This window comes from Erwinia sp. L03-1 (genome assembly GCF_058686115.1).
The window spans coordinates 3556472-3787157 of sequence record NZ_CM178762.1 but is presented as its reverse complement, the minus strand read 5'-3'; the positions used below and the strand labels follow the sequence as shown (position 1 = coordinate 3787157).

The window sequence follows — 230686 nt, the reverse complement described above, 5'->3', positions numbered from 1 at the left end:
GAAGGTCATAATCCCGCCGTAGTAGGTGGGGATTGCCGCCTGGTAGAAGCTCACGTCGCCAAAATAATGGCTCAGCTTGCGGTGGCTGTTGATAGCCTCATCCTGCTGTAAAAAGCAGACCCCGTTTTGTGCCACAAAGATGCCATCTTCATTGAGGCAGCGGCAACAGCCTTCGTAAAATTCCGAAGTAAACAGACTCTCTCCGGGACCGATGGGGTCGGTACAGTCGGAGATGATCACGTCAAATTTATCCTGGCACTGGCTGACGAAATTCACGCCATCATCAATCACCAGCGTAAAGCGCGGATCGTCATAGGCACCCGCGCTATGGTTCGGCAGATACTGTTTGCAGAACGTCACGACGCCTGCGTCGATCTCTACCATGGTGATGTGCTCGACGCTTTTATGCCGGCTGACTTCGCGCAGCATCGCGCCATCGCCACCGCCGATAATTAACACCCGCTTTGCGGCACCCTGCGCCAACAGCGGGACGTGCGTCATCATTTCATGATAGATGAATTCATCGCGCTCCGTGGTTTGTACCACGCCGTCAAGTGCCATAACGCGACCTAAAGCGGCATTCTCGAAGATAACCAGATCCTGATGTCCGGTTTTTTCACGGTACAGGATTTTGTCGACAGCGAAATACTGTCCAAACCCGGCATGAAGCGTTTCATACCACATTTCTTTTTCGGCCATGGTGGGACTCTCCTTCCTCATAAACAGCCACGAAAAATGGGCGCGATATAATAGCTAACTCTGACCGCGGTTGCACGGTCAAATTATCAACAAAGCATAGATAAGAAAGAGGATTATTTCACCCAGGCGAGCAGGCTAAGAGAATCACGCGCGAGAGATTTGCATTTATCAGCGTTAGGCACCGCAATACCGCTCAGATCGCGATAGCTGTCTTCACCTAAGGCTTTCATATTAAAACTGTCGTAGTTAGCCAAATCCCAGCGATTTTGCTGGGCGAAAAAGGCCAGCGCCCGGCGGATCTGCGTATCAGGCAGATCCTGATAACCACAGTCATTCTTCAGATAAACAAAAACGGCGGTAAGATCCGCCATGTCTTCCGCTTCCGATTCGCTCAGGGCAAAACTGGCCGACGAGAAGCCGAAGAGGCCCAGTATCAACAGAGCCTTGATGCTTTTCTTCATACATTGTTCTCAGAGGTTGGCAATAGGCTGAACTTAGCACAGTTACGGGGCGGCTACAGACAAATTTGCCAGAGAAACGCGCTGAAAAGGCGTTTTAATGACGGTGGGTGGCGCAGAGGGACCGGCAAGGCTTGACCTTCCCGCAGGGTAAGGGTTTATGCTGCGTCACTGATACCGACCGCCAGCGTAAGGACAGGGTAATGCAACGTCGTGATTTTATTAAGCTGAGTGCCGCAGCAGGCGCAGCCAGCGCGCTGCCGCTGTGGAGCCGTTCACTGATGGCCGCGATGCCCCGGGCCGAATTGCCCATTCCCAGCCTGTTGACGCCGGACCCGCGCGGCGTCATGAACATTATCGCGCAGCAGGGTAAAACCGTCTGGCAGGGTCAGTCGGTCACCAGCTGGGGCTATAATGGCAGCCTGCTCGGCCCGGCCATTCAGCTTGAGCGCGGCAAGGCCGTCACCCTCAACGTTCACAACGCCCTGCCCGAAGCGACCACGGTTCACTGGCACGGGCTGGCACTGCCTGGCGACGTTGACGGTGGCCCGCAGGCGCTGATCGCGCCGGGTGCCAGCCGCAGCGTCAGCTTCACGCCCGATCAGCCCGCCGCCACCTGCTGGTTCCATCCTCATCAGCACGGCAGGACCGGCTACCAGGTCGCGCAGGGGCTGGCCGGACTGGTTCTGATGAATGATGAGGCAAGCGGTAAGCTGCTGTTGCCGAAAATCTGGGGGGTGGATGATATTCCAGTGATCCTTCAGGACAAACGGCTGAGCGCCGATGGCAGCCGGATTGATTATGAACTGGACGTGATGGGCGCGGCGGTTGGCTGGTTCGGGAATACGATGCTGACTAACGGGGCTATTTACCCGCAGCATGCCGTACCGCGCGGCTGGCTGCGCCTGCGCCTGCTGAATGGCTGCAATGCCCGCTCGCTTAATCTGACCGCCAGCGATGACCGCACCCTGTATGTCATTGGCAGCGACGGCGGCTTACTGTCCGAGCCGGTGCCGCTGAAGACACTGTCAATGATGCCGGGCGAGCGCTTTGAAGTGCTGGTTGATACCCACGATGGCAAAGCGTTTGACCTGCAGACGCTGCCGGTGCGGCAGATGGGCATGACGCTGGAACCGTTCAACCAGCCGCTGCCGGTACTGAGCATTACCCCGCTACGGGTTATGGCGAGCGGCACGCTGCCCGACAGGCTGGTTGAGCTACCGGCGCTGCCGGAGCAGGTGAACAAGAGCCGCTGGCTACAGCTGTCGATGGATCCGGAACTTGAGCGTCGCGGGATGCTGGCGCTCATCAAAAAGTATGGTGGTGCGGCAATGGCCGGTATGGGCGGCGATGCGCATGACCACGACGATAACGACGCGGCACCTGAGAAAAGGCGTGCGGATGGCGGCATGGCGGGTATGTCGCATCCGCAGCCTCAGCAGGATGAGTACGATTTTCATAACGGCAATAAGATCAATGGTGTGGCCTTTGATATGGCTAAACCCGCGTTCGATGTGCCGCGCGAAACGGTAGAAAAGTGGACTGTCTCCGGGGAAGGCGATGAGATGCTTCATCCGTTTCATATTCACGGCACGCAGTTCCGCATCCTCTCCGAAAACGGCAAACCCCCGGCGGCGCACCGCAGCGGCTGGAAGGACATGGTCAGGGTTGAGGGGTGGCGCAGTGAAGTGCTGGTACGCTTTGATTATGCCGCGACAAAAGAGCAGGCCTATATGGCGCACTGCCATCTGCTGGAGCATGAGGACACGGGGATGATGCTGGGCTTTACCGTCAGCTGAGGCCAGTCTAAGGCGGGCAGGGCCCCGCCTTTAACCCGTCATAGCCGACGGCAATGGGCTGGCTTAACGTTGAATCAGAATATCATGCTCCACAGCGCCGAGATGGGCATGGCCAGTACCAGGGCGGGCAGCATATTGGCCACCGGAAACACCTTGATACCGCAGATGCGAAAACCCGTCGCAAACATCAGTACGCCACCGACGGCTGCGAAATCCGCCTGCATGGCTGGCGTGGTCATCGGTATAATAAACACGGCACCGTAAGCCAGCAGCAGCTGGATAATCAGCTGGGGTATCGCCACAATGGCGACCGAAAACCCGAGCGTGGTAGCAAAAATGGCCGCGGTAAAGAGGTCGAGGAAAGACTTGGCAATCAGAATGCTAAAGTCGCCGGTCATTCCCTCATGCATGGAACCGAAAATCCCCGTGCCGCTGGCGCAAAACAGGACGATAATCGCCACGTAACTTTGCAGAAATTGCGCCTGTGACTCTTCACTGCCCGGCTCCGAACGCACCACCAGCTCTACCAGTCCGCGCGCCTTTGCACCCAGCTTACCGATTCCTCTCTCAAGATAAACCAGCTCGCCTAACAGGGCCCCGAGGATCACCGACAGCACCATCACCGGCATATGGGACACTTTATTGACCAGCACGATCCCCATGCACATTGAGGCTGCGCCAAAAATCAGCGGCATTGAGGTGCGTACCCGTTCCGGCAGTTTACTGCTCAGCAGGGCACCCGCAATGCCGCCAATCAGCACGGCGGCACCGTTGATATAAGGTCCAATAATCACGACTTGTCACTCCTTAGGCACCGCTGATACCGACTATCAGCCGCTGTTTTTTCAGCGAATTGACTGACCCTGACATACCTTCTCCTGTTTACTTTTTAAAGCCCGGAATAAAGCGGTTAACGTCAACCTCAAGGAACTGGCTGCGGATAAAGTTCTTTTTCAGATGATAAGGCACGGTACAGTCAAAAATGGCTTTACAGGCAATGCCATGGGCGCGGATGGAGGGGCTAAAAGCCGGATCCGAAGAGGGATCGAGCGGATGGCAGCGTACGCCTGGAATTAAGGTGGTGCTGACATCCGCCTGATAGCGCGTCGTCATTGCCCACATCACGTCGCTGAGATCGAAGATATCGACATCCTCATCCACCAGCATAATGTGCTTCAGTTCGGAAAAGGCGGAGAACGCCAGTAGCGCGGCCTGTTTCTGCCGTCCTTCATCCACCAGAGAACGTTTTTTGACCTGCAACACCGCCAGATACTTTCCGGTTCCCGGTGACGGGCAGTGCACATTCTGAACGAAGCCGGGCAGGGCGCGTTCAACCATTTGCAGAATACTGGCTTCGGTTGGGATCCCGGCCATATTGGTGTGTTCGTCGCTGGGGCCAATGCAGGTCTGCAAAATGGGATGGCGACGATGGGTGATGGCTTTCACTTTGATCACCGGCACTTCTGCCTGGGCGTCACCGGTGTAGCCGGGGAACTCTGGCATGGCTTTGCCGGTATTGGTGTTCTGATCTTCGCGAACCCGAACGTTAGGCAGTAATTCACCCTCAATCACCACTTCGGCGTTGGCGATACCGCGTGCTTTGACGCTGACGCAGTCCACAAGCTCAACCGCCTGGTTACGCAGGCTACCGGCAATAGACAGCTCATCAAAACCCAGCGGCGTGGTCGGCGGCTCAAAGCAGGCACCGATTTCAATGGCGGGATCGACACCAATGCTGATCGAAATAGGCAGGGGTTTACCCGCGGCTTCGGCTTTCTGACGGAAAACATCCAGATGGCGACCCGGCACAAAGTACATGGAGATCTCATCTTTACTCTGTACGCACAGGCGGTGAATGGTCACGTCATGTTCGCCGGTTTCCGGATCGGCCGCATAGCACATGCCCAGGGTAAAGTAGGGACCGGCATCGTCGGGGGTATTGGTCGGGGCGGGCAGCAGCTTAAGAATATCGAAATCGGGATCGGTTGCCAGATGCACCACTTCCTGACAGGCGGCTCTTTCACGCGGGATAACGACAGGGGCAATTGGCGTGTTGACTGAATCCTTCAGCATAAAGGCCAGCTTTTCGGGAGTGGTACCAAACAGGCGCGCCACGCGTTTACGCGATGACAGCAGGCCAATCAGGACGCGCATATCATCATAGCCTTTGATTTTATTGAAAATCATGGCTGGCCCGATTTGAGTAGGACGCTGCACGGTACCGTTGGCCCCAACGTAACGATAAACACCGGATAGCTCGGCAATGGGGTCGACGGGCTCATCGGTATCAATCAACTCGTCATCATACTGACTCAGTAGTGCCAGTGCGGAGCGAAGGTCTGTGACCTTTGGCTGGGTATCCTGTTTATTCTTTTCAGACATCTTAATGAACCTCAACGCATTTCATCACCATCACGCCAGCCCTGACTCTACTGACGCAGCCGTCAGCAGCCGCGAGGTCAGTCGCTGATGGCCCTGCCTGCCGCTGCTGTCCTTGCAGTTTCAGGACCCCGGTGATATATGTCCAATAATAAATAACGCCTTTCTGATAAGGAATTTTTATTACTGATGGACAATCGTCAACTGCACTCCTTTGTGATCCTGGCCGAAGAACTTCATTTCGGTAAGGCGGCGCTCAGGCTGAATATCGCCCAGCCAGCATTGAGCCAGCATATTAAGGCGCTGGAACAGGAGTGGGGGGTGATGCTGTTTTTACGTAACCGGCGCAGCGTGGTATTAACGCATGAGGGGGCGCAGCTGCTGACGGATGCGCGCCTGGCGGTCAGCCACTATGAAAAGATTCGTGAAACGGCGTTGAGCCTGCGCAAGGGGTTTAAAGGGCGGATCCGGCTGGGCTATGTAGGCTCATCTATTATCGATCCGATACTGGCAATGTTAATCAGCGGTTACCGAAAAGCCCGTCCCGAGATAGAAATTGCTATTGAAGAACATGATGTTAACCGACAATTAACCTTATTAATGAGTGATGAGTTGGATATTGCCCTGGTGCGTTCGCCCGTTCCCCGCCAGGCGCAGCTGGATTATCTGGACTTGACCACCCGGCCGCTGATTGCCGTGCTGCCGCACCATCATCCGCAGTTACATAACACGCGTATCAGCCTGAGCGATCTGGCAGAGGAGCCGTTCCTTATCCAGCAGGACCCACCGGGGGTGGGTCTGGGCTGGTCAACGCTTTCAGCCTGCCTGCGCGCGGGTTTTACGCCGCAAAAGGTTCAGTTTACCCGGGATCTTTCCGTCGCCATTGGTCTGGTGGCCATCGGCATGGGCGTCACGCTGGCACCGGAAACCCAGCTTTCGGTGAGGGTGCCGGAGGTGGACTACTGCCATCTGGATGACCCGTTAGCGACCACCACGCTGACGCTAAGCTGGCAGAAGCATATGCACAACAGCGCGGTGCGCGATTTTATCGCCTGTGCCCGCGAGCTGCTTTACTGAGCCAGGGTCAGAGCTGTTCCAGCGCCAGGCGCAGGTCTTCAATCAAATCGTCCCGGTTCTCTATCCCAATGGATACCCGAATAGTTGACTCACTAATACCGATGCGTGCGCGTACCTCCGCAGGCACGCCGGAATGCGTGGTGCTGGCCGGGTGACTGGCGAGAGACTCGGTACCGCCCAGGCTTACCGCCAGCTTAAACAGTTCCAGGGCATTAAGCAGCCTGAAAGCGGCGGGCTCACCTCCCACCACGTCAAACGAGAAGGTTGAGCCTGCGCCACTGCACTGTTTACTGAACGTCTGACCTGCCGGAGAGTCGGGATGCAAAAAGGAGAGATAGTGCAGCTTTTCGATTTTGGGGTGGTTGCGCAGGAACGCCGCCACGGCGGCAGCATTATCGTTCGCCCGCTCCATCCGTAGCGACAGCGTTTCCAGCGAGCGGCCAATCATCCAGCAGGAGTGCGGATCGAGCTGCGTGCCGATGGCACTCCGCAGCGCCTTAATCTGCCGGATAAGCGCTTTACTGCCCATTGCTGCCCCGGCGATAAGATCCGAATGCCCGCCAACATATTTCGTCAGGGAGTAGAGCGAAATATCTGCGCCCTGCTCGATGGGGCGCTGGAAAACCGGCCCGAGCAGCGTGTTGTCGCAGGCAATAAGCGGGCGATGCTGCTGCTGTTGCTCAATAACGTCTGCAACCCGACTAATAAGCGCAATATCCACCAGGCTATTGGTGGGGTTGGCAGGAGATTCAATCAGGATCACCGACACGCGTCCCTGTTGCATGGCCTCGTTTGCCGCCGCCTGAATGGAGGCTTCATTAACGCCGTCAGAGAAACCCACGGTAGCCACGTTGAGCTGACGGAACGTCTTCGTCAGCAGCGTTTCCGTTCCACCGTACAGCGGTTGGGAATGGAGAATGGCATCGCCGGGTTTAACAAAGGCCAGCAGGGTGGTGGAGATGGCTGACATACCGGAGGAGAAAAGCGCCGCACTGTCGGTTCGCTCATAGAGAGCCAGCCGGTCCTCGACGATTTCGCTATTGGGATGGTTAAAGCGCGAATAAACCAGCCCGTTGGCACCGCCCTCCGGCGGTTCCCGCCGCCCGGAAACGTAGTCAAAAAAGTCCTTCCCCTCCTCAGCGCTGTTAAAGACAAAGGTAGACGTCAGAAAAACCGGAGGCTTAACCGCGCCTTCTGAAAGGGCCGGATCGTAGCCGTAGTTTACCATTTGCGTTTCGGGCTGTAGCTCACGCATGCCGATATGCGTCTTTTTAGAATGGGGGGTAGCCATGCAATCTCCTGCCGATGTGGCGTGCTGAAAAGGGATAAATTCAGCGTACGTTATCATGCGCATAATCGCGGCTGTAAATGAATTAACGTTCTATCTATAGAAGCTTTTGCATTATAAAATTTCGTTAACATTGTATTTGGAAGTCTATACGTCTGTCTGGCGCAGGTGGGACATCGAACCCTCCAGCGTAAATCGATTCCACAAGGTGGGCCTGCTGCTTCAACCTTGTGCGGTCATAAGCCGGCATCCCTGATATAATCCCACGCTTTCTTTTGTCCATATGTTAGCGCAGGGAGCCAGGTGGCCAGCTACAGCGTTGGGGATCCGACGTTGTGGAATGGCGATTCAACGTGCTGGCATTGAGTTTTAACTGAATAAAATCAGTGAGATAAGTGATTTATGAAACATACCGTAGAAGTGATGATCTCTGAGGCAGAGATCGCCAAACGTATCGCAGAATTGGGCCAGCAGATCACGGAGCAGTACCGTGACAGCGGCAGCGAAATGGTGCTGGTCGGGCTGCTGCGCGGCTCTTTTATGTTTATGGCCGATCTCTGCCGTAAAATCGACGTGCCTCACGAGGTCGACTTTATGACCGCCTCCAGCTACGGCAGCGGTATGTCCAGCACCCGGGATGTCAAAATCCTTAAGGATCTGGATGAGGATATTCGCGGCAAGGACGTACTGATTGTTGAAGACATCATCGACTCCGGCAACACGTTGAGCAAAGTTCGCGATATCCTCAGCCTGCGCCAGCCGAAATCACTGGCAATCTGCACCCTGTTGGATAAACCTTCACGTCGTGAAGTCGAGGTACCGGTTGAGTACGTCGGCTTTACTATTGCGGATAAGTTTGTTGTTGGCTACGGCATTGACTATGCCCAGCGTTATCGTCACCTGCCGTACGTTGGCAACGTGGTGATGCTGGAAGAGTAAGGAACATTTGTGCGACGGGCCGGGCAGCCGGATCAGCGCACAAACGACTAAGGCCGGGTTTCCCGGCCTGTTATATGATGCGTCGCCTGCGATCAGTTGGGGCTTTCAAGCTCGTTAAGCAGGTTAGCTATACCGTGGCGATAGCGCTGCTCAAGGGTTTCGCGGCTGGTGGCGGTCACTTCCAGATCGCGCAGATAGCCGTCCTGAATGCCGTAAACCCAGCCGTGGATCGTGACTTTCTGGCCGCGCTTCCAGGCAGACTGCATCACAGTAGAATGCCCCAGATTGTAGACCTGTTCGATCACGTTGATTTCACAGAGTTTATCAAAGCGTTTTTCCGGCGGCAGCTCACCCAGTAACGAACTATGCTTGTACCACAGATCGCGAATGTGCAGCAGCCAGTTGTTAATCAGGCCCAGCTCAGGATTTTCCACCGCCGCCTGTACACCGCCGCAGCCGTAGTGACCGCAAATGATGATGTGCTCCACTTCCAGTACTTCAACGGCGTACTGCACGACAGAGAGGCAGTTTAAGTCCGTGTGAATCACCAGATTAGCGACGTTGCGGTGAACGAAGAGTTCACCCGGCTCCAGGCCGGTGAGGCGCTCGGCCGGGACGCGGCTGTCGGAACAGCCAATCCAGAGAAAGCGGGGCTTCTGGGCCAGTGACAGGCGCTCAAAGAAGCCCGGATCTTCCTCTTTCAGCAGTCGGGACCATTCGCGGTTGTTGCTGATAAGGGTATTAATGTCTTTCATAGTTGTGTCGACCGATACTCGAAATGCGTGGCGATAATATAGGTCAACACGGCGTGATTTAAAACGTCAAACAAGCAAACCACACAAAACAGGGCACTCTTTAACCTATGACTTATGCACTGGAACTTGAAAAACTGACCAAAACCTATGCGGGTGGCGTTCAGGCCCTCAAGGGAATTGATTTGAACGTGGAAGCGGGCGACTTCTACGCGCTCCTCGGGCCTAACGGGGCGGGGAAATCCACCACCATTGGTATCATCAGCTCGCTGGTGAATAAAACGTCGGGCAAAGTCCGGGTGTTTGGTTACGACCTGCAGCAGGATATGGTCAATGCGAAGCGTCAGCTGGGGCTGGTGCCGCAGGAGTTTAACTTCAACCAGTTTGAAACCGTGATGCAGATTGTGGTCAGCCAGGCGGGCCTGTATGGCGTGGTAAAAGCCGAGGCAATTAAGCGCGCTGAAAAATACTTAAAGCAGCTGGATCTGTGGGACAAGCGTGACGAACGTGCCCGTATGCTTTCCGGGGGAATGAAGCGCCGTCTGATGATCGCTCGTGCGCTGATGCACGAACCTAAGCTGCTGATTCTGGATGAGCCAACTGCCGGGGTGGATATTGAACTGCGCCGCTCGATGTGGACTTTCCTGCAGGATCTCAATGCCAGAGGCACCACCATTATTCTGACCACCCACTATCTGGAAGAGGCAGAGATGCTGTGCCGCAATATCGGCATTATTCAGAGCGGGGAACTGGTGGAAAACACCACCATGAAAGGGCTGCTCTCCAAGCTGAAATCGGAAACCTTTATTCTCGATCTGGCGGCGAAAAGCCCGCTGCCTCAGCTGGAAGGTTTTCAGTACCGGCTGGTGGATACCTCCACGCTGGAGGTCGAAGTGCTGCGTGAGCAGGGGCTGAATAGCGTGTTCAGTCAGCTCAGCCATCAGGGCGTGCAGGTTTTAAGTATGCGTAACAAGGCTAATCGACTCGAGGAGCTGTTTGTCGACCTGGTTAACGGTCGTACAGGAGATAAAGCATGACACATTTATACTGGGTAGCGCTGAAAAGCATCTGGGGAAAAGAGATTAACCGCTTTGCCCGCATCTGGATCCAGACGCTGGTGCCGCCAGTGATCACCATGACGCTCTACTTTATTATTTTCGGCAACCTGATTGGCTCGCGCATCGGCGATATGCACGGTTTTTCCTATATGCAGTTTATCGTGCCGGGTCTGATTATGATGGCAGTGATAACCAATGCCTATGCCAACGTGGCCTCGTCGTTTTTCAGCGCCAAGTTTCAGCGCAATATTGAAGAACTTCTGGTCGCGCCGGTGCCCACGCACGTCATTATTGCCGGGTATGTGGGCGGCGGCGTCGCACGAGGGATTTGCGTAGGCATTCTGGTTACCGCTATTTCGCTGTTTTTCGTGCCTTTTCACGTTCACTCATGGCTGATGGTATCGGTGACGCTGGTGCTGACGGCGATTTTGTTTTCCCTTGCCGGTTTGCTCAACGCAGTGTTTGCCCGCACGTTCGATGATATCAGCCTGATCCCTACGTTCGTGCTGACGCCCCTGACTTATCTCGGCGGTGTATTCTACTCGCTGACGCTGCTGCCGCCTTTCTGGCAGATGGTGTCGAAGCTGAATCCCATTGTTTATATGATCAGCGGCTTCCGCTTTGGCTTTTTGGGGATTAACGATGTGCCGCTGTTTTTCACCCTGGCCGTATTAGCGGGTTTTATCGCAGTATTTTATCTGCTGGTATGGGTGCTTATTGAGCGCGGCAGGGGATTACGGACGTAGTTTTTGTCCGTTTTGATGGTTGCAAAGGCTGGGGGCATCGCCAACGGGGGTGTCCTTGTGCCAGCATCCCTGCTGGCCCATTCGGGTCTTCCTCTCTTCACTCAGCGCGGCGGCCCGGCAGATCTTGCAGCCCACACAATAATTAACCCCATCTTTAGAGGTTGATCACTAAACATAACTAAATGTTATTGCTGAGCGACCTTATCCCCGCGCGCACTCACTTAGTCACATCGTGAACACGCTGTACTGGTATCAGCTATTACCGGATCTGGCACGATATACCTACTGGAATACAGGCTATCTGCGTAGTGCAGACCTGTTCATCTTCGGAGCGATTATTATGCCTGGTATTAGCCGATTACCTCCTGGTCATGTGGACCCACTCTCTTCCCGGAATGAAGAGAACGGGAGACCCAACGCTTCAAACGCCTCCGTGGTGTCTGGTACATCCCGGGCGTCTGGCGGATCGAGTTCAGCCCAATCCTTCTATAGCCTCCCAAACGGCTCGAGGGCGTCTGATGGATCGAGTACATCCCAATCCTTTTATAGTCTTCCAAACGGCTCCGGGGCCTCAATAGCATCTAACGCTACCCATTCGTCCCACGTATCTCCCGAGCCCAGTGCGCCGCATGAGTCTCACGAATCCAATGCAACCAATACCTCTCAGTCCTCCAGCGCGTCAAACACCTCTGATGCGCAGCGTCAGCAGCAGATAGCGCAAATCAGTACCCAGCTCCGGGAATACTTCCCCGGCAGCGAAGAGCTCAACGACCTGATTCAGAACCGGGCCACCGAACTGCATGAAATGGGGGAAACGCCGCAGAGCATTGCCGCGAATATGACGAAAGCACAAAAAATGGATTACATCAGCGATGCGGCAGGTGGTGCGGTGAAAGCCTTCCCCTTTGCTATTTGCGGATTTGCTTCCGGTGCGGTAAAGCTCGGTTTAGGCATTAATGGAACCACACCAGGTGCAGAGGCGCTGGCGGGGGCAGTAGACGGTGGAACCGCGATGGTGCTTAAATCGGTCGGCGATAAGGTTTTTGCCGACACGGTAAAGGATTCGCAGTGGCTCGCCGCTGATGCCGACAAGCTGGAACCCACTATGCAGAATGTGCTGAAGCAACGGGAAGGGCTGGGTGAAAGCATGAAGCTGGCTCCGCTGGGTGGGCTGGGCTTTACCGCGCGTAATCTCGTCACTTCTACCGCAGCGGTCGCCAGTAAAAACAACCCCGTCGTTATCTCAAACCTCAATAACGTATTGAGTTTGGGGGCTGGCGCGGCAGGAAACGTTCTGACTAATGCGGCCAGTTCAACGCGGGGGCCGGAGTTCCTTTTTGGACGCACCGACTGGAAAGAACGTTATACGGCGCTCAATAATACCAGCGTATCGCACCAGATGGTTTCGGGTGGGGTAGACAGAGCAAAAACCCTGGTGGGCAGCGTACTCACGCCGAAAAACTATGCAAAAGGGGCGCTGAACATCGCGTCCGGCAATATGGTATCCGAAATTGGTACGCTGGCAGCGGGTATTGCAGGGACCAATGCTGTGCGCAACATCTTTCGGAATTCACCCGCACATGGACCACTCAGCACGGCATCCTCAGCCACTATTGACGCCATTACCGGAAGACTGAGTGCGGCACAGCTAACCGCAAGAGGAGATATCGCCAAAGACGCGTATCCGAACGTGGGGTTATCGGGGTTGGCCTATGCGGCGCAGGGAGTGGCCGGTGCGCTGGCTGGGCCTGCGCCGACGCGTAATGATGAGTGGGTGGATAAAAAAGCCAGTGAGCTTGCTAACAGTAAGCTGGGGCAGGGCGTGGGAAAAGTCGTTGATAATATAATCGGAAGGGTAGCGACCAGCTCGCGGCAGTGGCAGGCTGAACAGCGCCGAAGTCAAATTGAGCGTGACACTGACAACATCGAAATGCAGCCTCAGAGCAATACGCCTACTGAAGGGTAATACACGTACTGAAGGGGAGTCCGGGTGGTTTTTGCCAGCGAAGGTCGTGGTGACCCCTCCTGGTCGTGTGCGCGCTGAATGATAACCGCGTGCGCGGTGTGCAGCAAAAAAGGGGCAGGCAACCCTCCCGCCCCTTTTATTCATACCACCTTTAGATTCAGAATGCTTTTTGTTCAGGCCACCTGAACCGGGATAGATTTCGCCAGTCGCTTCATCTGATTATCCCCTTCAAAGTAGGCAACTTTTGGCTGCCATTCGCGCGCCGCCGCATCCGTCATCTGCACGTAGGAGCAGATAATCAAAATATCGCCTTCGCAGGCGCAGCGGGCCGCCGCGCCGTTAACCGAGATAATCTTCGAGCCGCGTTCGGCGGCAATTGCGTAGGTGGAGAAACGCTGCCCGTTAGTCACGTTGTAAATATCAATGGCTTCGTACTGAAGAATGCCGGAAGCGTCGAGAAAGTCCTGGTCAATGGCACAGGAGCCTTCGTAATTCAGATCCGCCTGAGTCACCTTCACCCGGTGGAGTTTGCCCTGTAGCATGGTACGGTTCATAGCCTTATTACCCTAGTTACAAAAGTTACCAGAAACACCCGAGCCAGTATCCGCCGGGTATTATCACTTACTCCTGCGCCAGAATCAGCTGAGGATTATCAACGACTACTGCATCAGTATCAGCCGGCGTTATCACCCACTACTGCGCCAGAATCAGCTGAGCATTATCACCTAATCCTGCGCCAGCTTCGGCTGAGCGAAATCACTCACTATTGCGTCAGATCTACCTGCTGATTATCAATCAGGCGGGCTTTGCCGAGCCAGGCGGCCATCAGAATCACCGCGCGCTGGCTATCGACATTGAGCGGCAGCAGCGTATTCGCATCGCAGATAGCCAGGCCATCTGCCCGCAGCCCCTTTTCGGCCAGGGCGGTTTCAGCCTCGGCAATAATTTCTTCAAGGTGGCGATCCCCGTTAGCCAGCCGCTGCGCCATGTTGTTCATCACGCTGCTTACCGTCGGTGCCAGCTTGCGTTCATCAGCGGTCAGATAGCCATTACGTGAGCTGAGCGCCAGGCCATCCTTCGCCCGAACGGTAGGCACGCCAACGATCTGAATATCGTAGCCCATATCGGCCACCATTTTGCGGATCAGCGCCAGCTGCTGATAATCCTTTTCGCCAAAGCAGGCGAGATCGGGCTGGACCAGATTGAACAGCTTGCTGACGATGGTGGAGACGCCGCGAAAATGGCCGGGGCGGCTGGCACCCTCCAGCAGGCCGGAGAGGCCGGGAACCTCGACGAAGGTCTGCTCGCTCAGCCCTTCTGGATAGACCTCGCCAGGCGCCGGAGCAAAAACCAGATCCACCCTGCGGCGGTTCAGTTTTTCGCAATCTTCCTGCAACGTTCGGGGGTAGCGGGCCAGGTCGTCAGGGCGTTCAAACTGCATCGGATTAACAAAAATGGAGACCACCACAATATCGGCCTGCTCGCGCGCTTCGTCAACCAGCGTCATATGGCCGTCATGCAGGTTTCCCATGGTGGGGACCAGCGCAATGCGTTTACCCTCCTGCCGCCAGCGTCGAATCTCCCGACGCAGCATCGGCAGGGTTTCAATAATCAGCACGGATCTTCTCCTGAGTTAGTGGAAACTGTGTTTTTCAGCCGGATAAATTCCCGCTTCAACGTCCGACACATACTGCCTGACCGCTGCGCGGATATCGCCGGTATCGGCGAGGAAGTTTTTAGCAAAGGAGGGAACATGCCCACCGGTAATGCCAAAAGCATCATGCATCACCAGAATCTGGCCGTCGGTAACGTTGCCCGCGCCAATGCCGATCACCGGAATGGTCAGCGAGTCGGTAATGCGTTTTGCCAGCGCCACGGGAACGCACTCCAGCACCAGCAGCTGTATGCCGGCGGCTTCCAGCGCCAGCGCATCTTCCAGCAGGCCGTCAGCGGCCTCGCTTTCGCGGCCCTGCACCTTATAGCCGCCAAAGATATTAACGGACTGCGGCGTAAGGCCAAGATGACCACAGACGGGTACCGCACGTTCGGTCAACTGCTTCACCGTCTCGCTCAGCCATTTCCCTCCCTCCAGCTTGACCATATTGGCCCCGGCACGCATCAGCTGCGCGGCGCTCTCACAGGCCTGCTCTGGCGTGGCATAGCTCATAAAGGGAAGATCGGACATCAGCAGGGCCGCTGGCGCTCCCCGGCGTACCGCCTGCGTGTGATAGACAATATCGGACAGCGTGACGGGCAGCGTTGAGTCATGCCCCTGTACCACCATGCCGAGGGAATCTCCGACCAGCATGACCTGGAGGCCTTCGTCGCTGAACAGGCGGGCAAAGCTAAAGTCGTAGGCCGTTATGGACGCAAAGCGGCGTCCGTTTTTTTTCCACTGGCGAAGCGTCGTGATTGTTGTGGGTTTCATCGCAACCTCTTTAGGCATTTTATAATGGACGTATCTTAATGGATGGGGAAAGGGTTTGCACACGGCCAGGTGCAGCGGGTCAGGTCTTGCGATCCCGGGCCATCAGAACAGGCGCTATGCCCAGCGGCGGATCGCTGAGGTGTCCAGGCCCGCAAGCATATCGTTCAGGCGCTGACCGTCAGGGAAGGCGGCATCGGGGGCGATCTCAAGCAGCGGCAGCAGCATAAAGGCGCGATTGTGCATATCGTAATGCGGCAGTATCAGGCGCGGGGTGTGTAGCCGGAGGTGGCCAAAGAGCATGATATCAATATCAAGCGTGCGGGGACCCCAGCGGTCTTTTTTGCGCACCCGGCCCTGCTCCAGCTCAATGCGCTGCGTCGCGTCCAGCAGAGCCTCAGGCGTTAGCTGGGTATCCAGCGCGACGGCCGCGTTGAGGAAATCTGGCTGGTCGGGCGGCCCGTAGGGCGGCGTACGATAGAAAGAGGAGGTGGCGATGCGCTGGGTATGGGGCAGTCCGTCCAGCGCATCAAGTGCGTCATGCACCTGATGCAGCGGATCGGCAAGATTACTTCCCAGGGCCAGATAGACGCGGGTCATGCGTTGTTGCTGTTACCGTCGCGGCGCGGGCCCGGTACGCGCTTGCGTGGGCGACGGGTACGGCGGCGGGGAACGGGATCGTCGCCCAGCGTATTCAGCATGGTCTTTTGCTGCGGCGGTGCCGAGACCTGGAATTCATTCCACCAGGCGGAGAGGCGCAGCAGCTCCTGATTATTTTCCACCTCGGCACGCAGCGCCAGCAGATCGTAGGCCGCGCGGAATTTAGGATGCTCCATCAGCTTCCAGGCGCGTTTGCCGTGACGGCGGGAGAGCCGCAGCTGTAGCTGCCAGATATCCCGAACCAGCGTAGTGATGCGTTTCGGGATCGCCAGCGATCGGCAGGCTTCATCCAGCACGTCGTTCATGGCCAGCGCAAAGGCGTCGTAATAGGCCAGACCGCTCTCCTGAGCGATTTTCTGCGCCGCTTCCAGCTGGGGATACCAGAACATCGCGGCAAACAGAAACGCCGGATTAACGCGCATCTGATTATGAATGCGGTTATCGGTGTTTTTCAGCACCTGTTCGATCATCCGCTCCATATTGCTGTCGCCGTGCTCCGTAAAGTTACGGGTGATGATCGGGAACAGCGGCTGGAAAAGCTGGAATTCACGCAGTTTGACCCAGGTGGCATAGCCATAGCCCGTTTGCAGCAGCTTAAGGGTCTCTTCAAACAGGCGGGCCGCGGGAATATCATGCAGCAGCGTCGCCAGTCGTGGGATAGGCTCGGCGGTTTCCGCAGCGATCGACATGTTCAGCCTGGCGGCGAAGCGAATGACGCGCAGCATACGCACCGGATCTTCGCGGTAGCGCGTTTCCGGATCGCCAATCAGGCGGATGATGCCCTGTTGCAGGTCGCTCAGGCCCCCGACGTAGTCACGTACGCTAAAATCCGCCACGCTGTAGTAGAGGCTGTTGATGGTCAGATCGCGGCGCTGGGCATCGTCTTCAATGGTGCCGAATATATTGTCGCGCAGCAGCATACCGTTCTGACCGCGCTGGGAGTTATTGCGATCTTCTTCGATTTGCTCCGCTTCGTGGTGCCCGCGGAAGGTCGCGACCTCAATGATTTCCGGGCCAAACATCACGTGCGCAAGGCGGAACCGACGCCCAACCAGGCGGCAATTGCGAAACAGCTTGCGCATTTGCTCCGGGGTGGCGTTGGTGGTCACATCGAAATCTTTCGGTATTTTCCCCAGTAGCAGATCGCGCACGCCGCCGCCCACCAGATAGGCTTCATACCCGGCTTTATTCAGTCGGTATAATACCTTGAGGGCATTTTCACTGATGTCTTTACGCGAAATAGTATGACGATCGCGCGGGATAACGGTCATCTGAGGGACAACCTCAACCTTTGCTGGCGTTTCGTCTTCGCGACTCAAAACTTTTCGGCAAAAATTAGCAACTCGGGAAAAAATGGGACACCTCGATAGTGACAATTAATCTGGGCGAAAAAAAATAGCGGCTAATCATAGCTCAGTGCGGGGCGTTTGAGAATGCTCATATTAACTCCCCCGTCATCTTTCACGCTGTGGCAGGGTGCTTTTACCCTGATATTGCCTGCCAGAGCGTATCGGGCACGACGTTAACGGCGTCACTGCTTTCCACTATTCGTTGAGTATTGCACGTAGTTTGTTGTAGCCGTAAGCGGGACGCCAGACAAATCCCACTCCTGAACCGCCTGCTGTAGCAGTGCGGGCAGCGTCAGATCCTGCCACTCTTCACTCACCGGCTGGCCGAGAAAATGCAGCGCCTCTGTCAGCACCGGGCGCGGATCGCCCGGCGGCAGCGGCGTCGCGTGATTCTGCTTCGAGAGCTTATTACCGTCCGGCCCGGTCGCCAGCGGCAGGTGCAAATAGTCCGGCACCGGCCAGCCAAACTGTTGAAACAGCGTTATCTGCCGCACCGTTGGCTCAATTAAATCAGCCCCTCTGACCACCTCAGTAATACCCTGGTCGTGGTCATCCACCACCACGGCCAGATTGTAAGCGAACAGCCCGTCACGACGATGGATAATAAAGTCTTCCCGCGCCAGGGCGCTATTGGGGCGCACCTCTCCCCGCAGACTATCCTGGAAGTGGCAGGCGGGCTGCGTCGATTTCAGGCGGAGCGCCGCATTATCGGGACGGTGGTTCAGCTCACGGCAGTGGCCATCATACACGCCACCAAGCTGCTGGATACGACTGCGCGGACAGGTACAGTAATAGCTGAAGTGGCGCTCATTCAGCCAGCTTAAGGCCTCACGATAAGCATCATGACGCTGGGACTGCCAGAGAATGTCGCCGTCCCAGTGCAGGCCGTACTGCTCCAGCTGCTGCAAAATGCGCTGAGCGGCTCCCGGAACCTCGCGTGGGGGATCGATATCTTCGATACGTACCCGCCACAGGCCCTGCTGCGAACGCGCGCGCAGGTAGCTGCCAAGGGCCGCAATTAACGAGCCGAAGTGCAGTTCACCGGAGGGGGAGGGGGCGAAGCGCCCGATATAAGCGGAGGCGTGAGTCATAGAGAGAGGCAGTGAAGTGGCCGCAGGGCCAGCTTCACTGCACAGTCTTGCGGCCATTAACCGGCCATTTGTTTTTCGCGGATTTCTGCCAGCGTTTTACAGTCGATACAGAGATCGGCGGTAGGACGCGCTTCAAGGCGACGAATACCGATTTCAACGCCACAGGATTCACAGTAGCCGAAATCGTCATCTTCTACTTTCTTCAGCGTCTTCTCGATCTTTTTGATCAGCTTGCGCTCGCGGTCACGGTTACGCAGTTCAAGGCTGAATTCCTCTTCCTGGGCCGCGCGATCGACCGGATCGGGGAAGTTGGCGGCTTCGTCCTGCATATGAGAAACCGTACGGTCAACTTCATCCCGAAGCTGGTTGCGCCAGGCTTCAAGGATCTTCTTGAAATGCTCCAGCTGGGCTTCATTCATGTACTCTTCGCCCGGTTTCTCCTGATAAGGCTCCACCCCAGCGATGGCGAGAATACTCAGAGACGAGGTTTTACGGGTTTGCCCTTCTTGCATGTTGCTTCTCCTGGATAACACGCACTATCGATCCCCACTTGGGGAAAAAAACAGGTCGCTATAAATAACAGAAGCGATTGAGGTTAGCAATTATTCCTGAACATGCCTTGACAAGGCTGTGAGGAAAAGCGTATCTGGCCGCACCAGAAGTAATTTAATAACAGTCATTTGACCTCTGGTTTACGACGCCACCGGAATGGCCTTTTTTAACCCTATGCCGGTGGGCGACAGCTGCGCCTTATAACATAGCACCTCAACACCGCTCTGCTGTGCCTGTGCCAGTAGTTCTGCGTAGCGCGCATCAATATGACGCGCGGGGGAAACGTCCTCAATTCCCGAGTGCAAAACGGCAAAAAATAACACCGCGCGTGAGCCCTGTTCGGCGATCTTCGTAAGTTCACGAAGATGCTTCTGACCGCGCTCGGTGACCGCATCCGGGAAATACCCTTTACCCTGCTCCAGCAGCGTCACGGATTTGACTTCAATATAGCAGTTTACCCGACTATCTGCCTGCATCAGGAAATCAATACGACTCTTTTCGTCGCCATACTTCACCTCAGCGCGCAGGCTGGTGTAACCGGACAATTCTGGGATCAGCTGCGCCTCCAGCGCCTCCCTGACTAAGGTGTTGGCGCGCAGGGTATTCACGCAGATCCAGTCGCCCCATTGCGTTTCCGTCAGCTCCCAGCTGTGGGGATATTTTCGCGTCAGGCTGTCCGGGGTGGAGTACCACACCCGGTCACCCGGCGTGGCGCAGCCGGTCATCGCGCCTGTATTGGCGCAGTGCAGCGTCATCTCCGTTCCTTCCGGGGTGATCACGTCAGCCAGAAAGCGCTTATAGCGTTTAATCAGCGTCGCCGGACGCAGGGCGGGGGTATAGTTCATTTCTCTTCCTGTGACAGCGCCCAGGCGGCAACTTCGCTATAGCGCGTGCGGCCTTGCGCATAAATGGACTGAAACAGCGTGAAGCGTTCCACGCGAAACGGCCAGCTAAAATTGCGTGGCGGCAGCGACACGGGCTGGGTAGCCTGGCGCAGCAGGGTGACGTGCGGATGAAAGGGCATTGTGCTCTGCTGGCATCCGCTCCGCGCCGCCTGCGAACGCAGGAGTTCGGCCAGCTGTAGCAGCCCGCGCGGCGATCGTTTGGGACCAAGCCATACCACGCCCGATCGCGGCCAGTGCCCGGCATCATCCAGCGTCAGCGTGAAGGGTGCCTGGCGGATGCGGCTCGCCAGCCGCTGTAGCGCGCGGGATTTCTCTTCACTGACCTCGCCTAAAAAGGCCAGTGTCAGATGCAAATTAGCCGCGGCCACCGGGCGACCCGCGCCGTCGACAAAAGTATCGGCCCGCCACTGAATGATGCTCTGCCTGCTCTCTTCCGGCAGGCTGATGCCAAAAAACAGCTTTTTTTGCTCACTCATGGTGCTCTCCGGTATTCCATAAGCAGGAATGCTACAATGCCCGGCTGATTCAGACCACTACGTTATGGAGCTAAAAGTGAGTTCATACCCGGTCGGTGCCGTTTTACCTGAACTGCTTGATGCGCTGCGCCACTCGCCCCAGGTACTGCTTGCCGCCCCTACCGGCGCCGGGAAATCGACCTGGCTGCCGCTACAGATCCTGCAACAGGCTAACTTCAGCGGACGCATCCTGCTGCTGGAGCCGCGTCGGCTGGCGGCGCGTAACGTGGCTCAGCGGCTGGCTGAACAGCTTAACCAGCAGCCGGGGGAAACCATTGGCTACCGGATGCGCTCGGAGAGCCGCGTGGGGCCAACCACCCGTCTGGAAGTGGTGACGGAGGGCATCCTCACCCGAATGCTGCAACAGGATCCCCTGCTGGAGGGCGTTTCGCTGGTGATCCTCGACGAGTTTCACGAGCGAAGCCTGCATGGGGATCTGGCGCTGGCGCTGCTGCTGGACGTGCAGCAGGGGCTGCGGGACGATCTGAAAATATTGCTGATGTCGGCCACGCTGGATAATGCCCGTCTTCAGGCCCTGCTGCCGGATGCCCCGGCTATCGCTTCAGAGGGGCGCGCGTTTCCGGTCGAACGACGCTACGCCACGCTGCCGTCGCATCTGCGGATGGAAGACGCCGTGGCGCGTCAGGTCAGTCAGCTGCTGCGCGAGGAGCACGGCTCCCTGCTGCTTTTCCTGCCGGGCGTCGGCGAGATCCAGCGCGTGCTCACGCAGCTCTCTGCACAGGTTGCCACGGATGTCGATCTCTGCCCGCTCTACGGTGCGCTGCCGCTCGCTGAACAGCGCAAAGCGATCCTTCCCGCTCCCGCGGGCCGCCGCAAAGTGGTGCTGGCGACCAATATTGCGGAAACCAGCCTGACCATTGAGGGGATCCGGCTGGTGGTCGACAGCGCGCTGGAGCGCACGGCGATATTTGATGCACGCAGCGGGCTAACGCGCCTGCAAACGCAGCGCGTCAGTCAGGCCTCAATGACCCAGCGCGCCGGGCGTGCGGGGCGTCTGGAGCCAGGTATCTGCCTGCATCTGCTGGCGAAAGAGCAGGCAGAGCGCGCCGCCAGCCACGCTGACGCGGAGATCCTGCATGCGGATCTGGCCTCCCTGTGGCTGGAAATATTGCAGTGGGGCTGCCGCGATGTCGGCCAGCTCCAGTGGCTGGATCGCCCGCCGGAAAGTGGTATACAGCAGGCCGTGCGGCTGCTGCGGCTGCTGGGCGCCACCGATGCCAGCGGGCAGCTCAGCGCAAAAGGGCGGCGTATGGCCCGGACCGGCGCGGACCCCCGACTGAGCGCGATGCTGGCCGATGCGGGCAGCGATGCCGACAGCGTTGCTACGGCTGCGCTGCTGGTGGCAATGCTGGAAGAGCCCGCGCGCGGCAGTAGCGATCTCCGCGACAGCTTCCACCGCCGTCAGCCAAACTGGCTGGCACGGGCAAAACAGCTGCAAAAGCGCCTGAATCTGACCGGCGGCCTGCCGGACAGCGACAAAATTGCGCCTCTGCTCGCCGGGGCTTTCCCGGATCGGGTAGCGCGCCGACGCGGCGAGGCCGGACGCTATCAGCTGGCGAACGGCAGCGGGGCCATGCTCGAGGGTACGGATGCCCTTAACCGCTATGAATGGCTGATTGCGCCGGGTCTGTTGCAGGGCAGTACCGGCACCTCCGCCCGCATCCTCCAGGCGATGCCGGTTGAGCCTGAGCGGCTGATTAAGCAGCGTCCCGGCCTGTTGGAACAGCGTACCGAGGTGGAGTGGGATGAACAACGCGGCACGCTGCGCGCCTGGCAGCGGGAGCAAATCGGTGAGCTGGTCCTCAGGGCACAGCCGCTGAACAAGCCCGATGAAGCGGATCTGCATCCGGCGATGCTGCGCTGGATCCGCATTAAAGGGCTGTCGGTGCTCAACTGGACGCCGCAGGCAGAACAGCTGCGGATCCGGCTGGTGTGTGCCGCCCGCTGGCTGCCGGAAGAGGGGTGGCCTGCGGCCGATGAGGCCAGCCTGCTGGCCGGACTTGAGCGCTGGCTGCTGCCGATGATGAGCGGCGTGCGGGACGCCAAAGGGCTGCGACAAATTAACGCCGCCAGCGCTTTATTACAATTACTCACATGGTCACAGCGTCAGCAACTGGATACTGCTCTGCCAACTCACTACACTGTGCCCACCGGAAGTCGGCTGCCGATTCGCTACGACGAAGAGAATCCGCCGGCGCTGGCGGTTCGCCTGCAGGAGATGTTTGGCGAAGCGCAGAATCCGTGCGTGGCCGGGGGCCGTATCCCGCTGGTGCTGGAACTGCTCTCGCCCGCGCAGCGACCGTTGCAGATCACCCGCGACCTGGCTGCATTCTGGCAGGGTGCCTGGCGCGAAGTACAGAAAGAGATGAAGGGTCGCTACCCTAAACACGTCTGGCCGGACGATCCGGCAACGGCGGCGCCGACGCGGCGCAGCAAAAAATACTCTGCGCCCTCCTGACGGTGGCGCGCAGGCAGGCATTTCGGAAGGTTCCCGTTCCGAAGCGAGTTGAGTCATAACAGAGTAGTCGGCCTGGCCGACGGCTACCCCTGGAGAAAAGAAACAGATGTCTGACGATCGCGAACCCATTGGGCGCAAAGGCAAACAGCCCAAACCTCCGCGCAAGACGGCGGGCAGAGGTCGCCGCAGGGATGATGAACATGATGAATACGATGATTTTCAGGACGATGACAATGAAGACGAGGAGATAAAACCGGTGCCACGTAAAGGAAAAGGGCGTCCATCGCGGAAAAAAAGGGGCTGGCTAAGCCTGTTGATCAAGCTGCTGCTGATCTTTATCGTGCTGATGGCGGCCTACGGGGTTTACCTCGATTCGCAAATCCGCAGCCGCATTGACGGCAAAGTCTGGCAGCTGCCCGCCACGGTCTATGGCCGTATGGTCAGCCTTGAGCCGGGCATGTCCTACAACAAAAAAGAGATGATCGCGCTGCTGGAAGGCACACAGTACCGCGAGGTGACGCGCATGACGCGTCCCGGCGAGTTTACCGTGCAGGCTAACAGCATTGAGATGATCCGACGCCCGTTCGATTTCCCGGACAGTAAAGAGGGGCAGATCCGCGCGCGTCTGAGCTTTAGCAATGACACCCTGTCTGAGATCAAGAACCTCGACAGCGGCCGTGATTTTGGCTTCTTCCGCCTCGATCCGCGCCTGATCACCATGCTGCAATCCCCCAACGGTGAGCAGCGCCTGTTTGTGCCGCGCGCGGGCTTCCCCGATTTACTGGTGGATACCCTGGTCGCCACCGAAGACCGCCATTTCTATCAGCATGATGGCATCAGCTTCTACTCGATTGGCCGCGCCTTCCTCGCCAACATCACCGCCGGACGTGCGGTACAGGGCGGCAGTACGCTGACGCAGCAGCTGGTGAAAAACCTGTTCCTGACCAATGAGCGATCGCTGTGGCGTAAGGCCAACGAAGCCTATATGGCCCTGATCATGGATGCGCGCTACGGCAAAGATCGCATTCTTGAGCTGTACCTGAATGAAGTCTATCTCGGTCAGGCCGGCAACGATCAGATCCGCGGCTTCCCGCTGGCCAGCCTCTACTACTTTGGCCGCCCGGTCGATGAGCTGAGCCTCGATCAGCAGGCGCTGCTGGTGGGCATGGTGAAGGGGGCGTCGCTCTATAATCCGTGGCGTAACCCGAAGCTGGCGCTGGAGCGCCGTAACCTGGTGCTGCGTCTGCTACAGCAGCAGAAGGTTATCGATCAGGAGCTGTACGATATGCTGAGCGCCCGACCGCTGGGCGTCCAGCCGAAGGGCGGAGTGATTACGCCGCAGCCGGCCTTTATGCAGATGGTACGTAACGAGCTGCAGGCGAAGCTGGGTGATAAGGTTAAAGACCTGTCAGGCGTGAAAATCTTCACCACGCTGGATCCTGTCTCGCAGGATACGGCGGAAAAAGCGGTGGAAGAGGGGATCCCGGCGCTGCGTAAACAGCGGGGTATTAACGACCTGCAAACCGCCATGGTGGTTGTCGATCGCTTTAGCGGCGAAGTGCGTGCTCTGGTAGGCGATGCGGATCCGCAGTACGCGGGCTATAACCGTGCGCTACAGGCCCGTCGATCCATCGGTTCACTGGCTAAGCCTGCTACCTACCTGACGGCGCTCAGCCAGCCCGATAAATACCGTCTGAACAGCTGGATTGCCGATAATCCTATCGCGCTGAAGCAGCCTAACGGGCAGATCTGGAAACCGCAGAACGACGACCGCCGCTTTAGCGGTCAGGTGATGCTGGTGGACGCGTTAACCAACTCGATGAACGTGCCGACGGTGAATCTGGGGATGACCCTGGGCCTGCCGCAGGTGGTGGATACCTGGACCAAACTGGGCGTGCCGAAAGATCAGCTCCAGCCGGTTCCCGCGATGCTGCTGGGAGCACTGAACCTGACGCCAATTGAAGTGGCCCAGGCGTTCCAGACCATCGCCAGCGGCGGTAATCGTGCTTCTCTCTCCGCGCTGCGATCGGTGATTGCGGAAGACGGTACGGTGCTCTACCAGAGCTTCCCGCAGGCCGAACGCGTGGTGCCTGCGCAGGCGGCCTGGCTGACGCTCTATGCGATGCAGCAGGTTGTTGACCACGGTACCGCCCGTGCGCTGGGTGCCCGCTATCCGAAGGCCCATCTGGCCGGGAAGACCGGGACCACCAACAACCAGATAGACAGCTGGTTCGCTGGCGTTGACGGCAAGGAAGTGGCGATCACCTGGATTGGCCGTGATAATAACCAGCCGACGAAGCTGTACGGTGCAAGCGGTGCAATGCAGATCTACCGTCGCTACCTGGATAATCAGGCACCGATGCCGCTGATGGCGACGCCGCCGGAGGATATCGCACCGATGAACGTCGATTCCGCCGGTAACTTCGTCTGCGGCTCCGGCAGCAGCAGCTGGCGCACGCTGCCCGTGTGGACCACCGATGCCAACGCGCTTTGCCAGCAGCAGGCTCAGCAGGTGCAGCAGCAGTTGCAGCAGCAGAATGAGCAGCAGCAGGGCGGACAGCCGCAGGGTGAACAGAAGGACAGCAACGGCGTGGCGGGATGGATCAAGGATATGTTTGGTAAATAGCCCCGGCCCCGTCGCTGAAAACCGGTCCCTCAGGGGGCCGGTTTTTTTTTGCCTTAACTGTAAAGAGTGTAAGTAAGGTGAAAAAAGCGCGTTAGTACCAGAAGAGCACCGACACCCCCTTTTACCCCGAATAAACTCCGGTTACTTTCCCCCTCAGGCGGCAGAAATGTTGATGATTTTCGCTTGCGCGGATTCCGTCGTTTCGCATATTATCCAATCGTTATAATAATAATTATCGTTTACGTTTGCATTTAACTTATTACATCCAGAGAAAAGCACAATGGCGACCGAATTCCTGCTTCCTTCTTCATTATTCACTACCTCTAAACGCCGACTGGCCGTCCTGGTGACGCTGGCGGTTTCGTCCTCTTCTGCCTTCGCGGCTGAGCAGACCCTTACCGTCGACGCCAGCGCGGCGCCGCCGCAGCAGGAGAGCGCCTGGGGGCCTGCGCCTACCATCGCGGCTAAGCGCAGCGCGACCGGCACTAAAACCGATACGCCGATTGAAAAAAATCCGCAGTCGGTTTCCGTCGTCACTCAGGAAGAGATGGCGCTGCATAACGTCACTACGGTAAAAAGCGCCTTCAACTATACGCCGGGCGTGCTGACGGGCAACCGCGGCAGCTCCGACGTGATAGATGCGCTCTCCATTCGTGGCTTTAGTGAAACCAACACTAACCAGTATCTGGATGGCCTGAAATTACAGGGCGATAACTACTCTGAGTTCGCCATCGATCCTTACTTCCTGGAGCGCGCCGAGCTGCTGCGCGGGCCGGTGTCGGTTCTGTATGGAAAAAGTAACCCGGGCGGGGTGGTGTCACTGGTCAGCAAGCGTCCGACCACCGAAACCCTGCGTGAAGTGCAGTTCCAGATGGGTACCGACAACCGTTTCTCTACCGGCTTTGATTTCGGTGGCGCTATTGATGATGCGGGCGTCTACTCATACCGCCTGACCGGCCTGGCTCGCAGCCAGGATGCGCAGCAGGACATGCAGAAGGAAAAACGCTACACCATCGCGCCTTCCTTTAGCTGGCAGCCCGATGATAAAACCAATTTTACCCTGCTGACCTATTTCCAGAACGAACCACAAACCGGCTACTACGGCTGGCTGCCGCGCCAGGGTACGGTCGTGCCGATCGTCGATGCGAATGGCAATCAGCATAAGCTGGGCCGGGATTTTGATGAGGGCGAAGCCAGCAACAAGATCTCCCGCAACACCAAAATGATTGGCTATAACTTTTCGCACAGCTTTGACGATACCTGGACCGTGCGGCAGAACCTGCGCTATGCCGATCTGCGCACGAATTATCGCAGCATCTACGGTAGCGGTTTAGACAGCAGCACCAATACCATTTCGCGTGGCTACGCCGTCTCTGAGGAAAAACTGAATCAGTTTGCCGTTGATAACCAGCTGCAGGCGAAGTTTGCCACCGGGCAGGTGGATCATACGCTGCTGATGGGCGTCGACTATCAGCGCACCCGCAACGATATCAACGCCGGTTTCGGCTCGGCGACTTCGCTTAGCGCACTGAATCCGCAGTATGGCAGCGATCAAATGGTGCCGGGTTCGCTGTTTCCCTATCACTATCTGAACAAGCAGGAACAGACCGGCCTGTATACGCAGGATCAGATGGAGTGGAATCGCTGGGTACTGACCCTGGGCGGCCGCTACGACTACGCGATGACCTCTGCTTACAACCGCAGCGGCGACAGCCTGGCAAAAAACCACGATCAGGCGTTCACCTGGCGCGGCGGGCTTAACTACGTTTACGACAACGGCATCGCGCCTTACTTTAGCTACAGCGAATCCTTTATTCCGACTGCGGGCAGCACCCTGGACGGCGCGACGTTCGATCCTTCCCGCGCCAAACAGTATGAGGCCGGGGTGAAATATGTACCGAAAGATCGCCCCCTGGTGCTAACCGGTGCAGTCTATCAGCTGACCAAAACCAAAAACCTGACTGCCGATCCGCGCAATCTTAACTTCAGCGTGCAGGGCGGTGAAATTCGCTCGCGCGGCGTAGAGCTGGAGGCCAAAGCGGCGGTCAACGAAAACGTCAACGTGACGGCGGCCTACACCTATACCGATGCAGAATATACCCACGATACCCTGCTGAAGGGCAGGACGCCGGTTGAAGTGCCGAAAAATATGGCCTCCCTCTGGGCAGACTATACCTTCCATGAGACCGCGCTCTCCGGGCTGACCCTGGGCGCAGGCGTGCGCTATATTGGAGAGAGCAAAGGCCTGTACGCAGAGACGGTAAACAATGGCGTTAAGAGCAATCAGAACTTTGACGTCGCAGGCTACACCACGGTGGATGCGCTGGTTAAATACGATCTGGGCCGCTTTGGCATGCCGGGCTCGTCAATTGGCGTTAACGTAAGTAATCTGTTTAATCGTAACTACGTTGCCAGCTGCTACCGCGACTACGCCTGCTACTGGGGCGCTGAACGTGAGATCGTCGGCACGGCAACCTTCCGTTTCTAATCTTTGCACCCGGGCGCGGCTCTGCTGCGCCCACCAATCAGAAGACCGCTATGTCTCATCTGCATGCAACTGAAACTACCTTCTCGCTTGATAACGCCTCTTTTACCGTTCCTGGCCGTACGCTGTTGCAGCCGCTATCCCTGACCTTCCCTGCCGGGAAAGTCTGCGGGCTGATAGGTCACAACGGCTCGGGCAAATCGACGCTGCTGAAGCTGCTTGGCAGGCACCACGCGGCCACCGCAGGCCGGGTATTGCTCAACGATCGGCCGGTGTCAGAATGGAAGGGGAAAGCCTTTGCCCGTGAGGTAGCCTATCTCCCGCAGCAGCTGCCGTCCGCAGAAGGGATGACGGTGCGCGAGCTGGTGGCGATGGGGCGATATCCGTGGCACGGTGCGCTGGGCCGTTTTGGCTCGGAGGATTGCGATCGGGTTGATGAGGCAATTGCGCTGGTCGGGCTGGACGCGTTTGCTAAGCGGCTGGTTGACAGCCTCTCCGGGGGAGAGCGTCAGCGGGCCTGGATCGCCATGCTGGTGGCGCAGAATAGCCGCTGCCTGTTGCTGGATGAGCCGACCTCGGCGCTGGATATTGCGCACCAGGTTGAAGTGCTGGCGCTAATCCAGCGGCTGAGCCACGAGCGCGGCCTGACGGTCATTGCAATTCTCCATGATATTAATATTGCCGCCCGCTACAGCGACTGGCTGGTGGCGCTGCGGGAAGGGGAAATGATCGCCCAGGGAGATGCCGCAGCGATTATGCAGGCGGAATCACTTGGGCGCATTTACGGCATCCCCATGGGGATTTTGCCGCATCCTCACGGCGGTGCGCCGGTGAGCTTTGTATACTGAGGGATTGAGACGTCATGCCGGATCTTTTTCGCCGCCGCCTGCTGATGGCGATGGCGCTTTCACCCCTGCTGCCCGCGCTGCAAAGCCAGGCGGCACAGGACATTGATGTCAGCCGCATTATTACGCTTGAATGGCTGCCCGCCGAGCTGCTGCTGGCACTGGGCGTGGCACCGATGGGCGCGGCTGAAATTTTCAACTATCAGCAGTGGGTCGGCCAGCCTGCGCTACCGGCATCCACGGTCGATGTCGGCCTGCGTACTGAACCTAATCTGGAGCTCATAATCCAGATGAAACCCTCCCTGATCCTTTTCTCCTCGGGCTATGGCCCGGCGCAGGACAAAATCGATCGGATTGCCCCCTCGATGGGCTTTCCTTTCAGCGATGCCAGCGGGAAACCCCTGAGCATGGCGCGCAACTCCCTGATGCAGCTGGCCGGGCGATTAGGCCGCGTGCCGCAGGCGAAAGCCCATCTGGCACAGTACGACGCTTACGTGGCCGGGGCTAAAACGCGGCTGGCTCACCGCGCGAAAAGGCCGCTGCTGCTGATGTCCATTCTTGATCCCCGCCATGCGCTGGTTTTCGGAAAAGGCAGCCTGTTTCTTGAGGTGATGAACGCGCTGGGAATTGAAAACGCCTGGCAGGGGGAAACCAACTTCTGGGGCAGCGCGGTTATTGGTATCGAACGCCTGGCGACCATGCATAATGTAGAGGCGATCTGCTTCGATCATGAAAATGAATCGCTTATGCAGCAGGTCACCTCGACGCCGCTCTGGCAGTCGATGCCCTTTGTGCGTGAGAATCGCTTCCAGCGCGTACCGCAGGTCTGGTTCTATGGTGCAACGCTGTCTGCGATGCGCTTCTGTCAAACGCTTGAACGCGCGCTGGGGACATCATGAACGCCACTATTCGCTTCCCGGTGACCCTGCTGACGCTGTTATTTGCGCTGGCCGCGATGCTGACTTTTTATAACTTTGGTCAGCATCTGCCCCGCGACCAGTGGCTGAAGGCGCTCACTGCCCCCGATATAGATAGCGTCACGCAGATGGTGTTCCACTACAGCCTGCTGCCGCGCCTGGCGATGTCGCTGCTGGTGGGGGCCGGTCTTGGGCTGGTGGGGCTGCTGTTTCAGCAGGTGCTGCGTAATCCGCTGGCGGAGCCCACCACGCTGGGCGTCGCAACCGGCGCACAGCTGGGCCTGACGGTGGTGACGCTGTGGAGCCTGCCGGGCGGGCTGGCTACCCAGCAGATCGCCGCCATGAGTGGGGCGATTATCGTGGGGCTGATTGTGTTCGGTATCGCCTGGGGAAAGCGACTTTCCCCGGTAACGCTGATCCTGGCCGGGCTGGTCCTGTCGCTCTACTGCGGGGCGGTGAATCAGCTGCTGGGGCTGTTTAACCACGATCGTCTGCAGGGGATGTTTTTGTGGAGTACCGGCACCCTTAACCAGATGGACTGGCAAAACGTTATCTTCCTCTGGCCAAAGCTGCTGGTAGGCTTCCTGCTCTCCCTGCTGCTGCTGCGCCCGATGATGCTGATGGGGCTGGATGATGGCGTCGCTAAAAATCTCGGACTGGCGCTGTCGGCTGCCCGGATGGGCGTGCTGGCGCTGGCGATTATTCTCAGCGCCCAGCTGGTGAACGCCGCCGGGATTATTGGCTTTATTGGCCTGTTTGCCCCGCTGCTGGCGAAGATGCTTGGCGCACGGCGACTGCTCAGCCGTATGCTGCTGGCCCCGCTGATCGGGATGCTGCTGCTCTGGCTGGCCGATCAGGCGGTTATCTGGCTGACCGATAACTGGCGGGAGGTGTCAACCGGCACGGCGACGGCGATTATCGGTTCACCGCTGCTGCTCTGGCTGCTGCCGCGCCTGCGTACCACCTCGGTGCCGTCTGCGGCCAGCCAGCGGGAAGGGCTGACCGGTGAGCGGCATCGCGTGCTGCTGTGGGCGGCAGTGGGCGGGGTGGCGCTGCTGCTGCTGGCGACCCTGGCGCTGAGCCTGGGACGCGACGCCCATAGCTGGCAGTGGGCGACGGGCCAGCTGTGGGATCAGCTGCTGCCCTGGCGACTGCCGCGACTGTCTGCGGCGCTGGCGACCGGCATGATGCTGGGCGTAGCCGGGTGCATCGTTCAGCGGCTGACCGGCAACCCGATGGCCAGCCCGGAAGTGTTGGGCATCAGCTCGGGCGCGGCGTTTGGCGTGGTGGTCATGCTGTTTATCGTGCCCGGCGATGCCTTTGGCTGGCTGCTGCCAGCGGGTACGCTTGGCGCGGCCGCGACGCTGCTGGTTATCACCCTCGCCAGCGGAAGAGGGGGATTCTCACCGGAACGTATGCTGCTGGCGGGGATGGCGCTGAGTACCGCCTTTGGTACGCTGCTGCTGCTGCTGATGGCCAGCGGCGATCCGCGTATGGCCCGGCTGATGACCTGGATCTCTGGCTCAACCTATCACGTTGATGCCCTCCAGGCGTGGCGTACGGCCGTCACCGCCGCGCTGCTGCTGGCGCTGGTTCCGCTCTGCCGCCGCTGGCTAACTATTTTGCCGCTGGGCGGCGAGACGGCCCGTTCGCTGGGTATGGCGCTGAAATCCTCCCGGCTGCTGTTGCTGCTGCTGGCGGCAGCGCTGACTGCGGCCGCCACGCTGACGATTGGACCGCTGAGCTTTGTGGGGCTGATGGCACCGCACATTGCGCGGATGCTTGGCTTCCGCCGTACCTTACCCCAGCAGGTGATGTCGGCGCTGCTGGGCGGTGGGCTGATGGTGATAGCGGACTGGTGTGGTCGGATGGTGGCATTCCCCGACCAGATCCCGGCGGGACTGCTGGCGACCTTTATCGGCGCGCCTTACTTTGTGTATCTGCTGCGGAAAATGTAAACAGAAGTGCGGACAGGATGATTTACGCCAGCAGGCGAGGGCGAGGGCGAGGGCGTGGGCGTGGGCCTGCGCCGGTCTCCCGGGCAGGCTTTTTCGCGTTGGCTTCCCGTCAGGGAAGCCGGAGGGTTACGCGGATTCTCCCGATGCCGGATGCGTCATTCGCATTTGCGATCCGGGAGACAGGGTGATTCAGGCCAGCTTCGCGAAGCAGCGACGCGCAGCGTCGACGGTGAACTGGATATCCTGCTGGGTGTGCGCCAGCGACATAAAGCCCGCTTCAAAGGCGGAAGGAGCCAGATACACACCCTCTTCAAGCATCAGATGGAAGAACGTTTTAAAACGCTCCACATCGCACTCCATCACGTCCTGATAGCGGGTGACGGTATCTGCTGAGGTAAAGAACAGGCCAAACATACCGCCGACATGGTTGACCACCAGCGGGATGTTTTCTGCTTTTGCCGCAGCCAGCAGGCCTTCTGCCAGCTGGTCGGTCAGCGCCGTCAGTCTGTCATGAGCGCCAGGTTTAGCGATTTCGCTCAGGCAGGCGTATCCGGCGGCCATGGCGATGGGGTTACCGGAAAGCGTACCCGCCTGATAGACCGGACCGACAGGTGCCAGCGCATCCATCACCTCGCGGCGTCCGCCGAAGGCCCCGACCGGCATTCCGCCGCCGATGATTTTACCCAGGCAGGTCAGATCGGGCACCACGCCGTAGTGAGCCTGCGCACCGGCCAGCGCCACGCGGAAGCCGGTCATCACTTCATCAATGATAAACAGCGCGCCAAACTCGTCACACAGGGCGCGCAGGCCCGGCAGGAAGTCAGGCAGCGGCGGCACGCAGTTCATGTTGCCCGCAACCGGCTCAACGATAATACAGGCTACCTCATGGGGATACTGCTCAAAAGCCGCGCGTACCGAGTCCAGATCGTTATAGGTGCAGGTCAGGGTATGTTTGGCAAAATCAGCGGGAACACCCGGTGAATTAGGCTGGCCCAGCGTCAGTGCGCCGGATCCCGCTTTCACCAGCAGGCAGTCGGCGTGGCCGTGATAGCAGCCTTCAAACTTAATGATCTTGTCGCGGCCGGTAAAACCGCGCGCCAGGCGAATGGCGCTCATGGTCGCTTCCGTACCGGAGTTGACCATTCTGACCATATCCATGGTGGGTACCAGGTCGGTTACCAGCTGCGCCATTTTTACTTCCATCTCGGTCGGTGCGCCGAAGCTCAGCCCACGTCCTGCGGCTTCGATGACCGCATCACGGATGGCGGGGTGGTTATGGCCCAGTACCATCGGCCCCCATGAACCGACATAGTCGATATAAGCTTTACCGTCGGCGTCGTACAGCCTTGCGCCGTCAGCGTGTTCGATAAAGAGCGGTACACCGCCAACGCCGGTAAAGGCGCGTACCGGCGAGTTAACGCCGCCGGGAATTAGTTGCTGTGCCTGAGCATACAAATTTTCAGACTTACTCATGGTTCCGCTCCTGAGGATTTGCTAAGAAAACCCCGCCATTCTAAGGAACATGGCGGCGGGTTAAAAGATAAGACGCGCGTTAATGCGCAACGCTGTTGATTTTTCATAAGACATTGCGCGGATGCTGAGTATGATATCCCCTCTGTTAGAACAAAATGTAACCCCTATGAACTCAGCGTCCCCTTCTACCGATACGTTGTCCTCCGTTCCCGCCCGCCGCGGCGACTTTCTTCGCCTACTGCTCAAGCGCGATAAAACACCGGTGGCGGTGCTGGTTCTCGCCGGCGTGGTGGGAATGCTGGCTGGCCTGCTGGGGGTAGGGTTTGAAAAGGCCGTCCTCTGGGTCACGACCCGGCGTTTGTCTTTGCTGGCTACCCTTGATGCGCACTGGCTGCTGTTTCCGCTGGCTTTTATTCTCTCGGCGCTGCTGGCCGTGGCGGGCTACTGGCTGGTTCAGCGCTTTGCGCCTGAGGCGTCTGGATCCGGAATTCCCGAAATTGAAGGGGCGCTTGAAGAGCTGAGACCCGTACGCTGGTGGCGGGTTATTCCGGTCAAGTTTATCGGCGGTATGGGCACGCTGGGGGCTGGGATGGTGCTGGGGCGTGAGGGACCGACCGTACAGATGGGCGGAAATCTGGGGCGGATGGTGCTGGATATTTTCCGCATGAAAAGCGCGGAGGCGCGGCACTCTCTGCTGGCAACGGGCGCGGCGGCGGGGCTGGCAGCGGCTTTTAATGCACCGCTGGCCGGGATCCTGTTTATTATTGAAGAGATGCGGCTGCAATTTCGCTACAGCGTAATATCAATCAAAGCGGTGTTTATTGGCGTCATCGCCTCCAGCGTGGTTTTTCGTATCTTCAACGGCGAAGGAGCGGTAATCAACGTCGGCAAACTGGCCAGCGCGCCGGTCAATACGCTGTGGCTCTACCTGCTGTTGGGGATGATTTTCGGCATAGTGGGCGTACTGTTTAACGCGCTAATCTTTAAATCGCAGGCCCTGTTCCAGCGGCTGTATGGCGACAGTCGGCACAAGCTGTTGTGGGTTGGGGCTGCGCTGGGAGGCGTGTGCGGCGTGCTGGGGATGATTGAACCCGAGGCGGCAGGCGGCGGGTTTGCCCTGATCCCGATTGCAGCGGCGGGTCATTATACCGTGGGTATGCTGCTGTTTATTTTCATCGCGCGTATCCTAACCACGCTGCTCTGTTTTGGCTCCGGCGCGCCCGGTGGTATCTTTGCCCCGATGCTGGCGCTGGGTACGCTGCTGGGAACGGCATTTGGCCTGGTTAGCGCTGCGCTGTTTCCCGCTTACCATCTTGACGCGGGCACCTTTGCGATAGCCGGTATGGGCGCGCTGTTTGCCGCCTCCGTTCGCGCGCCGCTGACCGGTATCGTGCTGGTGCTGGAGATGACCGATAACTATCAGCTCATCTTACCCATGATTATCACCTGCCTGGGCGCCACGCTGCTGGCTCAGTTCCTCGGCGGTAAACCGCTCTACTCGTCGCTGCTGGCGCGTATTCTGGAAAGGCAGCAAAAGAAAGAGGATTGCGCACTGGCCGCACGGAATGCCACCCTGTCTGCGGGTAAACAGGCTGATACTTGATTGCTATACGGGTGTATTGGATAATGGTGCACATGATGGTCGATTTATGACCTGTAAGGCTTCCTGCCTTAATGCATACTGGAGTATTAAATGAGTGATGAAATGGCTCTGCCCCTGCAATTTACCGACGCAGCGGCCAGTAAAGTTAAGAATCTGATTTCAGATGAAGAAAATCCTGAGTTGAAGCTGCGGGTCTATATCACCGGTGGCGGCTGCAGCGGCTTTCAGTATGGGTTCACCTTTGACGATAAAGTGAATGACGGTGACATGACCATCGAGAAATCGGGTGTTTCACTGGTGGTCGATCCGATGAGCCTGCAATACCTGGTGGGGGGATCGGTGGACTACACCGAAGGGCTGGAAGGATCGCGATTCATCGTGACTAACCCCAATGCCAAAACCACCTGCGGCTGTGGTTCCTCTTTCAGTATCTGACTCTGCTTTGGTGCCCCGGAGAGATTGCTCCCGGGGCATATTCTTTCTTTGCCTTTCTGCATTTACCACTCAACCGTCATCAATGTTGTTCCGCTTTGAGAGGCCTCCGGTGAAATAACGGTCTGGGTCACTTTTGGCTGGGCGTCAAGTCGCCGACCACAGTTGACTGCGCGAGAAGATGCTGGCGTCGTGCTTTGCCCGTCAATGTAACACTGCGGGTAAACGGTCAGTTTGACCCCGATGCTGCCGGTAATGGATGCAGCGCAGGCGCGACCAGCCATAATCAGGCCAAGGGCCAGATAAACGGCTTTCATGATGGTTTATTTCCTGGTGTAAAAAAATCAGGGCTTATGCCCAAAGGAGCGCGCGGAAGTGAAAATACTCACCGGCTCTCTATGATGTTAACGACTCTATTTACCGAAGCTTTAACCGTTTTGATAACGTTTTTAAGCTGCACTTATCGCTCAGGATGCAGACTACTGCATAATTGTTGAGCAGCCAGGATGATACGCGGACCTGCCCGACTAAACCAGTCATCATTGATAACAATCACTGGCACGTTAAGCTGGGGTTGCCAGAAATCCTGAACCACCCCGGCCTGCGCTTCTTTTCCAGGGGTAACAATCGCCGCCGGATGTCGCAGCAGAACCTGCTCGCGACTCACCTGCGGCCATGCCACACGACTGTCAGCAAAGATATTTACGCCGCCGCACAGCGAAAGAATGTGGTTCTGCAACGTATGGCCGGAGGTGGTAAAGAGTGGGTGCTGGCCAAACTGCAGAAAGACGGCCCTGTGCGCCGCCCCCGTATAGCGCTGGCGCAGCCTGTCCCGCTGGCGCTCAAGCTGGGAGGCCGCCTGCTCCGCGCTTTCAGGGTGCGGGCTCCAGACCTTTAGCTGACGTACGGTGGCAATAATTTGATCGAGGCTAATGGGGTCAATCCACTCCACCCGGAGGCCAAACGCACGAAGCTGGTCAACCTGGCGCTGCGGGTTGCCGCCGCGCCATGCCAGAACCACATCCGGTTTAAGTGCAATGATGCGTTCGGTATTGATTCCCTGCCAGCTGGCAACCTGCTCAATGCCTGCCGCCGCCGGGGGATAGCTGGAATACGTGCTGACGGCCACTGGCGTAATACCGGCGGCAAAGGCCAGTTCGGTCAGATTCGGTGCCAGGGTTACCACCCTCGGCACCGGAGCCGCCGCTGCGGCGAATACCAGCCCGCACAGCAGCAGCAGTACGCGATAGTTAGCCACGCGACAGGTGCGTGAGCAGCGTTTCAACCATCAGCGATGACTGGGCTGCGGCAACGGAGAGGAACTCTTCAAAACTGACGTGGGATTCACGATCCGCCACGTCAGAGATAGCGCGAACCACGACAAAGGGTGTGCCAAACTGGTGGCAGACGTGGGCGATGGCGGTAGCTTCCATTTCAACGGCGATGGCTTTTGGAAAGTGGGTACGAATCTGCGTCAGCGGGCCGGCACCGTTAATAAAAGCATCGCCGCTGACGACCAGACCACGAACGGCATTCAGCCCGAGCTGGCTGATGCAGGCTTCTGCGGCTTCAATCAGCGCAGCATCAGCGGTGAAGGCCGCCGGGCAGCCCGCCATCTGTCCCAGCTCGTAGCCAAAGGCGGTGACATCGGCGTCGTGGTAGCGGACTTCGTCAGACACCACAATATCACCCACGTTCAGCGTGGGGGCCAGGCCGCCCGCAGAGCCCGTATTAATAATAAAGTCAGGTTTGCAGCGCTCAAGCAGCAGGGCGGTGCCCATTGCAGCAGAAACCTTGCCAATGCCCGATTTGAGCAGGGCCACCTCAACACCGTTCAGCGTACCGGTGTAAATTTCGCAGCCCGCCAGCGTCAGCGTCTGACGGTTTTCGATTTTGTCGCGCAGCAGGGTAACTTCCTGCTCCATTGCACCAATAATGCCTGCTTTCATAGAGATACTCGCTAATGTGGTGGAAATTTCCTGTCTTTTCAGCGCATAGTCTAGCATGGCAGGATACAGGACATAATCCACAAAACGCACCTCCAGCGGGTATCGGGTGGAAAAAGGGGACCCAGGCATGAACGATATCGACTTCAGGAAAAAAATTAATTATCAGCGCCGCTACCATCCCCAGACGGGGCAAAAAGACGAGCATGAAATTTTACGTATTTTCGAAAGCGATCGTGGGCGTATTATCAATTCTGCGGCCATTCGTCGGCTCCAGCAGAAAACGCAGGTCTTCCCACTGGAACGCAATGCGGCGGTGCGTTCCCGTCTGACCCACTCTCTGGAGGTGCAGCAGGTAGGCCGCTATATTGCCAAAGAAGTGCTCACCCGCTTCAAAGAGCTGGATAAGCTGGAGAAATATGGTCTTTCACAGCTGACCGGGCCATTTGAAAGTATCGTGGAAATGGCCTGCCTGATGCATGACATTGGTAACCCGCCCTTCGGACACTTTGGCGAATCGGCAATCAATGACTGGTTTACGCAGCGGCTGGATGCGACTCACCGGCCAGATAATGCACGGGCCGACCGCTGTGAACCCGAAGTGCTGCGTTATCAGACCGATGGATTTAACGATCTCCGGGCGAAGATCCGCCAGGACCTTTCACATTTTGAGGGCAACGCGCAGGCGATCCGCATGGTGCACTCACTGCTGAAAATGAATCTCACCTGGGCCCAGGTCGGCTGCATATTTAAATATACCCGCCCGGCCTGGTTCAATGGCGAAATACCCGCCACGCATGATTATCTGATGAAGAAGCCCGGCTATTATCTTTCAGAAGAGGAGTATGTCGGTCGGCTGCGTAAAGAGCTGGATCTCGAGCCTCACTGTCGTTTCCCTCTGACCTATATTATGGAGGCCGCCGACGATATTTCTTATTGCGTGGCGGATTTAGAGGATGCGGTGGAGAAAAAGATTTTCACCGTCGAACAACTTTATGAACACCTGTTTGCTCTCTGGCCGGATCACCAGCACAACGATCTGTTTCAGCTGGTGGTGACCAGCGCGCTGGAAAAATCCCGTAGCCAGCAGTTCAGCCGCAGCAGTGAGGATCAGTTCTTTATGTATCTGCGGGTGAATACCGTGGCCAGACTGGTCCCGCATACCGCCAGCCGCTTTATAGATAATTTGTCGGCGGTTTTTAGCGGTGAATTTAATGCGGCGCTTCTGGAGGATGGCAGTCCTCAAAACCAGTTATTGGAAATATTCAAAAAAGTCGCCTTCAGTCATGTGTTTAATCATCCTGACGTTGAGCAGCTTGAGCTACAGGGATACCGTGTTATTAGCGGCCTGCTGGATATTTATCGCCCACTCTTAGCGCTCAGCAGGGAGGAATTTTCCGAGCTGATGGAAAAAGACTACTTAAAACACTTTCCTATTGAAACACGTCTTTTCCATAAACTGTCGACGCGTTTTCGGCTTGCCTACAGTGAAGCCGTCGGGCGTCTGGATAAGCGGGGCAATGATATTGCCATCTGGGAATATTATTATCGGGCGCGTATGCTTCAGGATTACGTAAGCGGCATGACCGATCTGTATGCCTGGGATGAGTATCGTCGTTTAATGGCCGTCGAATAATAACGATGGGCGTTTAAGTTTTGTAAAGTCAAAGAATAAATTTTTACCTTTAGCTGAAACTTATACATGAACTTAGCGATAATAATTGAATCTTACCAACACGACCACAGCAATGGTTGCATTATTGGACACATAGAGAAAAGACGCATGAAAAAAACTATTTTAGCTGGCGCGTTGGCTCTGAGCCTGGGAATGGCGATGACCCCGCTGACTGCCTCCGCGGCAGAAACCGCTTCTTCTTCTAACCAGCAGCTTCCGAGCCTGGCACCGATGTTAGAAAAAGTGATGCCTTCGGTGGTGAGTATTAATGTTGAAGGGAGCACCACCGTTCGTACGCCGCGTTTGCCGCAGCAGTTCCAGCAGTTCTTCGGCGGTAACTCGCCGTTCTGTCAGGATGGTTCACCCTTCCAGAACTCACCCGTCTGTCAGGGAGGGGGTCAGGATCAGGGCGGCGCCGATACTCAGCAGGAAAAATTCCGGGCGCTGGGATCGGGCGTGGTGATTGATGCCGCCAAAGGCTATGTGGTGACCAATAACCATGTGGTCGATAACGCGACTAAAATTCAGGTCCAGCTCAGCGATGGTCGTCGGTATGATGCAAAAGTCATCGGTAAAGATCCCCGCTCCGATATTGCGCTTATTCAGCTTAAAGATGCGAAAAATCTTACCGCGATCAAAATGGCCGACTCTGACGATCTGCGCGTTGGCGACTACACCGTCGCGATTGGTAACCCTTATGGCCTGGGTGAAACCGTTACCTCCGGGATCGTTTCAGCGCTGGGGCGCAGTGGCTTAAACGTCGAAAACTATGAAAACTTTATTCAGACCGATGCGGCGATCAACCGGGGCAACTCCGGCGGCGCGCTGGTCAACCTTAACGGTGAACTGATCGGCATTAATACCGCGATTCTGGCACCGGACGGCGGTAACATTGGTATCGGCTTTGCTATCCCGTCCGATATGGTGAAAAACCTGACGGCGCAGATGGTCGAATATGGCCAGGTGAAACGCGGTGAGCTGGGCATTATGGGCACCGAACTGAACTCCGAGCTGGCTAAAGCGATGAAGGTCGACGCTCAGCGCGGCGCGTTTGTCAGCCAGGTGCTGGCTAACTCTTCTGCTGCGAAGGCCGGCGTGAAGGCAGGCGATGTGGTGGTTAACATCAACGGTAAGGCCATTTCCAGCTTTGCTGCCCTGCGCGCGCAGATTGGATCGCTGCCGGTTGGCACGAAAATGACCCTGGGCCTGATCCGTGACGGCAAGCCGCTGACGGTTAACGTTGAGCTCCAGCAGAGCACGCAGACTAAGGTCGATTCCGGCAATATTTATACCGGAATTGAAGGCGCAGACCTGAGCAACTTCGAGGCCAAAGGGGTGAAAGGCGTGAAGGTCGACAGCGTCAAGCCGGGTTCAGCCGCGGCGAATATTGGTTTGAAGAAGGATGATGTTATCCTGGGTGTTAACCAGCAGGCCATTGCTAACCTGGGCGAGCTGCGTAAAATCCTCGACACCAAGCCTTCCGTGCTGGCGCTGAACATTCAACGCGGTGACAGCTCGATCTACCTGCTAATGCAGTAGGTAGCGGTCGGGCAGTATTCGAAATAACGGCGTGTAATAGTGCCAGCAGGCAGGTGCCGGTGACCAACCGGCACCTGGTTTACCTTCAATTACTCTCCTGGCGTGCCCGCGATACCCGGCACATCTGCAATACCTGATACATCCGCTAAATCTGATACATCCGCGATATCTGATACCTCTGCGATACCCGGCACATCCGCGATATCTGATACCTCTGCGATATTGGACACTTCTGCAATACCTGATACATCCGCGATATCTGACATCACTGCGCCCCGGCTCCGGCGGCTTTCCTGGCCGCTCATTTGTGAACCTTGCCGCAATTTTCGTATAAGGCGCTGCACTTAGGGCAGTTGCACAATGGCAGGCCGGGATCTGCCCGTTATGCTGGCTTATCCAGGGTTTTTCAGGAGTGATTCATGTCCACCAGTCATCTCGATGCACGGCTGGCGCAGAAGATTGTCGCCCGCACGATGCAGATTATTGATAGCAACGTCAATGTGATGGATGCACGCGGCAGAATTATCGGCAGTGGCGACCATGAGCGTATTGGCGAATTGCACGAAGGTGCGTTGCTGGCGCTGTCCCAGGCAAGGGTTGTGGATATAGACGACGCGGTGGCGAAGCACCTGCATGGGGTGCGTCCGGGGATTAATCTGCCAATGCGCATTGCCGGTGATATCGTCGGCGTCATCGGTCTGACCGGGGAACCGGCCAGCCTGCGACATTACGGTGAGCTGGTCTGTATGACCGCTGAAATGATGCTTGAGCAGGCGCGTCTGCTGCATATTCTGGCGCAGGACAGCAGGCTGCGTGAGGAGCTGGTGTTAAACCTGATCCGCAGTGAAACGCTTTCGCCTGCACTGACGGAGTGGGCACAGCGACTTGGGATCGATTTAGACCAGCCGCGCGTCGTCGCGGTGGTGGAAGTGGACAGCGGCCAGCTCGGCGTGGAGAGCGCCATGTCTGAGCTGCAACAGCTCCAGACCTTGCTGACAACGCCCGAACGCGACAACCTGATCGCCATCGTTTCGCTGACGGAGATGGTGGTGTTAAAGCCCGCGCTTAACACCCATGGGCGCTATGATGCCGGGGATCATCGCAAACGCGTGGATCTGCTGCTGTCGCGCATGAAAGAGAACGGGCATCTGCGCATCCGCATTGCGCTGGGGAACTTTTTTACCGGCCCCGGCAGTATTGCGCGCTCTTACCGCACGGCGCGCACCACCATGCTGGTTGGCAAGCAGCGGATGCCTGAACAGCGACGTTATTTTTATCAGGATCTGATGCTGCCGGTGCTGCTCGACAGCCTGCGCGGAGGATGGCAGGCCAGCGAGCTGTCGCGGCCCCTGATGAAGCTTAAGGCAATGGACAATAACGGCCTGCTGCTGCGCACCCTCAGCGCGTGGTTTAGCCACGATGTTCAGCCTTCCGCTACGGCAAAAGCACTGTTTATTCATCGAAATACGCTGGAATACCGGCTTAACCGGGTGTCGGAGCTGACCGGACTGAATCTAAGTCATTTCGATGACAGGCTGCTGCTCTACGTGGCGCTACAGCTGGATGAGGAAGCCTGAACGCACCCTGGCCCGAAGCGCTACAGCTGGATGAGGAAGCCTGAACGCACCATGGCCCGAAGGGCTACAGCTGGATGAGGAAGCCCGATCGCTGCCAGGCGCGTGGCGTTACCGCGGGATAAGCAGGCTTGATCCTGGCTGAGGACTGGCATCGGGCATACCGACAGATCGGTTTGCCCGGAGGGGGCAATTAACGACCGCCGCGGGTCAGTTTTTCCAGATCGGATTCGATTTCAGCAATCTTATTCGTCACCACGTGGTCCAGATGACGCAGGTCTTCCAGGATTTTACGTTTCAGATCGACTTCGACCCGATCGCGCTGGCAGATCTGATCTAACTCATCAATGACGTAACGCAGATTGGGGCTGATTTCCTGAATTTCTTTGTAACCCTGGCCGACGTTATCGGCGACGATGGTTTTACGCTGGCGCGGATATTTAAATTTGACACTTTTGGCGAAGAACTCGCCGCGATCTTTGCGGAAATAGATTTTCAGAATATCGTTGCTGGCTTCCTGGCGCAGGCTGTAGCGATCGATATCGTCGGGATTACTGATACCCAGGCCTTTTAAATTGTCATACATGGTCACGTTTCCTGTTCGGGAGATAAGAGTTTTGGCTGCGCTGCAATGCAATGCTGGACTGCCCGGTATCCGCCATTCTCACGCAGGCTATGTCGGTGAGAAAAGCTAAGCAGTGAATCAGGTTTTGCCCGGCTCGCTCCTCCCGTACTTGTGAGTATATGTGAAAATCTAAAAAGCGGTCGGGGAGCGCCTGTGCGCTTAACGGCGCGGATTATCGCTTAGTTGTTGCGCAATAGCATCCGATTATTCACGGTAGGAAAAAGGTTTAGAGATGGGGGGTGTAAAATATAGTTTACGGGCCACAGAATGTGGCCCGTAGAAGATTAGTCGATGGTGCGCAGCAGTTCGTTAATGCCCACTTTGCCACGGGTTTTTTCATCAACCTTTTTCACAATCACGGCACAATAGAGGCTGTAGCGACCATCTTTCGACGGCAGGTTGCCCGACACCACCACCGATCCCGCAGGGACGCGACCGTAATGGACTTCGCCGGTTTCACGATCGTAAATTTTAGTGCTCTGGCCGATATAAACGCCCATCGAAATGACGGCACCTTCCTCAACTATCACGCCTTCCACGATTTCTGAACGCGCGCCGATGAAGCAGTTATCTTCGATAATGGTTGGATTAGCCTGGAGGGGTTCCAGTACGCCACCGATGCCTACGCCGCCGGAAAGGTGCACATTTTTACCGATCTGCGCGCAGGATCCAACGGTCGCCCAGGTATCCACCATTGAGCCTTCATCGACGTAAGCGCCAATATTGACATAAGAAGGCATCAGTACGGTATTGCGGGCGATATAGGCCCCCTGACGCACCGCAGCAGGGGGCACGACGCGGAAGCCCTCTTTTTTGAAGCGCGCGTCATCATAGTCGGCAAACTTCATCGGCACTTTGTCGTAAAAACGACTCTCAGCACCCTCAATCACCTGATTATCATTGATGCGGAAAGAGAGCAGCACCGCTTTTTTCAGCCACTGGTGCGTCACCCACTCACCGGCGATTTTCTCGGATACGCGCAGGGCGCCGCTGTCCAGCAGGGCGATCACCTGATTCACCGCTTCGCGGGTAACGGTATCGGCGCTGGCAGGCGTCAGCTCGGCACGGCGCTCAAAGGCGCTTTCAATAACACTCTGTAATTGTTGCATTAATCAAAATTTCCTGTGTCAAATCATCGTCAGGAGCGGGGAGATGACCGCCCGTTCAGGTCAGCAGCCAGTCTGCACCGATCGCTGAAAGATGGGTTAAAAAAGTAAATCCAGGTCACACTTTATCGTTTGGATTAAGGGCCTCTGTCAACCGTTGTTGTAACACTTCCCGCAATTCCGGGCTGAGCGCCCGTCGGTCGCCGTTGGCCAGAATAAACAAATCCTCTACCCGCTCGCCAATGGTACTGATGCGTGCGCCGTGCAGCGAGACGCCCAGATCGGCAAAGACTTCACCCACTCTGGCCAGCAGGCCCGGCTGATCCAGGGCAATCAGTTCCATATAGGTCCGGCGGTCGGTATGTGCCGGCAGGTATTTCGCTTCGGTTTCCACGCAAAAGTGCCTGAGCCTTGCAGACGGGCGGCGCGTTTTCGGCGGCTGCCAGCAGGTCTGAGCGATAGCCTGCTCCAGTGCCTGGCGGATCATCCCATGCCGATCGGCGGCCAGCGGGCTGCCGTCGGGCTCCAGTACGATAAAGGTATCCATCGCCATGCCGTCCCGGCTGGTGAAGATCTGCGCATCGTGTACGCTCAGATTTCGCCTGTCCAGCTCCCCGGCGACGGTGGCGAACAGGTAAGGCCTGTCCGGGCTCCAGATAAAGATTTCGGTGCCGCCCCGGGTCGCCTGGGGGCTAACCAGCACCAGCGGCTCGCTCAGGTCGTGCTCCATCAGATGGCGTGCATGCCAGGCCAGCTGATTGGGCGTATGCCGCAGGAAATAGTCTGCCCGGCAGCGCCCCCAAATGTTCCGCAGCGCCTGTTCGTCAATATTATCCATGCGCAGCAGTGCCAGCGCCTGGAGTCGGTGGTGCCGGACGCGCTCGCGCAGATCCGGGCTGTTTTCCATTCCGCGCCGCAGCTGCTTTTCGGCGGCAAAGAACAGCTCGCGCAGCAGGCTCTGCTTCCAGCTGTTCCACAGGTTTTCATTGGTGGCGCAGATGTCAGCGACCGTGAGGCAGACCAGATAGCGCAGACGATTTTCATTCTGCATGACTTCGGCAAACTGCTGAATTTCGGTGGGGTCCTGAATATCACGACGCTGTGCGGTAACCGACATCAGCAAATGATGGCGCACCAGCCAGGCGACCAGCTGAGCTTCGCGGGAGTTGAGTCCGTGCAATTCCGCAAATTCCAGCGCATCCTGCGCGCCCAGAATCGAGTGGTCACCGCCGCGCCCTTTGGCGATATCGTGGAAGAGGGCAGCCATTAGCAGTAGCTCAAGCTGGGGCAGGCGCGGCCAGATCTCCACGCAAAGCGGGTGACGCGGGCGCGTTGCTTCGCTGGCAAAACTTTCCAGCTTTTGCAGGACGCGGATGGTGTGTTCGTCGACGGTGTAGGCGTGAAACAGATCGAACTGCATCTGGCCGACGATGTTGCCCCACTGTGGCATATAGGCCCAGAGTACGCTGTGGCGATGCATTGGCACCAGCGCCCGACTGACGGCACCCGGATGTCGCAGGATCGACAGGAAAAGCTGGCGCGCCTGCGGAATGGTGCACAGGGGCTGCCTGAGATGGCGACGGGCATGCCTGAGCTGGCGCAGGGTGGTGGAGTAGATCCCGGTAATAGCGGGCTTACGCACCATGGTGTAAAACATGCGCATAATCGCTTCGGGCTGGCGGGCAAAAAGCGTTTCATCGATCAGGTCAATCAGCGAGCCGCGCAGCTGGAATTCATCGTCGATAGCGCGGGGTTTTTCGTCTTCCCCCAGCGCCAGAATCGCCTCGTCAAACAGCTGTAGCAGCATCTGGTTCAGCTCGCTGATGCGCCGGGTGACGCGGTAAAAATCCTTCATCATCCGCTCAACCGGCTCATTGCCTTCGCCCTGGTAGTCCAGCCGCTGGGCGACGTTCAGCTGCCTGTCAAACAGCAGACGATTATCGTAGCGGGTCAGGGTCAGATGCAGCGCAAAGCGGATACGCCAGAGGAAACTCTGACATTCGTTAAGCTCGTTGCGCTCGGCCCCGGTCAGAAAGCCAAAACCGACCATTTCATCCAGCGAGGTGGCACCGAAATGGCGACGGGCGACCCACAGCAGGGTATGAATGTCGCGCAGGCCGCCGGGGCTGCTTTTGATATCCGGCTCCAGGTTATAGCTGGTGCCGTGATAGCGCTGATGGCGTTCCTGCTGTTCCTCAATCTTCGCCGCGAAAAACTGGTCCGAGCGCCAGAAGCCGTCGCTGAAAATGTTTTTTTGCAGTTCAAGAAAGAGCGCCACGTCGCCGGTCAGCATTCGCGACTCAATCAGATTGGTGGCTACGGTCAGATCGGACAACCCCTCCAGCAGGCACTCTTCCAGCGTGCGTACGCTGTGGCCCACTTCCAGCTTGAGATCCCACATGAGCGTCAGCAGCTCGCTGGTACGCTGGGCGTCCTGCGCGGAAAGAGGGCTGCGGCTGAGGATTAGCACATCAATATCGGAGAGCGGATGCAGCTCGCCGCGCCCGTAGCCGCCCACGGCGACCAGCGCGATATCCAGCTGTTCAGGGAAGCCGTAGAAGCGCCAGAGCCGCCTCAGCAGGCGATCGATAAACAGCGTACGCGCAGCTATCAGATCTTCGGCGTCAAAACCGTTATCAAACGCGTCGGCCATCCCCTGCTGAAAGCGTTCCAGCTGCAATTTCAGCTGCTCGCGCGTCAGCTGGCTCTCTTCCCAGTCGGCAGGCGAATCGGACAGCCCGTAATTGATCAGTTTTTTGCTCACGCCTGGCTCCTGGTTGGTCTCTGTGACGATTATCACAGTGACAATAGCGCCACCGCCCACCACAGATCAAAAAAAACCGGCCTGCGCCGGTTTAAAAAAGTGGGATTCTTCAGCAAGCTGGAACCGGCTCTCACCGGCTTTTTTCGTCACCGCGTTAAGCGTCGTGCGTCAGGATGGCAGGAATGGTGTCATCTTTACGCAGCGTCATAATTTCGCAGCCGTTTTCCGTTACCACAATGGTGTGCTCGTACTGTGCTGACAAACTGCGATCCTTGGTTTTCACCGTCCAGCCATCTTTCATGCTGCGGATACGGTAATCACCGGCATTGACCATCGGCTCAATGGTGAAGGCCATACCGGCCTGGAGTACCACGCCACCGTCATCCGCATCGTAGTGCAGCACCTGCGGCTCCTCATGGAAACCTTTACCGATGCCGTGGCCGCAATATTCGCGCACCACGGAGAAATTCTGCGCTTCGACAAATTTTTGAATCTCACGGCCCAGGGTGCGCAGGCGAATACCCGGTTTTACCATACGCAGCGCCAGGTAAAGGCTCTCCTGCGTGATGCGGCAGAGACGCTCGCCCAGAATAGTGGGCTTGCCGACGATAAACATTTTGGAGGTGTCGCCGTGATACTCATCCTTAATGACCGTCACGTCGATATTGACGATATCGCCATCCTTGAGGATTTTTTCATCGTCCGGAATGCCGTGACAAACCACTTCATTGATGGAAATACAGACGGATTTCGGAAAGCCGTGATAGCCAAGGCAGGCCGAGATCGCCTGCTGGGAATTAACAATATGTTCGTGACACAGGCGATCCAGCTCACCGGTGCTGATACCCGGGCGGACGTGCTCTTCAATCATCTCCAGCACTTCTGCCGCCAGGCGGCCCGCCACGCGCATTTTTTCGATTTCTTCAGGGGTCTTAATTGTGATCGCCATTAATTTTGTCCGCAGATGTCGTTATTTTCGACAATAATAAAGGAAGTGAGGCAATGTTAGCAGCCTGCCCTGGCTCTGCCAATTGCAGTTTCTGCCTGGCGACGCTGTGATAACTAATATTGGCTTCAACCCGTGCTTTGTGGTATAAAGCGCGCCGACGATTCTTTGTGACAAACGTCACTGAGAACGCATAACTCTCCCGTGTAAATAACACACATGTATCGACACATACACCGGGGTGCCCCAAAGGCGACATAAGCGCAGACAGTTGAACGGCGAACCGCGCAGGATGAGCAACGTACATCAGTACGCTATTCAGACTAAGCGTTCAATGAACAACAGGTTCGGCGCCTGCCTTAGTGGGTCGGTTGTATGGGATACATGGAGGCCTAACCCCAACACATTTTATAGAGGTAATCATGGCAACTGTTTCCATGCGCGACATGCTCAAGGCTGGTGTACACTTCGGTCACCAGACCCGTTACTGGAACCCGAAAATGAAGCCATTCATCTTCGGCGCACGTAACAAAGTTCACATCATCAACCTTGAGAAAACCGTGCCGATGTTCAACGAGTCTCTCGCTGAACTGAGCAAAATCTCTTCCCGTAAAGGTAAGATTCTGTTCGTTGGTACCAAGCGCGCTGCAAGCGAAGCGATCAAAGAGTCTGCGCTGAGCTGCGATCAGTTCTTCGTAAACCATCGCTGGTTAGGCGGCATGCTGACCAACTGGAAAACCGTTCGTCAGTCCATCAAACGTCTGAAAGACCTGGAAATCCAGTCTCAGGACGGTACCTTCGATAAGCTGACCAAGAAAGAAGCGCTGATGCGTGCGCGTGAACTGGCCAAGCTGGAAAACAGCCTGGGCGGTATCAAAGACATGGGCGGCCTGCCGGACGCACTGTTTGTTGTTGACGCCGATCACGAACACATCGCTATCAAAGAAGCTAACAACCTGGGTATCCCAGTGTTCGCTATCGTTGATACTAACTCTGATCCAGACGGTGTTGACTTCATTATCCCTGGTAATGATGACGCCATCCGTGCGGTAAACCTGTACCTGACCGCCGTAGCGACCACCGTACGTGAAGGTCGTTCGCAGGACCTGGCTCAGCAGGCTGAAGAAACCTTCGCTGAAGCTGAGTAATCAGGAACGCTCCTCAGAGCGCCCTTACTACCCTGGTTCGCGGTAATCTGAGAATCCAGGGTATAAAGATCAGATGTTAATCTGTAAGGGGCCAGCTTGGCCCCTTTATTTTTTCGAATTCGCTTTGCCGCCTTACGGGGGGCGGGGCGGAATGTTTCTCCCGAAACCAGGCATTTGTCGCGTCAGCCCCCGGGCTACCGACAGGCGAATGCTGTGCTAACCGAGGATGAGAGAATGGCTGATATTACTGCTGCTCTGGTAAAAGAACTGCGCGAGCGCACTGGCGCTGGCATGATGGATTGCAAAAAATCACTGACCGAAGCCAACGGCGACATCGAGCTGGCGATCGAGAACATGCGTAAATCTGGCGCGATCAAAGCGGCGAAAAAAGCGGGCAACGTTGCTGCTGACGGCGTGATCAAAACCAAAATCGCAGGCAACTACGGCATCATTCTGGAAGTTAACTGCCAGACTGACTTCGTTGCTAAAGATGGTGGTTTCCAGGCGTTCGCTGACAAAGTGCTGGACGCGGCTGTTGCCGGTAAAATCACTGACGTCGAAGTGCTGAAAGCACAGTTCGAAGAAGAACGCGTTGCGCTGGTGGCTAAAATCGGCGAGAACATCAACATTCGTCGCGTGGCTTCCCTTGAAGGCGACGTGCTGGGCAGCTACCTGCACGGCGCGCGCATTGGCGTACTGATCGCGGCTAAAAATGCTGACGAAGAGCTGGTTAAGCAGCTGGCGATGCACGTTGCCGCAAGCAAGCCAGAATTTGTTAAGCCAGAAGACGTTTCTGCTGAAGTGGTTGAGAAAGAGTTCCAGGTTCAGCTGGACATCGCCATGCAGTCTGGTAAGCCAAAAGAGATCGCTGAAAAAATGGTTGAAGGCCGCATGAAGAAATTCACCGGCGAAGTCTCTCTGACCGGTCAGCCTTTCGTGATGGATCCAGCCAAAACGGTTGGTCAGCTGCTGAAAGAAAAAAATGCAGACGTGACCAGCTTCATCCGCTTTGAAGTGGGTGAAGGTATTGAGAAAGCTGAAACCGATTTCGCAGCAGAAGTTGCTGCGATGTCCAAACAGTCTTAATGCCCGATAAGAACCGCCTTCCGGCGGTTCTTTTTTGTCTGCCACCGGCAGGCGCCGCTCATTTTCAGTCTCATCCCAATAGTATTTCTCCGGTCCTGAAGGGATGATAGAGCAGATTTAACTCCCCTTATCGACGATAGCTTCCAGGAAAAAACACCATGGCGACCAATGCAAAACCTGTATATCAACGTATCCTGCTGAAATTAAGCGGTGAAGCCCTGCAGGGTGCCGAAGGCTTCGGTATCGATGCAAGCGTGCTGGATCGTATGGCTCAGGAAGTCAAAGAGCTGGTAGAACTGGGCATTCAGGTAGGTGTGGTTATCGGCGGTGGTAATCTGTTCCGTGGCGCCGGACTGGCGCAGGCTGGAATGAATCGCGTTGTTGGCGACCATATGGGTATGCTGGCAACCGTGATGAACGGTCTGGCGATGCGCGATGCGCTGCACCGTGCCTATGTGAACGCCCGCCTGATGTCCGCTATCCCTCTGAATGGCGTGTGTGATAACTACAGTTGGGCAGAGGCCATCAGCCTGCTGCGCAATAACCGCGTGGTGATTTTCTCTGCCGGTACCGGTAACCCCTTCTTCACCACCGACTCGGCGGCCTGCCTGCGCGGTATCGAAATCGAAGCTGACGTGGTCCTGAAGGCGACGAAAGTTGATGGTGTTTACTCCGCCGATCCGGTTAAAAACCCTGACGCTACCCTGTACGATCAGATCAGCTACGCCGACGTGCTGGAGCGTGAGCTGAAGGTCATGGATCTGGCAGCCTTTACGCTGGCCCGCGACCATAAATTACCGATCCGCGTGTTCAATATGAACAAGCCTGGCGCATTGCGCCGCGTGGTAATGGGTGAAAAAGAAGGCACCCTGATCACGCAATAATATCCGTCGGCGTCGAGTTAGGGTATATTCTGCCTCCGTAGTGCACAGTTCGCGCTACACTCAGACGTAATGACTATTTTTAAACGGGTCCTGTTGTACAGGGCCTGCCTGGTAACCAGAATCCAAGGGTTCCAACGTGATTAACGAAATCAAAAAAGATGCAGAAACGCGCATGGACAAATGCGTAGAGGCATTCAAAAGCCACATCAGCAAAATCCGCACCGGCCGCGCGTCACCCAGCATTCTCGACGGCATTATGGTTGACTATTACGGCTCCTCCACGCCGCTTCGCCAGCTGGCCAGCGTCACGGTGGAAGACTCACGTACGCTGAAGATTAACGTGTTTGACCGTTCTATCAGCAGCGCCGTTGAAAAAGCGATTATGACCTCGGATCTGGGTCTCAACCCAAGCTCCGCCGGGACTGATATCCGCGTTCCGCTTCCAGCGCTGACCGAAGAGCGTCGTAAAGACCTGATCAAAGTGGTTCGTGGCGAAGCTGAACAGGGCCGCGTCTCCGTACGCAACGTCCGTCGCGATGCGAACGACAAAGTTAAAGCACTGCTGAAAGACAAAGAGATCAGTGAAGACGAAGAGCGTCGTTCACAGGATGATATTCAGAAAATGACCGACGTCTTCATCAAGAAAGTTGATGTTGCGCTGGCAGAAAAAGAAGCGGAGCTGATGGACTTCTGAGTTCGTCATGCGCCGATGAGACGCCGTACAGATTGCCGTTCTTTTGAGTGGTCAGTCTTACGGCGTTTTGCATTTATTCTCTTATCTGGCGAAGGCGGCAAGCAGGCCCATTTCGCCGTTCACTACGCAGAGCAACCTCATGAAGCAATTGACCATCCTCGGCTCGACCGGCTCTATCGGCACCAGTACGCTGGCGGTCGTCCGCGCGAATCCGCATCTGTTCTCCGTTAAGGCGCTGGTCGCCGGGCGCAACGTTGATCGCATGGCAGAACAGTGCCAGGCCTTCAGGCCCGCCTGGGCCGCCATGTCGGATGAACAGTCGGCCAGCGCTCTGCGGCAGCGTCTGAAAGAGCTGAACGTGGCGACCGGGGTGCTGAGCGGGGAGCAGGCGGCCTGCGATCTCGCCGCGCTTGATGAGGTTGACCAGGTGATGGCGGCCATCGTCGGGGCGGTAGGATTAATGCCCACTCTGGCCGCTATTCGCGCCGGAAAACAGGTGCTGCTGGCCAATAAAGAGTCTCTGGTGACCTGCGGCCAGCTTTTTCTGGAGGCGGTCAGCGCCTCTAAGGCCCAGCTGCTTCCCGTCGATAGCGAGCATAACGCGATTTTTCAGAGTTTACCCGCTTCCCTCCAGCAGCAGTTAGGGTACGCTTCTCTCGAAGATAATGGCATTGACAGCATTATCCTGACGGGGTCGGGTGGCCCCTTTCGTGACGTGCCGTTGGCGACGTTAGCGCATATGACGCCGGACCAGGCCTGTGCGCATCCGAACTGGTCGATGGGGCGCAAGATCTCCGTTGACTCGGCCACCATGATGAACAAAGGTTTGGAATATATCGAAGCCCGCTGGCTGTTTAATGCGACTGATGCCCAGATGGAAGTGATCCTGCACCCGCAGTCGGTCATTCACTCCATGGTGCGCTATCGTGATGGCAGCGTACTGGCTCAGCTGGGGTCGCCGGATATGCGCACGCCCATCGCTCACGTGATGGCCTGGCCGCAGCGCGTTCAGTCTGGCGCGACGCCGCTTGATTTTACGCGAATGGGGGCAATGACCTTTGCCGAGCCGGATTACGCACGCTATCCCTGTCTGAAGCTGGCGATTGATGCCTGCGAAGCAGGGCAGGCGGCCACCACGACGCTGAACGCCGCAAATGAAATTGCCGTAGCGGCATTTCTCGCCGGGCAGATCCGCTTTACCGATATTGCAGCGCTGAACACCACCGTACTGGAGACGCTGGCCCTGGCTGAGCCAGAGAGCGTTGAGGCGGTGCTGGAGATTGACCGACAGGCGCGGGCAGCCGCATCGGCCAGCCTGGCTCGCTACGCGGTCGGTCGTTAATTCGCGGGCATGCTCCTGCCGCTATTTGTGGGGCGGGGGCGGAGATGGTATAGTCTTGGCCCGCTAATTAAAATCTGCGTTGCGGTAAAGCAGGCCGTGTAAGACACGGCTTTTTTGCGTCGGGCGGGTAAGATATTTCAGAAGCCACATGATTTCTGAGTAAAGGAAATAATTACGCGTTATGTCGTCCGAAAATCGAATAAACAGCGATGAACTGCTGGGGGAGAACCCCCGTCACGTGGCCATCATAATGGATGGCAATGGTCGCTGGGCTAAGAACCAGGGAAAACTGCGCATTTCGGGCCACAAAGCTGGCGTAAAATCCGTGCGTCGTGCCGTGAGTTTTGCCGTCAGCAGCAAGCTTAAAGCGCTCACGCTCTATGCATTCAGCAGTGAAAACTGGAACCGTCCGCCGCAGGAAGTCATGGCGCTGATGGAGCTGTTTGTCTGGGCGCTGGACAGCGAAGTCAAAAGCCTGCATAAGCATAACGTCCGCCTGCGGATCATTGGTGACATTGGCCGGTTTAATGGCCGTCTGCAGGAGCGCATTCGCCGTGCAGAGGAACTTACTCAACAAAATGATGGACTCACTCTCAACATTGCCGCGAATTATGGTGGCCGTTGGGATATTATTCAGGGCGTCAGAAAAATCGCTGAGCAGGTGCAGGAAGGTCTGATTCGTCCAGACCAGATTGAGGAAGAAACCCTTAGCCCTCATCTTTGCCTTAACGAGCTGGTGCCGGTGGATTTAGTAATAAGGACAGGTGGAGAGCATCGGATTAGTAACTTTTTGCTGTGGCAGGTCGCCTACGCAGAGTTCTTTTTTACCGACGTCCTCTGGCCTGATTTTGATGAACAAGTTTTTGAAGGTGCACTGAATGCTTTTGCACAACGAGAGCGTCGCTTTGGCGGCGCAGCACCCGGCGGCGCCTGAGCGCACTGGGGGTAATCTTTGCTGAAGTCTCGCCTGATTACCGCGTTTATACTTATCCCAATTGTCATCGCCGCACTCTTTTTGCTGCCGCCACTGGGATTTGCGCTCATCACCCTGGTGGTATGTATGCTGGCCGCCTGGGAGTGGGGACAGTTCGCAGGCTTTGCCTCACGTTCCCAGCGCATCTGGCTGGCCGTGCTGTGCGGCTTGCTTCTCGCCTTCATGATGTTCACCCTTCCTGCTTATCAGCACTCTGTTCACCTTCCTCAGATTGCCGTTTCGCTATGGGCGGCGATGGTCTGGTGGGGGGTGGCGCTGGTGATGGTGCTCCTGTACCCCGGCTCCGCCGCCTTCTGGCGAACCTCCCGCCCGCTGCGCCTGCTGTTCGGGCTGCTGACCATCGTCCCGTTCTTTTGGGGCATGCTGACGCTACGCCAGTATCACTACGATGCCGACCATTTTGCGGGCGCCTGGTGGCTGCTGTATGTGATGCTGCTGGTCTGGGGAGCGGACTCCGGCGCCTACATGTTTGGCCGCCTGTTTGGCCGGCATAAGCTGGCGCCAAAGGTCTCCCCGGGTAAAACCTGGGAAGGCTTCCTGGGTGGTCTGGTGACGTCGCTGGTTATCGCCTGGCTATTCCGCCTGTGGACGCCGCTTAACGTGCCGATCGTCACGCTGCTGAGCTGTACGGTGGTCGCCGCGCTGGCCTCGGTGCTGGGCGACCTGACAGAAAGTATGTTTAAGCGCGAAGCGGGCATCAAGGACAGTGGGAATCTGATCCCAGGCCACGGCGGCATCCTTGATCGTATTGACAGCCTCACGGCTGCCGTTCCGGTGTTCGCCTGCCTGCTGCTACTGGTCTTTGGGACCCTATAGGGACATTATGCTAAGCATTCTATGGAGTTTGGGCGCATTTATCGTCGCGCTGGGCGTGCTAATTACCGTACATGAGTTTGGTCACTTCTGGGTGGCGCGCCGCTGTGGCGTTCAGGTTGAACGCTTCTCCATAGGTTTTGGCAAAGCCCTCTGGCGGCGCCGGGATGCGCAGGGCACCGAATACGTTCTCGCCCTTATTCCGCTCGGCGGCTATGTGAAAATGCTCGATGAGCGCATTGAAAGCGTGCCGCCCGAGCTTCGCCATCGCACCTTCAATAACAAAACGGTTCTGCAACGCGCGGCGATTATCAGCGCGGGGCCCATCGCTAATTTCCTCTTTGCCATCTTTGCGTACTGGCTGGTTTTTATCATCGGCGTTCCCGGTGTGAAACCGGTAATTGGTGAGATAGTAAGCAATTCGCCGGTTGCTGAGGCCCAAATTACACCTGGGATGGAACTTAAAGCCGTTGACGGTATCGAAACGCCAGACTGGGATGCTGTGCGTATGGCACTGATATCTAAAATTGGCGACACGGAAACGACGTTAAGCGTGGCCCCTTTTGGCAGCACACAGATATCGGAAAAGCGGGTCGATCTGCGCAACTGGCAGTTCGAGCCAGACAGGCAGGATCCGGTCACGTCACTGGGTATTCAGCCACGCGGCCCGCAAATTGAAACCGTACTGGCTGAGGTACAGGCCAACTCGGCAGCAAGCAAGGCGGGTTTGCAAGCGGGCGACAGGATCGTTAAAGTCGATGGTCAACCGCTGGACCAGTGGCAACATTTTGCCGCGCTCATCCGGGATAATCCCGGCAAAGAGATGGCGGTAGAAGTGGAAAGACAGGGCGGTTCGGTGACGCTGACGCTGACCCCGGAAGCCAAACCGGGCAATAAAGCTCAGGGTTTTGCGGGCGTTATCCCGCGTATCGTGCCGCTTTCGGCTGAATACAAAACGGTGCGTCAGTATGGCCCGTTTGCCGCGACAGGCGAGGCCAGCGCAAAGACCTGGCAGCTAATGAAGCTGACGGTCAACATGCTGGGCAAGCTGATTGTGGGTGAAGTGAAGTTAAATAATCTCAGCGGGCCGATTTCAATCGCCCAGGGCGCTGGGATGTCGGCAGAATATGGTTTGATTTACTACCTGATGTTTCTCGCGTTGATTAGCGTTAACCTCGGTATTATCAATCTGTTCCCTCTGCCGGTACTAGATGGTGGACATTTGTTGTTCCTGGCGATCGAAAAGATCAAAGGTGGGCCGGTGTCTGAGCGAGTTCAGGACTTCAGCTATCGCATCGGCTCTGTATTGCTGGTGCTGTTAATGGGGCTTGCACTTTTCAATGATTTCTCGCGGTTATAGGCGTTCAGAAATAAGCGAGCGAAGGCCAGAAAAGACGAAACCCGGTGCAAAAGCGCGGTCAGCCAGACGCGCATGTTGAGCAAGGTTTCAAAGCAGGATGGCCGATGTGTAGCAATTTCTCCTCTAAGCGACGGGAACCAGTTAGGAAGAATGCATAACAACGATGGCGATGAAAAAGTTGCTCATAGCGTCGCTGCTGTTTAGCAGCGCCACCGTATACGCGGCAGACGGCTTCGTGGTGAAGGATATTCATTTCGAAGGCCTGCAGCGAGTCGCCGTCGGGGCGGCATTGCTCAGTATGCCTGTCCGCGTGGGAGACACCGTCTCCGATGATGATATCAGTAGCACCATTCGTGCCCTTTTTGCGACCGGGAACTTCGAGGATGTTCAGGTTCTGCGCGACGGCAATACGCTGATCGTTCAGGTTAAAGAGAGGCCAACGATTGCCAGTATCACCTTCTCCGGTAACAAAGCGGTGAAGGAAGATATGCTGAAGCAGAACCTTGAAGCCTCCGGCGTGCGGGTAGGGGAAGCCCTCGATCGCACCACCATCTCATCCATTGAGAAAGGGCTCGAGGATTTCTACTACAGCGTAGGTAAATACAGCGCAAGTGTGAAAGCCGTGGTCACGCCGCTTCCACGCAACCGTGTAGACCTGAAGCTGGTATTTACCGAAGGTGTGTCTGCCAAAATCCAACAGATCAACGTGGTCGGCAACAAAGCCTTCAGCTCGGAAGAGCTGATCTCGCGCTTTCAGCTCCGCGATGAGGTGCCATGGTGGAACGTCGTTGGCGATCGCAAATACCAGAAGCAAAAGCTGGCGGGCGACCTTGAGACCCTGCGCAGTTTTTATCTGGATCGCGGCTATGCCCGTTTCAATATCGACTCCACTCAGGTTAGCCTGACGCCGGATAAGAAAGGGATCTACATCACCATTAACATCACCGAAGGCGACCGCTACAAGCTGTCTGGCGTGGTGGTGAATGGCAGCATGGCAGGCCACTCAGCGGAAATAGAAGCGCTGACCCGGATCAAACCTGGCGAGCTGTACAACGGTGCTAAAGTCACCAAAATGGAAGACGACATCAAGAAGATGCTCGGTCGTTACGGCTACGCCTACCCACGGGTGATGACGCAGCCAGAAATTAACGACGCGGATAAAACCGTTAAGCTGCACGTGAACGTCGATGCGGGCAACCGTTACTCCGTGCGCAAAGTCCGTTTTGAAGGCAACGATACCTCGAAAGATTCCGTCCTGCGCCGCGAAATGCGTCAGATGGAAGGCGCATGGCTGGGTAGCGATCTGGTTGAGCAGGGTAAAGAGCGTCTGAACCGTACCGGCTACTTTGAAACGGTCGAGACCGATACCCAGCGTGTACCGGGATCGCCCGATCAGGTCGACGTGGTCTACAAGGTTAAAGAGCGCAACACCGGCACCCTGAACTTCGGCGTGGGCTACGGCACCGAGAGCGGCGTAAGCTTCCAGGTTGGCGTAACCCAGGAAAACTGGCTGGGTACCGGTAATACTGTTGGCATCAGCGGAACCAAGAACGATTACCAGACCTATGCGGAATTCTCACTGACCGATCCGTACTTTACGGTTGATGGCGTGAGCCTCGGCGGACGCGTTTTCTATAACGACTTTAAAGCTGACGATGCCGATCTGTCTGACTATACCAACAAGAGCTATGGTTTAGACGGTACGCTGGGCTTCCCGGTTAATGAAAACAATACGCTGCGCGTCGGTCTGGGCTATGTCCATAACGACCTGTCCAATATGCAGCCGCAGATTGCGATGTTCCGCTATCTGCGCTCGGTGGGTCAGAACCCGGATCTTTCCGGTCGTGCCGACTATTCTGCCGATGACTTCACCTTCAACTATGGCTGGACGTACAACGACCTTGACCGCGGATTCTTCCCAACGTCAGGTAACCGTACCAATCTGAACGGTAAGGTCACCATTCCGGGGTCGGACAACGCCTTCTACAAGGCGACGCTGGATACGCAGCAGTACGTACCGCTGAACCAGGACCGCACCTGGGTGCTGTTAGGACGTGGACGCGTCGGCTATGCTGATGGACTGAATGGCAAAGAGATGCCGTTCTATGAAAACTTCTATGCCGGTGGTTCAAGCACCGTCCGTGGTTTCCGTTCCAACACCATCGGGCCGAAAGCGGCGTACTACAACAACAACTCGTCTACCTGCTCAGGCGCTGACGCCCTGTGTAGCTCTGATGATGCGGTGGGGGGTAACGCCATGGCAACGGCCAGCGCTGAGCTGATTACGCCTACGCCGTTCCTCAGCGAGAAGTACGCGAATTCGGTGCGTACCTCCCTGTTTGTGGATGCGGGTACGGTATGGGATACCAAGTGGGAAAACACCACAGATACGCGTGCGGCGGGTATTCCTGACTACAGCGATCCGGGCAATATTCGAATGTCTGCAGGTCTGGCACTTCAGTGGATGTCCCCGCTGGGACCCCTGGTGTTCTCGTACGCGCAGCCATTCAAAAAGTATGATGGAGATAAAGCCGAGCAGTTCCAGTTTAACATTGGTAAGACCTGGTAATCTGGCTTGCACGGAAGCGATTAAAGTAGCGCGCTGTTCACCGGCAGCCCTTGGGGCTGCCTAAACGCGCAACACCTGTGTCGAAGACACAAACGTTGATGGTAAGGAGTTTATAGTGAAAAAGTTGTTGTGTGCCGCAGGCCTCTCTATCGCTCTGGCGGTTTCCGCCGGCGCCCAGGCTGCTGATAAAATCGCAGTGGTGAACGTTTCCAGCATTTTCCAACAGTTACCGGCGCGTGCGACAGTTGCGAAGCAGCTTGAAAATGAGTTTAAAGGCCGTGCAACCGAGCTACAGGGTATGGAACGCGATCTGCAAACTAAAATGCAGCGCCTCCAGCGTGACGGCTCTACCATGAAGGCCAGCGAACGCAGCCGCATGGAAAAAGACGTTATGGCACAGCGTGAAGCCTTCTCGACTAAAGCTCAGGCTTTCGAGCAGGACAACCGCCGTCGTCAGGCTGAAGAACGTAATAAAATCCTGAGCCGTATCCAGGATGCCGTGCAGAAAGTGGCCGATAAAGAAGGCTACGACGTTGTTATTGATGCAAACGCTGTTGCTTACGCAGGTAAATCCAAAGACATCACTGGTGATGTTCTGAAACAGGTTAAATAATCAATGTCTTCAATTCGACTGGCTGATTTAGCCCAGCAGTTGGATGCAGATTTGCACGGAGATGGCGATCTCGTCATCTCCGGCATTGCTTCTATGCAATCCGCCCAAACCGGTCAAATCACTTTCCTCTCTAACAGCCGTTACCGCGAGCAGCTCGCAGCCTGCCAGGCATCCGCCGTGGTGCTGACGGAAACGGATCTGGACTTTTTCAACGGCGCGGCGCTGGTGGTGAAAGATCCCTATCTGACCTATGCCCGCATGGCGCAGATCCTGGACACCACGCCTCAGCCGGCTCAGGATATCGCGCCCAGTGCGGTCATTGATGCCAGCGCTCAGCTTGGCAACAACGTCTCCGTCGGTGCGAATGCCGTGATTGAATCTGGCGTTGTTCTGGGCGAGGGTGCCGTTATCGGCCCCGGCTGCTTTATCGGCAAAAACACCCGCATTGGTGCCGGCTCACGACTCTGGGCCAATGTATCGGTCTACCACGGCGTACAAATTGGTGAACGCTGTCTGATCCAGTCGGGGACGGTTATCGGCGCCGATGGTTTCGGTTATGCCAACGATCGCGGTAACTGGGTAAAAATCCCTCAGCTCGGTACCGTTATTATCGGCGACCGGGTAGAGATTGGTGCCTGCACCACTATCGATCGCGGTGCGTTGGATAACACTCAGATTGGGAATGGTGTTATCATTGATAACCAGTGCCAGATTGCGCACAACGTTATGATTGGCGACAATACCGCTGTTGCGGGTGGCGTAATCATGGCGGGCAGCCTGAAAATTGGCCGTTACTGCATGATCGGCGGTGCAAGCGTAATTAATGGTCATATGGAAATTTGTGACAAAGTTACGGTTACCGGAATGGGAATGGTCATGCGACCAATCACCCAACCTGGGGTATACTCCTCCGGGATTCCACTGCAACCCAATAAAACCTGGCGCAAAACGGCAGCGCTGGTGATGAATATTGATGAAATCAGCAAACGTCTGAAATCCATCGAACGCAAGGTCAATAAAGACTAAGCGGCTTATTGCCGGCTCAGGTCCAGCTTTCACTATCAATTTGGTCCGGCGCGAGTGCGTCAAATCAGAAAGATATAAAAAAAAATGTTAAGCATGGAAAGCCTGGCGCACGGAAACTGATTCGCGGCCTGCGTATGATCTGAGGATCTTTGCAGGCCGTGTTATTGATGCCATCAGAATTTTTTTTAGGACAGGAAGAGTATTTTGACTACTGAAACTCATACTCTGAAAATTGAAGAGATTATTGAACTGCTGCCGCACCGCTATCCGTTTCTGCTGGTCGATCGCGTACTTGACTTTGAAGAGCACAAGTTCCTGCGGGCAGTGAAGAACGTATCGGTTAACGAACCGTTTTTCCAGGGCCATTTCCCTGGTAAACCGATTTTCCCAGGCGTGCTGATTTTAGAAGCCATGGCTCAGGCGACCGGTATTCTGGCTTTTAAAAGCGTCGGTAAGCTTGAACCGGGCGAGCTGTACTATTTTGCCGGTATTGACGAGGCGCGCTTCAAGCGTCCGGTCGTGCCAGGCGATCAGATGATCATGGAAGTCACCTTCGAGAAAACACGTCGTGGTCTGACCCGCTTTAAGGGCGTGGCGACCGTTGACGGCAAAATTGTCTGCGAAGCAACGATGATGTGTGCCCGCAGCCGGGAGGCGTAATTCGTGATTGATGAAACCGCAGTTATCCATCCCTCTTCGATTATTGAAGAGGGGGCCGTCATCGGCGCCCGCGTTAATATTGGCCCCTTCTGCTTTATTGGGGCTAACGTGGAGATCGGAGAAGGTACCGTTCTTAAGTCGCATGTGGTGGTCAATGGACACACCCGTATTGGCAAAGACAATACCCTCTATCAGTTCGCCACCGTCGGTGAAGCTAACCAGGACCTGAAGTATGCCGGTGAGCCTACTCGGGTTGAGGTGGGCGATCGCAACAACATTCGTGAGAGCGTGACGATCCATCGCGGTACGACACAGGCTGACGGCGTGACGCGTGTCGGCAGTGACAACCTGCTGATGGTCAATGCTCACATTGCTCACGACTGCGTGATTGGCGATCGCTGTATTTTGGCGAATAACGCGACCCTTGGCGGCCATGTTACGGTGGATGACTTTGCCATTATCGGTGGGATGACTGCGGTTCATCAGTTCTGCATTATCGGTGCCCACGCGATGGTGGGCGGCTGCTCCGGCGTTGCGCAGGATGTACCGCCGTTTGTGATTGCCCAGGGCAACCACGCCACGCCGTTTGGTATCAATCTGGTGGGGCTACAACGCCGCGGCTTCACTAAAGAAGGGCTGCACGCGATTCGTAATGCCTACAAAATTCTTTATCGCAGCGGTAACACGCTGGATGAGGCGAAGCCTGAGATTGCCGACATCGCGCGTGAGCATCCTGAAGTCCAGCCGTTTTACGACTTCTTTGCCCGCTCGACGCGAGGTCTGATTCGTTAACTCATGCCCCAGCCATTAACGATTGCCCTTGTCGCCGGAGAAACTTCCGGCGATATTCTTGGTGCCGGTTTAATCCGCGCACTAAAACAGACGCACCCGGATACCCGTTTTGTCGGGGTGGCCGGGCCGCTGATGCAGGCCGAAGGGTGCGAAGCCTGGTACGAAATGGAAGAGCTGTCGGTGATGGGCATCGTCGAGGTGGTGGAACGTCTGCCGCGGCTGCTGAAAATTCGCCGCGACCTTACCCGGCGCTTTAGTGAGCTAAAGCCGGACGTTTTTGTCGGTATTGATGCACCTGACTTTAATATCACCCTTGAGGGGCGACTCAAAGCGCGCGGTATCCGCACCATTCATTACGTCAGCCCTTCCGTCTGGGCCTGGCGGCAAAAGCGCGTTTTCAAAATTGGCCGCTCAACCGATATGGTGCTGGCCTTCCTGCCGTTTGAAAAAGTATTTTACGACCGTTTCAATGTACCCTGCCGGTTTATTGGTCATACTATGGCTGATGCCATGCCGCTCCAGCCCGACAAGCTCGCGGCGCGACGGGCGCTGGGCATCGCCGAAGGGGTTCGCTGTCTGGCCCTGCTGCCCGGCAGCCGCAGTGCAGAGGTTGAAATGCTGAGCGCCGACTTCCTGCGTACGGCAGTGATACTGCGAAACAAATGGCCCGATCTGGAAATCGTGGTGCCGCTGGTGAATCCGCGGCGTCGCGAGCAGTTTGAAAAAATTAAGGCCGAGGTTGCGCCCGACCTGCCGATGCATCTGCTGGACGGGCAGGGGCGACAGGCCATGATCGCCAGCGATGCGGCACTGCTGGCTTCTGGCACCGCCGCGCTGGAGTGTATGCTGGCAAAATGCCCGATGGTGGTGGGCTACCGTATGAAGCCATTCACTTTCTGGCTGGCGAAGCGCCTGGTGAAAACCGACTACGTTTCGCTGCCGAATCTGCTGGCAGGACGCGAGCTGGTCAAAGAGCTGTTGCAGGAAGAGTGTCAGCCCGAGCCTCTGGCGGCGGCGCTGGCACCGCTGCTGGCGGAAGGTGAAACCCGTCAGCAGCTGCTGGCAACCTTTGCGGAACTGCACCAGCAAATTCGCTGGAATGCCGACGAACAGGCTGCCTCGGCCGTACTGGAGCTGTGCCCATGAGTGATTTTATCTACCCGCTGGCGACCTGTATTGCCGGCGTGGACGAAGTGGGGCGCGGGCCGCTGGTGGGCGCGGTGGTCACCGCCGCCGTGATCCTCGATCCGGCGCGGCCCATTATCGGACTGGCTGACTCAAAAAAATTATCAGAAAAGCGCCGTCTGGCGCTCTTTGATGAAATCTGCGAGAAAGCGCTGAGCTGGAGCCTGGGACGGGCAGAGCCGCAGGAGATCGACGAGCTCAATATTTTGCACGCCACGATGCTGGCGATGCAGCGCGCGGTGGCCGGGCTGCATATCACGCCTGATTATGTGCTGATTGACGGCAACCGCTGTCCGGCGCTGGCGATGCCCTCACTGGCCGTCGTGAAAGGTGACAGCCTGGTGCAGGAGATAAGCGCCGCCTCGATAGTCGCTAAGGTAACGCGCGACCGCGAAATGGCCGAGCTGCATCTGCAATTTCCCGAGTATGGATTTGCGCAGCATAAGGGCTACCCAACGGCGCTGCATCTTGAGAAACTACGCCAAAACGGTGCCACGCCCCATCACCGCCGCAGTTTTGCCCCGGTGAGAAATGTGCTGCTGGACGCCGACGTGGCGGCATCTGCCGGACGCGTGCGTTAATTTCCACTCCTTAGCTTTTGATGGGATCAACTATGGCCGAACCTCGTTTTATTCATTTACGCGTTCACAGCGACTACTCCATGATTGATGGCATAGTCAAAACGGCCCCGTTAGTGAAAAAGGCGGCGTCACTCGGCATGCCCGCGCTGGGTATCACCGATTTCACCAATCTGTGTGGCCTGGTGAAGTTCTACGGCACGGCACACGGGCAGGGCGTTAAGCCGATCATCGGCGCCGACTTCAACGTCGCCAGCGAGGCGATGGGCGACGAACTGTCACACCTCACCGTCCTGGCCGCCAACAATACCGGCTACCAAAACCTCACCCTGCTTATCTCACGTGCCTACCAGCGCGGCTATGGTGCTGCCGGTCCGGTCATCGACCGGGACTGGCTGATCGAGCTGGGAGAAGGATTACTTCTTCTTTCCGGCGGGCGTCGCGGCGACGTAGGCAAAATGCTGCTGCGCGGTAACCATGTGCAGGCCGCCGACTGTCTGGCGTTTTACCAACAGCATTTCCCGGACAGCTATTACCTGGAGCTGATCCGCACCGGCCGGCCGGACGAGGAGAGCTATCTCCACGCGGCCGTTGAGCTGGCGATTGCTCAGGGCATTCCCGTTGTCGCCACCAATGAAGTCTGTTTCCTCGAGGCAGGGGACTTCGACGCGCACGAAATCCGCGTCGCCATCCATGATGGTTTTACCCTGGACGACCCCAAGCGCCCGCGAAACTACAGCCCTCAGCAATACTTACGCACCAGCGAGGAGATGTGCGAGCTGTTCTCGGACATTCCTGAAGCGCTGGAAAACAGCGTGGAAATTGCTAAGCGCTGTAACGTCACCATCCGCCTGGGTGAATATTTCCTGCCGCAGTTTCCGACGGGGGAGATGACCACCGAAGACTTCCTGGTGATGAAGTCCCGTGAGGGACTCGAAGAGCGGCTGGCTTTCCTGTTCCCCGATCCTGAGGTTCGCGCAGAGAAGCGCCCTGAGTACGACGAGCGCCTTGAGATCGAGCTGAACGTTATTAACCAGATGGGTTTCCCCGGCTACTTTTTGATCGTAATGGAGTTTATCCAGTGGTCAAAAGACAATGACGTGCCGGTGGGGCCGGGGCGCGGCTCCGGTGCAGGCTCGCTGGTTGCCTACGCGCTGAAAATCACCGATCTCGATCCGCTTGAGTTTGACCTGCTGTTCGAGCGCTTCCTTAATCCCGAACGCGTGTCGATGCCCGACTTTGACGTCGATTTCTGCATGGAAAAACGCGACCTGGTGATTGAGCACGTCGCCGAAATGTACGGGCGCAAGGCGGTATCGCAGATTATCACCTTCGGTACGATGGCCGCGAAAGCAGTTATTCGTGACGTGGGGCGCGTGCTGGGCCACCCCTACGGCTTCGTGGATCGTATTTCCAAGCTGGTACCGCCCGATCCGGGCATGACGCTGGAAAAAGCCTTTGCCGCCGAACCTCAGCTGCCGGAGATCTACGAGGCGGATGAAGAGGTCAAAGCGCTGATCGATATGGCGCGCAAGCTGGAAGGGGTGACGCGAAACGCCGGTAAGCACGCCGGGGGCGTGGTGATTGCGCCGACGCAAATTACCGATTTTGCGCCGCTCTACTGCGATGAGAACGGCAACCATCCGGTTACCCAGTTCGACAAAAATGACGTTGAGTACGCGGGTCTGGTGAAGTTCGACTTCCTGGGACTGCGCACGCTGACCATTATCGACTGGGCGCTGGAGATGATTAATGCCCGGCGTAAGAAGCAGGGTGAGCCGCCGATAGATATTGCGGCTATTCCGCTTGAAGATAAGAAAAGTTTCGATATGCTGCAGCGCTCGGAAACCACGGCGGTTTTCCAGCTTGAATCCCGCGGCATGAAAGACCTGATTAAGCGCCTGAAGCCGGACTGCTTTGAGGATATGATCGCGCTGGTGGCCCTTTTCCGTCCCGGCCCGCTCCAGTCAGGCATGGTAGATAACTTTATTGACCGTAAGCACGGGCGTGAGGCGATCTCTTATCCTGATATCCAGTGGCAGCATGAATCGCTCAAGCCCGTGCTGGAGCCGACCTACGGCATCATCCTCTATCAGGAACAGGTGATGCAGATAGCCCAGGTGCTGGCAGGCTACAGCCTGGGCGGCGCGGATATGCTGCGCCGTGCGATGGGTAAAAAGAACCCGGAGGAGATGGCTAAACAGCGCGGCGGCTTTGAAGACGGCGCGAAAGCGCGCGGTATCGACGGCGAGCTGGCGATCAAAATCTTCGACCTGGTGGAAAAGTTCGCGGGTTACGGCTTTAACAAATCGCACTCCGCCGCCTATGCGCTGGTCTCCTATCAGACGCTGTGGCTAAAAGCCCACTATCCGGCCGAGTTTATGGCGGCGGTAATGACCGCCGATATGGACAACACCGAAAAAGTCGTCGGGCTGGTGGATGAGTGCTGGCGCATGGGTCTCAAGGTGCTGCCGCCGGATATCAACTCCGGCCTGTATCAGTTCCACGTCAACGATGACGGCGAGATCGTTTATGGCATTGGCGCGATCAAAGGCGTCGGCGAAGGCCCCATTGAAGCAATTATTGAAGCGCGTAACAAAGACGGCTATTTCCGTGAGCTGTTCGACCTCTGCGCCCGCACCGACACGAAAAAGCTGAATCGCCGGGTGCTGGAAAAATTGATTATGTCGGGCGCGTTTGACCGGCTCGGTCCGCACCGTGCCGCGCTGATGAGCGCGCTGGGCGATGCGCTGAAGGCTGCGGATCAGCATGCGAAGGCAGAAGCGATTGGCCAGGCAGATATGTTTGGCGTGCTGGCAGACGAACCCGAGCAGATTGAGCAGTCCTACGCCGATGTGACGCCGTGGCCAGAACAGATCCAACTGGATGGCGAACGCGAGACGCTTGGGCTTTACTTAACCGGGCACCCGATCAATCAGTATCTGAAAGAGATTGAGCGTTACGTAGGCGGAATGCGCCTGAAAGACATGCATCCGACCGACCGTGGCAAAATGACCATGGCCGTCGGTCTGGTGGTGGCGGCCCGCGTGATGGTAACAAAGCGCGGTAACCGGATAGGCATCTGTACGCTGGACGACCGTTCCGGTCGGCTGGAAGTGATGTTGTTTACAGATGCACTCGAAAGGTTCCAGCACTTGCTGGAAAAAGACCGTATTCTGATCGTCAGCGGACAGGTCAGCTTTGATGACTTTAGCGGGGGGCTTAAAATGACCGCCCGCGAGGTGATGGACATTGATGAAGCCCGCGAAAAATATGCACGCGGGCTTGCTATCTCGCTGACGGACAGGCAAATTGATGACCAGCTTTTGAACCGTCTCCGTCAATCCCTGGAACCCCATCGTTCGGGGACCATTCCGGTACATCTCTACTATCAAAGAGAGGATGCGCGGGCGAAGCTGCGCTTTGGCGCAGCGTGGCGCGTGTCGCCCAGCGATCGTTTATTAAATGAATTGCGATCGCTGATAGGGTCGGAGCAGGTGGAACTGGAGTTTGACTAAAACAGGATTATTATGAGTCTTAATTACCTGGATTTCGAACAGCCAATCGCAGAGCTTGAAGCGAAAATTGATTCGCTCAAGTCGGTTGGCCGTCAGGATGAAAAACTGGATATCAATCTGGATGAAGAGATACAGCGCCTGCGCGAAAAAAGCGTCGAGCTGACACGTAAAATCTTCTCCGATTTAGGGGCATGGCAGGTTGCGCAGCTGGCTCGCCACCCTTTACGTCCATATACGCTGGACTATGTTCGCAATGCCTTTACTGACTTTGACGAACTGGCAGGCGATCGCGCCTATGCGGATGACAAAGCCATCGTGGGGGGGATTGCCCGCCTCGACGGGCGTCCGGTGATGATCATTGGTCATCAGAAAGGGCGTGAAACGAAAGAGAAAATTCGGCGTAACTTCGGTATGCCAGCCCCTGAGGGTTACCGTAAGGCGCTGCGCCTGATGGAGATGGCCGAGCGTTTTAATATGCCGATTATCACCTTCATCGACACGCCGGGCGCTTACCCGGGCGTCGGCGCAGAAGAGCGCGGACAGAGTGAGGCCATTGCGCGCAACCTGCGTGAAATGTCTGGCCTGACCGTGCCGGTGATCTGCACCGTTATCGGTGAAGGCGGCTCCGGCGGCGCCCTGGCGATTGGCGTGGGTGACAAGGTTAATATGCTGCAATACAGCACCTACTCGGTTATTTCGCCGGAAGGCTGCGCCTCGATTCTGTGGAAAAGCGCAGATAAAGCGCCGCTGGCCGCCGACGCGATGGGGATCATTGCCCCGCGTCTGAAAGAGCTGAAGCTGATTGACAGCGTGATACCTGAACCGCTGGGTGGGGCGCACCGCAATCCGCTCGCTATCGGTGAATCGCTTAAGGCTCAGCTGCTGGAAGATCTGGCAGAACTTGATGAGCTGAGCAAAGACGAGCTGCTGGACCGCCGCTACCAGCGTCTGATGAGCTACGGCTACGCCTGATCCCGTAATCCGATGCGGTCAGCGCTTCTCTGACTGCATCGGTTGTCCGCCATTCACTTCTGAGCCTCCCCCTCTGCCTGCCACGCCTCACGGGGCAGGACAGAAAAACCTCTTATATTCAGCCCGTCCGCGAGAGCATGATTGCGGCGATCGCCGGTCACTTCGGCCAGCCCAACGCGCAGCGCCGCCACGCTTTCCGCCGGTATGGCGGGGGAGGCAATCAGCGGCAGGCCAGGTACGCTGGCGGTCTGACCGACGATCTTCAGCCCGCTTAGCTCACCGGCGAAATCCTGACTCAGCAGCGCCCAGCTCACGCAGTCGATTGCGGCAATATCTGCTTCCCGGTTTCGTAGCATAGCCAGAGAACGGCGGTGGCTCCCTGATGCCCTTACCCTGCTAAAAAAAGCTGAGCCTCCGGTTAGCCTCATCAGAGCGTGCCAGCCTGAGTGCGACTCCTGGCTGTTACAGGCCAGGATACGTCCGCGAAAATCCCGCAGTTCACGTTCCGCTTCCTCCTTACGCACGACTATCCAGCTACGATAATTCGCGCCCTCGCAGCCCGGCGCAGCATAGTGAAATGCACCTATGACCTGTACCTGTGGCAGTGCCGTCATAAGGGGATAACCGCAGGTCTGACTCAGCAGCAAATCGCTGCGCTGCCAGTGGGGGAGCAGCTCATCAGGCCAGCTCAGGGCGTACGGTAGCGGGATAGCAGCCGTGGCGGCCCTCAGCCGCTGCCAGAAAGCGTCCAGTTTCTCAGGACGGAAGGGATACATCGGCAGTGAGGCTATCATTATTATTCCTTACGCGTAGTACGTGGCGAAAGAGGGTCATAACCAAGGATAGCGCAGCGGGAGGGAGAGCCGCCTTATCAGGCGTAATCTTAGCGGCTGCGAGCGGAGGTGGGCCACTGATACCCGGGCATTAACCCGAAAATAAGCTGGCCCTCTTTGGCGTTGAATATCGCTGTCAGTCGCGCTGAGTGTAACCGGATATTACGCTGCCTGTTCGGATATCAATTAGCGATATTAATGGATTAAAGCGCGTCTGGTGGATGCCTCGGCAAAAGCGATACTAATAAGGGTAGTCTGCTAATTGTTAAGTGATTTAGCTTAATTCGTTTAATTGGTGTTAAGTTTATGATGAAAGCTGTTTATGGACTTTCCCTTACATTTCATGGAGGTTTACTGTCGGCTCAGCGGTGGTGCCGCTTCGGTGCATAGGTAATTCTATTAGTCGCGTTTACGGGCATAACGCAACGATGTTTAAGCCCCTACACAAGGAAGCTAAAGATGAATCCAATTACCCGTCGCAGTTTTGTCGCATTTGCCGCCGGTGGCACGGTCGCGCTGGCCGCAGGCAAGGTCCACGCTCACGATGGCACCGTCAACGCTCAACCCTGGACCGGCCAGATGGGCGGCAGCGATCCTGGTCCTCAGGATCCCATCCGGCAGGCAGAAAATCCGGATATTGTTAACCCGCCGGCGACCGACAGCGGTACCCTGCCAAATCTGCGCTTCTCCTTTAGGGGGTTTGAGGGCCAATGGAACGAAAACGTACGCTAAGAAGCTAACACATTGTTAATATTGATTTTTAAATAGCTAGAACTTAGCGAAATGAAAACTCACGCTATTGGCTCCTGATGATGCAATCCTAAAAAAGGATCCACCGGGGATCCTTTTTTACCGCTGCCAACACCCTACCAGCGGCCGTAGGGATATTTTTTCCCCTGTATGAAGTCCTTTATGTAATGATCATACCCATCCGGAATGCTGTAGTTAAAATCAATTCGTGAAGGTACATCCTTACAGGCATCCAGTTTATCCCCGGACAGCGTGGTAATTTTTACCGGTTCAACCGGCAGGTTGTCGCCTCCCGCGCTGTTCTGAAGCCAGATGCGCACTTTGCCTTCAGGTGCCAGACCAAACAGTAATGTTTTATACCAGGCTGTATTACCTCTTCTGTCCCTGCCGGTTGGCACCGACATTTTTTCCCGAAGGGCCGATGAGAAGGTGATGCGCGTCTCGTAAGTCTTTTTATCGATGACAGAATCCCAGCAGAACAGCATCTGTGCCGGTGGATGCCGGACCTTGTTGAACTGGATCCCCCCGTCATCCGTTCTGCTGTTCCAGGTACCCACTACATCGGGATCACTCTGCGTACTGTCCAGCGTCCGGAAGGTGGATACCACCTTTTCGTTGTCGATAATCAGCGCTTTCGTCACCACCGCCGGTAATGCCTGAGGGGTAAAAAATGCAAAACCAACCTCCCCGTAAGGCATTTCTCCGGTGTCTTCCGGCGTCTGCGCTTCGCCTGCACGGCAGCCGCTGACCAGCATCAGCATCAGCAGGGGAAAAAGTGTTTCCAGCCTCATACCTTCTTCCCGTCCATGCTGTAGACAGAGCGTTTCCACTGCTCATCCGGGCGGTTGATAAAGCCAATCAGCTCAGAGGGTGATGCGCCGCCGTGAATAAGGCCGTCCGTATTGACCACGATGGCATTCCAGTTGGCCGAACAGTGAATATACTTCTCCGCAATCACGTCCAGCTCATCCTGACTGAACGCCGGAGCCTTCTGGCCGCTGCGGGCAGCCTTGCCCATCGCCAGTGCTTTATCCCAGAGGGGCGCAAGCTCATCCGGAATGACGAGCTCTTTGTCTTTACTCAGAATGGGGTCAAACACCACGCCGGCCTCCTGTGCAGCCTCAAGCATCACCCTCAGCACCACGCGGGACCAGTCGTTTCTGACGGTCCGTCCGCGCATGGTCAGCGCCGCAAAGCTGCGCTTCTGCATCTGGCCGTACCGGTCCGGAGGAAGCCTGTCGTCATGCCAGGTTTCTGCCGAAATGTCATTTGTCCGCAACAGGGGAGCCAGGCAGGGCGATTTATCCAGCGTCTGCAACTGCGCCATAGCCTGGCGGTAGGCCTGCGTCTTTTCTCCCGGCTGGCTGTACGGTACGGTTTCCGTTGCAGGCCGCGTCAGAAAAAGATGCTCTTTCGTGACGGGCAGATACCCGCCGCCGATATCGGAATGCACGCCGGGCAGCGCCAGTTCCGGCCAGGCCGGTTTCACGCTGTTCAGCGCAAAGTTAAAGCGACACTCGTTCGCGGCGGTGATATGAAACACCTTCTCTGCCACGCCGGGACGCAGGGTGAGCTTCACGTCACCGGTATCCGCGCTGTGCGGATTCAGGCCGTTAACCGGCGTGCCAATGGCGGCAACGGTATCGAAAATGCCGATGAAGCGGGTTTTACCGGCAGGAGAACCATTGAAGGTCGTACCTGTCATGGCCTGCCGGATGGCGCTGATAATGGCCAGGTCTTCGGACTGGATGCGGTTGGCAAAATGCCGGGCGGCCGCCGCACCCCGACTGAAGCCAAAAATATCGAACTGCAGCGACCTGATGATGAACGTGCAGTCAGTCTGTTTTTTACTGACCGCGTCCAGCGCATCCTGAATACTGTCAGCCAGAATGGAAACCGCTTTATCCGTTTTGGCAACGACACCGGTATCAGAGATACCAAACCCCTGGCCCAGCTTGCTGTCAGGTTTTCCCGCGTCAGTGCCAATACCGTCAATATAAACAGCTCGCTGAACATCGGGGCTGTCTTCATTAAAGCGACGGCTGTAGAGCGTACTCAGCCAGTGTATATTGGTGTAGTACCCGGTATAGCTGGTTGCACCGCTGCCCGACACACCAAAATTTTCACGGGCGCATTTTGCCAGAATGGACTCGGCTTCCGGGTCATCCAGGTTGTAATGACCTGCGGTATACGCCTTCAGCATGTTCTGCGTGTTAACGGCATTGTTGCCGGTACCGTCGAAGAACACGCCTATCGTCAGCGTGATCTCCCGTTTCTTTTTCTTCGCCGCCTGCGCATGTTGTTCCGGCTCCGGAGCGACTACCGGGGCCATCCTGGCTTTTGCCTCTGAAAGCTGTGGGATCGTACCCGGGGCAATCAGAAAATTGGTCCCCTGCGGACACCCGCAACGGATCTTCGCGCCGTCCACCGCAACAGCGGCACTGTTTGAGCACCGGTGATCGCCGTCCACAATGACCCCCACTTCCCCACACTTCGGGCAGGGGGTAGTCTTGTCACCGATATAGAGTTTCAGCAACCCCATGACCGACATGCCGGGACGGGCCGCGATACATTGTGCTCCCGAAGAGGTTTTATCTCCGTGTAATCCGACATTCTTGCCGTGAACGCTACACCCTCTCATGATGGACATAATTCAGCCCTCTGCCGGTAAAAAATCAGCATCCATCGGCAAACCTTTCAGCTCATTCAGCGTACATCCCGCCTGTGGGGTGCTGATAATCACATCACCGTTGCTCAGCCTGCTGCCAACCAGCGCGATACTTTTACCGCCTTTCTGAAATTTCGACCCGCTGCCGGTAACAATACGGGCAGTGGTTCCGTCAGGGTAAACCACCTCATCCCCGACCAGCGCAATATTGACCTTCTGCCCGCCATCAAGCTCGATTTCAGCGCCATTCCACGCCGCCCGAACCACCCCGCCGCGCTGGGTCAGCGCCCCGTCAACCGCGATCCGGTAAATCGCCACCACCGGATGCTCCCGTAGGAATTCCTCCTGCTCTTCAACCGTCTGACGGGCACCTTCAGACATCCCGGCCTTTTTCTCCGCTGAGAACGGCGGACGCGCCAGTGAGGCGGCTAATTCCGGAGTCAGTTCGTTAGTATATTGCTGTTCCATATCAAATCCCTCTTTTTCCTGTGGGTTAAGTGTCTATAGTAACCAGATGGGTCACTTAACCAAAATTTAATGCTGCCATCAGCCTGGCTGAACTGTCTTCTCATCATCAAGTATTTTATAAACGGTGGAACGGGCAATGCCGAGTTGCCGGGCGATATCCGTTGCGCCAGTTCCTTTGTTGTGGAGTGCCAGCACACTGTTTCTGTCGATGGTGCGTCTGCGGCCAAACCGGATGCCTTTCAGCTTTGCTTCCTGTCTACCTTCATTCGTACGCTCCAGTATCCTGCGCCGCTCAGCCTGGGCTACAGCTGACAGGATGGTCACTACCATCTGACCCATTTCACCGTCAGTACATATCCCGTCATCAATGAAACGGACGGCCACGCCCTGAACATCGAATTCCTTTATCAGCTGGATCATATCGGCGGTGTCGCGACCAAGGCGGTCAAGTTTCTTCACCAGAATTGCATCGCCTTCCTCCACCTTCATGCGCAACAGGTCAAGCCCCGGACGATCAACTGAACTGCCGGATGCTTTATCAGTAAAGATGCGGTTGGCTTTCACGCCAGCGTCTTTGAGCGCCCTGATCTGAATATCGAGAGACTGCTGACTGGTTGATACCCGTGCGTAACCAAAAAGTCGCATAAAAATGTATCCTAAATCAAATATCAGACAGATGGTGTCTGTTATAACAAAAAATCGATCTAACGGACACATTAATGAAGCCGATTTTGGATGTCCGACAATTTATAATATTTCGGACGGTTGCAAAATTGTTAACATATAACCGTCAGGCAGGGAGGCCTATATGCCCGTCGATTTTCTGACCACTGAGCAGGAACTGAATTATGGTCGCTATGTTGCAGAACCTAATGACGTGCAGCTGGCGCGCTATTTTCATCTTGATGAACGGGATCTTGCTTTCATTAACCAGCGGCGGGGAAGGCATAACCGGCTGGGAATAGCGCTTCAGCTTACCAGCGCCCGTTTTCTGGGCACCTTTCTGACAGATTTAACCCGGGTTCTGCCGGGTGTTCAGCAATTTGTCGCGGTGCAGCTTAATATCCGCCGTCCGGAAGTCCTCTCCCGCTACGCAGAGCGGGATACCACCCTAAGAGAGCATACTGCGCTGATTAAGGAATATTACGGTTACCATGAATTTGGCGATTTTCCATGGTCTTTCCGCCTGAAACGCCTGCTGTACACCCGGGCATGGCTCAGTAATGAGCGACCCGGTCTGATGTTTGATTTTGCCACTGCGTGGCTGCTTCAGAATAAGGTCCTGCTACCCGGAGCAACCACACTTGTACGTCTCGTCAGTGAAATACGCGAACGGGCAAATCAGCGGCTGTGGAAAAAACTGGCCGCGTTGCCGGACAGCTGGCAGACCGCCCGCGTGACGGAGCTGCTGGACATTCCTGAGGGGCAGCGAATTTCACCGCTGGAGCAACTGAAAAAGGGACCTGTCACCGTCAGCGGCCCGGCTTTTACAGAAGCGCTGGAGCGGTATGTCCGGCTGCGAAACCTTGAGTTTTCCCGGCTGAATTTTACCGGCCTGCCCGCGATACAGCTGCGTAATCTGGCGCGTTACGCAGGTATGGCATCGGTAAAATATATCGCACGCATGCCAGAGCAAAGAAAACTGGCCATACTCACCGCATTCGTTAAAGCGCAGGAAATAACAGCGCTGGATGAGGCCGTTGATGTGCTCGATATGCTGATACTGGACATCACCCGCGAGGCGAAGAAAACCGGGCAGAAAAAACGGCTCAGGACGCTGAAAGATCTTGACCGTGCTGCGCTACTGCTGGCTCGAGCCTGTACACTGTTGCTGGATGATCTGGCTGATGATGCTCAACTGAGACAGGCCATATTCAGCTGCATACCGAAAAACAGACTGGCAGAATCCGTCAGCAAGGTTAATGAATTGGCCCGGCCTCAGAACAACAATTTCCATGACGAAATGGTAGAACAGTACGGCCGGGTTAAGCGTTTTCTTCCGGCGGTATTGCGGGACCTGCATTTCCAGGCTGCGCCAGCCGGAGAGCATACGCTGGCCGCGATTCATTATCTGGCTGAACTGAACGGCTCGAAAAAGCGCATCCTCGATGATGCGCCTGAACATATCATCACCGGCCCCTGGAAACGCCTCGTATACGATGCCGAGGGCCGAATACAACGCGCCGGTTATTCACTGTGTCTGCTGGAGCGCCTTCAGGATGCACTGCGCCGACGGGACATCTGGCTCGAAAACAGCGATCGCTGGGGAGATCCCCGCGAGAAGCTGTTGCAGGGTGAAGAGTGGCAGGCTCAGCGTATTCCCGTCTGTCGTGCTCTGGGACATCCCACCGATGGACATAAAGGCGTGCAGCAACTGGCCGTTCAGTTGGATGAGACCTGGAAAGCAGTCGCATCCCGATTTGAAGGGAATGCGGAAGTCCATGTCTGCAATGACGGTAAATATCCCTCCCTGACCATCAGTAGTCTGGAGAGACTGGAGGAGCCACCGTCGTTGCTTTGTCTCAACAGTCGGGTAAGACAGCTGCTTCCTCCGGTTGATTTGACGGAATTACTGCTTGAAATAGACGCCAGAACAGGATTTACACGGGAATTTATGCATGTCAGTGAGTCCGGAGCACGGGCGCAGGATCTGCACGTTAGCCTGTGTGCGGTTCTGATGGCTGAAGCCTGCAATATCGGACTGGAACCGCTGATAAAGCACAATATACCGGCACTGACCCGCCACCGGCTCAGTTGGGTTAAACAAAATTACCTCCGGGCAGAAACGCTGGTCAGCGCCAATGCCCGGCTGGTTGATTTTCAGTCCACGCTGGAGCTTGCAGGTCACTGGGGCGGTGGCGAAGTGGCGTCAGCTGACGGCATGCGCTTTGTCACGCCAGTGAAAAGCGTCAATTCCGGGCCTAACAGAAAATATTTTGGTTCCGGGCGTGGCATCACCTGGTACAACTTCGTCTCTGATCAGTACTCTGGATTTCACGGTATTGTGGTACCCGGCACATTGCGGGATTCCATTTTTGTGCTGGAAGGCCTTCTGGAGCAGCAGACAGGGCTGAATCCGGTTGAGATCATGACAGACACAGCCGGCACCAGCGACATTATTTTTGGCCTCTTCTGGCTGCTGGGATATCAGTTTTCCCCCCGACTTGCTGATGCCGGGGAAGCAGTATTCTGGCGGGTGGATAAATCGGCAAATTACGGTGCACTGGATGAGCTGGCGCGGGGATGTGCAGACCTGTCGAAGGCGGAGAATCAGTGGGATGAGATGATGCGAACCGCCGGTTCGCTGAAACTGGGCACCATTCATGCCTCAGAACTCATTCGCTCTTTGCTGAAAAGCTCGCGCCCATCAGGGCTGGCACAGGCGATCATGGAAGTGGGACGCGTCAACAAGACGCTGTACCTTCTTAATTATATTGATGATGAAGATTATCGTCGGCGGATCCTGACACAGCTCAACCGGGGGGAAGGCCGCCATGCTGTGGCGCGGGCGATCTGCTACGGACAACGCGGTGAGATTAGAAAGCGCTATCGTGAAGGACAGGAAGATCAACTGGGAGCACTGGGGCTGGTCACTAATGCAGTGGTACTGTGGAACACGCTTTATATGCAGGAAGCACTGAGCTGGATGTGCACTAATGGAGAAGAAACCGGGGATGAAGATATCGCCCGGTTATCCCCACTGATGCACGGGCATATCAATATGCTGGGGCATTATACGTTCACGCTACCGGAGGATATTTTGAAGGGAGAACTGAGAGCATTAAATTTCAGTTTAAACAATGAATTACCTTCTTAGCGTACGTTTTCGTTCCATTGGCCCTCAAACCCCCCATACGGAAGAACTTCTCCGGAATGTGCATCGCTAATCTGCCACTTGTTACCTGCCATACTTCGCCCTCAGAAACTACCGTGACGCATTATACGACAATCCCTTTTGGGATAGGCTCTAAGTGAAAATATTGACATAGGTCAACTTACCCTACCACTTTTACTGACATAATCCTGATAATGCGACAGAATCATTACGTCACCACCCAAAAAAAAGGAACCTTTGAGTAGCAAGTCATTAACTTTATTTAACCTGGACATATTAAATTTCAATTATTTTTTTCTGGTAACTGAATTTTCGGATGGGAATTTTTTTATAAAAATTCCTGTAAACTTTAGGCTGTAACTTATTTAGGAGGTATCCCTGTGAAATGTTGTTGTAATCGAGATGTAACGAAAACTGCCGGCGCGGCAAGTGTGTTTTTTAACCCCCGGCATCGAATGTTATCCGTTGATGGTGTTTCAGTTCGACTGAGAAAAAAAGAATCTGAGGTGCTTTCTCTGCTTTGCGAAAAATACCCAGATCCGGTAACGCATAACGATTTTTTTAAGTATATCTGGCGGGGGCAGGTTGTTACCGTGCAAAGTATTGCACAAAGTATTCGTTCTCTGAGAGTTATTACTGGAGATCATAGCAGAGATATTATTACGACTATCCCTAAACTTGTTAAACTTGTTAAACTTGTTAGTCAAACTTTCATAAGCGGTGAAAAATGTAAACTTTCGCTGTTCGCTCAAAGCAACCTGCCATGCCTTCTTAGAAAACAGGCTTAACGTAGGATATATTCCCTTTTCCAAGCGGACCCCATTGACGATAACCCATAAATAAATGATAATTCGCCCTACGAATTAACAGCGCTATGCAGAATAAATTTTTGCTTTTCCAGTGTGAGTATGGAAATCCTCTCTGAGGAATATATTATTCCTCAGAGATAAAGTGGGCGAATAACTGAGTAGAACTGATAACAGAAGTGATTTTGTCATTGCTGAGAATGAACTCGATCATGCCATTTCTGCAATCAAATTAATAAAATAAAAAATTAACCGTGTGGTTGCGCAATTTTTAATTCTCAACACGATTGAATATCAATGAGGATTTTATCCTCATTATATTTCTGTTTTGTTACATGTTGCTGTTATTTATCTGATGCCAGCAATAAATCAGGAAAAACCACGAGGATAATTCAGGTATTATATATGAAAAAAGTTATTTTAGCTTCATTCATGCCGGCACTGCTGGCAGGTTCTTTTTCTGCTTTTGCGGCAGAAACGCCTGTAACCGTTGACGGTGGAAAAATTCATTTCACCGGCGCTATTGTCGCGGCTCCCTGTGCGGTGGATAACACCTCTGACGGGCAAACCGTTACGCTCGGTCAGGTGCCTGTCAGCCGCCTTGCTGCAAAAGGTGATTCCAGTTCAGCGGTGCCTTTTATCATCAAGCTTACCGGCTGTGACCTCAGTGTAAATGCCACTGACCCGACGAAACCGGCCAGTTACACCAGCGCCTCCATTACCTTTAATGGTGCAACCACCGGTGATGACTCCACGCTGGCAGTACAGTCTGCTGCAAGCGGCGCCGGAGACACCACCGCCGCCGCACAGAATGTAGGCATCCAGATCCTGCAAAACAACACGGCGGTTAAAGTCGATGGCAGCACGCCAGCCGCCGCGCAGAAAATAGTGGCAGGCTCTAATGAAATCCCGTTCAGCGCCGCTTACGTTGCCACAGCCAATGGCGTGGTGGCAGGCTCTGCCAACTCAACCGTTAATTTCCAGGTGAGCTACGAGTAATTAGCATCAGTCCTGCCTGCTGCCGCTCCCGCAGGCAGGACTGCTCTCACTCCACTCATCTGCAAGCACGAGGAAAATATCATGTCAACGCATCTTTTTCGCAGCACCTTATACGCAGTCGTCATGTCTGCGGTCTGTCTGGCCCCATCTCTGGCACAGGCCGGAGGGATCACCCTTGGTGGTACCCGGGTTATTTATCCGGCCGGTCAGAAGCAGGTCAGCCTGTCAGTCCGCAATACGTCTGACCTGTCCAGCTTTATGGTTCAGTCCTGGGTGGAGCAGCCAGACGGGCAGAAAAGTCAGGATTTTGTCGTGACTCCGCCACTGTATGTCAGCGGGCCGGGTAATGAGAACACCCTGCGACTGATGTATGCCGGCAAACCCGTGAGAACCGACCAGGAAAGCCTGTATTACTTCAATACCAAGGCCATCCCTTCGATGGACAAAAAGAAGATGGAAGGTAAAAACGTCCTGATGCTGGCCGCCGTGAGCCGTATCAAGCTTTTTGTCCGCCCTGCCGGTCTTAAGCCTGCGGTGGAAAAAGCCCCGGCTGAGCTGACCTTCCACCGGTCCGGCGGGCAGATGCGGATTGATAACCCCACACCGTATCACATCACGCTGGCGCAGATGAAGGCCGGCGGACAGAAGCTGCCGGACACGATGGTCACTCCGCGGGGGAGTGTTTCACTTTCCCTGCCAGCGGGCGCGGGTAACACCGTTACCTTCCGCACCATCAACGATTTCGGGGCACTTACGCCAGAGCTGCGTGCCACGCTGAAATAATCCCTATGTAGGTTTGAGCTGATGACAGATCCAGTGCAAATGTGTAGCAAATCTTTTTATAAACGTGAGCGTCCCCATTCCGACGGAAAGTCCTGCCAGAGCTATAAGTTTTCCCTGATTGCTGTGAGCATCGGAATGGCACTTCTGCTGCCGGCTGCTGCACATGCTGAACTTTATTTTGCTCCGGAGCTTATCGCCTCCGATCCGCAGATGGTGGCAGACCTCTCCCGCTTTGAGAAGGCCGGGGCACAGATCCCCGGCAACTATCCGGTTGACATCTATATCAACGGCAAACAGGTGACCAGCCGTGACCTCCGGTTTGTGGATGCCGGCGGGGATGGAAACAATAATGAAAAGAAAGACGTCGCATCCCCGGACACAAAAACTGCTGCCGCAGATATCCGCGACGGCACCGGCCTGATGGCCTGCCTGACCCGTAAGGACCTGGACGGTCTGGGTGTGAATATAAAGGCCTTCCCGGCCCTTAATGATGTGGCAGACGACCAGTGCGTGTCACCGGGGAAATTCATCCCGGAGGCGTTTACAACATTTGACTTCCAGAAAATGCGTCTGGATATCAGCATTCCGCAGGCGGCCATGCAGAACAGTGCCCGGGGTTACATTCCACCGGAGCGCTGGGATGAGGGCATCAATGCCGCGATGCTGAATTACAGCTTTAACGGCAACACCAGCCACGGGCGTTACGGAAACAGCAGCAGTCATTATCTTAACCTGAACAGCGGCCTGAATGTGGGACCGTGGCGGCTGCGTGACGTCCGGACCTGGAATGAGTATGACAGCCGGTATTACAGCTACCGGAAGTGGCAGCACGTCAAAACGTATGCTGAGCGAGCGATTATTCCGCTGCGCAGTGAGCTGATGCTCGGCGACAGCACAACCAGTGGCGACGTATTCGATTCACTGGGGTTTCGCGGCATACAGCTGTCAACGGATGACAGTATGTTTCCGGACAGCCAGCGCGGATTTGCCCCGGTAATTCGTGGAACGGCCACCACCAATGCGCGGGTCAGTATCCGTCAGAACGGTTATACGGTCTATCAGGCCTTCGTGTCGCCGGGCGCTTTCGCGATTGATGACCTGTTTCCGGTGTATTCCAGCGGTGACCTTGAGGTCACGGTCACGGAAGCGGATGGCACCGTCCGGGTGTTCACCGTGCCCTATTCATCCGTGCCGGTACTGCAGCGTGAGGGACGTCTCAAATATACCCTGACCGCCGGGCGTTATCAGGCGGCCAGTGACCGCTATGACACCCCGGATTTTGTGCAGGGAACGCTGGTCTGGGGGCTGCCGCACAATATTACCGTTTATGGCGGGACGCAGTATTCTGAGAATTATCTTTCCGGCCTGCTGGGTGCCGGACTGAATATGGGAACGCTGGGTGCCTTCTCGGCTGATATCACGCAGGCGGACAGTACGCTGGCAGACGGCAGCCGTCACCAGGGGCAGTCGCTGCGTTTTCTTTATGCGCGCTCCCTGAACTCGCTGGGCACCACCTTTCAGCTGACCGGCTACCGCTATTCCACGCAGGGGTTCCACACGCTGGATGAAACCGCCCTGAAGGGAATGAAGGGGTGGCTTTATGATGTGGACTCGGTCGACGCCGATGGCAGACCGGTTAAGCGCCAGTACATCGACTACTACAACCTTTACAACAACCGGCGGGCAAAACTGCAGGCCAGCGTTTCCCAGCGTGTGGGTAAGCTGGGAGCGGTTTACCTTTCCGGCGTGCGGCAGACTTACTGGAACACGCAGGGAAACAGCGACTCACTACAGGCCGGCTTCAGCAGCACAATCGGCAGCGTTAACTACAGCCTGAATTACAGCTACAGCCGGCAGTCCGGCCAGCAGGGTTCAGACCGCACCGCTTTCCTGTCACTGTCGGTGCCGCTCAGTTCACTGCTGCCTGGTAACGATAGTGGTCGTCGTAACATGTATGCCACTTACAGCGCCAGCCGCAACACCGCCGGGGACATCACTCATCAGGCCGGCCTCAGCGGTACCGCGCTGGAAGGGAATAACCTGGGCTGGAACCTGTCTCAGGGGTATGAGCGTGATAACGGTAACAGCGGCAACCTGAGTACAAATTATCGCGGAACTTACGGTAACAGCAGTCTGGGGTACAGCTACAGCAGCGACTACCGGCAGGTGAACTACGGTGTCTCCGGCGGGGCGTTGCTGCACGGTGAAGGTCTCACGCTGGGGCAGCCGCTCGGGGAAACCAGCGTGCTGGTTGCAGCGCCGGGGGCTGCCGGTGTGGCGCTGGAAAATGAAACCGGCGTGCGCACTGACTGGCGGGGGTATGCCCTCAAGTCGTATGCCTCGGTATACCGGGAAAACCGCGTGGCGCTGGATACCTCGACTCTGGACGCCGGTACCGATGTTGATGAGGCGGTCACCCGCGTGGTGCCGACCCGGGGTGCCGTGGTCAAAGCATCCTTTAAGGGACATACCGGCAGCCGCGTGCTGATGACGTTAACAAACAACGGCAAACCGTTGCCTTTTGGCACCATGGTGACGGCAGGTGAACGTACAGGGATTGTCGGTGATGACGGTCAGGTTTACCTGTCCGGCCTGCCGGAAGCAGGCACCGTGCAGGCTGACTGGGGCGCCGGTAAGCAGTGTTCGGCCCAGTATCGTCTGCCGGCAGATGCCGGAAAACAGCCGGTGGTCAGGATTAACGGTACCTGTATATAAGTGCAGGTACGAAGTACCCCTTTACTTACAGTAATACGCCAGAAGCCACAGGAGCTGACTGGTTCTGATTTTAACAAATTACGGAGTCTGTAATGAAACAGCGACTGACAAAGCAAAAAATCCTGAAACGTGCCACAGTAACAACAGGTGTTATTGCAGCACTGGTCTGTGGCCTGTCGGCAAACACATACGCCGCCAGCGACAGTGCCATCATCACCATCACCGGCAAGGTGCTGGCAAACACCTGTACCATTGACGATGCTTCTGCGCAGCAGAACATCACGCTGTCTGATATCGCTGACCGGGACATTAAGGGCGTCGGCAAAACCGGCGGAGAAAAGAACATCAGTATCGTCCTGAAGGACTGTGGCGCCGCTGCGAGCAACGTGGTCGTTACGGCCTCGGGAACGCCAGATGACGATGACACCACAGCCTTCACCAACACTGTAACTGATGGCGCTGAAGGCGTGGGCCTGTACTTTTACCAGACCGATGGTTCGACGAAGTTTAAACCGGACGGCAGCGTGGAGGAAACCAGCGCCCTGACGCCGTCAGCGGATAACACACTGACCTACAAGGCCGCGTATGTCGGTACAAAAGACGCGGTGAAGGCTGGTGATTTCAGTACCGTGGTGAACATGAAGTTTGAGTATCAGTGATAATGCGGCAGACGGGTCATATGCCTGTTTTACTGCCGCGTATGACTGGCTGTGCCGGCAGCGAAAAAATGCCCCGGTAAACGCGGACATCTGGCATCTGAGGCGGCGCTGGTCTGAAACGGAGAAAGTTTTGTTCCGTACTATCACGGAAGGACGTTACCGTCTTTCACCGATGATGATATGCGGACGGGGGCGGGGCGCCAGGGCCATGTGGTCAGCGCGGGATGCACTGGTGCTGAAGTGGGTGGCGCTGCAGGTGGAGAATACGCTGCCCCGGCCTGAAGCCTGCCATCATCTGAAGGGGAAAGGCGTCAGGTACAGCCTGCGGGAAGTCAGTGAGGCACTCAGCAGTGGACGGCTTACGTTCGTGCACCGAACCGATATCCGGGGATATTATGAGCATATCCTCAGGGCTCGGCTCGTCTCGCTGGTTAACCGGTTCGTACCGGACCCCATTTACGCAGCGGTCTGTGACCTAACGAACAACGTAGCACGACCGGCACCGCAGACGCACAGATTGTGCTGGGGGCGGATCCAAGATCTCGGGATGTAAACCTGCGCACGACGGACCAGCCTACCATCCCCCGATGAGGAGTAATCGACAGCGTTGACAACAAAGCTGAATGACGAATGGTAGCGTGCAGGATATCATTCGTCGATGACCGGGAAAGAAGGGCTGGTCCATAAGGAAGTCAACGTCTGTCATCTACGCGGTCAAACCCATGGCTACCAGGGGTCAGTTTGGATATCGAAAATTATTGTACGTTAAGGCTAAAAAAAACGAGTTCTGTCTCTGCCAGCCCTTGGTTTACAGGGGCTCAAAAAGTTCGAAATTCCTATGCGTCAAGGAAGTCCTAATAATTAAAGTATCCCGTTCTACCACCACCCAATAGGAAGCATCACCTATGTTAGTACACCTTAAGCCACGTAAAAATTATGGCACAGTCATCCCAATAATCATAACTCTACTAACAAATGCATCATACGCCGCTACTTATACAATTTCCGCACAGACAGCCAGGGATAGTGTGGGAGCATCCTTAACCGTACCTAACCTTACCGACAACGTAATATTTTCATTTTCATGCACCACGGATACCCCTGACCAGATCGATAAGGTGATAGCCGAAACCAATGGAGCCGCCGGCTCTGGCTCCAGAGTCCAGATTCCGTGTGATGGTACCACACAAAAACTAGACCCAGTTGCCCCCTATCCTGGAGCGGGTTTTAACGCTACGGGAAGAATAACAGTTTATCCGAAGGTAAGTTCGGCTGGTATTCTTCTAAGTCACGTGAACATAACTTCTTTCAGGCTTGATGGCGGCTCTACTATGAATAAAGACCAAGACCTTAATCTACCAGCTGTAGAGTCTTGTTCCGCAACAGTATCAGACATAATCTTTGGAAACCTTGTGAATAACTCTAGCCCAACACAATCCTTTGTTTCCGAAATCACGGGGAACGGAACTATAACCTACGCACCTAAAAACGCGAGTGACAGTGGGCCGTACCTAGAAGGACCGGAAAATGCCACAATAGAGTATCGTGTCTCGCCGGGTACATGGTCTGCAGAACGTAAACAATACATTATCTCTGAGCCCAGCTCTATTACTTTGACTGTTCCATCTGAACCTAATCCAGGGGAATACAAGAGCTCAGGAACAGCTACTATTTCATGTCCGTAGTGAACGTAGCGCCCCGATGGGGCGAGCGTCACGGCTTCGCCGTCCCGGTGCTTTGCATGGCCGGTGCATCGCTTTATACGGTTTTGTCGCATTAACGACAGCGGGGTGACAAAAGTTATGTTGACTGTTTTTCATGCAGCCATCAGATAAAACTGTTCAGCCGGCGACAGCCCGTCCCCTGCCGGATGTCCGTACTGACCTTTACGTATCATGTGAGCCAGCTCAATTCCCGCCAGGAGGCACTGTGCTCGCCGGAACGATTTGAATCCCAGCATCAGCCGTGTTCGCCGTTTGATGTTTCGGTGATCCTGCTCAACCAGGTTATTCAGATATTTGCTCTGCCGGATGGCAATGGTTTCCTCATCAGACTTACCGGCATTGAGTGTGGCCAGCGCTGCGGTGTTGGCACCACTCTTATCGATAGTCACGACCTCAGGTGTACCGTGGTGGCGAATGGCTTTTCGAAAGAAACGCAGCGCTGCTGCGGCATCCCGCTTAGCCGTGAGCAGGAAGTCGATTGTCTGGCCTTCGGTATCGACCGCACGGTACAGATATTTCCACTGTCCCCTGACCCTGATGTAAGTTTCATCCATTCGCCACCGGCGTCCCACAGAGCGTTTATGCCGGCGGAAGGTTTTGTCCAGCAGTGGTACCAGCCGGATGACCCAGCGATGAAGCGTGGAATGATCGAGGGTGATACCGCGCTCAGCCATCATCTCCTCTAGTGAACTATAAACTTCCTTCGAACCAGGGCGAAGTGAACTCACTCTTCACCATGTACAATTATGACAACGTTTCGCACGATGCAACGATAACTATAGTAATAAACGGCAACACATTCTCTGCAACGAATCTCATCCCTGCAACATGATCATGTTCAGTTGATGTAGTGGATTATGTTGAATTGCCTGACCTTCATCCTGGCGCATCTGTGGAAGATATACCAATCACGTCTGTGGGTGCGGGAACACTTGCAAGTAACCTTACCTTCAGTCCTGAACAATATGAAACTAGCAGAGGGCAAGGTAATATCACCAATAATTCCTCGCATCTTTGATCTTACCCACGTAATGTGGACACCGCCCTAAGCGAGATTCTGGTTTTCAAATTGTTCTGGGCTTAGACCGCCGCACGCACTGTGGCGACGCCAGCGATTGTAATCACACTCGATATAATTAAACACCGTCGCCCGCATTATTTCCCTGCTGGCAAAGCGCTCTCCGTGGATACATTCCACCTTCAGTGAGTGAAAGAAGCTTTCCACGCAGGCATTGTCATAGCAGCAGCCTTTTGCGCTCATGCTCCCGCGCAGATTATGGCGTTTCAGCAAGCTCTGATAATCCGATGAGCAGTACTGACCACCACGGTCAGTGTGAACAATGACATTTTCCGGACGTTTACGCCGCCACAGTGCCATTTGCAGTGCGTCGCAGGCAAGCTGCGCTGTCATCCGTGGTGACATTGACCAGCCAATAACTGCACGCGACCACAGGTCAATCACCACTGCAAGGTAGAGCCAGCCTTCGTCCGTGCGAAGATACGTGATGTCACCTGTCCACTTCTGGTTTGGACCACTAGCGTAAAAATCCTGCTTCAGCAGGTTCTCAGACACGGGCAGCCCGTGTTCACGGTAGCTTACCGGGCTGAACCGGCGGGAGGCTTTTGCTCTCAGTCCCTGACGGCGCAGGCTGGCAGCAATGGTTTTGATGTTGTATTCCGGTAGTTCGTCAGCAAGACGAGGCGCACCATAACGCTGTTTTGCCTCAGTAAATGCCTTACCGACGGCCTCATCGCAGACGCGACGGAACTGCTGACGTGGGCTTATCTGATGGCGACGCAGGCACCAGACATACCAGCCGCTGCGGGCAACCCGAAGCACACGGCACATGGCTTTGACGCTGAACTCAGCCCGATGTTTTTCAATAAAGACATACTTCATTTCAGGCGCTTCGCGAAGTATGTCGCGGCCTTTTGGATAATGGCCAACTCTTCTGCCTGTTCCGCCAGTTGTCGCTTAAGGCGGGCAATTTCAACAGACATTTCCTGCTCACGTTCGGAAGAGGAATGTGCATTTTTCAGCTTACCGCGCCAGGCATAAAGCTGCGATTCATACAGACTAAGTTCACGGGCAGCGGCTGCTACCCCGATGCGTTCAGCAAGCTTCAGGGCTTCGTTGCGAAATTCAGGCGTATATTGCTTACGTGGTTTTTTGCTGGTTAATGCTGATTTTGTCATGAGTCACCTCTGATTGAGAGTTTACTCACTTAGTCGCGTGTCCACTATTCGCGGGTAAGATCACTTTGGTATACCGTAAGCGATACGGTATGGGGGGGCTCCTCATTTAAAGGTGATTCATCAGTGGAACATTACCTAAAATTCGACCCCGTACCAAGCGATATTCGGCCAGGTGAATATAAAGGTACAATGACAGTGAAAATATCATGTTCTTAAAGGGTTCTGTCTTAATATCGAAAAGTCGGCAAATGTTGCTATGCAGACGATGGCTGGGCGGAGGCAGATAACAACATCGCTGAAAATGCCCTGCGGACGGTCAGTCTGGGGCGTAAAAACTTCCTGTTCTTCGGCTCTGACCACGATGGTGAGCGGGGAGCGCTGCTGTACAGCTTGATCGGAACGTAGCGCCCCTGCGGGACGAGCACGGCAGCACTGCTGCCTCTACCGTCTTTAAGCCCCAGCCTCACATCAACGCCGGCGCCGCCTGACGGCCCGGCAGCTCGCACGGTGGCGCATACCCCACCGCAGCGTTAACACCTGCATAAAATGAGCATGTCTGCGACGTGAGCCGGCTAGCGCCGACGCCATTTTCCTGTTTCCTGCCGCCCTGTAAACTCTGCTCTATGTATATTCCCCGACCGGCAAAGCTGCTGTTCCAGCACAATGATGGCTGGAGCCGCTATCTCGACAAACACGGCGACGCCCTCAGCGACTGGACCAAACTCGCCGTCGAGCGCATGCTCGCCTGCGGCACCTGCGCCATGGGCGTGCGCCGCTTGTTACGTTTATGTTTCGCGATATTTGCGTTATCGCTAATGCTTGCTAATAATTAAGAAAAACACATCAGTTTCAGGGGGCGCCATGCTGATTAACCTTTTTGGTGAGCTTTATGGCCCAGACGTTATTGCAGCCTTTTCCGACGCGCTGCTTTTCACGCTGGTGCAGTATCCCTTGGGGGATGCACAGGCTGCTTATCTTTCTGATTTCATTTCTTATCGGGGTTGTGGGGGAGGACACCACTCTGTCACTTATCAGCCACTGGCTTCCTGCTAAATATGTCATTTATGGTCATCTGGCAGGCGCATCAGAACGAAGCATTACAGGTCCTATATAACGTTACATGGCAGAGAAAATGCTCCAGTACCCTGTCCCACAAGGGCTGACCAACAGTGGAGCACTATTCCGCGCAGCTATTTAGGGCATGCATAAGCTTATCCGTCGCCGGGACTTCCGGCACACACAAGAGGTGATTATATGAGCGTATGGGATGATTTTAATAAGCTTTCGGTCCTAAAAGTTGAATTTTTGCAAAATTCAGCAGCTAAAAATGCCATCATTTATGGGAATGGTAATAATCAGGTTGCGGTTGTTTTGCATGCCACTGTTCTTGGGAAAGATAATAAGCCGCTGAATATCCCCCAAGATGAGATGCTCAACGCTACTCATCTGATTAATTATACAACAGGAGAGAAATTAAACTGGAAGGGAAATGTATATAATAACTCCCCCTGGGAATACTCCGATGTTGATAAAGGATATTCTAACCCTGTAAATTATGGTTCAGCGGTGGGGAATTCGCAGGAGAATAAAACAGAAGGTGCTTTTACTATAATTTACTACATTTCTTCCAGCCACCTATCATCAGGGCTGGATGTAGCTGCCGGTATAAATGTTCCTGGTGTGGGTGAGTTCAATACTACAGCAGACGGAACCAGCACTAAAAATAGCCCCAGCGGTGCAACAGGCTCAGTTTTTAAATCACCTTCATTTGTTCATGTTCAAGCCTTGGATAATATAGATTACAGCCTGAGTAAAAATGTAAGGTTAGAGAATAATACAACCAGTTTTAGTTCGTTTTATACCGTGCATGATAACATGCTGGTTGTTCATAATAACTGGGCGAGTGTTAATTATGACAATTATGAAGGAACGAGCAGTAAAGCTACAGCCACTATAACTCCTGCGCTAGACAATTTAAAATTCCGAAAAATAAATGTGTTATCCGCTTCTGTAAATTCCGGTTTCCATCTGCCTGATGGCGGATGTGATACCGTCTGGGGGGTTGGCGGTGCGCACTATGATACCACTTTTATCTTTGTTAACAGAAAACATTATGGTCTCCTGTCGAGCAATACCATTCATGCTAAATGTGGGGGGGAGGATTATTATTACACTATCGGCTCAGCAGATAATGGCCATCACTGGACAGAAGATTTGATCGATGGAGCCATTACCATACGTATCTGTAATCACCGCATCCCGCGCAACGATTCACATCAGAAGGGCTGGGGAGATAGCGGAAAAGACATCAGAGTTTACGTGACAGATGAGTATGGTAATTCGGGAACTGTCTCAATCACGGTCAACGATTCAAGCTGGCCGGCATTACATGTCAACGCCTGAGGTAAATGCATTATTCCCTCTCATAAGATAATTAACGCATCTGTATAAAATATAGTAAAGGAGAGCGCAGTGAGTACATCATGCTGCGCTCTTGCTTACCGATAAGGATAATGAGATGAACGAAACATTTTCAACGCAGGCGGGGAACTTTGTCAGCGCCCTGCAAACGCTGACCGATCCCCGCACCGGTCAGTTTATGGTTAATTTTCCTCTGGCGCATTTTGTAGGGAATAACCAGCTGGGACCTGAATTGTCGTTAGGGTTGAACTATTCCCCTCTGACCACAAAAAATTACGGATTCGGTACTGGCTTTTCTCTGGGAATCACCCAGTTCAATAACCAGACGAACTTGCTGGAACTGAGCAACGGTGAGAAGTATCGCATTGAGCCAGGTACTGACACCGTGCGTAACCAAAAACTCAATAACTTCCGCTTCGCCTATGCCAACGGTCTGGATGACGAAGAGGGATACACTGTTTTCTGGAAAGAGGGCCGCCAGGAATTACTGACCATGGCCGGTGACAGTACTTTTGTCACCTCACTGATTACATCGCCTCTAGGACGTACCCTGACCCTCGTCTGGGACTGGAATGGTCAGAATCCACTACTTTCAGAAGTTAAAGATGAAACAACACCGCTTTGTCAGTTCACTTATGACAATGTAGTGGTCATGACCGTCTGGCCGGATTCGGACGATGAATATCAGATTACCTTTTCCCTGATAAACGACAGCCAGCTTGGCACCGTTTCCCGCCAAGTCTCAGGCAGCGAGACGCTTGATTGGTCCTTTAGTTATGACAGCGTGGACGGTGCCGGACACCTGCTTCTAACCGGAGTGGACTACCCGACCGGCATGACAGATCGCGTGGAATACAGTCAGATTAAAGGGCTAGCATACCCGGATGCATCGAGCATGAGCAGTCGGCTTCCTGCCGTACTTTTCCACCGCAGAAACCCCGGCGCCGGCCAGCCTGAAATTGTGACCTACTACACCTGGACTGAACAGAACTTCCTCGGCTACAACGGCAATTTTGGTGACTGGTCGGCTGACAGCGACTATGTATATAACACGCTGACGGATTATACATATGGTTCGACTGAAACCGTGTCAGACGGCGACATAACTGTCACCACGGAAAGAACTTATAACAACTATCATCTGCAGCTCAGTGAGGAAACCACTCGTCAGGGATGTCGATACCGGACGGATTTTACCTACTACGCTGAGGCTGGCACCTTTATTGACGGGCAGCCTCCTCAGTTTCAGCTACCGAAGCAGAAAACAGAGACCTGGACGGACGCACAGGGAAAAAACCGGTCGCAGGTCACCGTAAGCGAATTTGATGAGAGTGGAAACCCGACCCGGCAGGTTTCTCCGGACGGCACGGAGACCGTCACAGAATGGTACTCTGCGGCAGGCGAGGCTGGTTGCCCGGCGGAGCCGCACGGCTTTGTGCGCTTTATGAAGTCACAGGCCACCACGCCGCGGGCAACGGAGTATGATGCCCCAGTGATGCAGACCCGTTACACCTATACCACGGTCGGCGATGCGGCTCATGTCGTGCAGGATACCTTATCCACGTTCACTGATGACGTGCTGCTGGGCCGCCGGGATTATGCTTACAACACCGCCGCGGGTGACGCTGAGTACGGGCGCATCACCGCCATCAGCGACACAAAATACGACGGCGGGGAAGGTGCGGACAGCTTTGCATCCCGTAAGGACTTTACCACCGCTGTCAGCGACGGCGTGATGCGTCAGACCACCGTTTTTACCGGCCACGACGACCTGCAGGCCTCGACAGTCCGCGTCCAGTCGGCGCTTTCGGGTCTGCTGCTCAGTGAGACGGATGTACAGGGCGTGACAGTCACCTATTCCTACGATAAAACCGGACGCCTGCTGGCACGGACGGTCGCACCGGGAACGCAGTATGAGAACACGGCCACCTGGGCGTATGCTATTACCGATAACGGCCCGGTGACCACGGAAACTGATACCTCCGGTAACCAGCTGAAAACGTATTTTGACGGGGCGGGTCGGGATATCAGCCAGCAGCGGTTCGACAGGGACGACACAGGGGAATGGTATGAGGTTTCATCACGAAGTTACAACGCGCACGGAGACGTGAATAACGGTGTCAGCCACGACTGGCTTTCCGGTCAGCAGTACAGCGTTGATATGACGACCGTTTATGACGGGTGGGGAGCAGTCGGCGAGCAGGCGTTTTCTGACGGTTCGAAGAACCTGCAGGAAACCAGCCCTGTGGCCCTGCTCAGTACCGTGTATGTACAGGGCCACTCGGACGATGAAAATCTGAGTTCAGGGAAAACAACAACAACGTATGATGTAAATAGCCAGTTGCCACTCACTGTAACCCGTCTGGACACGACCGGACAGGAGCAGGGCGTGCGTCGTTATTCCTGGGATGGTCTCGGCCGTCTGCGACTGGAAACGGATGAGCTGGATAACCAGACCGGGCGGACTTACGACGCATACGGTCGGGTGCTGACGCAAACCCTGCCGGACGGAAGTCGGGTCACACGGCGCTATGCCCCTCATCTGACCGATGACAGTGTGACCAGTATCAGCGTGACGGGTCCGGACGCAGGCGGGAACACGCAGACCTGGCTGCTGGGTACGCAAACCTTTGACAGTCTTGGTCGTGTGACAGAGAGGGTCTGCGGAGGACGCACCACAACGTATACCTATGACGGTTCCTCTGCGGTTCCCTCTTCGGCGACGCTGCCGTCAGATAATATACTGGAGTACAGCTATATTCCTGAGCTGGGTAATGTAGTCAGCAGCCTGACAGCGGGCAGCGTGATGCAGGCGTTCAGCTACGATAACGGCACTGGCGACCTGCTGACCGCGAAGGAAGGCAGTACGGAAGACCATCATTCCTGGAGTCCATCCGGCAGCCTTGCAGGCGAAACATTCAGCCGGGACGGCGAAAAGCGCCAGGCTGGATACACTTATACCCTGGCAGGGGAACTGACAGGCTGTACGGATATCTCCGGGGCGCGAACAACCAGTGTCCGCGATAAATATGGACGGGTTATAACCCTTACTGACGACGCCCTGACCGTCAGCCTCAAATACGATGTACTGAGCCGCCTGTCGGTACAGACGGTAACGGACAGCGCCGCTCAGGCCTCACTGACGACCGGACTGCGCTATGATGATTTTGACCGTGAAGTCACCCGCACCATCACTGACAGCAGCGGCGTCACACTTACGCTGTTCCAGACCTGGTCACCAAATGACCTGCTCACCACCCGCACCACGCAACGGAACGGCAGCGTGGTTAAAGACGAGGAGTACAGTTATGATACCCGCAACCGGCTTGTCAGCTATACGGTAACCGGCGACGCTCCGCCGGAGGATGCGTACGGTCATAAGATGAAGGCGCAGACGTATCAGTATGACGCACTGAATAATCTGTCCGTGGTCACCACCACGCTGGCGGACGGCAGCATTGATACTGCTACGTATCACTATGAAAATAGTAACGATCCGACGCAACTGAGTTCAGTGATGCACACCCACCCGGATTACCCACAGACCATCATGCTGAAATATGATGCCGATGGACGCATGACGCAGGATGAAGCCGGGCGTGCGCTGGGCTATGATGCTGTCGGCAGGCTGGTCAGCATCAGCGGAAATAATATCAGCGGGGGCGGTTACGGTTATGATGCCCTGAACCGGCTGGTCAGCCAGAGCGTTACTGACGGGGATACCCGGCAGTTGTACTACCGGGCTGATGAGCTGGTTAACGAGGTACTGGTACAGCAGAATCGGGCAACGCGGCTGATTAAAAATGGTCACACCTGTCTGGGGGTAAGCGACGGCAGCGCACTGACGCTGACCGCAGCAGACTGCAATGACAGCCTGCTGTGGTCGCACGATGGCAGTCAGAGAGAAGGGCTGCAGCACGACTGGTCGCCGTACGGTAATGGTGAGGCTACGGACCTGCTGCCGGGTTTTAACGGTGAACGCACCGACCCGGTGAGCGGGGCCTCTCATCTGGGCAACGGCTACCGGGCCTATAATCCGGTGCTGATGCGGTTTAACTGCCCGGACAGCCTGAGTCCGTTTGGTGCGGGGGGCATTAACCCGTACGCGTACTGCGCGGGAGACCCGGTGAACCATACTGACCCTTCTGGACACATCAGCTGGCAGGGCATACTGGGTACCGTGACCGGTGCGCTGGGGCTGGCGTTCTCGGTATTTACGGCCGGGGCGTCCATAGCGGCGGCTGGTGGGGTAATGGCGGCGCTAGGTGCAGCCTCCACAACTTCGCTGGTCGTGGGCGGTCTTGCCGTGGCGGCGGATGCCACTGCCATCGCCAGCGGGGCGACGGAGGGCAGTAATCCGCAGGCATCATCCATCCTGGGCTGGGTGTCGATGGCCACCGGGGTGGCAGGGCTGGGTGCCGGCATCGGGCAGGGGGTCAGGTCAGCGGCCCGTCGGTCTAAATCTGCATTGGGTAAAATGCAAGCCTGGAAAGTTACTGAGCTTGATCAGAGCATCGGCGGTCCAAGCGGCGATATATTTAGCCTGGGTTATACCAATAACTACCATAACCTGGGAGAGGAAGCACTTCTCATACACGGGGGCAAGAATATTGGTTTTTCTTTAGGAGGAAAGGTCACTAAAAGTTCTACCTATATAGAAGAGCAAAGATTTGGGAATTTTTATGTCAGGGGTGCTCAGCGTGTTAAACCTAATGGACTGAATGGAATACTTAAGCAGAAGTATGGGATAGACCTCAGCACAGGTACCGCACCACTGCATTTGGTCAGTTGCTACGCCAAAAGGGGGGCTGCACAATTACTTGCAGATGACCTGCAGCGCCCTGTTATAGCGTATTCAAAGCATATGGTGTTTAGTAACGCAGTTGATTATATGGAGTCAAACTCACATTCAGTATCAGCCGCTTATCGTAAACATGATATCAGGCGTCTGTTGACAGGCAGACCATATCACAAGGCCTCTCCACGTATTTATTACCCAGAGGGGGCAGCGATGGCATAACGAACGGGTGAGCGATGGAAGGTCCCTTTCTGAGGAGATCTGCAGTAAATTCCTGTACCATATTCAATGGCGTCTGCTGTTATGGCAGCAGACGCCGCACTTTAAAATCCAGTTGCTGCAGATGGAGTATATTCTGCCAGGAGATACATGACGCTGGCATCGCCACTGCCGAGCACCTGGAGCGGATTATTCGTTCAGCCGTACACCAGTTCGAAACAAAGCAACAAAACACCATATTTACCCGGCTCTCACTCAACAGTAAGGTTGCCATCAATCATTTACTGTCAGCCGAAGAACCGGGCACTGCCCGGGTAAACGAAGTCACATTCAGCGGCCTCAAAGCTGACCCGGGAAGGCCCAGTCTGGAGAATGTCCTTTCCGTCATCGCCCAGCTTAAATGTCCTGATAGTGTTGCGCTACAGCCGAATATTTTTCAGGGAATATCCCCTAAATTCATCGTGCAATTTCAACAACGGTGTGCCAGTGAATCGATCAGGGAGCTTCGTCGCCACCCTTCAGCGATCCGTTACAGCATGGTGGCTATGTTTTGCTGGCGTCGCTGCCAGCAACTGACCGATGCACTGATTGAGATGTTGATGGTGTTGATCCATAACCTTGGCACCCGGGCTGAAAAAAAGGTCGATAAAAAGCAGTTTGCGGCGTTTAAAAAAGTCAGGGGCAAGGCACGTCTGCTGTTCCGCATGGCCGAGGCCACTGTTGACCAGCCGGATGGCGTCATAAAAGAGGTTGTCTATCCCGTTGTCCCACAGAAAATGCTGCAAAATTTGGTCGATGAATTCAAAACGCTGGGGGTAAATACCGAACAGGAAGTACATGAATCCATGCGTTCTTCTTACGGTAGCCACTATCGCCGGATGTTGATGCCGGTACTGGACCGGCTTGAGTTTCAGTCCGGCAACGCCCTGTATCGGCCCGTTATTGATGCAATCCAGATTATTAAGGAAAACAGAACCAGCAATCAGCATTTCTATGCGGTGGGTGATGTGCCTGTTGACGGTATTATTCAGAAAAAATGGCGGGATGTTGTCATCGTACAGAGCCAGTCCGGTGAAGAACGCATTAATCGTATCAACTATGAAATTTGTGTTTTACGGGCTTTACGCAAAAGCCTGCGCAACAAAGAAATCTGGGTCTCCGGCGCTGATCGTTATCGTGATCCGGCAGAAGATCTCCCTGCCGATTTTGCCACTAACCGCGCATATTATTATTCCCTGTTGCAGGCACCTACTGATGCGACAACCTTTATTAATCAGATCAAAGGCAGGATGCGCCACTGGCCCGGTACGCTGAATGATGGCTTGCCGGATAATCCCAAACTTCGTATCAGGGAACAGGGGAAAAATCGTATCCATCTGACGCCGCTGGATAAACAAACGGAGCCACCCAACACCGCAGCGCTGAAGCAGGAGATTGGCCAGCGCTGGGCCGATCTGGAGTTGATAGACATACTCAAGGAGGTGGATTTACGGGAACATTTCTCGTCGCTATTTCGCACATCTGCCAGTCGGGAAGTGCTTGAACCTGATGTATTACAACGCCGCCTGTTGTTATGTCTGTTTGGCCTCGGTACCAATGTAGGCCTGAAGCGTATCGCCAGCCAGCAACCCCGCGTTAACTATGATGAATTGCGCTACGTTAAACGGCGGTTTATTCAGAAAGATGCTTTACGCTCCGCGATTTCATATATTGTGAACGGTATTTTCCGTATTCGTCAGCCCGCTATCTGGGGAAACGCGACGACATCCTGTGCTGCGGACTCCCGAAAGTTGGGTGCTTATGATCAGAATCTGATGACAGAATGGCATGCCCGCTATGGGGGGCGCGGTGTGATGATTTACTGGCATGTGGACATGCACTCCACGTGTATTTATTCACAATTGCGCCGCTGTTCCTCATCGGAGGTGGCCGCGATGATGGAAGGCGTTTTGCGGCACTGTACCGACATGGAAATTAACCACCAGTATGTGGACAGCCATGGACAAAGTGAGGTGGCCTTTGCGTTCAGTGATGTGCTGGGGTTCGATCTATTGCCGCGCCTGAAAGCTATCGCCCGACAGAAGCTGTATTTGTGCGAAAAGGAAGATGCCTCGTTGTACCCGCATCTTACGCCGGTTTTAACCCGGGGGATCTACTGGGAGCTTATTGCACAACAGTATGACGAGATAATCAAATATACAGCGGCACTTAAAACCGGAACCGCCGAGCCCGAGGCCATATTACGACGATTCACCCGCAATAACATTCAGCATCCAACCTATAAGGCACTCGCAGAGCTGGGCAAAGCGATTAAGACTATCTTCCTCTGCCGTTATTTGCACGATGAGTCACTGCGTTGCGAAATTAATGCGGGTCTCAACGTCGTTGAAAACTGGAACAGCGCCAATAATTTTATTTTTTATGGCGAACACGGAGAATTCACCAGCAACCGGCCTGCGGATCAGGAGCTGTCGATGCTCTCTCTGCACCTGTTGCAAATCAGTCTGGTCTATATCAATACATTATTGATCCAGAATGTGCTGGCAGAGCCGGTCTGGCAGCAGCGAATGACAGAAGAAGACTGGCGTGGTCTGACGCCATTGATATACCACCATGTTAATCCGTGTGGTCGTATCGAGCTGAACATGGATCAGCGGCTGGCGCTGGCCGCCTGATCGTGTCCAGAACCGTTCGGTTTCGTACACTGGGTCTCAATACTGTCCGAAAGTAAGTGAAATTAGTTTCGGATATGCATTATGATTCGTACATCCTTTTCGGACGGAAATTTTCATCATGTCACGCGTTTTTGCCTACTGCCGTGTTTCCACGCTGGAGCAGAACACGGAAAACCAGCGCAGGGAAATTGAAGCAGCCGGTTTTACCGTTAAATCCCAGAGACTGATTGAGGAGCACATCAGTGGTTCGGTTGCTGCCAGTGAGCGGTCTGGATTTACCCGTCTGCTCGACAGAATGGAAAATGGTGACGTGCTGATTGTCACCAAACTGGATCGTCTTGGACGAAATGCTATGGACGTCAGGAAAACGGTGGAACAACTGACGGCATCGGGTATCAGGGTTCACTGCCTGGCGCTGGGCGGAGTGGATCTAACCAGCCCGGCGGGGAAAATGACCATGCAGGTGATTTCGGCTGTCGCTGAGTTTGAGAAAGACCTGCTGATTGAGCGTACACATTCAGGGATTGCAAGAGCCCGGGCTTCGGGAAAACGCTTCGGGCGTCCTTCGTCACTCAATGGGGAGCAGCAGCGGGTGGTGCTGGAACGTCTTAACGCTGGAGTAAGCATCAGTGCTATTGCCCGTGAGTTTAGCACTACACGGCAGACCATTCTTCGCGTAAGGAAAGCAACCGGAAACGCGGATGCCGAGAACCATTTGGTGAAAGCAATATCGTGAAACAGCGTCTGCTACCAAAACCTTAACCATGCATTGCGGGAAGAAAAGGTTCCAGAGGATTAATTTTGCTTTTAATGACTAACTTGATAAAAGGACATATATATTGATGGAAATTTCAACACAAAAACTGTCTAACGGCATCGTTCTGACGCTTCGCTCTCCCTCCAACAGTACAAAAAAACCAGCGATCATTATGTGCCATGGCTTCTGTGGTATCAGAGAAATTCTGCTACCTGATTTTGCTGAAGCATTTACCCGCGCCGGATTTTCCACCATCACGTTTGATTACCGTGGTTTCGGGGACAGTGACGGCGAACGCGGACGCCTGGTCCCTGCTATGCAAATTGACGATATTATCTCTGTTGTTAACTGGGCAAAAGAACAGCCCTCCCTTGATGCGCAGCGTATTGGCCTGTGGGGAACATCATTTGGGGGATGCCACGTATTTGGTGCGGCGGTCAGAGACCCGGGAATAAAATGTATCGTCAGCCAGCTGGCTTTTGCAGACGGTGAAGAAATCGTCACCGGCAAAATGAATGATGAAGAGAAAGCGGCTTTTCTTTTAACACTGGATAAGATGGCAGAAAAGCAGAAAAGCACGGGCAAAGAAATGTTCGTGGGTGTCAACCGGGTACTGAGCGATGCAGAATCAAAATCATTTTTCGAAGAAAACAGAGCGCAGTACCCAAAGATGGACATTAAAATACCGTTTCTTACGGTGAGGGAAACCCTTCTGTACAAACCTGCATTGAATGCCTCACAGGTGACGTGCCCAACTCTGGTCGTTATTGCTGGTCAGGATACGGTTAATCCACCGGAACAGGGACGGGCATTATTTGACGCAGTAGGGGCCAAAGAAAAAAGGCTATATGAGGAAAGCAGTGCCCGCCATTACGACATTTATGCAGGAGAGCACTTTAAGCAGGTTATCAGCATTCAGACAGAATGGTTTAAAACATACTTGTAATTTTAGTTAATGACTAACGGCGGGTTCAATAGAGCCCACCGCTATGATAAACGTCAAATGTCGCATTTTGTAGCTTCGCTTCCGCTGGGCCTAATTGAAAGTAATACAGGCACGGATATGCAATTAAATCATTTTTACATGGAACAGGACTTAATCATGCCAGTATCAGCGTCGCAGCACAGAGTTTCAGCCGGAACTTATCAGAATAAGCTTCAGGATAATATCAGGGGAAGCTCCACAACACAGCCCCAAAGCCTAAACTCAGACCGTTCTGCCATCCCGGATGAGATACGCCATTTAGGAAGCAGCATTAACAGGGCAGTCAATTCTCACGAAGAACTGAGCAGACCATCTTACCAGATTACATCTCCGCGGCAAGGCCTGGCCGCACCGTTGCTGATGCTGTTGAGCCAGGTAAGACTTGATGGTATCCCTGTTTCATCAACAACTGATATCTCCGCATTCACCTCAGAGAGAAGCGTGTCTCCCCCAGTTTCCCGAGATACAGCGCATTCAGATAACAGCGGTAATGGCTTCAGTACCATGCTGAGTCCGGTTGCCAATGCTCTGTATGAAACAGGTCAGTTTATAGCCTGGTATGACCCACTGAGATTTCCGGGGGCAGAAGCGGCTGCTCTGAATAAAAATCAATACACAGGAAAAGAAGGCGATAGTGTACAAAATATTGAGGGTAATAAAAATCATTACAGCGTCGCCAGACAGTCTTTAGGGACTAATTTTATCGATAACGGTAAACAGGCACTGGTAAACTTCAATGAAAAATATGAATCAATAAATACTCATTTAAAAAAACTTGCCCACAACATTCTCAGGGAAAAGATAAAAACACGCTTTCATATGGATATCGATCCTGATAAAGTTAATTTTATTCATTTCGCTGAGGTATTATATGATGGTGACAAAAAAATCCAATCAGAACCTCGGGAAAACAGATCTCTGACTGAATATCTTTTTACAAATTTCGATAAAAATACTCAACTTAATCTTGTTGACATGGATGCAATGTGCGGCATCTATGATTCATCGATAAAAACGAGGGGTGAATATAAGGCAAAGGATGCTATAAATATAAAACCAACTCAATTTATTGACTTGGTGTGGGATATAGATTTTTATAACTACGCAAAAAAGAAAGCAATAGATTCATTAGATAACCATAAAGACACTCACATAAAAAAATATATCATTGATTTGATAAATGATCTTGATATTAGCTCTATTGACAATGACTCTGCAAGGGATATCCTCAGTGGTGTCGGAGTGCTAAATAATAATGTAAGTGTAACTCTTTTTGATATTAATGGATATACAGCAGCAAATGCTTTTGTTTTTAAAAACAATGACAACTGAAATGTGATATTATATTTACCTAATGGTGATGCTAAGTTTATAAAATTCCGTGGGGATTTTGAAATGCGATCGTGGGTAACGTACGCCTGTGATAACCAAGAGCGACGGGATGAAATAGCATCCCATTTTTCACTAGCCAATAGACAGGACGGAACATTTTACTATGGTGTTGATGAGTGGCTTAGGTCAATTTATAAAAACAATGACTATTATGATCGAGTGGCAATGAAGTCTACGCCAATTCCGTCTGAACATTTTTTCGATTTTTTGCATAACCAGATAAAGGATAAAACACTTTCCGACCTTGACTCATTGATCAAGTCTGATGATGAGGTTAGGCGAGATATGTGGGAAGATATTATTGATGCATCAAACATAATACCTAATCCGGTGTCACCATTTTTATCATTGGGAATACATATTGAACATTTAATAGATGCTGACACCTATGAGGAAAAAGTAAATGAATGGGAAAAAATAAAATATGATGCAGTCAATCTGATATCGATGGTACTCTTGGATAAAACGATAAAACATCCCTGATGTGGAAGGGTATGATTTCATAAAAGAAGTAAAATCTGGATTTGAGAGTGAAATCATGAGATATGAAGATCAATTTCTTGAAAAGAAAACTGACTTTGAGAGAGAAAAAATAATAGATGAAGGTGAAATAGAATATGAAAAAGAGAAAGATTGTTTTCGAGTGAAACGCGGGGGTGTTTTGGGAAAAATGTGTTCTGACAGTGTATCTCCGGAAGTGGAGATAATCGAATTTATATCTAACGAACCGTCTGATGTTTTTATGGAAGAAAGAGTTGATAATGAATGTAAAAGAATATTACAGCACTGGGAATATTCAGAAACTTCTTTGAATGAGTTCGAAGATAATGTTGAAAAATTATCATACCTGGCTTCAAATATGGTTGAAGATAAACCAGTTCTTGATGATTACATTGAGGCGGGGAATGATGGGGTGAACAATTACTTAAGATATGGTCAAGATACAAGCACTGGGGAATATGCAAGAGAGGCAGTGGAGTTAGGTGAAGCATACAATGAGCTGAATAGTTATGATGATTTTTCATATAGAATAATGGTCATGCCACGCGAAAGAGTAGAATCACTGGATGTTGGAGATATTGTTGCTGACAAGGGGTTTTCAAGTTCATCTGCGCTGCTTAATAATGCAAAAGATTGGATTAATTCAAACTATATCAAAGAGTATGCTGATATAGGAGATGATTTCATTTTAATCGTTTATGATAAAGACATTCCAAAGAAAATTGCAGGAAACCATTTTATTATCGATCATATACTGATTCATCCTAGTGAAAAAATAAAAATAATCACCAAAGCCACTATTAATACTCAAGGGAAGAGTGTCACTATAATAGGTGCTGTTAAGTATGAAGGAGATATTCCATCTTCTGATATTTATACAGGACAACTACATAACTGACCCTATATGGTTGGCTGTTCAGTTTAATATAACTCAGCCCTGCTGTTACAGTTATTGCAGAGATATGAAGAAACCAGTAACACCCGGACCTGCTTCTGGCTCGCCTCAGACAGATATCGCCGGTGGCCTGACAGCATGTTTTGATGAAAGGGCATTATACCTTTCAGAGCAGCAATGAAATTATTGTTCTGGGTGTTCTGGGTGTTCTGGGTGTTCTGGTTGACGGGTTGAAACTGGGGTAACGGAAATTTCGGCGGTTCCGGCGTAGAACCCCCATTAAATTTCAGTTTAAACAATGAATTACCTTCTTAGCGTACGTTTTCGTTCCATTGGCCCTCAAACCCCTTTAGCGATTCGCACGTACGCAAGGGGACCGGCGGCTGGACGCGACAGATAACCGAGCGTGAACTGGGGATATCTAAAAGCATCGCCGGGGTGAATATGCGCCTGAACAGCGGCGGCATTCGCGAACTTCACTGGCATAAGGAAGGCGAGTGGGCCTACATGCTCTACGGCAAAGCGCGTATTACCGCTCTGGACACCGAGGGTCACTGGTTTGTGGACGATGTCGGCGTGGGCGATCTGTGGTATTTCCCCCCCGGCGTGCCCCATTCTATTCAGGGGCTGGGCCCGGACGGCTGTGAGTTCCTGCTCGCCTTTGATAATGGCGGCTTTGATGAAGACAGCACATTCCTGCTCAGTGACTGGTTTAAGCATGTCCCTCCCGAGGTGCTGGCAAAGAACTTCGGTGTCCCGGTTGAAACGTTCAGCAAGCTGCCGTCCCCTGCGGATGAATACATTTTTGCCGCCCAGGTACCCGGCCCGCTCAGCGGAGATGCCATCGCTGGCGCAACGCGTTCCAGCACCGCGTTCAGTCACCGAATGATGGCGCAGCAGCCCATTACGCTAAAGGGAGGCACGGTACGTATCACCGACTCCTCGGTGTTCAACGTATCGAAAACCATCGCGGCGGCGCTGGTTGAACTGGAACCCGGTGCCATGCGTGAACTCCACTGGCATCCGAATACCGATGAGTGGCAGTACTATCTTGAAGGGGAGGGAAGAATGGGCGTTTTTGCGTCGTCCGGCCAGGCCCGCACCTATGATTTCCGGGCGGGGGATGTTGGGTACGTACCGTTCGCCATGGGCCACTATGTCGAAAACACCGGCACGAAACCGCTGCGCTTTCTCGAACTGTTCAAAAGCAGCTACTACGCGGATATTTCTCTTAACCAGTGGCTTGCTTCAACCCCACCGGCACTGGTAAAACAGCATCTGCATCTGGACGACACCTTTATGCAGGCGCTGGATAAAACCAAAAAGCCCGTCGTGGAATAGGCTTGCCCACAGGCAGGCGCGCTGCGCGTCTGCCTGAATGCCGGGGCGAATTGCGTCTGCTGATTGTGGGCGCGTATCGTTTCTGCCTCCAGTGTGTCATCCCTCTGTCATCTTTTAGCAGTAGCCTGGCCTGCGGCAAGGTATCCCTCATCTTAAAAAAAGGAACTGCAATGCGCATTCGTTACTCACTGCTGGCTGTTGCCCTGGCGGTCAGCCCGCTGACTCAGGCCAAAACGACAACCCTGACCCTGGACCACCTGCGTGCTATCGCCGATATGACCACCCCCGGCAGTGAAAATACGCAGTTTGTCGCCCTTGAGTCGGCTATCCAGCAATCGCTGATTGGGGCGCTAAAAGGTGACGCCAGCACGCTCACGCGTGACCAGCTTGAAAAGGTAAAGCAGGGCAAAACGCTGGCGGATAAAACGTGGCTGAAGGAAAGCGGTTATGACTTTGCGAAAAAGGAGAATCAGCAGGCGGGCATTGTGCTACTGAGCGCGTTCCCGGCCCTGCCGAAAAGTACCCTCGCCGCCAGCCTGCAAACGGTTGAAGAGGTTAACCTCAACGCAACTGCCAGTTTGCGCCATCAGGCGCTGGTGGATGCAGAAGGGCAGGATCACCTGTTCTTTCTGGCCGATGCGCTGGGACCGAAGCTGGGGCAGGCCTTTCTTTCCGCCTATAAAAAAGGTGAGCTGAATAAGGCGGCTGCGCTTATTAAAGCCAGCGAGGTCAGCACCAGTGCGGCGAAAAAAGAGTTTGGCAATCCGCGTCCGTTTCTGATCCCCGGAAATACCATTCACCTTGTGCCGGATACGGTGATAGTGAAAGACAATAAGCCCTATAGCGCGAGTGAGGGGTCTTATCCCAGCGGGCATACCAATACCGCCTATACCGATGCCCTGCTGTTGGGGGAGATGCTGCCGGAGCGTTTTGTGCCGCTGATGGATCGCGCGGCCCGCTACAGCTATTCCCGAATGGTGCTGGGCGTACATTATCCCATCGATCTGATTGGCTCACGCATGGTGGCCCAGCGCAACGTGGCGCATTATCTTAACGACGCGACGTATCAGGCGCTTTTCGTGCAGGCAAAGCAGCAGCTGCGGAGTGCGCTGGAAAAAGAGTGTGGTACCACGCTTGCGATCTGTGCAAAGCCGGCCGGGGCCGCCGACCCTTATACTCAGCCCTCGCTGCGGCAGTTTTACCGTTTCAGCATGACCTGGAACCTGCCACGCGAGCGGGTGAAGCCATCGCCCGTTGTGGTGCCGGCGGGTGCAGAAGTGCTGCTGGAAGGGCCTCTGCCACACCTGAGCGCGGCTCAGCGTCGTCAGCTGATGGTTTCAACGGCGCTGGCTGGCGGCTACCCGCTATCGGGAACCACGCCGGAACAGAACTTCTGGCAGCGGCTTAACCTGCCCGATGCCGTCAGTGCGGCGCAGTAATACCCGGCTTTCTGAAAAACAAAAACCCACGCAAGGTGGGTTTTACCGTTACCGATACCGCTAACCGGCCGCGCGCAACGGCGCGCCGCAAAAATCAGGCCTGGGGCGCGTTGCTGCTGCTCATTTTCATCAGATCTTTATCGACAAAGAACAGACCTTCGCCGCTGTCGCTCACCAGCGCCAGCTTGTCCAGAACGGATTTAAACAGCTTCTCTTCTTCGTGCTGCTCGGAGACATACCACTGCAGGAAGTTGAAGGTGGAGTAGTCCTGCGTGGTCATAGCGGCATGGACCAGCTCGTTAATTTTTGAGGTGATCAGCTGCTCATGCTCGTAAGCCTGTTGCAGCACATCATTCAGGGAGTTAAAGGTAACCGGCGGGGCAACGATAGTGCCCAGCACTGGCATGGCACCGGTATCGCTCAGATAGTTGAACAGGCGCTGCATATGCTGCATCTCTTCCACTGAATGGTCGCGCAGGAATGCGGCTGCGCCTTCAAATCCTTTATCGGCTGACCAGGCGCTCATCTGTAAATAGAGGTTGGCAGAATAGAATTCAAGGTTTAACTGATCGTTCAGTTTTGCAGTCATATCAGCAGTCAGCATGGTGGCTCCATTAGCAAAAGAGGGGGGTGAATCGGTAACAGGTGAATTGAGCGCATTATGCACGGGTGTTGCCGAAATAAAAACCGTTAGTTTTATTTTTTACCCTTTTTAGGAGTATTGATAACCTTATGATAGTTAACTGATAATTATTATCGCCCAGCTGTGAATAATTCCATTTTTTGAATGGGTCTGATAATTATTCTTATTGCGAACCTGGAGGGGAAATAATATCAGTTACCCATGTCAGTAAAGGGGCAACGGCTTATTTTAAAGGGAGAAAGTGTATTTCCCCCTTCGTCAGCAGGCAGGGTCAGGAGGCCGCGATCAGGCGGTCGAGAATCGCCTGAGCCGTAGTGACATCGGTCACCAGCGCGTTAATCATTTTAGCGCGAACGGCACCGATAATCCCGGCAGCCTTCTCCGGCGTGGCCGCGACGCCAATCGACAACGGCGTGTTGCGCAGCTGCTCCGGTGAGGCCGCAATCATCCGCGTTTCCCCCTCCCAGTGCAGTATGTCTCCGCTTTCAGTCACATAGTGGCGCAGGACATCCCCGGCCGCCTGACTGAGCGCCTGTTCGTCCGGCGTCGCCGTGGAGCTTTCCGCCGGATGGTGGGCGTGGGTAAGGCCTACGCCGACAATGGCGACGTCGAGCCTGTCCCACAGTGAAGTAATTTGCTGGACGCCGGGGTCGCGCAGAAACGCGTCACGAAGGGAAGATGAAGAGATATAGGGCGCATGCAGAAAATGCGGCGTCCCCCCCATCTGTCCTGCCGCCTGGCGAACAAATTCATTAATTTGAAAATGGGCTTCCGCCTGCTGCATCCCGCCGTTCAGCGCAACCGTCAGCACGCCGGGAAGGCGAGGCAGTCCGGCCAGCGTCACCTCGCGCACGGCACGTCCCCAGCCAATGCCGACCACCGAACCGGCCTGCGTCAGCAAACCGGCCAGCGGCGTACTCAGCGAACCCAGTACGTTAGCGGGCGGCGCATCCACCACGGCGGCGCGCTTCAGGCCCAGCTCCTGAATCAGCCTGGCCGTTAAATCCTCAGATGAGGTCAACTCGATAACCTCAATCCTGACGATCCCCGCTGCTTTTGCCTTCGTCAGCAGGCGCGAAATGGTGGCGGTAGACACCCCCAGCTTCTTAGCAATATCGACCTGTGCCATATCGGACTGATAGTGCAGTTTGGCCACCATATGCATCATCGCTCGCGTGGTCGCGGCGTCTTGTAAAAGAGGTTCTTTCAGCTTGTAATTCCTTTCTGCAATGTATTACACTCCGATCATCGATTGGAGGATTATTGCGCAACCCCTGTGAAATTGCAATGCGCTGAACGGGCTAAACCCTGATGGGACGCCACACGTCAGCATGAGCCCCTCAGGATTGTTGCAGCGGCAAAACGATTAAAGAGGCAGTAAACATGTAGTAAAACCCAAACCATCTAAGGAGTTTTTAATGTCCCACATGTCCACGTCAGAATTAAGAGGGTATCAACAAATCTGCGGCAGCAATGGTGCCATGCTGGTGATCGCCTGCGATCAGCGAGGCGCCATGCGCAGCCTGCTTACCGCCGACCCCGACCAGCAGAAAGCCATTTCCGAACGACAGCTCGGGCGTATCAAAGCCGACATTACGCAGTGTCTGGCCAGTCAGGCGTCGTGCGTACTGGTCGATCCGGTCTGTGCCGTCCCCGACCTGGTGGATCAGGGGATTATTGCTCGCGATACTGCGTTATTGATCGGCCTTGACGCCTCCGGCTGGGATACGACCGCCGCAGGCTACCGGAACTCCCGGCTGGTGGAGGGGATAACGGCACGACGGGTACGCGAGCTGGGAGGCAATGGCGGAAAAATCATGGTGTGGCTACGCGCCGATTGTCCGGACGCGAACGAGCACAATATTGCCCTCCTGCGCCAGTGCATTGAAGATTTTAGTCGTGAAGATCTGCTGCTGGTCGTTGAGTTCCTCACTTATCCGCTTGAAGGTGAAAGCGAGGCTGAGTATAAGAGTCGTATTCCCTCTTTGATCTATGAAGGCACGAAAATTTCGCTGGAATGTGGCGCAAAAGTGCTGAAAATCCCCTACCCTGGATCGGCGCAGGCCTGTGCTGCGATAACCCGTCTTGCCGGAGACGTGCCCTGGGCCGTACTCTCAGCCGGCGTGGATCACAGTACCTTTCTGGGGCAGGTAGCCGATGCTATGAGCAATGGCGCTTCCGGCGTAATCGCTGGCAGAGCCTTGTGGAAAGACTGTATTTCGCTGGACAGCAGTGAAACCCGAAATAAGCTGCAAACCGTAGCCGTGCCCCGGCTGAAAGAAATCCAGGCAGTGATTGGCCAGTATTTCCCTGAGAGCGATCACATTCCTGATAACCCAAAGGAGCCAGTAAATCATGTCTGAACGGCAGTTGGCGAACGCCCAAGACGGCAGCCCGCACAGTAAGCGTGTGGTGATGGTTAACGGTATTCCCGCCTCGGGTAAAAGCAGCATCGCCCGTGCCCTTGCCGACGCCACCGGCTGGCCGGTTCTTTCCGTGGACGGTATTAAAGAACCGTTTATGCAGCAGCTGGAAAACGTCGATCGTCTGCTTAACCGTCGTCTGGGTCTTGCCAGCTATCAGGCGATTTGGCATATCGTGGCGTCAGCGCCGCCGGGCTGCACCTTTATTGTCGATGCCTGGTTTGGGTTTCAGCCAGAACAGCGCCTGCGGGAATTTTTGCAGGAAGCCGGGGTAACGGCGCTGGCAGAAATCTGGTGTCATATCCCCGGTGAGCTGGCCGCACAGCGTTATACCTCGCGCCTGGCCCAACGGCTGCCCGGTCATCCTGGCGCGGAATATATTCCCGAGCTTACCGCACTGGCCGAATGGGCAGGCCCCATGAAAATAGGCCCCGTTTTTAATGTGGATCAAATGGGGGATATCGACATCAATGATGTCATTAGCTGGACAAAGGAGGCCTTAAATAAAAGTTATTAATTAATTATTTTTATTTATCAGGGCTATTAACCCCTCTGAGCATAATTAATTTATGTATTCACCTGGTTTTCATTTAATTGCCAGCATGATGTCGTGTGTTTAATTTGTAATTCTCTATTCGATACCGTTTTATTTACAAGGAGTAAATGCGTAAGTGGATCACGGTTTTAATTTTTTCAGATCCGTATATTAAATAACCCCTTAATTATATGAGTATAAAAAAGATGCTGACTGACTGGATTAATGAAAGCAATTTGAATATGTTCACGCGGGTTGACGACTGGCAGCAGGCCGTCGCGCTGGCCGTAGAGCCGATGATCGCCAGGGGGGAAGTGGAACCCCGCTACCTCAACGCCATTTATGAGATGCACCGGGAGATAGGGCCTTACTACGTGCTGGGCGAGGGCATTGCCATGCCCCATGCCCGACCGGAGGAAGGCGTGATTAACACCGCGCTTTCACTGGCAATCGTTTCTGAAGGCGTGAGTTTTAATAGTCCCGATAACGATCCGGTTTATGTCATTTTTGCGCTCGCCGCGAAAGACAGTCATTCCCATATCGAGATGATAGCCAGTCTGTCACAGCTTTTTTGCGAGGAGGAAACCGTAGAAAAAATGAGAAATGCCGTGAGCAAAAAGGATGTGCTGAAAATTCTTAGTCAATTTTAAACAGGCGTTAAAAGATAAAAGTTAAGCTTTAAATAATAATTGAATCCGCATTAGGTGGTAGCGGCAAAAAAACTGAAGACGAAACTACAAGGAACTTCTAATGAAAAAGTTATCTATTCTTGCAGTCTGCGGGGCCGGACTTGGCAGCAGTTTTGCCTGTGAGATGAGTATTGAGGCCGCGCTTAAAGATTTCGGTGTGGATGCGGAACTGTCGCACTGTGATATTTCAAGCGCCTCATCCTCAAGGGTCGATATTATTATGACCGGCGAAAATTTCCGCACTCAGTTTCAGCATTACACCATCAGTGCGACAATTATTTATCTCAAGCGTCTGGTGGATAAAAATGAAATAAAATTAAAGCTAGAGCCGGTGTTAAAAGAGAAGGGCTTTCTTAGCTAATGGTTTTTTAAAAAAATAATTTCCGTATGCCGTGAAAGTAAACAGGGGATTTATTTATGTCTTTCCTTACCTTTATTGTTCATGATGTGCTGGGTCAGGCATCAATATTAATCGCACTTATCGCCATGATTGGTCTTATCTCACTGAAAAAAAGTCCTGGTCAGGTTATTACCGGCACGCTTAAAACGCTGCTGGGGTTCCTGGTTCTGCTGTCGGGCGCGAATATTATCGTCGGGACGTTAACCTTTCTCGGGGAGATATTCCAGAAAGGTTTCAACATGCGGGGCGTGGTCACCGACGTTGGGTCGATTGCCGGTATTGCACAGCAAACCCTGGGGCGCGAGACGGCACTTATTATGGTGATTGCCTTTGTGGTTAATATCGCCATTGCGCGCTTCAGCCGCTTTAAATATATCTTTCTAACCGGGCAGGCTTCCCTGTGGATGGCAACCGTCTGTTCTGTCATTGGCTATATGGGCGGACTGCGCGGAGTGGAACTTATTGTATTGGGCGGTGTGCTCGCCGGGCTGATGGCCGTATTTATGCCTGCGCTTGCCCAACCCATCGTACGTAAAATTACCGGGGGGGATGACTTCGCGCTCGGGCACTTCTGTACGCTTGGCTACATCGTTCAGGCGGGGGTCGCAAAGGTCGCCGGTAACCCTGAAAAGAGCACTGAGGATCTGGCCTTGCCGCAGGCGCTCTCCTTTTTACAGGACACCTATCTGTCAATGATGGTGGTGATGATCCCCATCTATCTGGTACCCGCAATTGCAGCCGGACCAGAGGTCGTTGGCCTCTCGTCGAACGGCGTAAACTACCTGGTATATGCCTTTCTGCAGGCCATCCAGTTTGTGGTCGGGGTCTATGTGCTGCTTGCCGGGGTGCGCCTGCTGCTGGCGGAAATTGTCCCGGCCTTTCGCGGCATTGCACTGCGCATTGTGCCTGATGCCGTCCCGGCGCTGGACTGTCCGGTACTCTTCCCCTATGCGCCGAACGCCGTCATCATCGGCTTTATCTCCACTACCCTGGGGTCAGTCATCGGCATGTTCCTTTTTCCGTGGGTAGGTCTGGCGATGATCCTTCCCGGCATGCTGACCAACTTCTTTGCGGGCGGTACGGCAGGCGTGTTTGCTAACGCCGTGGGAGGACGACGGGGCGCGGTTATCGGCGGTGTTTTCCACGGGCTATTTATTACGCTCCTGCCTGCGCTGCTGCTTCCCCTTTTAGGTCAGTTCGGTATGGAAAATGTGACCTTTAGCGATTCCGATGTTATTGGTATCGGCCTGATATTTGGTCATATTCTTAACTTTTTCCACTGATGGTAACCTTCAATGGAGGCAAAATGAACGCAGAAATAAACGAGATTTTGCAGCGCGACCTGTCTGTTAAAGCCCGTGCAGAAGCGCTGAATGCGCTGGGTAAGCGCTACGCAGACCGTCAGGATACTGATGCAGCCATGCTGTGCTGGGAGAAAAGCGTCGAGTGCTACGGTAAGCCCGGCTTTGCGCAGGCCCAGCTGATGAAGGCCTATAATGCGAAGCGGCGCGCCTGCTCACAGGCAGGTGATGGTGCCGGCGTCGAGCATTACTCGGTTAAAATCGATGCGCTCATGCAGCAGAGTAAGGATGCTATTCGTTACGGATTCTGAAGTTTAATGATGCCGGGAGCCTGGCTGCCCGGTTTTTTTTGCTCTAATTTTAAATCTCAGCAGAATATTACCCTCTATTACCCGTTGTTTTTATACGTGTTAGTCGTTCTCTGGCCATTAGAAATATTTTTTAGGCGGGAAGGAATGCTGTGGATCAGCCAGAAATTAATGTGGATATAGGGTGTGTTAAATTCCTCGGCCCCGAAAAAACACCATAATTTCGTCGGGTGCAATAAAAGAAGCATTTTTTGCAAGAAGAGTGGGTTACAGGAGGGTTTTTATTTTCAATCTAATGATTAATTGAGAAATAAAATATGTATTAATTTAAAAGTTGTATCAGAATTCGATTAAATGCTTTATTTCCATTTCCAGCCCTCGCGCAATAATTGCGATAACTTCAAGGGTAGGGTTTCTTAAACCTCTTTCAATTCCACTGACATAGGTACGATCCAAACCACATTTATGTGCAAATGCTTCTTGAGATAAGCCTGCCTGTAGCCTGAGCTGTTTTACTCTTCGACCGAAAAGAACTTTAGGGCTATTTAGTGTTTCCATGTCCTCATCATCACCTTAAGGTGTCTATAAGTCCACGGACTATTAGTCACATTTAGTTAATGCCATGGTATAGTGTGTAGACCATAGTCTACACAATGGTTCTTTTTTAAAATAAACCCGAGGGAAATTATGAACAGAGAGGATTGGCACCCGGCAGACATTATTGCTGCGTTAAAGAAAAAAGGCACCAGCCTGTCCGCCTTATCACGAGAATCGGGGCTGGCCTCTTCAACGTTATCTAATGCGCTACGCCGTCCCTGGCCTAAAGGTGAAAAGCTTATTGCCGACGCGCTGAACGAAAGACCGGAAGCCATCTGGCCGACGCGCTATAAAAATAACCGGTGAAACGCTAGCGGTCAGCGTGCCGTATCACTGCCCGCAGGTCGCTCACGGAGAGGGCACTGACTGCGCCATCCCTGTGAGGGTGAAAACCGGGTCATCGGGGGGGGCGTTGGGCCGCGCGGGTACCGCCTGTCTCAGGGCGTTCCAGGAAAGTTGCTTAGCTGCCACCAGCAGTGCGGGTAGTGTGCCAGCTGGCGATAATACTTTTTGAGCGCGCAAGGTGACAGCTGCGTAAATGAATCTGCGGTTAAAACGGGCAGAGCGAGCTGTCTTTGCTGCCAGTCAGCCACGCAGTCTGCTGCATGGCGGAAGACGGCTTCGTGTAGCCCCTCGCGCAGCGGCAGGGAGGTATTCCTTATCGCTTCTTCGGTTAATCCGTCAATCTCCGCTGCCCTCTGCGCGATAAATTCCGCGATATAACCCAGCAGTTCCTCAACCGACCGCGATGGCGACTGTAGGGCAAACAGCAACCCGGCTACGCCTGCGATCTGATGAAAACGGCAGCTGACCACATAGCCAATATTTCTCTCCACCCGGTACTGCTGGAAAAAGCGGGGTTCAAAGAGAACGGCCATCAGCTGCCAGGCGGCCAGACCTGTCGCCGTCGGCTCCGTTAGCGGGCAGAAGACGATCACAGCGGCGTCCCGACTTTCGGTAGGGCATTTCAATGATTTCCCTGATGCAAAGGCAGCTGGAACGGGCGGCTCAGGGTTAAATTGTGCCGGAAAGCGGGACAGCAGCCTGGCAAGCGACAGGCTAAGCGCCTTATCCCCGCCGTAAAGCGTGGCAGACCAGTGGAGGCGGGGCAGATGGCCCTCACTTTTATCCACCGCTCCTTCTCCACGAATCAGGCCGGGAAGCTGCGCCAGCAGACATCGTACCGCGATATCCGAGGTCAGCTGTTGCCGCGCACGACGGGCCAGCCGCTCCCCTTTGTGGATATCAGAGGCAGTGGGGGCAATTAATTGCTGGATCACGGCATTTAGCGCGGACAGCAGCAGCTCAGGGTCTCCCCGCAGCTGGAGCAGCCAGATCCCCTGCCGACGGCTAAAGCTGAGTTCGCCGCCATTATGCAGGCAGTCGCCGCTTACCGTCTGGAGCGATGACTCAATAATGGCCGCCACGCGCGGTGACAGCGGCTGGTTGGGCAGTGGGCTGAGGAGCAGACAGGGTGTATCGCTGCCCGGGACGCTGTGCAGCGCGACCGGCTCTAATGGCAGGACGGACGGCGGGGGCAGGGACGCGCCGGAATAAAACGCCATCACCGGCAGGTTAGCTATCCCGGGCTCTGCGTCCATCAGCAGGTTAGTAACCCCACCAGGCCCTGCGTCCATTAGCAGGTTAGCACCCCCGGACCCTGCGTTCTCCTGTCGGCAGGCAATCCCAGGCCACTCAACCGCGTTGAGATCCAGCCAGAAGCCCTGAACCTCTCTCGGATCGGCGGTCACCGCGGGTGATACCCATAGCCGGGTCATCCGCTCCGGGCGCAGCTGGCTCAACAGATGTTGCCACCGTGCCGCAAGCCGCTCCGCTTTTGATTCGGGCGGCGGCAGGGAAAAGGCCCGCGCCCGCAGCTGATCGACAGGATCAAGCTGCCTGAAGCGCTGAAGGGCCAGGGCAGCATAGTGGCTTAGCCCGTCAGCGGGGAGATCCTGTAGCATCGCCAGCCAGCGGGTAAAGACAGCTTCAAGAGAGAGTCGAGGCGGAGTGCCTTCGTCAGCCGGTTCGCAGAGCTGGAACTCAATGGTCAGCACTGACTGAACCGGGCTGCGCCAGGGTTCCAGCAGCCGTACATCGTCGCAAAGCCCCGCCGCCCGTAGCGTAGCCAGCAGGCTGTACGCGGCGGTATCCAGCAGTAGCGCCTGCAGCAGAGAAAAGGTTTCGACGGCGGGATCGTCAATAACAAAGCTGAATAGCATCAGTCGGGCAGCGGCGTTATGCAGCGCGAACGCCCGTTGGGGCCGCAGCGCAAGCCGGGGTAGATCGTTTATCCGCTGAGGCCGTCGCGCACGGATATTTACCAGCCCATCTGCAGGATGACGAGCGCCCGGCGTAGCGGGGCGAAACAGATTGCCCCACCGTTCCGCCAGCGCGCGCAGCTCCGCGAGCGGCTGCGGACCCTGGAGCCAGAGCGTTAGCCTGCCAGCGTGGAAAAAGCGCTGGTGGTATGCGCGCAGCGCCCGCTGGAGCGCCACGTTATCATCGCCAAAGCTGGCCTGATTGCCCACCTGAAAGCGGTGAAGGGGATGCGGCTGCGCAAAGGCGTGGCTCAGCGCCGCCCCGGTCAGGGTCTCGGTATGAGAAGCCAGCATGCGGTATTCCGCGTCAATCACCGCCACTTCCTGAGCGATGGCTTCAACGGCCACCAGAGGAAAAGCCAGCATATCGACCAGCCTTGCCAGCGCCCCGTCCAGCTGCGCCGGATTGACCCCGACAAACCAGGCGGTGGAGGTGGCGAGGGTTGTCGCATTCAGCTTTCCGCCCTGCGCGGGCACCCAGGCCATCAGTCGGTCGCTTCCCTGAAAGCCTTCACTGCCGGTAAACAGCACGTGTTCCAGCAGATGGGCCAGGCCTGGCCACGTATCCGGCTCATGATGACTGCCCGCAGCAAGCTGTAGCAGCGCCGCCGATTGCGTGGCACAGGGATCCTCGATCAGCCTGACGCGTACGCCGTTAGCCAGCCGGATCCTCTGCTGCCTGTCAGCCGTGGCCATATTGCGCGATCAGCCTTTAAAGATCAGCTGGGAGTTGACGCGATTGCGGAACTGCAGCTGGTTGATCTGAATATTGGTACAGTTGGCCTGTTCGCGCGCCTCCAGGATTTTGCCATGGTGTGGCGATTTGCCACAAACCGGATCGGTATTGTCCGCATTGCCGGTCAGCATCCAGGCCTGGCAGCGGCAGCCGCCAAAATCGCGCTCTTTCTCATCACAGGAGCGGCAGGGTTCCGGCATCCAGTCAAAGCCGCGGTATTTGTTAAAACCGAATGACTCATACCAGATTTCCTGTAGCGAATGCTCCAGCACCGACGGGAACGCGATCGGCAACTGACGGGCGCTGTGACAGGGCAGGGCCATCCCCTCCGGCGTGACGCTGAGGAAAATAGCCCCCCAGCCGCCCATGCAGCCTTTTGGCCGCTCTTCGTAGTAATCGGGCGTCACAAACAGCAGGTTAGCCAGGTTGCCGCTGGTAGTCATGGTCTCGCGATAGCGTTGGACCACCGCCTCCGCGCGGGCAATCTGATCGCGCGTGGGCAGCAGCCCTTCGCGGTTAAGCTGCGCCCAGCCGTAAAACTGACAGGTCGCCAGCTCCACGTCATCGGCTTCCAGCTCAATGCTCAGATCGATAATACGGTCAATCTGGTCGATATTGTGCCGATGCAGCACGAAATTCAGCACCATCGGATAGCCGTGGGCCTTAACCGCTTTGGCCATCGCCAGCTTGGTCTGGAAAGCCTTTTGCGAGCCGGCCAGGGCCGCATTAAGCGTTTCATCGCTGGCCTGGAAGCTGATCTGAATATGATCCAGCCCCGCCTCAGCAAAGGCGTCAATTTTCTTCTCAGTCAGGCCGATACCGGAGGTGATCAGGTTGGTGTAGAAGCCCAGATCGCGCGCGGCGCGGATTAGCTCGGGCAGATCCTTACGCACCAGGGGTTCCCCCCCGGAGAAGCCGAGCTGAACGGCGCCCATCGCGCGTGCCTGCCTGAAGACTTCGATCCACTGGTCAGTGGTCAGCTCTTTTTCCTGCTGGGCAAAGTCCAGCGGATTAGAGCAGTAGGGACACTGCAGAGGGCAGCGGTAGGTCAGTTCCGCCAGCAGCCAGAGCGGCGGATTGACCTGGGGTTTAAGCAGGTTCACGGAAAATTATCCACTTTTGTTCAATGGCCTGAACGAAGAACTCTTTCACATCTTCATCCACGCCGCCGGCGTCAGGAAACTGGGCGTTAAGCTCGGCGATCAGGGTGGCCAGCGAACGCGCGCCGTCAACCCGCTGTAAAATCGCGGCGGCGCTGTCATTCAGCTTTGCCATCCCTTCCGGGTAGAGGATAACGTGGCATTCCTGGGTTGGCTCCCACTGTAGCCGATAGCCACGGCGGAAGGACGGGATGTGCTGTTCGTTAAGGGGCATTATGGCAGTCTCTCATTGTGCCAGACGATCTTGTCGGTCACGGTGTGATACGGAGGCCGGTTCATCTCATAGGCCATGGTCATGGCATCCAGCATGCTCCACAGGATATCCAGCTTGAACTGGAGGATCTCCAGCATACGCTGCTGTTTCTCAACCGTAGTGCACCACTCAAGCGCCAGTTGTAAACCGTGTTCAACATCGCGATTCGCCTGGCTCAGACGGCTGCGGAAGTAGCCGTAGCCCGCCTCTTCGATCCAGCTATAGTGCTGCGGCCAGCTGTCGAGCCGTGACTGGTGGATCTGCGGCGCAAAGAGTTCGGTTAGCGAGCTACAGGCCGCCTCCTGCCACACTGCCCGACGGGCAAAGCTGACGTAGGCATCCACGGCGAAGCGCACGCCCGGCAGGACCATGCGTTCAGAGAGCAGCACGTCGCGATCCAGCCCGACCGCCTCACCCAGGCGCAGCCAGGCTTCAATACCGCCTTCACTCCCTTCCTGACCGTCGTGATCGAGAATGCGCTGTACCCATTTACGGCGCGTCAGCGGGTCGGGGCAGTTTGCCATGATCGCTGCATCTTTCAGCGGGATGCTGGTCTGGTAATAGAAGCGGTTCGCCACCCAGCCCTGGATTTGCTCGCGGGTGCATTTCCCGTTGTGCATCGCAATATGCCAGGGATGATGGATGTGGTAGTAGGCGCCTTTCGCGCGCAGTGCCTGCTCAAAGGCCTCGGGGGTCATTGGCTCGGCAGGTAAGTTATCTGGCTTCATCTTCATCTCGCTAAAGGTCAATGCGCATACCATCCCAGCTTACCTCGATACCCAGCTGCGTCAGCGCCTGACGTTCAGCCGAGTCCGCATCAAGGATCGGGTTGGTATTGTTGATATGAATTAAAATTTTGCGCGCAGCAGGCATCGAGGCCAGCAGCGCAATCAGCCCCTGCTCCTCGGCCAGGGCCAGGTGACCCATGTCCTTACCGGTATTGCTGCCGACGCCGGTGGCGGCCAGTTCATTGTCGTGCCACAGCGTACCGTCAATCAGCAGGCAGTCGGCCTTTTTCATCCAGCCCAATAGCTCGCTGTCCGGTTCGCCCAGGCCGGGCGCATACAGCAGCGTTTTACCGCTGCGGGTATCTTCGATAAACAGCGCGACATTGTGGCCAGGCAGCGGTTTTCCCCGGTACTGCGAATAGGGCGGGGCGTTGCTCAGCAGGGGGATCGCGGTAAAGGTTAGCGCCGGGCAGACCGCCACGGAGAACGGTTCGCCGGGGGTGATCGCATGATGGACAAGCCCGCCGTTCCAGTGCGTCAGCATCGTGAAGACCGGGAAGCCCTGGGTCAAATCGTCATGGACTTCTGGCGTACACCAGACCTGATGCGGGCAGCCTTCGCGCAGGCTCAACAGCCCGGCGCTGTGATCGATCTGGCTGTCGGTCAGAATGATGGCGCCGATAGCGGTGCCGCGCAGTGCGCCCGTTTTATTGAGCGCCGGAGTGGCTGCAATTTGCCGGGCGATATCCGGCGAGGCGTTGCACAGCACAAAGTCTGTGCCGTCATCGCTCAGTGCTATAGAGGATTGCGTACGCGCCGTGGCGTTCAGGGTGCCGTTACGCACGCCCTGACAGTTGCTGCAGTTGCAGTTCCACTGGGGAAACCCGCCGCCCGCCGCAGAACCGAGAACGTTAATCTGCATGTGGTAACCAGAAAGAGAGTAGAAAAGAATGCCCACGGCAGGCCGCGGGCATAGGGAGATTAACGGTTAGAGATGTACAGCGTAACTTCCAGACCTAAGCGTAAATCAACAAATTTAGGTTTAGTCCACATGGTGAAGCTCCTCATGGTGTTAACAGATAATTAAGGTTCTGCGAAGGTAAGTTCAGCAGGGTTGGGCCTAATGTCAAATACCGAAATTCCGGCGGGGCAAATGGTGCGCCTATGCCAAAACGATATCAACCCTGTAAGCCGCAGGGGTATTTCCTAAGGATAGTGTAAAATGTCCCATTTGGTTCATTTTTCCCAGGTTTTCTTTAATACGGCCAGCCAGTTCCGCCAGCTGATTTTCTCAATCAGCGACTCAGCGTAGCCGGCAGCGCGCATCGCCGCGATCAGCTGCGGCAGTCCGGCCGCATCGCGAAGGGGATCCGGTACGCTGATGCCGTCAAAATCGGAGCCAAAGCCCACCCGATCTTCCCCGAGGATCGCCATCAGCCCCTCCAGGTGGCGGAGGATATCCCCCAGCGGGGTGTCGCCGTTGCGCTGGCCGTCCTCGCGCAAAAAGGCGGTGCCAAAGTTTACCCCGACAAAGCCATCGCTGTCGGCGATAGCCGCAAGCTGGGAGGCGAGTAAGTTGCGCGGCTGCGCACACAGGGCATGGACGTTGGAGTGGGTGGCGACCAGTGGGGCGGTACTGTGCCGGGCGGTCTGCCAGAAGGCTTTTTCATTCATATGCGACAGGTCAATCAGCAGCTTTTTCTGATTACAGACGCGGATCAGATTGAGGCCTTCCGCCGTCAGGCCCTCTCCGCTGTCGGGCGAGCCGGGGAAGTCACCGGTCACGCCGGTGCCGAACCGGTTTTGCAGATTCCACAGCGGGCCAATACTGCGCAGGCCAGCCTCAATCCAGCGGTCAAGCTGGCTCAGCTCGCCATCCAGCGCTTCCGCTCCCTCAATATGCAGCACCATCGCCAGCACGCCCTGGGTAATACAGAGCTCAATCTCGCTGGCGGTACGGCAGATTTTAGCCCGCCCGTTCGAGCGCGTTTCAATCGCCTGCAGCAGCGCGATCTGCGCATCCGTAATGGCCAGCGGGTCGTGCTGCCGTTCACCCTGGCCGGCCTGATGCTGTTTCGTATAGCTCGCGGGCGGCACGAAAACCGCAAACAGCCCACCCGCAAAGCCGCCCTGACGCATTCGTGCTAAATCAAGATGGCCGCTCAGCGAGCCGTCAAGAAACCGCGCGACGGGATCGGAGGCGGTATCCTCCAGCCACAGACGCAGCAGCAGGTCGTTATGGCCGTCGAAGACGGGCAGAGGTCGTGAGGCGAGGTTGTCAGTCATCATATTGAAACCCATGCTCTGTTAAATGCGAGACAGAAATTACGTGTAGCCGTGAATCATACCCTATCCGCGCGGGGAGAAGGGAGAAGCGACGGCTGTTCCAGCATCAGGAACAGCTTCTCTACCGGCTGAGGTGGGCTGAGCAGAAATCCCTGGAGCTTATCGCACCCGGCGGCGGCCAGCGCCAGCCGCTGCGATTCCGTTTCGACGCCCTCAGCGGTAATGCGCAGGCCCAGCGAATGTCCGAGGGCAATCACCGACTCCACAATAGCATTTGCCTGGGCCTGAATACCCAGCAGTTCAATAAAACAGCGGTCAATCTTCAGGGTATCGACGGGAAACTGCATCAGGTAGTTCAGGCTGGAGTAGCCGGTGCCGAAATCATCCAGGGCGATACGATAACCCGCGCTGCGCAGTCGCTGTAGCAGCTCCAGCACCGGCTGTTGCTCCCCAAGCAGCACGCTTTCCGTGATCTCCAGCTCAAGCTGGTGCGGGCTGATACCGTGCTGCCGTACCGTGGCGCTGAGATGCGTAAAAAAGCTGGCCGAGAGAAATTGTAGCGGAGAAACATTGATCGATATCGTCAGCGCCGGACAGCGCTGCGCTATCGTGCAGGCCTCGCGGATCACCCAGTCTCCGAGCGGTAAAATCAGCCCCGTCTCTTCGGCGACCGGGATAAAATCCCCCGGGGAGATATTGCCCCAGTCGGGATGCGTCCAGCGCAGCAGCGCCTCCACGCCGAGCATCTTCTGCCCGCTGCTATCCATAATCGGCTGATACCACAGCGCCAGGTCGTCGGATCTGTCCAGTGCCAGGCGCAGTTCCTCCGCCAGCAGCTGGCGCTTCTGAATGGCTTTCCCCAGCGGAGGAGCATAACGGCGATAGCATCCGCGGCCGTCAGATTTCGCGGCATAGAGGGCAATATCCGCCATGCGCATCAGTTCCAGCCTGTGCCTGCCGTGTTGCGGCGCCAGGGCAATACCCAGACTGGCACCCACCCACAGATGAATCCCCTGTAGCGTGACCGGTTCGGTGAGCAGCGTAATGATCTGTTGGCAGAGCCGGGTGACGCTCTCGTCGCCCTGCTTCAGGTCAACGACCATGACAAACTCATCACCGCCCAGTCGTCCAATCACGTCCTCCCGGGCCAGTACACCCGCGAGCCGCTGGCTAACGTTGATCAGCAGCGCATCCCCCATCTGATGGCCGTAGGTATCGTTAATCATTTTAAAACGATCGAGATCGAGCAGCAGCAGAGCAAACTCGCCGCGCTCAGCAGGCAGCGCTGCCAGCCGACTCTCCAGCTCCGCTTCAATGGCGGCTCGGTTTGGCAGTCCGGTCAGCCCGTCCCGCATGGCCAGCTGCTGCGCATGATATTCGCTGGCCCGTAGCCTGCTCAGTGAGACGGTCAGCCGCTGCTGCGAGTGCCACAGCCGCCGGGTCATTAAAATGCACATCAGGGTGATGGCCAGCACGGCCAGGCTGACCAGCGGCGCGGTCACCATCAGCATCTGGCTACCCGGCCGCATCGGCTGCCAGGAGACGTCGCTGACGGGCAGATTTTGCGCTGAGGTGAGGGTAAATCCGGCGCTGTTGGGCATATCGGGCGAACGGGGAGTAAAGCGAAAGTGGCTGACCACGCCGCGATGTTCAAGGAAATCGATAAAACCGTCGTGCAGATAGCGGATGAAAATCAGTTTCTGGCCGTGACCTGCCGGTATGACACCGGCGGCCATTTCGGCCACGCGCTGGCGAATACGGACCACGTCGCCGGTGAAAGGGGGCGCTGCCCCGGCACCGGGCGTACTCAGCTGCACCAGCCAGGGCGCCAGCGGGTCTGCCACCTCCTGATAGCGTTCGGCAGAGACGGGGTTTCCGGCCAGCCAGGCGGCCAGCGGGCGGTTCCGGGCATCCAGCAGGTAAACCTCATCGTCACCGGCGAGTCTGTAGAGCCAGCTTCCCAGTGAGAGCGGGGCAGATTGAGGTGAATGAAGCTGCGTGGGGAGCGCTTCCCAGTTAAGCAGGTGACGATGCTGTTGCAGGAATTCACTCAGATGTTGGGAGAATATATTATTTATGACCTGCTTCTGCTTTTCCAGAGCTTTAGCATTGCTCAGGGTGGTGACCCACCAGGCGGTAAATCCGCAGCCGATAAAGGAGAACAGCACGACGGCCACCATCGGCGAAACAACGCTGCGGATAAACTGGCGTCGTAATCCGGTAGCCTGGCCCTGATCATCCGTCATTTCTCATCCTGCACAGACATATCTGTAATCGCTTAACCCTGACCCAACATGATAATGACATTACCTTATTATGCACTTTCATTAAAGTGACCTGCTGTTAAGGCAGGTCACTCGCGGCCGGAGAGCCGCGGCAGAAGGAGGAGAGGGGGCGAGGGGCGGGCTTTAGTGAGCGGTCAGGTTGCTCATGGGATCGGCGGTGACCGGCATGGGGGCCACGTCCGGCGGCAGGAAGATGTGATCCATAATATTTCTGACCAGCGGGGCGGCGGTAACGCCGTTGATGCCGCCGTTTTCGAGGATCAGCGCCATCGCCACTTTAGGATCGTTAAAGGGCGCGAAAGCGGTATAAAAGATATGGTCACGCAGTCGCATGGGGATCATTTTCGCGTTGTAGATCTGGTTCTGCTTCAGCCCAAACACCTGTGACGTGCCGCTTTTCGCCGCGATGCCATAAGGGGCCGTATGGAAGTATTTATAGCCGGTGCCGTTGCTGGCATTCGCCATACCGAACATCGCGTGGCGCACCAGACTCCAGTAAGGCGATTTGGCATCGCCAATCTGCTGCGGCGGCTGGGTGGGTTTCCAGGGGATCACGGTGCTGCCCTGCTTTTCCTCGTACAGCAGATGCGGCTGGATCGCCCGACCATTATTAATGAGCGTAGCCATCGCCTTGACCATCTGTACCGGGGTGGCTATCCAGTAGCCCTGACCAATACCCACGGAGACCGTATCCCCCTGATACCAGCCCTTTTTATGTACTTTGAGCTTCCATTCGCGGCTTGGCAGCAGGCCGTTGTACTCCTCGTTGAGATCGATGCCGGTGGACCTGCCGTAGCCGAACTGGCTGAGCATGGTGTGGATACGATCGATACCCATCATAAAGGCGACCTGATAGAAGAAGGTATCCGCTGACTCCTCAATGGCGCGGGTGACATCCAGCGTGCCGTGACCGGTTTTTTTCCAGTCGCGATAGCGCCGTTCGGTACCCGGCAGCGTCCAGGTGGGCGCGCCAAAAAAGGTGGTTTGTGGGGTGATCACGTGATTCAGCAGGGCCGACATCGCCATATAGGGTTTAACGGTGGAGGCGGGCGGATACAGCCCCTGGGTAACGCGGTTAATCAGCGGCAGGTCTTTATTTTCCAGCAGCGCCCGGTAGGCCTTACTGCTGATGCCTTTCACAAAGGGATTGGGATCGTAGCTGGGGCTGGAAACCATCGCCAGTACGCCGCCGTCGCGGGGATTTTCAATCAGCACGGCCGCGCGCTGCCCGACCAGCTGAGATTCCACATACTGCTGGAGGTGCAGATCGAGCGTCAGAGTGATATTTTTCCCTGCTACCGGCGGCACTTCTTTCAGCACGCGGATGACCCGACCGTGGTTATCCACCTCCACTTCCTGATAGCCGGTTTTCCCATGCAGCACGGATTCGTAGTAGCCTTCAATGCCCTGCTTACCGATATTATGATCCGCCGCGTAGTTCTCGCCGACGCCCGCTTTATCCAGCCGCTTAAAATCATTGTCATTAATTTTAGAGACGTAGCCCACGACGTGAGCCAGGTCGGGCCCGTAGGGATACTGCCGGTCTTCGTAACTGTTGATCGTCACGCCGGTAAATTTGAACTGATTGACTGAGAAGCGGGCGACCTCTTCATCGCTCAGCTCGGTTTTCAGCACCACCGGCTTATAGCGGCTGTTGGCATGGAGTGCGTGGGTAAAGGTGTCGATGTCTTCGGGCGAGAGATCGATAAGCGGCGAGAGCTGCGCCAGCAGGGCCTGTATATTCTGGATTTTGTACGGCAGAACCTCAATGTCGTACCAGGTGACGTTTTTAACCAGCGGAATGCCGTTGCGATCGAAGATGATCCCGCGAGTGGGGGCGATAGGGATCATTTTGATGTCATTCTGGTTGGATCGGGTCTGATAATACTGATTTTGCTCGATTTGCAGGTGCCAGAGATTGACGACCAGCGCGGTAAACCCTGCCAGAACCAGGGCAAAAGCCACTAATGCCCTGCGAACAAACAGTTTTTCTTCTTCTGCAAAATCTCTGAATTTCATTACCCGGCAGTCGCATTATTCTTTATCGTTAAGCGGGCTAATGATAGAGATCCCCTCACAAATCACGACCTGAAAGATGCATATCCGGCCGCTAAAGTGTGTCATTTGTTATCCATGTTACAAATCAGACATGTTATTCGCGCCGCAGGGGCACATACGGTAAAACCCGGATCCCGTCTATGCTTTACCCTGGTCGCAATGACAACACCCGCAGCTGCGGTGGTGCATGCAGTTTTTCAATCCGAACATCGATCCAGAGGCTTTTATGTCTGCGCTTTTTACCCCGTTCAAACTTAAAGACGTCACCCTTCGCAACCGCATTGCGGTACCCCCTATGTGCCAGTACAGCGCCGTTGACGGCGTAAGCAACGAGTGGCATCGGGTGCATTACAACGCCCTGGCACGTGGAGGTGCAGGACTGGTGATCGTCGAAGCGACCGCCGTATCGCCGGAAGGACGGATCACCCCCGGATGCCTGGGGATCTGGAACGACGAGCAGGCAGAGAAGCTGGCGCAGATCGCGCGTGAAATTAAGGCCACGGGTGCGGTGCCGGGCATTCAGATTGCGCACGCCGGACGTAAGGCGAGCGCCAACAAACCCTGGGAAGGCGATGACCATATCGCTCAGGGCGATGCACGCGGCTGGGAAACCCTGGCGCCCTCTGCGGTGGCGTTTGGCGCTAATCTGCCTCAGGTTCCCCATGCAATGACGCTGGACGATATTGCCCGCGTTCGTCAGGACTTTGCGGATGCCACGCGTCGCGCACGTGAGGCTGGCTTTGAGTGGCTGGAGCTGCATTTTGCTCACGGTTACCTGGCCCAGAGCTTCTTCTCGGTCCACTCCAATCAGCGTCAGGATGGCTACGGCGGAAGCGCCGAAGGGCGCGGTCGCTTCCTGCTGGAAACGATGGCGGCTGCGCGCGAGCAGTGGCCGGAGGATCTGCCGTTCACCGCTCGCTTCGGCGTGATTGAATTTGACGGTCGGGATGAAGAAACCCTGTCAGAGTCGATTGCGTTGACCAAAAAATTCCGCGCAGGCGGGCTTGATCTGCTGAGCGTCAGCATTGGTTTCTCTACGCCAGACGCGAATATTCCCTGGGCTCCGGCCTTCCTGGCACCGATTGCCGCCCGCGTGCGCGAAGAAGCGCAGATCCCGGTCGCTACCGCGTGGGGGATCGATTCACCGCCGATTGCCAATCAAACCATCGAAAAAGGCGAGCTGGACCTGGTGATGGTCGGCAAGGCGCATCTGGCTAACCCACACTGGCCGTACCAGGCCGCGCTGGCGTTAAAGCAGGATCAGCCTTCCTGGGTTCTGCCTGCGCCTTATGCACACTGGCTAAACCGCTATCGCGTTAGCGAATAGTCGCAACACCGGCGGGGGCGTCGATCGCCCCCGCTATTGCCCGACCTAAATCTCCCGTCTTCCCCGTTCCGCCCATATCCGGCGTCAGTGCCTCTTTATACGCGCTGTTGGCCAGCACGCTTTCAATGGCTTTCACCACCGCAGCGGCGGCCATCACCCTGATGCCCTCCGGCATCACTTCTTTACCAATACCGTCTCCGGGAATAACGGCAATTTTGTATGTGGCAGCGATCATTGCGGGCTCCGTGATGCAAAATGTTCAATCTGAGTACGGATTATTATTATGCAGAAATCGCGCGGTGAGTATCGATGGGAATGTCGCGAAAAGTAGAAAATTCAGCCGTTTTCCGGCTCAGAACGGAATTTTATGCGCACCTGGCTCAGCCAGGGCGCAGAGGAATACCGCGTTACTTTTTAGCTTCGCCGGGCATAAAAACTTTCAGGCAGCGATCGACGCCCTGCTGCATTTCACGCTTCTGAGCGGCACTCATTTTCTGATAGTGGGCAATGGCGTCATTGGCGGAGGCCACATCAAACTCCACCTTATTCACCGCGTAAGAGGCGTTTTCATTCACGATCACCTCATTGAGCTTCTCTTTAAAGGCATCAGGCCCTGGCGGCACGCCAATATCATTGATCACCACGCAGGCGGCGGCGTAGTAGTGCGGATCCGGCTTATGGGGTCTGAAATTAACGTAAAGCGCGATGGCGACGGCAATCACCAGAATAAGGGTGCTGAGGGTACGGGTGTTGATCATAGCGGTGGTCCTGGGAAATGAAGCGGTAAAGCTTAGCGCTTCATGATGGGGGCAGCCAGTGATAATCACGCCGCTGTGCCAGCGGCATTCAGCGACCCGGGCGATTCATTGCACGGCGGCAGCCCGACCCGCGTTGCGCAGATGGCGTTGGCATGGATACGGGGTGAACCACCGTGCTGACAGGCTGCTTTATCAGCCCGCTGAGCGTAAGCGGGTCTACAGGCTGATATATTTCCTGAACAGGGCGCGGGTGCCATAACCAGGACCGGTTCCTACGATGGCATAAACCATTTTAATCAGGAACTGCGAGATGATAATCGACTTAATGACATCGGCGCTCAGGGTGTTATAAAAGGCCAGCGTACAAAATATAATGCTATCAAGCGCGGCGGCAACCGTTGAGCTGGCGATAACGCGAACAAACAGATAACGCGATTGCATCAGGGCTTTTATTTTGCATAACAGCCAGGAGTTGACGTTTTCAGAGACGATATAGGCCACGGAAGAGGCAATCAGAACGGCAGCGATACTGTCAACGATTTCACTCCATGCCGCGCCCAGCCGCCACTCCTGCAGGCCCGGCAGCGCGGCAGTGACCATCAAGCCCAACACAAATAATATATTGGCGATAAAGGAAAATATAATCGCTCTCCGCGCCAGCCGCAGGCCGTAAAATTCATTGAGGATATCTACCAGAATAAAAGTGAGCGGGTAAAGGAAAACGGCAGGTGGCACAATCATATGCAGCCAGGGAATATTGACGGGTTTTACGCCGGTGACCGTGCAGAAAATATAAATTACGCTAAGCGAGAGGGCGATAATCATATATGTAAACCATGAACGTTCACGCCGGTCCTTCATATCGCCAGCGCGTAACGCCAGTGAGGATTTATTCTCACCACGCTTTCTCATCATGTACTCGATATTACTAATAATATTAGATTTTCTTTTTAGTGCTGAAGTTTTCATCAGTGCGGAAGTGCTGTTTTGTAAACGCTGTAGCATGACACTACAGGATGCAAAAAGGGTTTTCCACGTTAAAATTTAAGGCGATACGTGCATCTCATTATTGATGTGCAAATAAAATAATTTAAAAACAATAAGTTAGTATTCTTGTGGTCATTTTACCATGCTTTTTGACCACTTTATTGTTGACCGGGTAATATGACTAATGCTTAACTGAATCATAAGGCACCACAAAACAGAACCAGTAATTACCCTAACTAAAATAACGACATATGATCGTAACAAGCAAAACTTTTTAGCCACACCAGGGAAATTTTTTTAAAGCCGCACTATTTAGCCCGACAGGCGGCGAGTGAGAATTCATTTGCGGTAGCGAAGCCGCGCAGGCCGCCGACCAGCACCGACATAAGCTGGGTACCGACCTGCTTCTCCGTCAGGCCAACGGTATCAAGCAAATCAAAAATCTCACGCGGATCAAAGAGGATATTCCACAGAAAAACCGCTTTATCCCCAATATCAGGAAGGTCCATTTCCCCCATGGCTTCCCTGAGTGCAGGGCGCACGGCATCAGCCTGCACCAGCAGATATTCAGCCCCTTCCCACAGCCGCTCGAGGTAGCCCCGGCGGTTACGCATCGGCACCATTGCGGCACCGCGTTCCCGTACCAGTTTTATCCAGTAGCGGCTGACGTTTTCCAGCTTCTCCAGCCCTGCACAGGTTTGTCTGCGGCTGAATTCCAGCAGTAGCAAACCCACATCATGACGGTAGGTGTTTAGCACTTCTTCAACAGAGGTAAACTGACGATAGGCGGTTGCGACGGAAACGCCCGCCTCGGCGGCAATTTCCGTCATGCTTATCGGATTTTCAGAGCGTTCAAAGAGCCTGGCCGCCGCCTGAATCAGGTTTTTACGATTTCGTTCTGTATCGCTGCGCATCATTTTTCCCGTCATTATCGATCCTTGTTAATCATCCCTTACTTAAGGCCAGCCAGCCCCCGTTTCAAACGGCGGACACCTTCGCTGATCGCCTCACTGCTGGCGGCATAGGAGAGCCGCAAATAGCCTTCGCCTGCGGCGCCAAATTCACTGCCTGGCCTGACGGCAATGCCCTGTTCACGCAGTAATGCCACCATATCAATAGCGGGTATCGGCAGCGAGTAGGAAGGAAAGCAGTAAAATGCGCCTTCCGGCTCGTTTAGCGCCAGCTCCGGGATGGCCCTCAAGCCGGTCATCATCAGCTGGCGGCGTTCGCGGTATATATCATACATACGTTTGACGTCATCTTTACACTCCCGGAGAGCAACCAGCGCGGCGCGCTGAACGGCACTGTTTACCGAGCCGTTTACGGTATTATGCACGCGTGCGGCGGCTTTGATCATCGCGGTGGGCCCCGCGAGGTAGCCGACCCGCCAGCCGGTCATGGCATAACTTTTTGAAAACGTCTGGCAATAGATCGTTCGGCCTCTAAATTCCGGCACCTGGAGCACCGAGGTAAAAGGGCGGTCGGTAAAGACCAGATCGCTGTAGGCTTCATCGGCAATCACCCGGGTATCGTGAAAGGCCGCCCATTTAGCCAGGGCCTCAATTTCATCGCGACGGTGTACGATCCCGGTCGGATTGCCTGGGTTACAGAAGATAAACAGCTTTGCCCCCTCCAGCACCTGGCCGAGACGCGTCAAATCCCAGTGTAGATCGGTCCGGCACGGCATGGGCACGCATATACCCCCCGCCATATTGACCAAATCCGCATACAGGGAGTAGGTCGGATCGGGAATAACCACCCGGTCGCCGGGATTAACCATGGAGAGTATTGCCGCGGCCAGCCCGGCAGTGCCGCCGTGAGTGACCAGAATCTCGCCGTCGCCCACCGGATTACCGCTCTGCGTCGCGACCTCTTCTGCCAGCGCCTGGCAGAGCGCCTTATCACCCAGCAGGGGAGCATAGTGCGTATAGCCGTCGTTCAGGGCATCTACCGCTGCCTGCACGATGCGCGGCGGCGTTGCAAAATCGGGTTCGCCCATTGCCAGCGAGATCATATCGCCGGTTGAGGCCGGCTGCTGTACGCGTAGCGAGCTACGTTCAATGCGAAGTACCGCCTCAGCGGCTTTAAAATCAGAAACGGACATGGTTTTTACCTCTGCGTAATGTCGGGTTCAGCGGGCCTTTTCGCGCTCTGCCTGGCACGAAGGGGGAGCATTTTTCCAGCGGCTCACCTCGAGATCGCCGGAAATATCCCGCTGGTAGGTCGGTGCAACAATCAGTTCTTCAATGACCGTGCGTGACGGGAGGCTGGCGCAAAGCAGGATGGCTTCGGCGACATCCTCCGGCTGAACCATATTTTCGCGAATGTGCGCGTCGGGCGGATTGGCGCGGTTATCCATAATCGGCGTATTCACCTCGCCGGGCAGAATTGAGGTTGAGCGGATCCCCTCGTTGCGGAACGTGTTATGCAGATAGGTCATAAAATTTCGCACGCCAGCCTTGGCCGCACCGTAGGCTGCGCCGCCCAGCAGATTGGGTCTTAACGCGGCCAGTGAGGAGACGGTAATTATGGTGCCGTTCTGTTGACTGAGCATGGCGGGAAGGACCGCCTGGGTCAGCAGAAAAACCGCTTTCAGATTGACCTCCTGTACCTGGTCCCACTCCTCCTCTTCGATCCATCTGGCGTTAAGCGTCCTGCTGGCGCTGCCGGCGTTGTTAACCAGAATATCGACCCGGCCAAACTCGCCGATCGCCCAGCCAATCAGCGCGTCAACGTCGGACCTGCGGGCAATATCCGCCGCGAAGGCCCACAGCTGGCCCGGAGGGGCGTTATCGGCGCTGAACTCACTCTTAACATTATGACTATTATGACTGTTTAGATCGTTCTGCCCGTTCTGCCCGTTCTGTTTGTTCTGCCCGTTCTGCAAACCCTCGCTCAGTTCGGCCACCACCTCATCCAGCACCGCCTGTCGGCGTCCCACCAGTACCACGCGCGCGCCACGCGCCGCAAAGGCCGCTGCTGCCGCCTTACCGATGCCACTACCGGCACCGGTGATAATCACAACTTTGTCCGTCAGTGATTGCATACTCGTTAGCCCCTTTTTATGTCGTTGCTGTCCACGCCGTAATCCCGTCGTGCACCTTCGTCGGTAATGTAGCCCTCCTGGAGATCCCAGAGGATGGCGCTGTGGCAGCGTTCGGCCACCGGCATTTTCCCGCCGCCGCCCGGCATCTGGATGATCACCTCTTCGCCTGCGGGGATATCATGACGCCCGACCGGTTTGTCCAGCGGTTTACCGCCGATCGCCACATGGTTAGGGGCGCCGGGTGCCGCGCCAAGCACGCCCTCAGCGGGATGCCGCTGCCGTGAATAAAACATGCTGTGCGATACCGGATAGCGGCTGGTGTTGCGGATAACCATGCGCTGCGCCACGCCGCCCCGGTAGCGACCCGCACCGCCGGAATCGGGCACAATCGCTTTCTCCAGAAACAGCAGCGGGGTGGCGGACTCGATCAGCTCCACCGGCGTTGAGGACATATTGCCGGGGAACCCGGTCACGATGCCATCCGCCGCCGGACGCGCGCCGGTTCCGCCATTCACACACAGGCTTTCAACGAAGCGCTGCCCGTCGTCAAACTGCCCGGCAAACACGTCGCAGGTGACCGGCGCGCTGCCGGAGTGGCCCATGACGCGGTCAGGCATAATATCGGCAAGGGCAGAGAAGATGGCGGCATGAGCCATATGCCCCACGCGGTTACGCATTTCAACCGCGCAGGGCGGACGGGCGTTGGCAATGGAGCCTTCCGGTGCGGTCACGGTAATAGATTTAAAGCAGCCCTCGTTATTTGGCAGATTTGGCTCAAGCAGGCACTTCAGCGGATAGACGCTGTAGGCATAGGTGAACGACATGGGGCAGTTGCTGCCAAAGGGGGATTCCGCCGAGGATCCGGCATAATCAATCACGATCTCGCTGCCATTAACGATAACGGCCACGTTAAGGTGAATGTCTCCTTCATAATCACCGATATCGACTGCCGCTTCATAGCGACCATCCGGCACGGCCTCAATCGCCCTGCGCATGGCCTGTTCGGTCAGCGCATGAATCTTCTGTGCCAGCGGCGTAACCGAGGTGATATTCAGATCGTCCATCAACCCCAGCAGTCCGTTGGCACCCACCTGGTTGGCGGCCAGCATGGCATGCAGATCGCCCTCTACCCGATCGGGGGAGCGGACGTTAGCCAGAAAGAGATCGAGCAGCTGCTGGTTTACTTCTCCCTCGTGCATCAGTTTGCTGGGCGGGATCAGAAAGCCTTCCTCGAACATATCCCGCGATGAGCCCATATTCAGCGAGCCGCCGATATCCGACATATGCGCAGCCGACCCGGTAAAGGCGACCAGCTTCCCCGCGCGAAACACCGGGGTGACTACGGTGACATCATTAAGGTGACCCGTGCCCAGCCAGGGATCGTTGGTGATCAGGCTGTCCCCCGGCTTAAGGGTGTCGGCAGGGAATTTGGCCAGCAGATGCCGTACGGTGGCAGGCAGGGTGCCAATAAACACCGGGACGCTGGTTTTCGGCTGAGCCAGAGAGCTGCCGCTTTCATCCATCAGCAGGCAGGAGTAATCGCCCACTTCGCGAATGATGCTGGAGAAGGCCATATTGACCAGGGTGGCCGCCGCCTCTTCCGAAATGCTCACCAGCCGGTCCCAGGTGATGCGTAAGCCGATAGGATCGTCGAGAAACTGTAAATTATCAGGGGTTGCAGAGGTCATCAGTTCAGCTCCATCAAAATATTACCTTGCTCATCCAGCGAAGCCGTCGCGCCGGGACCAACATAAATCGCACACTCTTTTTCCTGGAGCAGCGCCGGGCCGGAGATGGCCTCACCCGCGACCAGCAGGCTGCGCGGGATCACGCGGCAGGGGCTGAACCCCTCCTCGCGACCGGAGTAAACCTGTAGCCTCTTCTCCTGCGCTTCGGGTTCCGCGTGATGCAGGCGATCGGAGGTGTTCAGCGCGGGCGGGGTCATCTGGACGCGGCCACGCCAGTTCACTACCTCCACCCCCTGACCGGGCAGGGTACGGCCAAAACGGGCGAAGTGCGCGGTTTCAAAGGCTTCGGTCAGCGCCTGAACGTCGCCGTTCTCCAGAAAGCCCGCGGGCAGGGGCACGGTCAGTTCCGAACCCTGGCCGATATAGCGTACCCCGGCCAGTCGCTGCTGGCTGGCGCTGGCCGGATCAACATTGGCCGCGGCCAGCGTGCTGAAGGCCTCGTCAAACCCTTCGGCAAATACGGCCCGGATACGGGCGATATCCACATCCTGCTGTAAAGGGCAGCGATCGCTGCGAACAAAATCCGCGCTCGGTGGGGCAGTCAGTAAACCAAACGCGGAGTAGACACCCGCGCCATTAGGGAAACAGACGCGCTTTATGCCCAGATGTTTTGCCAGTGACCAGGCGTGGCTGGGGCCTGCGCCACCAAAGGCCAGCATGGTCATTTGTGAAGGGTTAACATTTTTCTCAACTGAATGGGTGCGCAGCGCCTCAGACATTTTGCTGTTCGCTACTTCATGAATGCCCCAGGCCGCATCTTCAATGCTCAGGCCCAGCGGCTCCGCGATCCGACGCATCGCCTGGCGCGCCGCCGACACGTCAAGGCGCATCCGGCCACCGAGGAAGGCGTCGGGGTCCAGCAGCCCCAGCACCAGATTGGCGTCGGTGACCGTTGGGTGCTCGCCGCCGCGCCCATAGCAGGCCGGGCCGGGCCAGGCGCTGGCGCTTTCCGGGCCGATCTCCAGCAGACCCAGCGAGTCCACGCGGGCAATGCTGCCGCCGCCCGCGCCGATTTCAATCATATCCACCACCGGTAATTTGACCGGCAGGCCGCTTCCCTTAAGCAGACGGTCGGCGCGGCCCACCTCATAGTCGGTAGTAATCGAGGGTTCCCCGCCGTTAACCACGCAGGCTTTGGCGGTGGTGCCGCCCATATCAAATGCCAGCAGCTGTTTGATCTGATTACGACGGGCAAAGGCCGCGCTGGCGACGATACCGCCCGCCGGCCCCGATTCAATGATGCGGGTTGGGTAATCTGCCGCCACCTGCGGGGCCATCAGACCGCCGTTCGAGCCCATCACCAGCCACTCACAGGTGAAGCCCCCTTCGCGCAGCTTGTTCTCCAGGTTCGCCATATAGCGGCGGGCTTTCGGCTGCACGAAGGCGTTCATCGCGGTGAGTACGCCGCGATCGTATTCGCGGATCTCGCGGGAGACTTTATGTGACACCGAAATTGAGACGCCGGGCAGCGCGCGGCTGAGCAGCGATTCCAGCTGATTTTCATGTTCGGGCCAGGCATAAGCGTGCATACAGAGTATGGCCACTGCCTCATAGGCTTCTTCGCGCAGCGTGGCCGCCAGCGCCGCCACCTCTGCCGGATCAACGGCGGCGATGACCTCGCCCCGCGCGGTCACACGTTCGGTAATTTCATACGCCTGCGAACGGGGCAGCAGGGGCTGAGCGGGAGCGCCGTTCAGATCGTAGATGTCGTAGCGATATTCGCGTCCGAGCACCAGCACGTCGCGGAAGCCGCGGGTGACCACCAGGGCCGTTTTGGCGCCGCGCCGTTCAAGCAGCGCGTTGATCGCCAGCGTGGTGCCGTGCGTGAGGGTATGAATATCACTGGCTTTCAGTCCGGCAAGCGCTATCAGCTGCGTTAGCCCGGTATAGGCGCCTTCAGAGGGATCCTCAGGCGTGGTCAACGTTTTATGCCGGATCGTTTCGCCGTTACTGTCATTGATCAGCACCAGATCGGTAAAGGTGCCGCCGATATCAAACCCGATACGCCAGGGGGACGCATTTTTCATAATGACCTCAGAGTGCAGAGTGGATGCCGCAGCGTGCAGCCGTTATTCATCGGTAAGCGGTTTGCCGGCCGTTTCTTTCAGGTAGATCGCGCTGATTAGGGTCAGGGCAGCGGTAAATATCACCATATAGCTCGGAATGCTGGCGATGCCGGTCAGGCCAATCAGCCACGTCATCAGCAGCGGCGCCGAGCCACCGAAAATCACGGTGGAGAGATTGAAGCCAATGCTATAGGCGCTGTAGCGCACGTTGGTTGGGAACATCTCCGCCAGCGTGGCCTGAATGACGCCCGCATGACCGGCGAAGGCCAGCGCCAGCAGGATGGCCGCCATACAGGCCAGCGGCATCATACCCAGCGTCAGCAGCCAGAAGCACGGCCAGGCCAGCACCGCCATGGCGATGGCCGAGGCAATCAGCAGCGGACGACGCCCGAGGCGATCCGAGAGCCAGGCCATCATGGGAATAGCGGCGATGATGGTCAGCAAGCCGCAGGCGGTAACCATCAGACTTTGTACCTGCTGAAAATGCATCACTTTGTTCAGGTAGGTCGGCATATAGACAAACAGGATGTAGTATCCTGGCCCGTTAACGGCGGGCAGGGTGATGGCCAGCCCAATCGCTTTCAGGTGGCGCTTTGAGGTCAGGACTTCACGGATCGGGTTGCGCTTCACGCGCTGGCTGGCTTTCACCATCTGGAAGTGGGGCGTGTCCTGAATGCGGGTACGGATATAGACGCCGATCATCGCCATCGGGATCGCCAGAAGGAAAGGCACGCGCCACATCCAGCTGTTTACCGCCGCTATACCGAAAATATTGATCATGCTAACGATCAGCAGGCTGCCGAACAGCAGTGCAATAAAAGATCCCATCACCAGCGGCGACATCACCACTGCCCGTCGGTGATCCTCGGCGTATTCCGCCACAAAGGATCCGGCACCGGACACTTCGCCACCGGCAGAAAAACCCTGCACGATACGCAGCAGAATTAACAGCGCGGGCGCGGCCCAGCCAATGGTCTGGTAGCCAGGCAGCAGCCCAATGGCAGCGGTCGCCAGCGAGATCATCAGCAGCAGAATAGCCAGCAGCTTCTGACGGCCCAGACGATCGCCAAGGTAGCCACAAATCAGCCCGCCAAAGGGCCTGACCACAAAACTGACCGTGAACCCAAGATAGGTCAGCATCAGTCCCGCATCGGTCATGCTTTTATCGCTGGCGGAGAACACCAGCACCAGCGAGCTGACCAGTAACCCGTAAATGCCGTAATCGTACCATTCCACAAAAGATCCAACGCCGCCGGCGAGCGAGGCGCGGCGTACGACGTTATTTTTCGTCACTCCATTCCGTGGCAACGCGTAACGCATGGGTACTGCATGTGATTTATTCATCGTTTTGCCCTGTGTACGTGTTGAAAAGCGGCCGGGCCTGCTGTCGAAAGCCGGTCGTGGTGGTGTTGTTATTGGTATTGACGGGTCACTTCTGCCGTCATTTCTGCTTCACGTCTCGCGACCTCCTTCACGGCCAGCAGCACCGCTTCGGCGCGCCAGAGCGGGATAATGATGATGCCGTCATCGTCGCCAACCACAATGTCCCCGGCGGCGCAGACCACGCCACCGAGCGCCACGGGTTCACCGATGACGCCCGGCCCATTTTTAAACGGACCGGCGGGCGTAATGCCGCGGCTGTAGGTAGGAAGGCCGGTGGCGGCAATGACTTTGCGATCGCGTACCGCGCCGTCAATGACCTGAGCGGCTGCGCCTGCATGCTGGAAACGCTGCGTCAGCTGCTCACCTACCAGCGCCCGGTCGGTGTGACCCTGACCGTTGATCATCACGACGTCGCCCGGCTGGATAACATCCAGTGCTTTAATCACCGCGGCGTTATCGCCGGGCGTGACCAGCACCGGCAGCGCAAAGCCGACAAAATGCATGCCTTCACACAGCGGAACGATGCCGGCGTCACACATATTTAGCCGCTCCATCGCATCGCCGATGTTAGCGACGGGGAAATCAGCAAAGGCGGCCAGCCATTTTTTATCCGGGCGTTGCCAGGTTTGAGAAATACGAATTTCAGCGTTTTCCAGTGACATTTCTGTTGCCCTCAAAGTGAAAATAAATTATCAACTGAGAATCTTTTATCATTTTAAAAATTACAATTGCAACGTATTTTTTTTGACCGTTGAGGCGATAAGCGAGATGGGGTTTATTGAGGGTTGCGCTGTCTGGTTTTCCGCAACTCACTGTATTTTAATGATTAAATAATTTTAATTAAGTGGTTTTTTGCGGGCTTTCATATTTATTACCTTTAATTTATTAAAGTGATAACTCTCATAGTGTTTACTTATAATAACTTTTGATTCAGCGCACAAAATAAGTGCGAAAAAATCATTTATAATGATCCTTCTCACATTTATGGTGCAAAGAAAACCTGCCTTTAAATTAATCTCTGTGCGGTTCGCTATTTGTCGCAGAGAAGAGAATTTTTTTGACTCGATAATGGCACCAACATAGTGCATAGCCTTTGCCGCCGAAGATTTTCGCGCTGGTGGCATCAGGGATGTTTGCTGTCGTTGCGGTGATACGGAGGTTAGCCCAGCCTGGCATCAGGGATGTTTGCTGTTGTTGCGGTGATACGGTGCAAAGCCCTGCGGGGACCGTTGTCACGCGGACACGCCGCAAGCACATCCGTGTGGGCTCGGCTCGCGCATCCCTGCGCTCGACGGTCCGCTCAGCCAACGGTCCCCGCCTGGCCTCGGGCTGTGTTGTCGCTGCTAAAAATCTCGCCATGCCCAGCCTGGTAGCTGGGATGTTTGCTGTCATTGCGGTGATACGGTGCAAAGCCCTGCCTGGCATCTGGGATGTTTGCTGCCGTTGCGGTGATACGGTGCAAAGCCCTGCGGGGACCGTTGTCACGCGGACACGCCGCAGGCACGTCCGTGTGGGCTCGGCTCGCGCATCCCTGCGCTCGACGGTCCGCTCTGCCAACGGTCCCCGCCTGGCCGCTGGTTATACAGTCGCTGCAAAAAACCTCTTCACGTCCGGCCCCGGCCTACAAAATATTCGGCAGATAAGGCTGTCGTAATCGGAGCAGTTTTTGACCTGCCTGCAAACAACACAGCCCTGCCACCGGAGCAGATGTTGACCTTACTGCAAACAATATCGCGCCAGAAGACGGTGTTGCGGAGCAGAAAAGCCGGGTCTCTGCCGCAGGGATGCGGCAGTGAAGCCCCCAGAGAGGGGTTTACGGCGCCCCGGCGTTCTGACCCGCAACATAGCCCTGTCACCGGAGCAGGTTTTGCTCTTCCTGCAAACAACACAGCCCTGCCACCGGAGCGGGTGTTGACCTTCTTTCAAACAACACAGCCCTGTCACCGGAGCGGATTTTGACCTGGCTGGCATCTGTAACGTTTATTATCGTTGCGGTGATAAGGTGCTAAGCCCTGCGGGGACCGTTGTCACGCGGACGCGCCGCAGGCACGTCCGTGTGGGCTCGGCTCGCGCATCCCTGCGCTCGACGGTCCGCTAAGCCAACGGTCCCCGCCTGCCGCTGGCTATACAGTCGCTGCAAAAAACCTCCCCACGTCCGGCTCGGGCCTACAAAATATTCGGCAGATAAGGCCGTCGTGATCGGATCAGGTTTTGACCTTAGCCACGGACAGAGAACCCGCAGCCCATTCCGCAGCCAGAAGGCGGTGTTGCGGAGCAGATAAGCCGGGTCTCTGCCGCAGGGATGCGGCAGTGAAGCCCCCAGGGAAGGGTTTACGGCGCCCCGGCGTTCTGACCCGCAACATAGCCCTGTCACCGGAGCAGGTTTTGCTCTTCTTCTAAACAACATAACGCGGTCACCGGGGGTGGCTGCCGTTGCGGATATACGGTGCAAAGCCCTGCGGGGACCGTTGTCATGCGGACACGCCGCAGGCACGTCCGTGTGGGCTCGGCTCGCGCATCCCTGCGCTCGACGGTCCGCTAAGCCAACGGCCCCCGCCTGGCCTCAGGCTATACAGTCGCTGCAAAGAAACCTCCCCACGTCCGGCTCCGGCCTACAAAATATTCGGCAGATAAGGCTGTCGTAATCGGAGCAGGTTTTGACCTTAGCCACGGCCAGAGAACCCGCAGGCCACTCAGCGGCCAGAAGGCGGTGTTGCGGAGCAGATAAGCCGGGTCTCTGCCGCAGGGATGCGGCAGTGAAGCCCCCAGGGAGGGGTTTACGGCGTCCCGGCGTTCTGACCCGCAACATAGCCCTGTCACCGGGCAGGTTTTGCTCTTCTTCTAAACAACATAACGCGGTCACCGGGGGTGGCTGCCGTTGCGGATATACGGTGCAAAGCCCTGCGGGGACCGTTGTCATGCGGACACGCCGCAGGCACGTCCGTGTGGGCTCGGCTCGCGCATCCCTGCGCTAGACGGTCCGCTAAGCCAACGGTCCCCGCCTGCCGCTGGCTATACAGTCGCTGCAAAAAACCTCCCCACGTCCGGCTCGGGCCTACAAAATATTCGGCAGATAAGGCCGTCGTGATCGGATCAGGTTTTGACCTTAGCCACGGACAGAGAACCCGCAGTCCATTCCGCAGCCAGAAGGCGGTGTTGCGGAGCAGATAAGCCGGGTCTCTGCCGCAGGGATGCGGCAGTGAAGCCCCCAGGGAGGGGTTTACGGCGTCCCGGCGTTCTGACCCGCAACATAGCCCTGTCACCGGGCAGGTTTTGACCTCTCTGCAAACTACAAAGGTAAAACTATGATGGGGATGAATTGCTAAAAATATCTTTATAGTCACGATACTAAAATTTGTATTCCCAAAACTAAATCAACCGAATGATAATACCTTACGTGATTAGCTATGGCGTTAAATTATATTTTAATCAGTAACTTAATCAAAACCTAACTTCAATAGTTTATACCTCTTTCACTCATAGGTTTCCTGCCAGCTAATTAAAAAGCAAAAAAAATTAATATGTATTAATGTTTGCAGTGTCAGGCAAATATTCTAATTTCTTAACGTACCGGAGGTTCTCCATGTTTATAGATGATGATGATAAAAAACGGTACGTCATAATGGGTGAGGCAGCGATAAGCCTGCTCTCCTTTAAGGTAGAAATCAGCTTAACCGCGCTGCTCGGCAGGCTGGCAGAAATGGGTGAGAAGGAAGAGGATGATGAACGCCTGCTCGACATTTGGGCCACCCGGAGATGGCTGCAGCGTTTCAGACAGCGCGGCCAGGCGACAGAGACTCCTTCTGACGTACCCGACCGGGTTCAATGCTCCGGTAGCCTTAAGGGCCTGGCAGATTTCAGTTTGGATGAGGTCGCCATAGCGCGTAAAGCCTGACCAGAGGTAGTCATGCCTGAAAAACTGTACAGCCCGTGCTGAAGGTGGAGCCATATTGATAAGCGACCGTTGGGCGCACGGATGCGCGAGATAACAGAACCTGGAGTAACCCACGCCGCGTCTGCGCGGTGTAAGCCGCAGCCGGGGCGGACTTCCAGGCTAACAGGCCGATTGCCCAACCGCATATCTTCTTACCTGTACATAAAACTGATACCCGTCCTGTAACGTTCACACGTTGTATTGCTTTCTGCAGGTTATTTATAATTCGTTGATAAACAAGGCTAAGCATTTTTTGCAAAAGAATAAAGGTATCGTAAAAACGTTATCTCTGTACAACTTTAAAAAAGATGTATAACTTTAGCGCTCAGTAACATCAACACTTTCTAAACTTAACGACGTAGAGGCATTTACATGCGCCAGGACAGCTCAAATCCAGTAATTGAAGCCGATATCAGACGCTATTTTAATGAATCTGTAATGCCCTCGCAGCAGGAAACCATGGGACAAATCGTGGTTGAGATCCTGCGGGCGGGTGGAAATCTAAATCGTAAAGCCCTCTGTACCAAACTGCTGCGTCGTCTGGAACTCGCCTCTGGTTCTGAGCAGGAAAAGCATCTGCAGGAGCTTATTGGTATGCTTTTTGGCCGTGGAGAGTAAGTTTTACGTTCTCAACAGAATCCGAGAAGTGGCATGCTAAGAAATAAACAAGAAAAGCTGGCTGATATTTTGCTCGGCGAAGCCGTACTTGCACTCCTGCGCGGTGCTGCACCTGTCAGCACCACAGCGCTGCTGGAACAACTGAATGCAATGGCGGCTGCCGAAAAAGACGCTGAATTAAAAAGTGCCTGCAAATTCGCCATCAGCGAAATCAGACGTTACCTCGCGGCCGGGCGTTCTCAGGCGGTGCTAAATGACAGCGATCGCGACACTGTTATTCACGTACTAAATAACGACGGTCCCGCAGACGGCACGCGGAGGCACTAGGCTACATCCTCTCCCGCAGGCCGGGGGCGTCACAACGTTATTAATCAGTGCCTTCAGTCGGAGTATTATCCGGGAGGCGATTACCTCCTCCATTCTTATCCTCTGCTTTGTTTCCCTGTACGCATCTGGTGATGTTCCCTGTACACACCTGGACATTTTCCCTGTACGCATCTGAAAATTAAGGGTGATACTTTGCTCTGCCCGCCGGTTGCACCATGCATAACGCAAACAGGGCATGGACCGCTACAGGGCGCTCTGGTTAGCGCATCAAGCGCCTGAAGTTCTGCTTATTGGCAGGGCTCGACCCTTGATACTCAATAAAACACCTGCTGAGAAGCTCACTACCAATCCCTTGCTAAAAATATCCATTCAGATTTCCCCAGCCAGGGGTATTGCGCTGCTATCAAATGACAAAAGACACGCCTTTCATCACCCCGTGTAACAATAAAATAACCTTATAACTTAAGAAAAATTTGTATTTTAACCCATGGGTTGTGTAGGCTTATAGAAACCTGCTGACAGAACACATGATTGGGGAATTCAGGGAGAAATAATGACAGAACAGATGCATGGTGTGACTCTTTTCTTTGCGCTTATCCATTCAGCGATCCTGATCGTGGGCGGGGGTTTGGTTTATGGTTTGTTAAGACTTAAGATAAACAGATATGGTAGAAGCCTTCCCCGTGGTATTGCGCGGGTGCTGCTATTGCTGTGGTGCGTGACGTGCCTGATGCCCGTCGTTACCCATACCATGGCGTGGCGCGGTGCCGCAGGGGGCGAGGGATATAGCGACCTTACCATGCAGCTGATGATCTCCCTGGCCAGCCCGCAGAGTGAGGCGTTAATCGCCGTCGCACTTATCGCGCTGGGAGCACTTATGGCGAGCGTGGGGTTACGCCGGAGGCAGGCAGGGGCCAGGCCCTGAAATTTTTTCGCGTCAAACTGTGTATGGGTTTTTTCACGCGGGTTGCTGATAAACCAGCATAAAGTGTTATCTAATGCCTTTCTCCTGACGGAATGTACTGTCCTCTTACAATTTAATTTCCCTTCTCAATCAAATTTTTTAGCATTGCTGCCGATAACCGTAGCTGTACAACTATGGAAATTATTGTACAGAGCAGAAACGCACCAGAGGATAATGCAATGCTAAAAAATATAATGAGAAAAAAGGTCGCCAGAACCGTAATACACCCTGATATACCCGTCGTGAATGAATTACAGCCCGCCCGCTGTCAGGACAGTAAAGATCACGTTTTACTCCAAAGCCTGATGGCGATCTCCGGGCAAGGGGTATGGGCGATCGAGGGTGGAAATTATCAGCCAACGACCAGCGTCTGGCTCTCATCTAAAGCATGTGGGCTGCTTAATCTGCCCCCTACGGCCAGCATAACGTTGGCTGACCTGATTCAGCGGGTTCATGATGATGAGAGAGAGGCTTTCCGGCTGTTTATCCGGCACGCGGTGAATCATGCTTTCGGTTCAGAAGCAAAGCCGGGCAGGTATCGTTTTCTTGTAGAGGAGCAGGGCTGGCAGTGGTTTAGCGTCGCCGCTAAATACGTTTCCGGTGATGCACACTCTGCCGCCCTGCTGACCGGGATAATTGAAAATATTCAGGACGCTGTCGATCACAACACCGAATATGAGATCCTGTCTACCCGCTTTAACCTCTCACGAGAGATGTTGAACGATGGATTATGGGATCTGAATATCATCAATGGCAATCCAATGAACCCTTCCAACGTCTTCTGGTGGTCCCCACAGTTCAGAAGATTACTGGGCTTTGAAACCGTTGAAGAGTTTCCTGATGTGCTTGAAAGCTGGACTTCACGTCTGCACCCGGAAGATAAAGGGTTTACGCTGGATGCTTTTGGCGCCCATCTGATGGATAAAAGCGGTCAGACGGGTTTTGACCTTGAGTATCGCTTAATGCTCCGCAGTGGCGAATATCGCTGGTTCCGCGCCCGTGGGCAGACCCGACGCTCGGCGGATGGAACGCCACTGAGGGCGGTTGGCGCGCTGATCGACATCCAGTCCCATAAGGACCGTCTGGTTCACGACAAAATGGAAAAGAGCAGGCTGGAAAGTACCGCAGAAACGGCAAAAGAGATCGCCGAACTGGTCTCAGAAAATGGCAATATCGCGGCGCAAATCAAGCTTATATCACTCAATGCCAGTATTGAAGCAGCCCGGGCGGGGATACATGGGCGGGGCTTTTCTGTAATTGCCAGTGCGATACGAGGTCTGGCGGAACGTACGGCTGATATCACCGACCAGATTTCCCGACTTCAGAAAAGAATCAGTCATAAGCCCTGATTTTAAATTGCGGTTAAATGATGAGGAATTCATCAAAGGCGGCCAGGTTAAGTCCCGTAGGGGGCTTTTCTGCTGATTTTTTTGGATGCAGACATAAAAGGTGAGCTCGTCCCTGAGTCACCTGCACCTGGGTAGGCGCTTATGAGCTTTTAAAGCATATAACATACAGGCGCTTTGACAAGGCTGACCTTCAGTTTAAAATGCTTTTACATCAAATAGTTAGCTTGTTAAGTTTTTAAATGCGCGGTAAAACAATCACTTAAGTAAACAATATTCATTACTAAGAATCGTCTCATTTTAGGTCCAGACTAAATTGCGCTTTTGCTGCAAACTTTATCTTTCAGGCTGGCGAGCGTACGCGCCAGCGGCCAGAAATCGCATGAAAAGAGCGTACCCGTCGCGCTCAGCGTTTTTCTGAGTACTGTCAAATCCGCCAGATCCGTTTTGTCACTGCAGTACAGAACGACGTTCCCACTGGGTACGCGACAGTAGAGCACGGTGCGAAACTGATTTATCAGTGACGTAAACAGCGGGGAGTTTAAAGCGGGCATCTGATGGTAGTTCAGAATAAGCCAGCCGTCCGGGCGCAGGTTTCTGATACAGCTATCGAAGAAAAGCGTGTTTTCCTGCAGAGGAAGCATCGCATCGGCGGTGTACAAATCAGAAAATATATGGGAGTAACTTTTTCCGCTTTGCCGGGAGATAAAAGCTTCCGCGTCATCAATATGATAGGTAATATTATTATTTTCTGGCAGTGAGAAATATTTCCGCGCCACATTCAGCACTGTTTTTCTCAGCTCAACGACGCTGACTTTTAATGACGGGTCATAGTGATCCAATGCCCGAACCAGACTTCCCCCTCCCAGTCCAAGAATAAGCACCGAATCCGTCGGGCTTAGCGTAATACCCATCAGCATCGCTTTGATATAATTATGAACGGGTAAAAAGGGCGTATCAATCCGCATTCGGGTTTGTTCATATATGCTGTAAAAGCTCATGATGCGGTATTTACGATCGTCTGTTACCGTCACGTTGCCGTAGTCATCATATTCTTTACAGACCTGATCGCCTTTAATGCTGAAAAGATCTGTGTCGCCAAAAAAAATGCTTTTTTTCATTTTAAATCCAGGGCCAATCCTTTTGCGCAGCGTAAAGTGGTTAACGTGCGGGAGATGCATATAATGGTCACGCTATTCAGCGTAGTGAATCCCGAAGCTGCCAGTAAAGCCAACTTTCCAGTGCTTTTGGCTCAAGCGCCTTTGAGTAATAGTAACCCTGGGCCTGATCGCAGCCGTAACTTTGCAGCAGATGGTTGGTATCGGCATCCTCCACGCCTTCAGCAATGACAATATAGTCGAGGTTTTTAAGCATTTGAATGACGCTGCGGGCAATAATTCGCGTCGCGGTATTGCCAGATAATTCACGAATCAGCGACTGGTCGAGTTTAATAACATCAAGCGGCATTCTTCGCAGATAGCTAATATTGCTATAGCCTGCGCCGAAATCATCCAGGGCGATGACGAACCCGCGCAGCTTAAGCATCTCAAGACCATATAAGGCAGTGCGATTCTCGACAATACGATCGGTTTCCAGACACTCTATTCCCAGCAGGGAGGTTGGCAGGCCAGCCTGGAACATTTTATCCTCCAGCCTGTCGGCGAAGCCATCCTGAGAGAAATCGGCGATCCTGATATTAATGGAGACCGGCAGGAGCAGGGCGGTTGCCTGCCACATTGAGAGTTGCTTAATAACCCCGTGGATGACCCAGTCGGACAGCTTAGTCATAAGCTCGGTGTTATCGATCAGGGGTAAGAACAGTGAGGGAGAGAGTTCGCCATAGACCGGATGATGCCAGCGGATTAGGGCTTCCAGCCCAACGGGCTTACCGCTCGACATGCTAACTTTGGGCTGGTAGACAAGATAAAGCCCCGCATCCTGCTCCAGCGCGCGGGTCAGATCATCAACAAGCGAGACGGCCGCATATTTCCGCGAGTTGATGACATCATCAAAGGTACAGGCAGGGATTTTCAGGTTAATGCCTTCATTCAGCGCGCTGATACCCCTTCTGAGGATTTCATGGGCGGGTTGAGCGACCGGGTCGAAGGTGACTTCGCCGGTATAAACCGCCAGCTCTATAGAGATCGTTTCTTCGACGTGCGCGCATACGCCCTGTAGCTTTCGGCTAATCTCACTGGCGGTATACGCGCCAGACGCAGGAATGAGAATGGCGAACCGGCCGGTAGCAACCGTATAAAGCAGCTGGCTGGGTGCCAGCCTGAGCCGAAGGCGCAGAAGTATCGCCATATCGCGCAGAAGCGCTTCAACCGCTGCCATTCCTAATGATTTGGCCAGCTCATAGGCGCGAGACATCTCCATACAGTCAATCAGTACCAGACGGTATTCACTTTTTTGTCCCCCTGGTGCCAGCAGCTGGAGATCGCGCAATAACCGCTCTCTGTTTGGCAGGTCTGTCGCCGGGTCGACAAATCCGGCCGAATGCCAGGCTTCCAGGAAAGAGATCACCAGCCCCGCCAGGAGTTTTAGCGTTTTAATTTTCTCGTCACTAAAGGGGTGGGCGACGGTATCCGTTACACATAATGTGCCAAGCGTAACACCATCGCGGTTTTTAAGTGGAACGCCAGCATAGAACCGGATATAAGGATAACCCAGCGTGAGGGGATGCTTAAAAAATACCGGGTCGTTATAGGTATCTGGAATAATAAGTTCACGCCCGCTTTCAAAAACGAACCGGCAAAAAGCATCTTCTCGCGGGCCTTTACGCAGGGGGAAATTGTGCGCGGCTTTAATGTATTGGTTTTCATCATCCAGCACGGAGATGAAACTTCCCGGTATACCTAATGCCTGTCCGGCAAGTTTAACGAACCTGACCAGCACGTCATCCCGACTTTCATCGTGCATTATCAGGGCATTGATTGCCCTGCACTTATTATCTTCGCCAGTCAGATTGAACAGCATGCCCGCCTCCTCCCCTCACCCGGTGAGAGGATAATGACCAAAAAACCAACGCCTTGTTTTATAATATGAATTTATTAAATTCAGCTTTCGCTAATTCTATTCTTTTTTTTGGATTAAGTCATTAGGCAGATATGTAAAAAATATGCAATTTTTTCGGGTGATCGCTATTAATTGGCTTTAAGGAGTAAAACCGCTGTAAGGGGGAAACAAGATTTGGCTTAAAGGATTGTCTGCGTCTCAAAAATGCGTATTGAGATTAGCATTACACCTTTCCCTGGTCTTTTCCCCCGTACGAAAAAGTGGGTTAAAAATATAAAAAATAAATTAGCGGCTTTCTCTGGCAGTCGCCAACCATTTTCTAATATCACCGTTATCCGATCCCACTTCTTTAATGGCGCGATTAAGGTTGTCCTGCGTTGTATTAAGTTCATGTGTCCAGAAAGATATTTCCCACTGTTCATTAGCTTCAACAATCTGTCGATTGGTCGGTTCCCGGCGTTTAAAATATTTACTCATCGCTGCATTCTCCTGCGAACAGTACCTGATATTAATCGAACTGAGAGATTAATGGGTGAGCAATACTTTACATGAGAGCAGGAGAAGGGTGAGGAGATAATTCCTGAAAATAATATTTTTCTTTTTTTATGGAATAATCCTGGTTATGCCGCCAGTACTACAGAGTGAATAAATGCTTTTACTCTTTTGTAAAGAGGGTTTGATGCTTTCTATCCGATCCGTGAGCCCCCACCGTTATTAGGTTTAAGAAAAGGTTTAAAATTATAATGTTACAATTTAATTGACGGGAAAATGAAAAGGCGCCTGCTTGTCTCAGGCTGTTAACCCCCCCGGTTTATACCCGGTCAAACAGATGTTTATCAGGGGGTTATGTATTACAGCAAGAGAGCAGGGAAATGGGTTTCGTTATTTACCACTGGTCTGTTACAATCACAAAATAATTTTTTGTCTTTAATTTGCTAAATTTAACCGGGTGGATGCTATAAAATGAATCAGTACAGATATTACCAGACCTCACTGGAGAATAAACGGAGTTTGCATTATATCCATCATGAAGCTTGTCCATTGCTTAGAAAATGCAAAGACGCTTCATTTTTAGGCACTTTCTATTCAATGAAACACGCAAAGCAATATGCAACCACTCATCATTTAAGTGGTCATGCCTGTGTCGACTGTATGATGATTGAGATCGGCAGTGGTGCAAAAACAGCCTAAAAACGTACACTTTTTCTTCCTGGTAATACCTCATGCTGTGAGGTTTTATTCTCACCCCCGACCGCTTTTCGTCCATTCAGGCGTGCCTGAAGAGCAGCTCACGCCATCACAGGGTGCATCCTTTTAAACCTTTTGCTCGTGGGTACCCTGCAAACATGCACCTGGCTGCTTTTTATGCGCATTTATAAAAATAATATACGTTTTCTATTAAAGCCAAATTTAATGAAATTATCTGATGAATCAGGTAATTAGTTGTCTATTTCTGCCGATATTGTAGACAGTTATCGCCCGGCTGTAAAAAAACCCTACTAAAATTAATGATATAACGCTAACCTCTTAATTACCTCTAAAGCAAAGCTAATGTATTACTTCTAAGTGCCGATATTATTACTGATGAATTTTACGTGATGGATAAAAGTGCAAGCCTTTATCCCCTCTGGTTCAACAGGATGATGACATCATGCCTCTCTTACCTTTTTTTTATAATTTGAAAGTCAGCGCAAAACTGGGTTTTGGCTTTTTTATCGCCATTGTTGCGATGATCGCCATGGCCGTTATTACCGCCAGCTGCCTGAATACCATTCAGGACAACTCCAGCCGCCGCACCATTACGGTAGATATGGTCGGCACTTTTGATAAAGCCCGTCTTAACCGCACGTTGTATCAATATACTAATGAGCAGCAGTATGCGGATAAAAACGCGGAAGCATTGCAGGAGCTGAGAAAACAGTTTAGCCGGGTCAGTGCATTCAAATGGTTACCGGAGGGCAAAGAAGCCCTGCGCGGCGTAAAAGAGGCGATGGAGATCTATGTAAAGCAGCGAAACCTCCTTTTCGCGGATATGAAAGAGATGATGGATCGCAGCGAGACGCTGCAAATCCTCCCCTTTTATATTATCGCCAAACAGCTTGATAAGATCGCGCTTCGCCCGGACATGACCACCGATGAAGCGCTTAATCTGCAACGTCTTTCCTCAGAGCTGAAAGAAATTGCTATGCTGACGGCCTCCTTTTCCCGCCTGCCTGACAGTAGCTCGGCGGAACTGATTCAGGCGCTGGAGAGAGCCGCAGCTGATGCCGTGCCGATGGCGACCGATACCGGCGATATTGCCACGTTAAAAAATCATGCGATGGCGGCCCTACAGCAGGGCCAGCAAAGCATCAGCGCGTATATTACCATCTGGCATAATCATAATACTGCCGCCAAAACGCTGGTTCAGGATGGTCAGAACTTTGATGCCGCAATAGCCGTCCTTTTTGACTATCAAAAAAATATCTCCTCCCGCTTTGTCAGTCAGTCAAAATGGACCATTGGGATGGTGTCAATCATCGGCATGATCCTCAGTATTCTGCTTGCGTGGCAAATAACCCGTAGCATTACCCGGCCATTATCCGCCACGCTGGGCCTGGCGCTGAAAATCTCCAGCGGTGATTTAAGTCAGGAGATCGTTTCACAGCGCAAAGATGAGCCTGGGCTGCTATTGCAGGCCGTTAATGAGATGAGTCGTAACCTGAAGGACATCATTCTTAACGTCCGTAACGGGGTGGAGCATGTTAACCACGCCTCGTCAGAAATTGCCGCCGGCAATGAAGAACTCTCCTCGCGCACCGAAGAGCAGGCTGCCGCCGTGTCACAAACCGCTTCCAGCATGGAAGAACTCTCCTCAACGGTGAAACTCAACAGTGAAAATGCGCTGCATGCCAGCAGGCTGGCCAGTGACGCCACGCAGATTGCGACCCAGGGCGGCAATGTTGTTGAGGGCGTCGTGCAGACGATGGAGGATATCCGCGTAAGTTCGTTGCGCATATCGGAGATAACCTCAGTGATAAACGGCATTGCGTTCCAGACCAATATTCTGGCGCTGAACGCCGCCGTTGAGGCGGCCCGCGCGGGCGAAAGCGGCCGTGGGTTCGCCGTGGTGGCCGGAGAGGTCAGAAATCTCGCACAGCGCAGCGCCTCGGCGGCGAAAGAAATTGAGGGGCTGATTAAAGAATCGGTCCGACAGGTTAATGCCGGTAGCGCGCAGGTTGATAACGCCGGTAATACGATGAGTGACATTATCAAGGCGGTGGCACAGGTGAGCGAGATAATGCACGAAATCGCCTCGGCGTCGGATGAACAGAACCGGGGTATCGCCCAGATTAATCAGGCCATGGCGGAGATGGACACCACCACTCAACAGAACGCCTCCCTGGTGGAAGAGTCCGCTGCGGCGGCTGACTCTCTGCGTGAGGAAGCGGGTCGGCTCGACAGCGTTATCTCCGTTTTTACCACCGGAGAAGAGACGGCCGCGCGGAAAGTGGTGCCGGGTGCTACCCGCAGACCGCTTCTCAACGCTGACCTGCCCGCGCAGGCCGATGCGCGCTGGGAGTCCTTTTAAGCCCCAGGTTCCGACGGGTTTATAACCTTAAAGTTATGGCGTGTTTTGCCGATAACCCGCCATCAAAGAATAAGTCAAATAATATGAGCCTGCAGAGAGCCGTCCTATGAGTTCGCATACATCGCTACACTGTACGACTACGGAATATGTTCTTGATAATGACACCACGCTGATGACCACCACGGATCCTCACGGGAATATCACCTATGCCAACAAAAGTTTTGTTGAGGTGAGTGGCTATGAGCAAAATGAAATTGAAGGCCAGCCACATAATATGGTTCGCCATCCGGATATGCCTAAAGCCGCATTTCATGATATGTGGTTCACCATTAAGCAGGGGCTGCCCTGGACCGGGCTGGTGAAGAATCGCAGGAAAAACGGCGATTACTATTGGGTCCGCGCCAACGTCGTGCCCATTATCAGGAATAACACCATCACCGGCTATATGTCGGTGCGCATCAAGCCCGCAGTGGCAGAAATTGAGGCGGCCGAACGGCTTTACGCCAGAATGCGAGAAGGGAAATTGCAGCACCATCGGCTGTATAAAGGCTTACTGCTGAAAACGGGAATAGCAAAAGGTTTTTCGGCGTTAAAAGTGATGCCGCTGCGCTGGCGGGTCCGCAGCAGCACCGGCCTTTTCTGGCTGTTTACCCTGCTCAGTTATCTGATGACCGGCCTGCATGGCCAGGCGCTGGCCTTCGCTGCCGTCTCTTCCCTGCTGGCGGCCATCGCCGTCAGTGCCTGGCTTGAATGGCAGATTGTTCATCCGCTGGAAAAAATGAGCAGTGTCGCGCTGAAGGTCGCAACGGGCGCTGAGACCCAGGTCGATCCGATTGACCGCGTTGATGAGATCGGCATGACGCTTCGTGCTGTCGGACAGCTTGGGCTGATGTTTCGCTGGCTGGTCAATGATGTCCAGGAACAGGTGACTGACGTGCACCACGCCAGCGATCGGCTGGCAACGGACAGTGAAAAAATAGCATCGCGCACCGAACATACTGCCGACAGCGTGCAGCAGACCGCTGCCGCAATGGAGCAAATCACCCGGGCGGTGGAAAACAATGTCGCCAGCACCGATAAGGCAAACAGTTTCTCTGTTACCGTTAGTGATGCCGCGTTCAAAGGGCGGGAATCTATGCTCAGCGTGGTCGACACCATGAATAAGATAGCGGGCAGCTCAACCCAGATTTCGACGATGATTGCGCTTATCGACAGTATTGCCTTTCAGACCAACATTCTGGCGCTTAATGCTGCGGTTGAAGCGGCGCGCGCCGGCGAGCAGGGCAGAGGCTTCGCCGTGGTCGCCAGCGAGGTACGTAACCTGGCGAACCGCAGTGCATCGGCCGCGCAGGAGATACGCCAGCTGATCGAGGCCAGTACGCAAAACATACAGGCCGGCACCCGTCAGGTCAGCGATGCAGGCGAAGCGATCACTCAAATGGTGGATAAGGTGCAGAACGTTAAAGACCTGCTGAATGAAATTAGCCATGCGACGCATGAGCAGGGAGCCGGTCTGAGCCAGGTGGCGCGGGCGGTGGAAGCGCTGGATCAGAACACCCGACAGAATACCTCCCTCGCAGAGGAGAGTATGCGGGGAGCATCGGGCATGAAAACCCAGGCAAGACGCCTGGTGAATGCGGTTAAGGTCTTCAGCTAAGTCAGAACGCGGTGCCGCCCCCGGATAGGGAGGGCGGTGCCGCACGTCTTTACGGCGCGGTGCTGTCGGGCAGCCAGCGCACGTCCGTTGCCTCTTTATCGTAGTGCAGGGAAGAGGGCAGGGTAATAAGCTCTATCAGCACGCCAAAGGGCGTGTGGCAGAACCAGGTCTGATTGCCTTCACCCTCTTCCTGCGCAAAGCAGGGATTGGGGCCGTCAAACATCTCCCCGCCGTGACGCCGCAGCGCTTCCCCGGCCTGGTTGATATCATCCACGTAGATTGAGAAGTGGTTAACGCCCGCCTGACTGATATTGGCGGCTTTATCATCGACGCCGGGATCGATCTGAAACAGTTCGACATTGCAACCATTGCCAAGCCGCATCATCACCAGACCCACCACCTTCATCTGCGGCGGAAAACCGTTCAGCGGCGTCATATCTTTACCCTCTACCTGCTTGTCAGGCTGGCCTGGCGGCACGATACGGTACAACACGCTGGCACCCAGCGCGTTAATGAAAAATTGCTCGGCGGCGGGCAGGTCTGAAACGGTAAGGCCAATATGCTCGATTCCTCTGACAATCATAATCTTTCCCGGTAGTTAACGAATGACTACCAAGCATAGATAAGAATGGATAGCGTCGTGGAGCCTGTTCATGTCTCGTCACAAAATCGCTGCCCGCTTGCCACTGCGTGAGGCAGCCCGGTAAAGGGCCGCGGCCCGCTGAGTTAGCTAAATACCGCGACCGCCTTACCGAGGTTTTCTGCCTGCTCCTCAAGTGACTGGGCCGCAGCGGAAGCTTCTTCCACTAAGGCAGCATTTTGCTGGGTGACTTCATCCATCTGTGACAGCGCAACGTTAATCTGAGAGATCCCCATGCTTTGCTCCTGGCTCAGGGTGGAGATCTCCTTCGTCAGGTCATTCACTTCCTCGACAGAGTGTCTGACTTTCTCCATGCGCTCATTGACCTGCGTTGCCTGTTCTGCGCCGCGCGCGATCAGCTGGGCCGAACTTTCGATTAGCGCCTTAATCTCTTTAGCCGAGGTGGACGATCGCTGCGCCAGCGTCCGTACCTCACTGGCCACCACCGCAAAGCCACGGCCCTGCTCACCGGCTCTTGCGGCCTCGACGGCGGCGTTAAGCGCCAGAATGTTGGTCTGAAAGGCAATGCCCTCAATCACGCTGGTAATGTCGGAAATCCGCGTGGAACCCTGACTGATCTCCTCCATGGTGGAGAGCATGGTTTTGACGGTGATATCGCTGTTTTTAACCTGCTGTCCGGCCTGCCCGGCGAGCTGGCTGACGCGAAGCGTGCCTTCCGTGGTCTGCTTCACCGCTTCGGTCATAGTCTGCATGCTGGCGGTGGTTTGCGTCAGCGAGGCGGCCTGTTCCTCGGTGCGCGAGGAGAGATCAATATTTCCGGCCGCGATCTCTCGCGAGGCCACATTTACCGACTCGGCTGAGGTGATAACCGTCGCCAGCACTGAACGAAAGCGCCCGGTCAGGGAATTGAACGCCGTTGCGGCCTGGGCCAGCTCATCGCGCCCTTTAACGGGCATGGTACGGCTCAGGTCGAGTGAATCACTGATTTCAGCCAGGGTGTTTTTCATCAAATGCAGTCCACGGCGGATCCTGAACATGGTGATGAAACCAAAAACACCGGGCAGCAAAATACTGGCTAACACCACCGCCAGCATCATATGTAATGAGTGGTTGTACGCTTTATCGCCATTCTGCTTCAGGCGCTCGCCCAGCTGAACGTTCCAGGCGATCTGCTCCTGTAGATCCTTAACGACCCGGCCAATGGCCTGTGCCATGCCGTCCGGACTGTCAAAGCGGGCCAGCGCCTGGACATTGTTATCCTGGCGTGAGTAGGCATAAAAATCGGGCAGCATCCGCTCCACCGTGGCCAGATCCTCTGCGGTGTGCAAAGCCAGCTCGCCGTCATGCTGGTCCTTGAGGTTATTCTGGCGGTAGGCAGCGATTAACGCTTTCATCGTGGGTAGCAGCGTGGCGATACTGCTTTCTGACGCCGACCACTGCGCATCGTTATTACCCAGCATATGGCGGTTTAACTGCAGGCGAAGCGCGCCAGCCTGGCTAACAATCTTGTTGATATTAATAATGCTCTGAACGTTGTTATGCTCAACGTAAGTAAAGCGTGCCTGTGAGGCTGACAGATCATACAGGGCGTAGCCGGATAAAATAATTATCGCGGCCAACAGACAGCCAAAGGCGAGTGAAAGACGCTGAGTAATAGTCATAAAAGTTTCCATGGTGCTGGCAAAAAAAAATGTTAGAGCTTTGTGCCCCGGCATTTAAGGTGAACAGGCGGGGCGTGCAGGCCTTATAGATGACCCCTCCGCCTGAGGCGGATCGATCGGTCAGACTACTTATCGGCAATATATAGCGGTAAATTATATTGTGCGCGACTTAATAGTCGGTAAAATAGGTAACCCCATGTAACTGTCACCTTACCCGATCGGACACAAAGACGGAGAAAAGCGCCACTGAACGCTATACTTTGCCTGTGAATTAAGAGTGAGGGCCGTTGAAATAAGAGCCTTGCCCCGTTAACAAGGGGGGAGACCGCAGAAACACGTTTGTTCCTCCTGGATGGGCGAACAAACGTGCGCTGATGTGAAAGGAACTGTTAATAATGCTGTCGACGCTGATCTACCGAAGCCGCCTGAGTCCAGGCGTTACGCTGCCACGACTTTATCAGCTTGCTGATAAGGCACGAGTCAATAATGCCTCTCTGGAGGTAACGGGCATTCTTCTGTTTGACGGTGATTATTTCCTCCAGATTCTTGAAGGCCCGCTCAGCGCCGTGAATACCCTCTATGAACATATTTGCGAGGATCCCCGGCATTATCACATCGTCCAGCTGATGCGGGATTATGCCTCTGCGCGTCGCTTCGGTAAGTTGGGAATGGAGCTTTTAGATCTGCGCGACCATGCGCAGGAAACGGTGATGCAAACCGTTTTACAGCACGGGACCTCGAAATATCAGCTCAGTTACGACGATCGGGTTTTGAAGTTTATTGAAACTTTTGTCACCGGCGGCGGCAGAGATAACCGCCCGGAGAGCGACGACGCGCGTCACTGGCATCTGGTATCAGAGGCGTGTTATCAAACCCAGGACGATGCCCCTTCAGAAGCCGCACCCTGTCAGTTTGCCTTTCAGCCCATCGTGGAGCCGTTGAAGCGTACGATAAGCTCGCTGGAGGCGCTGATTCGCAGCCCCTCAGGTGGCCCGGCACAGGACTATTTTGCTTCGCTTCCTCCCGAAAAGCTGTATGAAGCGGATCTCCAGTCGAAATACTGGGCGCTGAAGCAGGCCAAAAAAATGGGTATCGGGCGTAATAAAATTTCGCTTAACCTGCTGCCTATGTCGCTGGTGGTGGTGCCGGATGCGGTTGATATCCTTCTCGATCAGATTGCCCGCAACGGGCTGATCCCGGATCAGGTTATCGTGGAAGTGACCGAGGATGAGGTGATATCCCGGTTCGACGAGTTTGAGCGGGCGATGCGTCAGCTGCGCTGCTCGGGGATTAGCCTGGCCATTGATGACTTTGGTGCAGGGTTTGCGGGATTGTCACTGCTGTCCCGTTTTCAGCCCGACAAGCTAAAAATCGACCGCAGCCTGATTACCGATATTCATCATGACGGACCGAAACAGGCAATCGTTCAGGCGATTATCACCTGCTGTTCGGCGATGGAAATTGGCATAGTGGCCGAAGGGGTAGAGAAGATTGAAGAGTGGCGCTGGCTGGAAGCGGCAGGTATTCAGCGCTTTCAGGGGTATCTGTTTGCCCGGCCTCAGCTTGGCGGTATCGCACCTGTTGCCTGGCCTTACCGACGAGAACCTTAATCCTTTATGGCCGTGGAATCGCTATCTGCGGGCGGCATGACATATAAAAAGAGCCTCCGAAGAGGCTCTTTTTACGGGCGGAAGATTACTTAGGAAATTCGCTCATTTCCTTCACTTCGCTTTTATTGATCTGCTGGTGCTTACCGTTAGCATCGGTATATTGGATCAGGCCCGTGTTGCTATCTTCCGCAGGCTTGCCATCGCTGACTAAAGTGCGTCCGTCATTGGTGTGAATAGCATAACTGCTACGCGTACAACCGGAGAGCGCGGCAATACAAACCAGCGCGGCAACAGGCAAATAGATCATTTTTTTCATGTGTTGCTCCTGCTTATTAGTTATTTAATTCACTCATGTTTTTAACCTGATTACGGTTAATCTGCTCGGTCTTACCCGTCTGGGCATCCTTATAGGAAACCAGTCCGGTATCGCTATCCACCTGCGGCTTACCATCGGTCACGATAGTTCTGCCATCGGTGGTCTTAATTGCCTGGTTTGAAGAACACCCGGCAACAAAAAGCAGTGATAACGCAGTCAGCGTTGCTACAGAGAGTAATTTTACGTTCATATGTTCATCCCAACATTAAGCACAGTGAAAAAGATAACTGTAAGGTATTAAGCGTAGACGATATTTTCATTTTGTCTTCCCATTACCATGCCATCCCGCAGATTTAGCACCCAATGCAAAACGGGCATAACGGACAGATCCTTCTTCCGCTGGCGGATCCCGACCGGTCAGTACCAGCAATTACGCGCACTCATCGCAGTCCGGACTTTATTCGCTATCGGTCTGCGGCGTCTCAACCGAACCGGCTGGCGGCACCCGCTTCGGGACGGCTTTTGCTTTTTGTTCCGCCTTAAGGAAGCCGACAATGTTGGCGTCCATCTTCTCCAGAATGTCGGATACCTGCGCAATCTCCTGGGATGAAATGCCCCGACAGGTGACCTCAAGCAGCCCTCGCATATCCGCGTCGAACTTTTCCAACTCCTGACGTGAGGTCGGAGTGAGAAAGAGATTCAAAATACGGCGATCCAGGCTGCTTTTACGCCGCTCAATCAGCGCCTGCGCTTCCAGATCGTTCAGCACGCGTGCCAGCGTGATGGGCGCAACATCCAGGATTTCAGCCAGCTCGGCCTGTTTGATACCCTCATTTCTTTCCAGATGAAAGAGTACGCGCGCCTGGGCGATGGTCAGATGCTCGTGATGAAAGAGCGTTTCACCCAGCTTAAGCAGGTTGCGGCGGATATCACCCAGTAAAAACATAAAATTCTGGGAGTTCAAAATAGTTCCTATAGTTTTTGATAATAATTATAAGCTATGCTTACAATCTTAACGTGAGAGGGCGTTCCACATGGTGGTGTACCCCGGCTTATTAACCCCACTATTGGCTCTTTTTAGGATGCAGTAAATCACCATGTCAGAACCTCAGCTGTTAAAACCGTTACCCGACTGGACGGATGATGAAAAACCGTCGATGCCAGGATCGCCTTCAACGCCCTCTCACTCGTTCCCCATCCGCATCGCGTACGGACTGGTGGCCTTACTGATTGGGTTAACCGGTGGACTGGGAACGGCCCTCGTCAGTGCCAATCTGCCTGCCATACAGGGTTCTCTGGGGCTGACTCCCGTTGAAGGAAGCTGGCTGACCGCCGCCTATCTGATGGTCAACGTCTCGGCAAACCTGCTGGTATTTAAGTTCCGTCAGCAGTATGGCATGCGCCTGTTTGCCGAGATCGGTCTGACCCTCTATGCCGTATTTACCTTACTGCATCTGTTTGTGGACAGCTTTGCCATGGGGGTGATGGTGCGTGCCGCCAGCGGTTTTGCTGGCGCATCGGTCAGTTCTCTCGCCATTTTCTATATGTTACAGGCCGTTGGCAAGGCGCGTATGGTCAATGGCCTTATTCTTGGGCTGGGTATCTCCCAGCTGGCTACGCCGCTGGCGTGGATCCTGTCACCCGCGCTGAGCGACGTTGGGCAGTGGCATGTGCTCTACCAGTTTGAAGCCGGCCTGGCAGTCTGTTCGCTGGCCGCCGTCGTTTCACTCAAATTGCCGCCGGGCATTCTGATCAAAACCTTTGAAAAAACCGACTTTATCACCTTCCTGCTGATTGGTTCAGGGCTGGCCCTGTTCTGCGCCGTGCTGATACAGGGCGTAAATCAGTGGTGGTTCAATGCCCGCTGGATAGGTCTCGCGCTGGCGGCAGGCTGGGTGCTTATTCTCGGCGGTGGCGTGATTGAACACTATCGCCGGGCGCCGCTTATCCAGACGCGCTGGCTGCTTTCCATTTCCACGCTGCGCTTTGCCTTTGGCGCGTTTACCATGCGTTTCCTGCTGTCAGAGCAGACTTACGGTGCGGTCGGGATGCTGCGCAGCTTTGGCATGGTTCAGGACCAGCTACAGATCCTCTATGCCGCCATTCTGGCCGGACTGCTGGTCGGTATTATCGGCAGCGCCGCACTGTTTAACCCTAAGACCATGGTGCTGCAAATTTTGCTGGCCGTGGTGCTGATTATCATCGGCAGTTCGCTCGATCATCTCTCCACCAATCTGACGCGTCCGGTCAATATGCTGTTCAGCCAGTTCCTGATCGCCATGGCATCCGGGATTTTCCTGGGGCCGATGATGCTGATGGGGGTAATGAGCGCACTGAAAAATGGCCCCGCCTGGATCGTCTCTTTTGCCGTACTGTTTTCGGTTTCGCAGAACTTCGGCGGCCTGGCCGGCCCAGCGCTGCTGGGAACGATGAAGGTTTATCGTCAGCAGGCTTACACCACCCAGCTGAATGAGGATCTACAGTCGACGCGGCCACAGGTGACCGAGCGCACCACCCTTTACAGTAACAGCTACGCGGGCACCCTGACCGATCCGCAGTTGCGAAATGCCCAGGGCGGCGCGCAGCTTTCACAGGTGGTGAGTCAGGAAGCCAGCATCCGGGCGTTTAACGATATTTTTGTCCTGACCGGCACGATGGCAATGGGCTTCCTCGGCTGGTCCCTTTTTCACGTGCTGCGGCTTGCCCGGCAGAAAAAAAACGCCTCCACCCCCTCCCGTCATGAACCCGATAAGGAAAAAAACTGATGCCTGATAGCCATCCTGAAGCGCCGCGCAAAGCATCGCCAGCGCGCGAAGACGTCAGCGCTGAACCTACCGCTCCGCCTAAAATCATTAAGCCGCAGCGGCGCACGCTGATTATTATGGCGTTTGTGGCGCTGGCCGGCGTGCTGCTTATCCTCTCTGCCTGGCGTATCTGGCCTTTTAATAATGGCCTGATGCGCACCGATAATAGCTACGTGCGCGGCAAAATGACCGTACTGGCACCCCAGGTCAGTGGTTATGTGACCGGGGTGCTGGTCAGGGATTATGAAACGGTCAAGGCAGGACAGCCGCTGGTACGCATCGACCCGCGAAACTACCTGACGAAACGCGATGAAGCGGCAGGTCAGCTAAAGAACGCGCGGGCAGAGCTGGCAAAATCCCATCAGACCCTGGCGCAAAACAGGGCGACCATTGGAGCACGGACGGCAGATTTGGAAGCGGTGAAAGCCGAAAACCAGCGTTCGCTGCTGGATGAAAAGCGCGTTCGTCGCCTGGCCGAAAATGGCTCTGTATCCACGCGTGAACGGGACCAGGCGGTGGCACAGGCGCGGCTTGCCCGGGCTAACGTCGCCAAGGCCGAGGCCGATCTCAGCATTGCGGTAGAGACTGAGAAGTCGACCCAGGTCGCGCAGGAAGGGCTGGCTGCGCAGGTTGAAATTGCCCAGGCGCGGCTGCGCCAGGCAGAAATCGATCTCGCCAATACCGTTATTGTCGCACCGCGTAACGGCACGCTGGGCGAGGCGAGCGTGCGTCAGGGACAATACGTGACCGCCGGTTCACAGCTGATGTATCTGGTGCCTGATGATATCTGGGTGGTGGCGAACTTCAAGGAGACGCAGATCCATAATATGCAGAAGGGAATGCGGGTGACCTTTAGCGTTGACGCACTGGGCGGCGCGACGCTGTCGGGGCATATTAGCGACTTCTCACCGGCGACCGGCTCTGAGTTCAGCCTGCTGCGCGCGGATAATGCGAGCGGTAACTTTACTAAAGTGGTACAGCGGCTACCGGTTAAGATTGTGGTTGATAAGGGACAGCCTCTCTTTGTCCATCTGCGTCCGGGAATGTCTGTCGAAACCAGCGTGGATACCCAGCAGCAGCCAGGAGAAAGCGGGAAATGAGTCAGCCTGCCCACCTTTTTCGTACCCTGCTGCTGGCTACTGCGACGCTGTTAAGTGGGTGCATTCCCGCTTATCAGGCGCCGCCCTCTGACGCAAAGGTCAATTTGCCCGCCGCCTGGCGCGATAATCCGGCGTTTTATATGACGGCACCGGGATCGCCCGCCTGGTGGACCGCCTTTAACGATCCCCAACTGAAGGCGCTGGTGACGGAGGCGCTGCAAAATAATGCCGATCTTGCGGTGGCTGCAACCCGGGTAAGAGAGGCACGAGCCTCCCTGAGCCAGGCGCGTTCAGGCTTTTTCCCCTCGGTTGATCTTGCCGCCAGCGGTCAGTCGGCCCGCAGCCTGACGGTGCTCGGCCCGGGTGAAAGTCGCTCGTGGCAGCCCCAGGCCGAACTGTCGTGGGAGGTTGATTTATGGGGCAAAACGCGCGCGGAAAATCGTACCGCCCAGGCACAGCTGGAAGCGAGTGAAGCGGCGCAGAAGGGGGCGATGCTCTCCGTCGCGTCGGCGACGGCGGAGTCCTATATTGGTCTGCTGGGCATGGATCAGCAGCTAAAACTTACCGAGGACACGGTGGTATCCCGCCGTAAGGCGCTGGATCTCATCCGTTCTCAGGTCGATGGAGGCTACGCTTCTGCGCTGGAGCTGACGCAGGCGGAGTCCGAATATCAGTCCGTGTTACAGTCTGTACCCCGTCTGCAGCAGGCCCTTCGCCAGCAGGAGAATGCGTTGAGCGTGTTAACGGGGCGGGTGCCTGGCAGCATCCGTAAGGGGAGTTTGCAGCATCTTGCCGTTCCAGCGCTGCCAGGAATTGTGCCGTCGGAGCTGCTTCGTCGGCGTCCGGATATTGTGGAAGCCGAAAAAAACCTTATGGCCTCTGATGAGACGCTTCGCGCGCGGCGGGCAGATTTCCTGCCACAGCTTAATCTGAGTGCTTCCATCGGGGAGGTGTATACCAGCGGACTGAATTACGATCCGGTGCGCATCTGGAGCTACGGCGGCAGCGTGCTGGCCCCGCTATTTACCGCCGGACGTTTACAGGCCCGCTATGATGTGGCGATGGCCCAGCGCGATCGCGCAGCCTGGAGCTACCGCGCCACGCTGTTGCAGGCGCTGGATGAGGTCGAGGATGGCTATGCCGCCCAGCATTTCTTACAGGCACAGCGGGCGCACAGCGACATGCGGGTTGCCACATTAATCCGCTCGCTCAGCGTGGCGCAGGACCGTTATCAAAACGGCTATGCATCTTATCTGACGGTGCTGGATGCGCAGCGGAGTTTATATAGCAGCCAGCTGGATAATATTTCTCTGCTACAGGATTATCTGGTGAGCTATGTGACGCTTTATCGCGCGCTGGGCGGGAACATAAGCCAGGCGAAGGGTAACAGCCAGCAATAGACGCGTGCGGAGCAGACCCGGACGGTTTTGCGGCTGGGGAGGTCACACGCGGTGAGGCTGCCAGGGCTTACCGCTCTTTGTCTGGCCCGACCCCAACGCTGAAGCCTCCCCCAGGGCCATCCCTTACGCCTCATCCGTGACCATCCCTTGCGCCTCTCCTGTGTCCATCCCTTACGCCTCATCCGTGACCATCCCTTGTGCCCCCAGAGTCTCCCTCCCTTATGCCCCGGCTCGCGCATCCATGCGCCCAACGGCCTGCCCGGCGACGTAGCGCCACCCGTTGCACTCCTGGGTACACCTCTTTCCCCGCCCGGTAAATTATTCCAGATCGACTTGTTGCGTGAAAATGCAATTTTCAATTACCGGGCGTAAATTAATCTTTAGTAAAGCTGGTGGTGTTTTAATATTGAACAGACAGACTTAAAATGTACAGCTAACACAGCCTTATACGGTTTATTAACCAGTCTTATCGAAATTAACTCAAAATAATAACGCTATATTTACGCTGCATTGCAGAATGTAAATATGAAAACGCGAACATAGCGGCTTTTAAATCGTCTCATTTATTTATCCTGAATTTAATCATCAATAAAAACCGCCTGCTGCCGATAAACAGGCGGACGGATGTGCCGCATCTTAAAAAAGTCATCAGTCAATTAACCAGATAATATATAGGGTATTTAATATCCTTTTGATATTCATCATGATTAAACAGAATTCACTTTTACGGGGTTACATGAAATATTTACGCAACATTAAAGTTAAAGTGATGATGCTCGCGGTGTTGATCGTTTTTACTGCGCTTTGGGGAGGCGTATCATTCTTCTCCCTGCATGCATTAAACGCACTCAGAGAAGAAGTGGACCTGACCAATGTTCAGCAGATGAACAGCGACATTATCAATGGCGCCAGCGACACCTATTACCAGATTAAGCTGGCGATGGATCGGGCCATGGTCGACCAGGCGGCTGGTGATACGCAGCATTATCAAAAGATGCTGGGCCAGATCAATGCGCATATCACTTTTCTGCAGGGCGGGCTGGATAAATTTAAGGTAACGAACCATGCCAATATCAGCAGTGGCTCGATTGACAAGATTTACACCAGTTCGCTGACCCTGTTTACCCAGGCGATTGTGCCGATGTTTGAGGCGGTCAAAGCCAATAACCAGCAGGCTTACACCGAACGGGTTGAGCAGGACTATTTTTCACAGCGTATTGATTTTACTCGAGCTATCACCGCCTACAATGAGGAAATTAACGATCTTAAAGCGACCGCCAACGATCGTATCAGCCACTGGGTTTCTCTGGCGAAGCTGATCATTATCATGGCGATGGTCGGTGGTGTGCTGATCCTGCTGCTGACGGAGCGCTATCTGACGCTGTTTATGGCACGTCCTCTCAACTGGGTGAAGCAGCATCTTCAGGTGCTTTCCGAAGGGCATCTGGATCAGGGTACCATTGCTCTGGGAAATAATGAGGTGGGGCAGCTGCTTCCGCTACTGGATATCATGCAGGCAAACTGGGTGAAGACGGTGTCACAGATCCGCCGTAGCGCTGAGGAGATCCATCAGGGCAGCAGTGAAATTGCCGCCGGAAATATCGATCTCTCCTCACGAACCGAGGAACAGGCCGCCGCACTGACGCAAACGGCGGCGAGTATGGAAGAGCTGAGCGCCGCCGTTCGTCAAAATGCCGATAACGCAGCAAAAGCCAGCGTGCTGGCGCAGACGACCTCCTCGGCCGCTAATGACGGAAGCGAAGTGGTGCAGACGGTGATCGGCAGTATGCAGAGCATTACCGGCAGCTCGCGTAAGATTTCGGACATTATTAGCGTAATTGACAGCATCGCTTTTCAGACCAATATTCTGGCGCTCAATGCGGCGGTAGAGGCCGCGAGGGCAGGTGAGCAGGGGCGTGGTTTTGCGGTGGTTGCAAGCGAAGTGCGCAATCTTGCCCAGCGCAGCGCCGCCTCGGCCAGGGAGATCAAGGCATTGATCGATGAGTCTGTTGCTAACGTTGATAATGGCTATCGGCAGGTTTCGCTGACCAGCGATTCAATGGACAATATCCTTAAGTCCGTGACCAGCGTGACCGCGATTATGGGTGAGATTGCTCTGGCATCCAGCGAGCAGAGTAAGGGTATTGCCCAGGTGGGCACGGCGATTTCGCAGATGGACGTGGTGACCCAGCAGAATGCCGCACTGGTCGAGGAGTCATCGGCAACCTCAACGCTGCTGGAGGAGCAGGCCCGGCATTTGACCGGTATTGTTTCTATTTTCAAACTTCCGGCTGATGCTTTTGCCGCGCGGGCGAACGGCAGGGCGTCTCTGTAGTTTCAGGCCGTTGATTCTGCTGCCGTATCTGCGGTGGCGGTGGCGGGGACGGGGGAGCATCCCTGCGCTTGCCGGGCGTCCTCACGCCACGCTTCGCGTGGTGCCTTTGGCTCCGACTACGGGCCGGACGGCCCGGTCGCGAGCGGGCATCCCTGCCCGCCGCTCCCTGAGTGCAGCATCCCTGCCCGCCGCTCCCTGAGTGCAGCATCCCTGCTGCACTCACCTGGCCCTCCGTCTCTGCCGCAGCGCTGCGGATTGCCCGTCAAGCGCAGGGATGCTCCCCCTCTCTGGCTTCCGAACGGCTTTGAGTAAAACCATTTAACTTCAGACGGGCTTCTGAGCGGCTTTGTGGGCGATCCTTGATTTACCCGTCTGAATCGCTATTAGTGCAACCGTTTGTCTGGCCGCAGAAATGTAAACGACTTCCAGTTATGTCCTGTTCTCACGCATGAAAGAGCCGCTTTAAGCACATCAAAGCCGCTTTTCCCTGTTACCTTTCAGTGTCACTGAATATGGCCGCCGGGCATCCTCTCGCACGCGTTGCGTGGTGTCTTTGGCTTCGATTCCTGGCCGGACGGCCCGGTCGCTAGCGGGCGTCCTGCCCGCCGCTCCCTGAGTGCAGCATCCCTGCTGCCCTCACCTGGCCCTCTATCTGTGCCGCAGCGCTGCGGATTGCCCGTCAAGCGCAGGGATTCTTCCCCTCTCTGGCTTCTTATTTGCTTTAAAGCACATCCGTTTTCCTGATTTTTAAATACAACTGTCCGCTTTCAAACCTGCCGAAGGACTTCCCGTTCCTGCCGGAACCGCATTATTCGAAGCCAGGACGATGCAAAGAAGAGAGGTGGGCAGATATTGGGTGTTTTGCTCGCCTGCCACCGGTAAGTACCCGGGAATGTGATGAGAGTCAGGGCTGAAGGTGGCCTCAATGACTACTTAATTTATTGAAAATAAATGGGTTATTAAATTTATTTGTTTTACCAGAATTTGACGTTGCATATGGGAATGATCATTTCCATAATAAGCATTAATATGGAAACGATTACTTCCATACTGGTCGGCGTCAGAGCTAAGGTTTGAAAGGCCATTAAATAACCCGGAGGATCACATGGTAGATCATGCATTTAATACAGAATTAACGCGGCTGTCAGGTTTCCAGCATCAATTTGAAACGGTACGCGGCGTACGTCTTCACTTCGTTGAGTCCGGCAATCCACATGGCGATACGCTGGTTCTGCTGGCGGGGTATCCTGAGAGCTGGTATTCCTGGCGCAAAGTCATGCCGTTGCTGGCTGAGAAATTTCGCCTGATTGCCATTGATTTACCGGGCCAGGGCGATTCAGATAAGCCGACTGACGGCTACGATACTGAGACCGTAGCCCGTTATGTACACGGGCTGCTTTCGCAGAGAGGGATCACGCATTATGGTCTGGTTGCGCACGATGTTGGCGCGTGGGTGGCATTTCCTTATGCGGCAATGTATCAGAATGAACTCTCCGGGCTGGTACTGATGGATGCCGGGATCCCGGGCGTTACTCTGCCAGAAGTGCTGCCCGCAGCCCCGGATCGTTCCTGGAAAACGTGGCATTTTTCCTTCCATATGTTGCCTGACTTACCCGAAGCGCTTATTGCAGGGAAAGAGCGGGTCTATCTCGACTGGTTCCTGCGCAGAAAAACGGCCAATCCCTTTAGTTTTAGCGAGGAGGATCTTGATGAGTACGAGCGTATTTTCACCCTGCCGGGTGCCCTGCGCGCCGGGCTGGCTTTCTATCGTTCTGCCGCTCATTCCGCAGATCAGAATAAGGTGCTGGCTGCGGGTGGGAAGCTGACCGTTCCGCTACTGGCGTTGAGCGCCGATCAGGGTTCGATTCCCGATATGAGCGTGCCGCTTAGCCCTTTTTTCGCCAATGTAGAAGGGAAAACCATTAGCCGCTGTGGTCACTTTATTCAGGAGGAGCAGCCTGTTGCCGCTGCCGCTGAGATAAAAAGTTTTTTTACCCCATAGCCTGGCGTTGTTACCGAAAGCGTCTTAGCCGAATGTCTCCTCGTTGAGTACAAAGACCCGGTGCCGCACAGGCCTGGGGTGTCGCCTGCGGGTGGGGCCTGATGCTGCACAGGCCTGTGGTGTCGCCTGCGGGTGGGGCCTGATGCTGCACAGGCCTGTGGTGTCGCCTGCGGGTGGGGCCTGATGCTGTACAGGCCTGTGGTGTCGCCAACGGGTGGGGCCCGGTGACAGGCGGTCCTCGCGCCGCGCGTGGCGCGGTGCCTTCGCTCCGCTCGTCGACCTTTCGGAGCGGGCAGTGACGGGACATCCCTGTCCCGGCATGCCCTTGTGCCAGCATCCCTGCTGGCACATCCGGGTCTTCCTCCCTGCGCTCAGCGCTGCGGAATGCCTGTCACCGGGCCCCACCCGCCAGCTCCTTTGCATTGTGCTGGCTGCGGAGAGCTAAACGGTTTTACTCAAAGCAGCTCAGCAGCCAGAGAGGTGGATAATCCCGGCGGGTGACGGGTAATCCGCAGCGCTGCGGCGAAGACGGAAGGCCAGGCGAGGGCAGCAGGGATGCTGCACTCAGGGAGCGGCGGGCAGGGATGCCCGCTCGCGACCGGGCCGTCCGGCCTGGAGCCGGAGCCAAAGGCACCAGGCAAAGCCTGGCGCGAGGACGCTCGTCACCCGCCGGGATTATCCACCGACACAGCAAATAGTGCAGCCCGTCACCCGCCGGGATTATCCACCGACACAGCAAATAGCGCAGCCCGGCACCCGCAGGGATTATCCACCGACACAGCAAATAGTGCAGCCCGTCACCCGCTGGGATTATCTACCGACACAGCAAATAGCGCAGCCCGTCACCCGCCGGGATTATCCACCGACACAGCAAATAGTGCAGCCCGTCACCCGCCGGGATTATCCACCGACACAGCAAATAGTGCAGCCCGTCACCCGCCGGGATTATCCACCGACACAGCAAATAGTGCAGCCCGGCACCCGCAGGGATTATCCACCGACACAGCAAATAGCGCAGCCCGGCACCCGCAGGGATTATCCACCGGCCCCCCGGAACGAGTTATTTTTGTTTGCTTTTGTTTTAACCTTTTCACTGGGAGTTCAGTCACGTTCCCCTAAACCAGAGTCTCATATTCTTTTGTGCACTAAGAGGTGGCCATGTTTACTGAAGAAAGACGAAATCAAATTCTGGCGTGGCTCGATGAGCAGGAGCGCGTCACGGTGAACGGACTGGCCAGCGCGCTGGGGGTGACAAAAGAAACCATCCGCACGGATCTCAATACGCTGGCCCGTCAGGGGCTTATCCAGCGCTGTCACGGCGGCGCAATCATTATCCGACGCAACATGCAGGCGCGTTTAATCAGTGAAACGGGCGGCGATTTTGAAGTGCTGCTCCAGCGCCTGGAAGGGCGCAGGCAGCAGCGACCAGTACAACCCAGGGGAAAAAAGATGCGCGGCAAGGTATGTATTTTAGGATCGTTTAACGTGGATATCGTGGCCCGGGTGGCGCGTTTTCCCAAAGGCGGGGAATCGCTGCTGGCATCAGGCAGCACGCTCGGGCCGGGCGGCAAAGGGGCGAATCAGGCCATGGCGGCCAGCCGGGCCGGTGCTCGCGTGCATTTTGTTTCCAAAGTCGGCACGGACCAGTTCAGCCAGTTTGCCTTTGACCACCTTTCCGCGTCGGATATTCACTCCTTTAAGCTGTATCAGACCGCCGATGAACCCACCGGCAGCGCAATCATTTACGTCTCGCAGGAAAATGGCGAAAACATGATTGCCATCTACTCGGGAGCGAATAAAACCCTGACGGACGGTGAGATCGCCGAGATGACACCCGAACTGTCGCAGTCCGACGTGCTGCTGGTCCAGCTGGAGAACAACTTCTCCGCCACGCTTAACGCTATCAAGCTGGCCCACACCCTCGGCGTACGGGTGATTATGAATCCGGCCCCTTTTTCAAACGATGTGCTGGCCTGCCTGGAATATATCGACGTGATTACCCCAAACGAAACCGAGGCATCGCTGCTCTCCGGCGTCGAAGTGGTGGATGTCGACAGCGCCAGGGAAGCGGCGCTGGCTATCGTGCGCCTCGGCGCTAAGCGCGTGATCATCACCATGGGATCGCGCGGCGCGCTGATCTGTGAGGATCAGCAGTTCCAGCATATTCCCGCTTTCCCGGCGGTCAGCGTGGATACCACCGGTGCAGGCGATGCCTTTAACGGGGCTTTCGCCGCAGCGCTGGCCGGGGGGGAGAGCATCACCCAGGCCGCCACGCGGGCATCAGCTTTCGCGTCGCTGGCCGTGGAACGGGAGGGTGCTTCTAATATGCCAGACCGGGAGCAGGTCGCCGCCCGTCTGAATCAACGCTGAAACCCGGTAATTATCACAGTGGCAAAGGCTGCTGGCAGGAGAAAATAATGAAAAAAATTGAAGGCATTGTGCCGGTGATGTTGACGCCGTTTACCCCCGATAACCAGATTGACTACCCGGGGATGACAAAACTGATTGAGTGGTACCTGACCCAGGGAGTGGATGCGCTCTTTGCCGTGTGTCAGTCGAGTGAAATGCAGGCGCTGTCGCTGGCCGAGCGAGTTGAGCTGGCGCAGTTTGTCGTCGCACAGGTAAAGGGACGGGTGCCGGTTATCGCTTCCGGCCATATCAGTGATGATATCGCCCGGCAAAAAGAGGAACTGCTGGCGATGTCCCGTACCGGGATAGATGCCCTGGTACTGGTGACCAACCACCTTGATCCGCAAAATCAGGGCAGCGACGTTTTTTATCAGACCCTCAATACCCTGCTGGACACGCTGCCCGCCGATCTGCCGCTGGGCCTGTATGAATGCCCGGCTCCATACCGCCGCCTGTTGAGTGATGAGGAGTTCCGTTTCTGTGCCGAAAGCGGTCGCTTTGTGGTGCTGAAAGACGTCAGCTGCGACCTGGAAACGGTAACCCGTCGCGTGGCGATGGCGGAAGGTACGCCGCTGGCGGTGATCAATGCCAATGCGGCCATTGCCTGGCCTGCCATTCAGGCAGGATCGAAAGGCTTCAGCGGCGTTTTCACCAACTTCCATCCTGAACTTTATCACTGGCTCTATCACCAGGGAGCCAGCCAGCCGGAAAAAGCCCATGAGCTGTCGCTGTTCCTCTCGCTTAGCGCGGTGACGGAAACCCTGGGGTACCCGAAAAATGCCAAGATCTGGCATCAGCGTCTCGGCACCTTCGACAGTGAATACTGCCGGGTAAATAAAGACAATGTACTGGAAAAATTCTGGGGACTTGGCGTGCTGCTGGAGCAGATCCAGCAGGGTACCGCGCTGTGGCAAAAGAAAATCGCGCAATAATCCGCGTACGGGATGGCGCAAGGCCATCCCTCTGATCCTGCTGCCCGCCAATAATAACGATACGGGGAACAATCATGACTCTTTGCAACCGCAATGACCGGGCGAAAGAAAGACTCGCTTTTGATCCAAATAACACCCGCGCATCTCTTTGTCCATTTCGACAGGGAGATGCATGATGAAAGCAGATACCACCACCGTTATCAGTACATCCCGTGCTGCCCGCGCATCAGCCCCGGCGATGACGCAGGCGCCCGCCGTCAGCCGCTTACGCTGGGGCATTGTGTTGATTCTGCTGCTGGCGGCGATCGTAAACTATCTCGATCGCGCTAACCTCAGTATCGCCAATACCACCATCGCCGCCGAGTTCGGCTTCTCGCAAACCGAGATGGGCCTGCTACTGTCGGCCTTTCTGTGGCCCTATGCGCTGGCTAATCTCCCGGCTGGCTGGCTGGTCGACAGATACGGACCAAAGCGCATGTTCGCCTGGGCGCTCTGCCTGTGGTCCAGCTTTACCGTGCTGGCTTCCTTCGTTAACAGCTACAGTTTCTTCTATGGCCTGCGTATGATGCTGGGCATTTCAGAGTCGCCGTTCTTTACCTCCGGCATTAAAATTACCCATCGCTGGTTTGGCGACCGCGAGCGTGGCCTGCCGACGGCGATTATCAACACCGGTTCACAAATCGCGAATGCCATTGCGCCGCCAATCCTAACCGTACTGCTGCTTACTCTGGGCTGGCGCGGCATGTTCGTGGCGATTGGCCTGATGGGGCTGCCGCTGCTGCTGGCCTGGTGGAAATTTTATCGCGATCCCGATGCGCGGGAAGATGCCCTGCTGCACGCCGGGCAGCGCAGCGTGGCGCAGCCGGAAGAGCAGGTTCGCACCAGCTGGGGCGCACTGTTTCGCTATCCCGCAACCTGGGCGATGGTCATTGGTAACTTCTCCATTATGTTCACCATCTGGGTCTATCTAACCTGGCTGCCGAGCTATCTGGAGAAATCGCTGGGCTTCAGCCTGAAAGCCACCGGCTGGATTGCCTCTATCCCGTTTTTTGCCGGGATCCTCGGCGTGCTGGTGGGCGGCATGCTCTCCGATCGTCTGGTGCGTCGCGGCGTGGCATCCATTACGTCGCGCAAGATCCCGATAGTATTGGGTGCGGCACTGGCGGCCTGCTTCGTTGCTCCTATCCCTTTTGTGAACAGTACGCCGCTGGCGATTACCCTGCTGGCGCTGGGCTACTTTTTCTCACAAATGCCTCAGGGGGCGCTCTGGACGCTGGCGAGTGATATCGCACCGAAAGAGCAGGTGGCATCCCTGGGGGCTATTCAGAACTTTGGCGGGTTCCTCGGCGCGGCCATGGCACCGATTGTCACCGGCGTGATCCTAGATATGACCGGTAAATTCACCAACGTATTTTTACTCGGTGCCGTCTTACTCGTTATTGGCGCACTCAGCTACGGCCTGTTTGTTCGCCGCCGCCTCCAGTCCTGATCGATAATCCTTAATCTGCAACAATAAATAGCGTTCGGTTTAAACACCGAACGCTATTATAGATAAACTGCGTCCGGCGATATGTGCAGGCGTAAAGGGCAATCCGAATCGTCCAGGCAGGATAAGCATTCTGTTATTTATGCCTGCTACAGGCGCCATTGCGACGCGGGAAGTGCGGATATAATTTCAGTTGCGAGGAGCAGGTAATGAGTCATAGCGGATCGGGTGAGGGCAGAGCAGTTGTATTAGGTGGCGGGGGCGTGGCAGGTATAGCCTGGATGACAGGGCTGCTGCTCGGTCTGCGGGACGAAGAGGTTGAGCCTGGGCACACAGCTGATGTGCTGATCGGCACGTCGGCAGGATCGACCGTCGCCGCACAGATTGCGTGCGGGTGCGATCTGGACGATCTCTTCCAGCGGCAGACCCTCCCCGAGAGGCAGGTGGCAGAGCTGGTGCCGAAACCGCATCTGCTTGAGCTGCTCGGTAATGCGCTACCGGTGCTGTTCAGGCTTACCGATGCGGTTGAAAGGACGCGGCGCATTGGCGAACTGGCGGCCAATAGCATAACCGTGGACGAGGCGCAGCGTCGCGCGGTCATCGCCGACCGGCTGCCCTCGCATCACTGGCCCGACCGCCAGCTCAGGATCGTCGCGGTGAATATCGCTACCGGCGAGCCGCAGATTTTCGATAAAGATTCCGGCGTCAGTCTGGTCGATGCCGTCGCAGCAAGCTGTGCGGTGCCGGGCATGTGGCCCCCGGTGAGCATAAACGGTCAACGTTATATGGACGGTGGCATTCACTCATCGGATAACGCTTATCTGGCGGCGGGCTACGCTAAGGTTTTGATTTTGTCCCCGCTGGGGACGCAGGGGATGACGCTACCCGGCAGTGCAAACCTGACCAGTCAGGCTGAGGCGCTGCGCCAGGGCGGGGCCGACGTTACCCTTGTTGAACCTGACGAGGCTTCTCGCGAGGCGATGGGCAAGAATCCGCTGTCGCCCGAAACTCGCCTTCCTGCTGCAATGGCCGGCCGTGCGCAGGGCCGTGCTATCGCCGCCCGCCTGGCAGATTAACCCCGCAGCCTGACGCCAGGAATCGGCAGGCGTGCTGCCTGCCGATTCCTGGGCATACTCAGTAACAATGCCACATTGCTCAGAGCCAGCTCCTGACAATTACCGGGGCTTACGCCATTGAACTCTGATACAGTTTCAGCGGGGTCAAGCGAGACGTTATTCATTTTTTTGTCCCTGTTACTCTCCACGCCCGTTCTGTTGAAGAAAAAATGATTGAGTTTATACTGTCGGGCAGGTCACATGAGAATTAAGAGAAATGAAAATGAATCGCGCGGCTTCTTTCTTTCAGCATAATGCAGTTTCCATCGCGCTGTGGATGATTGTTTACTATATTTCAGGCGTTATTTCATTAAAAGTCGATGCCATTGACGCACAAATTTCCATTGTCTGGTTTCCGGCAGGGGTGGCAACAGCGGCCTTCCTTTGCGCCAGGTGGCGTTTATGGCCGGTGCTGTTACTCTCCTTTATTATTATTAACGTTATTCTCGATAACGCATATGATAATAAGTTAACCCTTTCAATCATCTACGCTATTATCGCTATGCCGGCGAGTATGCTGATTGCCTGGATTACACGTTATTTTTCCCGTCCCGGCGACGATCTGCATATTATTCTCTTATGGCTGTTTGCTACTATTTTGGTCAGTTTTGTAGATGCGCTGCTCTTTTCAGCGGGGCTGAACTTCTTCAAAAATGCCAATTTCAAAGAAATTTTTTGGAGCGGGTTTATCGCCGATGCGACGGGGATTATATTTGCTACAACGGTGATCATGGGGTTTATGAACACCCGCCTGCGCACCCGCACCTCGATCGTTAAAAATATCATTCCGGGCCTGATGGCCTGGATACTATTATGCCTGAGCAGCCTGCTGATTTTTAATAATACGGCTAAAGCTTTTGCCCATAATAATCTTCATCTTTACAGTGACGCGCTGATTTTTTCACTGGCCTGCATACCGGTCATTTTTGCCGTCTTGATGTCACTGCTGTGGGGCAACCGGGGCGGCTCGCTGGCGCTGCTGTCGCTCTCCGCCATTGCGATGTATTTCACCAAAAACAAACTGGGTCCTTTCTTCATGAGAGGGCTGTATCCGCATGAACCGCTGATGCTGATTCAGGGCTATTTAACGGCAACCACGCTGCTAATGGTGTTTATCCGGGTCATTACCCGGGATATTTCTCATCTTGATGCTGCGGACGGCATTCAGACCAGGCAGTATGCCGTTTATCAGTTAAACCTGGCCACCGGCGAGATCGCCTGGGGCAATCTGATGGGGGAGTTAGACCTTATTGATGAGGACGTTTTTTCACACCGGGAAACACTCATGCAGCGGATTCATCCGGATGACCGGGACCTTCTTGCGGCTCACTGGGCAGGGACTTACAACCAGAACAATCTGCCGATTATCCAGTTTCGGCTAAGCACCGATGAGGGGGGCTGGATCAGAGTCACCGACAGCGGAAGCCTCTTTTTTAGCCAAAACACGCCGCAAATGATCGTAGGGAAATGGCGCATAACTAAAACCCTGCCGCTTTTCAAAACTGACCAGATGGATAAGTAAAAATGGTTCAGATCGCCTTATTACTCTTTGGTGCTGACTTTGTCAGAACTAAGTCAAAATATCTGTGGTTTATCGGCCTGCTGTGGGGCACGTTGGGCGCGCTGGTCTTTTTCGACGGGCTGGATGGTCAGCTCTACTTCCCACTGAAAACCTTCGGCTTTTTATTGATGGTCGAGAGCATTGTGACCCTGAGCGTCGCCTCCAGCGGGGCAGGGGCGCAAAAAGCGGTGCTCTATTTTAAAGGGGTGACGTTCCTGTTTTGTGCGCTGGTCATCATTATCAACCAGAAATACAGCAACCTGCTGCTGTCGGTTATGTTCGGTTTTTCATTCTTCATTATCGGCCTGTTTGTGGGCGTCTCGGCCTGGGTCGTGCGCTATCCGCGCTGGCATCTGAATATTTTTTACGGCCTGGTGCAGATGGCTTTCGCCTTCTTTCTGCTTATCCATAATCAGGCGGCCGTTTCATTTTTCCTCGGTTTTTTAATGGCTGGCAGCGGGCTAAGCTGTTTATTTACCGCCGTGCGGGCAAGACGTATCCGTCATGCCAGCTCGGTGTTTCAGCTGATACAGCCTCAGGATACCTTAGAGCACAGGGAGTGGACGCTCGAGGAGAGTGCTGCGCTTGCGGCACTGGCTGAAAAACAAACCGGCTTATCCGGGAATACGCTCATCGTGCATATCTGGACGCCGGAGGGATCGGCAGAACATACCCCGGTTTCCCGGCCGGTCATTAACCGCTATATCGCGGCCGTTGATGAGGATGGCGTGATCTCCACGGGGCATGCAGCTCTTGAGGTGCCCTCACTGCTTTACATCAGCCTCTATCCTGCCGAAGATATTGACCGCTCCCCTTCAGAGTTTTTCCGCGTATTGAAGGCCACCCACGACAATGACGTTAAGGGGTCGTTTCAGCCCAGCTACGAAACCGAAGCCGCCGACTGGTGTCATTCGGACAGGCGGGTTATGTTCACCAATTACAACGTAGCCTCGCTGTCGGCTTTCTGGCAGATCTATTCCCGGCATGAAATTTATAACCTGACCTACCGTAACTGCTCCAGCAGCGTGGCCTATGCGCTGGAGGCTGCCCTGGAGGGCGTTCTCTCATCACGGAGCAAGAGCTGGACCCATACTCTCAAAATATTCTTTATGCCTGAACTCTGGATTGCTTCCCAGGTCCGCAAGCGCGCCCTGATGATGGCCTGGACGCCCGGTCTGGTGATGGACTATGCGCGCGCACTCAGCGCGGTAGTCCATCCCGTTGCGCTGCCCTGGTCGCAGAGGATGCCGTGGAAGTGGCGCTACTCCCACCAGCAGGGCCGCGCTGGAAAATAGCCGCCAGCGGCCGCGTTTAGAAGGTCCAGACCAGCCCCGAGGTTAGCGTCCAGAAGTGGCTCTGGGAGACCATAGGGCTGTGGCGCAGGGGAGCTGGCAGGAAGGTGATGCGCGGTTGCAGGTAAAAATGCAGGTGCGAAGTGACATGCCAGTCAGCGGCCACCGCCAGCCAGGGTGAAAACGCCTGGCCGGGTGAATAGGCGGACATACCGGAGCGGGACGCTTCTTCCCGGCTAATGCCGTAGTAATAGCGAGCCTGCTGGGCATTAAGCCAGTCGACCCCGGCCTCAGGGTAGATATCCACTCCGGTGAGGGAAACCTGGCCCGCCCAGGCGAGGGTGCCCAGCAGGCCGTTACTTTCTCCCAGCGTGTCCGTTGAAAGCTCTGCCCTGAATGCGCCGACCGGGGTGATACGCTGGTAGCTTACTCCACCCATCATCGTTGCGTGACGGTTGTCCAGTTCGCGCATGCGGGATGCGTGACTTCTTTTCGGGTCAAATTCCATATCGAGATAAAAAAGCCGTGCCTTAAGCTGATTTACATCGTCATTAACGGCATAAACCCCCGCTTCCAGCCCATCAACATACCAGCGGGCGTTGTCATAGCCGACATAGGGCAGGGCAGACCAGGTGGTTTTATAATTACGCCAGGGCAGGGCGTTAGCCTCTCCCTGTACACCCAGGGATAAATCAGCGGCGCTGGCCCGCACGGCCAGGGCAGTAAAAATAATAAATAGCGTGATTAAATATTTAATGGCTGATTTCATTTTCAGTTGGGTTCTTATATTCAGTCCGAAAAAAAAGAGTGTAGTCGCGATAACCGCGGCGGTGATCCTTATCGGGTACATTTGGTCCCGGAACAATTTAAACGTAGAATAGCCGTTGAAGGTATCAATAATGCGCGTTCACTCGCGCCCAGACAGGATAAAGAAGGCACAATGTTTAATGTTTACGCAATTTTATTTATTTCTATTGTGGCCGAAACGCTGGCGACGACCATGATGAAAGCCTCCGAAGGATTTACCCGGCCCCTTCCGAGTATGCTGGTGGTTATCGGCTATTCGGTCTCGTTATACGGCCTGTCTCACGTCGTGAAATCGATGAACCTCGGTATTGCCTATGCCATCTGGGCCGGTATGGGCATTTTTCTGGTGTCAGTGATGTCATTTTTCCTCTACAAGCAGAAGCTCGATCTGCCTGCGCTGATAGGTATTGCCTTTATTGCTGCCGGCATCATTATTATCCAGCTCTTCTCCAAATCCGTCGCTCACTAATATTGAGTGCGAATAAACGGTTATCACAACTGCTGCCAAAACTTTAGCATTGGCTGACAATAACTGAGAATTAAAAGCGTAAGTTCTTTCCATCGCACTGATTCGAGAAGAAAAAATGAAGATTTCACGGTTTATTGTCGGTTTATTTCTGCTTGGCGTATCCTCGGTTTCACTGGCCCAGTCTGCACCCCTGACGCATCAGCCCTGTCAGGGCAGACCGGTGCCGCACCAGTTTACCTTCAATAGTGCGGACACGGCTGAATTGCCGGATGAGAATATTCATCTGCCGGAAAGCGTTTTCATACGCTCATTCGATAGCAAAGCGGGCTGAAGTGCCAGCCCGCTTTGCCGATTTCCGTACGGATAGCGTTTGTTTTCCCTTAATCCACATAGCAAACCGGGCAGCCGGGTGTCGTTTGGGTATGTGGACTATCATGGCAGCCGGTCAGCGCAAATATGGCCGGTATGACGAATGCAATTACCGGCAATAGCCCGGTAAAGCGTGCGGGCACAAAGAGATGATGAAAAACCTGCTGCGCATAATGAATGAATGTGTTGGTCATAGCCTGCATCCTCCGTTGAGATGCGGCTATTTCATCAAGAGAGTGTCAAGATTCCCTGTAGTTATTATCAAGAGATGGTCAAGTTTCGCTTTTTTTATCGGCGACGGCGGCGGTAACCGGTAAAAGCAGGGTGATTTGCAGACCTCCACCGGGCGGTAAGCTGGCGTAAACCGTACCGCCGCAGGCCTCACACACGGCTCGCGCAATAGACAGCCCTAAGCCACTGCCGCCAGAGTGCCTGGCGCGTGAAGATTCGGCACGGGTAAAGCGCTCAAACATGGTCAGTAAGAAGGCTTCCGTCACGCCCGGCCCCCAGTCCCTGAAGGTAATTTCACAGGCTTCCGGGCGACGGCTTACGGCAACCTCCAGCCGCTTGCCTTCACAGGCGTAGCGCAGGGCATTTTCCATAATAATCGTAAAGACCTGCCCAAGGCGAAAGCTATCGCCCATAAAGGGGACGGGGGATGAGGGGCTGATGGCGATCGCCATGCCAGCCGCCCCGGCCTGCGGTTTTAGCCAGGTAGCCCGCTCCTGGAGCAGCTCGACCAGGTCCAGTTTACTGTGGGTTAATAACAGGCGCCCGGCATCGGCGAGCGACAGCAGGTGCAGCTCATCGGTGAGGGTATTAAGCAGGATCAACTGTTTCATAACCATCTGCAACTGCGCAGGCTCGGGTTTAAACACGCCGTCAATCATCCCCTGTAACCGCCCGATAGCGGCCGTCAGGGGAGAACGCAGTTCATGGGCCATTGCCACATGGGAGGCGCGAAGCTCCCGATCGTATCGTTCAAGCTGGTGAGTCATGCTATTGAAATTTCGCGTAAAACGAGCAAGTTCCGCCGGGGCTTTGTCGACAATGCCCACCCGGGTGGAAAATTCCCCCCGGGCAATCGCACCCGCCGCCGTTGCCAGCCTGCTGAACTGCAAAGAGAGCGGGCGCGCAGAGCGCAGCCCTAACAGCACGATAAAGGGGATGGCAATCACCACCAGCACGCCCAGCATCAGCCAGTCTGCCGACGCAACGTTGGGGGCCGAGTAGCTGATCCCCCAGCCGGCATCCATCAGATGGTGAAAACGGGCCAGGTCGCGCTCCGGGTGCTCCAGCAGCAGTGCAAACTCCCTGCGCTTCGCCGGTGGCATATGGTGGAGCACCCAGAGATTCTGAATAACAAAGCGCAGCCACATACTAAAGGCAATCAGGACAACTGAACCAATGGCCAGCGTCAGTACCCGCAGACAAATCCAGCGCCAGAGCGTTTGCTGATGTGGCGTCTTCATGGCTGACGGAACCGGTAGCCGACGCCGCGAACGTTGTGTAGCACGTTAGTAATCCCCGCTGATTCTAGTTTCCTTCGCAGATTATAAACGTGGGTGTCAACCACGCGCTCCAGCGCCTCGCTGTCGGGCAGGCAGTGCTCCAGCAGCTGCTGGCGGGAGAAAGGCTGAGTCTGTGCCCGCATGGTAAAGGCCAGTAAGGCGAACTCGGTTGGCGTAAGATCCAGCCACTGCTGGCCCTGCTCCTCATCGCCGACCACTGCCGTCAGCGCTAGCGGGTCGACCTCAAGATTGAGCCAGCGAAGCCGCGTCGCGCTCTGCGCATGGGCCGCTGTGCGGCGCAGCACCGCCTGGACGCGGGCGACCACCTCTCCCGGATTATAGGGTTTGACCACGTAATCGTCGGCCCCGTAGCGTAGCGCACCGATTTTATCCGAAGGATCGCTCATCGCCGTCACCATAATAACCGGGATGTCGGTCCTGCGGCGCACGGCGGCCAGCACCTCGGTGCCGTTCATGCCGGGTAGCATCACATCCAGCAGAATGAGATCCGGCTTCCAGCGATGTGACATCTCAAGCCCGGCCAGCCCGTTGCCAGCAATGGACACCTGATAGTTTTCCCGCAGGAGGTAGGCTTCCAGTACGCCCGCAGCATCGGCATCATCCTCGATAATCAGTACGCGTTTCATCTCTGTTCCCTCTCCTGATGATGTTATGTTTTATCCCAAAGCGATAAAGGGGAGCCGGACTCTACCCTGCAATTCGGTGCCGATCGCAAAGAGGGCTGCGCTCCCGGATGGCGAGCGAAGAATGATAATCAAAATAAACATGGCATACATTAACCCTGCTACAACGGCAGGCCTGCTTATGACCGTGCCGGAGCCGAAGGCATTCACGGCTCAGGCTACCGGCGGCAGGTTTACGCCTGCGGGGATTTTTTTATTGGTCAGAGAGGGTCCGACGAGTGCAGAGGCTTAAGCCGGGTACGCTTTGCCACCGTCTGCCTGCTATGAACTATCCTGCCAATAATCACCACGCTCAGAGCCAGCACGGCGGTGGCAATCATCTCGGAGCGGTGTTCAACCGAGAAGATCATCACCGTCAGGATGGTAATGATAAACCCGATGGTCAGCCACGTTAGCCCCGGGAAAAGCCAGACCCGATAGGTGATTTTCTCCCCTCTCGCTTCGCGCTGTTTGCGCATCACCAGATGAGAGGCGGCTATCACCAGATAAACCAGCAGGGCAACGGCGCCTGAGCTGGCGAGCAGAAACTCGAATACGGCAGCGGGGGCGAGGTAATTCGCAATCACGGTAATAAACGCTGCCGCGGTGGAGAGCAGTACCGCCATCCGTGGCGTGCCTTTTGCGTCCGTCCGACCAGCGGCGCACGGGGCATCCTTACGGCGGGCCAGTGAATAGAGCATGCGTGAAGACGTATAGAGCGCGGAATTCAGACAGCTGCATACCGCCACTAACACCACCAGATCAACAATTAGCCGGGCGTGAGGGATATTCATTGCCTGCAGCACGGTCTGATACGAGCCAACCTTAGCCAGCGCGGGCGTATTCCAGGGAACCAGCGCGACGACAAAGAAGATCGAAAGAAGATAAAACAGGGCGATGCGCCAGATAACGGAATTGGTTGCTTTGGTGACCTCGGTCCCGGGGTTTTTTGACTCGGCGGCGGCGATGGTAACGATTTCGGTTCCCATAAAGGAGAACATGGTGGTCAGAATCGCGGCCATGACCGCACCCATACCGTTGGGCATAAAACCGTGCGTATCCCACAGATGAGAAACGCCGCTGACGCCGCTGTGGGGCAGCATCCCCGTGACCGCCAGCGCCGTGACAATAAGGAAAGCGATAATGGCAATAATCTTGATCAGCGCAAACCAGAACTCAAATTCACCATAGTTTTTTACGCTTAGCAGGTTGGTGCCAGTCAGGACAAGGGTGATCGCCAGGGTAAACATCCAGATGGCAATCTGCGGAAACCAGGCATTCAGAATGGTGGCGGCGGCGTTTGCCTCAAGCGGGATCACCAGCACCCAAAACCACCAGTACAGCCAGCCAATGGTAAAACCGGCCCAGCGGCCAAGCGCTTTATCCGCATAGGTCGAAAACGACCCCGTATCGGGGCTGTCGACCGCCATTTCGCCCAGCATACGCATAATCACCACCACCAGCACACCGGCTGCCAGGTAGGCAAGCAGGACGGCAGGCCCCGCAGCGGCAATGGCGTGACCGGAACCGACGAACAGACCGGCACCAATAACACCGGCAATCGACAGCATACGGACGTGGCGTGGTTTCAGGCCGTGTGACATTGCACCATTTTCAGACGGGAATGCTGACATGATTTTTCCTCCGGAACATCCAGAGCCTGCCGTAGTGGCAGACCCTGTTTGATGGGTAAGGGGGTCCGCACGGCGGACCCGGTATCAGGCCGTGACGGCAGGGCTTGCGCTGTCAGCGGTATGCATCCCCAGCATCTGGGACAGGATCGCCAGCGCCTGGGTAAACTGTTCGTCGGGGATGGTCAGTGGGTAAAGGAAGCGGATCACATTGCCGGCCGGGCCACAGGTCAGCAGCAGCAGGCCCTGATCCATGGCCTGCTGCTGCACCGCCTTCGCCGCGTCCGCATGGTAAAACTCCACGGCCACCATCGAACCGACCCCTCTGACGTCGCTGATACCACAGTCGGACTTCTGCGCCTGATGCAGGAACGTCATCAGCCGGGCGCCGAGATCCTGCGCCCGCTCACAGAGCTGCTCCTTTTCGATAACGTCGAGTACCGCGTGCGCGGCGGCAACGGCCAGCGGATGACCGGCATAGGTACCGCCCAGCCCGCCCGGCGTGGGGCTGTCCATCACCTCTGCACGACCCGACACCGCTGAGAGCGGCATCCCGCCCGCCAGGCTTTTCGCCATGGTGATCAAATCGGCTTTTACCGGATGATGCTCCATCGCAAACAGCCTGCCCGTACGGCCAAAGCCGCTCTGCACCTCATCGGCAATCAGCAAAATGCCGTGCCTGTCCGCCAGCTCGCGCAGGCGAAGTAAAAACTCCGTGGGGGCGATGCGAAAGCCGCCTTCACCCTGGACCGGTTCCAGCACGATAGCCGCCACGTCTTCCGGCGCGATATCCTGACTGAAAATGTCGTGCAGGCTGTTGAGAGCATCGTCTACGCTAATGCCATGCGCCGCGCTGGGATAGCGGCCATGCCACACCGAGGCGGGCATTGGGCCGAAATCGCGCTTATAGGGCGCGACTTTTCCGGTCATCGCCATGGTCATAAAGGTGCGGCCATGAAAGCCGCCGCCAAAGGTGATAATGCCGTGTCGTTTAGTGTGGGAGCGGGCTATCTTCACGGCGTTTTCCACGGCTTCAGCGCCGGTGGTAAAAAACGCCGTTTTGGCTGGCCCCGCGATTGGCACGGCGCGGTTAATACGCTCGGCCAGCTCAACGTAACTCTGATAGGGGGTGATCTGGAAGGCGGTGTGGGTGAAAAGCTGTAGCTGACGCGCAATCGCTTCTTCAACGTGCGGATGACGATGTCCGGTATTCAGAACCGCGATGCCGCCCGCAAAATCGATCCACGCCCGTCCGGTATCATCCCACAGGGTGGCGTTTTCAGCGCACTGGACATACCAGTCACAGAGGACGCCGACACCACGCGGGATTGCCTGCTCTTTTCTCTGCTGCATACTCTTTTTTTTAACGCTCATCGTACGTCCTCGCGATAATGTGTTTACAAAACGTAAATAACAGGTCTATTTACGGGTGAGTTGCCACCTGATACCAGAGCCATTTCAGCACGAAGGAGTAGAGCCAATTGCGTACGCTATACGCGGATCACATATCTGAACGCCTGCAGCTTATGCAGGGAGGAACACTCCAGCAGCGGCTGCTTAAGTGCCTGCAGGCCGCTATTCTGGAAGGGGTCTTCCCCCTTGAAAGCCGCCTGCCCGCCACGCGTGACATGGCGCGGGAACTGGGGGTATCGCGTAATACCGTGATTTTCGTCTATGAAAGTCTGACCTCTCAGGGGTATGTCACAGCCCGCACGGGCAGCGGGACGTGGATTGCCGCCACGCTGCCAGAGAGCTGCCTGCAAAGTGGCGAGACCCTTACCGCTGTCACGGCTAACGCCAACCCGCTCTCGAGGCTGTCAAAGCGAGGTGCCAGCCTTATCGGCCATGCCACCGCTTCCCCGCATCAGTGGGGGGCATTCGTCCCCGGCGCGCCGGACGTTACGGCGTTCCCTCACAAGCTTTTCAGCCAGATCCAGGCGCGGCTAAACCGCCAGCCCAGCGTTGACCGGCTCATCTACAGCAGCGACGGCGGCTGCCCGGATCTGCGGCAGGCGCTGGCCGGTTACCTGCGCATTGCCCGTTCAGTCAAGGCCGACGCCGACCAAATCCTGATAACGGAGGGCATACATCAGGCGGTCGATCTGGTTTCCCGCGTACTGTGCGATCGGGGCGACTGGGTATGGATTGAGGAGCCGGGATATTGGGGAACGCGCAATCTGCTGCGGATAAATGATTTAAAAATCCACCCGGTGCCGGTGGATGATCAGGGGCTGGTGGTTGACTTACCCGCTGGCACGCCGACGCCCAGAATGATATTCGTTACCCCTTCTCACCAGTATCCGCTGGGGGTGCATCTCAGCCCGGAAAGAAGGCTGCAGCTGCTGGCGCTGGCTAAGCGGCACAACAGCTGGATAGTGGAAGATGATTACGACAGCGAATTCCGCTTTTCCGGGCAGCCTTATCCTTCGTTGCAGGGCCTTAAGGCGGATGCGCCGGTGATCTACATGGGCACCTTCAGCAAAACGCTCTATCCGGCACTGCGCATCGGCTACATGGTGGTGCCTAAAGCGCTGATCGCCCCGCTGCGGGTAGCGGCCTCGGAGCTTTATCGCGGCGGCCACCTGCTGGTGCAGCGGGCGCTGGCAGAATTTATTGAAGAAGGACACTACGCGGCGCATATCCGCCGCGTGCGGCTGCTCTATCAGCAGCGCCGCCGTTTTCTCTGCCGACTGATCGGGCAATATCTCGGCGATCGCTTTCTGGCATCCTGCGATCATGATGCCGGGCTGCACCTGGTCATCAGGTTACCCCAGGGCAGCGACGATGTGGCTATCGCGGCGCTGGCCCTGCGGCGGGGCGTCAAGGTGCGGCCCCTTTCCCAGTACTATATGCAGCTTCAGCACGAGCGCGGCCTGCTGCTCGGCTATGCCTGTGTGAATGAAAAACAGGCTCTCAGAGCCTTTGGAATATTGAAATCCTGCCTGACTGACTCGGGGATTTCGCTATGTTGAGGCGTGATAATGACGGACGTTGAACAGTTGAAGCAAAAATACCCGGGGGCCAGCGCATGGTCATTTGGCAATACCCCGGAGCACTAACCGTGATAAACGTTGCTCGCCCTCAGCACTGTCACTGGCGATACCGATACGGGCGGGGTCCAGGCCTGGTTTAATGATCTTCGCTATAGCGCACATCTCCACCTAACCAGCAGCCTTCGGCTTCGCCCCGTGAATTAAAGCGGAAGGTCACCTCTATCTGCGACGGGCGGGCCATCGCCTGTCCCTGACGGATAATCACCTGCTTTTGCTGAGGGTCTATCTGCCCGCCGTGGCGCAGGCCAAATGCCAGTGCCGCAGCGGCAATCCCGGTCGCGGCATCTTCCTGGTAGCCCGATGATTTGGGAAACTGACGAGCAAAGAAGCTGCCCGGATTGTCCCTGTCGGGGGCGTAAGGATACAGGCCGGTCGAATCAAGATGCTGACAGAGTTCGGCAACAAGGCTAAAATTTGGCTGTAAATTATGTAAAGTCTGACCGTCTTTGAGTGGCACAAGCGTTTTAATCCGGCTGGTGCAGGCGTTGATGACAGGTGCATCTGCCAGCTGATCGGGTTTGATGCCGAGCAGCGACAGAATCTCTGGCTGTAATACTTCGCTACGGGGTATAGCTGAAATCTGCCCCGCGGGTTGGGTGATTTCAACCCTGAATTCATCTGCAATGGCACTGCGCACGATGCGGGCATAAACCTTGCCACTGCGCGTAAGAATGGTCGCTTTATCCCGCGTTAATATCCCCAGCCTGGTCATCAGCCACACCGTTCCGACGGTAACGTGCCCGCACATCTCCATTTCATGATTGGGAACCCAGAAATGCAGCGAAAAATCATAATCGCTGCCCGCCGGTGCCGCTTTAACAAAACCGCTTTCATGACCGGTTTGGCGAGCGACAGCCTGCATATCCTCGTCGCTCATCGCGCTGGCATTTAAGACGACAGGTGCCGGGTTGCCCCCATGAGGTCCGGCAGCAAATACATCGACCGTAACGACCTTTCCGGCGGGCAACGCAGCCAGCGACTGTTGTAAACTCATCATTCAGTTTTTCCTTGTTAAAGTCAGTTCTTATGGCCGGGCTGGCTCTCTTCTGGCTGACAGAAAAAGCAACGCTCAGCGCGGGCGAAGGTTGACGGCGGCGTTAACGCTGGCGCCCGGTAAATGCCGCGGAGAAGGAACAGTACCTCCGCGGCCGCTAATCATTACGATGCTTCCCTGGCCCTGCGCTATCATGCTCAGAGATGCCGATCGGCAAAACAGGCGAAGATGCGACCAGGTCTGATACCGGGGGTAGCCTTGCACTAATTCAACATTTTGCCGCCCCGATGTACAGATACTCGTTGAGCCGCAGCAGCCCTAAACACCGTGTCTTCGGTGTTGGAATCAACAGGTACAGTATTTAAGTGAATAAGAAAGATTTTTTCTTGAAGACTCTTATCAACATACCGCTTGCCCCGTAGTGAGTGGGTAAAGATTTTTTAATAAAAATTAAAATCAGATCATTCATACAGGTGACGAATTTTTTTACGATTTTTAACGCTAAGTCAAATTGATCATTTACCGTACATCCTTATTCCATAAGGATTAAAGGGCTTATGCTAGGAAAATTCCTATAAATCAAACAGATGGTCTTTTTTCACCAAACGTAGCGCCTGTAAAACTTTGTTACATATTTTTATTCACACTACCCTGGTTAACATTCTTACACTCGCGTCTATAGGTTTTTATCTGAAATTATTCGCTTTCAGATAAATACCCAAAATACAGTGTCAGCCTGCTGGTGAATGGATTGTGCTTGCTTTTAACTCCAGGGTTTGATTCATGTCAGATGACGTGATCAGGGAGGGTATTCTGGCCGGGTAAGCTTTTCTTAATTAATTTCTCACTGGCATTGACCGTTTCTATCACTCCATAGAACAGGGACAGTCATGTCTAACTCCTATCAGTCCGAAATCCCCAAAGCCCGCGTTAATATCCAGCTAAGCCTGCACACGGGCGGCGCGCAGAAAAAAGTCGAATTGCCCCTCAAGCTTATGGTGGTGGGGGATTACAGCAATGGCGCCGAGCAGCGCCCGGTGTCTGAGCGTGAAAAGGTCAGCATCAATAAAAACAACTTTGACAGCGTGTTATCCGAATTCTCTCCTTCAGTAAACCTCTCTGTAGAAAACACCCTGGCCGGTGACGGCAGTGAAGAAAACGTCAGTCTTTCCTTCAGTGAAATGAAAGATTTCGAACCTGAGCAGATTGCCCGTCAAATCCCCCAGCTCAGGGCCATGCTCGCCATGCGCAGTCTGCTGCGCGACCTGAAGGCTAACCTGCTGGACAACGCGACATTCCGCAAAGAGCTGGAAAAAATTCTGCTCGATGCGACGCTCAGCGCTGAACTCAGAGCCGAGCTGTCTGCCCTGGCACCGAAACAGCCATAAACGGTCACGATACTTAACGGATTAATGACGGATTAATGAAGGAAATGCTGATGTCTGTAAAAAATGAGAATGCTGCGGGTGGCGAAAGCATCGTGCTGGAACGTCCTGAAGTCGGTGGTGTGTATGCCTCCCTGTTTGAAAAAATCAACCTGAGCCCGGTATCAACGCTGAGCGCGCTGGATATCTGGCAGGACGCGCAGGCGATGTCGGATGCGACCGCGGATGAACGTTTAACGGCTGGCATGCAGGTCTTTCTGGAGTGCCTGACTAAATCGGGTGCAAAAGTCGAGAAGCTGGACAGGTCTCTGATTGACCACCATATCGCTGAGCTCGATTACCAGATTAGCCGCCAGCTGGATGCCGTCATGCATCATGAGGAATTTCAGAAAACAGAAAGCACCTGGCGTGGACTGAAATCTTTAGTCGACAAAACAGACTTCCGTCAGAACGTCAAAATCGAGCTGCTCGACCTGTCAAAAGAGGATTTGCGTCAGGATTTTGAAGACGCGCCGGAAATTATTCAGAGCGGATTGTACCAGCACACGTATACCGCAGAATACGACAGCCCGGGTGGCGAGCCGATTGCCGCGCTGATTTCCGCGTATGAATTTGATGCGTCTGCGCAGGACGTGGCGCTGCTGCGCAATATCTCCAAAGTGTCCGCTGCCGCTCATATGCCGTTTATCGGCTCGGCGGGTCCGAAATTCTTCCTCAAAGACTCGATGGAAGAGGTCGCCGCCATCAAAGATATTGGTAACTACTTTGACCGCGCTGAGTATATTAAATGGAAATCCTTCCGCGAGACGGATGACTCCCGCTATATCGGTCTGGTGATGCCGCGCGTGCTGGGTCGCCTGCCGTATGGCCCGGATACCGTGCCGGTGCGCAGCTTCAACTACATTGAAGAAGTGAAGGGGCCGGATCACGACAAATACCTGTGGACCAACGCCTCCTTTGCCTTTGCGGCCAACATGGTGCGCAGCTTTATTAACAACGGCTGGTGCGTGCAAATCCGTGGCCCGCAGGCCGGTGGTGCCGTTCAGGACCTGCCCATCCATCTGTACGATCTGGGTACCGGTAATCAGGTAAAGATCCCGTCTGAGGTGATGATCCCGGAAACCCGCGAATTTGAATTCGCCAACCTCGGCTTTATCCCGCTGTCGTACTACAAAAACCGCGACTACGCCTGCTTCTTCTCAGCGAACTCCACCCAGAAACCGGCCCTGTACGACACCGCCGATGCGACGGCCAACAGCCGCATCAACGCGCGTCTGCCGTATATCTTCCTGCTGTCACGTATCGCCCACTACCTGAAGCTTATTCAGCGTGAAAACATCGGCACCACCAAGGACCGTCGTCTGCTGGAGCTGGAGCTCAACACCTGGGTGCGCGGCCTGGTGACCGAAATGACCGATCCGGGCGATGAACTGCAGGCTTCTCACCCGCTGCGCGATGCGAAAGTGATTGTGGAAGATATCGAAGATAACCCGGGCTTCTTCCGCGTGAAACTGTATGCGGTGCCGCACTTCCAGGTAGAAGGCATGGACGTCAACCTGTCACTGGTTTCTCAGATGCCGAAGGCGAAAGCGTAAGGCGAGGGGTAATCAGGGATGAAGATTTATCGCCCGTTATGGAACGAAGGGGCCTTGCTGGCCCCGCAACAGTTTCAGCAGCAGTCTGAGTGGGACGCATTTTCCCGCGCGGGATTGTCCACGTTGATCAGTTCCTTTCCGTGGGGCGTTGAGCGGATTGAACTCAATGATGCCCTTCTGGCTTCCGGTCTGATTCAGGCGCAGGCGATGCGCCTGTGGTTACCTGACGGCACGCTGATTGATACCCAAAGCAGTGACCTGCCACCCGAGCCACGGGAAGTCATGCTGCCTGCTTCTGGTCGGGCAGACAGCGTGACCGTTCTGGTTGCTCTACCGGTAATGCAAGCCGGCATTGTTAATGTCCAGACGGAGACCGCTCAGGCTGAGCGCCCGCTGCGCTATCGCGAAGAGTGGGTAACAATTCAGGATGCTTTTGGTCAGGAAGAAGAGCCGATAGCCGTGGCCCGGTTTAATCTCGCCTTTCGTTTTGATCATGAAAGTAACGATGCCTGGCAGACCTGCGCGGTGGCTCGTCTGCTGCGTGATGGTAAGGGAGGCTGGCGTCAGGATCCTGAATTTGTGCCGCCGATGGCCCTGTTCTCAGCAAGCCACGTTTTGCACGAGCGGCTGGTACTGCTTAACCGGCAGCTGCGATCCCGTCGTCAGCGCCTGATGGCCATGCGCCGTGAAAGTAACGACCGGATGGCGGATTTTGCCGTGGCTGATGTGTCTCTGTTCTGGCTGCTTAATGCACTGAACACCCACGCCCGTGTCCTCTCCGAGTTTGAGCGTTACCCGGCCCGCCATCCGGAGCAGGTGTGGGCAGAGCTGGCGCGTCTGGCCGGTAGCATGCTGACCTTTTCTCTGGACCGTGACCTTGATGCCATTCCGGGCTATGACCATCAGGCTCTGGAAAACACCTTCCCGCCGCTGTTCGAACTGATCGGTGAACTGCTGGAAGCCAGCCTCCCATCACGTGTCGTGGCGGTGAACATGATCCGTCAGGACGAGCAGACCTGGAAAGCGGTACTGCACGATATCCGCCTGCGCGAAGAGGCAGATTTCTATCTTTCTGTCCGTTCAAATCTGCCTGCCTGGCAGGTGGCCGGGAAGTTTGCCGAAATGGCAATGGCGGGGACTCCTGATGACGTCGGGCAAATATCCGGTGTGGCGATGGAAGGGATAGGACTGATTCCATTGAGCCGTGTCCCTGCGGCATTGCCGATACGACTGGAAAACCAGTATTTCGTGCTGGATATGGAGAGCCGTGCGGCACACGACATGCTGGAGCAGGGCGTCTGTCTGTTCTATGTGCCGTCGCTGCTGGGTGAACTGGAGCTTGAACTCTTTGCGGTGCTGCGCTCATGAGAAACGATATCGATATCGACAGTCTTCTGGCGGACACCTGGCTTACCGTGGCGCAACTCCGCCACGGAGCCAGAGTGCCAGATGGTCAGGCGCTCTATAAAAACTGCTGTGCGCAGGTGGAAAGCGTCAGGGAAGCGCTGGAGCAGGCCGGGTATGACAGCGAAAGCATCACGCATATCTCCTATGCGCAATGTGCCCTGCTGGATGAAGCGGTGATGAACCGCAAACCGGTTGCAGTTTCGTCAGGATCCGATGCGCCCGATCCTGAGTCTGAACAGGCCGCCGAAACCGAAGCAGCGCAGAACGTAAAGATTGATGAAGGGGTGAAAGCCTGGCGCGCCGCGCCGTTACAGGCACGTTATTTCGGCTCGCTGCGTGCCGGGGGAGCCCTGTATGACCGTATCGCTGAGGTTTTACGTCAGCCCTCTCCGGTTCCGGCAGTTTTGGTCTGCTACCAGCGGGTGCTGGCGCTGGGGTTTCAGGGGCAATTCAGTCTGTCCGGGGTGGGACAGAAGCAGCGTGAAGAAACACTGGCCTCTCTGAATGATCGCGTTCCGCCACTGGAGCCCGGCGTGTCTCTGGTGGTCCATAAGACCGGGAAACGCCGTTACAACCTCCTGCGTTCTGTGTGGTTCTGGATAATCCTCGCCGTGCTGCTGACGGCCTCAGTCTGGGTCGGCGGCCATCTGTGGCTACAGGTTCTGCTTCATCAGCAACTGCCGGAGCTGCACTGATGCGAAGACCTGTACTGTTACGGGCGTTATTTCCGGTGCTGATTTGTCTGGCTGCAATGCTCTGGCTGATTTGGGGATTCCTGAATGGTGTCGGACTGCTAAAAGGCAGCCTGGCAGTTGCTGCCTGCATTACGGCGCTGGTGATTACGTGCAGGCGCTATGGGCGGCTGGGCTCTGTGAAAGCGCAGGAAGAAAGCGGATTTTATCCTCCGGAGGGGTTTACCGGTCCGGTTTTGCTGGTCTGTGGTGACCTCAGTGACAACCTGTTTTCTGCCGGACCCTGTCGCACCACCGCGCAGGGCTGCTATCTGCAGGTAGGTATACCGGAGAGTCTGAGCGCTTTTGCTGACAGATTACTGGTTCGTCAACCGCGCATGGCTGGGCAACTGGTTGTCATGTACCGGGTTATGCCTGATTTACATGATGATAAAGGGCTACTGTGCGCCTCCCTGAAAGCTCTGCGTCAACAGGTGAAACAGCTGAAGAACCTTTCCGGCCATACGCCACCGGTGGTGCTGACGGGGGAGTTTTCAGGCCCGGAAACGCCATGGATTGTGCTCAGGGGACAAATGTCTCTGGTCTGCCTGGTGGATGAGCCTGCCCTGACACTGGATGAATGGCAACGGCTACCGGAGAGCGTGACCTGTTTGCCGTATCTGACTCAGATGATAAGCCTGCTAAAGCAGGTGGTTTTGGATGAGCTGTCGAAACCAGACCGGCTCTGCCCGCCAGTAGTACCGCTAGCAGTGGTGCTACGCAGTGGCGCAATCAGAACCCTCTCTGGCGCCATGTGGCCGCAGTGGCTTTACCGTCATTCAGCATTGCTGCCACCGCCGCAGGTCATCTCTTATCCCGCGTTGTGGCACTTTGCCGATCCGGTACTGCCGCTGCTGGCGCCTTTTTGCATGCCGTTGCAGGGGGGCCAAACCGGGCGCCGGGTGGTCATTGTCCTGTTTCTTTGTACGCTGGCAGCAACAGGCTTGTCCGTCATGCATAACCAGTCTCTCATCGGCCGGGTCAGTTCGGACCTGCAGCGCTGGTACGCCATCCCGATGACGCATTACGTCCCTAAAGCTCAGTCACTGCATGCCCTACAGCAGGATGCACTGTTGCTGGAACGCTGGCAGCGGCAGGGTGAACCGCAGCGGTATGGTCTGGGTCTCTATACGGGTGAGTACTTGTGGTTGCGTGTTCAGCAGGCGATTGACACCTGGGCGCCGCCGCCGCCGCCGCCAAAAACCAAACCGAAGCCGGAACCGAAAATTATCCGCCTCGACAGTATGTCGCTGTTCGATTCCGGCAAAGCGGATCTGAAAGATGACTCGACCAAAATGCTGGTGAACTCCCTGGTCGGCGTTAAGGCGAAGCCGGGCTGGCTGATAGTGGTGGCGGGTCACACCGATAACACCGGCAGCCAGCAGATCAACCAGCCGCTGTCCCTGAAGCGTGCCGAAGCGGTGCGTAACTGGATGCGCGACACCGGCGACGTGCCGGAAAGCTGTTTTGCGGTGCAGGGCTATGGCGACAGCCGCCCGGCAGCGACCAATGACACTGCGGAAGGCCGCGCGCTTAACCGCCGTGTTGAAATCAGTCTGGTTCCACAGGCCAACGCCTGTCGAATGCCAGGCAACACCAACGCGCCATCGCAGGATGATGGCGTGCACGACCATGAAATGGAGAAATAACACATGGCTATTCCTGTTTATCTTTGGCTGAAAGACGACGGCGGTGCGGACATTAAAGGTTCCGTCGATGTTAAAGATCGTGAAGGCAGCATCGAAGTGATTGCGCAGGATCACTGCCTGTACATCCCGACCGACAATAATACCGGCAAGCTGACCGGGACCCGTATTCACACCCCGTTTCTGTTCACCAAGGAAATCGACTCCTCCAGCCCGTACCTGTACAAGGCGGCGACCACCGGTAAGACCCTGATGTCTGCCGAATTCAGGTGGTACAAGATCAGCAATGCGGGCCAGGAAGTGGAGTATTTCAATACCAAACTGGAAAACGTCAAGCTGGTGAAAGTCGCGCCGAAAATGCACGACATCAAGGATCCTTCCTTCGAGAAGCATAATCACCTCGAAGCCATCGAGCTGCGTTACGAAAAAATCACCTGGACCTACAAAGACGGCAACATCGTTCATTCCGATAGCTGGAACGAACGCGCCACCGCCTGATTACGCGTCATATTTCGCGCCACAGGTGCGTTGGCTGCATTCATTCGCCCCGGTCACATAGTTATCTATGCTCCCGGGGACTCATGACCTTGCCGCCTTCCTGTGACGCGAACTATTTAGCGTAATCGCTTAGTGCGTCATATATCGCGTAATCCTCGTTCTTAAGCGGAGGGGGTGACCTTTCCGCTGTTCTTTGCTGAACCTCTGCCCGGGCGGACGTTGAGCAAAGAAACCCACAAACTGCCAGCCCGACCGCATGCGCTCTGGTCCCCTTCACGGGAAACAGCGATGGGCGGTAGCGTGTCCAGGAACCGACAAAGAGAGAACTTCATGGAAAATCCCGCCATCCTGCTGCGACGTCTGAACCCTTACTGTGCCCGTGCGATGGAAGGCGCGGCTTCGCTTTGCCAGACCCGCGCGCATGCGGAAATTTTGCCGGAGCACTGGCTGCTGAAACTGCTGGAGCAGGGCGAAGGTGACCTGACGGTGCTGGCGCGTCGCTACGAGTGGGATATGGATGCGCTGTGGCAGGATTTGCTCGGCTGGCTGGATAATCAACCGCGCTCCGTGCGCGGCCGCCCGCAGCTGTCTGCCGATATCCAGAAACTGATGCAGGAAGCCTGGATGCAGGCCTCGCTGGCCGGAGAGAAGAGTATCCGCAGTGTTCACCTGCTGATGGCGCTGACGGAAAACCAGCGACTTGCCCACTGTGATGGTCTGTGGCCACTGCTGACGCTCGGGATGAGCCAGCTCTCCCGCCTGCGTCCGCTGCTTGATGCGCAGTCTGACGAGCGGCCGGATTTGCAACTGGAAGCCGAACTGACCCAGTACCCCGGCAGCGAGGTGGAATTTGTCGGCCGTCCTGCCGGGGCAGAGCTGAAAGAGGGCGAACTGAACCCGGCCCTGCAGAACGCGCTGGATAAATTCACTCTCGACGTTACCACCAAAGCCAGAGAGGGCAACATCGACCCGGTGTTTGGCCGCGATACGGAAATTCGCCAGATGGTCGATATTCTCTCCCGTCGCCGTAAAAATAACCCGATTCTTGTCGGTGAACCGGGCGTGGGTAAAACTGCCCTGGTGGAAGGTCTGGCCCTGCGTATCGCCGAAGGCAACGTTCCGGAATCGCTGAAAACCGTCAGCCTGCGCACCCTTGACCTCGGCCTGTTGCAGGCGGGCGCGGGTGTAAAAGGTGAGTTCGAACAGCGGCTGAAAAACGTCATCGATGCGGTACAGCAGTCGCCCACGCCCGTGCTGCTGTTTATCGACGAGGCCCATACCATCATCGGTGCGGGCAATCAGGCGGGCGGCGCAGATGCCGCCAACCTGTTAAAACCTGCTCTGGCGCGGGGCGAACTGCGAACCATCGCCGCGACCACCTGGAGCGAGTACAAGCAGTATTTTGAGCGTGATGCGGCGCTGGAGCGTCGCTTCCAGCGGGTGTTGGTCGATGAGCCGGACGACGAGATGGCCTGCCTGATGCTCCGGGGCCTGAAATCCCGCTATGCCGAACACCATGGCGTGCATATCACCGACGCTGCCGTGCGCGCCGCCGTCACGCTCTCCCGCCGTTACCTGACCGGGCGTCAGCTGCCGGACAAAGCGATCGACCTGCTCGATACCGCGGCGGCACGCGTACGTATGAGCCTGGATACCTTACCGGAAGCGATGGTTCATCTGAAAGCGCAGCTAACGGCGCTGGAGCTGGAAGAGAAGGCGCTACTGGAGGATATGTCGGTCGGTGGCAATACACACAGCGACCGTCTTGCCGTCATCGAACAGCAGCGCCAGGAGAGAACCGATGCCCTGGAGCAGCTTGAAACCCGCTTCACGGAGGAAAAAGGCCTCAGTGAACGGCTGATGGCCTGCCGTCAGGCTGTCCGTTCAGAGAAGGGGCATCAGGCCGATATCTACAATCTGCAGGCGCAGCTGGATACTCTCCGGCAGGATAATGCGCTGGTACAGCTGGATGTGGACACCCGCACCGTCGCCAGCGTGATTGCCGACTGGACCGGGGTGCCGCTCTCCTCACTTATGAAGGACGAACAGACCGAACTGCTGACCCTGGAAAGGGAGATCGGCAAGCGCGTCGTGGGCCAGGACGTTGCGCTCAACGCCATCGCCCAGCGTCTGCGCGCCGCCAAAACCGGGCTGACGTCCGGGCGCGGCCCGCAGGGCGTGTTCCTGCTGGTTGGCCCGAGCGGCACCGGGAAAACCGAAACCGCACTCACACTCGCGGACGTGCTGTACGGCGGCGAAAAGTCGCTGATTACCATCAACCTGTCTGAATATCAGGAGCCGCACACCGTTTCCCAGCTGAAAGGCTCACCACCGGGCTACGTCGGTTACGGCCAGGGCGGCATCCTGACCGAAGCGGTGCGCAAGCGTCCGTACAGCGTGGTGCTGCTCGATGAAGTGGAAAAGGCGCACCGCGAGGTGATGAACCTCTTTTATCAGGTCTTTGACCGCGGCTTTATGCGCGACGGGGAAGGGCGCGAAATCGACTTCCGTAACACCGTTATTCTGATGACCTCCAACCTTGGCAGCGATCATCTGATGCAATTGCTGGATGAGCAGCCGGATGCCACCGAAGGCGATCTGCACGAACTGCTGCGTCCGATCCTGCGCGACCACTTCCAGCCCGCACTGCTGGCCCGCTTCCAGACGGTGATTTACCGCCCGCTGGCCGAAGCGGCCATGCGTAACATCGTTGAAATGAAGCTGGCACAGGTCAGCAAGCGCCTGAACCGTCACTACGGCCTGAAAACTCATATCGGTGAGAGCCTGTTTGACGCCCTGACCGCCGCCTGCCTGCTGCCGGATACCGGCGCGCGCAACGTCGACAGCCTGCTCAATCAACAAATCCTGCCGGTACTGAGCCAGCAGCTGCTGACGCACATGGCGGCAAAACAGAAACCGCAGACACTCACCCTGGGGTGGGATGAAGACGACGGGATTGAACTTGTATTCGGTCATGATGAAGCAACTCACAAGCAATAAAATGCAGTTTTAATGAAAAATAAAAGGGAGATGAAAATGATGTTCAGAAAATTAGCCTTATTGGTTGCAGTTGGTGTGTTCTCCAATGCGGCAAATGCCGGGTTGTTTGATTCCAATGATTTTAAATGTGGAAGAGTTGATGCAGTTAAAGCGCTTTCTGATTACATCAGGAATGATGCATCAGGTTTGCTTCAGAGTGATTTTTTGACCAAAAATAAATATGGATATGACAAGCCTGTTTCAACATATCAGAGCGCGCTTAACAGCATCGTCTTAAATATTACAAATGTGTCGACGGATGGGAGTCGGAGCTATGGTCTGAATTGTAGAGCGACCATATCACTGAAAATCCCTCTGGAAACACTGGATGTAGTCAGTAACGCCCCTGGTTATTTACGTTCTGTCACGGGCGCGTATGGGAAAATCAACAATGGTAGCGTGGTCTGGAACGATGTTAGCTATAACGCGAAGCTTGCAGACAATAACAAAGACATCATTTTCAGCAATTTCAGCAGAAGTGATATTTCCGACGTGATGTTCAATGTCAGCGTGTTAGCTGAAAATAAAGAGCGAATCGTCAAGGCCCTCTCTCAGAGTTCCCTGGGCCATGCACAATCAAATTATAAAAACGCGGACAGAGAATTGAATGCACTATGGAAAGAACTCCCTGACTCAGCAAGAAATGCACTGAAAAATGAGCAGTTGACTTGGATTAATGACAAAGTAAAAAAATGCGGAAAGATTTCTGATGCATCTTCAGAAACGATGGATGTCAGCCAAAGAACGGGCATTTATCAATGTCAGGCTAAAATGACAAATGAACGCATTTCTTATTTGAGCGGAAATAATAACTAAGCTGCGTGAGAGGTATATTTTTCAGTATTAAAAATATACCTCTGAGAAAAAGCGGGAGTGAGGGAGAGAGGATGAATGATTCTGTAACTGCCCTGGCAAAGGACAAAATAGATGCGCTTTTGGGGATGTCCCGCTACAGGCTGGATGTTCATGCGTGTCCGCATTTTCTCGATGTTTTCAATTTTCGGGGTGAAGAAAAACTCAGTGAGCCCTGGCACTATACCGTCAGGGTGACCTGTACTGCGGGTGACATTGCCAGTGACGGCGTGCTGCTTAAACCGGCGGCGTTTACATTCCAGATACCGTTGTATAACGGAATGCCCGCCACGCCAGTGCGCACCGTCTATGGCGTGGTCCACACCTTTCAGCGTCTTTCAACGTCGGCTGATGAGACCCACTACACGCTCAATATTGTGCCGCGTATTGCGCTGCTACAGCATACCAGGCGTAGCGAGATATATCTCAATCAGTCCGTAACGGAAGTGGTTGAGAAAATCCTGCGTTTACACGGGCTGGAAGGGCCCGATTTTGAATGGCGTCTGTCGCAGTCTTACCCGGTGCGTGAGCTCATCACACAGTGGCGTGAAACCGATCTGGAGTTCATCCAGCGTCTCCTGGCCGAAGTGGGTATTTTTTGGCGCTTTGAAATGGATGGCCGCCTGGAACAGGACGTGGTGATTTTTCAGGACAGCCCGGCACAGTATCAGTTTGGGGTGATTCTGCCGCTAATCCCGCCGTCGCGCACCAGTGATAACGGCCAGCTCAGCGTCTGGAATATCAAAACCCGTCAGCAGGTTGTCTCCGGGAGCGTGGCGACCCGGGATTACAACTACCGTCAGGCACTGACGCCGTTGGACAGCTCCGCGTCAGTCAGCAGCATCGAGGGCATCACGACGGGTGAGGTTTATCACTATGCAGAACCTTTCCTCAGTGAAGGTGACAGGGATACCCCGGAAAGCGGCGCGTATTACGCCCGGCTGCGTCATGAACGCATTCTGAATGCGCAGCAGGGGGTTGTCGGAAAAACAACCAGTCCGGTGCTGGCACCGGGTGAGGTGCTTGAACCGCAGGGTTCGCTTCCCGCCAACCTGAAAGACGGTATTGTCATCACAGGTGTGCAAAGCAGTGGTTCGCGTAAGCAAAGCTTTACGATGACCTTTACCGGGATCCCCTACAGTGAAGCCGTGTGCTACCGCCCACCGTTACATAATCGCCCGGTAATTGCCGGTACGTTGCCTGCCCGTGTGGAAAGCACCGAGAAAGGCGATATCTATGCCTGGCTGGACAGTCAGGGGCGTTACCGGGTGAAGCTTGATTTTGACCGCAATGGCCGTGAACAGGGCTATGCCTACCTCTGGCTACGGATGGCGAAACCCTACGCGGGTGATAAATACGGTTTCCATGCCCCCCTGCTTGACGGTACCGAAGTTTCGGTGATGTTTGATGCGGGTGATCCTGACCGCCCGTATATCGCCTATGCCCAGCACGATTCTGAACACCCGGACCCCGTCACCAATGATAACCACACGCGTAACGTCCTGCGTACACCGGCAAACAACAAACTTCGCCTGGAAGATAAGCGTCAGGAAGAGCACATCAAGCTCGCAACTGAATACGGCAAGACTCAGCTGAATATCGGCCATCTTGTGGATGGCCAGCGTGAACAGCGTGGTACCGGCTTTGAACTGCGCACCGACGAGTTTGGCGTCCTGCGTGCGGGCCGCGGCGTTTATCTGACCGCAGATGCGCAGATAAAAGGCCAGGGACAGATGCTGGAAATGACGCCAGCCGTCAGCCAGATAACTCAGGCCAATAGCGAGATGCAGGCGCTGAACGGCGCTGCCGAACAGGCGAAAGCCCTGACCTGCGATATTCAGACGCAGAATAATCTGGTGCAGAGCCGACTGAAAGACTTGCAGTCGGCGGTTGTGCTGGCCTCTGCCCCGCAGGGAATGGCGTTCACCTCAGGCGAGCACCTGCAGCTGACCAGTGCACAGAACATCATGATCACCGCCGGTAAGCATGTTGATATCGGGGCAATGAAAAATGTCACGGTCAGCGCGGAGCAGTCACTGGGGTTATTTGCGCATAAAGGTGGGGCAAAAGTCATTGCCAACCTGGGTAATGTCGAAGTGCGCGCCCAGCACGGCACGCTTGAAATGAGTGCCGACCAGCAGTTCACGGTCACCAGCAGCAAGGATGAAATTATTATCAGTACGCCGAAAACCCTGACGCTTAACGGTGGCGGCTCATACCTGAAGCTGAGTGAAAGCGGTATTGAGCACGGGACTCATGGGGACTTTACGACCAAAGCGGTGAATTATCTCGTTCCTGGTTCCGGGAATACCCTCCCCGCAGAAACACCTGATTTCAAAAAAACTGATATTAGCATTACCGGGAAAAACTCTGCCAAATGGACCAGTGAATAACAGGGAGCAACAGCAATGGCGTTAATACCTAAAATCAGTTTCCCAATACCTGCCAGTGGAACAGGCAGGGCGTTCGGTAATGCAGAAGAACTGCTTGGCCTTATCGAAGGGGAGAGTTCAGGTCTTTATCTGGTGGGCAGTCAGGGCATGTGGCACGGGGGGATCCACATAACGGACACCACTGCCCCATGGTGTGCATTAACCGGTGAAAATTCGTCAGAGCTGGCGTATGTCAATAAACCTTATCCCGGTGAGCAGGCTGTCAGCTGTATGGCCGATGGTAAAGTCGTGGCTTACCGGGTTTGTGAAGATTATGACTTTATCGCCTGGCGTGGCGATAAGCTTTATTTCTCAACATCGTTTGTGCTGGTTAAACACTATATCCAGCCGGGTGAAAACCCATGCGGCGGTCTAACCTTCCATACTCTGTACATGAATCTGGCCCCGATGTCTGCCTATGGACAAACTGATGCCAGTCTCAGGGAAACAGCGAAGGGGCAGCTTTATTACAGCTCGCAGGACGAAGTGAATACCGGAAAGGCAGCGGGGACGTTAATCGCGGGCACCCGCGTAAAACTGAGCGGGCAGGTGATGACCTCCGCCAGACATCATCGCCAGTTCTGTGAGGTGGCGGTGGTGAATGATACGGGGTCACTGAAGGCGGGTGATAAAGTCTGGACAGTATCAGACCGGGGTTGGCTGAAGCCGCTTTCTGTCAGGGCAGAAACGCCATCCTGGTGGGCGAAGTGCTCCCCGGCCTGCCAGACTGGAACCGGGGAACAACAGGGCTATAAAACCAGCAGGGTACTTAAAACATATTTAAGTTCTGAGGATATCAGCGCGGGGAAAAACAACGGTAAGCTGCCAAAAGATATTCCAGTGACGGTTGATGCGCGTGTTCCTGCGTTTACCCGCACCCCGGATAACCGTATTTTCAGCCTGGTCACGCTTGGCAAAGATAATCTCCCTTTAAAGAAAGGTGATCGGGTCTGGGTGGTGTCGGATAATGACAATCTGATTGCCGTGCGTGCACCATCAGCAGGGGAAGGAAAATACGGGGAGGTGGTTGTGCCGGAAACGGCAACAGCCATCAGCGCCGGAGACCGCATCGGGCACCTGGGGTTTTACGAGCTGCCGGAGGAAAACGGGAAACGCTCGCGTTACCAGGTGCATATTGAGTGCCTGAGCGCTGACAGTAAACTGCCGGTTTTTCTGACTAACCCGGATAAGGTGGGTGAGCACAATCCGGTATACCTGAAGTATGCGGAAGGCACGGAGCTTTATATGCCGGATGCTGCGGGTAAAATGGTCAGTACCACGCGAAAAAGTCGTGCGCCCGGCATTCTTACGCGTGTAAAAGTGCCGGGTGTGGACGCAGACGGCAAAGCATTAACAGACAACCTTAGCGCGGCATATTACCAGGTACGACCGGAAGGCGGCTGGATGGCGGCGGCCAGCATGAAGAAGGTGGCGCAGTCTGACCTGGCCTCTCTGGGATTTATTACCCTGGATAAGACACCAGAGAGTTTTGACCTGATAGACGGTATTCATCATCCCGATAATGTGGTTAAAGGCATACTGGAAGAACTGCACAAAGCTGCGCAGAATGAAACGGACACCAGCCGTGCACTGAACCAGTATAATTACGATCGCCTGCTGAAGCAGATAGACACGAATAATGATGGTCAGTATTCGGAACAGGAGTATTTGCAGGCGGTGCATAATCCTTCGTACCGGGACCATCTTTACCGGATAATAGTGAAACACCCGAGTGAGTGGTATTACGGCAAGGATGATGGATGCTGGAAGAGCTATCTGAGCACGCTGTCGCAGGATCCGTCACTGGGGGTCTGGAAGGCGTATACGGAAGCTTTTATAGAGAAAATGAAGTGGATGAAGCAGGTGACGGGGATGGTGGGGGACCCGTGGCATATGCATCCGGTGGTGTTTTTGGATTGTCTGCGTACAGTGAATAAACAATGTTATTGCTACAAACAAGGGATTGTTGATCGTCCATGTCAGTCAGGTGCACAAGATGTTACTAAGGCTGATTTTGAAGTGCTAGCAGACCAATTAGGTGTGGAACGAGAAGTATTAAGAGCGATTGCTGTAGCTGAAACGGGGGATAAGGTGCCATTTAAGCAATATGTAAGCGGCGTGAGGCATGCAACGATTCTTTATGAAAGACATTTCATGAAAAGATTAGCTGCAATTCAAGGTGTAAAGCCTGAAGTAATAAGAGAGGTTGAATCCTCTGAGCCTAAGATTATTCATTCCTATGATAGTAGCTATACTTATGGTTCGGATAGTGAACAATATGAAAGGTTGGTAAGAGCTAGAGTAATTAATTACGACGCTGCAAATATGTCTTGCTCTTGGGGGAAATTTCAAGTCATGGGTGAGTATTATTACCATTTATATAAATCCACTAAAGAATTAGTTGAGGCACAAAATTATTGTGCAAAGCAGCATCTGCAATTTTTCAAAATATTTTTGGTTAAGGAAAAAAGAATGCTTCAGTCAATGATTGATAAAGATTGGCTGGAAATTGCCAGAAAATATAATGGGGCCGGACAGGTTGGGTATAATGAAAAAATTGAAAAATCGTATAAATACTTGAAAAGTAAATGGTGAAAAATGGACGCTCTTAAAATATTGTTTCTATCTGTTATAGTGATTTTTTTTTCAAACTCTGTGCTTGCAAAAAATAATGCATTGCTTAGTGAAGTTAAAAATGAAGACGGGAGTGTATGGATAATAGAAAAAAGCGATGAAGGCTATAACCTAAAATATACAAATACAAAAGGGGAAGTCTTTTGTAATAGTAAAATTATTACATCCTCCATTGAGGAAAATAGTTTGTATTTAGATGCAACATCAACAGGTGGTGTTTCTCTGGTCATGGCTTATCCAAGGGATTCTTACATATTTAATTTTTCTTCTGAATATACTCCAAGTATGATATCCGCTTGTAAAGAAATAACCTTGCCTTCTACTGAGCAACAACACGCTGCGGTCTTACTGACTCTTTGTACTAAAAAACAAGTATTACAAGGTATGACGTTAGCTAATGCGGATACGGAGAGCTTACTTGCATCTAATAATTTGATGCTTAGTGGTAATTTTAAAACTTTAATCGGGAGTGAGAAGTCATATTTATATAATGAAAATAAAATACAAAAGCGAGGTAAGCCCTACTTAATAAAGGGGGATGTTGTTGAAGTTCAAGGGTATGAAAATTCAATGCTAAAGATTAAATACGTGAAAAAATCAAAAGTCATCGTTGCATGGATTAAATTTGTAGATATTTTGTAACTGTTACAATTATCTTTTCCGAAACCCTTTAAAGAAAGGTGATCGGGTCTGGGTGGTGTCGGATAATGACAATCTGATTGCCGTGCGTACACCATCAGCAGGGGAAGGAAAATACGGGGAGGGGGTAGTGCCGGAAAAGGCAACAGCCATCAGCGCCGGAGACAGCATCGGACATCTGGGGTTTTACGAGCTGCCGGAGGAAAACGGGAAACGCTCGCGTTACCAAGTGCATATTGAGTGCCTGAGCGCTGACAGTAAACTGCCGGTTTTTCTGACTAACCCGGATAAGGTGGGTGAGCACAATCCGGTATACCTGAAGTATGCGGAAGGAACGGAGCTTTATATGCCGGATGCTGCGGGTAAAATGGTCAGTACCACGCGAAAAAGTCGTGCGCCCGGCATTCTTACGTGCGCAAAAGTGCCGGGTGTGGACGCAGCCGGCAAAGTATTATCAGACAACCTTAGCGCGGCATATTACCAGGTTCGACCGGAAGGCGGCTGGATGGCGGCGGCCAACATGAAGAAGGTGGCGCAGTCTGACCTGGCCTCTCTGGGATTTATTACCCTGGATAAGACACCAGAGAGTTTTGACCTGATAGACGGTATTCATCATCCCGATAATGTGGTTAAAGGCATACTGGAAGAACTGCACAAAGCTGCGCAGAATGAAACGGACACCAGGCGTGCACTGAACCAGTATAATTACGATCGCCTGCTGAAGCAGATAGACACGAATAATGATGGTCAGTATTCAGAGCAGGAGTATTTGCAGGCGGTGCATAATCCTTCGTACCGGGACCATCTTTACCGGATAATAGTGAAACACCCGAGTGAGTGGTATTACGGCAAGGATGATGGATGCTGGAAGAGCTATCTGGGCACGCTGTCGCAGGCTCCGTCACTGGGAGTCTGGAAGGCGTATACGGAAGCTTTTATAGAGAAAATGAAGTGGATGAAGCAGGTGACGGGGATGGTGGGGGACCTGTGGCATATGCATCCGGTGGTGTTTTTGGATAGTATTCGTGATTCTGAAAGCGATGAAATGGATACTAAATGGCTAAAAGTGCCCAAAGGACAACTCACGTTCAATGCAGAGGGAAATGATATCGAGAACAGTATTTACTTTTCTCGTCACCCGCACGTCCCGAATAATAAAGGTGTTGTGATTGGGCTCTCAGGGATTACATTTGGGCGAGGATTGGATTTTGGTCAACAGTCAAAAACTTATATCCAGACCTTTTTTAAAGACATGGAAAGAGATGCTAAACCATTACCTTCAACGTTAGAAAAATGGCTTCTTGGTAGCGTAGGATTCAAAGGGACGGCTGCACTGACCTACTGTCTTGGTATCGATAAGCATGTGCCTAAACACGAACAATATTTAACCAGGAAGCAGCAGCACTTCCTCTTTAATGCAGTTTATAAGCATTTGTACAACGTAACAAAACGGGTGATATCCAAAGGCGCAAGTATAGATGGTGTACAAATTTCAGCTGAATTGGGATCATACAGTCAGAACGTTCAGGATATATTAGTTGATTTAACGTTCCGAGGAGATAACTCTCCGAGAACAAGGCAATATTTCATGAAAGATCTTAAATCTGGAGAAAGTCAATTTAAAAGCAATATGTCAAACTCTCACTGGAGGGCTTCTTTTGGTGTACCAGTACAGAGATTCAATGAACGGAAAGGATATTTATAATGAATAAGTATTTTGCATTGATGCTGGTTTTTTCTTCATTTTCAGCTGTTGTATATGCTGACTCTTCAAATGAACAGGATAATTATCTAAAAATTAAAAGTGAATATGCTAAAAAAGATGGCGTGCTAAATTATATTTATAAAAAGCAAATTCAAGAGTATAAGGAAGAAGGTGCTGATTTTTATGGGCAGAGTAAGTCAAAAGATATTTATCTGAAAAAATCTCAACTCGCGTGGATAAAAATGAGAGATGCCGATTGTGATTATGAAACCTACGAATCGAGAACTGGAACTGCATTTTCCAGTATATACCAGCAATGTTTGCTGGATAAAACCAATGGGCGAATTAAATATCTAAAGGAAAAAAAATAATATTATCATCAAGCAGGAAATAAATTATTTATGAATCATTAATAGGGGGCGTTGGATTAAATTTGATGATTATTGAAGGTTTTTATCGATATAACACACGTAGCATTCAACTAAAGGGAAAAAGTTAATCCAACTATGAGCTAAAAGGACTATCAAAGAATAGGGGTAAGGCCGGTGAGCACAATCCGGTATACCTGAAGTATGCGGAAGGAACGGAGCTTTATATGCCGGATGCTGCGGGTAAAATGGTCAGTACCACGCGAAAAAGTCGTGCGCCCGGCATTCTTACGTGCGCAAAAGTGCCGGGTGTGGACGCAGACGGCAAAGCATTAACAGACAACCTTAGCGCGGCATATTACCAGGTACGACCGGAAGGCGGCTGGATGGCGGCGGCCAGCATGAAGAAGGTGGCGCAGTCTGACCTGGCCTCTCTGGGATTTATTACCCTGGATAAGACACCAGAGAGTTTTGACCTGATAGACGGTATTCATCATCCCGATAATGTGGTTAAAGGCATACTGGAAGAACTGCACAAAGCTGCGCAGAATGAAACGGACACCAGCCGTGCACTGAACCAGTATAATTACGATCGCCTGCTGAAGCAGATAGACACGAATAATGATGGTCAGTATTCGGAACAGGAGTATTTGCAGGCGGTGCATAATCCTTCGTACCGGGACCATCTTTACCGGATAATAGTGAAACACCCGAGTGAGTGGTATTACGGCAAGGATGATGGATGCTGGAAGAGCTATCTGAGCACGCTGTCGCAGGATCCGTCACTGGGGGTCTGGAAGGCGTATACGGAAGCTTTTATAGAGAAAATGAAGTGGATGAAGCAGGTGACGGGGATGGTGGGGGACCCGTGGCATATGCATCCTGTGGTGTTTTTGGATGCAATAAAATCAATGCCAGATTTTGAAATTACTGTTGAATTGATTGAGAAATTATTAGGGCATACCAATCCTTGGTTTACCGGAAAAAGAGGGGGGAAGGCCTTTGCGAATTACTTCAAAAGTAGTTACCCTGAAGTTTATGAATTTGATAAGCATAGTTTTGTAAATCAATTTAATGAGAAATTAACTGAATATGGTATTACAGGTGCTTATCACAAGGCTCATTTCCTGTCTCAATGCTTACATGAATCTGCTCATTTCGATACAACTTTGGAGTTTGGTTCGGGGAATAATTATGATCCAGGACAACATCCGGATGCGATTAAGAATGGGAATACGGTTGTAGGTGATGGTCCCCGCTATAAAGGGAGAGGGTTGATACAGCTAACTTGGAAAAAGAATTATCAGCGTTTATCCAGTTATTCAGGCGTTGATTATGTTACTGACCCTGAACTAGTGGCCTCTGTAATGAGCAATGCAATTGAAGCATCTTGCTGGTTTTGGCGGAATAATGGCGGCATTCACAGGAAATATGATGCCAAAGGCGATATTAATGTGCTAATTGACAAAGAAAAAAATAATGTTGAGCTGATCACCCTTGCTGTCAATGGGGGGGGGAATGGATTACCTGAAAGAGAATCATATTTCAAAGTAATCAAAAAAGAATGGGGGTTGGAATAATTTTATTTAAAGGTGCTGTAATTATTTTTGCGCTGGGTCTCATTTTAGTAACTGTAAATGGGTACGCAGCTGACTGCAATATAAAATCATGTGATGGGCTGACGTTACCTGAATCTGTACATAATTTCATAGCAAAAGGCTATGCAGATATTGAAATTATAACATTGAATAATAATAAATATATTTCTCTAAGCAGTGAAAGTGATGTTAATAAATGCGTGGTTATTTTTAATGTAAAAGGTAACAAAGTAGAAAAAAAACCTTCTGCTGGCGAAGATGGGAAGTTATGCAATCTATCAGATGTTAATGGCAATGTTGTAAGCTCTTATCGAGATCAGGGGGTGTGGTTTAATGATGTTTACCAGATTTCATCAGAAAAAGCATGGGATTTGTTGTTATCTGATTCTTGTGCTGATTGCCAGCAGGTAAAGAGAACGTATTATACAAATGGTGTGAAAAACCATGTGGAGTTAATATCTGAAGGTGGTGATTACTCTACTAGAAAACCATTGAGTGGTGTAATTTTGGCTCAAAAGGCCACCTTGTATTCCATGCCAGATGAGAAAAAAAAATTAAAAGAATATTTAGTGAGAGGTGATTTATTTAAACTTTTGGATATGTCGAATGATGGGGCATTTTATCAACTTGAATATACACCTTCATCAGGTAAAAAAAGAGTATATTGGATTAAATCAGATGATTTTGACCTGAAATAATCACCTTTTTAATTTGATGTCTTTGTATGAAAAAGATGAAATGAAAAGGAAGGCCAGGTGCGACCGGAAGGCGGCTGGATGGCGGCGGCCAGCGTGAAGAAGGTGGCGCAGTTTGACCTGGCCTCTCAGGGATTTATTACCCTGGATAAGACACCAGAGAGTTTTGACCTGATAGACGGTATTCATCATCCCGATAATGTGGTTAAAGGCATACTGGAAGAACTGCACAAAGCTGCGCAGAATGAAACGGACACCAGCCGTGCACTGAACCAGTATAATTACGATCGCCTGCTGAAGCAGATAGACACGAATAATGATGGGCAGTATTCGGAACAGGAGTATTTGCAGGCGGTGCATAATCCTTCGTACCGGGACCATCTTTACCGGATAATAGTGAAACACCCGAGTGAGTGGTATTACGGCAAGGATGATGGATGCTGGAAGAGCTATCTGAGCACGCTGTCGCAGGATCCGTCACTGGGAGTCTGGAAGGCGTATACGGAAGCTTTCATTGAGAAAATGAAGTGGATGAAGCAGGTTGCAGTGTTTTAGATATGCGTAATGGGTGTGTAGTCAGTGATTGGGATGGTGAAGCGTTTTGATATAATTGGAAAAAAGGAAAAGATGTATTAGCAGAGTCTAATAGTAAAGACTCTGAAAAGTTTGATTTTATATCTGCGACACCTTCCATAACTAAAATTAGAAAATCATTATCACCTCTTGATTCATATGAAGTTAATAATATTCTACGCTGTGATCGGCTTAATGATAAAATATCCCCATGTATCAAAGGCTGATTAAGGAAAATACAGGTTCCAAAGAAAATATTTTAGTAGGAGTTGTGAACTATCTAAAGTCATTAAAAAATAACTTTAGATAGCAAGAGTCCCCTTTAATACATCACCGAGTGATGACGGTAAAATAAAAGAGTATCTGATTTCGACTTATAAAGGGGAAATATTGTAAACTACCCAGGAGGGTTAGCGAATGTTGGTTATGAAAATGATAAGGGCGCGACTTTATTTTTTTAGTGTAAAAATAGCTTGATGAATTTACTTATTAACTAAGTGAGTTAAAGTAATTTAAGGATAAATAACTATGTTAGCGATCGTCCGAATAGGTGATAAAACAACACATGGCGGAGCTGTATTAACGGGTTCCGGTACGATGAAATTTGGAGGTGTTGGCGTTGCTCGTAAAGGGGATAAAGTCTCATGTCCGATAATAGGGCATGGACCTACTACAATTATTGAGGGCAATCCGAATTATCTTGATCAGGGGATCCCCGTTGCATTTCATGGACATAAATGCGCATGTGGTTGCACTCTAATCAGTTCATTCTCGGCGGCGAAGGTAGGGTAAATATGCCGGTATTTCTGGATGAAGTGCCTGATAAAGCCCCCAAAATAAAACGGCCTGATACACTTAAGTGGTCAGGCCTACTGGTATTGCTCCTGATTATTGGCTGTACATTATCCTTTTTATTTTGGACCTGCGAGAGACAAGGGCTGTTTTTCTGGTTTACTGCGCTTGGTGTCCCGACTTGTATGTGGGGGATATTATTTGGGTTACGTCGCATTGCTTATAAAGCCGACCAGGTTTGGGCGGAATCCTGGAATACCAACCGTAATACCCTGTGGAGTAAAGAGGTTGAGCGTGGGCAACGAGCGGCCTGGCTTGTTGCTTCAGGTGTCATAACTCAGGCTGGAAGTGGAAGCGATAAAATCTTATCGGCAATAAAATCCTCATCGCCAATAGTGCAGGTACAACAGACCCGCGAAGGAAGACGCATCATTCGGCATTCAAAGTTATCTGGTTTTGAAAGTGTGTCTCAAACGGAACAATTTAAAGAGGTACTTAAAACACTCATTGCACAAATTGAACCGGTACTCACAAAAATTCCTGAGAACATAGCATGTTTGTTAGTAACTGACTTCGATACTCCAAACATCCCGGATATTACAACAATAGCATCTGCCGTGTTAATGACTGAAACAGGGCGCTCGTTCACCTTGCTCCAGGATAAAGGTTTTGAGGCGCTTGACTGTTGGCTTGATAGCGCATGGCGTAAGCCTTCATTGCTTTTGGCTCTGAGTGCTGAGATACGTGAAATGCCCCAAGAGAGTGAGGGTGAGGCAATAACATTAACTTTAATGTTAAACCGAAAACATCCGGAAATTCCTGAGGCAGTGCAGTTATCCCGGCCTGAAAAAAACAAAAATGACTCTCTGACTAAAACGCTCTCACGTGCATTGATGTGGGGAAATTTATCACCTCAAGAGGTCAAAGGAAGCTGGGTAACAGGACTGGAGTTTTCACAAAGTGGAGAGTGGTATTCTGCATGTGAAGAAAATGGATTAACGCTCAACATGACGGAAGAACATACAGATATCGACGAATTTATTGGTTATGTTGGCGTTTCAGCACCCTGGCTTGCTGTAGCGATATCCTCACTCGCCACCCGCTCTGGCACAGCACAAATAATAGCCATCAAAACTGTTACAAATGACGTATGGATTGCCGGCGTGAAACCCGGCGATAACACAGGGATACGACAGGACAAAATGTGAAAGTAAAAACACTTATCGGGAGTATCGTTCTTACACTTATCTTTATAATCGCCATTTTTGTGTATTTGTTCATGGCCCTACCTGAAAAGATGGTGGTCTGGACCGGCATTGGCCCACTTAATAATACTCAGCTGCAGATATGGTGTCTGGTATTAATTCTCGTTGTTGGCCTCCTCGGATGGCTAATCGAACGGTTATTTGATCGTGCAGGGAGATCAGGTGTCAGGACTGTTTTTGAAGAAAACAAAAAACGGTTAGTGGGAACTCAGTCTCCTTTGATTCTAAAAGATCAAACTGGCAGTGGATTTTTCAATAGTTCTGATCTCATCGATCACCTCCGCCTGCGCTACAGCCGCCGCTGGAAATCAAAAGTTCGTCTGCTGCTGGTCCAGGGCAGCGATGAACATATTGCGAAAGTGGTTCCGGGGCTCAAACGCGACCACTGGCAGGAAAATGACGGCATTGTCCTGATCCATGCCGGGCAGGCAAAAGCCACACCGGACCCTGAGTTTGTTGCGGTGCTCAATCAGATTCGCCCGCAGCGCCCTGTCGACGGCATTGTGCAGGTTATGGACTGCGCAACACTTCCGGATGCCGCCGCGCTCGATACGCTGGTGCGCAGCCGTCAGAAAGCTGACGTGATGCTGGGCTGGCAGGCACCGATCTGGCTTTGGTTTATTCGTGAAGAAGCCTGGAGCCAGGAAGGGGAGGGCGTTCCGACAACCGGCGCTTTGTTTGGTCCGGGGGCCGCACCGGAGGCGGCCGTTGCGTCACTAACCTCGCTTTCATCACGTCTGCGCCGGGCAGGCATGCCGGTCCTGCTGAATGATACCCGCCATGACTGGATGATGAAGCTGTCCGATCAACTGCGTGGCCCTCTTAAGCAGGAACTGATCCCGTTACTGACCAGTCTGATGAGCGGGCCCGCACCTTATCGCCTGCGTGGCGTGATGTTCAGTCCTGCGCTTGTGGCAACTGCCACGTTGCCGCATGCACGCTTAAGCCATCCTGCGTGGCAGGCGCTTGAAGAAGACTGCCTGCAGGTGCATCCCCGTAAAATCGGCTTTCACTGGCAGCGCGTACTGCGTCTGGTCCTGCTGACGCTGGCTCTGCTGTGGGGGGCAGGGACGTTGCTGTCTCTGGTGGTCAACCGCGCTCAGATTTATCAGGCGCAGGATACCGCTGAGATTGCGGCCGATACCCGACAACCTCTCACGGAGCGTCTGCGTAACCAGCTGGTGTTGCAGCAGGCGATCGCCCGCCTGCAGGACCGGGAAGCTCACGGTGCGCCGTGGTATACCCGCTTCGGTCTGAATCAGGACCGCGATACCCTGACTGCGCTCTGGCCGCTGTATGCCCGTAATAACCAGGCGCTGATGCGTGATGCACTGGCAGACGAACTTCACCGCCAGCTGAATGCCTTTGTGCAGCTGCCGCCGGCCAGTGATGCGCGAACCGCGGCGACCCGGAAGACCTATAACCTGCTGAAAGGGTACCTGATGCTGGCTCGCCCGGATAAAGCCGATGCATCCTGGCTTGCTGCAAATATGCTGAAGGCCTGGCCGGGACGTGTCGGTGTGTCTGTCAGCGCCTGGCAGACACAGGCCCCGAAACTGCTGGGCTTCTTTGCCCAGAATCTGCCTGCTCATCCTGAATGGAAGATAAAGCCTGATGCAGAACTGGTTGGCACCGTACGTCAGATATTGCTTAAACAGATTGGACAGCGTAACGCTGAATCAGGGCTGTATCAGGACATGCTTAAGCGCGTTGCCAGTAACTGGCCCGATCTGACACTGGCTGATATGACCGGCGGTGCCGATGCCTCGCTCCTGTTCAGCACAGAGGAGGTGGTGCCGGGGATGTTCACCCGTCAGGCATGGCAAGAGCAGGTGCAGAGCGCCATTGATGCGGTGGTGGAAACCCGGCGTGACGAAATTGACTGGGTGCTGACCGATAAAACCTATCAGCCAGGCAGTGATATCTCACCGGAAACCCTCAGGCGGCGGCTGACTGAACGCTACTTCACGGATTTTGGTAATGCCTGGCTGAACATGGCCAACAGCATTCAGTGGCAGGAGGCCAGCTCGCTGTCCGAAGCGATTGCGCAACTGAACCTGCTGGCTGATGTACGCCAGTCCCCCCTGGTGGCCCTGATGAACACGCTCGCCTGGCAGGGGCAGACCGGCGCTAAAGGACAGGCACTGGCTGACTCTCTGGTGGATTCGGCCAAAAGGCTGGTCGGCAGCAAAAAGCGTGCGCAGCAATTTGCGACTGAGGCACAGGGGCCAAAAGGTCCGCTGGATGCGGTGTTTGGCCCGCTGAATGGCCTGATGGCTGGCAAGGATGGCACCGGCAGCAACGGTAACCTGAGCTTTCAGTCCTGGCTGGCGCGCGTCACTCAGGTTCGTTTGAAACTACAGCAGGTGACCAGCGCACCGGACCCGCAGGCGATGGCGCAGATGCTGGCCCAGACGGTTTTCCAGGGCAAAGCCATCGACCTGACGGATACCCGTGACTATGGCAGCCTTGTCGCCGCAAGCCTGGGTCAGGAGTGGAATGGATTTGGTCAGGCGCTATTCGTTCAGCCACTGGATCTCGCCTGGCGTCAGGTGCTCGCCCCTGCGGCTGCCAGCCTGAATGCCCGCTGGCAGAGCACCATCGTCTCGCAGTGGAACACGGCATTTGCCGGGCGTTATCCGTTCAAGGCCACGGGAAGTGATGCCTCACTCCCGCTGCTGGCGCAGTTCCTGCGTGGGGACTCGGGTCGTATTGCCGCCTTTTTGAAAACCAATCTCGGTGGGATCCTGCATCAGGAGGGTAGCCACTGGGTGGTGGATCCATCGGCCAGTCAGGGTATGACCGTTAACCCGGCGTTCCTGGCTGCTATCAACCAGCTGGCGGATATCTCAGACATTATCTTTGCCCAGGGTGACGCCGGTGTTCACTTCGAGCTGATGGCACGGCCGTCGCGTAATGTGGCGCGTGTACAGCTGACGCTGGACGGTCAGAACCTGGATTATTTCAACCAGATGGAGAGCTGGCAAAGCTTTATCTGGCCGGGGAATACCTACTATCCCGGTGTGGATATGAGCTGGCGGTCGGTGAACACTGAAATGCGGCTGTACGAGCATATCCAGGGGAACTGGGGCTTTATTCGACTGCTGGGTAAAGCGCGGATCACCCCGCTCGACAGCAGTCGCACCCAGCTGGTGTGGATCGCTTCAGACGGCAATCCGCTAAAATTTATACTGCGCAGTGAGCTGGGCGAGGGTCCTCTGGCGTTACTAAAACTTCAGGGGTTCCGCTTACCGGCGTCTGTCTTTTCGGTGGAGGCTGATGCCGTGAACAGCCACCAGGCCTTCACGGAGGGGGAATAACATGGCAACGGCAAAAACACTTCTGGCACTCTGTCTCCCTGATGAAGCGCAGCAATCTGCACGGCTTACACGCCAGCAGAGCAGCCTGTCTCAGTGGGATAACTGGCTGCAACCGCTGACTGACGCTGAAGGGGCGGGGGAAGACCCCGCCTACGACGACGACTTCCAACTGATGCGCGAGGAAATCAACAAGCTCTCCGGCACCGATAGCGACATGCTGTGCCGACTGGCAGAAAGCATTCTCAGCCATCACGCCCGGGATATTCGGGTAGTGACCTGGTACTGCTTTGCCCGCCTGCAACGCGACGGCGAGCAGGGGTTATGTGAGGGCTTGCAGCTACTGGCGGCTCTCCTGACCCGCTACGGAGAGCACTGCCATCCGCGTCGCGCCAATGCCCGCAAATCGGCACTGGAATGGCTGAACAGCACGAAGATAAAGGACACGCTTTCCCGCTGGCCGGATACCACCCGCGAACAAACCTCACAAACCGCAGCGGTGCTCTGCCTGTTGGACTCGCTCCTGGAGACCTGGCCAGAGAGCGTACGTCCTTCACTCGATGGATTATCCGGCATGCTGGAGGCCCGGATTGCGGGTTCCGGCGGCCTGGAGGGATTGATGCCGCAGTCGGCCGGCAATCCGGAAAACTCTCCGGCATCGTCTGTCAGACTGTCAGCGCTGGCAAATGCAGTGAAATCGGAAGGTGAGTTTCTGAGCCAGTCGAAAGTGCTGGCAGGCTGGCTGGCCGAACAGCCTGATGGCTGGCTCGCATCACATCGCCTGATGAAAGCCGTACGCTGGGATACGGTGGGCCAGCTACCGGCTTTGGATGCCAGTGGTCGGACCCGTCTTTCGCCCCCTAAACCCGATTACCGCGCACAGCTTAAACGTCTGTACCTGCAACAGAGCTGGACTGAGCTGGTGGAGCAGGCAGGCACCATGTTTTGTGAGGGAGGCAACCGTTTCTGGCTCGATTTACAGTGGTATCTCTGGCAGGGCCTGACCCGCGCCGGGCAGCCCAGAGAGGGCTGGGCCGATTACATCACCAGTGACCTGAAGCTGTTGCTGGCCCGCCTGCCGGGTCTGGAACAGCTCGCCTGGAGCGACGGCACTCCGTTTGCGGACGAAGTGACGCTCAACTGGATAGCGGAAAAGGCGAATAACGATGTGGTGGGGTTCGGTGATGAATCCGCAGTCGTTGCGGGTGGCGGGCAAACGGATGACATTCTCGCGCTGGAGGCAGAAGCGATGGCCAAAGGCGATAGCGAAGGTCCGGAAGCGGCGCTGGGCTGGCTTCAGACCCGACCTGGAATGAACTCTCCCCGCAGTCGCTGGCTGCAACGCCTGCTGATGGCCAGAATTGCCGAACAGTTCGGACGCAATGAGATGGCACTTCACCTGCTTGGCGAGCTGACAACCCGCGCTCCACAGTTGACGCTTAACGACTGGGAGCCTGCACTGCTGTTTGAAGTGCAGGCCAGGCGTTTGAAATTGTTACGGCTGAAAGCCGGTAGAGGTGAAACGGATAAAGCCCGTCTTGCCCCGGAAATGGATGCGCTGCTGGCCGGACTGATTGCTATCGATCCCGCCCGGGCGATGGTGTTGTGCGGCTGAACAGGCTGCGCCTGATAACCTCTTTTTGACAACCACGACATTCAGGAATCCCGTGCATGGATGATTTAACCCTGCGTTATTACGAGGCAGAAATGCGCTATCTGCGCGAAGCCGGTAAAGAATTTTCCCGCGCCCACCCTGACCGTGCCGCCATGCTCAACCTCGACAAGACCGGTGCCCGTGACCCGTATGTGGAGCGGCTGTTTGAAGGATTTGCCTTCCTGATGGGCCGTCTGCGTGAAAAACTCGATGATGACCTGCCGGAGCTGACCGAAGGGCTGGTGAGCCTGCTCTGGCCGCATTACATGCGTACCATTCCGTCGCTGTCGGTGGTGACGTTCTCGCCGGAGTGGCAACTGCTGAAACAGGCTGAGGTCCTGCCGGAAGGCTTCCCGGTGTTGTCACGCCCGATTGGGCCGGGTAAAACCGTCTGCCAGTACCGTACTACCCGCGATATCCCCCTGCAGCCACTCCATCTGGCTGACGCGCGTTTGCAGACTGAGCCGGACGGGCGTGCGGTCATCCGCCTGCGTTTTGAGTGTGCCAGCAAGGTGAACTGGGCGAAAAGCGGGATCGATAAAGTCGCCATTTATCTTGATGCCGAAAGCCCTGTCGCGTCGGCCCTGCATTTGGCGCTGACCCGCCGGGTGCAGGCAATGTATGCCCGGCATGCCGACACCCACACCGAACGTGTACGCTTTGATGGCTGGTGTAAGCCGATGGGCTTTGACGATACTGAGCGACTTTGGCCGAAAGGCGAATCGGCGTTCAGTGGCTACCAGCTGCTGCTGGAGTATTTCAGCTTCCGCCAGAAGTTTATGTTTGTGGAGCTGCGTGGGCTGGAACTGACCGGACTTAATCAGGACACCACCTGGTTTGAAACCGATATTGTGCTCGATGGCGGCTGGCCATCCGATATGCCTTTTGAAACCGACAATTTCCGCCTGCATTGTGCCCCGGTGATTAACCTCTTCACCCTGGAAGCCGACCCGCTGACCATTGACCCGCTGGAAAATGAATACCTGCTGCGTCCGCTGCGCATCCAGGACGGTCACACGGAAATCTACAGCGTCGATAACATCCACGGCGCGGTAAAAAACGGTAAGCATCCCTACGTACCCTTCACCAGTTTTCGTCACCGTGGCGGCATGATGCGGCATGATGCGCCAGAGCGTTACTTCCATACCCGCGTAAAGCGCGGCCCATCGGGACTGTATGACACCTGGCTTATCCTCGGCGGGCGGTCATTCGAGATAGAGCAACTGGCGGAAAAGCCAGAGTCGTTATCCATGCGCATCACCGGTACCAACGGGCAACTGCCCCGTAAGGCGCTGGAAAGTACGCTGCTCGACCGGGTGGTGAAAGCCGGTAAAGTGCCGGTCAAGGTTCTGAACCTGAATGCGCCGACGCTGCCGCTTTATCCACCGGCCAACGACCGTTTTCACTGGCGGGTGATGAGTCATCTGGGCTCCAGCTTCCTGAGTATGATGGATAACCCGGAAGTGCTGCGCGGTACGCTGGCGCTGTATGACTGGACCGACGATGAGATGAACCGCCGTCGTCTGGAGGCTATCGTCGCCGTGAAGCATACGCTGATACGTCGTTTCGAACGCGGCTATATGCTGCGCGGGGTGGATATTGAAGTCACGCTGAATGCGGACAACTTCGCAGGCGAGGGCGATGTGAATTTGTTTGGTGAAATGCTGCATCGTTTCTTTGCGCTGTATGCTGATGTTCACCTTTTCAATCAGCTGACGCTGGTACTGCAACCGACAGGGAAACGACTGCAATGGAAAGAGAGCCACAGCCAGCACGTACCAGGCTGACCGAAGACCTCGGCCAGGATATCTGGCGGGTTAACTTTTACCGCTTCTGCCAGCTGCTTGAACAGGAATCGCCCGGCAGGCCGCTGCTGGGCACCGCCGATAGGCCGACCTGCGATCCGGTGCGTTTTCGTCCCTGGCCGGGGATGGGCTTCCCGGCAAGTGAACTCTGTGCGGTAGAAACAGACGAAGATCGCCCGGAACTGCCGCCGACCGTACGTACCACGTTTATGGGGATGTACGGCGTGGACTCACCGCTACCGACCGCGTATCTGGATGATATTGCCCAGCGTCGCGAAGGGGTTGAGGCGACTACGGCCTTTCTCGATATCTTCAGCCACCGTATCACCACCCAGTATTACCGTATCTGGCGTAAATACGCGTACCCGGCCACGTTTGAGCCTGGCGCGACGGATGCCACCTCACAGTGTCTGCTGGGGCTGGTGGGCCTGGGGATTCCCGGCACGGCAGAGAATGTTGCCACCCCGGTCTCCCGTTTCCTCGCGCTGCTGGGCACCATGCGCCTGCCGACCCGCAATGCCGAAGGTATTCGCCAACTGGTGAGCCTGCTGGCGCCAGACACCACTGCGACGGTTACCAGCCCGGACCCGCTGAAGGTCCAGGTGTCGCAGCGCAGCGGTCTGGGTAAAGGCCACCGCATTGCCCTGTCACAGCGGGCGACGCTGGGTAAAACCGGGAAAGAAGCCTGCAGCCGCATCTTACTGATGCTTGCCACCCACAATCAGCAAGAAGCCGGGGGCTGGCTGCCCGGCGGGCAACTGCATACGGATCTGATGGTGCTGCTGCGGGTTTACCTGGGCTATCGCTCGGACGTGCGGCTGCGGTTGACCGTCCCGGTGAGTGCGCTATCAGAACCCCGCCTGGGGCAAAAACGCCGCGTCCAGCTTGGCCGTACCGGTGTGCTGGGACTGAAAAACGACAGGCCCGGTAAACGTACCCATCTGACCGTCAGCCTTGGCTGTTACGAAGGGCTGGACTGCAAGCCGCTTCCTCAGGCACAGGATGGCGGTTACCGCTTCGATTAGTTCTGCTGTTTATTCTGAAAGGAACCTCTGAATGACATCCGTTTCTCTGCGACAGGTCGTCCTGCTCGCGCTTTGTGGTGTGCTTGCCGGCTGTGGCCTGACGCAGACCGTCACCGATGGCACGGTCAACGTGACCAAATCCATTTTCTACAAAAAGATAAAAGTGCTGCATCTCGACTTTGAACCGCGCGCGGCGGTCAACGCCGATGACGCGCAGACGCCGCTGGCAACCATGATCCAGGTCTGGCAGTTAAAGGACCGCCAGAAAGTGGATGCTGCCGACTATCAGACGTTACTTCGTGCCGCCGACAGCGTGCTCGAAGAGGATATCGTCGCGAGCAAATCCCTGCTGGTGATGCCCGGAGGCAGCGTCACCCTCAACATACCGATGGTCGAGGAGGCGAAGTATGTGGCAGTGGTCGGACTGTTTAACCGCCCGGAGATGAAGAACAACGCCTGGCGGTTGGTGCTGACTCGTGACGATCTCGACCCCGACAAACCCCGTACCATTGAGCTGGGGAGTGGTTTTCTGACCCTGCTTCCCGTTAAGGAGTAACGTTAATGGCAATGGACAACTGGCTGGCGCTGTTTGACGGAAAAAAGCGCTACACCTTTGAGATAAACGACAGCCGGGTAAAACCGGACGTACTGAACTTTCACGGTCGTGAGGCGCTGAGTGCGCCGTCGCAGTGGCGTATTGAGTTCACCACGCCACAGAGCGATGTGACCGCCGAAGAGGTATTACTGAAGTACGCGACGCTCAACATGCTCAGTGGCCGGGTCGTGCAGGGAATACTCACCGCGTTCGAATGGCTGGGCACCACCGCCGACCAGACGCACTACAGCGTGACGCTCTCGTCCCGTCTGGCGCTGCTGGGGTATACCCGGCGCTGCGCGGTATACCAGAATATCTCTGTGCCGGAGCTGGCAGAGCAGGTGTTGCGAGAGCACAGCCTGGAGGGGGCGGATTTTGAGTTCCGGCTGGAGAAAACGTACCCCCAGCGTGAGCTTATCACCCAGTGGCGCGAAACCGACCTGCAGTTTATTCAGCGCATCCTTTCTGAGGTGGGTATCTGGTTCCGCACCGGCGTCAATGACGTGACCGGGCTGGACACGCTGACCTTTGCCGACAGCCAGCAGTTTTATCAGTTTGATGTTCATGTGCCGTATCAGGAGCCGTCGGCGCTTTATGACGGCGCAGCGGAATCGGTGTGGGACCTGCGCAGCTGGCACAATACGGTGACGGGTCTGGTGCGCACCCGGGACTATAACTACCGCACGGCGAGCACGCCGATGGACGCCGCGGTCGCCGTCAGAAACAGCGCCACCACCACCGGGGAGCACTGCCGCTACGGCGGCCCATTCCCCGAGGCGGGCGACGACAGCACCTCTGAGCCGGAAACGGAGAGCGGGGCGTTTTATGCCCGTATTCACCACGAGCGCGAGCTGAATCAGTCCGTCCGTCTGCATCTGTTCAGCAACGCCGCACATCTGATGCCGGGGAGGGTACTGGAGACAGACGGCAGCACCCTGAATGACCTGCAGGACGGACTGCTGATTACGCTGGCCACATTTAGCGCCGCCCGAGACACACGCCTGCATGTGTCGGTATGGGGCATGCCTTACAGCGAACAGTTCTGCTTTCGTCCGGCTGAACTGCCCCGACCAAAGATACACGGCACGCTGCCGGCCCGTATCGAGAGCCGGGAGAAGCACGACATCTACGCGCATCTGGACAGCCAGGGTCGCTACCGGGTGAAGCTGGACTTCAGCCGTGAAGACGCAGAGCCGGGCTACCACTCTCTGTGGATACGCCAGGCCAAACCCTGTTCAGGCGACACTTACGGCTGGCACACGCCGCTTATCGATGGCACTGAAGTGGGCATTGCGTTTGACGACGGCAACATCGACCGGCCGTATATCGCCCACGCGTTTCACGACTCAGAGCATCAGGACGTTGTTACCCGTGACAACCGCAGCCAGAACGTTCTGCGCACCCCTGCTGCCAATGAACTGCGGATGGAAGACCAGCGCGGGCAGGAGCATATCGCGCTGACCACCCCTTTCGGCAGTACGCAGCTGAACCAGGGGCATATCGCTGACGGGCAGAATAAACAGCGGGGCACCGGCTTTGAACTGCGCACCGACGAGTACGGCGTCATCCGCGTGGCAAAAGGGCTGTTCATTACCGCAGACGGGCAGAGCAAAGCGGCAGGTGAGGTACTGGACATGGAAACGGCGCTGAAGGAAATCGACGTCTGCCAGCAGCAGATAAAGGCCCTGGCGGCCGCCGCAGAACAGGCGCAGGCGCTGGAGGCGGATATTGCCAGCCAGATAGCGATGTTCGATAAACGCCTGAAGCCGCTGAACGGGATGATTCACTGCCACGGCCCGCAGGGCGTGGCGTTCACCAGCGGTGAGCATATGCAGCTGGCCGCCAGTCAGAACGTCGCAATGAATGCTTCGGGGGATTTCAGCAGCGGGTCGATGGGTAACACCGCCATTCTGGCGGGTGAGCATACTGGCCTGTTTGCCAGAGCGGGCAAACTCAGCCTGAACGCCAGCGAAGGCCCGGTGCAGCTACAGGCGCAGAACGGTGCAATGCACATCAGTGCGGAGCAGAAGCTGAGCCTGATATCGGCCAGCGATATGCTGTTTGCGGGTAAGAAGAAAGTGACGCTGATAGGTGGCGGGAGTTACCTCATTATCGAAGGCGGGAAAATAGAGTACGGGACGGACACGACCTATACGCGGAAGATTAAGCGTTCGGCGACGACGGGTAGCACTTCACTGGATGCAAATTTGCCAGAGATGCCATCGATTCTGCCAGCATTGTCATGTGGCCCGAACGCTGCCTGTTTCAGAGTTTCAGATGCATTTACGGGAGCTGAAGATATGGAGTTCGCCTACCAGATTCAGACTCCGACAGGGGCAATACAGGGAAGAACAGACTCTGCCCTGACGCATACGGTGAATTCAGACGCAGAAGAAAGCGTGGCTCTGGATTATGTGTACCAGATAAGGGTAGGGACAAGATAATGGCAGTATCATCGACGAGCACAACCAAAGAACAGGAACAGCAGGAAAAGAAAGTCAGTGTGGATTTTTTCCATATTGATATGATTCCGGATGCAATGGATAAAATGAAATGGACAGTGGCTGCAAAATTAATGCGGCATTGGTTTAGTATTAAACCTGCTTATGGGTTTACTGCACAGTCCAAACAAGCAGCACTTAATGTTGCTGCTGCAACGCTACCAGAGTCTCAGATTGATTGTGATATTATCAAGATGTCCTGGGCCATACAGTTTGAACAGGTAAAAAACGGAATAAGCGAACTCAGTCGTGTCTGGAAGAGCGTAAAAGGAATTAGGCGTTTAAATGATCAATTGAATAAGATTAGTAATGATGCTAAATGTGAAATATCGCTTGGTTATACCGAGGATGTCAGAATACTTGATGCAAGCGCTCAGGTAAACATTCTGCCAGTCGGTAGTAAAATTGATACCGTAAATGAATGGTATGGGGCAATGGGAAATTCAACACTGAAAGTTTGTGTACGTGGAAAAACTAGTAAAGTTGATGGAAAAAGAGTTTTTTTAATCGAAAGGATCGGCTTTTATCTTAAGGATACATACGATTTTGTTGATGAAGGGACAACACCTGAGCCATTAGGTATTTGGAGTAACGACAGAATTTTGGACAAAAAATCTTCAGCGATTTATATGTCGACCTATCTTTCGGGCGTGTGGGGAGTACTGGCACGAGAATACTCAGGTTTTGTGCCTGTATTTAACTCGGATTTTCGTCGTTGGCAAAGAAAACATAATACAGGTGGTGATTTTATTGTTCTTTCTGATGTCATGTGGATTGAACCGCTACCCAAAGATAAGGTGGTGGGCTTATGAGTGTGCTAAAGATAAAATGGATGGTTGTAGCCTTGCTTGTTGTCGCATGGACTTTATTTCCATCAACTATTTTGAGCGGGACTTACTCAAAAGTATTTGAAAGCTATAGTCCCGACAAACAATACAAAGTTGTCATATACCTGTCAAAGGTTTTATCACCCATGTCTCTGTATAAGTATTTAAAAAATGAGAATTATTTTTTCGTTTTATATGATAAGCAAGGGGGTGAAATTTTTAGACCCTCTCCATTCTATGGAATATCTGATATAGCTGCTTATGATTCAATAGAGTTTGTTCCTGGGAAAGGGGCGTCTTTGTTCTTCCCAACTGCAAAAGGTTATGATTCATTCGAGTTACCGAAGTAGTATGCCTGTGTTGATCCGATGGACAGTGAATGTAAAGGATAACAATGATCCTACCCACGTAATGTGGACACAGCCCTAAGTGAGGTTCTGGTTTTCAAACCAGAGAAAGATCACGAAAAGTACAATTTCTGCACTACAATCTTGAGTGTTTTTAGCTTTAAAAATGAACTAACTGTGACATGAAAAACTATAAATCTGCTGCAGAATGTGATCAAATATCTCCGATTAAAATAATGAGATCGAATATGGATATTGAAAAACTAATGGTACATATCTCAATTATTCCTGATTACAGACAATCCTGGAAAGTAGAACATAAATTATCAGATATTTTACTTCTGACAATTTGCGCAGTTATTTACGGGGCCGAAGGATGGGAGGAGATCGAGGATTTTGGTGAGGCTCATATTGATTTTTTAAAACAATAGGGTGATTTCGAAAATGGTATTCCTGTTCATGATACAATTGCCCGGGTTGTGGTCTGCATCAGCCCCAAAAAAATTTCATGAGTGTTTTATTAACTGGATGCGTGATTGCCATTCATCAGATAATGGCGATATTATTGCTATTGATGGGAAAACCCTTCTTCATTCTTATGACAAACGTCGCCTTCGGGGCGCGATCCATGTAATAAGTGCATTTTAAACCATGCGCAGTCTTGTGCTGGGACAGATAAAAACCGATGAGAAATCCAGTGAGATCACAGCCATACCAGAACGGGTTAACATGCTGGATATCAGGGGGAAACTGATCACGACGGATGCGATGGGATGTCAGAAAGACATTGCGAAGAAAATACGTGCTCAGGAAGGTGATTATCTTTTTTCAGTGAAGGGTAATCAGGGTAAATTAAATAAAGCATTTGAAGAGAAATTTCCCTTAAAAGAAATAAACAAGCCGAAGTATGACAGCTTTGCGACAACAGAAAAGAACCACGGCAGAGAAGAAACCCGGCTTCATATTGTCAGTGATGTTCCTAATGACCTGATTGATTTTACGTTTGACTGGAAAGACCTGAAAAAATTATGTGTGGTAGTCTCATTTCGTTCAGAATTAAAAGAAAAAAGGAAAGAACAGAAAATGCAGATCCGGTATTATATAAGTTCAGCACATTTAACGGCAGAGAAGTTTGCCACAGCGATGAGAAATCACTGGCGCGTGGAGAACAGACTGCACTGGTGCCTGGATGTGGCAATGAATGAAGACGACAGTAAAATAAGAAGAGGGAATGCTGCAGAGCTATTATCAGGGATAAGACATATAGCGGTAAATATTCTTACGCAAAACAAAGAATTCAAAGCAGGATTGAAGCGAAAAATGAAAAAAACCGCGATGGACAGGACATATCTGGCGTCAGTCCTTGCGGGCTGCGGGGTTTCGCAATCTTGCCCTGCGCCTGGCGGTTGGTACTGACTCGTGACGATCTCGACCCCGACAAACCCCGTACCATTGAGCTCGGGAGTGGTTTTCTGACCCTGCTCCCCGTTAAGGAGTAACGTTAATGGCAATGGACAACTGGCTGGCGCTGTTTGACGGAAAAAAGCGCTACACCTTTGAGATAAACGACAGCCGGGTAAAACCGGACGTACTGAACTTTCACGGTCGTGAGGCGCTGAGTGCCCCGTCGCAGTGGCGTATTGAGTTCACCACGCCACAGAGCGATGTGACCGCCGAAGAGGTATTACTGAAGTACGCGACGCTCAACATGCTCAGTGGCCGGGTCGTGCAGGGAATACTCACCGCGTTCGAATGGCTGGGCACCACCGCCGACCAGACGCACTACAGCGTGACGCTCTCGTCCCGTCTGGCGCTGCTGGGGTATACCCGGCGCTGCGCGGTATACCAGAATATCTCTGTGCCGGAGCTGGCAGAGCAGGTGTTGCGAGAGCACAGCCTGGAGGGGGCGGATTTTGAGTTCCGGCTGGAGAAAACGTACCCCCAGCGTGAGCTTATCACCCAGTGGCGCGAAACCGACCTGCAGTTTATTCAGCGTATCCTTTCTGAGGTGGGTATCTGGTTCCGCACCGGCGTCAATGACGTGACCGGGCTGGACACGCTGACCTTTGCCGACAGCCAGCAGTTTTATCAGTTTGATGTTCATGTGCCGTATCAGGAGCCGTCGGCGCTTTATGACGGCGCAGCGGAATCGGTGTGGGACCTGCGCAGCTGGCATAACACAGTGACGGGTCTGGTCCGCACCCGGGACTATAACTACCACACGGCGAGCACGCCGATGGACGCCGCGGTCGCCGTCAGAAACAGCGCCACCACCACCGGGGAGCACTACCGCTACGGCGCGCCGTTCCTGGACGCCGGTGACGACAGCACCTCTGAGCCGGAAACCGAAAGCGGGGCGTTTTATGCCCGTATTCACCACGAGCGCGAACTGAATCAGTCCGTCCGTCTGCATCTGTTCAGCAACGCCGCACATCTGATGCCGGGGAGGGTACTGGAGACAGACGGCAGCACCCTTAACGACCTGCAGGATGGGATGCTGATTACGCTGGCCACATTTAGCGCCGCCCGAGACACACGCCTGCATGTGTCGGTATGGGGCATGCCTTACAGCGAACAGTTCTGTTATCGGCCAAAAGAAGAACCCCGCCCGAAGATAAACGGCACGCTGCCAGCGCGCATCGAGAGCCGGGAGAAGCACGACATCTACGCGCATCTGGACAGCCAGGGTCGCTACCGGGTGAAGCTGGACTTCAGCCGTGAAGACGCAGAGCCGGGCTACCGCACTCTGTGGATACGCCAGGCCAAACCCTGTTCAGGCGATACTTACGGCTGGCACACGCCGCTTATCGATGGCACTGAAGTGGGCATTGCGTTTGACGACGGCAACATCGACCGGCCGTATATCGCCCACGCGTTTCACGACTCAGAGCATCAGGACGTTGTTACCCGTGACAACCGCAGCCAGAACGTTCTGCGCACCCCTGCTGCCAATGAACTGCGGATGGAAGACCAGCGCGGGCAGGAGCATATCGCGCTGACCACCCCTTTCGGCAGCACGCAGCTGAACCAGGGGCATATCGCCGACGGGCAGAATAAACAGCGGGGCACCGGCTTTGAACTGCGCACCGACGAGTACGGCGTCATCCGCGTGGCAAAAGGGCTGTTCATTACCGCAGACGGGCAGAGCAAAGCGGCAGGTGAGGTACTGGACATGGAAACGGCGCTGAAGGAAATCGCTGTCTGCCGCAATCAGCTTCAGCAGTTAGCGGCGGCGGCAGAACAGGCGCAGGCGCTGGAGGCGGATATTGCCAGCCAGATAGCGATGTTCGATAAACGCCTGAAACCGCTGAACGGGATGATTCACTGCCACGGCCCGCAGGGCGTGGCGTTCACCAGCGGGGAGCATATGCAGCTGGCCGCCAGTCAGAACGTCGCAATGAATGCTTCAGGGGATTTCAGCAGCGGGTCGATGGGTAACACCGCCATTCTGGCGGGTGAGCAGACAGGCCTGTTTGCCAGAGCGGGCAAACTCAGCCTGAACGCCAGCGAAGGCCCGGTGCAGATACAGGCGCAGAACGATGCAATGCACATCAGTGCGGAGCAGAAGCTGAGTCTGATATCGGCCAGCGATATGCTGTTTGCGGGTAAGAAGAAAGTGACGCTGATAGGTGGCGGGAGTTACCTCATTATCGAAGGCGGGAAAATAGAGTACGGCACGGACACGACCTATACGCGCAAGATTAAGCGTTCGGCGACGACGGGGGCTGCCGATCAGCCACTGGAATTCCCGGAAATTAACCCGGTGATCATGGATAAAATCTGTATTCCGTGCCTGCTGAAAGCGATTCAGGCCAATGATGCCATTGTGCAGGGAGCATAACGATGGACACCACAGTGCTACTGGCAGCATTACCCGGCAGGTCAGAAGAAAATATTTGTCTCTTGTTTGAGGCGGGGGCGCAGTCGGAAGAGAATTTTCTGGTGTTTAAGGCCAGACATGAAAACAGGCTGCATTCGCTGTATATCCATCCGCAACTGACGGAGTTTCAGAACTACGGCCCCTGGCTGCTGGAAGTGGATGATAAAGAGCAGCTAAAGGGGTATCTGGATAAACTGTCTGGCTGTGTTGCCGTGATTATCTCAGTACGATATCCACCTTCGCTGGCCGTGCAGCTGTCCCATGGATGTACCATCGTGCCCCCGAAGGGCCCGACAGCGCTGGTTCGCTTCTACGCAAATCATGTGATTGAAGTGCTGGCGGGATGCGCTAAAGAGGGCTGGCATGCTTACCTGTTAAACGGCATAACACAGTGGTGGCTACCTGGAGAAACGCAGTGGCAGCGGCTCAGCATTACACCATCAGAGGTTAAAGGCCCGACAGATCACATCATCCGGCTGGATAAGCTCGCCTGGCAGCAGATTGCGGATAAGCCAGAAGTGACCCTCGTATTGAACGAATGGCAGAAAATGCCGACCAGCAAGGCGTTTCCACCCTGTGCGCAGCGTTTGATGGTTATAAAGGCGCTGAAGAAGAGTGAAGCTGTGGGGCTCCTAACCCCGGTGGATAAGAAAGTCTATGCGCTTTATTACCTTAATGGTGGGAGGTCGATGCTGGAATCGGACTCACTGAGGGCTGCACTGCCGAATGTGGTGAGTGGAGTGCGATCGCTGGCAGATGTGCTGATGCACTTTACAGCTTAAAAATGTTGAGCATCGGCACAGATATTTAAACCCATAAAGTAAGGGTGTTCGACTAACACGGGATATAAATGATGGGATTTTTTAAAACCTATAACAAAGTTGATGGTGCCGTAAATCGCGGCTATGCCCGTTGGGGAAAATGGATTTGGGGAAGCCTGCTGGGAGTGGTTCTGGCATACGGCAGTTGGCTAATCTGGGCATCAATCTGGGGGCCGCCGATGGGTCCAGTAACATTGATCATTCACAGTGAAATTGACAGGCCGATACTGGGGTTTAGCGTGAATGGGGTGGCGGGTGCGAATGCCTCGGCATATAACAAAAACAACCCGTATGGGAAGGGGGCAGGTAAAACAACCTGCTGTGGCAGTATTAACGGGAAAACTGCCGAGGTTATCTGGACGCTAAGCACAACCCGTGCTCAGTATGATGCGGGACTTCGTAAAGAAACGCGGCGTGTTGTTATGCCAATGCCAGAGAGAAAGTGGGGAGAGAATGATCTACATGTCCACTTTTTACCCGGGGATAAGGTGCTACTGGGCTGGAGTGATAACGCCTGGTCTCCGTATGAAAAACACCCTGATATATCTGGTAAAACTGCAAAGCAGGAGCATAAGTGATGGATATTGAAAGTATCATTTCTGCTGCAAACCGTGCTCAGCAGGCTGAGGATGCTGAATGGGGCAATTGCTCACGCGTATGGCATGTCGGTTTCTTTTTTGATGGTATCCATCGTAATATTGACCAGGATGCTCCTGAGCAACGTCTCAGTAATGTTTCACGATTATTTAGAGCATTTCCCAGTATTCAACAAAATACTTCCCATGAAAGTTTTGATGCATTTTATTTTTCGGGGCTCGGTACCCCTTTTAATGAAGAACTCTCTGAGAAACTGCATACCATTATGGACAGTGCTCAAGGCTCTGCACTGGATGATTTGAAAGATCAGCCAAAAAAAATGGCAAAAAATGCTGGCCTGAATTATTTGAAAAGTGGTAACTGGTGGGAGGTTTTAAAGGGCTCGGGGAAAAAGCTGATAAGCCCTTCGGAATGGAAATCCCTGACGGGAGATGTAGCTAAAAATGCCGCAAAGAAATCAGGTATCGAGGCAACACCCTGGTTGCGTGATAATCCCGTTATTGCAGATATGTTAGTTACCGGTGTCGATACGCGAATAAATTCGGCTAAATTACGTTTTGAGCGTTTCTTTGAAAGAACCAAAACAAATAGCCCGGTACCGGTAAAACTGATCTCCATTTCATTATTTGGCTACGATGTCGGAGCAACTCTTGCACGTAAATTTATTGATATGCTGCTTGATGATATTTGTCAGAAGCAGGGTGATAAATATACTTACCAAGGGATCCCCGTAGAGATTGTTTTTGCAGGCCTGTTTGACTGTACTCGTCATACCCCTGCCAGTAATAATAACGGAGTGGACTGGTTTATTTCTGCTTTTGGGGGGCCAGTAAAAGGCATTAGCGTGCTGATGGGCGATAAGTCTGTTGATCAGGAATCGGCATTGCCGGATACGGTTAAAAATGCACTACATCTGGTCGCTGCCCATGAAAACCGGCCATGGCGTAGCGTCTATTGTCTTGGTGGAAGTAATAATAAGCACAAGGAAGAGCTGTTACCCGGTTGCGCGGAGGATGTAGGGGGAGGCCTGAAACTAAATGAACAAAAACCGAGTGCAGAACTTTGCCGGGTGGCCCTTCACCGGATGTACCGGTCAGCGACGATGGCAGGTGTTCCATTTCCAGATTTACAAACACTAGATCAGACGGATACTGATGTTGCTGCCTATTTTATCATGCAGGATAAGGTTAAGAACAAGTCTGTCGCTCAATGGACAAAGCTGTATCAGCAAGCGGTGCCTTTTAACGCTGTCAGTATCGGTGCACAGAACCGTCATCTGGACAGCTATATTGAGTGGCTTGGGCGACAATACTATCAATACCGCTGTGAGTGCATGAAGTATGAAAAACAACGTGGCGATATTTTAGCCTCCGCCGGTGCTTCTGCCGGGTTATTTGGGATTTCACCACAGGCAAAAGAAACTTCAAGACACTACCAGAGTGAACTTGATGTGTTGCACAAAAATTGGGGTTGGCTGGACGATGTCCATGATGCCGCAATAAGAATGAAGAACAGTATGGAAAACGATCCTAATGATAAGCGTATCCAAATCGTGCCTGATATCTACAGGCCTGCATTGAGGCGAGCGAGACGTTTTCTCGATTATGCCCATGCAGCTTATCTTGGTCAGCCTCAGCCTTTCCCCGAAGATAATGCGCCCTCTGATATGTATGCCTGGTTTATTCATAGCAGACAAGCAACGGGAAAAGATGTTGGCATCTCTCAGGATTTCCTGGTTATTCGTTCGATGGAAAAACCTGAAACATAGCCTGTTGAGCAACGCGGCGCACCTGACGCCGGGGATGGTTCTGGAAGCCGACGACAGTGAGGTGCTGGAACTTCACCTTTTCCTCTTTCCGTGCCGCCCGCGACACACGCCTGTATGTGTCGGTATGGGGCATGCCTTACAGTGAACAGTTCTGTTATCGGCCAAAAGAAGAACCCCGCCCGAAGATAAACGGCACGCTGCCGGCCCGTATCGAGAGCCGGCAGAAGCACGACATCTACGCGCATCTGGACAGCCAGGGTCGCTACCGGGTGAAGCTGGACTTCAGCCGCGAAGACGCAGAGCCGGGCTACCGCACTCTGTGGATACGCCAGGCCAAACCCTTTTCAGGCGATACTTACGGCTGGCACACGCCGCTTATCGATGGCACTGAAGTGGGCATTGCGTTTGACGACGGCAACATCGACCGGCCGTATATCGCCCACGCGTTTCACGACTCAGAGCATCAGGACGTTGTTACCCGTGACAACCGCAGCCAGAACGTTCTGCGCACCCCTGCTGCCAATGAACTGCGGATGGAAGACCAGCGCGGGCAGGAGCATATCGCGCTGACCACCCCTTTCGGCAGCACGCAGCTGAACCAGGGGCATATCGTCGATGCGCAGAACAAGCCGCGCGGCACCGGCTTTGAACTGCGCACCGACGAGTACGGCGTCATCCGCGTGGCAAAAGGGCTGTTTATTACCGCAGACGGGCAGAGCAAAGCGGCAGGTGAGGTACTGGACATGGAAACGGCGCTGAAGGAAATCGCTGTCTGCCGCAATCAGCTTCAGCAGTTAGCGGCGGCCGCAGAACAGGCGCAGGCGCTGGAGGCGGATATTGCCAGCCAGCAGGCGATGTTTGAGCAGAGGCTGAAGCCGCTGAACGGGATAATTCACTGCCACGGCCCGCAGGGCGTGGCGTTCACCAGCGGTGAGCATATGCAGCTGGCCGCCAGTCAGAACGTCGCAATGAATGCTTCGGGGGATTTCAGCAGCGGGTCGATGGGTAACACTGCCATTCTGGCGGGGGAGCAGACAGGCCTGTTTGCCAGAGCGGGCAAACTCAGCCTGAACGCCAGCGAAGGCCCGGTGCAGATACAGGCGCAGAACGGTGCAATGCACATCAGTGCGGAGCAGAAGCTGAGCCTGATATCGGCCAGCGATATGCTGTTTGCGGGTAAGAAGAAAGTGACGCTGATAGGTGGCGGGAGTTACCTCATTATCGAAGGCGGGAAAATAGAGTACGGGACGGACACGACCTATACGCGGAAGATTAAGCGTTCGGCGACGACCGGAGCTGCCGCTCAGCCAGTGAAATTCCCGTATCTGGCGGGTGATGGAAAATATGATCTTGCCATAAATTTCTTAGACAAGACGGTTCCCATTCCCGAAGCGCCTTACACGATCCACTTCGAAGGGGGCAGTGAGCTGACGGGTGTTGTGGATGAACAGGGATATGCCCTGCATAAGAGTGTACCGTTTGAAGCGGCTACCGTCACGTATCAGTTACCCCAACCGGAGCCAGAAAAGCCCTGGGAACCATGGGATTCACTACTGGCAAAAACCAGTAACAGGGAAGTTTAAGCATGATAGATCAGGAACTTCAGAATGCGCTAGCCTTCTACCAGCCACCACCGCAGAGCTGGTATGACGAACTGGCCGATAAAGCAAAAGCCGCAGGTGAATGGCTGTGGGAGACGCTTCAGGGTGACTTTAACGAAAAGCAGACCACCGGACAAATCGTCACGGGAACCGTTATCTCGATGATCCCGCTGGTAGATCAGGTCTGTGATGTGCGCGACCTTATCGCCAACTGTAAGAAGATAAAAGAAAACGACAGTGAAATCTGGCCGTGGGTGTGCCTGGGACTGACGCTGGTCGGTTGCTTCCCGACGCTCGGCTCGCTGGTTAAGGGCAGTGCCAAAGTGATGTTTCTTTCAGTGCGCAAGGCTCACTTTAACGAACTGAGCAAGGCCGGGAATTACAGCCGCCTGCTGGACGGGAGCATCACACAACTTAATCGTTTTCTGGATACACCTGCGGTGCGGGACACACTGCGAACGTTGAGGATTTATAACCCGTACCACTTCCTGGCCGGTAAAGTCGACGGACTTAAAAGTATGCTCAGTACATCAGAACTGCTGGCAGTAATGGACAAGCTAATGAAAGTCACCCGCAGCCTGTTTGACACCGTGACGAACTGGGGACCGGTATCGCTCCAGCGCCCGGTAGCAGCATTGTGGGAAACGCTGGTTTCGGTGCGCAATAAAGCCAATACCATGCTGGCGAAAGCACTGCAGCCACTGAACGACATTCTGGAACATCTGGCAAACCGACTGAGAGTCGAAGGCGACAATGCGTTTCGTGCTCATGTCGGTAGTAATACTCACCTGTATGGTGGGGCCAGGGCCAGTGAGGAACTGGCTTATTTCAAACGGGAGAAGCCGGAGTGGGTGGATGTTGGTAATAAAGAAAAGGCATATCCTGCTCTGACCAGATTTGAAAATAGGGGCGCTATAACTGACGGGTGGCCGGACATCAGTAAAACCAGCAAAAATCCAGCATTGAAGGGTAAGTTTGATACTTTCGATGATTCTATGCGAGCAGTTGAAGTTCCGCCTGGCACTGTACTCTATAGAGTCGTTGACCCTTCCTCTAGTGATAACAACATCTGCTGGATGCGTAAGGCTGAGTTTGACAAGCTGACCAGTAAAAGTGACTGGCGACGGCGCTTTGCTGTGTGGAAGAGCTGGAATGAAAACGGTGAGTATGTAACCTATACCATTCCGCCAGGGCAGCCGATGAAGGTCTGGGAAGGTCGGGCGGGTACGCAAATTAATATAAACGCTCCGGAATACTCACTTGAAGGCGGCGCGGTGCAGATTGTACTTGACCCCTCTCAGTTGAAAAAGGGCTACACTGGCCCGCGTCAGAAAACAGGATGGGGTTATGGTGATGCAGAGAATGATCCAACATATCCGTATCTGGGATTGCCGAAACTGGAAAACACCCACAACTGGTATGAACCAAAGGATAAAAAATAATGGGCGTGTTACACCCGCAGGAATGCTATCTGCTGGAGAAATTTATCTCTCCCGAACATTACGCATCAACCCGTGATGCGATAATTGCCTATATTGATGCACATGAAGCCGCTTTTGCCCGCTACCTGCGGGAAATGCCCCGGAATAACCGTAAGCTTCCGCTCTGGCAACAGGCGGATATGGTATGGGGAAACAGAGTGCTTCCTAATATTCGCCCGGCAAGAGAACGATACATAAAAGCTTATATCCTACGGACGCATAATGATATCCAGGCATTTAATATTGGTCATGCAATGAGCTATATCAGCAAGGGTATCACCGAATGCTGGAACGGTTGGATGACAGAAGACGAAATAGAAAGGATATCTGAGCTGGAAGGTATTGCAGCAGAGTTAGATCGAAGATTATCTATTACATTGGATGCCACTTGGCAAGAAGGAAACTTAACATATGACGGTAACGGTGTTTATGCCAGCGGGGATATTCCCTCTAAAATCTCCCGGTATGAACTTGATCCATCCGTCCGCATAGAATTAGGTGAAACTCCAGTTCAGACAGGCATCTATCTGCCTGATGTTGATTTTGCACCAGCACGATTTATCCCTGCTGACTATGGGCAGCCCGCATCAGCACGACGGGGAGTAAAACGGACTGACTATGTCGGCAAAAGTGGAGAGCAAAGCTATAGCTGGGATGAGTCCGAATGGGCTAAAACCGGCTGGACGCTTATTCGACGTGTGGAAGGTCAGTACATCGACGTGCCACGTGAAGGTTTCTTCCCTGATGGTAAACCCGAAGAACTTTATAACTGGTCGAAGCGGGAACAATTGCCTCCGCAAGAAAAAATGGTGCGAATCACCCGTTGGGATGGCGATTTAGCGCCCTTTGATGGACGCTGGGCAACTATTGTTAATGGTACGACGCAGTACCTTCAGACCCGAGAAGGACAGGTTCTACCGGAATTTGAAGACAGGCACGGCAAGAAATACCGTGCCTGCTGGTCGCTGCTGGAGCGTGACGATAAAGGCAGCGTGTTCGTTATTCCTGTTTAAATTGGTGAAGGTTCCGATCTGGAATTTGCCCGATAGCGCAATGCTGGGTCTGCAAGGACTGCTCCCCGTTGCCATAACTGGGCATGTCGCTGATGATCGCGAGAATGCCGTCAGTATCTCAGCGTTCGCTTTGTTATTCCGTCTGTTATAGCGCCCGTTCTGCCAGTCGGCATAACGGTTAACGTTCAGCCGCGAAGACGCAGAGCCGGGCTACCGCACTCTGTGGATACGCCAGGCCAAACCCTTTTCAGGCGATACTTACGGCTGGCACACGCCGCTTATCGATGGCACTGAAGTGGGCATTGCGTTTGACGACGGCAACATCGACCGGCCGTATATCGCCCACGCGTTTCACGACTCAGAGCATCAGGACGTTGTTACCCGTGACAACCGCAGCCAGAACGTTCTGCGCACCCCTGCTGCCAATGAACTGCGGATGGAAGACCAGCGCGGGCAGGAGCATATCGCGCTGACCACCCCTTTCGGCAGTACGCAGCTGAACCAGGGGCATATCGCTGACGGGCAGAATAAACAGCGGGGCACCGGCTTTGAACTGCGCACCGACGAGTACGGCGTCATCCGCGTGGCAAAAGGGCTGTTCATTACCGCAGACGGGCAGAGCAAAGCGGCAGGTGAGGTACTGGACATGGAAACGGCGCTGAAGGAAATCGCTGTCTGCCGCAATCAGCTTCAGCAGTTAGCGGCGGCCGCAGAACAGGCGCAGGCGCTGGAGGCGGATATTGCCAGCCAGCAGGCGATGTTTGAGCAGAGGCTGAAGCCGCTGAACGGGATAATTCACTGCCACGGCCCGCAGGGCGTGGCGTTCACCAGCGGTGAGCATATGCAGCTGGCCGCCAGTCAGAACGTCGCAATGAATGCTTCGGGGGATTTCAGCAGCGGGTCGATGGGTAACACCGCCATTCTGGCGGGTGAGCATACTGGCCTGTTTGCCAGAGCGGGCAAACTCAGCCTGAACGCCAGCGAAGGCCCGGTGCAGCTACAGGCGCAGAACGGTGCGATGCACATCAGTGCGGAGCAGAAGCTGAGCCTGATATCGGCCAGCGATATGCTGTTTGCGGGTAAGAAGAAAGTGACGCTGATAGGTGGCGGGAGTTACCTCATTATCGAAGGCGGGAAAATAGAGTACGGGACGGACACGACCTATACGCGGAAGATTAAGCGTTCGGCGACGACGGGAGCTGCGAGCGCTGAGGCCGATATGCCCTGGCTTGCTGATCCGGCGAAGAGCCGCAGCAGTGCGTTAATGCAATATCGCTATCACGACGATGCGCCTGTGGTGGGGGCGCCGTTTACGGCAACACTGGCGGATGGGTCAGTACGTACCGGAAATCTGGACGGAGCGGGGTATCTGCATCTGGACGATATTCCGGCAGGAAGTATGCAGGTGGAGTTTGGGCCGGATACACGGCGTTATATGCGAAAAGGCACCATAAATAATCAGCAATTTACGGGGTCATCACTGAGTGAATCTGATATCGATGCGCTGATAGCGAAACACAGCGGAGGTGTGGAATGAGTATACCGGGTGTTGCCTGGTTTAAGGAAACCAGCCTGGAAACCGGGCAGTGGATCTGGGGTACGCTTCAGGGCGCGTTTAATGAAAAACAGACTATCGGGCAGATCATTGTCGATGCGGTGACTGGCATGATCCCGCTGGTTGGTGATGTGACTGCTGTACGCGATCTGATTGCGGTATCCATTGGGCTTGCCAAAGAACCAAAGAAGCGGGAAAGCGTTACTGAATGGGTATTTCTGGTTATTTTACTGTTTGCGCTGATCCCGGTAATTGGTGGGGTGATTAAAGGGGTCGGACGTCTGGCGCTGCGTGTCACAACCAAAGCGGCAGAGAATGTGGAAACGCTTGGTGACGTGATTAAGTTTCTGAATCGTGTAGGCGAAGGCGATGCGGTGAAGTGGCTGAATAAACTGAACGTGGTTGAGTATCAGGCACAGCTGATTGAGAAGATGAGCGACTTTTGCACCACGATGATCACCGCGATAAACCAGATTTTGAAAGCCAGAGTGGGGCGGATATTGCCGGAGAAATGGCAGGCCGATTTACTGCGTGTGCGGGATGGATTTGCCGCCCTGCAACCGCTGGCATCCAGGATGATCCCGCAGGCGCTGAAGGAGCTGAATGCGAAACTGCGGGTATTGCAGGCGCTGGTGTATAAAGGTGAAATCCATACGGTGGCTACGGGTAAGGGCAGGGCTGAAGTGC

Annotated in this window: 177 protein-coding genes and 12 pseudogenes (2 of these 189 cut by a window edge); 121 read left to right on the top strand and 68 right to left on the bottom strand. The window is 54.6% G+C overall.

The window, feature by feature from the left end:
- Positions 1-699, bottom strand: partial view of a polyamine aminopropyltransferase gene (speE, locus tag AC4PCC_RS17490; protein ID WP_492125365.1) — the 5' portion only. It extends 159 nt beyond the left edge of the window; 699 of the gene's 858 nt are visible here — the first part of the coding sequence; the start codon lies at positions 697-699; the stop codon falls past the left edge of the window.
- A gap of 113 nt (positions 700-812) precedes the next feature.
- A complete protein-coding gene (locus AC4PCC_RS17485; protein WP_492125364.1) occupies positions 813-1160 on the bottom strand; it encodes a YacC family pilotin-like protein in 348 nt (115 codons plus the stop codon).
- A gap of 200 nt (positions 1161-1360) precedes the next feature.
- Between AC4PCC_RS17485 and cueO the strand changes: the two genes are divergently transcribed.
- Positions 1361-2956 carry a multicopper oxidase CueO gene (gene cueO, locus AC4PCC_RS17480; protein WP_492125363.1) on the top strand — a complete coding sequence of 532 codons (1596 nt, stop codon included), beginning with the start codon at positions 1361-1363 and terminating at the stop codon, positions 2954-2956.
- Between the two features lie 74 nt (positions 2957-3030).
- On the opposite strand, the gene AC4PCC_RS17475 is transcribed toward cueO, so the two are convergent.
- Both AC4PCC_RS17475 and AC4PCC_RS17470 read right to left on the bottom strand, forming a co-directional pair.
- Positions 3031-3750: a DUF554 domain-containing protein gene (locus tag AC4PCC_RS17475; RefSeq protein ID WP_492125362.1), complete on the bottom strand. Its 720-nt coding sequence runs from the start codon at positions 3748-3750 to the stop codon at positions 3031-3033.
- A gap of 88 nt (positions 3751-3838) precedes the next feature.
- The gene (locus AC4PCC_RS17470) at positions 3839-5338 is read right to left on the bottom strand and encodes a UbiD family decarboxylase (RefSeq protein WP_492125361.1); all 1500 of its coding nucleotides are present in this window, start codon (positions 5336-5338) and stop codon (positions 3839-3841) included.
- Positions 5339-5524: 186 nt separating this feature from the next.
- On the opposite strand from AC4PCC_RS17470, the gene AC4PCC_RS17465 reads away from it, so the two are divergent.
- On the top strand, positions 5525-6412 hold the full coding sequence (locus AC4PCC_RS17465) for a LysR family transcriptional regulator (RefSeq protein ID WP_492125360.1): 888 nt from the start codon (positions 5525-5527) through the stop codon (positions 6410-6412).
- Between the two features lie 7 nt (positions 6413-6419).
- On the opposite strand, the gene AC4PCC_RS17460 is transcribed toward AC4PCC_RS17465, so the two are convergent.
- The gene (locus AC4PCC_RS17460; RefSeq protein ID WP_492125359.1) at positions 6420-7703 is read right to left on the bottom strand and encodes a cystathionine gamma-synthase family protein; all 1284 of its coding nucleotides are present in this window, start codon (positions 7701-7703) and stop codon (positions 6420-6422) included.
- A gap of 399 nt (positions 7704-8102) precedes the next feature.
- On the opposite strand from AC4PCC_RS17460, the gene hpt reads away from it, so the two are divergent.
- Positions 8103-8639 (top strand): hypoxanthine phosphoribosyltransferase, encoded by a 537-nt coding sequence (gene hpt, locus AC4PCC_RS17455; RefSeq protein ID WP_345830571.1) that lies wholly within the window; start codon positions 8103-8105, stop codon positions 8637-8639.
- Positions 8640-8731: 92 nt separating this feature from the next.
- Here hpt and can read toward each other — a convergent pair whose 3' ends face one another.
- Positions 8732-9394: a carbonate dehydratase gene (gene can / locus AC4PCC_RS17450; protein ID WP_067706659.1), complete on the bottom strand. Its 663-nt coding sequence runs from the start codon at positions 9392-9394 to the stop codon at positions 8732-8734.
- 107 nt (positions 9395-9501) lie between these two features.
- On the opposite strand from can, the gene AC4PCC_RS17445 reads away from it, so the two are divergent.
- The 3 genes from AC4PCC_RS17445 (at position 9502) to AC4PCC_RS17435 (ending at position 13161) form a co-directional block, all read left to right on the top strand.
- Positions 9502-10428: an ABC transporter ATP-binding protein gene (locus AC4PCC_RS17445; RefSeq protein WP_345830574.1), complete on the top strand. Its 927-nt coding sequence runs from the start codon at positions 9502-9504 to the stop codon at positions 10426-10428.
- The gene (locus AC4PCC_RS17440; RefSeq protein WP_067706653.1) at positions 10425-11195 is read left to right on the top strand and encodes an ABC transporter permease; all 771 of its coding nucleotides are present in this window, start codon (positions 10425-10427) and stop codon (positions 11193-11195) included. The genes AC4PCC_RS17445 and AC4PCC_RS17440 overlap by 4 nt, the downstream gene beginning before the upstream one ends.
- 838 nt (positions 11196-12033) lie before the next feature.
- A complete protein-coding gene (locus AC4PCC_RS17435) occupies positions 12034-13161 on the top strand; it encodes a hypothetical protein (RefSeq protein ID WP_492125358.1) in 1128 nt (375 codons plus the stop codon).
- A gap of 173 nt (positions 13162-13334) precedes the next feature.
- Here AC4PCC_RS17435 and panD read toward each other — a convergent pair whose 3' ends face one another.
- From panD to thpR, 9 genes are all read right to left on the bottom strand, one after another.
- A complete protein-coding gene (gene panD / locus AC4PCC_RS17430) occupies positions 13335-13715 on the bottom strand; it encodes an aspartate 1-decarboxylase (protein ID WP_067706650.1) in 381 nt (126 codons plus the stop codon).
- 209 nt (positions 13716-13924) lie between these two features.
- Complete coding sequence (panC, locus tag AC4PCC_RS17425) at positions 13925-14779, bottom strand: pantoate--beta-alanine ligase (protein WP_345830580.1); 855 nt, start codon at positions 14777-14779, stop codon at positions 13925-13927.
- A gap of 15 nt (positions 14780-14794) precedes the next feature.
- Positions 14795-15589 (bottom strand): 3-methyl-2-oxobutanoate hydroxymethyltransferase, encoded by a 795-nt coding sequence (panB, locus tag AC4PCC_RS17420; RefSeq protein ID WP_492125357.1) that lies wholly within the window; start codon positions 15587-15589, stop codon positions 14795-14797.
- Between the two features lie 114 nt (positions 15590-15703).
- The gene (folK, locus tag AC4PCC_RS17415) at positions 15704-16186 is read right to left on the bottom strand and encodes a 2-amino-4-hydroxy-6-hydroxymethyldihydropteridine diphosphokinase (protein WP_345830583.1); all 483 of its coding nucleotides are present in this window, start codon (positions 16184-16186) and stop codon (positions 15704-15706) included.
- Positions 16183-17601 (bottom strand): polynucleotide adenylyltransferase PcnB, encoded by a 1419-nt coding sequence (pcnB, locus tag AC4PCC_RS17410; RefSeq protein ID WP_345831547.1) that lies wholly within the window; start codon positions 17599-17601, stop codon positions 16183-16185. The genes folK and pcnB overlap by 4 nt, the downstream gene beginning before the upstream one ends.
- Before the next feature lie 176 nt (positions 17602-17777).
- Entirely contained in the window at positions 17778-18686 is a 909-nt protein-coding gene (gene gluQRS / locus AC4PCC_RS17405) for a tRNA glutamyl-Q(34) synthetase GluQRS (protein WP_492127557.1), read from the bottom strand.
- A 56-nt stretch (positions 18687-18742) separates the two neighbouring features.
- Positions 18743-19198: an RNA polymerase-binding protein DksA gene (gene dksA / locus AC4PCC_RS17400; RefSeq protein ID WP_034937242.1), complete on the bottom strand. Its 456-nt coding sequence runs from the start codon at positions 19196-19198 to the stop codon at positions 18743-18745.
- 180 nt (positions 19199-19378) lie between these two features.
- Positions 19379-20083, bottom strand: coding sequence for a DNA/RNA nuclease SfsA (gene sfsA / locus AC4PCC_RS17395; protein ID WP_492125356.1), 705 nt, complete (start codon positions 20081-20083; stop codon positions 19379-19381).
- Positions 20080-20619, bottom strand: a complete 540-nt coding sequence (gene thpR, locus AC4PCC_RS17390) for an RNA 2',3'-cyclic phosphodiesterase (protein WP_492125355.1) — start codon at positions 20617-20619, stop codon at positions 20080-20082. Before thpR ends, sfsA begins: the two co-directional genes overlap by 4 nt.
- A 76-nt stretch (positions 20620-20695) precedes the next feature.
- Between thpR and hrpB the strand changes: the two genes are divergently transcribed.
- From hrpB to fhuB, 6 genes are all read left to right on the top strand, one after another.
- Positions 20696-23137 carry an ATP-dependent helicase HrpB gene (hrpB, locus tag AC4PCC_RS17385; protein ID WP_492125354.1) on the top strand — a complete coding sequence of 814 codons (2442 nt, stop codon included), beginning with the start codon at positions 20696-20698 and terminating at the stop codon, positions 23135-23137.
- Between the two features lie 106 nt (positions 23138-23243).
- Positions 23244-25763, top strand: coding sequence for a bifunctional glycosyl transferase/transpeptidase (mrcB, locus tag AC4PCC_RS17380; RefSeq protein WP_492125353.1), 2520 nt, complete (start codon positions 23244-23246; stop codon positions 25761-25763).
- 280 nt (positions 25764-26043) lie between these two features.
- Entirely contained in the window at positions 26044-28251 is a 2208-nt protein-coding gene (gene fhuA / locus AC4PCC_RS17375) for a ferrichrome porin FhuA (protein ID WP_492125352.1), read from the top strand.
- Between the two features lie 50 nt (positions 28252-28301).
- The gene (gene fhuC / locus AC4PCC_RS17370) at positions 28302-29096 is read left to right on the top strand and encodes a Fe3+-hydroxamate ABC transporter ATP-binding protein FhuC (protein ID WP_345830596.1); all 795 of its coding nucleotides are present in this window, start codon (positions 28302-28304) and stop codon (positions 29094-29096) included.
- Positions 29097-29110: 14 nt separating this feature from the next.
- Positions 29111-29992, top strand: coding sequence for a Fe(3+)-hydroxamate ABC transporter substrate-binding protein FhuD (fhuD, locus tag AC4PCC_RS17365; protein WP_492125351.1), 882 nt, complete (start codon positions 29111-29113; stop codon positions 29990-29992).
- Complete coding sequence (fhuB, locus tag AC4PCC_RS17360; protein WP_492125350.1) at positions 29989-31968, top strand: Fe(3+)-hydroxamate ABC transporter permease FhuB; 1980 nt, start codon at positions 29989-29991, stop codon at positions 31966-31968. The genes fhuD and fhuB overlap by 4 nt, the downstream gene beginning before the upstream one ends.
- Before the next feature lie 189 nt (positions 31969-32157).
- On the opposite strand, the gene hemL is transcribed toward fhuB, so the two are convergent.
- On the bottom strand, positions 32158-33441 hold the full coding sequence (hemL, locus tag AC4PCC_RS17355; RefSeq protein ID WP_492125349.1) for a glutamate-1-semialdehyde 2,1-aminomutase: 1284 nt from the start codon (positions 33439-33441) through the stop codon (positions 32158-32160).
- A 166-nt stretch (positions 33442-33607) separates the two neighbouring features.
- On the opposite strand from hemL, the gene clcA reads away from it, so the two are divergent.
- The gene (gene clcA / locus AC4PCC_RS17350) at positions 33608-35044 is read left to right on the top strand and encodes a H(+)/Cl(-) exchange transporter ClcA (RefSeq protein WP_492125348.1); all 1437 of its coding nucleotides are present in this window, start codon (positions 33608-33610) and stop codon (positions 35042-35044) included.
- A gap of 90 nt (positions 35045-35134) precedes the next feature.
- Positions 35135-35479 (top strand): iron-sulfur cluster insertion protein ErpA, encoded by a 345-nt coding sequence (erpA, locus tag AC4PCC_RS17345; RefSeq protein ID WP_067706600.1) that lies wholly within the window; start codon positions 35135-35137, stop codon positions 35477-35479.
- A gap of 62 nt (positions 35480-35541) precedes the next feature.
- On the opposite strand, the gene AC4PCC_RS17340 is transcribed toward erpA, so the two are convergent.
- The 3 genes from AC4PCC_RS17340 to mtnN all read right to left on the bottom strand — a co-directional run bounded on the left by AC4PCC_RS17340 (position 35542) and on the right by mtnN (position 37425).
- Positions 35542-35793, bottom strand: a complete 252-nt coding sequence (locus AC4PCC_RS17340; RefSeq protein ID WP_492125347.1) for a hypothetical protein — start codon at positions 35791-35793, stop codon at positions 35542-35544.
- A gap of 143 nt (positions 35794-35936) precedes the next feature.
- On the bottom strand, positions 35937-36734 hold the full coding sequence (btuF, locus tag AC4PCC_RS17335; RefSeq protein WP_492125346.1) for a vitamin B12 ABC transporter substrate-binding protein BtuF: 798 nt from the start codon (positions 36732-36734) through the stop codon (positions 35937-35939).
- Complete coding sequence (mtnN, locus tag AC4PCC_RS17330; protein WP_067706918.1) at positions 36727-37425, bottom strand: 5'-methylthioadenosine/S-adenosylhomocysteine nucleosidase; 699 nt, start codon at positions 37423-37425, stop codon at positions 36727-36729. The genes btuF and mtnN overlap by 8 nt, the downstream gene beginning before the upstream one ends.
- 127 nt (positions 37426-37552) lie before the next feature.
- Here mtnN and dgt point away from each other — a divergent pair, with 127 nt between their 5' ends.
- Together dgt and degP are read left to right on the top strand one after the other, a co-directional pair.
- Positions 37553-39058, top strand: coding sequence for a dGTPase (gene dgt, locus AC4PCC_RS17325; protein ID WP_492125345.1), 1506 nt, complete (start codon positions 37553-37555; stop codon positions 39056-39058).
- Positions 39059-39205: 147 nt separating this feature from the next.
- Positions 39206-40636, top strand: coding sequence for a serine endoprotease DegP (degP, locus tag AC4PCC_RS17320; protein ID WP_067706588.1), 1431 nt, complete (start codon positions 39206-39208; stop codon positions 40634-40636).
- An 89-nt stretch (positions 40637-40725) separates the two neighbouring features.
- Here the strand turns inward: degP and AC4PCC_RS17315 are convergent, their stop codons facing one another.
- Positions 40726-40902, bottom strand: coding sequence for a hypothetical protein (locus AC4PCC_RS17315; protein ID WP_492125344.1), 177 nt, complete (start codon positions 40900-40902; stop codon positions 40726-40728).
- A 153-nt stretch (positions 40903-41055) separates the two neighbouring features.
- Between AC4PCC_RS17315 and AC4PCC_RS17310 the strand changes: the two genes are divergently transcribed.
- The gene (locus tag AC4PCC_RS17310) at positions 41056-42213 is read left to right on the top strand and encodes a CdaR family transcriptional regulator (RefSeq protein WP_492125343.1); all 1158 of its coding nucleotides are present in this window, start codon (positions 41056-41058) and stop codon (positions 42211-42213) included.
- A gap of 190 nt (positions 42214-42403) precedes the next feature.
- On the opposite strand, the gene AC4PCC_RS17305 is transcribed toward AC4PCC_RS17310, so the two are convergent.
- From AC4PCC_RS17305 to map, 4 genes are all read right to left on the bottom strand, one after another.
- The gene (locus tag AC4PCC_RS17305) at positions 42404-42796 is read right to left on the bottom strand and encodes a DUF3461 family protein (RefSeq protein ID WP_492125342.1); all 393 of its coding nucleotides are present in this window, start codon (positions 42794-42796) and stop codon (positions 42404-42406) included.
- Positions 42797-43119: 323 nt separating this feature from the next.
- A complete protein-coding gene (gene dapD / locus AC4PCC_RS17300; RefSeq protein WP_067706579.1) occupies positions 43120-43944 on the bottom strand; it encodes a 2,3,4,5-tetrahydropyridine-2,6-dicarboxylate N-succinyltransferase in 825 nt (274 codons plus the stop codon).
- 115 nt (positions 43945-44059) lie between these two features.
- Complete coding sequence (gene glnD / locus AC4PCC_RS17295; RefSeq protein WP_492125341.1) at positions 44060-46705, bottom strand: bifunctional uridylyltransferase/uridylyl-removing protein GlnD; 2646 nt, start codon at positions 46703-46705, stop codon at positions 44060-44062.
- A gap of 154 nt (positions 46706-46859) precedes the next feature.
- A complete protein-coding gene (gene map / locus AC4PCC_RS17290) occupies positions 46860-47654 on the bottom strand; it encodes a type I methionyl aminopeptidase (protein ID WP_492125340.1) in 795 nt (264 codons plus the stop codon).
- 419 nt (positions 47655-48073) lie between these two features.
- On the opposite strand from map, the gene rpsB reads away from it, so the two are divergent.
- The 17 genes from rpsB to accA all read left to right on the top strand — a co-directional run bounded on the left by rpsB (position 48074) and on the right by accA (position 67885).
- Complete coding sequence (gene rpsB, locus AC4PCC_RS17285) at positions 48074-48799, top strand: 30S ribosomal protein S2 (RefSeq protein WP_067706568.1); 726 nt, start codon at positions 48074-48076, stop codon at positions 48797-48799.
- A 234-nt stretch (positions 48800-49033) separates the two neighbouring features.
- Positions 49034-49885: a translation elongation factor Ts gene (gene tsf, locus AC4PCC_RS17280; RefSeq protein WP_492125339.1), complete on the top strand. Its 852-nt coding sequence runs from the start codon at positions 49034-49036 to the stop codon at positions 49883-49885.
- 158 nt (positions 49886-50043) lie between these two features.
- A complete protein-coding gene (pyrH, locus tag AC4PCC_RS17275; RefSeq protein WP_067706559.1) occupies positions 50044-50769 on the top strand; it encodes a UMP kinase in 726 nt (241 codons plus the stop codon).
- A 136-nt stretch (positions 50770-50905) separates the two neighbouring features.
- Positions 50906-51463: a ribosome recycling factor gene (frr, locus tag AC4PCC_RS17270; protein WP_067706556.1), complete on the top strand. Its 558-nt coding sequence runs from the start codon at positions 50906-50908 to the stop codon at positions 51461-51463.
- A 139-nt stretch (positions 51464-51602) separates the two neighbouring features.
- The gene (gene ispC / locus AC4PCC_RS17265; RefSeq protein WP_492125338.1) at positions 51603-52805 is read left to right on the top strand and encodes a 1-deoxy-D-xylulose-5-phosphate reductoisomerase; all 1203 of its coding nucleotides are present in this window, start codon (positions 51603-51605) and stop codon (positions 52803-52805) included.
- Positions 52806-52986: 181 nt separating this feature from the next.
- Entirely contained in the window at positions 52987-53739 is a 753-nt protein-coding gene (ispU, locus tag AC4PCC_RS17260) for a (2E,6E)-farnesyl-diphosphate-specific ditrans,polycis-undecaprenyl-diphosphate synthase (protein ID WP_067706548.1), read from the top strand.
- 18 nt (positions 53740-53757) lie between these two features.
- Positions 53758-54615, top strand: coding sequence for a phosphatidate cytidylyltransferase (gene cdsA / locus AC4PCC_RS17255; RefSeq protein ID WP_492125337.1), 858 nt, complete (start codon positions 53758-53760; stop codon positions 54613-54615).
- A gap of 7 nt (positions 54616-54622) precedes the next feature.
- Positions 54623-55972: a sigma E protease regulator RseP gene (gene rseP, locus AC4PCC_RS17250; protein WP_492125336.1), complete on the top strand. Its 1350-nt coding sequence runs from the start codon at positions 54623-54625 to the stop codon at positions 55970-55972.
- A 163-nt stretch (positions 55973-56135) separates the two neighbouring features.
- Positions 56136-58541, top strand: coding sequence for an outer membrane protein assembly factor BamA (gene bamA, locus AC4PCC_RS17245; protein ID WP_492125335.1), 2406 nt, complete (start codon positions 56136-56138; stop codon positions 58539-58541).
- A 115-nt stretch (positions 58542-58656) separates the two neighbouring features.
- The gene (gene skp, locus AC4PCC_RS17240) at positions 58657-59154 is read left to right on the top strand and encodes a molecular chaperone Skp (RefSeq protein ID WP_067706535.1); all 498 of its coding nucleotides are present in this window, start codon (positions 58657-58659) and stop codon (positions 59152-59154) included.
- A gap of 3 nt (positions 59155-59157) precedes the next feature.
- Positions 59158-60180, top strand: coding sequence for a UDP-3-O-(3-hydroxymyristoyl)glucosamine N-acyltransferase (gene lpxD / locus AC4PCC_RS17235; protein WP_492125334.1), 1023 nt, complete (start codon positions 59158-59160; stop codon positions 60178-60180).
- A gap of 204 nt (positions 60181-60384) precedes the next feature.
- Positions 60385-60840 carry a 3-hydroxyacyl-ACP dehydratase FabZ gene (gene fabZ, locus AC4PCC_RS17230; RefSeq protein WP_067706528.1) on the top strand — a complete coding sequence of 152 codons (456 nt, stop codon included), beginning with the start codon at positions 60385-60387 and terminating at the stop codon, positions 60838-60840.
- A gap of 3 nt (positions 60841-60843) precedes the next feature.
- The gene (gene lpxA / locus AC4PCC_RS17225) at positions 60844-61632 is read left to right on the top strand and encodes an acyl-ACP--UDP-N-acetylglucosamine O-acyltransferase (protein WP_492125333.1); all 789 of its coding nucleotides are present in this window, start codon (positions 60844-60846) and stop codon (positions 61630-61632) included.
- Between the two features lie 3 nt (positions 61633-61635).
- Positions 61636-62778 (top strand): lipid-A-disaccharide synthase, encoded by a 1143-nt coding sequence (lpxB, locus tag AC4PCC_RS17220; RefSeq protein WP_492125332.1) that lies wholly within the window; start codon positions 61636-61638, stop codon positions 62776-62778.
- Positions 62775-63398, top strand: a complete 624-nt coding sequence (gene rnhB, locus AC4PCC_RS17215; protein WP_067706519.1) for a ribonuclease HII — start codon at positions 62775-62777, stop codon at positions 63396-63398. Before lpxB ends, rnhB begins: the two co-directional genes overlap by 4 nt.
- Positions 63399-63430: 32 nt before the next feature.
- The gene (dnaE, locus tag AC4PCC_RS17210) at positions 63431-66913 is read left to right on the top strand and encodes a DNA polymerase III subunit alpha (protein ID WP_492125331.1); all 3483 of its coding nucleotides are present in this window, start codon (positions 63431-63433) and stop codon (positions 66911-66913) included.
- 12 nt (positions 66914-66925) lie between these two features.
- On the top strand, positions 66926-67885 hold the full coding sequence (gene accA, locus AC4PCC_RS17205) for an acetyl-CoA carboxylase carboxyl transferase subunit alpha (protein WP_067706516.1): 960 nt from the start codon (positions 66926-66928) through the stop codon (positions 67883-67885).
- A 53-nt stretch (positions 67886-67938) separates the two neighbouring features.
- Here the strand turns inward: accA and AC4PCC_RS17200 are convergent, their stop codons facing one another.
- Positions 67939-68679 carry a phosphate/phosphite/phosphonate ABC transporter substrate-binding protein gene (locus AC4PCC_RS17200; RefSeq protein WP_492125330.1) on the bottom strand — a complete coding sequence of 247 codons (741 nt, stop codon included), beginning with the start codon at positions 68677-68679 and terminating at the stop codon, positions 67939-67941.
- Between the two features lie 498 nt (positions 68680-69177).
- On the opposite strand from AC4PCC_RS17200, the pseudogene AC4PCC_RS17195 reads away from it, so the two are divergent.
- Positions 69178-69444: pseudogene (locus tag AC4PCC_RS17195) on the top strand (oxalate decarboxylase); the annotation flags it as partial.
- A gap of 140 nt (positions 69445-69584) precedes the next feature.
- Here AC4PCC_RS17195 and AC4PCC_RS17190 read toward each other — a convergent pair.
- The 4 genes from AC4PCC_RS17190 to AC4PCC_RS17175 form a co-directional block, all read right to left on the bottom strand.
- Entirely contained in the window at positions 69585-70259 is a 675-nt protein-coding gene (locus tag AC4PCC_RS17190; RefSeq protein WP_492125329.1) for a DUF2931 family protein, read from the bottom strand.
- On the bottom strand, positions 70256-72010 hold the full coding sequence (locus tag AC4PCC_RS17185) for a phospholipase effector Tle1 domain-containing protein (protein WP_492127556.1): 1755 nt from the start codon (positions 72008-72010) through the stop codon (positions 70256-70258). Before AC4PCC_RS17185 ends, AC4PCC_RS17190 begins: the two co-directional genes overlap by 4 nt.
- A gap of 111 nt (positions 72011-72121) precedes the next feature.
- Complete coding sequence (locus tag AC4PCC_RS17180; protein ID WP_492125328.1) at positions 72122-72604, bottom strand: PAAR domain-containing protein; 483 nt, start codon at positions 72602-72604, stop codon at positions 72122-72124.
- 78 nt (positions 72605-72682) lie between these two features.
- Positions 72683-73249 (bottom strand): recombinase family protein, encoded by a 567-nt coding sequence (locus AC4PCC_RS17175; RefSeq protein ID WP_492127555.1) that lies wholly within the window; start codon positions 73247-73249, stop codon positions 72683-72685.
- A gap of 163 nt (positions 73250-73412) precedes the next feature.
- Between AC4PCC_RS17175 and AC4PCC_RS17170 the strand changes: the two genes are divergently transcribed.
- From AC4PCC_RS17170 to AC4PCC_RS17140, 7 genes are all read left to right on the top strand, one after another.
- A complete protein-coding gene (locus AC4PCC_RS17170; protein ID WP_492125327.1) occupies positions 73413-76421 on the top strand; it encodes a Tn3 family transposase in 3009 nt (1002 codons plus the stop codon).
- 473 nt (positions 76422-76894) lie between these two features.
- Positions 76895-77227, top strand: a complete 333-nt coding sequence (locus tag AC4PCC_RS17165) for a winged helix-turn-helix domain-containing protein (RefSeq protein WP_492125326.1) — start codon at positions 76895-76897, stop codon at positions 77225-77227.
- 423 nt (positions 77228-77650) lie between these two features.
- Positions 77651-78244: a fimbrial protein gene (locus tag AC4PCC_RS17160; RefSeq protein WP_492125325.1), complete on the top strand. Its 594-nt coding sequence runs from the start codon at positions 77651-77653 to the stop codon at positions 78242-78244.
- Positions 78245-78325: 81 nt separating this feature from the next.
- Complete coding sequence (locus AC4PCC_RS17155; protein ID WP_492125324.1) at positions 78326-79027, top strand: fimbria/pilus periplasmic chaperone; 702 nt, start codon at positions 78326-78328, stop codon at positions 79025-79027.
- A 135-nt stretch (positions 79028-79162) separates the two neighbouring features.
- On the top strand, positions 79163-81742 hold the full coding sequence (locus AC4PCC_RS17150; RefSeq protein ID WP_492125323.1) for a fimbrial biogenesis usher protein: 2580 nt from the start codon (positions 79163-79165) through the stop codon (positions 81740-81742).
- 92 nt (positions 81743-81834) lie between these two features.
- Complete coding sequence (locus tag AC4PCC_RS17145) at positions 81835-82401, top strand: fimbrial protein (RefSeq protein ID WP_492125322.1); 567 nt, start codon at positions 81835-81837, stop codon at positions 82399-82401.
- A 905-nt stretch (positions 82402-83306) separates the two neighbouring features.
- The gene (locus tag AC4PCC_RS17140) at positions 83307-84086 is read left to right on the top strand and encodes a hypothetical protein (RefSeq protein ID WP_492125321.1); all 780 of its coding nucleotides are present in this window, start codon (positions 83307-83309) and stop codon (positions 84084-84086) included.
- A gap of 131 nt (positions 84087-84217) precedes the next feature.
- Here AC4PCC_RS17140 and AC4PCC_RS17135 read toward each other — a convergent pair.
- Together AC4PCC_RS17135 and AC4PCC_RS17130 are read right to left on the bottom strand one after the other, a co-directional pair.
- Positions 84218-84814: pseudogene (locus AC4PCC_RS17135) on the bottom strand (IS6 family transposase); the annotation flags it as partial.
- Between the two features lie 356 nt (positions 84815-85170).
- A protein-coding gene (locus AC4PCC_RS17130; protein WP_492125232.1) for an IS3 family transposase occupies positions 85171-86321 on the bottom strand; the annotation gives its coding sequence in 2 pieces (ribosomal slippage) (positions 85171-86063 and positions 86063-86321; 1152 coding nt in all).
- 255 nt (positions 86322-86576) lie between these two features.
- Here AC4PCC_RS17130 and AC4PCC_RS17125 point away from each other — a divergent pair.
- The 12 genes and pseudogenes from AC4PCC_RS17125 to AC4PCC_RS17070 all read left to right on the top strand — a co-directional run.
- Positions 86577-86723, top strand: a pseudogene (locus AC4PCC_RS17125) (IS66 family transposase); the annotation flags it as partial.
- Positions 86724-86944: 221 nt separating this feature from the next.
- A pseudogene (locus tag AC4PCC_RS17120) lies at positions 86945-87097 on the top strand (IS91 family transposase); the annotation flags it as partial.
- Positions 87098-87182: 85 nt separating this feature from the next.
- Positions 87183-87374, top strand: coding sequence for a hypothetical protein (locus tag AC4PCC_RS17115; RefSeq protein WP_492125320.1), 192 nt, complete (start codon positions 87183-87185; stop codon positions 87372-87374).
- Positions 87375-87575: 201 nt separating this feature from the next.
- Complete coding sequence (locus tag AC4PCC_RS17110; protein ID WP_492125319.1) at positions 87576-88724, top strand: hypothetical protein; 1149 nt, start codon at positions 87576-87578, stop codon at positions 88722-88724.
- A 115-nt stretch (positions 88725-88839) separates the two neighbouring features.
- Positions 88840-93762 (top strand): RHS repeat-associated core domain-containing protein, encoded by a 4923-nt coding sequence (locus tag AC4PCC_RS17105; RefSeq protein WP_492125318.1) that lies wholly within the window; start codon positions 88840-88842, stop codon positions 93760-93762.
- 125 nt (positions 93763-93887) lie between these two features.
- Positions 93888-96434 (top strand): annotated as a pseudogene (locus tag AC4PCC_RS17100) (Tn3 family transposase); the annotation flags it as partial.
- Between the two features lie 118 nt (positions 96435-96552).
- Entirely contained in the window at positions 96553-97170 is a 618-nt protein-coding gene (locus AC4PCC_RS17095) for a recombinase family protein (RefSeq protein ID WP_492125317.1), read from the top strand.
- 106 nt (positions 97171-97276) lie between these two features.
- A complete protein-coding gene (gene uilS, locus AC4PCC_RS17090) occupies positions 97277-98137 on the top strand; it encodes a UilS family quorum-quenching N-acyl-homoserine lactonase (RefSeq protein WP_492127554.1) in 861 nt (286 codons plus the stop codon).
- A gap of 9 nt (positions 98138-98146) precedes the next feature.
- A pseudogene (locus tag AC4PCC_RS17085) lies at positions 98147-100051 on the top strand (dermonecrotic toxin domain-containing protein).
- Between the two features lie 55 nt (positions 100052-100106).
- Positions 100107-100967, top strand: coding sequence for a hypothetical protein (locus AC4PCC_RS17080; protein WP_492125316.1), 861 nt, complete (start codon positions 100107-100109; stop codon positions 100965-100967).
- Between the two features lie 345 nt (positions 100968-101312).
- Positions 101313-102305: pseudogene (locus AC4PCC_RS17075) on the top strand (cupin domain-containing protein); the annotation flags it as partial.
- A gap of 170 nt (positions 102306-102475) precedes the next feature.
- On the top strand, positions 102476-103744 hold the full coding sequence (locus AC4PCC_RS17070; RefSeq protein ID WP_067706501.1) for an acid phosphatase: 1269 nt from the start codon (positions 102476-102478) through the stop codon (positions 103742-103744).
- A 94-nt stretch (positions 103745-103838) separates the two neighbouring features.
- Here AC4PCC_RS17070 and ftnA read toward each other — a convergent pair whose 3' ends face one another.
- Positions 103839-104348 carry a non-heme ferritin gene (ftnA, locus tag AC4PCC_RS17065; protein ID WP_067706498.1) on the bottom strand — a complete coding sequence of 170 codons (510 nt, stop codon included), beginning with the start codon at positions 104346-104348 and terminating at the stop codon, positions 103839-103841.
- 310 nt (positions 104349-104658) lie between these two features.
- Positions 104659-105546 (bottom strand): sugar-binding transcriptional regulator, encoded by an 888-nt coding sequence (locus AC4PCC_RS17060; protein WP_492125315.1) that lies wholly within the window; start codon positions 105544-105546, stop codon positions 104659-104661.
- Positions 105547-105805: 259 nt separating this feature from the next.
- On the opposite strand from AC4PCC_RS17060, the gene AC4PCC_RS17055 reads away from it, so the two are divergent.
- The 6 genes and pseudogenes from AC4PCC_RS17055 to AC4PCC_RS17030 all read left to right on the top strand — a co-directional run bounded on the left by AC4PCC_RS17055 (position 105806) and on the right by AC4PCC_RS17030 (position 110046).
- Positions 105806-106750 carry a tagatose-bisphosphate aldolase gene (locus AC4PCC_RS17055; protein WP_492125314.1) on the top strand — a complete coding sequence of 315 codons (945 nt, stop codon included), beginning with the start codon at positions 105806-105808 and terminating at the stop codon, positions 106748-106750.
- A complete protein-coding gene (locus AC4PCC_RS17050; protein WP_492125313.1) occupies positions 106743-107327 on the top strand; it encodes a P-loop nucleotide/nucleoside kinase family protein in 585 nt (194 codons plus the stop codon). Before AC4PCC_RS17055 ends, AC4PCC_RS17050 begins: the two co-directional genes overlap by 8 nt.
- Before the next feature lie 260 nt (positions 107328-107587).
- Positions 107588-107995 (top strand): PTS sugar transporter subunit IIA, encoded by a 408-nt coding sequence (locus tag AC4PCC_RS17045; RefSeq protein WP_231877628.1) that lies wholly within the window; start codon positions 107588-107590, stop codon positions 107993-107995.
- A 100-nt stretch (positions 107996-108095) separates the two neighbouring features.
- The gene (locus AC4PCC_RS17040; RefSeq protein WP_492125312.1) at positions 108096-108395 is read left to right on the top strand and encodes a PTS sugar transporter subunit IIB; all 300 of its coding nucleotides are present in this window, start codon (positions 108096-108098) and stop codon (positions 108393-108395) included.
- 56 nt (positions 108396-108451) lie between these two features.
- A pseudogene (locus tag AC4PCC_RS17035) lies at positions 108452-109696 on the top strand (PTS sugar transporter subunit IIC); the annotation flags it as partial.
- 44 nt (positions 109697-109740) lie between these two features.
- A complete protein-coding gene (locus AC4PCC_RS17030; RefSeq protein WP_492125311.1) occupies positions 109741-110046 on the top strand; it encodes a hypothetical protein in 306 nt (101 codons plus the stop codon).
- A gap of 336 nt (positions 110047-110382) precedes the next feature.
- On the opposite strand, the gene AC4PCC_RS17025 is transcribed toward AC4PCC_RS17030, so the two are convergent.
- Positions 110383-110601 carry a helix-turn-helix domain-containing protein gene (locus AC4PCC_RS17025; RefSeq protein WP_073981011.1) on the bottom strand — a complete coding sequence of 73 codons (219 nt, stop codon included), beginning with the start codon at positions 110599-110601 and terminating at the stop codon, positions 110383-110385.
- Positions 110602-110730: 129 nt separating this feature from the next.
- Between AC4PCC_RS17025 and AC4PCC_RS17020 the strand changes: the two genes are divergently transcribed.
- Entirely contained in the window at positions 110731-110946 is a 216-nt protein-coding gene (locus AC4PCC_RS17020; protein ID WP_067706480.1) for a helix-turn-helix domain-containing protein, read from the top strand.
- A 131-nt stretch (positions 110947-111077) separates the two neighbouring features.
- Here AC4PCC_RS17020 and pqqF read toward each other — a convergent pair whose 3' ends face one another.
- The 9 genes from pqqF to mrdA form a co-directional block, all read right to left on the bottom strand.
- The gene (pqqF, locus tag AC4PCC_RS17015; RefSeq protein WP_492125310.1) at positions 111078-113657 is read right to left on the bottom strand and encodes a pyrroloquinoline quinone biosynthesis protein PqqF; all 2580 of its coding nucleotides are present in this window, start codon (positions 113655-113657) and stop codon (positions 111078-111080) included.
- A 9-nt stretch (positions 113658-113666) separates the two neighbouring features.
- Positions 113667-114800 (bottom strand): pyrroloquinoline quinone biosynthesis protein PqqE, encoded by a 1134-nt coding sequence (gene pqqE / locus AC4PCC_RS17010; RefSeq protein WP_067706471.1) that lies wholly within the window; start codon positions 114798-114800, stop codon positions 113667-113669.
- A complete protein-coding gene (pqqD, locus tag AC4PCC_RS17005; RefSeq protein WP_067706468.1) occupies positions 114787-115071 on the bottom strand; it encodes a pyrroloquinoline quinone biosynthesis peptide chaperone PqqD in 285 nt (94 codons plus the stop codon). Before pqqD ends, pqqE begins: the two co-directional genes overlap by 14 nt.
- Positions 115071-115838 carry a pyrroloquinoline-quinone synthase PqqC gene (gene pqqC / locus AC4PCC_RS17000; RefSeq protein ID WP_067706904.1) on the bottom strand — a complete coding sequence of 256 codons (768 nt, stop codon included), beginning with the start codon at positions 115836-115838 and terminating at the stop codon, positions 115071-115073. The genes pqqD and pqqC overlap by 1 nt, the downstream gene beginning before the upstream one ends.
- Positions 115839-115848: 10 nt before the next feature.
- Complete coding sequence (pqqB, locus tag AC4PCC_RS16995; protein ID WP_067706465.1) at positions 115849-116760, bottom strand: pyrroloquinoline quinone biosynthesis protein PqqB; 912 nt, start codon at positions 116758-116760, stop codon at positions 115849-115851.
- Positions 116761-116819: 59 nt separating this feature from the next.
- A complete protein-coding gene (gene pqqA, locus AC4PCC_RS16990) occupies positions 116820-116891 on the bottom strand; it encodes a pyrroloquinoline quinone precursor peptide PqqA (RefSeq protein ID WP_071822147.1) in 72 nt (23 codons plus the stop codon).
- 183 nt (positions 116892-117074) lie between these two features.
- Entirely contained in the window at positions 117075-118124 is a 1050-nt protein-coding gene (locus AC4PCC_RS16985) for a dipeptidase (protein WP_492127553.1), read from the bottom strand.
- A 56-nt stretch (positions 118125-118180) separates the two neighbouring features.
- A complete protein-coding gene (locus AC4PCC_RS16980; RefSeq protein ID WP_492125309.1) occupies positions 118181-120370 on the bottom strand; it encodes a putative bifunctional diguanylate cyclase/phosphodiesterase in 2190 nt (729 codons plus the stop codon).
- A 162-nt stretch (positions 120371-120532) separates the two neighbouring features.
- Positions 120533-122428, bottom strand: coding sequence for a penicillin-binding protein 2 (gene mrdA, locus AC4PCC_RS16975; protein ID WP_492125308.1), 1896 nt, complete (start codon positions 122426-122428; stop codon positions 120533-120535).
- A gap of 265 nt (positions 122429-122693) precedes the next feature.
- Between mrdA and AC4PCC_RS16970 the strand changes: the two genes are divergently transcribed.
- Positions 122694-123794, top strand: coding sequence for an NADH:flavin oxidoreductase/NADH oxidase (locus AC4PCC_RS16970; protein ID WP_492125307.1), 1101 nt, complete (start codon positions 122694-122696; stop codon positions 123792-123794).
- Here the strand turns inward: AC4PCC_RS16970 and AC4PCC_RS16965 are convergent.
- From AC4PCC_RS16965 to AC4PCC_RS16920, 10 genes are all read right to left on the bottom strand, one after another.
- On the bottom strand, positions 123784-124029 hold the full coding sequence (locus tag AC4PCC_RS16965; protein ID WP_492127610.1) for a hypothetical protein: 246 nt from the start codon (positions 124027-124029) through the stop codon (positions 123784-123786). The genes AC4PCC_RS16970 and AC4PCC_RS16965 overlap by 11 nt on opposite strands.
- A gap of 172 nt (positions 124030-124201) precedes the next feature.
- Positions 124202-124552, bottom strand: a complete 351-nt coding sequence (locus tag AC4PCC_RS16960) for a hypothetical protein (protein WP_492125306.1) — start codon at positions 124550-124552, stop codon at positions 124202-124204.
- Positions 124553-124768: 216 nt separating this feature from the next.
- The gene (locus AC4PCC_RS16955; RefSeq protein WP_492125305.1) at positions 124769-125521 is read right to left on the bottom strand and encodes a queuosine precursor transporter; all 753 of its coding nucleotides are present in this window, start codon (positions 125519-125521) and stop codon (positions 124769-124771) included.
- Between the two features lie 326 nt (positions 125522-125847).
- Positions 125848-126468, bottom strand: a complete 621-nt coding sequence (locus AC4PCC_RS16950) for a TetR/AcrR family transcriptional regulator (RefSeq protein ID WP_082804167.1) — start codon at positions 126466-126468, stop codon at positions 125848-125850.
- Between the two features lie 23 nt (positions 126469-126491).
- Positions 126492-127643 (bottom strand): pyridoxal phosphate-dependent aminotransferase, encoded by a 1152-nt coding sequence (locus tag AC4PCC_RS16945; protein WP_492125304.1) that lies wholly within the window; start codon positions 127641-127643, stop codon positions 126492-126494.
- Between the two features lie 27 nt (positions 127644-127670).
- The gene (locus AC4PCC_RS16940; RefSeq protein ID WP_492125303.1) at positions 127671-128585 is read right to left on the bottom strand and encodes an SDR family oxidoreductase; all 915 of its coding nucleotides are present in this window, start codon (positions 128583-128585) and stop codon (positions 127671-127673) included.
- 5 nt (positions 128586-128590) lie between these two features.
- Positions 128591-130273 (bottom strand): hydantoinase B/oxoprolinase family protein, encoded by a 1683-nt coding sequence (locus tag AC4PCC_RS16935; protein ID WP_492125302.1) that lies wholly within the window; start codon positions 130271-130273, stop codon positions 128591-128593.
- Positions 130273-132360: a hydantoinase/oxoprolinase family protein gene (locus AC4PCC_RS16930; RefSeq protein ID WP_492125301.1), complete on the bottom strand. Its 2088-nt coding sequence runs from the start codon at positions 132358-132360 to the stop codon at positions 130273-130275. Before AC4PCC_RS16930 ends, AC4PCC_RS16935 begins: the two co-directional genes overlap by 1 nt.
- Positions 132361-132402: 42 nt before the next feature.
- Positions 132403-133692: an MFS transporter gene (locus AC4PCC_RS16925; RefSeq protein WP_231877625.1), complete on the bottom strand. Its 1290-nt coding sequence runs from the start codon at positions 133690-133692 to the stop codon at positions 132403-132405.
- Between the two features lie 119 nt (positions 133693-133811).
- Complete coding sequence (locus AC4PCC_RS16920) at positions 133812-134444, bottom strand: RraA family protein (RefSeq protein ID WP_492125300.1); 633 nt, start codon at positions 134442-134444, stop codon at positions 133812-133814.
- 2921 nt (positions 134445-137365) lie between these two features.
- Here AC4PCC_RS16920 and AC4PCC_RS16915 point away from each other — a divergent pair.
- The 5 genes from AC4PCC_RS16915 (at position 137366) to AC4PCC_RS16895 (ending at position 140974) form a co-directional block, all read left to right on the top strand.
- Positions 137366-137677: a hypothetical protein gene (locus AC4PCC_RS16915; protein WP_492125299.1), complete on the top strand. Its 312-nt coding sequence runs from the start codon at positions 137366-137368 to the stop codon at positions 137675-137677.
- Positions 137678-138088: 411 nt separating this feature from the next.
- Positions 138089-138334, top strand: a complete 246-nt coding sequence (gene ycgZ / locus AC4PCC_RS16910) for a regulatory protein YcgZ (RefSeq protein WP_067706422.1) — start codon at positions 138089-138091, stop codon at positions 138332-138334.
- A gap of 33 nt (positions 138335-138367) precedes the next feature.
- Complete coding sequence (locus AC4PCC_RS16905; RefSeq protein WP_492125298.1) at positions 138368-138661, top strand: hypothetical protein; 294 nt, start codon at positions 138368-138370, stop codon at positions 138659-138661.
- A 553-nt stretch (positions 138662-139214) separates the two neighbouring features.
- On the top strand, positions 139215-139586 hold the full coding sequence (locus AC4PCC_RS16900; protein ID WP_492125297.1) for a hypothetical protein: 372 nt from the start codon (positions 139215-139217) through the stop codon (positions 139584-139586).
- Positions 139587-139804: 218 nt separating this feature from the next.
- Positions 139805-140974: a methyl-accepting chemotaxis protein gene (locus tag AC4PCC_RS16895; protein WP_492125296.1), complete on the top strand. Its 1170-nt coding sequence runs from the start codon at positions 139805-139807 to the stop codon at positions 140972-140974.
- Between the two features lie 308 nt (positions 140975-141282).
- Here AC4PCC_RS16895 and AC4PCC_RS16890 read toward each other — a convergent pair whose 3' ends face one another.
- The 3 genes from AC4PCC_RS16890 to AC4PCC_RS16880 all read right to left on the bottom strand — a co-directional run bounded on the left by AC4PCC_RS16890 (position 141283) and on the right by AC4PCC_RS16880 (position 144466).
- Positions 141283-142092: a spermidine synthase gene (locus tag AC4PCC_RS16890; RefSeq protein WP_492125295.1), complete on the bottom strand. Its 810-nt coding sequence runs from the start codon at positions 142090-142092 to the stop codon at positions 141283-141285.
- Positions 142093-142168: 76 nt separating this feature from the next.
- Entirely contained in the window at positions 142169-143950 is a 1782-nt protein-coding gene (locus AC4PCC_RS16885) for a sensor domain-containing phosphodiesterase (RefSeq protein WP_492125294.1), read from the bottom strand.
- Positions 143951-144274: 324 nt separating this feature from the next.
- Positions 144275-144466 carry a DUF3606 domain-containing protein gene (locus AC4PCC_RS16880; RefSeq protein ID WP_492125293.1) on the bottom strand — a complete coding sequence of 64 codons (192 nt, stop codon included), beginning with the start codon at positions 144464-144466 and terminating at the stop codon, positions 144275-144277.
- A 1174-nt stretch (positions 144467-145640) separates the two neighbouring features.
- Here AC4PCC_RS16880 and AC4PCC_RS16875 point away from each other — a divergent pair.
- Entirely contained in the window at positions 145641-147560 is a 1920-nt protein-coding gene (locus AC4PCC_RS16875; RefSeq protein WP_492125292.1) for a methyl-accepting chemotaxis protein, read from the top strand.
- Between the two features lie 106 nt (positions 147561-147666).
- Positions 147667-149217, top strand: coding sequence for a methyl-accepting chemotaxis protein (locus AC4PCC_RS16870; RefSeq protein ID WP_492125291.1), 1551 nt, complete (start codon positions 147667-147669; stop codon positions 149215-149217).
- A gap of 49 nt (positions 149218-149266) precedes the next feature.
- Here the strand turns inward: AC4PCC_RS16870 and AC4PCC_RS16865 are convergent, their stop codons facing one another.
- Both AC4PCC_RS16865 and AC4PCC_RS16860 read right to left on the bottom strand, forming a co-directional pair.
- A complete protein-coding gene (locus tag AC4PCC_RS16865; protein WP_492125290.1) occupies positions 149267-149800 on the bottom strand; it encodes a VOC family protein in 534 nt (177 codons plus the stop codon).
- A 143-nt stretch (positions 149801-149943) separates the two neighbouring features.
- Complete coding sequence (locus AC4PCC_RS16860) at positions 149944-151479, bottom strand: methyl-accepting chemotaxis protein (protein WP_492125289.1); 1536 nt, start codon at positions 151477-151479, stop codon at positions 149944-149946.
- 395 nt (positions 151480-151874) lie between these two features.
- Between AC4PCC_RS16860 and AC4PCC_RS16855 the strand changes: the two genes are divergently transcribed.
- Positions 151875-153089: a diguanylate phosphodiesterase gene (locus AC4PCC_RS16855; protein WP_492125288.1), complete on the top strand. Its 1215-nt coding sequence runs from the start codon at positions 151875-151877 to the stop codon at positions 153087-153089.
- A gap of 85 nt (positions 153090-153174) precedes the next feature.
- Here the strand turns inward: AC4PCC_RS16855 and AC4PCC_RS16850 are convergent, their stop codons facing one another.
- From AC4PCC_RS16850 to AC4PCC_RS16840, 3 genes are all read right to left on the bottom strand, one after another.
- Positions 153175-153405, bottom strand: coding sequence for a YgdI/YgdR family lipoprotein (locus tag AC4PCC_RS16850; protein WP_067706387.1), 231 nt, complete (start codon positions 153403-153405; stop codon positions 153175-153177).
- Between the two features lie 16 nt (positions 153406-153421).
- Positions 153422-153655, bottom strand: coding sequence for a YgdI/YgdR family lipoprotein (locus AC4PCC_RS16845; RefSeq protein WP_067706384.1), 234 nt, complete (start codon positions 153653-153655; stop codon positions 153422-153424).
- 207 nt (positions 153656-153862) lie between these two features.
- Positions 153863-154369 (bottom strand): MarR family winged helix-turn-helix transcriptional regulator, encoded by a 507-nt coding sequence (locus tag AC4PCC_RS16840; RefSeq protein WP_492125287.1) that lies wholly within the window; start codon positions 154367-154369, stop codon positions 153863-153865.
- Between the two features lie 133 nt (positions 154370-154502).
- Here AC4PCC_RS16840 and AC4PCC_RS16835 point away from each other — a divergent pair, with 133 nt between their 5' ends.
- From AC4PCC_RS16835 to AC4PCC_RS16785, 11 genes are all read left to right on the top strand, one after another.
- Positions 154503-156170 carry an efflux MFS transporter permease gene (locus AC4PCC_RS16835; RefSeq protein WP_492125286.1) on the top strand — a complete coding sequence of 556 codons (1668 nt, stop codon included), beginning with the start codon at positions 154503-154505 and terminating at the stop codon, positions 156168-156170.
- Positions 156170-157309: an HlyD family secretion protein gene (locus AC4PCC_RS16830; protein ID WP_492125285.1), complete on the top strand. Its 1140-nt coding sequence runs from the start codon at positions 156170-156172 to the stop codon at positions 157307-157309. Before AC4PCC_RS16835 ends, AC4PCC_RS16830 begins: the two co-directional genes overlap by 1 nt.
- Positions 157306-158709: an efflux transporter outer membrane subunit gene (locus AC4PCC_RS16825; RefSeq protein WP_492125284.1), complete on the top strand. Its 1404-nt coding sequence runs from the start codon at positions 157306-157308 to the stop codon at positions 158707-158709. The genes AC4PCC_RS16830 and AC4PCC_RS16825 overlap by 4 nt, the downstream gene beginning before the upstream one ends.
- A gap of 736 nt (positions 158710-159445) precedes the next feature.
- Complete coding sequence (locus AC4PCC_RS16820; protein ID WP_492125283.1) at positions 159446-161044, top strand: methyl-accepting chemotaxis protein; 1599 nt, start codon at positions 159446-159448, stop codon at positions 161042-161044.
- A 1105-nt stretch (positions 161045-162149) separates the two neighbouring features.
- Entirely contained in the window at positions 162150-163046 is an 897-nt protein-coding gene (locus AC4PCC_RS16815) for an alpha/beta fold hydrolase (RefSeq protein WP_492125282.1), read from the top strand.
- Between the two features lie 1158 nt (positions 163047-164204).
- Positions 164205-165416: a ribokinase gene (rbsK, locus tag AC4PCC_RS16810; protein ID WP_492125281.1), complete on the top strand. Its 1212-nt coding sequence runs from the start codon at positions 164205-164207 to the stop codon at positions 165414-165416.
- 47 nt (positions 165417-165463) lie between these two features.
- Complete coding sequence (locus AC4PCC_RS16805) at positions 165464-166387, top strand: dihydrodipicolinate synthase family protein (protein ID WP_492125280.1); 924 nt, start codon at positions 165464-165466, stop codon at positions 166385-166387.
- Positions 166388-166625: 238 nt separating this feature from the next.
- Positions 166626-167876, top strand: a complete 1251-nt coding sequence (locus tag AC4PCC_RS16800) for an MFS transporter (protein ID WP_492127552.1) — start codon at positions 166626-166628, stop codon at positions 167874-167876.
- Positions 167877-168082: 206 nt separating this feature from the next.
- Complete coding sequence (locus AC4PCC_RS16795; protein ID WP_492125279.1) at positions 168083-168949, top strand: patatin-like phospholipase family protein; 867 nt, start codon at positions 168083-168085, stop codon at positions 168947-168949.
- 256 nt (positions 168950-169205) lie between these two features.
- Entirely contained in the window at positions 169206-170510 is a 1305-nt protein-coding gene (locus AC4PCC_RS16790) for an MASE1 domain-containing protein (RefSeq protein WP_492125278.1), read from the top strand.
- A gap of 2 nt (positions 170511-170512) precedes the next feature.
- Entirely contained in the window at positions 170513-171844 is a 1332-nt protein-coding gene (locus AC4PCC_RS16785) for an HdeD family acid-resistance protein (RefSeq protein WP_492125277.1), read from the top strand.
- 16 nt (positions 171845-171860) lie between these two features.
- Here AC4PCC_RS16785 and AC4PCC_RS16780 read toward each other — a convergent pair whose 3' ends face one another.
- Complete coding sequence (locus tag AC4PCC_RS16780; RefSeq protein ID WP_492125276.1) at positions 171861-172610, bottom strand: MipA/OmpV family protein; 750 nt, start codon at positions 172608-172610, stop codon at positions 171861-171863.
- Positions 172611-172781: 171 nt separating this feature from the next.
- Here AC4PCC_RS16780 and AC4PCC_RS16775 point away from each other — a divergent pair, with 171 nt between their 5' ends.
- Together AC4PCC_RS16775 and AC4PCC_RS16770 are read left to right on the top strand one after the other, a co-directional pair.
- A complete protein-coding gene (locus AC4PCC_RS16775; RefSeq protein WP_067704732.1) occupies positions 172782-173117 on the top strand; it encodes a DMT family transporter in 336 nt (111 codons plus the stop codon).
- Positions 173118-173232: 115 nt separating this feature from the next.
- Positions 173233-173448 carry a hypothetical protein gene (locus AC4PCC_RS16770; RefSeq protein ID WP_492125275.1) on the top strand — a complete coding sequence of 72 codons (216 nt, stop codon included), beginning with the start codon at positions 173233-173235 and terminating at the stop codon, positions 173446-173448.
- Between the two features lie 49 nt (positions 173449-173497).
- Here AC4PCC_RS16770 and AC4PCC_RS16765 read toward each other — a convergent pair whose 3' ends face one another.
- The 5 genes from AC4PCC_RS16765 to gabT all read right to left on the bottom strand — a co-directional run bounded on the left by AC4PCC_RS16765 (position 173498) and on the right by gabT (position 178685).
- Positions 173498-173680, bottom strand: coding sequence for a hypothetical protein (locus AC4PCC_RS16765; protein ID WP_156484972.1), 183 nt, complete (start codon positions 173678-173680; stop codon positions 173498-173500).
- A gap of 78 nt (positions 173681-173758) precedes the next feature.
- Positions 173759-174958 carry an ATP-binding protein gene (locus AC4PCC_RS16760; RefSeq protein ID WP_492125274.1) on the bottom strand — a complete coding sequence of 400 codons (1200 nt, stop codon included), beginning with the start codon at positions 174956-174958 and terminating at the stop codon, positions 173759-173761.
- Positions 174955-175644, bottom strand: coding sequence for a response regulator (locus AC4PCC_RS16755; RefSeq protein ID WP_492125273.1), 690 nt, complete (start codon positions 175642-175644; stop codon positions 174955-174957). Before AC4PCC_RS16755 ends, AC4PCC_RS16760 begins: the two co-directional genes overlap by 4 nt.
- A gap of 257 nt (positions 175645-175901) precedes the next feature.
- A complete protein-coding gene (gabP, locus tag AC4PCC_RS16750; RefSeq protein WP_492125272.1) occupies positions 175902-177314 on the bottom strand; it encodes a GABA permease in 1413 nt (470 codons plus the stop codon).
- 84 nt (positions 177315-177398) lie between these two features.
- Positions 177399-178685, bottom strand: a complete 1287-nt coding sequence (gene gabT / locus AC4PCC_RS16745) for a 4-aminobutyrate--2-oxoglutarate transaminase (RefSeq protein ID WP_492125271.1) — start codon at positions 178683-178685, stop codon at positions 177399-177401.
- Positions 178686-178792: 107 nt separating this feature from the next.
- Here gabT and pdxR point away from each other — a divergent pair, with 107 nt between their 5' ends.
- On the top strand, positions 178793-180283 hold the full coding sequence (gene pdxR, locus AC4PCC_RS16740) for a MocR-like pyridoxine biosynthesis transcription factor PdxR (protein ID WP_492125270.1): 1491 nt from the start codon (positions 178793-178795) through the stop codon (positions 180281-180283).
- Between the two features lie 157 nt (positions 180284-180440).
- Here pdxR and AC4PCC_RS16735 read toward each other — a convergent pair whose 3' ends face one another.
- Entirely contained in the window at positions 180441-181361 is a 921-nt protein-coding gene (locus tag AC4PCC_RS16735) for a PhzF family phenazine biosynthesis protein (RefSeq protein WP_492125269.1), read from the bottom strand.
- A gap of 887 nt (positions 181362-182248) precedes the next feature.
- Between AC4PCC_RS16735 and tssB the strand changes: the two genes are divergently transcribed.
- The 37 genes and pseudogenes from tssB to AC4PCC_RS16550 form a co-directional block, all read left to right on the top strand.
- Positions 182249-182746 (top strand): type VI secretion system contractile sheath small subunit, encoded by a 498-nt coding sequence (tssB, locus tag AC4PCC_RS16730; RefSeq protein ID WP_492125268.1) that lies wholly within the window; start codon positions 182249-182251, stop codon positions 182744-182746.
- Positions 182747-182790: 44 nt separating this feature from the next.
- Positions 182791-184338 carry a type VI secretion system contractile sheath large subunit gene (gene tssC / locus AC4PCC_RS16725; protein ID WP_492127551.1) on the top strand — a complete coding sequence of 516 codons (1548 nt, stop codon included), beginning with the start codon at positions 182791-182793 and terminating at the stop codon, positions 184336-184338.
- An 18-nt stretch (positions 184339-184356) separates the two neighbouring features.
- Complete coding sequence (tssK, locus tag AC4PCC_RS16720; protein WP_492125267.1) at positions 184357-185706, top strand: type VI secretion system baseplate subunit TssK; 1350 nt, start codon at positions 184357-184359, stop codon at positions 185704-185706.
- Positions 185703-186440, top strand: coding sequence for a type VI secretion system protein TssL, short form (gene tssL, locus AC4PCC_RS16715; protein ID WP_492125266.1), 738 nt, complete (start codon positions 185703-185705; stop codon positions 186438-186440). The genes tssK and tssL overlap by 4 nt, the downstream gene beginning before the upstream one ends.
- Complete coding sequence (locus AC4PCC_RS16710; RefSeq protein WP_492125265.1) at positions 186440-188125, top strand: OmpA family protein; 1686 nt, start codon at positions 186440-186442, stop codon at positions 188123-188125. The genes tssL and AC4PCC_RS16710 overlap by 1 nt, the downstream gene beginning before the upstream one ends.
- Before the next feature lie 3 nt (positions 188126-188128).
- Positions 188129-188620, top strand: a complete 492-nt coding sequence (locus AC4PCC_RS16705; RefSeq protein WP_492125264.1) for an Hcp family type VI secretion system effector — start codon at positions 188129-188131, stop codon at positions 188618-188620.
- Between the two features lie 330 nt (positions 188621-188950).
- Positions 188951-191620: a type VI secretion system ATPase TssH gene (gene tssH, locus AC4PCC_RS16700; protein ID WP_492125263.1), complete on the top strand. Its 2670-nt coding sequence runs from the start codon at positions 188951-188953 to the stop codon at positions 191618-191620.
- A 36-nt stretch (positions 191621-191656) separates the two neighbouring features.
- On the top strand, positions 191657-192475 hold the full coding sequence (locus AC4PCC_RS16695; RefSeq protein WP_492125262.1) for a lysozyme inhibitor LprI family protein: 819 nt from the start codon (positions 191657-191659) through the stop codon (positions 192473-192475).
- Positions 192476-192546: 71 nt separating this feature from the next.
- On the top strand, positions 192547-194904 hold the full coding sequence (locus tag AC4PCC_RS16690; RefSeq protein ID WP_492125261.1) for a type VI secretion system Vgr family protein: 2358 nt from the start codon (positions 192547-192549) through the stop codon (positions 194902-194904).
- A 15-nt stretch (positions 194905-194919) separates the two neighbouring features.
- Positions 194920-197538, top strand: coding sequence for an N-acetylmuramidase domain-containing protein (locus AC4PCC_RS16685; protein WP_492125260.1), 2619 nt, complete (start codon positions 194920-194922; stop codon positions 197536-197538).
- A 3-nt stretch (positions 197539-197541) separates the two neighbouring features.
- Positions 197542-198219, top strand: a complete 678-nt coding sequence (locus tag AC4PCC_RS16680) for a hypothetical protein (protein ID WP_492125259.1) — start codon at positions 197542-197544, stop codon at positions 198217-198219.
- A 55-nt stretch (positions 198220-198274) separates the two neighbouring features.
- Positions 198275-199921 carry a DUF8812 domain-containing protein gene (locus AC4PCC_RS16675; RefSeq protein ID WP_492125258.1) on the top strand — a complete coding sequence of 549 codons (1647 nt, stop codon included), beginning with the start codon at positions 198275-198277 and terminating at the stop codon, positions 199919-199921.
- Entirely contained in the window at positions 199921-200292 is a 372-nt protein-coding gene (locus AC4PCC_RS16670) for a lysozyme inhibitor LprI family protein (protein WP_492125257.1), read from the top strand. Before AC4PCC_RS16675 ends, AC4PCC_RS16670 begins: the two co-directional genes overlap by 1 nt.
- A gap of 224 nt (positions 200293-200516) precedes the next feature.
- The gene (locus tag AC4PCC_RS16665; protein ID WP_492125256.1) at positions 200517-201869 is read left to right on the top strand and encodes a glycoside hydrolase family 19 protein; all 1353 of its coding nucleotides are present in this window, start codon (positions 200517-200519) and stop codon (positions 201867-201869) included.
- On the top strand, positions 201854-202585 hold the full coding sequence (locus tag AC4PCC_RS16660) for a hypothetical protein (RefSeq protein ID WP_492125255.1): 732 nt from the start codon (positions 201854-201856) through the stop codon (positions 202583-202585). Before AC4PCC_RS16665 ends, AC4PCC_RS16660 begins: the two co-directional genes overlap by 16 nt.
- Before the next feature lie 57 nt (positions 202586-202642).
- Positions 202643-203137 carry a hypothetical protein gene (locus AC4PCC_RS16655; RefSeq protein ID WP_492125254.1) on the top strand — a complete coding sequence of 165 codons (495 nt, stop codon included), beginning with the start codon at positions 202643-202645 and terminating at the stop codon, positions 203135-203137.
- A gap of 546 nt (positions 203138-203683) precedes the next feature.
- The gene (locus AC4PCC_RS16650) at positions 203684-203947 is read left to right on the top strand and encodes a PAAR domain-containing protein (RefSeq protein WP_492125253.1); all 264 of its coding nucleotides are present in this window, start codon (positions 203684-203686) and stop codon (positions 203945-203947) included.
- Complete coding sequence (locus AC4PCC_RS16645) at positions 203893-205155, top strand: hypothetical protein (protein ID WP_492127609.1); 1263 nt, start codon at positions 203893-203895, stop codon at positions 205153-205155. The genes AC4PCC_RS16650 and AC4PCC_RS16645 overlap by 55 nt, the downstream gene beginning before the upstream one ends.
- Positions 205152-208532, top strand: a complete 3381-nt coding sequence (locus AC4PCC_RS16640; RefSeq protein WP_492125252.1) for an ImcF-related family protein — start codon at positions 205152-205154, stop codon at positions 208530-208532. Before AC4PCC_RS16645 ends, AC4PCC_RS16640 begins: the two co-directional genes overlap by 4 nt.
- 1 nt (position 208533) lies before the next feature.
- A complete protein-coding gene (gene tssA / locus AC4PCC_RS16635; protein ID WP_492125251.1) occupies positions 208534-210144 on the top strand; it encodes a type VI secretion system protein TssA in 1611 nt (536 codons plus the stop codon).
- Positions 210145-210200: 56 nt separating this feature from the next.
- On the top strand, positions 210201-211970 hold the full coding sequence (gene tssF, locus AC4PCC_RS16630; protein ID WP_492125250.1) for a type VI secretion system baseplate subunit TssF: 1770 nt from the start codon (positions 210201-210203) through the stop codon (positions 211968-211970).
- Positions 211934-213013: a type VI secretion system baseplate subunit TssG gene (gene tssG, locus AC4PCC_RS16625; RefSeq protein ID WP_492125249.1), complete on the top strand. Its 1080-nt coding sequence runs from the start codon at positions 211934-211936 to the stop codon at positions 213011-213013. Before tssF ends, tssG begins: the two co-directional genes overlap by 37 nt.
- Positions 213014-213044: 31 nt before the next feature.
- Positions 213045-213569, top strand: coding sequence for a type VI secretion system lipoprotein TssJ (tssJ, locus tag AC4PCC_RS16620; protein ID WP_492125248.1), 525 nt, complete (start codon positions 213045-213047; stop codon positions 213567-213569).
- Positions 213570-213580: 11 nt separating this feature from the next.
- Positions 213581-216052 (top strand): type VI secretion system Vgr family protein, encoded by a 2472-nt coding sequence (locus tag AC4PCC_RS16615; protein WP_492127550.1) that lies wholly within the window; start codon positions 213581-213583, stop codon positions 216050-216052.
- Positions 216052-216921 (top strand): DUF6402 family protein, encoded by an 870-nt coding sequence (locus AC4PCC_RS16610; protein ID WP_492125247.1) that lies wholly within the window; start codon positions 216052-216054, stop codon positions 216919-216921. The genes AC4PCC_RS16615 and AC4PCC_RS16610 overlap by 1 nt, the downstream gene beginning before the upstream one ends.
- Positions 216918-217286: a DUF6201 family protein gene (locus tag AC4PCC_RS16605; RefSeq protein ID WP_492125246.1), complete on the top strand. Its 369-nt coding sequence runs from the start codon at positions 216918-216920 to the stop codon at positions 217284-217286. The genes AC4PCC_RS16610 and AC4PCC_RS16605 overlap by 4 nt, the downstream gene beginning before the upstream one ends.
- Positions 217287-217531: 245 nt before the next feature.
- A pseudogene (locus tag AC4PCC_RS16600) lies at positions 217532-218699 on the top strand (ISAs1 family transposase).
- Positions 218684-218782, top strand: a pseudogene (locus tag AC4PCC_RS16595) (type VI secretion system lipoprotein TssJ); the annotation flags it as partial. The pseudogenes AC4PCC_RS16600 and AC4PCC_RS16595, both read left to right, overlap by 16 nt.
- Before the next feature lie 11 nt (positions 218783-218793).
- Positions 218794-221124: a type VI secretion system Vgr family protein gene (locus tag AC4PCC_RS16590; protein WP_492127549.1), complete on the top strand. Its 2331-nt coding sequence runs from the start codon at positions 218794-218796 to the stop codon at positions 221122-221124.
- Between the two features lie 2 nt (positions 221125-221126).
- Entirely contained in the window at positions 221127-221945 is an 819-nt protein-coding gene (locus tag AC4PCC_RS16585; protein WP_492125245.1) for a DUF4123 domain-containing protein, read from the top strand.
- A gap of 71 nt (positions 221946-222016) precedes the next feature.
- Positions 222017-222562 carry a DUF3304 domain-containing protein gene (locus AC4PCC_RS16580; protein WP_492127548.1) on the top strand — a complete coding sequence of 182 codons (546 nt, stop codon included), beginning with the start codon at positions 222017-222019 and terminating at the stop codon, positions 222560-222562.
- Complete coding sequence (locus tag AC4PCC_RS16575) at positions 222562-224349, top strand: T6SS phospholipase effector Tle1-like catalytic domain-containing protein (RefSeq protein ID WP_492127547.1); 1788 nt, start codon at positions 222562-222564, stop codon at positions 224347-224349. Before AC4PCC_RS16580 ends, AC4PCC_RS16575 begins: the two co-directional genes overlap by 1 nt.
- A 61-nt stretch (positions 224350-224410) precedes the next feature.
- Positions 224411-225932 (top strand): annotated as a pseudogene (locus tag AC4PCC_RS16570) (DUF2345 domain-containing protein).
- Between the two features lie 2 nt (positions 225933-225934).
- Positions 225935-227392 (top strand): hypothetical protein, encoded by a 1458-nt coding sequence (locus AC4PCC_RS16565; RefSeq protein ID WP_492125244.1) that lies wholly within the window; start codon positions 225935-225937, stop codon positions 227390-227392.
- Positions 227392-228444 carry a type VI secretion protein ImpA gene (locus AC4PCC_RS16560; protein WP_492125243.1) on the top strand — a complete coding sequence of 351 codons (1053 nt, stop codon included), beginning with the start codon at positions 227392-227394 and terminating at the stop codon, positions 228442-228444. Before AC4PCC_RS16565 ends, AC4PCC_RS16560 begins: the two co-directional genes overlap by 1 nt.
- A 175-nt stretch (positions 228445-228619) precedes the next feature.
- A pseudogene (locus AC4PCC_RS16555) lies at positions 228620-229981 on the top strand (type VI secretion system Vgr family protein); the annotation flags it as partial.
- Positions 229978-230686 carry the start of a hypothetical protein gene (locus AC4PCC_RS16550; protein WP_492125242.1) on the top strand. It continues 845 nt past the right edge of the window, so only the first 709 of its 1554 coding nucleotides appear in the window; its start codon is at positions 229978-229980; its stop codon lies beyond the right edge, outside the window. The pseudogene AC4PCC_RS16555 and the gene AC4PCC_RS16550, both read left to right, overlap by 4 nt.

Coding starts and splice junctions, on each gene's coding strand:
- AC4PCC_RS17485 (WP_492125364.1), bottom strand. CDS start 1,160: ATGAAGAAAAGCATCAAGGCTCTGTTGATACTGGGCCTCTTCGGCTTC.
- cueO (WP_492125363.1), top strand. CDS start 1,361: ATGCAACGTCGTGATTTTATTAAGCTGAGTGCCGCAGCAGGCGCAGCC.
- AC4PCC_RS17470 (WP_492125361.1), bottom strand. CDS start 5,338: ATGTCTGAAAAGAATAAACAGGATACCCAGCCAAAGGTCACAGACCTT.
- AC4PCC_RS17465 (WP_492125360.1), top strand. CDS start 5,525: ATGGACAATCGTCAACTGCACTCCTTTGTGATCCTGGCCGAAGAACTT.
- AC4PCC_RS17460 (WP_492125359.1), bottom strand. CDS start 7,703: ATGGCTACCCCCCATTCTAAAAAGACGCATATCGGCATGCGTGAGCTA.
- hpt (WP_345830571.1), top strand. CDS start 8,103: ATGAAACATACCGTAGAAGTGATGATCTCTGAGGCAGAGATCGCCAAA.
- can (WP_067706659.1), bottom strand. CDS start 9,394: ATGAAAGACATTAATACCCTTATCAGCAACAACCGCGAATGGTCCCGA.
- AC4PCC_RS17445 (WP_345830574.1), top strand. CDS start 9,502: ATGACTTATGCACTGGAACTTGAAAAACTGACCAAAACCTATGCGGGT.
- AC4PCC_RS17440 (WP_067706653.1), top strand. CDS start 10,425: ATGACACATTTATACTGGGTAGCGCTGAAAAGCATCTGGGGAAAAGAG.
- AC4PCC_RS17435 (WP_492125358.1), top strand. CDS start 12,034: ATGACGAAAGCACAAAAAATGGATTACATCAGCGATGCGGCAGGTGGT.
- panD (WP_067706650.1), bottom strand. CDS start 13,715: ATGAACCGTACCATGCTACAGGGCAAACTCCACCGGGTGAAGGTGACT.
- panB (WP_492125357.1), bottom strand. CDS start 15,589: ATGAAACCCACAACAATCACGACGCTTCGCCAGTGGAAAAAAAACGGA.
- folK (WP_345830583.1), bottom strand. CDS start 16,186: ATGACCCGCGTCTATCTGGCCCTGGGAAGTAATCTTGCCGATCCGCTG.
- gluQRS (WP_492127557.1), bottom strand. CDS start 18,686: ATGACTCACGCCTCCGCTTATATCGGGCGCTTCGCCCCCTCCCCCTCC.
- dksA (WP_034937242.1), bottom strand. CDS start 19,198: ATGCAAGAAGGGCAAACCCGTAAAACCTCGTCTCTGAGTATTCTCGCC.
- sfsA (WP_492125356.1), bottom strand. CDS start 20,083: ATGAACTATACCCCCGCCCTGCGTCCGGCGACGCTGATTAAACGCTAT.
- thpR (WP_492125355.1), bottom strand. CDS start 20,619: ATGAGTGAGCAAAAAAAGCTGTTTTTTGGCATCAGCCTGCCGGAAGAG.
- mrcB (WP_492125353.1), top strand. CDS start 23,244: ATGTCTGACGATCGCGAACCCATTGGGCGCAAAGGCAAACAGCCCAAA.
- fhuA (WP_492125352.1), top strand. CDS start 26,044: ATGGCGACCGAATTCCTGCTTCCTTCTTCATTATTCACTACCTCTAAA.
- fhuC (WP_345830596.1), top strand. CDS start 28,302: ATGTCTCATCTGCATGCAACTGAAACTACCTTCTCGCTTGATAACGCC.
- fhuD (WP_492125351.1), top strand. CDS start 29,111: ATGCCGGATCTTTTTCGCCGCCGCCTGCTGATGGCGATGGCGCTTTCA.
- fhuB (WP_492125350.1), top strand. CDS start 29,989: ATGAACGCCACTATTCGCTTCCCGGTGACCCTGCTGACGCTGTTATTT.
- hemL (WP_492125349.1), bottom strand. CDS start 33,441: ATGAGTAAGTCTGAAAATTTGTATGCTCAGGCACAGCAACTAATTCCC.
- clcA (WP_492125348.1), top strand. CDS start 33,608: ATGAACTCAGCGTCCCCTTCTACCGATACGTTGTCCTCCGTTCCCGCC.
- erpA (WP_067706600.1), top strand. CDS start 35,135: ATGAGTGATGAAATGGCTCTGCCCCTGCAATTTACCGACGCAGCGGCC.
- AC4PCC_RS17340 (WP_492125347.1), bottom strand. CDS start 35,793: ATGAAAGCCGTTTATCTGGCCCTTGGCCTGATTATGGCTGGTCGCGCC.
- mtnN (WP_067706918.1), bottom strand. CDS start 37,425: ATGAAAGCAGGCATTATTGGTGCAATGGAGCAGGAAGTTACCCTGCTG.
- dgt (WP_492125345.1), top strand. CDS start 37,553: ATGAACGATATCGACTTCAGGAAAAAAATTAATTATCAGCGCCGCTAC.
- degP (WP_067706588.1), top strand. CDS start 39,206: ATGAAAAAAACTATTTTAGCTGGCGCGTTGGCTCTGAGCCTGGGAATG.
- AC4PCC_RS17315 (WP_492125344.1), bottom strand. CDS start 40,902: ATGTCAGATATCGCGGATGTATCAGGTATTGCAGAAGTGTCCAATATC.
- AC4PCC_RS17310 (WP_492125343.1), top strand. CDS start 41,056: ATGTCCACCAGTCATCTCGATGCACGGCTGGCGCAGAAGATTGTCGCC.
- AC4PCC_RS17305 (WP_492125342.1), bottom strand. CDS start 42,796: ATGTATGACAATTTAAAAGGCCTGGGTATCAGTAATCCCGACGATATC.
- dapD (WP_067706579.1), bottom strand. CDS start 43,944: ATGCAACAATTACAGAGTGTTATTGAAAGCGCCTTTGAGCGCCGTGCC.
- map (WP_492125340.1), bottom strand. CDS start 47,654: ATGGCGATCACAATTAAGACCCCTGAAGAAATCGAAAAAATGCGCGTG.
- rpsB (WP_067706568.1), top strand. CDS start 48,074: ATGGCAACTGTTTCCATGCGCGACATGCTCAAGGCTGGTGTACACTTC.
- tsf (WP_492125339.1), top strand. CDS start 49,034: ATGGCTGATATTACTGCTGCTCTGGTAAAAGAACTGCGCGAGCGCACT.
- pyrH (WP_067706559.1), top strand. CDS start 50,044: ATGGCGACCAATGCAAAACCTGTATATCAACGTATCCTGCTGAAATTA.
- ispC (WP_492125338.1), top strand. CDS start 51,603: ATGAAGCAATTGACCATCCTCGGCTCGACCGGCTCTATCGGCACCAGT.
- ispU (WP_067706548.1), top strand. CDS start 52,987: ATGTCGTCCGAAAATCGAATAAACAGCGATGAACTGCTGGGGGAGAAC.
- rseP (WP_492125336.1), top strand. CDS start 54,623: ATGCTAAGCATTCTATGGAGTTTGGGCGCATTTATCGTCGCGCTGGGC.
- bamA (WP_492125335.1), top strand. CDS start 56,136: ATGGCGATGAAAAAGTTGCTCATAGCGTCGCTGCTGTTTAGCAGCGCC.
- lpxD (WP_492125334.1), top strand. CDS start 59,158: ATGTCTTCAATTCGACTGGCTGATTTAGCCCAGCAGTTGGATGCAGAT.
- lpxB (WP_492125332.1), top strand. CDS start 61,636: ATGCCCCAGCCATTAACGATTGCCCTTGTCGCCGGAGAAACTTCCGGC.
- rnhB (WP_067706519.1), top strand. CDS start 62,775: ATGAGTGATTTTATCTACCCGCTGGCGACCTGTATTGCCGGCGTGGAC.
- dnaE (WP_492125331.1), top strand. CDS start 63,431: ATGGCCGAACCTCGTTTTATTCATTTACGCGTTCACAGCGACTACTCC.
- accA (WP_067706516.1), top strand. CDS start 66,926: ATGAGTCTTAATTACCTGGATTTCGAACAGCCAATCGCAGAGCTTGAA.
- AC4PCC_RS17200 (WP_492125330.1), bottom strand. CDS start 68,679: ATGATAGCCTCACTGCCGATGTATCCCTTCCGTCCTGAGAAACTGGAC.
- AC4PCC_RS17190 (WP_492125329.1), bottom strand. CDS start 70,259: ATGAGGCTGGAAACACTTTTTCCCCTGCTGATGCTGATGCTGGTCAGC.
- AC4PCC_RS17185 (WP_492127556.1), bottom strand. CDS start 72,010: ATGGGGTTGCTGAAACTCTATATCGGTGACAAGACTACCCCCTGCCCG.
- AC4PCC_RS17180 (WP_492125328.1), bottom strand. CDS start 72,604: ATGGAACAGCAATATACTAACGAACTGACTCCGGAATTAGCCGCCTCA.
- AC4PCC_RS17175 (WP_492127555.1), bottom strand. CDS start 73,249: ATGCGACTTTTTGGTTACGCACGGGTATCAACCAGTCAGCAGTCTCTC.
- AC4PCC_RS17170 (WP_492125327.1), top strand. CDS start 73,413: ATGCCCGTCGATTTTCTGACCACTGAGCAGGAACTGAATTATGGTCGC.
- AC4PCC_RS17165 (WP_492125326.1), top strand. CDS start 76,895: ATGTTATCCGTTGATGGTGTTTCAGTTCGACTGAGAAAAAAAGAATCT.
- AC4PCC_RS17160 (WP_492125325.1), top strand. CDS start 77,651: ATGAAAAAAGTTATTTTAGCTTCATTCATGCCGGCACTGCTGGCAGGT.
- AC4PCC_RS17155 (WP_492125324.1), top strand. CDS start 78,326: ATGTCAACGCATCTTTTTCGCAGCACCTTATACGCAGTCGTCATGTCT.
- AC4PCC_RS17150 (WP_492125323.1), top strand. CDS start 79,163: ATGGCACTTCTGCTGCCGGCTGCTGCACATGCTGAACTTTATTTTGCT.
- AC4PCC_RS17145 (WP_492125322.1), top strand. CDS start 81,835: ATGAAACAGCGACTGACAAAGCAAAAAATCCTGAAACGTGCCACAGTA.
- AC4PCC_RS17140 (WP_492125321.1), top strand. CDS start 83,307: ATGTTAGTACACCTTAAGCCACGTAAAAATTATGGCACAGTCATCCCA.
- AC4PCC_RS17115 (WP_492125320.1), top strand. CDS start 87,183: ATGCTGATTAACCTTTTTGGTGAGCTTTATGGCCCAGACGTTATTGCA.
- AC4PCC_RS17110 (WP_492125319.1), top strand. CDS start 87,576: ATGAGCGTATGGGATGATTTTAATAAGCTTTCGGTCCTAAAAGTTGAA.
- AC4PCC_RS17105 (WP_492125318.1), top strand. CDS start 88,840: ATGAACGAAACATTTTCAACGCAGGCGGGGAACTTTGTCAGCGCCCTG.
- AC4PCC_RS17095 (WP_492125317.1), top strand. CDS start 96,553: ATGTCACGCGTTTTTGCCTACTGCCGTGTTTCCACGCTGGAGCAGAAC.
- uilS (WP_492127554.1), top strand. CDS start 97,277: ATGGAAATTTCAACACAAAAACTGTCTAACGGCATCGTTCTGACGCTT.
- AC4PCC_RS17080 (WP_492125316.1), top strand. CDS start 100,107: ATGAGATATGAAGATCAATTTCTTGAAAAGAAAACTGACTTTGAGAGA.
- AC4PCC_RS17070 (WP_067706501.1), top strand. CDS start 102,476: ATGCGCATTCGTTACTCACTGCTGGCTGTTGCCCTGGCGGTCAGCCCG.
- ftnA (WP_067706498.1), bottom strand. CDS start 104,348: ATGCTGACTGCTGATATGACTGCAAAACTGAACGATCAGTTAAACCTT.
- AC4PCC_RS17060 (WP_492125315.1), bottom strand. CDS start 105,546: ATGGTGGCCAAACTGCACTATCAGTCCGATATGGCACAGGTCGATATT.
- AC4PCC_RS17055 (WP_492125314.1), top strand. CDS start 105,806: ATGTCCCACATGTCCACGTCAGAATTAAGAGGGTATCAACAAATCTGC.
- AC4PCC_RS17050 (WP_492125313.1), top strand. CDS start 106,743: ATGTCTGAACGGCAGTTGGCGAACGCCCAAGACGGCAGCCCGCACAGT.
- AC4PCC_RS17045 (WP_231877628.1), top strand. CDS start 107,588: ATGTTCACGCGGGTTGACGACTGGCAGCAGGCCGTCGCGCTGGCCGTA.
- AC4PCC_RS17040 (WP_492125312.1), top strand. CDS start 108,096: ATGAAAAAGTTATCTATTCTTGCAGTCTGCGGGGCCGGACTTGGCAGC.
- AC4PCC_RS17030 (WP_492125311.1), top strand. CDS start 109,741: ATGAACGCAGAAATAAACGAGATTTTGCAGCGCGACCTGTCTGTTAAA.
- AC4PCC_RS17025 (WP_073981011.1), bottom strand. CDS start 110,601: ATGGAAACACTAAATAGCCCTAAAGTTCTTTTCGGTCGAAGAGTAAAA.
- AC4PCC_RS17020 (WP_067706480.1), top strand. CDS start 110,731: ATGAACAGAGAGGATTGGCACCCGGCAGACATTATTGCTGCGTTAAAG.
- pqqF (WP_492125310.1), bottom strand. CDS start 113,657: ATGGCCACGGCTGACAGGCAGCAGAGGATCCGGCTGGCTAACGGCGTA.
- pqqD (WP_067706468.1), bottom strand. CDS start 115,071: ATGCCCCTTAACGAACAGCACATCCCGTCCTTCCGCCGTGGCTATCGG.
- pqqC (WP_067706904.1), bottom strand. CDS start 115,838: ATGAAGCCAGATAACTTACCTGCCGAGCCAATGACCCCCGAGGCCTTT.
- pqqB (WP_067706465.1), bottom strand. CDS start 116,760: ATGCAGATTAACGTTCTCGGTTCTGCGGCGGGCGGCGGGTTTCCCCAG.
- AC4PCC_RS16985 (WP_492127553.1), bottom strand. CDS start 118,124: ATGACTGACAACCTCGCCTCACGACCTCTGCCCGTCTTCGACGGCCAT.
- AC4PCC_RS16980 (WP_492125309.1), bottom strand. CDS start 120,370: ATGACGGATGATCAGGGCCAGGCTACCGGATTACGACGCCAGTTTATC.
- mrdA (WP_492125308.1), bottom strand. CDS start 122,428: ATGAAATTCAGAGATTTTGCAGAAGAAGAAAAACTGTTTGTTCGCAGG.
- AC4PCC_RS16970 (WP_492125307.1), top strand. CDS start 122,694: ATGTCTGCGCTTTTTACCCCGTTCAAACTTAAAGACGTCACCCTTCGC.
- AC4PCC_RS16965 (WP_492127610.1), bottom strand. CDS start 124,029: ATGATCGCTGCCACATACAAAATTGCCGTTATTCCCGGAGACGGTATT.
- AC4PCC_RS16960 (WP_492125306.1), bottom strand. CDS start 124,552: ATGATCAACACCCGTACCCTCAGCACCCTTATTCTGGTGATTGCCGTC.
- AC4PCC_RS16955 (WP_492125305.1), bottom strand. CDS start 125,521: ATGAAAACTTCAGCACTAAAAAGAAAATCTAATATTATTAGTAATATC.
- AC4PCC_RS16950 (WP_082804167.1), bottom strand. CDS start 126,468: ATGACGGGAAAAATGATGCGCAGCGATACAGAACGAAATCGTAAAAAC.
- AC4PCC_RS16945 (WP_492125304.1), bottom strand. CDS start 127,643: ATGTCCGTTTCTGATTTTAAAGCCGCTGAGGCGGTACTTCGCATTGAA.
- AC4PCC_RS16940 (WP_492125303.1), bottom strand. CDS start 128,585: ATGCAATCACTGACGGACAAAGTTGTGATTATCACCGGTGCCGGTAGT.
- AC4PCC_RS16935 (WP_492125302.1), bottom strand. CDS start 130,273: ATGACCTCTGCAACCCCTGATAATTTACAGTTTCTCGACGATCCTATC.
- AC4PCC_RS16930 (WP_492125301.1), bottom strand. CDS start 132,360: ATGAAAAATGCGTCCCCCTGGCGTATCGGGTTTGATATCGGCGGCACC.
- AC4PCC_RS16920 (WP_492125300.1), bottom strand. CDS start 134,444: ATGTCACTGGAAAACGCTGAAATTCGTATTTCTCAAACCTGGCAACGC.
- AC4PCC_RS16915 (WP_492125299.1), top strand. CDS start 137,366: ATGTTTATAGATGATGATGATAAAAAACGGTACGTCATAATGGGTGAG.
- ycgZ (WP_067706422.1), top strand. CDS start 138,089: ATGCGCCAGGACAGCTCAAATCCAGTAATTGAAGCCGATATCAGACGC.
- AC4PCC_RS16905 (WP_492125298.1), top strand. CDS start 138,368: ATGCTAAGAAATAAACAAGAAAAGCTGGCTGATATTTTGCTCGGCGAA.
- AC4PCC_RS16900 (WP_492125297.1), top strand. CDS start 139,215: ATGACAGAACAGATGCATGGTGTGACTCTTTTCTTTGCGCTTATCCAT.
- AC4PCC_RS16895 (WP_492125296.1), top strand. CDS start 139,805: ATGCTAAAAAATATAATGAGAAAAAAGGTCGCCAGAACCGTAATACAC.
- AC4PCC_RS16890 (WP_492125295.1), bottom strand. CDS start 142,092: ATGAAAAAAAGCATTTTTTTTGGCGACACAGATCTTTTCAGCATTAAA.
- AC4PCC_RS16885 (WP_492125294.1), bottom strand. CDS start 143,950: ATGCTGTTCAATCTGACTGGCGAAGATAATAAGTGCAGGGCAATCAAT.
- AC4PCC_RS16880 (WP_492125293.1), bottom strand. CDS start 144,466: ATGAGTAAATATTTTAAACGCCGGGAACCGACCAATCGACAGATTGTT.
- AC4PCC_RS16875 (WP_492125292.1), top strand. CDS start 145,641: ATGCCTCTCTTACCTTTTTTTTATAATTTGAAAGTCAGCGCAAAACTG.
- AC4PCC_RS16870 (WP_492125291.1), top strand. CDS start 147,667: ATGAGTTCGCATACATCGCTACACTGTACGACTACGGAATATGTTCTT.
- AC4PCC_RS16865 (WP_492125290.1), bottom strand. CDS start 149,800: ATGATTGTCAGAGGAATCGAGCATATTGGCCTTACCGTTTCAGACCTG.
- AC4PCC_RS16860 (WP_492125289.1), bottom strand. CDS start 151,479: ATGACTATTACTCAGCGTCTTTCACTCGCCTTTGGCTGTCTGTTGGCC.
- AC4PCC_RS16855 (WP_492125288.1), top strand. CDS start 151,875: ATGCTGTCGACGCTGATCTACCGAAGCCGCCTGAGTCCAGGCGTTACG.
- AC4PCC_RS16850 (WP_067706387.1), bottom strand. CDS start 153,405: ATGAAAAAAATGATCTATTTGCCTGTTGCCGCGCTGGTTTGTATTGCC.
- AC4PCC_RS16845 (WP_067706384.1), bottom strand. CDS start 153,655: ATGAACGTAAAATTACTCTCTGTAGCAACGCTGACTGCGTTATCACTG.
- AC4PCC_RS16835 (WP_492125286.1), top strand. CDS start 154,503: ATGTCAGAACCTCAGCTGTTAAAACCGTTACCCGACTGGACGGATGAT.
- AC4PCC_RS16830 (WP_492125285.1), top strand. CDS start 156,170: ATGCCTGATAGCCATCCTGAAGCGCCGCGCAAAGCATCGCCAGCGCGC.
- AC4PCC_RS16825 (WP_492125284.1), top strand. CDS start 157,306: ATGAGTCAGCCTGCCCACCTTTTTCGTACCCTGCTGCTGGCTACTGCG.
- AC4PCC_RS16820 (WP_492125283.1), top strand. CDS start 159,446: ATGAAATATTTACGCAACATTAAAGTTAAAGTGATGATGCTCGCGGTG.
- AC4PCC_RS16815 (WP_492125282.1), top strand. CDS start 162,150: ATGGTAGATCATGCATTTAATACAGAATTAACGCGGCTGTCAGGTTTC.
- rbsK (WP_492125281.1), top strand. CDS start 164,205: ATGTTTACTGAAGAAAGACGAAATCAAATTCTGGCGTGGCTCGATGAG.
- AC4PCC_RS16805 (WP_492125280.1), top strand. CDS start 165,464: ATGAAAAAAATTGAAGGCATTGTGCCGGTGATGTTGACGCCGTTTACC.
- AC4PCC_RS16800 (WP_492127552.1), top strand. CDS start 166,626: ATGACGCAGGCGCCCGCCGTCAGCCGCTTACGCTGGGGCATTGTGTTG.
- AC4PCC_RS16795 (WP_492125279.1), top strand. CDS start 168,083: ATGAGTCATAGCGGATCGGGTGAGGGCAGAGCAGTTGTATTAGGTGGC.
- AC4PCC_RS16790 (WP_492125278.1), top strand. CDS start 169,206: ATGAAAATGAATCGCGCGGCTTCTTTCTTTCAGCATAATGCAGTTTCC.
- AC4PCC_RS16785 (WP_492125277.1), top strand. CDS start 170,513: ATGGTTCAGATCGCCTTATTACTCTTTGGTGCTGACTTTGTCAGAACT.
- AC4PCC_RS16780 (WP_492125276.1), bottom strand. CDS start 172,610: ATGAAATCAGCCATTAAATATTTAATCACGCTATTTATTATTTTTACT.
- AC4PCC_RS16775 (WP_067704732.1), top strand. CDS start 172,782: ATGTTTAATGTTTACGCAATTTTATTTATTTCTATTGTGGCCGAAACG.
- AC4PCC_RS16770 (WP_492125275.1), top strand. CDS start 173,233: ATGAAGATTTCACGGTTTATTGTCGGTTTATTTCTGCTTGGCGTATCC.
- AC4PCC_RS16765 (WP_156484972.1), bottom strand. CDS start 173,680: ATGACCAACACATTCATTCATTATGCGCAGCAGGTTTTTCATCATCTC.
- AC4PCC_RS16760 (WP_492125274.1), bottom strand. CDS start 174,958: ATGAAGACGCCACATCAGCAAACGCTCTGGCGCTGGATTTGTCTGCGG.
- AC4PCC_RS16755 (WP_492125273.1), bottom strand. CDS start 175,644: ATGAAACGCGTACTGATTATCGAGGATGATGCCGATGCTGCGGGCGTA.
- gabP (WP_492125272.1), bottom strand. CDS start 177,314: ATGTCAGCATTCCCGTCTGAAAATGGTGCAATGTCACACGGCCTGAAA.
- gabT (WP_492125271.1), bottom strand. CDS start 178,685: ATGAGCGTTAAAAAAAAGAGTATGCAGCAGAGAAAAGAGCAGGCAATC.
- AC4PCC_RS16735 (WP_492125269.1), bottom strand. CDS start 181,361: ATGATGAGTTTACAACAGTCGCTGGCTGCGTTGCCCGCCGGAAAGGTC.
- tssB (WP_492125268.1), top strand. CDS start 182,249: ATGTCTAACTCCTATCAGTCCGAAATCCCCAAAGCCCGCGTTAATATC.
- tssC (WP_492127551.1), top strand. CDS start 182,791: ATGCTGATGTCTGTAAAAAATGAGAATGCTGCGGGTGGCGAAAGCATC.
- tssK (WP_492125267.1), top strand. CDS start 184,357: ATGAAGATTTATCGCCCGTTATGGAACGAAGGGGCCTTGCTGGCCCCG.
- tssL (WP_492125266.1), top strand. CDS start 185,703: ATGAGAAACGATATCGATATCGACAGTCTTCTGGCGGACACCTGGCTT.
- AC4PCC_RS16710 (WP_492125265.1), top strand. CDS start 186,440: ATGCGAAGACCTGTACTGTTACGGGCGTTATTTCCGGTGCTGATTTGT.
- AC4PCC_RS16705 (WP_492125264.1), top strand. CDS start 188,129: ATGGCTATTCCTGTTTATCTTTGGCTGAAAGACGACGGCGGTGCGGAC.
- tssH (WP_492125263.1), top strand. CDS start 188,951: ATGGAAAATCCCGCCATCCTGCTGCGACGTCTGAACCCTTACTGTGCC.
- AC4PCC_RS16695 (WP_492125262.1), top strand. CDS start 191,657: ATGATGTTCAGAAAATTAGCCTTATTGGTTGCAGTTGGTGTGTTCTCC.
- AC4PCC_RS16690 (WP_492125261.1), top strand. CDS start 192,547: ATGAATGATTCTGTAACTGCCCTGGCAAAGGACAAAATAGATGCGCTT.
- AC4PCC_RS16685 (WP_492125260.1), top strand. CDS start 194,920: ATGGCGTTAATACCTAAAATCAGTTTCCCAATACCTGCCAGTGGAACA.
- AC4PCC_RS16680 (WP_492125259.1), top strand. CDS start 197,542: ATGGACGCTCTTAAAATATTGTTTCTATCTGTTATAGTGATTTTTTTT.
- AC4PCC_RS16670 (WP_492125257.1), top strand. CDS start 199,921: ATGAATAAGTATTTTGCATTGATGCTGGTTTTTTCTTCATTTTCAGCT.
- AC4PCC_RS16665 (WP_492125256.1), top strand. CDS start 200,517: ATGCCGGATGCTGCGGGTAAAATGGTCAGTACCACGCGAAAAAGTCGT.
- AC4PCC_RS16660 (WP_492125255.1), top strand. CDS start 201,854: ATGGGGGTTGGAATAATTTTATTTAAAGGTGCTGTAATTATTTTTGCG.
- AC4PCC_RS16650 (WP_492125253.1), top strand. CDS start 203,684: ATGTTAGCGATCGTCCGAATAGGTGATAAAACAACACATGGCGGAGCT.
- AC4PCC_RS16645 (WP_492127609.1), top strand. CDS start 203,893: ATGCGCATGTGGTTGCACTCTAATCAGTTCATTCTCGGCGGCGAAGGT.
- tssA (WP_492125251.1), top strand. CDS start 208,534: ATGGCAACGGCAAAAACACTTCTGGCACTCTGTCTCCCTGATGAAGCG.
- tssF (WP_492125250.1), top strand. CDS start 210,201: ATGGATGATTTAACCCTGCGTTATTACGAGGCAGAAATGCGCTATCTG.
- tssG (WP_492125249.1), top strand. CDS start 211,934: ATGGAAAGAGAGCCACAGCCAGCACGTACCAGGCTGACCGAAGACCTC.
- tssJ (WP_492125248.1), top strand. CDS start 213,045: ATGACATCCGTTTCTCTGCGACAGGTCGTCCTGCTCGCGCTTTGTGGT.
- AC4PCC_RS16615 (WP_492127550.1), top strand. CDS start 213,581: ATGGACAACTGGCTGGCGCTGTTTGACGGAAAAAAGCGCTACACCTTT.
- AC4PCC_RS16610 (WP_492125247.1), top strand. CDS start 216,052: ATGGCAGTATCATCGACGAGCACAACCAAAGAACAGGAACAGCAGGAA.
- AC4PCC_RS16605 (WP_492125246.1), top strand. CDS start 216,918: ATGAGTGTGCTAAAGATAAAATGGATGGTTGTAGCCTTGCTTGTTGTC.
- AC4PCC_RS16590 (WP_492127549.1), top strand. CDS start 218,794: ATGGACAACTGGCTGGCGCTGTTTGACGGAAAAAAGCGCTACACCTTT.
- AC4PCC_RS16585 (WP_492125245.1), top strand. CDS start 221,127: ATGGACACCACAGTGCTACTGGCAGCATTACCCGGCAGGTCAGAAGAA.
- AC4PCC_RS16580 (WP_492127548.1), top strand. CDS start 222,017: ATGGGATTTTTTAAAACCTATAACAAAGTTGATGGTGCCGTAAATCGC.
- AC4PCC_RS16575 (WP_492127547.1), top strand. CDS start 222,562: ATGGATATTGAAAGTATCATTTCTGCTGCAAACCGTGCTCAGCAGGCT.
- AC4PCC_RS16565 (WP_492125244.1), top strand. CDS start 225,935: ATGATAGATCAGGAACTTCAGAATGCGCTAGCCTTCTACCAGCCACCA.
- AC4PCC_RS16560 (WP_492125243.1), top strand. CDS start 227,392: ATGGGCGTGTTACACCCGCAGGAATGCTATCTGCTGGAGAAATTTATC.